This window comes from Paenibacillus sp. 2KB_22, from assembly GCF_052115745.1.
In the GTDB taxonomy this organism is placed as follows: domain Bacteria; phylum Bacillota; class Bacilli; order Paenibacillales; family Paenibacillaceae; genus Paenibacillus.
On the sequence record NZ_JBFRHG010000001.1, the window covers coordinates 1,672,472 to 1,903,157 of the forward strand.

The window sequence follows — 230,686 nt, forward strand, 5'->3', positions numbered from 1 at the left end:
CTGCGCCAGCCCAGAATCCTTTCAATGGGAACATCTTCATCACACCTGCCCCATCTCGCAAGGTTAGTGATGATCCTTCGATCTGGCCATCTTTGAACAAAGAGTTTTGAATCTCTGCTGAATCCGCATAGAGTTTATTCATCCAGACATTGCCGTAATAATCTGCATGAAAAGGAGCTCTCGCCCATACACTGGACCCGAGAGCCAAACCATTTTTATCAATTGTAAAGACCTGATCATCCACGCCAGCTTTGACAAACAGATCTCCATCAAGCGAAGTACCAAATGTTTTATCAGCAATCCCGTTACGAAAACGTTCGATAATGAATCCTTCATCCGCTGTCATAGAAACGCGATTAACTTTGGTCGTATCATTACAGTTAGATGAACCGTACCGGTTCAGGAAAAATCCAAAACGATCCGGTTGTTCCGAGAGCAATCCGAGCTTCACAACTTCACGTCCACAACGGTCATCGACCATCAATCTGGACCCCTCAATGGTAAACACACCTGTTGTATCGCCTATCACAACCCGCTGACCCAGAATAATCTTGCCTAGCACCATTTCAGCAATCAGTCCATCTGCCGTAATGGCCGTTTCATATCTCAGCCCCCCTGATCGTGTCAGGCCAAGTGCACCGTTTGTCAAACGTAGAAAACGTAATGGATCATCCGGATCAGTAATAGTAATCCCCTTGTTATTAATATCCACTGTGTTGTTAATGGACATATTGATTTCATTCGTAACCTTATTCCAGAATCGGTCAAACAGCTTACTCATATCAGATGAATCAACAACAGCTTGACCCCATTTTGTCTTATTGGTGTCAACAACGATTGAGGTATTCTTGGTCTCATTTAGAAACCTCTCAATTCGGGTAGATTCATCATTTACATTTTTAATGTTGGACAACGTTAGACTGATGGAAGACGAATCATAGTTATATTGAATCTCACTAATACGGGCGGTCACACCAATACCAACTGATTCATATTTCACATTGACATAATCCCCAAGATTGAGTTTATCCCAGTTAAGCTGCTCCTCCACAATTTCCAGAAAGTTAACAATATCTATATCCACAGATAGTTGAGGTACCTGTAGTTCCCTAAATTTTTCAAGAGCTGCCTCGTACAGATCCTTTTCATCAATGTACTTGTCTTCATTAAATTCTCGTTCAATAACAAAGTAGTTGAGCTCCTGTAGTTGCTCTGAGGAAAAGTTGTTCTCAGCCGTTAATAAGGTCTGTAGCTGTGTAATTTGTTGCTTAACCGCCATAATCTTGCTGTTCAGGTTTGAAATTTCGACCTCTTTCAGGGAGATCTGGTTCTTTTTCTGATCCAAACTATATCGATCCACAATGGTAGCTTCATTGGAAGAGGTCTCGTATTCACCCAGGCTTATAGTGTTCACCTGAATGAAGCAACTTGCTGCACCCCCGTTTAAACTTACCGTAACCGAATCAGTTCCCTTAGATCTGGTTAGCATCGTCCATTTTCCAGATACTGCATTGACCCATGTTCCATTCACTGAAACGGATACTCCAGCAGCAGGCTCAAGTCGCATCATGACAGCATATGCATAATCTGAATTAAGTTTAAACGTTCGAGATGAGTTGCTCGAATGAGTATATTTTTCCAAAAACATTTTATCAGCGAACTGTTGGGAAAGTGTCACTTCTTCCAAAACAGCCTCGTCGTTTTGTAACTTGTTCAGATCAATCTGTAATGGAATCAGATCCTTTTCATACTGTTGGAGTTGATCTAGGTACTGATTGAATTTCTCCTTGTTAGACTCAACCAAGTGATTGTAATCAAGTAAAGCATGGCATAGTCCATCAGACATCCAAAGACTTGAGGTAATGACTTTACGAGAAGAATCACGTTCAAACGGATACAACCAGTAGCCGAAATTCTCAATATAATTCTGTCCTGTAGGATTGACTTTCTGAATTCCTAAACCATCCCTGCCGCTGGCATATAATCTCGTAACCATTTCCTCAGCACTTGTCTCTCGATTCATGCTTTTTAACAATTTCCCATAACCCACGGTGAGTCCTCGATTAATTCCGGTCAGTTCTGGCTTGGTCATACTGATTAGTCGTTTTTCTGTATTAAAATGAACAATCGCGTTATATGTCTCTGCTACCGAGAATACAGCCTCAAGGGCACTATTAGATGAAAAATCGAATGTCCTGTAACTTAATTTAAAATCGGCATCGAGATAATCAATGTTCCAAAGCGTATTGGCCAGCAGTTCCGTCAGCACTTGTTCTGCATGATATGATTCTGCAAGATAACTATGGATACGCTTGTCTGACAATTCCCTGGCTAGAGAGTAGCAACGGACGTTTAGCATGTCCGCATCACCCAGATCATCCCCTAGGCTATTTACCGTAAACCACTCTATCTTGGTACCTTGCACCATTTTTACTAAATATCGTTCTTTGATCAGATCTACATTTTTGTTTCTGTGCAAGACATGGGCAATATCCTGCTGGTACGGTATTGAGAATGATAACTCGCTAACATCATTTAAGCGTATACTCATGGAGTCATGACAAATCTCACTCATTTTGCTAATGATCTCCCGATTCGGCTTTGCCAAAAAATATTGGGGCTGTATAGGTTTTCTAAGATAGTCTATAACACCTGGCAATGGCTTCACTCCTTTCTTCAATATAAAAAGGAAGGGCTTCTGCCCTTCCCCTAAATGGTTCTCCACTTTAATTTGTTATTTAACGCTTCTTCGAATTTTCCAAGCAAGTTCAAACCGGTATCGTTATCCTTAGCCATAATTTCAACTTTATCAATCTGAATTCGGTTATCCGTATTTCCGGCAACTCTATTCTCAGAAAATTTAAATGTACTGAAATCAAGACCGGTTTTGATTCGATCTGTGATCCCGCGAACAACATCTACAATCTTCAGAAGATTGGATGTATCCGATTGATTCAGAATCAACTCTTTCTCATGGGCAAGCAGGAATTTACCACCTGCAAATGACGGAGTCATACCACCAGTATTCGCTGAAAATATATTTAGCTTAGCCAGTTCCGCGAAGCTATTGTCAGGAAATTTATATTTCTCCCGATATCCCTGGTTCTCCTCTTGCAGTTTTTTGAATTCCTTTTCCAGTTGCTGATATTTATATGAGTCTGAATTATACAAGGCCATTTCTTTTCGAATTTTTTCAGCCTGATCCTTATTACTCAGATAATGTGTCCATGCTTTTCTTGTTTCCATCGTGCCTTGAATTTTAAATTCATTGGCTGATCCACTATTGTTGTTCCCTTGTGATCCTGAATCGGATGATGAATAGTCTCCTGCTTTAAATTTCCCTATGCCTTCCATCGATTGCTGAAAATTGTACGTCATGTTCTGCATTTCTTGAGAAGTCTCAAATGCATGCTGTTTAATGCTAGCAAATAATTCGTTATACCTGTCGCCTATTTCGGTTAATTTTGCACTGACGACTGCAGCATCGTTACTCATCAACCCTTGCTTCAAATCATAAAAATATTTCTGGTCCTCAAGGATGTCCTTGTAATAACGTTCTGTTTTCTTCTTCTCATCATCCAGATTAGCTAGCGTTGTCTCATGAAGATCGCTATCTTCTTCTTTTAGCTTATCTGTATAATTCTTATGATCGTCAAGTTGGTCCTGTAGTCCCTGCTTAACAAGCTCTCGTTCACGATCACGTTCGTATTTAGCGATTTCTTCATTTACGGTTGAGAGTTGCTCTGTCAGCTCTTTTCGTTTTGCCTTAGCCTCCATGGAATTATCCAAAGACAAAACGTTAAGTTTGTCCACAAGTTTCTGACGCTCGTTCTTTTTTTTGGTCAACTCTTCCTCATAATCGACAGAAGAATTTTCACGATCCAGTGCTTTTAGCCGTGCATTAATGTGCATTTCGAACTTCTTCTGCTCATCATCCAGATGTTTATTTCGCTCTTTATGGCGTTCATCTTCAGCTTTCCGCTGCTCATCAATGGCATCGATAGCAAAGTCGCGTTGCTGCTCAATGACTTTTTTGAAATCTTCAATAATTTTGTCTGCGGCATTCTCACGCAATGCTTTTAATCTCTCATTTACGTCACTCATAGCTGAATTGTTGTCTATTAGCGCAATGTTTAAATCTTTCAGCGTATTGGTATATTTAACGGTCTGATCGGCGTTTAATTTGCCACCTGAAAGTAGATGCTCTACATATTTAATCTCTGCTTCTGTGATACGGTTCTTCTCTTGTAGAAAAGGAATCTGGCTTGCAAGTTCCTTATTATATTCTGTAGATCCTTCCGTCATGGTCTTCAATTTTGCATTTGAAAGAGAAACTAGATGATCTTGTTCCGAAAGCTTGTCATTATAACTTCCGATATATGAATCTATCACTTTCTCTCTTTTAGCATAAATTTGAGATTCATCCTCTACATTATTTGATTCCAGATCTGCAATTTGCTTATTATACGTTTCTGAAGTTATTTTCTTATCTTTAAGCAATTGCTTAATCTTGGCTATCTCTTGCTCTCTCAATTTAATTTGTTGACCAACATAACTAATTTGTGATTGTTCTTCTTTGCGCCATTCATCAGAATTAATGTATAACATCGATTGTTTACTTGTAGATTTTGCGATCTTTGTCTGTACTTTATCGATTGCCAATTCGTAATATTCAGCCCAGGAATCGATTAGCTTGTACCGATTATCGATTTGTAAGTTTTGGAGTTCATTAATTTCCTTGATTACTGCTTCTTCTGCCTTTTTCTTTTCTTCTGACGTTGCCGGTATTATTTCAGATGTACTTCCGACACTCTTTTTTGTTGAAGGGGCAGCGACCTTAGGGGACTTTCCCTTAATGGTGTCATAGTTATTTAATACTTTTGGAACGTAATCATAGGTCTCTTTAAATGGAATTTTATCCATATTTCCATTTTTAATCCATTCATCAACATTACCAAACCCCGCATTATACACAGCTAGAGCATGCTTAACGTTCCCTTTGTATCTATCCAAGAGAAACTTAAAGTACTTGGTGCCCCCTTTGATATTCTGCTCAGGATCAAAACTATCTTTCACCCCAAGATCTTTAGCCGTAGGAGGCATTAATTGCATTAACCCTGCCGCCCCTGCTGGAGACTTTTTATTAGGCTTAAAATCGCTCTCTGTTTGTATGATAGCTGCTATCAATTTTGGGTCAACATTGTATTGCTCAGCATATTTGTTAATGTAGTTTGCATACTTACCTGAGTAACTCCCTGAAGATTTCATTGTAGTAGGAACGTTCTCAGAAGCAATATCATCTGATTCCTTAGTTGTTTTTATCTTGGTAGATATTAACTTCTCAGGATTTTGAACACCTTTCTTCAGAAGGTTTATCTTCTTCTCAATCAGAGAGTTTTCCTCCATCAAAGATTTTCGATATGCAGCTGAACTGGTTTCCATATTCTTTTGTCTGTTGTGAAGATCATCCAAGGCTTTATCTACACCTTGAATTTGTTTCTGAAGTTCGGTCAGAACCTCCGTGGTTTCTGTATACGTGTTATTGACTTGTTTGGCGGAGTTTGCAGCCTTATCAGACGATCCCGTGTTTTTCTCATTACTAATACCCAATAAGTCTACTGAATCAGTTAACTTATTTATACTAGCCCTTGCATCAAAAGAACGTTCCAAAAGTTCATTAAAAGGAGCTATAAGTTTCTGAAGCTCCTTTTCAGACTGATTTAGTACTGCTTGATTTTCTATTCCCTTTTCTGTGTAATCTTCAACTTCAACGTCTGCAGCAAGTGTTAACCGTACCTGAGCTTTGGCAGCATTTAATTTTGCAAGTGTCGTGAGAGCATCAATCTCGATGCCCCAAGCTCTCAATTTACCCACGAGTGCTTGGTTATTATTGATCAATTCCTGCTGTGAAAGCACCCCTAACGTTTTAATATAATCTACTTTTGTTTTCTTCAAGCTCTCCAAGGCTGATTTCTCAATTGTATAGCCATCTTTGGTTTGTTTCACATGCTTAGCAAGTTCGGGATACTTCAGAATTAATGCATTCATCTCATCTGCTGACAGAGACTGCCCTTTGGATAGGTCGTGAATAACAGAGTTCAATTTGCCAATCTCTGAGGTAACACTATTGACCTCACTGGTGAATTTACTTAAATCGGTATTTACCTTGATAGGTTCCTCTAAAGGTGCTAAATTAATCTCCGCGATTGCTTGATTAACTTTATTTAACGTATCTATAGTCATATCACCAACGTTAGGCAACTGCTGTAGAAATGTCATTGCTTCTTCGGGTGTTTTAAATTCTTGATTCTGGAGGGCATTGAATATTTCTTTTGCATCGTCTTTAATCGCAAAAGCCGTAGCTTCACTCTGTGCTGCCATTTCAACATAGATATCGACAAACTTTCGAGTTGACGCCTTAACCTCGGTCCCTTCTGCTTCTTGTAGATCTATGTAGCTCTGATAAGCTCCTTTGATTGCATCAGATTTAATATTAATATCTTTTTGGAATTCTTGGTTTAATTGATCTAGTTTCGCTTTCTCACTTTCAAATTTATTGGCACCAAATTCTACATTGTACACCGTTTGATCGTAATCAGCTTTACTATAATTCTCTGATCCTATTTGATTATAATATTTCAACAAATTTAGTTGTTTATTGTAGTTAACATCAATTGTCTCTACTAAATTCTCTTTATCGTTAATTTTTTTTTTATTACCAGCTAATCTTTCCTCAATGTCCCTTGACTGTTTGTTATATGCCAATTCAGCCTTGAATCTTTCGTTCTCAATTTCTGTCTCTAGTTGTTCGATCTTCCCTTTAATGGCTTCTGTATTTTCACTCAGAGATTTAGTCTGACCGTTAAGTGACTGAGTTGTAATTCCGTATCTGGTAGACAATTCGCTTTCAAGTTGAACAAGCCTTGTTTTTTCTTCATAATTAAGCGATGCCTGGTTTGAGAGTTCCTCATACTCTACTGACAATGATTTCAAACCATTAAGATCGTATACCTTCTGATTCAACGCTTCTGTTTGATCAGAAAAATCCTCGGTCGCTTGAGTCGCGTTTGAGAACTTATTCATTAACCACTCTAAACCAGTCCCAATTATCGCAAACACAAGTCCTACACCAGTGCTAGCCAGTAATGCCTTAAAAGAATTTTTTAATATAGTAAGACTCATGCTCAACGCTTTGGTACCCGCACTCGCTGCAATAGTTGCAGCCGGAATTCCCATTAAACCAAGAACGGCCTTCGCAATCTCCACTACCAAAATTCGTAAAGACGCGCTTAACAAACCTACTGCCATGCCTAAGAGACCAAATAATGAAAAGCTACTATTTAGTTGAGCCATCCAGTTCAGTAAACCAGTAACAAGTGAAGTAATGGTGATAATGCTGTCTGATACCAATGCGTTACCCAGCGCAAGTGTGAGTGACTCCCAAGCGGTCTGCATATTTTGAATTCGTGCGCCGAGTGATCCCATATATTGCTCATTATCTTTCATAGCCGCTCCTTGGGAATGAAGGGCTGATTCCGATGCATTTACTGATGTTTGCCAATTCTGCATCAATGCAGTAAATGTTGTTGTCTGATCTTGTCCAGCCAAGCTGAAAGCCGTATTTTGTTGCTGAGCTTTCGTTAACTGATTCCATTTTCCCGCCAGCTCATCCAATACCGTGATCACATCTTTGTCAGCTTTGGAAATTCCTACGGATTGTAGAGCTCCGGCAGATTGTTCATCTGAGCCAACTCTAGTGTATATCGCCTTCAGACCTCGTCCGACGACATCTCCACTTTCCCGAGTAATACTGCTAATAGCTGCTGTATTTCCCAGTAGCTCCTCAATCGAAACTCCAAAGGATTTGGCTGCTGCGCCAGCTGAAGTTAAGGATAATGCCAGATCCTTACTTGAAACACCGTAGTTCCCACTAACCTCCTTGAGCTTATCTGCAATTCCCATACTCTTATTAGCCTCAATGTTAAATGAAGCCATTGCACCAGTAAGCGTATTTACCGAATCACCTGGTGTCAAGTTGGATATATTCTGAAGCACACTTGCAGCTTTCCCAAGACTCAGTGTATCTGACTCGTTAAACCCCTGATTGGCAAAACCAATTAAATTCCCGTTCACCTCAGACATGCTACGTCCCGTAGATTGAGCAATATGGGTACTACCATCCAACATTCGATCTTCGTTGAATGACGTCCCTATTGTTCGTCCTAACTGATTCATCTGACCATCCATTTGAATGATGGATTGAACTGCTTTTCTTAAGACATCCATGGGCTGAATCAATGAGGTTACATTTCTCATCCATCCCCCAGCCATAGTTGAGGCTCCCTGCATAACTTCACCCAAGGTTTTGATTTCTCCACCTGCTGCAGATGACGAACGCGTAGTTGCTTTAAGCTGCTCATTGACTCTAGCTAAATGCTCCGCAGATGCTTTATAACCAACCGTAGACATCGATGAGTTAAGTGTCAGCATTTCATTGCTTAGAGATCTTAACCCATTGGATACCGTCCCATTCAAACTGTATTTTTGACTTGCCTGAGCAATTCTTTCTTCTGTTTCCTTAATGGAATTACGCAAGTTTGTATCCATTTTTGCATTCTGTTGTAGTGCTTGCTGATGTGCTCGATCTTTGGACTCGTTGTTTCGGATTGTTTGCTGTTCCAAAGCTCTGCGCGTGGCTTGTTCTTCACTAAGATTGATTTCACGTTGCTGGTTTAAGCGGTTTTGTTGATTAAGTAGACGTTGTTGTTGCCCAACATGCTCCATCACTTTATCGTAATTTTTCACTTCACCGTCGGTATTGGTGTTCACCGTAAGTTGCTGGCCTGCGTCATTTTTATATGTTTTAGAGTATCCTGTAATCTCACCTAGCTGATTCTTGTTTGCTTTACTCTTAGTCTGTGTATATCCTTCAAGTTCTTGTTCTAATCTTTTAATGGATTTGCGTTGTTTGTCATAAGCCGCTGTCTCAGCATCGGTCATATGACGCTGGCGTTCTTGAACCGTCTGAATTCGTTTGTATTCATCTAATGAACTCTGCATCATCAATTGATTCTGGACCATGGTACGATTCAGCCTGTTCATACCCTCTGCATAAGAGTTCATTCCTTGTACAAAACTTTGATCAAAATCCACTTTGACCTCAAGTTTGCTCATCTTATTTGAAAGTTCTCGAAGAGCCTTATTCAAATCTGTAATCACTTGATTGGTATTTATATTTAAATCCAGATCATTCTGCATTAATGAATCACTCCTCTTATAACAAAAAGAAGCAATTCAATGAATTGCCTCTATTCTGCGTATTGTTCGAACTGTTCGCACAGTTGGTCGTAGACATCCGCTGCTTCTCCCTCCAACTGCAATGAACAACTCTGCAGGATTCGGTACATCGCTTGTAACATTGGCATACGTTCAGCAGTGGACTCGATCATCACATGCTCTTCCAGTAACTCCTGCAGCTCTGTTTGAAGTGTTAGTGAATCTCGTGGCACCATGCTGCCGTTTCTCATGACAAAACTGCCGTCTTCATTCTTTAACATGTGTTGCTCTTTCAGCTCTTCCATTTCTTCATGAAACTGCTGATAGTGTTCAACCAACAGTTTTTTTAACCGAGTCCGTATACGGCTTTCCTTGGCTTCCAGCTTGAGCTGGTGAAGGAATACAATGTGTTTTTCCAGATTTGCTTTCAAAAACACTAACATGAGTATTCTCCTTTTATAGATGTATTTCGTTAAATTGTCTCGTCTGTTGATTGTTGCGCACGTGTCACAGCCAACTCAGATACCATTGCTGCCATTTTCTCTTGCAACGCCTTGAACTGTTCTTCAAGCTTTCTAAGTTCCACATCCGGGAACTGTGTTAGTACTTCTTCCATAATTCCGTTATCTAGCAACATGTTGGTTACCTTGATGAGTCTCTCCACATCCAGCTTTCTAGGAATCGGAAGATCTGAGAACTCTTTTAGAAGAAGTGTGTTATACAACCCAACTGTATCTTTGATAACTTGATCCGTAACATCTGTTTTCTGTCTAAGTTGATCGATTAGAGATAAATAATTGGTGTTCACATTATCAATTAGCGATTTCCGAAAAAAGGTATGAATCTGGACTTCATACTGTTGGTCTGTTACATAAATCGTTTTGCGCTGATTGTTTTTTGCATCTAGCGTACTTAAAGCTGCCGCCGTTAATTTTTTTGTTTTTGTCGTAGTCAATATGATCACTCCTGATTCTGATTTAAGGTCCGATTAAAATAAGAACTTCCTGATATTACGGCTCTGTACTTGAGCAAATTATTAATGATATCAGGCGAAACATAGAAAAAGCCGCATGATCATGAATGAAGACACGCAACATTTCAAGCATATGACGAGGTGATATAATTCTGTAAAATGCTCAAGCTACTTGGGATAATCACAGAAAAGGGCTGAACCATTGTTGGTCCAGCCCCATCCTTGCATCTAAGTTTTAGTCTTCCAGTACGTCGATAACAACCATCGCTTTGGAATGAGTATCCTTCAGCACTTCACAAGTAAATGTAAATGGTTGCGGATCGCCCGTTGATGCCATACCAATCGAGAATCCAGGCATTACTTTCAGTTTAGGAATAGTGTACACAGCCTCTACGTCGAAGCCATCTTCATTCTTCCAATTCGTCGTACCTTCAAGAAGGTATGTTCCTGGGAACACATCCGAAGCAACCGTCATACTTTGAGTGGTATCTGGCGCTGCATAGTAATAATCAGCAATAACTTTATCTCCCTCATTGAGAGTGGATTCTGTAAATGTCACAGTAGTACCTGTAATAGGAGAGGCAGTGAGTTTGGCATCCATAGATGATCCGTTTGATGTTTTGAAGAAATGCGCCAACTTGGATGTAAGTGGGGCATGACTAAGTTTGATTTCTCCTGTCTTACTCACTTCAAGAACCTCTTTTTTATGCACGGGTTTGGTTCCTTTTACAAATTTAGATCCTGTAAGAACAGCGAGGGATTCTTTGGAGATCAACGCATCTTCCATTGTCATGGTTACATCTTTCTCGGAATCCCAGCCAATTAGCTTCGGATGCCCTTTTCCACCACGTGCATATACGGTCTGTCCAGCAAACTCCATGGACGATGTCGTCAAACTTTCCAAATAAACGACCGGTTCACCAGTCTTAACATCTTTCAATACTACATCCAAAATTTCACGTGATCCATATCTGCTCATAAAAAAAATACCTCCGATAGTTTTATATAGTTTAATTTGATTAGTAACTCTGCTTGTTAATTTAATGGAGAAATCCAATGTTTTAACTTGATACTTTTGGAATCTGCCCCATGCAATAAAGCCTGAATGTTAACTTCATAATCATCTATTAGCTTCATGCGATTAAACTGATCATTGAATTGAAAGAAATTCAGATCAAATACATTAAGAATGTTGATTCCATTAGCGTTAGAACTCAAAATGGATATCAAATCGGTAAAAGTTAAAGCGTCCTCGGACGATGAACTTTCTTTTAATTCACGCACTCTGCGTTTTCGTGCAAGCATCTTTTCTCTTAATATACTTGCTCGCTCATTGAGTGGATTGAAATCATCATCATGCTTAGTCACTACACAATGTTGAATCTGAATAATTTTGACGATATGTTCCAGATCCGAATAGGACAAGCTGATGTCACCAGCCAGAATACATGAATCTGAATAACTGAATTGAATTGCAACGTTAAGAAAATAATGAAAGGCATTCAGATAAGTAGCAACCAAGCTTTCGTTCTTGCTGTACAATAGTAGTTCGATCAACGTACCATCATACTCGTTCAGTGAAAGGGATGGATAAATATCCTCTATCCTAAGGCTGACCAGATTTAGCTTTTCATTAAAGTTCTCATATCCTTCTTCAATGATTGCATCCAGTGACTTGGGAAAAATATTCAGACCTTGAAATACGATGGGCTTGTTAGCCAGCGTTCGTAATTTGATATGCTGTACATTCATCAAGCAAAATCCAGCATGCGATAGGCAATGCTATCCCCATAGTAGTTAGAATTTATATCCAGAACATCCATCTTATTAAACTCCAATCGTCCCAAGCCTAAATCTTGATTCCTCGCGAATAGTTCATCAATTTTACTGATAATAAAATCCGTGCGTAACAGTTCACTATTGGACTGACATAGTTGACGATGAGTGTACACATTAAAACACAGAATTCCTGCTTTATACTGATGCTGAACAGGTAGAATATTCTCAATTGAGATAGAAACTACAGTTTTCAGTACATCTTCATTTTCACCGGGAATGCACCGGTGAGGGAAAACCCGTTTGTATATGTATTGTTTCGGATCAGCTACAATGGATTGTTCGAGATAGTCCGCTGTATCATAAGCTACAGCCTTCATCAGATCCTTTGACGCAAGCAACTTGTCAATAATCTTTTCTCTCGTGCTACTTAATTGACTAAACGTGGATCGAACCATACAACACCTTCTTTTTAGAGTAATGGAGCAGCCCTGACTTGTGTCTGCTTAAAATAACTTTTGGCAGAACAACTAGGATTCATTTCCAATTGACGTCCCCCTTCTAAATAAATGTAAATAGACAGAAAAGGTCCCTTCATGGGAGTCATTTACCTTGACTATCACTAAACACTCTCTTGAACAAACGTGGAAACCCTTGGTGTGACAGGCTTAGAAGGTATTTCCTAACGAATCGAAGACCACAAAATAAAAAAAGAAAACCATGTTTAATACGACATGATTCCCTTCAGGAACTGCTCATTCAGACTAATGCAAGGTAAGTACGACCCGCTTGATGATATCCAGCTTTCTTGCAGTCCTTACAATACTTCATTCGATTGGACTTGGCCAACATGCGTTTTCCACAGATGGTACAGATCTTAATATTCTCGCCTTTCCATCGTAGGTACTCTAATACAAAATCATCGAAACGCTCCAAATAAAAAGCAATGTTATCATTCTCGCAAGCAAACTGCACTTGTACATTTGTTGAATCAACTCGCTTGCTTCCAATGAGATAACCCTGTTGAATCAGTTTATACACTAACAGCCCTTGATCCTTTTTACTAACTGCCATTTGACTATCACTGTAAACTTCTTTCAAATCGTTATTAACCCAGTACGTACTATTTTCGTTGATAAGGTTGTTGATTTTGCTATATACCAGCATTACAAATGCTAATTTCTCTAAGCGTATGCTCTTTAACCCTTTAATCTTTTGGAGTTCAGCAACCGTTATCGGTATTTTATTAATTTCAATCATTGTACTTTTCTGCTCTTCTTTTCTCTTTTTTATCCAGTTCATAGCCTGATTGATGACACGTCTTAGATACACATCCCATTGAACAGTATTATAATCTGGATAGTGTTGGGTCATAAATTGGTCTAATGACATATAAACTTCATGCTCGCTCTTCCCTTGTTCAAATTCATATTTGACCAGACATGCCAACGTTTTGGTTGGCTTCTTATCCATGATCCCATGTGCAATGGCCTGCTCGGCATGATGACGTTCATTCAGAATGATTTTCAAGACGTTGCTCCTTCACATGCATTTGGGTCATTTTAAAAATTCTTCCTGCGTATTCAATCTCGCCCTCCGGGTCTCTAACCGGATATTGGATAATATGATCATTGCTATGCAACAGATTGCGAATAATCTGATCTCCCGACACATCCCATACAAATTGCTTCGATTTCTCCGCATTTCGATAACACATGTCCACAATCATATTGCACAGATCTTCTTCATTATTACAGATCTCCAGCGCCTGCTCCTTAAAGCGTGAAACAAACAACTGCCATCGGGCTGATCTTTCTTCCTTCCTCACCTTACTCTTGCGTAAATTGGTCATATAGCTACGTAATTCTTCGTTATGCATCTGATATAATCGTTGAATCTCTTTATAACGAGCTTGGGAGTATTTTTTGGTACTCATCAATATCGTATGATCAAACGGGCTCTGGGTCTGTTTTAACTTTAACTTGTTGAACTCATCTTCCACTTGAAGGCATAGCCGGTTCATCACAGAAGGTGCCTTGGATACAGGCATTCTCTGTTCATACTGTGCCAGGAACAGTTCCTGATTCGGTGATAGCTCCTTCTTCGAATACAATTCATCAACAGTCAAGCCAAATAACTGCAAACACTTCTGACTCGTTTTTTCTACATAGGTGGTATATTCTTTTTTCTGCTCCGGGTCATTGTATATGAAAAAATAAGGCTTCTTGTGCGCTACCATTTTCATGGCTGACTCATCCGTTACCGCAGCGCGAATATCATACCAGTGTTTCGGCATCTTTTTACATTCAATCCCTTTGGCCTGGTCAATGGCATTTTGCTGATAATGCTGGCCACATTGAATTCGGTACATCATTTCCTGATATTCTGCACTGTGCTCCTCATAATTGGCTAATACATCGAACATGGATGTGATTTTGTTCGTTGTGAAACCGATCAGGTCACCAAAGCTGTCTTTGTTGGCCTGGATCAGATCCTCTTCATCCGGAATTTTTTTGGCAGAGGTTTTCTGCACACACACAATCGCATCTAGCTCTTGAATTGCTCCAAGAATCGTTGCGTTATCCGTAGTCAAAACTTGATCACTATCCATATCTGCACCATTCAGAGAATGCGTCGTCGTATCCCATGAATTCAAGATCGTGACCGTATTCATATAGCGATACCAATGCTGCATTTCATCCGTATTCCGGAAACGAAGTACCTTGATATTGTTATGACAAGTCATTGGAGCCCTGAAGCAAGCCACCCTGTCCACATGGCGTTCATTCCAATAGCTGGAGTAAAACTCGCCTGAACTCAGCAATCCAGTTAAAGGCATGCCAAATATGCTCTGACACAATGTATAGGGATCGCCCGATATAATGCTGAAATTGCCTTTGACTCTAAGAACCCCGATCTTGGCTTCATTCATTCGCTTACGTATTAAGGTATGAATTTTGCTTCGCACAAACGGATCATCTATAAGTCGCGGGTCTACCATCAGCCCTTTAATATAATCATCCGGACTATTTCTGTAGTCATTCTCATGAATATGAATTCCTTTGAGGAATAACAGTGCCTTGCGATGGTCCTCACCCAGTACATCTGTAATCGAGTCAATAGTGGGACGAATGAGTTCACCAATCTCGTCATCATCCAATTGAAGCGACTGAATGAACTGATAGTTTAAATGACGCTCATCCTCTAATTCTTCGGGTGTAACCTTCGTAACGCTGAACGTGTAGCCATAATACCCGCAACATAACAGGTAATCGTCAATACTGTTATACGAGCTCCATAGTTTGAGCATGGACGTTGTGAGGATCAGATCTACTTCTCGGATATCCACAGGGTTACCCCAGGCATCGTCCACCATATACTTGCCAGCAACTTGATCTGCAAATTCGTGATAATTAAATGTAAACACCATTCCTTTACAGAAGCTATTGCGAATACAAAATCCACTCGGGATATATGCATGCCCTAGCTCGGTTGCCCATCGTTCACTAAGTGCAGGAGAGATAAGACCGAATCCGTCACTCATGTTCATTTGAATAAGTTCATTTTTTCTGCTCTCAATGCGAGGGTACTCGGTTTCGGTATCATCAATCCGAATGATGTCTGCTCCAAATTCGGTTAAGCAATCTTGCACAACCAAGACACGTTCGGGATGTGATACAGGCGTGCTTGTACTACAAGCCAGGGCCTTATATGCCTCCAATTTGGCAGGAACCAGCTCTTTATTGGGATCTCTGCCGTTATTCAATCTTTTCTCCAAAAGCGGGTGAATATCCTCACTCACATAGATGACAGTTGAACTTTTGGCTCCACCTGTTGTCGCCAATAGACGCTTGTATTTATTGCCGTTGATGGAGAAGGCTTTCGATGAATTCAGACGGTCATAGTCTTTATTGTTTTCAATGACTACCAGCAAATAATCTTCGGCAAATCTCAGATTATTCAGTTCTTCATGCAGTTTCTTCATTGTTCTTTTATGTTCCGCATTGGTTTTCAAGGCCTTCAATTGTCGAATCTCCAGCTTGATTCTAGCCAGATCTTGTTCCCTCTCCCTGTAGCCTCGAATACGATCTATAAAACGAAACACTTGATGATTTCCAATAGATGCCACTTCTCCATTAACTGTCGCTTCTTGATAAGTAAGATGCAGATCATAATCCGCTTTTCTAATTCTGGAAGATGTAATTTTATAAACGTATCTCAATCGCTCCTGATATGCATTGCCCATTCCCGATTCCCCCTGTTGCTTCCTGTCCTGATTAAATAAATTATAGATTAGACCCGCACGACTGACGCAGGCAAAGAGGATGATCAGGGGATGAAAAAGGAAGAATATTTGTTCTATTATGGCGAGAAATTAAGGGACATTTCGGGAGTTGATTCATTTCGAATCTGCATATTTCTGCTTCTCTAGCACTATGATAATTTCATTTTTAATGATATAGTGTATTGAAGCGTTTTTTTGAGCTGACATATCTTTTAACGGGGCTGGGATGAATGAAAGAAACCTTATCCAATCAAGAGGAAATCGGCTTTTTGTTTAATGTCGATATACTTATTAAGAGCCGCTCAAATGCATTGGCACTGCAGTCCCTGTTGGAGTTCATAAACAAAGAGGAACAAATTGCGGACTTTCGGATTCAATCCGGCATAGAGCTAGGCAAAATTATTGAAGTAACACTCCAGTCCAAGAAGGACTCTTTCGTCACACTTCACAATGAACGTAAAAAATCACAAGCCAACGCAGCACAGAAGGCGTCCGCTTCTACACAGACACCTACCTCACCTGCTCCAGTCAAAACACAGAACAAGCAAGAAACACCTGCTATTGAGAACAAGACCTCTACCCAAACATCCAATGTTTCCGAAGGAAATTCGTTTGATGCGTGGATTGACACGCTCATTAAAGAGAATCGACTCACCCGTATTGTGGTCAATAACAAGAACGGTAAACATCAGAGCATTCCATGCCGGATTTTAAATTTTGATCGGGATACTAGTATTGTGAGCATATACCATGTCGATGAAAAACAGGTGTATACGTTCCGAACCAATGAAATCGATGAGTTTCTGTAACTAACTTCATCGGATTAAAACAAAAAGCAACTTGCGTTAGAATGACGGGACATTCTAACGCAAGTTGCTTTTTTAGTTCATGGTTCATGTAGCATTGAACCCTCCGAGATTTCTTCCGCCAGATCAGGAGCGATCCTTACCTCGCTGCCATACATCTAATGCCAATAACAACCATCCGGCAATGAAGGCTACCCCACCAATGGGTGTGATGGCTCCTAGAATCTTGATACCAGAAATACTAAGCACATACAAACTACCCGAGAACACGATAATTCCGATAAACAACAAACGTGCTGCCCACTTTAGTTTCGTCGATGCCCCAAGCTGACCAGCCGTCAAGCCAATAATGAGCAAGCCCAATGCATGAATCATGTGATATTGCACACCCGTCTCATATGTAGCTATGGCCGCCGGCCCAATCGTATCTTTGAGCATGTGAGCACCAAACGCGCCGATCGCCACCGATAACATGGTCATTACAGCTCCAAGCATCATCCATCTTCGTTGCATGTAAGTTCTCTCCCTTAATTCAACTACACTTCACTCCTATTATTGTAGCGAATCCACTCCTCCTTTACCAGTCGGGACGAAGCTTCAAAGATTATATGTCTGTTTATACTTAACAATCCTATCCCTGCTCTATAAATTGTAGGAAACAAGCGTAAATCCTTGATTTTTATCGATATTTATGGAAAAGTAAACAGGTATGTCATCGTTGTATTTTAAATGCAAGTTCAAAAAGATTGGTTTTCAGTTCCTAGAAAATGGGTTGAAGCTAGTAATTACTCATCGATTAGGTTAATAACACTCAATACGATGATTAAGGGAGGCAAGTCACAATTATGGATAATCGCGATTCTTATAATTCAGGTTATAACAACACGGATCAAAACCCTGGCCATGCAGATCAATACAATAACAATAGGTATGAAGAATACCCGCCAGATCAGGAGAGACAACCATTAGCACCACTGAAACATTCCGGACCTGGAATCGCAAGTTTTGTCATTGGATTGGTTACGATCTTGGGTTACATTCTGATATTCTTTATTGCCACCATGGCTATAAATGAGTCCATCGGAGTGCTCACCCCGTTGCAAGCAGAAGAGATAGCCTTGCATCCAGCAGTGGTTCTGGCTTCATTAGCCATTCTGGTCGGCCTGATTCTCAATCTGGCCGGAGGCATCCTTGGAATTGTTGGTCTTGTCCTCAAGAATCGAAAGAAAGTCTTTGCCATGATCGGGACCATATTAAATGGAATGATGATTCTGTTATTCGTTGCACTTATTGTGATAGGCATGAACATGATGTAACGGTTTGCATCAGCGCCTTGTTTCCTTATAATTAAAATGAATAGGTCTACACATAAGTATAATCTATATTTTTTTGCCAAAATCATTGTTTTCAAAGGAGATTGACATGTCACGAATCAAAATTTTTGCGGACAGCACAAGTGATCTGGCTCCAGAATGGATCCAGCAGCACGATATCGGCATCATCCCTTTATATGTGGTGTTCGGTGAAGAATCACTGAAAGATGGTGCTGAGATTAAGCCTGAACAGCTATATGAACGTGTCAGCCAAGATGGGCGTCTTCCCAAAACAGCTGCACCTTCCCCCGCTGATTTCATGACGGCATTTCAACCTTACATAGATCAAGGGGATGAGATTCTATATATCAGCTTATCTTCTGAACTTTCCTCTACCTATCAAAATGCACGACTAGCGAGTTCTGAATTCCCGGAAGGTCGAATATCGGTCATTGACTCACAGAATCTCTCATCAGGAATTGCGCTGATGGTGATGAAAGCTGTATATGCTGCCGATAAAGGACAAAACCTGACTCAGATTACAAACCTGATTGAGGCGATGAAACCAAATGTACGCACTGAATTTGTCATCGATACACTGGAGTATCTGCATAAAGGTGGACGCTGTTCAGGCATGCAGAATCTGATTGGCAGCCTGCTCAAGATCCGTCCTGTCATCCGGGTAACGGACGGTAAGATGGCACCTGCCTATAAAGTGCGCGGTAAACGGGAGAAAGCGCTGGAACAAATGCTGAATAATACACTTAGCCAGAAGGATCAGATCGATCCAGACCTGCTGATCGTTGTGCACACCATGGCCGAAGAGGATGCGCTGGACTTGCAGAAGTCTTTGCAGGAACAGACGGGTGCCCGAGTGGAACTAACCACTGCTGGGTGTGTAATATGCAGTCACTGCGGCCCGAAAACAATTGGAATCATCTATAACACTGTTTTATAGTATTACACGCGACATCGTATCGTATTACCCTCTCCTTTCTTCTGGATCTGTATGTGGATACATCCACTACTTGGACTGGTATACCGATACAACTAAAAAGGGCATTCCGAGCTTAATCGCTCAGGATGCCCTTTAATATTTTGCTAAATTTTTAAATGACCTACGTTCAATCCATTGTTCATTACGATACAGATCAATAATTTTTGGTCCGCAGATCTTCCAAACTTTTAAATACATACCCTTGTTTACGTGCCTCATCAATAATAGAAGCCAGTGCTTCCGTGTTGTCTTTGGATACCGAATGAAGCAAAATGACAGCTCCCGGATGAAGTTGCTTCAGTACCTCCTGATGAGCATATTGTGCACCACGTTGCACATTGGTATCCCAGTCTTTATAAGCAACAGACCAGAACACATTCACATAACCCTGAGCATGACTCTCCGCAAGCGTGCGATTGTTAAAGATCCCGCGCGGTGGGCGTAAAAAGGTCGCTTGTTGACCTGTCAGACGATTCACCTCCGACTTGACCTTCTCCAGTTCCACTTTAAGCTTTTCATTGGAGATGCGGGTCATATCAGGATGACTCCATGAATGATTACCGACGATATGACCCTCAGCCGCCATGCGTTTGACCAACTCAGGCTGATCTTTCAGATAATGACCTGTTACAAAGAAAGCAGCTGGCACCTTCTTGGTACGCAAAACATCCAGTATTGCAGGCGTGAATCCATTCTCATATCCGTTATCAAACGTGAGATACAATTCCTTTTGCTTCGTATCCCCCAGGAAAATGGCATCGTTATGTTGTAAGATCGATTTGAAGCCTTCCTGATCAATGGAGGGCAGCTGACCGTTTTGACTTTTTTTGAAGCCAAAGTGATATGCTCCGGTAACCGGTGATGCTTCAGTCTGTGCCGGTACCATACTGATGGATAACAGTGCCACCAGTATATATAGAACCATTCGCTTCATTCCATCCGCTCCTGTTCCTGAAAATTCGGTTAGTCGTTTGCACACACGAACACCTTCAGGTAATATGCCACAGGAACAGCTAATGTATGTAAATCCTTAACGATCAAAACGTTTATTTTCAGGTTGTGGAGGAGATTGATAGAACAATTCAAGCAATGTCTGGGGTTTGCCACTGGAGGCAAGCCATTCCCTCACGGTCTGTATGGCACGAGTCTGTCCATCTCCCCGATCACGCCATGTAAGCAGCTCGATAACTTTGATAATCAAGGCAGACATATTGTGATTATCCAGTTCAGATCGTTCTGCCCTCAGCTTGTGATATAACGCCTCCTGTTCCCAATCCAGAAGAATTTCATCACCAATGGTTGGCTTCAACAGGGTGTACGCTCTGTCACAACCTTTACAACGAACTGTGCTGACCTGTTCATCTATAAATTCCACTCGAACCTCCTGATGGCAATCCGGGCATTTGAATCCAACTTGTATGTTTTGTATGTTTTCGTTCATGACATTGTTCCTCCTGCGATGTGAGCATTTTACATCATTTCATGCAAAATACTCCTTGGATATATGCATAATGCTTATGTATGTACTACATCTATACCCGATATTTTGTCGATTCACGCTTATTTTGAAGAAATCTGTAAGGTGCTATAATCTTGTAAATATGTTAAAATATTATACATATCATGGTAGGGAAAAGGCGGGATACTCATGGCGAAGGAAGAACGCAATATCACCTGGCAATCATCCAGCATCAACAGACAGGACCGGGAGAAACATAATGGGCACCGTAGTCGTGCCATCTGGTTTACCGGGTTATCAGGTGCAGGAAAGTCATCCCTTGCATTTGCCCTGGAGCAGTATCTCTACGACCAAGGCGTACGCTGTTATGTTCTAGACGGGGATAATGTGCGTCATGGACTGAACCGTGATCTCGGTTTTACAACAGGGGATCGTCAAGAAAATTTGCGGCGAATTGGCGAAGTATCCAAGTTAATGGTAGATGCCGGGTTGTTTGTCCTTTCGGCGTTTATCTCTCCTCATGAACAGGATCGGGAGATGGTTAGACAGTTATTTGAACCAGATGATTTCATTGAAATCTATGTGCGCTGTTCAATTCAAGAATGTGAGCGGCGTGATCCCAAGGGTCTATACAAAAAAGCACGCAACGGTGATATCCCGCATTTCACAGGCATTTCGGCCCCCTATGATGTACCAAAATCTCCTTCATTCATCATTGATACAGAGCAATCGTCCATCGAGGAAGCGGTGCAAGAGATTGTACAACATTTGGAACAGATTGGCGCTCTCCAGCTTCCCCTCACTTCCAATACAGCACTTGTTCATTAACCCTTGTCATTATGCTAATGTACTTACATGAAAGGCGCGCCCATAATGGCGCGCCTCTTTACGTGATACCATTGCTGTTCATACCATCGATTAATCATAAATAGAAGAAGATAGACATGATCTTTCATCACGTTTGAACGTCTTTTGATGTCCACTTATTTACTGCCCCACAACACCCGCTTGCATATTAAGAAGTTTACTGAACGTCCCTACCGGATCAGTAGATAACTGCTGGTAACCGCCCTCTTGAATCACCCGACCTTCATCGAGCACAATGACACGATCCGCTGTCCGAATCGTAGACAATCGGTGTGCAATCACGATAATGGTCACATGTCCTTTCAGCCTTTCCAGCGCCTCATGAATGTACTGTTCATTCTCACTGTCGAGCGCACTTGTTGCTTCATCCAGTACCAATACCGAAGGATTCCTCAGCATGGCCCGGGCAAGCACCAATCGCTGACGTTCGCCCCCGGATAGACGAATACCCCGATCACCAATAATCGTATCCAGACCCTGAGGCAGCTTCCGCACAAAAGCCGCAGAGGAGGAAAACTGCAAAGCCTGCCACATCTGTTCTTCACTTGCATTGGGATCAACCAGACGCAGATTCTCACGAATACTGGTATGAAACAGGAAGGGGTCCTGGGAAACATATCCGATAGAACTTCTCCAGCTTAATAAGCGTTCTTCTGACAGGGGAACACCGTCAATCAGAATACGACCGCTCTCTGGTCTTACAAGGCCCATAATCAGATCTATTAGTGTGCTCTTGCCTGCTCCGGATTTACCCACAATCGCGGTCATGCCCCTTGCGGGAATCGACGCCTGCACATTCCTCAATGAGTACGTATCACTTCCCTCATAACGATAGCAGACATCCTCACATGTAATCGATTCTTGAAGTACCATTGGTTGAATCACATGAGACCCCGTCTCTCCCGCTGAAGCCACTTCTTCACTGATCTCACGACTCTTCGCCGTCTGAGCTTGCAGTTCTCTTACCACACGGAACGCAGGCAGCATGGAGCTGATATACTCCAGATTGGACTGAATCGCTGTAAATCTAGGCCATAAGCGAGAAAAGATAAGGATAATGAGCAGCAGACTTGCGGGTGGCACCGTCATAACACGGAGAGAAAGATAGATGAATGCCGCAATAATGATCGCCGCGGACATCCGATGAATCAACTGTGTTCCACTGTTCAGTTGGCTAAACTGAATGACATTGCGTTCAATCTGTCTGCACATGCGCTCGAACCAGTTCATGTGTGATTGCTCAAGCATGTTGCTCTTAATATCCTTAATTCCGTTGAAATGCTCGGTTATGCCATTATAATAACTTTGCGAAAATTCAGAAGTCTGATCTCCGATCTGCTTGGCCCGCTTGACGAATTTTCTCAAGACGATAAAGAGTACCAATCCACAGACCAACACAAGTGCTGTCAATTTGGCGGACAACCAGAATGCTAGACCAATCTGTATGCCCGTAAAGATCAGGGAGGCTGTCATTTGCAGCACAATGCTCGTGCCTTGGCTCACACGTGCAAGCTCAGTCGTTAATATATGGTTAAAATCGGATTTTCGTTTTTGGAGAAAAAATGACCATTGCGCCATAATAATGGCACCATAGGTTTCCATACGCAGCGTTCGTACAAATTGCTGCTGGATTCGAGTATTACGGATCGTCTGGAGACGCTGCATCCAAGCCTGTCCGGAGACAATCAACACAAAGGTGAACAATACGAGTAACAATTGGCTATTCTCAGAAAAACGATTCAACACTTCTCCAATCCAGGGAATGTTCAACCCTGTGGAGCCCATCTCAAATATGCCGATCAGACTCAGCATCGGAACAAGCATGTAGATGCCGATCCCTTCCATAAGACTGATACAGATCATCCCTAGCAGATTCCAATATAAAATGGGCCCCGTGACATGATGCAATCTCCGCATGAAATACTTTAATTCCGAGATCATACTTTACCCCTCTCCGTCACCGTATACCTTTTAATTCGCCGCCAGAACCAGAGAAACGGACGTAACGGAAAGTACAGAAAAAACAAAGAACGTGGAAGCGGCAGTTGATCCACATCCCATGTACTTGGATATAAACGTTCAATAAAGAAAAACCATTTCTGTTTCGTACTTCGAAGTTTAAACAGATACGATGGATAAGTTTTCATATCAGCCGGACTTTCCAACATATCGTTCATGAACTTTGCACCTTCACTCGCTAATCGTTTGCCTGTACGATCACTCAAGGACATCAAGGACCTGTACTCGGTATCCAGTGGCGTGTTCAGCAGATCTGAGGCCAAGTGAAGAGCCTGTGAACCAATGGATAAACGTCCCTCCGCTTTCAGGCGCCTTTCTACTTTCTTCACATCAAGTGGCATGCTTCGAATCATCTGATCGATATCCAGTAACCAACGCAGTCTGAACCAGCCATGACGTGCTCCATGGGTTACCAAATAAGCCCAGAGATCTTCTTGTTCAAGCATACGGACAGGTGTCTGTGTGTATGAACTGAACCGGCTCCGTTTCCACAGCAATTCAAAATCGGTTTCTTTGCCCGAATCCGGGTTCAGACGCCAATGGATCTCCACTTGAGTCCTTTTGTCGGGATGGATGTAACATATATGATGTTCCCGCCATTTCCAGCTGCGAACCGTAGGTGCCCGCTCCCCTTCCTTGGACACGTAACCGAGGGTAGCCAGAATGCCTTCAGCCGCTTCCACATCATCGAACGGAATCAGGATATCCAGGTCTTTGGAGGTTCGCATGGATACATCACCATATAGATCATGGGCCAGCGCTGGCCCCTTCAGCGTAATATTACGGATGCCGTGTTCACGGAAAGCTCCACACACCTGTTCCATCTCAGCAGTCAGATGTAACATGCGGAACGTATTGGCCGTATATTGTTGTCTCAAGCTCTCCATTACATCTGCTGGAATGATCGCAGTATTCAATTCTTTCATTTTTAAATAAAGTACAGAGTATAAGCGGTGATGATAGACCAGTCGCAGAAAGAGCTGCCAATCCGTTCCTTGTAAACCCGCCTTGAGTTCTTCAGGGGATAGAGCCGTCAGGTCACCTCTAATCATGCTCAAAATCAGCTTAAGCTCCTTCGGAAAACCTGATGAATAGAGTTCACTTTCATGTATCATATACAATCTCCCCAGATCCCTTCTCCGGACACCGTTTGCCAAACACGCCGACAACCGTATATTGGTCCATAGTATCAGCTCCGGTCACGATCAATTTACCACTTCGCAGCCAGGCATGAGCCATCATATGTCCTTGCTTATTCCGCGCAGTCCCCATGTATAACGTACTCTCTATCTTGCGTCGCTCAAGCATCTTCATCCCGGCAATCGCCATTACAAGGCAGCGGCTTTCCCATAACGTATATTTACTAGCAAGCGAAATCGCTTTGGAAATATTCCGGATAGCGATGACCTCGCTGCGATCAAGTCCCGTCATCGGGGTTTCAACCATAGGTGTACCCAGTCCTGGCGCGATTTTGGCGAATGGCATAGCCTTCTGTATGCGTGCCCAGCCAAGAAAGAGATAGGCCTCCCATACCAGTCGACGCATCGACCGCGGGAGCGAGAGATAAGCCTTTATTTTTCTCAACATCATGCTACACTCCGCGAGTAACGTCGATTAAATCTTCACGGGACAGATGTTCCAGGAATTGCACCACCTGCACACGACATACATCTGGCTCAATCTCATACTCCGCAGCAAGCACCTCAACTACTTCACCCAGCGTGCGTTCTTCTGCGATCAGATCCCAGATTCGTCCACCGGTACTCCCAAGATTATAGTATTTTCCAGAGCTAATGCTCATCATAACTTTCTCACTGCCCATATCACTCACCAGATTGCCTTCCTTCCGGGTTACCCGGTCTTCCACATTCATCGGCGTAGTCGCTGTCATTGTCCTGTATGCACTCCTTTACGTATATGATCTGTAATCCGATCCACCATCTCAAATGCTGTAAACTCAGCACCTGTTCTGACCAATCTGCCAATCTCCACACTTGCCGAAAGTCTTGAAGCCGTCTCGAATAGCCACTGCGCCAATCCCTGTCTTGCAACGAGTCCACCACGGAACGTATGCGAGCATAACAGATGCAATCGTTCCAACCCCTGCACTTCAACCAGTTGAACAGACGTATGGTTTTCCTCCGGTTGTGGAGCAAGTTCGAATATTCCACCTAGTGGTACGGCCATCTCATGAAAATAGTGTTGAACAGGTATCGCATACTTCGTAATCTCCGCGTGAACTGTTGCATAATCCTGTTCCTTCATGCCGAAACCATCCAGACTGGGCTGCCACAATTTCTGTTGTGGATAACCAGGCGATACGATGGCTCTTCCCCCGGCATCCCAGGTCAGTGCAACGACATCATCGGTGAGAAGCGGATATCCGCGTGATGCCAGTGCGGCCGAGAGTGTCGATTTGCCTGCACCCGAATGCCCAACAAATGCGTAAGCCCAGCCCTCAATAACAACTGCACTACCATGCAATGGAAGAATGCCACGTTGCATCATAATGACCGCCATACATGTGCCCAAGATGAATAATCTGACCTTTTTCTCATCTGCACCCGGTATAGGAGATACAACAATGCGCTTTCCTTGCTCCATTAGAAACAGACCTGTATCTTCGATTTTGAAAAAAAGGCTGCCCTCTCGCGCCACAAAGTTGTCGTTGCCAACATCCCAGTCCTCCCACAATGAGGTCAAATCTGAAGACTCGATGTGTACATGCACTTCATCAAAATCAGCCTCCGCATGCTTGGGTGCGATCTGAAGTTCAGGCATTCGAATTTGGCTCGACCAGCGCAGACCATACGCTACATAATGCACCAGCAACAATGAACGACGCCTCCTTCATGATTAAATGTAAAAAAAGCCCTTATATTCATGTTGCTCAATATAAGGGCGGAGGCGAAAAGCTGGATTTGTTGCTTTTTCGCCCTTTAAGTATGATGACGCTGTTTAAAACTTAATAACTTAACAACTTAGGAAGTTGGATCGTACAGGTCCGCATCGTGTACCGTTACCCAGTCAATTTGTCTGTAGCCAGTACCGGCCATCGTTTGATTGACTTCCAACACTTCAAGAGCTGGTGCTTGCCATTCCTTTTTTTCCATTTGCATCGTATTCACCTCCTTTCATGTGCCCTCATTCAGAATTTCCGAATGAACCGATAGACGATCAGACTATGCATCATCAATCGCAGATCCGGATGTGAAGCAAGCTCTGGTCTCGGACTTGGAAAGTTGGCCAGGGCAGATTGGATACGCTCCGTGTTTAATATGCCAGCGACCTTGCTGTCAGAACATAACGCACGCAATTCGGCGGTAAAGGCATCCCAATTCGGAATGATGCGATGTAACCAATCTGCCGGCTGTACACCCCGTACTCGCTGATTCAGTCTGACCTTGTCAGGCAGTTCTGGCGAAGTAGCGCGGCGAATTAATGAACGATCGGTCCCTTGTTTCACATATTGCTCAATCGGTACGGACAAGCAGAACCGGATGACTCTGGCATCACTTGTCGGATCACGTTCCCAAGCCCGGTAACGGAGAGAACATTTCGTAGCGACGGCACCGTTTTTGTTCGCAATAGCCAGGTTATTGAATTTCTCGGCACGGACCTTGAGTGCATCAGCCTGGGCACCGCCCTGAAGAACAATGATGGATTTGAGTCGTTCCAATACACCTGTCCTTTGCGCAAAATCAGGATGGATCAACTGCACGGATGCGGCCTGGCTGGCTCCTTTGGACTGAGCCTTGAACCAATCCGGATATGCCTTTTTCCCAGTGATCTTGGCTATACGGGAGAAGGGCATGCCGGTCCGTTCACTATACTGCTGCATCTCACGGAACCAGCGGTACCAGCGGCCACTTTTCAGTAGACTGGCGTAATAATCCAGAGCTGGTCCCCAGGAGATGGTGAAATTACCACGTGCACCTGTGAGCAAGATGCCTGCATCTTGCTGGCTCGCTTTTTCATAGAATCCGCGAATCCAGAATGAATTTTCAAAGTATTTATAGGGCATTTCCATAATGTCGAGCCAGGTATCTACTTCACTAAGTGGACTTCTGCCTTCAAAATCAAGGTAGTTCTCCGTGATATTGCCGACGTGATTAATCGTGGAACGTATGAAAGGCCTCTCGTCAGCCAGCAACGTTTTTGACGTATAATCAGTGAAATCTGGTACGGGAACATAACTATAGGCATGCAGCCGTTTGCCCTGACTTCTCAGTGTTCCGGAAGCAAAACCAACCACGGCTCCCGAGTCCAGTCCTCCACTTAATGCAGCAGCCACCTGCCTGTGCGTGCGCAATCGTGATCCGACTGCCTGAGCGAATACCTCTCGAAACGCTTCTACATATTCACCGTCGGATTTGAGCCGTAAAGGTTCCACTTCATCCCAACGATGATATTGTTTCAGTTCCAGCCTGCCGTCACGGAAGACAAGTGTATGTGCAGACGGCAGTTGGCTTATCCCCCGATATACGGTCGAATTGATATCTGCTGAATCATGCATGTCGGGAATGGCAAGAAACTCAGATAACCAAGTCTCATCAAGTTCTTTATGTACCCCTTCAAGCCCGAGCAACGGATTCATGAGTGTGCAGAAAGCAAAACGTGAACCATCATGTCGGTAATAAAAAGCTCGCATGCCTGTAATGTCTCTCGCTGCATACAGTTTCCGATTCCGCTCATCCCAGATGGCAAATACAAAATCACCCAGCAATCGGACGGCCACATCGTCTCCCCAGCGCTGATAGGCACGCAAGATCAGTTCACTATCCGCCAACATAGCCAGTTCAGCTCTGGATATCTGTAATTGATCTGCCAGTTGTTCCCGGTTATCCAGAATGGCATCTGCCGTGATCGTCAGACCACTTTCCTCATCATATAAAGGTAATTTCTCGCTAACCGATTCCGGTGTAATCCATTGGGCATGGCAGCTAAGAAATGCCTCATTCCCCTTCCACACCCCTGTCGTATCCGCAGGGACATGCCCCAGGCTTGCATACAAGCGCCAGCTGTCTTCCCATAGCGCCTGCTGACCATCGTTGTGAACAATTCCCGCTATGGCGCTCATGACTTTCCTCCCCGTAGAATCTTGCGCTGTGAAGCCCAGGCGCTAATCTGGTGGCCAAATGGTACCCATGATTTGATACGCTGTATTTTGCTTTGAGCAGAAGCCAGCTGTACTTTCAAGCGTTCTCGCTCACTGTATCCCCGTTCCAGACGATGATCGGCCGCCCGTAATGCGGCTTGCAGTTGTCTGATCGTTACCAGTGCAGCCAGCGTGGGATCTGTATTTTCAGGTTCTTCGACAACTTGGTCATTAAGATTCCCATTCGGATCATGAACGACAGAATCTGCCGGCTGCATTCGGTATTGCGGTTGCCACTGGCAACCAGTCGCTGCTGTCAACTGATGCGTGATTCGGTCGATGACCTCTTGATCAGGACTTGCATCATAATGGACTCCCGTCCATTTTTCGGCTTCAGCGAGCTGTTCACTGTATCCCAGCCGGTGGAACAGATCTGCCCCCATCACACGGCAATACAGTTCAACTTCATGCGGTTCCAGTATTTTTTTCCAGTTGTTAACAGAACCCTGATGTGCCTCTTGATGCGAAGAGAGGAACGGATCACCCACGCCCATACTGTAGAACATGTCAGACTTGGCACTGTCCAGAAACTGTCCATACTGCTCCATACCTTGTTCATATCGAATTCCTAGAAACGCGCATAGTTTTTCAAGTTCTTCCTGTGGACTGGAAACCAATCGTTCATATTGCAATTCATATGCATTGGAATGTGGTTCGGCAAAATAATCATTCAAGCGGAGCATCCCAAGTGTGAGATCAACCGATTTCATATTTAATTTGGGGCTCTGCAGACTATGAATCAGGTCGAATCCTTCTCCTGTGTGGCGGTTTACCTTTTTGAATGATGCAGCTATGGCCAGAGGATTACGCTGGAGATGAATGCGCTTGGACTGAGGGAACAGACGATCCAGCCATTCAAGCATGTAATAGTACCGTGGAGATTTATCAACGACGAAGTCTGCTCCGCTCCCTTCCAGGAATCCATTGTAGATCTCAAGAGCAAAACTTCGGCATGCCTTTTCGAAGACATCCTCGGGTACCATGGCATTGTAGAACTGACGAATGATGGAGCTACCACCATAAGCGCGTGAATCACCCTTGGGCAAATCGACAAGATTCATCAGAAACCACATTTCCTGGGTGGCAAATATGCGCCTGTGATTTTGCAGCATTACGGTGGATAAGGAACTACCACTGCGGGGAACACATAGTAAGAAAACAAGTCCGTTACCTTGAGCGTCGATCAATGGCAGCCTCTCCTCTGTTCATTAGTATAAATATATGTAGCCGGGATAGACCAGACTCTACCTTTGTGTTTGGCAAAACGAGTAATATGCACGCTATTGGTCAGTATTTTGCAATGTTCCGGCGGAAGTTTACCCGGGAATGAAGCAAAACACATGGTTGTATTCGACAACTCTCAGATACAGTATGTATTCATAGTTTTACTCTATGATACAAAATGTATCATGTCAATCTTTTATTTTCACCTTTTCATAAATTCTTACTCTTTCATGGTATTCTGCTGTCTGTCGTTTCAGCACTTCATCCTGATACATCTTGATCAAGATGCACAAATGCGAATAAGCTTCAGACATGTTCTATGAGGAACAATGCCTGAAGCCACGAATAATCCGTTGCTAAACTTTATATGCAAACCAACGCAAACCGATGAATAACCACCCAATAAACCTTACATTTGAACTTTTTCCAGCATAGTTCCGATGCTCCCATTTCGTTCTTCTTCCCGATCTCCCCGTGTAGCATCCTGCATTCCCTTCTGTACGTTCACGGTTAACAATACAGCAATTCCCGCGACGAAAAAGAAAATGAGGGACAGAATTCCCCAACGTGTGGAACCTGTTATTTGCCCAACATAACCAAACACAAATGGACCGAAGATTGAAGAGAATTTGCCTGTAATATTCACAAATCCAAAGTACTCTCCTGTTCTGCCAGCTGGCATCAGATTGCTAAACAGGGAACGAGCTGTGGACTGACTCACCCCCTGCACGACACCAACCAACCCGGCGAGCAGATAGAAGTGAGTCGCTTGTGTCATGAAATAACCGAGAATTACGATACATATGTATACAGATAAACTAAAGATCAATACCCGCTTCGCTCCCCAACGCTGTGCCCAGGCTCCTAGTAACAATGTGCATGGGAACCCGATAAACTGGGTTAACAGTAGTGCGAGCATCAAGTCGGCTGTACCTATGCCAATACTTGTCCCATAGATCGTAGCCATCAGAATGATGGTATTAATGCCGTCATTAAAAAACCAGAAAGCCACCAGCATGCGAATTAACTGGGGAAAACGCCGCATATGACGAAAGGTATGCTGCAGTCTGCGCACTCCCACCGCAGCATACCCCTTCCACGTGCCGGGCAGATCCGGTGATGCAGGCCGTCTCGGAGCATGGCGAAAGATCGGTATCGAGAACAATAGCCACCACAGCGATACGGAGATAAAGGCAAGTCTTGTGCCTGCCAGTGTACTGCTCATCCCGAACCAGCCCGGTTGCTGAATCATCAGCAGGTTCAACGCAAGTAGCAAGCCTCCTCCAATATAACCATAGGCATAGCCTTTGGAAGATATCATGTCTCTTCGTTCCACAGGTACCAGATCCGGCAGCATAGCATCGTAAAAGGTATTGCCACCTGCAAAACCAATCGTAGATATGACCAGTAATGCGGAAGCAAGTAACCAGTCCCCTTCTCCGATTGCGCTGAATCCCAATGTGGCAAGGACGCCTATGATTGCAAATACACGCAGGAAGTCGCCCTTCCGTCCTGACATATCAGCCAGCGTGCCAAGCAGCGGTGTTAGCAGAGCTACGCACAACATGCCAATGGAATGGGTATAGGCCAGGTAGGATGCGGCCGTATCCGTATCCAGCGTAGCCGCAGCCACCGAAGCATAGAATACAGGCAGTACTGCTGCGAGCACAGTTGTCGCATAAGCCGAGTTGGCCCAATCATACATAATCCAAGCCTTGATCGCCTTTTTATTCACATACATCCTTCCTTTTCATGCATCTCTATATAGTGTGAGTTTAAAAAGTCTAAGTGGACCTCTTAAACAACCTCTATTAGATGCCAGATCGATGTCTTTCTCCTATTGTAAAGGAAGGATAGCACACTTGTTCACTGTTTCTGTAAAAATTGGAGCAGTTCTGTTCTTACGACACACCTTACCTCTGAGGTCAACTTGCGTAATTGTATCATTTTATATCCACTCTCATCACATATCGTCCTCGCCCGTGAATATACTTAATTACCGACAGGCCAAACTGTGCCGCGTAATCAATGGGGGGTGCCTACATGTCAAATTCACACCAGCCTTACTCGTTCGTCGTGTCGAAGGAAGATTGGTCGCTTCACCGCAAAGGGTACCAGGACCAACAGCGCCATCAGCAAAAGGTGAAAGATGTCATCAAGCAGAATCTGCCTGATCTGATTACGGAAGAAAACATCATCATGTCTGATGGAAAACAAATCATCAAGGTACCAATCCGCAGTCTGGATGAGTACCGTTTTGTGTATAACTACCAGAAGCAAAAACATGTCGGTCAAGGAGACGGTGACAGTCAGGTCGGAGACGTCATCGGTCGTGATCCCTCTGCTTCGCAGAAACCCGGCAAAGGCGAAAAAGCTGGTGATCAGCCTGGTCATGATATTGTGGAAGCCGAAGTTAGTATTGAGGAATTGGAAGATATGCTCTTCGCTGAGCTGGAATTACCCGATCTGAAGCAGAAAGATAAAGACCTGATTGAGACACATACGGTGGTATTCAACGATATTCGCAAAAAAGGCATGCAGTCCAATATTGACAAGAAACGTACCATTCTGGAGAATCTGCGTCGCAATGCAACGACCGGTACCCCGGGCATCCATCATATTAGTCCAGATGACCTTCGCTACAAGACATGGGAAGACAAGATTATTCCACAATCCAATGCTGTTATTATTGCCATGATGGATACATCCGGGTCCATGGGTTCGTTTGAGAAATACTGCGCGCGCAGCTTCTTCTTCTGGATGACCCGTTTTCTACGCCGTCAGTATGAGAAAGTCGAGATTGTTTTCCTCGCTCATCATACGGAAGCCAAGGAAGTTACCGAAGAAGAGTTCTTTACCCGTGGCGAGAGCGGAGGCACCATCTGCTCCTCTGTATATATGAAGGCACTGGATATTATTGACAGACGTTATCCACCTTCAAGCTACAACATCTACCCTTTCCACTTCTCTGACGGGGATAATCTAACCTCGGATAACGAACGCTGTGTGAAGCTGATCGGCGAGTTAATGAAACGTAGCAACATGTTCGGGTACGGTGAGGTGAATCAGTACAATCGCAGCAGCACACTGATGTCGGCTTATCGTCATATCAAGATGGATCAGTTCATGTATTATGTGATCAAAGAAAAAGGCGAAGTGTACAAAGCTTTGCGCAGCTTTTTCCAGAAAAGGGAAGGAGGCAGCGTTAGATGACAGATGAGATTCGCGACCTCGAATACGCCATTGCCGAGATTATGGAGATTGCCAATGGATTCGGCCTGGATTATTACCCCATGCGGTACGAAATCTGCCCATCGGATATTATTTATACATTTGGAGCTTATGGCATGCCGACCCGTTTCAGTCACTGGAGCTTCGGCAAAACATTTCATAAGATGAAAATGCAATATGATTTTGGTCTCAGCAAAATTTATGAGCTTGTCATCAACTCCAACCCTTGTTATGCCTTCCTGCTGGATGGCAATTCCCTGATACAGAACAAATTGATCGTAGCCCACGTCCTGGCCCACTGCGATTTTTTCAAAAACAATGCCCGCTTCTCCAAGTCCAACCGTAATATGGTCGAAAGCATGGCCGCTACGGCGGATCGGATCAGCAATTATGAGATGGAGTACGGAACGGAAGCCGTTGAAGCATTTATCGATGCCGTGATTGCAATTCAGGAGCATGTAGACCCACAGCTGATTAAACCCCGCCATTTGGACAAACAACGCTACATGGAGATGAAAATGCGGGAGCAACGCGGTGAGAAAGCACCACGGCCGGAAGGTCGCTATGATGATCTGTGGTCACTTGATGATGTGCAGGCCGAAGAAGCACCCATCGAAGGTATTCAGGTTCATCACTTTCCGCCTGAACCGGAGAAGGATGTCATGTGGTTTATTCAGGAATTCTCGGAAGTATTGACCGACTGGCAGCGGGATATCATGAGTATGATGCGTGAGGAGATGTTATATTTCTGGCCACAGATGGAAACCAAAATCATGAATGAAGGTTGGGCATCTTACTGGCATCAACGCATTATACGAGAACTAGATCTGAACAGTGAAGACACGATTGAATTCGCGAAGCTCAACTCCTCCGTCGTGCAGCCATCCAAACAAAGTCTGAACCCGTATTATCTGGGACTAAAGATTTTCGAGGATATTGAACGGCGCTGGGATAACCCAACCCGTGAAGAACAGGAACGTTGGGGACGCAAACCAGGGCAAGGTCGTGCCAAAATGTTCGAGGTACGTGAATTTGATTCCGATACCTCCTTTATCCGCAATTACATGACCAAGCAATTAACCGAGGATCTCGACCTCTACGTATTTGAGAAAAAAGGACCGGACTGGAAAATCACCGACAAGTCCTGGGAGAACATACGGGATCAGCTCGTATTTTCACGTGTCAACGGCGGCTCCCCTTATCTGGTCGTGCAAGATGCTGACTATCTGCGGACAGGTGAACTCGTACTCAAACATCAATATGAGGGCATCGAGCTGGATCTGAAATATATGGAACGCACCTTGCCTTATCTGTATCGCCTCTGGGGGCGTACGGTACATGTAGAGACACGTGTCGAGGATAAACCAATCTGGTTTACGTATGATGGCAAGAAGCATCACCGCAAGTTTATGTAAGGTTCCAACAGCCCTTTCCCTTTTAAAAAAGAGAACCTTAGTATCACGTATGAAGGATGGCGACATACCATAAAAAACAAAAAAAGCGGCAAGCTCCCGACATACACGGGGACTTGCCGCTTGGCATTTCATAATTAATATTTAAAATTACGTTTCATTGCACCATGCTTAAATGAAGTGATCACACCATTTCAATCAAGTCATCTGTTGAATACAGCTTGCCTAGTTTAATGTCTTTCTCGGAAGCTTCAATCATTTGCCGTATCTCCGGATCGGAGTCTAGCTCATCCACCGGGTTATAGACTTCATATTCCAGACCGGCAATACGAATGAATTCCTTATGATCCTTCTCATAGGATTCAATGACAGTGCCATCAGGAGCCTTAAGACTAAAGTTCATCCTTAGCAACCTCCTTTAATGATATCGCTAAATTTGGTGAATCGTACTTTTACCTGAATTATAGCATACAACCATGTTGCATCTCAGCCATGAGACCATTACTTTTTGTCTATTACACTTGTGGAACAGGATTCAGCACCACAACACGTTCACTCTTGGTCTCTAGATGCTCCATCCATAGCTCCATTAACTGAGTACCATTAATCAGGTCGATATCCAGCCCTTCTGCATAGTTACGGGCATTGCTCGTAAATTCGCTCGTTGTTACCACATAACCGCCTACAGCACCTTGCTTAACCATTTGGGAGTGAATAATTACAATTGGTTCAAAACCGACCAAATTCATATCGTTATAACATTTCACTTGACCAAGGTACAGCCCCTCTTAGGTTTGTTCTTCAATATCGATGCCGAAGTCTCCTGAGCTCTTCGTCACGTAGGTGTTGCCACCTCGAACAGATGACATAATCTCAGCGACAAAATGTTCGAACAGCAATGGGTTTTCTTCTTTCTCCTCTTCCAGGTCCCGTTTAAAGCGGTTATACAAACCGATTCGGAGTGTCTCCTTCATATCTTCATGGGATGAGATTTCATCAAGAGCATTGTTACGATAGTCTTCTAACGTTTGTTTTTTGATTATTGTACTTGTACACGAGGTAGCAAGTAAATATCAGCAAAATACTAAACAATATAGTCATTCTACGTCACTCCTTTTTATTTCCATCATATCCAACGCATCAGCGTTTCAATCCATTTGTCAGAGTCGTATGATGTCAGTTAACCGCAAACAGAATTGGAGGAAGCATTATGTCATCCACAGATTTAAAAGCACTGAAATACGCCATTGTGGAAATTACTGAGATCGCTACCAATCTCGGACTGGACTTTTACCCTGTACGATATGAAATTTGCCCGTCCGATATTATCTTTACGATTGGTGCATACGGCATTCCCACTCTATATTAGAGCCTTGGAAGTGCGATATTCTAACCATGCTCCGTGATGGAATGTTGTACTTTGGGGCACAGATTGAGACGAAAATAATGAACGAGGGCTAGGCTAGCTTCTTCCATCAACGAATTATACGTGAGCTCGATCTAACGGTTAATGAGACGATTGAGTTTGCCAAATTGACTTCCTCTATTTGTGGAATCTTCTCGACAATCGCTGTATCCTTACTACATGGGATCGAAAATAATTGAAGACATTGAGAAATGCTGGGATACTCCTACTCCCGAAGAAAGAGAACGCTTCGGTGGGGTTCCTGGGCGCGGTAGAGAAAAAATTTTGAAGTGCGTGAATATTATTCAGACATTTCGATTATCCGCAATCACCTGACTAAAAACCTAGTACACGAATTGGATCTGTATGTGTTTGAGAAGAAAGGTCCTGAGTGGAAAATCACCGATAAATCGTGGGAGAATATTCGTGACCGACTACATTTTCACGCGTGAATGGTGGGTTCCCATACTTGGTTTTTAAGGATGGTGATTATTTACGTAACGGAGAGATTTATTTACTGCATCAGTATGAAGACATTGAGCTGAACTTGAAGTATGTAGAGCGAACACTGCCGTATGTTTATCGGTTGTGGGGTAAGAACGTATATTTGGAGACGCTTGTGGAGGGCAAACCGTTGTTGTTTACGTATGAGGAGAATAAGGTTAGTCGGAAGTTTTATAAAAGTAGACAGACTGCTATTGGCAGTCTGTCTACTTTTATATTAATATCAATTAGTTCAGATTTTATCCAGAACTTCAATTGCAAATTCATCTTTAGGCTTGTTAGTTCCAAGCTGACCAGTAAACGCTTTTGAAAGAATTGATTTCTCTAAATCGATAATTATTTCTAAAATCTCATTTAACTTCTTTAAAGCTTCATTATTTTTATTCATGAAGCACTCGATTAGTTTAGCAATCTCTGTTTGTTCATCAAAACCACAAACAGGAACCATTATTTGACCAAGTTCTTTCTGATTGATTTTAGGTAATACCGAACGTGATCCCGCAGTTGATGCCTTTTCCACAAAGTATGCAGAAAGCATAAACCAGTACAAGTAATTTATATTTAGATGTGAACTAATCGGGTACATATCTGCGCTACATAATCCGTTAAAGTCAGCAATCATTAACTTTGAAAGATTTGGGCGTATTTTTGAATATATTATTTGACCTTTTTCAAATAAATGTTTAGGACTCTTTACACCTGCCTCCTTAATGGTCACATAATCCAATAAGACTCCTGTATATTTTTCAATATTATCTGGTGCTATATGTGGGAGATTACCGTAACTTAGTGGATTAACGAGGTTAGACACTACACTTGAAACGTCAGAGAATCCCACCCAGGTCCATGAATCAGGTAGTTTAAAAGGACCTTCCAGGACTTTTTTGTTATTGATTTCTACCCCGTTTTCAACTAACCAATTAATAGCTGTTTCTGTTGGAAGAGTTTCTTCTCGCCATTTCTTCGTCAGCCCCCCACGAAAAGCCTTGTCCAAAATTGCCGCTCGTCGAAGTTCAAAGGTTGCTTTGGCTTCTTCAATCAACTGTTTAGCTTGATTAATTTTTCCCAAAAGCCTCTCGACTTTGTCTGCAATTCGTATTTGTTCGTTTAGTGGCGGAAGTGGAAATGGATAGTTTTTAATTATTGCTTGAGAGATGTTTGGTTGAGCTCCACCCTTGCCTAAATTAATAAATTTTTCTTTTTGAGCCCTGAAAAAATGAAACATGAACATCGTTGTTGTTCGTTCATTTGGAATACCTACAGCACACGCCTGATTAGTAGTAGCATCAATTCCCAAAATACCAACTTTACCTATAGTAGCTCCATACATTGCAATTGCAACCGATCCTTTCGGGAACAACTTTGCACTGGAATTCCTCACTGCTTCTTCAGTGATATACTCCTCGGCTTCGGTAATAATTTTATTTCGTAATTCGCCTGTTTTAATCCAGGGTATATTTCCCTTATAATACTCTGTTTTTTTTCGCGAAGGTGTTCCTCCTGAACCCCATGTAGCAACAGCCTCACTTTTAACCCAAATCCAATTGTCAGGCACTTCATAGGGCTGTTCTTTTTCTGGCACTAGAGCTTCTTTCAACAGTTCTTCCTGCGATTTTAATTTCTTACTCATTCCCGTACACCCCGGATGTTTCAGCGACCATTGCTAGCGATGGCTTAGCATCCTCATAGCTTACCTGTGTAGCATCGATCGCCTTCAATTCCGCAACAACTTCACCAAGTAAAGTCAAGGCTTCCTCCAACTTCGCCATTGCTTCTTCTGCGGAATCAATTGGATCAGGTAGGTTATCGTAAGCAGACAATGATTCATCTGCGATTAAACCGATATCCAGACTGTCACCCTTCTTACAAATATCATCACGAGTGAATACATTCCATCGAACATCTTCTACCTTCATACGATCTTCAGCAGTATAGGCTTCCACAAAAGCATCAAAATGAGCCAATGTCAGCGGTGTACGCTTACCGAAGCTAGGCATATTTGTTCTCAGATCGTATACCCACACGTCCTTTGTATTATCCTTATCTGTCTTCTCACGTGTAAAGAATAAGACGTTTGTTTTGACACCTTGGGCATAGAAAATTCCTGTTGGCAGACGCAAAATCGTATGCAAATTACACTTGTCCATGAGGTCATCACGAATTTTTGCACCAGCGCCGCTTTCAAACAAAACGTTATCTGGCAATACAACAGCTGCACGTGCTTTGCCATCTGCCTTTAATGCACGATAAATATGCTGTAGGAAGTTCAGCTGTTTGTTTGTTGTTGTAAAGGTGAGGTCATCACGTGTCAGGCGTTCTCCACCTTGCTTCGTGCCAAACGGCGGATTCGTCAAAATGACATCGAAGTTCTTCAAATGTACACCGTCATCGGAAAGCGTATCTCCCAAGATAATCTCTCCATCAATTTCATGAAGCATCGCATTCATCATGGCTAGACGATGCGTATCTTTTACCAATTCAACGCCAGAGAACGCTTGTTTCTTTTGAAACTCAGCTGTCTTTTCCGGCAGGTCGAAATAATCATCCGTGTTGCTGCGGACGTGACGATCTGCTGCGATCATGAAACCAAACGTACCCGCCGCAGGGTCATTACAACGCTCGCCTGGTTGTGGGTCAACCAGTTTCGTGATTACATCAATAAGTGGACGCGGTGTAAAGTATTGACCTGCTCCCGACTTGGTCTCACTCGCATTCTTTTCAAGTAGACCCTCGTACAGGTCACCGAGCCCTTCTTCCTTCGCACTATACCAATCGAGTTGATCGATGGATGTGATAATTTTCTCCAGGTTTTTCGGCTCATTAATATTAGAGGTTGCGTTCATATAAATTTGCTTTATAGTCTCATTACCTTGGTTACCCAGATCAAGCAGCAATTGACGATAATGCTGTTGGAGCGCCATACCATGACGCTCCCTGAGGGAATCCCAGCGATATTCCTCAGGTAAAATACTTTCATTGTTGGTTTCATTCATCATTTTCAAAAAAAGTACATACGTCAGTTCCGTTACATATTGATGATATGTAATGCCGTCATCCCGCAGTACGTTACATAAGTTCCAAAGTTTTTGTACAATATCCTGATTACCCATTTATGCATAGTCCTTCTTTCTAGGTGTATATAGTGCGGTATTGATTGTATTTACGATCGTGTCCATCTCGCCGTCGAAGATTCTGTTCAACTGCTTATAGCCACCCTTGCTCTTGAACGGTTCAACCTCGAATGCCTTTTCCGGATTCGGATCCAATACCGATTCCTGGAGCAATTGTTTCTCAATCCGCTTCAACCAGTCCTTCTGAACCTTTGACCAGACTTTCATATCATATATTTTTTTCATCGCGCCTTCAATCCGTTCTTCATGGCTAATTAAGGGATCACCAATCGCTTGCTGCCGGATAAAACTAATAATGTCCGCTGCAATATCCTCGTTTTTTGCATCTCGCCATGCTGCCTGTAGCATTTTCTCTGAGAACCCTTTCTGATCGAGCTCCACTCGTAGCTTACGCAGCTCATCTCGTGTCAGATCCGTTGGACGGGTACATATAATTGTAAGTGCAGGAATGAGGTTCAGGTTTTCGGTGATAAACGATTGGAACCCTTCCAAATAATCTTCAGGTTTTTCAGCATCCCCATATCCCCGTGTTGTAGAGAGCAATTTATCCTCATGTTCTGAAATATAGATGCGCTTTCCTCTTCCACGATTCTCATCGATGAAGGCAACAAGCGATTTCTTCACTTTTAAATCACGACTCGCTTGCAACGCACTCATGCTCTTCAGATCGTCGATAAATGTATCAATACTATTTCCGCCAGACAGAGCCTCGAATTCTTCATGATCTTTCTCTGTCCAGGTACGTTTCTTCCGTTGCATTTTGGCAATAATCTGTTCCTTGTGCAACTTGCCTTGTTCTTCGCTCTCTAACTGTGCAAGTTCACTTGTCAGAACATCGAGCGACACTGTGGGCTTCGTTACAACAGGCTTCATATCGGTGTATGGTTTCAATGACTCGTAGATCCCCACCGCGTCATAGATCATAAAATGATCCTTGCCAATCTCATCACAGCGTCTCGTCGCTCGACCAATCATCTGCTCGTACAAAATTCGTGAACGAACACGACGCATAAAGACCAGATTCGTAATACTTGGAATATCAATGCCAGTAGTCAATAAGTCAACGGTTACGACGATACTAGGCAAGCGTTCATTTTTAAACAATTTAATAGCATGCAGTGGATCATTAATCGAACCAGTAATTTTGAGGATAGCATTATCGTCTACCGGTCCATACGTTTTTTCCAACTCATCCTTGAACATTCGCACGATCAAATCTGCATGATCATTATTTGCTGCAAAAATTAGCGTCTTGCCGTCCGATTCAGGATCGATATGTTTAGTCAGTTCTTTCAGAATAACGCGGTTGAAATTTTCTGTAATGACCGTTTTGTTAAACTGGGTCACTTCCAGATTGATCTCATCCTCAAGCAATTCCTTCTCGATATTACCTGACGAAATGTCATATACGGTAACTTCCTCTCCAACTTGCCACTTGATTCCGTTCTTTTTAAGTTGTGTTTCAAACTGCATCGGAGGTTCATGATCGGTCAAGTAACCGTCAATTACAGCTTCACGATAGGAATAATTGAACACTGATCGTCCAAATATCTCCACCGTGTGCAACGCTGGCGTAGCTGTTAACCCAATTCGGATTGCATCGAAATAGTCCAGTACCTTACGGTATTTGCTTACATAGTCTTCATGATCACGAAACTCCAATTCAAGTTCAGACATTTCCTTATCTAACGTGTATCCCCGATGTGCTTCATCGACAATAATGCAATCATATTGGTCAACCGAAGGAATGTCTGTACCATCATCCGATTCGTTATAGAATAGGCGTTTAACCATCCCCTGAACAGTTGCGATCTGAACTTTTGTCTCCATATTCGGCTTCTTGTCATTCAAAGTCTGGAGCTCAAAAATTTCCGTAAACGAATGATAGCTCTCAAGCTTTGAATCCTTGAACGCTGCCTCGGCTTGACGCCCTAACGCTGAGCGGTCTACGAGGAACAAAATGCGTTTAAAACGATTATGCTTGATCAGACGATATATGAGCCCAATTGCCATACGTGTCTTTCCTGTCCCTGTTGCCATCGCTAATAAAATATTACGCTGTCCGTTGTCAATCGCTTCCTCTACAGAGAGAATTGCCTCTTCCTGATATGGGCGTAACTTCAGGTAATCCATTGTCTCATCACGCAAATCTTGGGCTGCCTTTTCCACATCCTGCTGTAATAAATCTTTTAGCCCCTGTGGGGAATACCAAGCCTGAAGGGGACGTGGATGGTTCGTTGATTTGCGCGCGTCAAGAAACCAAATTCCTGAAAGATGCTTCAGTTGTTCCAAATATGGTCGTCCATTGGTCGAGAAAAGGAACGGAACCTGGTAATTTCCCCAAGGATCATATATCATTTCGTCCCCATGTTGCACGACATTCATGGCGTATTTTTTTGCTTGAGCAATATCTGCCTCTACGTTTTTACTCATTCGCTTGGCTTCTACAATGCCAACCAGTTCTAACCCGCAAAATAACGCATAGTCTGCAAATCCTGTATTAAGTGCCCATTCAGCAATAGCGATATTGCGTCCTTTCTCTGGACGCGTTCCTAATCCGAAGCGTAGCTTTTGAGAGTCTACTTCCCAGCCTGCTTGACGCAACTTCTCGTCGATGATTAGCCGAGTCTCAGCTTCCGTAAGCTTAAAGGCGCTACCTGCTTCTCTTGATTTTGTATGCCGCTTTTTCTTTTCTTCTCTCGTGACCATTGCCTGCTGCTGGCGCAAGTTCTCCAATTCTTGCTGTAGCTGTTCCATTTTCGATTCATATGACTCTGCCAGTTGAGCCAATTGCTCACCATTATTTGCAGTGTCTTGCTGAATTGGTTCGATATAGGTCGTCGAATTGAAGTCCCAGTCACCATATACTTCCATGAACCATACACCAAGTCGGAAAGCCAGATGCGTCGATGCCTGGGCTTCTGCAGTTGAACCATAACCCGATTCGTGGACTGCCTTGTTTCCAATTTTGCGTAAGGTATGAAGATAATCTACAATTTCATCAGAGATCAGACCATCGCGCTTCAACTGCGATAGTCGATCAACCTGTGTAAGCTCCCTAGTCTCATCTAACTCTTCCATAGCGCATATATATTTCGTTAGTGTTTCACCGAACATGCGCAACTTAATTAATGATGTGTTGGGGTCTATAAATAAATTGCGTTCTGCCATCTCCCCAAGGTCCGACAGTATCTCCCATCTACTATGTAAGAACTCAAAGTTTCCAGACATTCACAGCACCTCGATATCCAGTTTTTATCTCAACAAATCTAGAAATTATTACAGATTACTAGTTCCATAGTAACACAAAATATAGTATAATACTTTCCTTCCGTCTCCTAATACTAACCTTCAATTCCATTATTCTATGAATGGAAAAGAACTAATCTTTCCTTACTCTCAACATCACGAATTAGAGTAAAAAAGCGGCAAGTTCCCAACACATCTCGGGGACTTGCCGCTTGGGCATATAATTTCGACTTTATTTTTACACAATAACGAAGAGGGCAGAAATAACATGAAGAAGTTAAGCGTTCGCCTTTATCCCCGGATTTCCCCTTTATGAAAGGGATCAAAAAATCTGGGGATAACAGCGATCGGAAGGTTATTCTGACCTCGAAGTGGTCAGTGTAAAATCCTTTAATTGAAATGTTCACTCTGATTATACTGTTGGTGCTCCATTACCCTGCAATCGCAGCGGTACAAAAAAGTCATGTTCCACTTCACTTGCCGGCAGTGGACGACTGAAATAATATCCCTGAATCTCCCGGCAGTCATTCTGCATCAGAATATCCAGTTGGCCTTTCGTCTCAATGCCTTCGGCAATCACTTCCATCTTGAGATTCTGTGCCATCGATATAATGGTCGCCACAATCGCCTGATCGCTGTGACTCTCTGTAATGTCCGTCACGAATGAACGATCAATCTTGAGCTTGTGAATCGGGAAATGTTTCAGATAACTCAGTGAACTGTATCCCGTCCCGAAATCATCCAGGCTGATCTTGACACCCAGTGCGTTAAGTTCATTCAGAATTGCCGTAGATACCGTTGCATCCATCATCATGCTCTCTGTAATCTCCAGCTCCAGGTACCGGGCCTCCAGCCCTGTCTCCAAGAGTGCGTTCTTGACCTGTTCTACCAAATTCGATTGATGGAACTGCTGGCTGGACAAGTTTACCGATACCGGAATGAGCGGCCCACCGCTGGCATGCCAGAGCTTCATCTGCCTGCACGCTTCGCGCAGCGTCCATTTGCCAATCTCATAGATCATACCTGTCTCTTCTGCAAGCGGGATGAACACATTGGGTGCAAGCAGCCCTTTGAGTGGATGGTTCCAACGTATAAGAGCCTCGACACCAATCATACGACTATCCTCGGTACGAATCTGCGGTTGATAGTACAGAACCATCTCATCGCGTTCCAACGCTTTACGCAGGTAACCTTCCAGCTCAATACGTTCATAAAGTTCCGAATCCAGTTGGGCCGTGTAGAATTGGAAACCATTTTTGCCGTTTTTCTTCACTTCATACATGGCGGAGTCGGCATGTTTCAGCAAAGCATCCACTCCCACTCCATGATCGGGATACATCGCAATTCCAATGCTGGCGGTCACGTAAAAGTCATTTTCCTTCAAGCGGTAGGGTAACTGAATGGCTTCAACAATCTGTTTTGCAAGTTCTGCCACTCGTACCTCTGTCGCTTGATCATGGGTTACAACGAGTGTGAACTCGTCACCGCCCATCCGGGCCAGCATGACATTCTCCATAGCCAAGGGATCAGAAGCTTCTATGGCTTTCATGATCCGGTTGCTGACTTCTCTTAGAAATACATCTCCAATGGAATGTCCCAACGAGTCATTAATCATCTTGAACCGGTCTATATCCATCACCATAACGGCAAACGAATGTCCTTTTTCTTCTGAATCTTGAATTGTACAAGCCAGCACATCATCCAACTTGCGCCGATTGGGCAGTCCCGTCAACGGATCATGCAATGCTTGGTGACGAATGTTCTCCTGAGCCTGCTTCTCCTCCGTAATGTCTTTGATCAAAATGTGACTTCCCACATGTTTATCATCAATGACAACAGGAACTACAACAATACTAAGGTCCAGAAGTTCACCCTGTACGTCTCTCATCTTGGCCAAGTAGTGCGCCTGCTCCAGCCCATGATCATCCCAATCGATGGAATCAAATTCACTGACCCACTCGATATCAATCTGCTGAGCGATCTCATCAATGGAACGTTCCATGACCTCTTTTTCAGGGTATCCAGTGATCGTCGTTACAGCAGCATTAATGCCTTTGACAATACCTTCCTTGTCCACTGAAATAATGGCATCTGAATGGTTATGATACAAGGCCTGATACCATTGCTCATTCTCATGAATCCGTCGATCCTTCAGGGACATGCGTTGGTTGATAAATATGCCAAATAACGTCAAACCCAGTGCAATAAATGTGCCCGATGCGATCAGGTAGGCGAGAATACCGGGCTCAATCTGCATCCCTGAACTTGCCATCGAGCCATGTGAATGATGGAACTGTGCGGCTGACATCCCGGTATAGTGCATGCCAGAGATTCCAACACCCATAATAAGACCGCTGCCCATCTTGTAAACCCAGGTATGTCTTGATTGATGATAACGGAAGAAAAACATAAGCCACAGTGCCGCAAATGAAGCAAGTGCTGCAATCAGAATGGATAACACCACTCTGCCTGGTTCATACGTAACCGGAGTCGACATCGCAGCCATCCCCACATAATGCATCGAGCTGATCCCTGCTGTCATAAGCACTCCAGCAATCATGAGCTTGCTTATCCTGCCCGTTTGTCTACCCGCAATGTTCAAGGCGATCCCCGATGCGACAATAGCAAGTAGAACAGATAAAACAACCTTACCGGTGGAATAGGAGACTTGCGTAGGCAGAACAAAAGCCAGCATACCTACGAAATGCATGGACCAGATTCCCAGCCCCATCGAGACTGCACCGCAGGTAAGCCATACATTCCGCGCCATCCCGCTAACCTGACTTACACGGCCTGCAAGGTCAAGGGCTGCGTACGAAGCTAACGATGCAATAATATAGGATAAAATAACAAGTTCTAAGTTGTACGTACCATGTAGGTGCTCCACTCACTCTGTCCTTTCAACCGGGAAATGCCTCATATGTAAGCAAAAATGTAAAAAAGAAGCGAGTGCGCTGTCTGGATGACAGGCACTCCCTCCGCATCATTTGACTCGTGACTACAGACTTAGTTGAAGCCGTTGTCATACATTGGAACCCGTTTATTTGAATGTATATAGTCTAAACGTCCCAGCCTTTAAAATCAACACTTATTTCCAGAAATAAGATGTTTAATAGCTGACATTCGCATATTCCAATACACAGCTGAATTTTCTATTTGCGAGTCAGTAACAGACTCCCAAAACCGGAAGTATCTTGATAAGAATTACCTGATGAATCACTCCAGATGGACACACTGCTGCGCTTGCCATCTCCCGCACCATCATCATTAACTTGAAGATCGAATCCAATCCATCTTTGCCCTTCAGCACGAACGCTATCTAGAGGGATTGCCACTTCAACGGTATACCCTCCGCTTGTTAATCGGGTAGCTGATTTGAAGCTTTCTTTCCGTGCATTTCCTCCAAAAGAAGCCTCATTATCAAAGTTAACCCGATACTGGGCGTCATCCTCCTGATAGAAAGTAGTTTGATCTTTGCTCGGGTCGATAAAAATCTCGATCGAATCCTGCTCATGTGCATTAGAACTTAACTTGCTTCGCAAAGGATCTTTCACATCTGCCAATACGTACAGGTATTTTTCATCCCATAACAGCTGTGCAGTCGCTGTTGCACCTGAATTTCCGATGACCCAGACATCCGTTTTAACAGATGCAGCCTTTTTCCAGATGTCATCCTTTTTCGCATCAATTACAGGTTTGCCATACGTGACCTTCGTTTGTTTCAAGACAGAACCCAGCTTCAGTTTCCCCCGGTTGGTTGGTTTATCAGGCTGCTGATTGGAAATATCATTCCAAACGATGGTAGCTGTCTTGCCAGCAGCATGTTCATCCGTAATCCGAAAATCAAGAGACAAGACCTGACCTTCGGTAAGTAAAGCAGCGGACATAGGCAGTGATGCATATACAACATAACCCGTTTTTGTCTCCTGTACGTTGTATGCATTCTTATCCTTGCCTTTACCGCCTTCTCGTTTGAACGTATATTGACCATTTGCAGACGGCGGATTTTTCTTCTTGGCAGATAGATCAGCTTCAGAAGTTGCAGCGCCCGTACCCTTTACTTCTTCCGCGAGGAAAACCTGCACCTGATCACCTTTGCGACGTGTAGTATCCTTCACTTCCACTCGTAAATTCACCTTTTTGGCATCCCACATTACACGTGCCTCACCCGTAACCGTAGATGTACCATCTGCCAGATGATTAATTCCAAGCCCTTTCACAGCACCCCAAAGAATATCTTCCTGTCCTTTGTGATTCGGGAAAGAAGGGCTAGCCTTCAATGCTGTCCACTCATTACGATAGATCGGAAGAGTGGTAGCATCCACCAGTGCCCAATAGGCCGGTTTCGCTTTCAATTTACGATCAAATAACAATGGTGCATCTTTGCGTCCTTTGACTGGATGATTGTCAAGCCATGTACCGTCATCCGCAAGTCCCCAGACTGTAACACTGTCCATTACGCCGCGTTTTCCCAACTCGTCAAACAGGTCGAACAGTTCACGATAACGGTAAGCTTGTTGCAGCAGTAGTTCATCTGTGACAGGCATCTCCAGTTCAGAATTACTTGAATAGATCGAAACGTCCAGCTCTGTAACCTGTACATTCACACCAAGAGCGATCACTTTCTCAAAAGCCTCACGAATGAGCTTTACATCCGGTCCGTACATCGACACATGCATCTGGAATCCAACCGCATCAATCGGTGTTCCTTTAGCAAGCAACTTCTCTACAAGCTTCACCATATCATTCAGCTTGTTTCCATTGCCCTCCATTCCATAGTCATTAATCACCAGTACAGCATCGGGGTCTGCCTCACGTGCATATCGGAAAGCCAGCTCAATGTAATCACTGTCATCTCCATCGCCATCTACATCCCCAATAATATCTCTCCACTTGGAATTACTCGCCTCATTCCGCAAGCCGCCTCCGTCTGAGATGACTTCATTGACGACATCCCATGTATGAACCTTGCCTTTGTAATGAGTCACGATGGTTTGAATATGGGTTTTCATCCGTGCAAGCAACTGTTCACGCGTGGCAGGTTTGGAAGCATCATTCGGATCGGTAAAGAACCAGTCCGGCACCTGACTATGCCATAACAGGGTATGACCTCTTACCTCCATGTCATTTGCTTCGGCGAAATTCACCAGACGATCCGCCTCTGACCAGACAAACTGCCCTTCCTTTGGTTGCATCGCATCCATTTTCATAAAATTTCCAGCTGTAATACTATTAAAATGTTTCGTCAACAGCTGGGAATGCGGATCTTCCGCATCCAGTGCAGATTGGTCGATTGCCGCTCCCATGGCATAGTTTTTTCCCACGACATCCACGAGATTCGGAATGTTCGGCTCTATTTCAATTTTTTCGGCTTCCGTAATCAGAACATCATCCACATAAAAAGTAATCGTATCTGCCGGCGTCACTTCCGCTGACGTCTTCCAAGGTGTCTCTGCATACATCCGGAATCCGGTGATACCACTATTTTCTCCTGGAATCACCACATCTGCCTCGATTTTTTTCCACTGTCCTTTGTTCAGGGTAGCAGAGGCAAATGTAGCATATTCACGACTTGAAGCGTCGTTATTGTACTCTTTCTCCAGTGAACCGTTAATGACCTGACTGTCCGGTCCTTCATCGTACATGGCCCAAAACGAAATATGAACCGTGCTGCCCTTCTGTACATGGTCTATTACTTCAATTAAGGGTCCATGGAACGTTTCGGTACGGGAAGAGGTTCTCAGACTGCGTGTGCTGTCGTGACCTTGCGCTACGATATCAAGCTTTTCACTCGCACGTGGACGCCATTGTCCCAACACGCCATCTTCAAAATTAGCCTCGAACAGCACTTCATCATCGCCAGTCTTAACGTCCGCAGCCGCTTGAGCACGTGCCACTCCTGTTCCCACACTCGGGAACACACTGAAGATCAATACAGCCGACAAGCACAAGCTCCACCATTTTCTCAAATGCATCCGATCTCCTCCTTGGTTGTTTGTGAAGAGTAACCTCTGTTCTGTCTTGCGCCCGCCCTTTACAAGATCGTTGTGCAGGATTGGATAGACGTTATTCAACAGAAATTGTAAGCACTTTCATTATACGATTGCCAACAAACTTTGTTTACCCGTTAAACTATAGGACTTATTCTAAAATCTTCACAATAATATGCAGGCAGTTTCAACATAAATAAAGTCTTTATATCCGCTTATGATGATTGACAGAATGTTCTCATTCCACCATCAACATGCTCAAAAGCAGCTATAGAAATGACAAAAAGCACAGCTTGTTAGCTGTGCTCCGTGTCAATGTCTTTACACTTTTAAAGGTGCTGTCGTCTGACGGATCACCAAATTGGAAGGTTCCGTCACAACGGGTGGAGAATAAGCCGGATTCTCAATCATGGCAATCAAATATTCGATGGACTTAATACCAATCGAATAGATATTCTGATTCACCGTGGTCAGTCCTGGTTTGAACACCTCAGCATAATATGTGTTGTCGAATCCGACAACAGAAATATCTTCTGGCACACTCAGTCCATGCTTTTCAATCTCATGAATTGCCCCAAAGGCAGACATGTCTGATGCACAGACAATCCCCGTTGGCTGATCCTGAAGTGCCAACAATCTCCTTGCAGCCTTGCTGCCGCCATCAAATGAGTAATCGCAGACTTCCAGATATATCGTAGAATACGGAATGCCGCATTCTCGCAGCCCTTCCCGATATCCTTCCAATCGCAGATTAGCTACGGCAGGTCCGAGTGTCCCTGAGATATAAGCAATCTTGCGGTGTCCAAGCTCATACAGATGTTTGACACTCATGGAGATCCCGTTCGCGTTATCTGTAGTAATGTAACCAGCACGTTTGCCTAACATGTCCGTATCAACAAACATCGTTGGAATCTCTGCATCCACCAGTTCCTGAATACTCGCGTTTTCTCTGCCTTCACCAAATACCACCACACCATCCACATTACGACTGCGACAATGTTTGATGAACGAGTACGCCGGATCATCGAATCGAGTAGATAACCGGACCAGATCATAACCACTGTTCTCCAGTGCAGTCTTGATCCCTTCCAGCAATTCTGATACAAAAGGGTTCGTAAACGGAACCGTCAACAATACGCCTACCGTCCATGAACGGCGTTTTACAAGTCCACGTGCGACCACATTGGGTTGATATTTCAATAATTCGATGGCTATATTGACTTTTTTGCGTGTTTTTTCACTTACATCAGGATAATCGTTTATCACTTTGGAAACGGTTGCAACAGATACTCCCGCTTCCTTGGCCACATCATGGATAGAAGCCATCTGATCACCTCAACCTCTTTCAAATCCCCTGTCTCCGGCTGCATTTTCTATAACATCGGCAGGTTTGTCTACCCATTATAGCTTAAAACAGCATGAAACGGTATGGAAGGTTCCTAATGCTTTTAACCTCTATTCCTGCTGTTCCAGATTCTTCAAATCCAGAGACAGTTTCTCCATTGTTGTTGCAAATACAGCGAGTTCAGCCGAGCGTGAAGCTTGGCTACGTGCTCCGCGAGACGTATGATCGGACTCCTGCTGTACACTGCTCAGTTTCTTCATGATCTGCTCCAGATTAGACTGAATTTTACCCTGGGCATCCCGGGAACTAGATGCGAGCTTGCGCACCTCACTGGCGACGACTTCAAAGCCACGACCGAATTCTCCTGCATGAGCGGCTTCAATCGCTGCATTCAGGCCGACAAGATGACTCTGATCCGATATCTCCCGAATAAGCTCACCCATTTTTCCGATCTGCTGGATCTCCCCCGTCAATTCCGTGAGCAGAACTTGAGCCTGATCCTGAGAGGCAGCTGTTTCTTTGGCTACATTCGAGATGGCTAGAGCATTTTCATTCAGTTCACTAATCATGCCTGTAAGCTCTTGGGTAATCTGCGTGATCGCCTGCAAGGTATGTTGTTGATCATCGGCAAGCTGATGTAACTTTTCTTTTTCTTTCTTCTCATATGCCTCAAGGACAAGCTGCGAATCCAGATTAAACATTTTACTAAGCGCCTGAATGACAAGATGCCAGGAATCAGGGATAACCTGCTGGAATATGCTCGTTGCAATATCAAGGTATACCATATAGGTACCCAGATAATAATCTTCGGACAGGCCAATACGGGAATGCACAAGCCCAATCGCAATACGTTGCTCAATATATGCGTCGTCCACGATCCCATCTGTCATCGATAACCAGTACATCTTCTGCGTTTCTTTTAGGCGATCAATCGTAGAGAATCGGGCGATCAGATCTACCAGATCAGGATAATTCCCCACATGATTGTAGAAATGATCCACCACTTCATTAACGACTTTTTTAAAAACAGGCCGATGATCGGCAAGCAGTGTTAGATCTCCTGCGGTTAATCCCATGTAATCAAGTTGCTTCTGTCTTGTTGCGGAAATACTGCTCATATCTGGTTCAGTCAGCTCCTTAATAAACACCATTACTTTAAATTGTAAATATATGTATTGATTATAGACTAAAATACCTAAATTTACATAAACCATTAGAACTAATTCATCGTAAAATTAACCTTATTTGTCAGCATTTTAGATTAATATCATGCTTATTGAACTAAAAAGGCCCTGACTCTGCTGTGAAGGAGCCTCACAGCAGACATCAGAAGCCTGATCCGGAATGGTTCGTTGCCGATTAGCGATTAAGCAGACTGCCCACATAGCGTAGCAGTTCATTGGCGCTAGCTGCGGTATATCCATGTTCTTCAATTAAGCGTTTGATCACTTCATTCATTCGTTTCAATTGGGTTGCATCCGGTGTTTTGGTTGAGGTTGTAATCTTGACGATGTCTTTCAGATCTGTAAACAACTTCTTCTCAATCGCTTCACGCAGACGGTCATGGCTGCTGTACTCGAATTTGCGCTCCTTACGGGAGTAAGCCGAGATTCGGATTAAAATCTCTTCCCTGAACGCTTTCTTTGCATTCTCGGAGATCCCGATCTGCTCCTCGATGGAACGCATCAAGCGCTCATCCGGGTCCATTTCTTCATCTGTGAGTGGATCACGAATTTTGGACCAGTTGCAGAATGCTTCAATGTTATCCAGGTAATTCTCGAATAGCGTTCTCGCCGACTCCTCGAATGAGTACACAAATGCTTTCTGTACTTCCTTCTTGGCCAGTTCGTCATACTCCTTGCGTGCAAGAGCAATAAAATTCAGATACCGCTCCCGCTCTTCTTTCGTAATCGAAGCATGTTGGTCCAGACCGTCCTTGATGGCCCGCAGAATGTCCAACGCGTTAATGCACTGAAGATTTTGCTTGATCAAAGCACTGGAGATCCGGTTGATGACATACCGCGGGTCAATGCCAGACATCCCTTCATCCAAATACTCATTTTGCATCTCGCGCAGATCGGCTTCTTTATAGCCTTCCACTTCCTCACCGTCATACATCCGCATTTTTTTAACGAGATCCATGCCTTGTTTCTTCGTTTCCTTCAAGCGGGTAAGTATGGAAAAAATGGCTGCAGTCCGCAATGCATGCGGTGCAATATGAACATGCTTCATGTCACTTTGCTGAATGAGCTTGGCGTAGATTTTCTCTTCCTCGGATACTTTCAAGTTGTACGGGATCGGCATGACAATCATCCGGGATTGCAGTGCCTCATTCTTCTTGTTGGAGATAAATGACTTATACTCCGATTCATTCGTATGCGCAACAATCATCTCATCTGCACTGATTAAGGCGAAGCGTCCTGCTTTGAAATTCCCCTCCTGTGTGAGTGACAATAGATTCCACAGGAATTTTTCATCACATTTCAACATCTCCTGGAACTCCATCAATCCACGGTTCGCCTTGTTCAACTCCCCATCAAAACGATAGGCACGTGGATCGGATTCAGAACCAAACTCGGTAATGGTGGAGAAGTCGATGCTACCAGTCAGATCGGCAATATCCTGCGATTTCGGATCGGATGGACTGAACGTTCCTATCCCCACACGATTATCTTCGGAAACAATGACTCGTTCCACGGGCACCTTGCTGATATCACCGCCATATTCGGTACGGAGTCTCATTTGGCAAGATGGGCAAAGGTTACCCTCAATACGGACTCCAATTTCCTTTTCCACTTCAGGACGAAGCTCCAGTGGAATCAGATGCAGTGGCTCCTCATGCATCGGGCATCCATCAATAGCGTATATGGCACCTTTCTCTGTCCGCGAGAACTGTTCAAGACCCCGCTTCAGCAACGTAACCAGTGTCGATTTACCTCCACTTACGGGACCCATAAGCAGCAAGATCCGCTTACGTACATCCAGACGACGTGCTGCTGAGTGAAAGTATTCCTCGACCAACTTTTCAATGGATCGATCCAATCCAAAGATCTCCTGCTCAAAAAACTTGTACCGCTTGTGCCCACCTACTTCTTCAACGCCAAATGATTCAATCATTTCATACACTCTGGCGTGAGCCGTCATTGCCGGAGTCGGGTCCTCTCTCAGCAGTTCAATATAATCTTCAAATGTTCCGTTCCATGTCAAACGGTCACTCTCTGCCCGATGTTCCGCAACGCGTTCAAAAATATTCATGCTTGGTACCTCCCATGGCTCCTTTAGTGTGATTGTCAACCATTCCGAATGGTATGAAGAAATCAATAGAATTGCGGCTCCTGCTTGAATACCAATCTTGCGGTTCTGTGTAGTCCCGCCACCCTCTGTCCAAACATCTTGTTTTGTTGTGAAAAGTGTATTACATACCTATGCGGCAATTCGGATAAGTTGACCTCTTTTTTTCAATCCACGGCTTTGAATTTTGGCTTTTCCCTGTTCTATCAGACATCTTGTGCCTTCAGAAAAAAAAGAACGAATATGATATAATGAGGGTTCTAAATTCAGGAAACCGGACAATGCATGGTCAGATCCCTGACCACTTTAGGAAAGGAGCACGAACGATGGCAGTGCAATACGAAACCGAATTATATTCGCCTGTGAAGGCTTTCTTCGAGCAGCGTGGCTTCGATGTGAAGGCGGAAGTCAGACATTGTGACCTCGTAGGGGTCAGATCGGATCAGGAGGAACCACTGATTGTGGAGATGAAAAAAACATTTAACCTCTCCCTGTTGTTGCAGGGCATGCAGCGCTTGAAGCTTAGCCCGTTCGTGTATTTGGCCGTCGAGCGCAATCGCAGCAAACGCGGAGCCGTGAACCAACGCTGGAGCGAACTGACTGCATTATGCAGACAGCTCGGTCTGGGGCTGCTGACGGTCACATTTTACAAAACCAAAGCTCCCCTGATCGATGTATTATGCGAACCCTCCGCCCAGCCTCCCCTCACTGGACGCAATCAGGTTGCTCGCAAAAGTGGTATTCGACGGAAACGCCTGCTGAAGGAATTCGACGAACGCAGCGGAGATTACAATACGGGAGGCAGCACACGCAGACAGCTGGTCACGGCATATCGTGAGAAGGCCTTACGAGTCGCATCCGCTCTGCGAACGAACGGAGAAGCCTCTCCCGCCACCCTCGCCAGACAGACTGGTGTAGGTTCTTCCGCGGCGATTCTGCAAAAGAATTATTATGGCTGGTTTGAACGCCTCTCCCGAGGGAAATATATTCTGACAATTAAGGGAGCACAGGCGTTAACCGAGCATGCACATATGCTTGAGGATAATGATATGATCGAACGAACCATTAATGAACTTGATGTAACGTATTCGGTATCTGGTGAAAATAAGGATGACCTTGCGCATATCGCTGAAACAGCGGAGCAATACTTGAAAAATACAGGCCATATCTGATACGGGAACACTTGAAGTAAGTGATATGAAAAATGAGAATGCAAAAACACCTGTAATCTCCAATGGAGACTACAGGTGTTTTTATGTGTTTTATATATAGAAGATTGCTATTAGAAGCTTGCTGCTACTTCGGAAGCCAATTTCAGACCTGCAGTAACAATCTCTTCAGCACGATCTGCAGAAGCGTTATGTCCTTCAACGATAACTACTTCAGGGTTTTGAATGCCCCACAAGCCGAGAACTGTTTTCAAGAAGTTCAAGGACATTTCAGCAGCTGCCATTGGACCTTCGGAGTACACGCCACCACGTGCGTTAAGCAAAGCTACTTTTTTGTCGCCAGCAAGTCCTACAGGACCTTCAGCAGTGTATTTGAATGTTTTACCAGCTTGGCTCAGGTAAGCAATGTAGTTTACCAATGGTGCAGGAACAGTGAAGTTCCAGAGCGGGAATGCAAATACCACTTTGTCAGCTGCCAAGAATTGATCTTGAAGCTGTGCTGCAAGTGAAGCTGCTTTTTGCTCGTCAGCTGTCAGTTCAAAACCGTTAGCTGCTTTGTAAGTACCTGTGATTGCAGTGTTACCATAGAATGGGAATTCTGTATTGTAGAGATCCAACTCAGTAACTGTGTCACCTGGGTGGGACTCTTTGTATGCGCTCAAGAATGCATCGTACAATTTAACGCTGACTGCTTGATCTGCAGGACGGTCATTTGCTTTAACAAATAAAATATTAGACATGTTGAATTTTCCCCCGTTAGATAAAATATATGAGTGCTTTTTCTGAACTGGCCACCATTGTAGCTTATATAAAGAAACCAACAACTCATTAATTCACATTATATATAAAAATGTTAGTGGATGCAATAACGTAATCACTTTGGTCATGAACCAATTTTAATTTTGCTACAATCTATTTTTGATCTGACCTAGCTACGAGCCGTAAATTCGGAAATGGCTTCACTGATCAGATTCATGCCGAGCAGCAGTTCATCCCGGCCCGGATGGCTAAAGTTCAATCGAATGTAACGTTGATCCTGTACACCTGTAGAGCATAGCGATCCAGGCAGAAAAGATACACCTTTGGGCAGAGCTGCCTTAAGCAGAGCGCCACTATCCAATCCTTCCGGCAACTGTACCCACAGATACATTCCACCCTCTGGGATGTTGTACTGACACCCTTTCCAGCCCGGTCTCTTCAACAGTTCCAGCATCAGTTTGAGTCTTGTCTTATACTCCCGATTCAACATGGACAGGTGATCACTCCAACGAAAAGGGGAATGGGCAAGCAATTGATACAACAGCCGCTGATTCATCGGACTGGACTGACCATCAGCAATCCGTTTAACTGAGGCCATGGCCTGAATCAGTGCCGGATGTCCAGCGGCCCATCCTGTTCGAAGAGCGGGCGCTACCGTTTTGCTGAATGAACCAATGTATAGAACATGTCCACCCTGATCTGCAGTATCCAGTGCAAAGAGTGAAGGGTATTTACGATAGAATTCCGTTGGCTCAAGGCCATCGAAATGGAGCTCTCCGTAAGAATCATCTTCCACAAGCAGTACACCATAGCGCGAACACAGTTCAAGGACAGCCTCCCGACGCTCCATACTCCACAAAGCACCGGTCGGATTTGAGAAACTGGGTGCAGCAAAAAGCAGCTTCGGTCTAACCTGCTGCATGTGATGCTCCAAAAGGTCTGGCAGTATGCCGTCCCGATCACCCATTACGGGCACAATCTTGGCTCCTTGCATCTCCAAAACTTCAAGACAGCCTGGAGATGTGGGATGTTCAACCAGTACAGAATCTCCTGGCTCAAGCAATAGACGCATCACGAGATCGATGGCCTGCTGGGTACCAGTGGTCAACAGAATCTGCTCGGGTACCGTTCGTATGCCTTTGCGTGCATTCCAGTCTTTGTTCAACCACTCTCTTAGGGGTGTGTAGCCTGCTGGCTCTCCATATTGCAAAGCGGAAGGGCCTGAACTAAAGACAGACACCGCTGCTTCTTCCAACAATTTGAAAGGAAACAACTCCTCCGCAGGCAATTCTTCTGCCAGAGAAATGAAATAATCTCTGCCAGACATCTCACGTATATCCCTCAGTGGTGATGACAAAAGCCTGTTGGTACGGGAAGCAAAGAAATATTTCATCGATCCGTTCCCCTTTCATCCCTATTCCGAAACTGTACTCGCAGTCCGCAGCCCTACAACCTATTCGTGCTCGCCATCGAATATGACCGAATGCATACCGACCAGTTGTGGTTATTATGAAGAACAGACCTGTTCCGTCATGATCCCGTCTTCACTTGCCTTGCATGCAAGGCGTAACGTTCAATGGCCTGTGCTCTACTGCTTACTTCCAGCTTCACGTATATTTTACGCAGGTAATTATCAATGGAACGTCTGCTAACGTTGATCTCATTCGCTATTTTATCATAGGTTACACCCTGAACAATTCTTTCCATGATAAAAGTTTCGGTTTCTGTTAATTCAATTACACGTGATTCTGTCGGAGATTCCACAGGTTGCGCCCACTCCGCACTGTTTAACCACGCCAATGGAATGGACACATGGCCCTCACGTAACCCAGAGATCAGATGAATCAGCTGGCTAGGGGAAGCCTGTTTGGATAACATGCCGCTTGCACCAAGACTCATCAGATGACGAAACAGCTTCACATTGTCTTCATCCGTCAGAATGATGATGTGACTGTGAGGTGACAGATTTTTCATCTGGGCAATATATTGATCTGCCTGTCCCTCTGGAAGACGATAATCCATCAGAATCAGATCAGGCTGGTGCATATTCACCAGATCGAGCCCTTCTGTTCCGGTCGAAGTCATGCCACGTACCGTCAGATCTTGCTGCTCTTCCAAAATCAATTTTGTACCGAGCATGCTGGTGGGGTGGATATCTACGATGACCACCTGCCATACTTTTTTCATTATTGTTCCCCCTGTTATGTATTGGACAAATAGCTTCTAGCTTCTGTCATGATGATTCCATCGTCTATGCGACAGTCCGAGTATAGAAGAAGCATAGGTCGGATTATGTCGAAAAATAGAAAAATACAGGACACAGCCGATAAAAAAGCTCTATTTTCACCGTATTTTGTTATAAAAACACCATGATGTCCATCTTCCCATCCCCGGAAAGGTCAAAATATAGTATAAATTTCCTGCATTTCTATCTAAAAAAGTCGAAAAACCTGCCCAAAGTTCCTACTTATTGCATCTATAAGAAATTGTATCCTAGGACTTCCTTCCGATGCAATCTCTTTTTACTCTATTAAGTAAAGAATTTCATTTTTGCGTAATCAATAGGGGCATGATAGAATGAGGACTGGAAAAATTTTTGTACCTATAAATGACCAGGAGTGATGATATGAAACCATCTGCCCCGCCCTCTGACATCCATCACACCCGGAGCGCCAAAGGCAAGGCCGGATCTTCAATCAAGCTGTTTCTGGTAATGTGGATTGTTCTCATTGCACTAGGAGTCGTTGGAACCTACTATTATAGTAACCATCTCCAGCAACAGATGATTAACCAGCTTCAGGCCCATAATCAGCAGCAGATTGCAGCGCTAAAAACCGACTACGAAAATCAGCTAACAACGATATCGAAGGAAGTAGAAGACCTGCAGGGACAAGTTCAATCCTTCAATGAATTGCTGACTTTCACCAAGGATAATGCAAGTGATAAAACGGATAACAGCAACAAACTGTATACCCAGCTGAGCGAAGTCAAAAAACAACTGGAGACACTCCAGAAAAAGATGGACCTGCTCAAATGATTACACCCGTCAAACAGGTTAATCGTTTTTTTATGCTTGCACTCGCTCCTTTTGTTGGATTGATATTATGCCTGCTGTTGCTTCGTCCTCCACTTGAACCCGGAGGTTTGATTTCTACCGAACTGTCAGAGGATACGATTACACCCCAGACCCAAGCAATTAGCCAAGAGCTTGCCGGGGCAAAAGATGCTGCTGTCCAGACTTCTTCTTCTATTAAAAGAACGACACAGCTCTATAATAAGACAACAAGTACGATGTCTACACTTGTTCAGAAAGCTTCCGCCCAGGCGGATCGTCCGGAAACGATCTACAACAAACGGATTACATCCAAGCTCGGCGTTCCATTTGAACGGGTAGACAGTGACCGGCTAACGATTGAATTGTACAGAGTGAATCCTGGCAGCTATAAGGGCTACGCCATGAAGATCAAGCTAAAAGACCCTACTGCTATGCAGATGGCTCTAGACAGTGAACCTGGGCGTTCTGAGACGACCATGCAGGCTGTGAAGCGTAACGGCGCAATTGCCGGGATCAACGCAGGTGGATTTGCTGACAGCGGCGGCAAACGTTATCCACTTAGCACAACCGTCATGGACGGGAAATACGTGAACGGTTTCCAGGCCAGTTTCAAAGATCTGTTTTTTGTAGGACTTAACGATGCCGGCAAGCTGGTCGGAGGCAAGTTCTTCGACAAAAACTCACTGGATCGCCTGCAACCGCAATTTGGGGCTACGTTTGTTCCGGTGCTGTTACAGAATGGACGTAAAACCACAATTCCCGATAAGTGGAAAGTATCGCCCAAACGAGCACCACGTACGGTCATTGGCAATTATAAGGATGATCAGTTGTTGATCATTGTGGTCGATGGATATAATGAAGGCGGAAGTTCCGGTGCTACCCTTGAAGAGTTGCAAGGACGGTTGTACAAGCTTGGGGTCATCGACGCCTATAATCTGGATGGCGGTGGATCTTCCTCGCTTATTCTGAATAATCGGGTTGTGAATAACCCTTCGGATGGTAGTCTCAGACCGGTGCCCACGCACTTTTTATTTTACAAATAATAGGGTGAAGCATTTCTTTTCTACCTATAATGGTTATAATAGAAGAAAATGAGCTTGTGCAGGAGGTGCGAAGGGTATGTCATTTTCACTGACATTCTGGATTATTGCAATTGTATTGACTCTCTTCATTACAGGCATTCTCACTTCATCCTACAACAATGACAAGACAAAAGGCTTATAAAGGCCAAGCCTCTCTCCGGAGAGGCTTTTTCTATTATTTCATCCTTGAAATAGCAAGAGACAAGGCTTAAAAGAATGATTCGATTCTTCTAAGCCTTGTCTCTTGCTGTACCCTTTGATTTACGCATCAATTCTGTCGCGAGACGCAAATTCGGGATCAATAGCTAACCGCCCGTTCATTTCGCATGGATATGACAGATTCAGATGGCATAGCCCCACTCACCGACCCACCCTCAACTAATGTCACATAAATTCGTTCATGATCGACGGGTTCTCCAGCAATAATTTTGATCAATTGTTCAGCAGCGAGCGATCCCCACTTGCGTTTGGAATAATCAATGCTTGCCAATCTCGGCTGGACATACTTACTCAATTCAATATTGTCGAATCCGATGACATCGATCTCCTGACCAACGCCAAGTGCACTTTCTGCCAGACGATCACACAAGCCAATTGCCATCTCATCATTGAGACAGAATACCGCTGCGGGTCCATCATACACCTGCACAATCTGATCTGCGGCTCGTTCTCCACCACTCTTCTCAAAATCTCCCGTGATCTCAATCCATTCCACATCGGCTTCACGTTCCGCAACCTGTCTCACAGCCTTTAACCGCTGCACAGAGTCAAACGAACCTTCCGGTCCTGTCACCACGTAGATTTTCTTATGTCCCTGTTCAATAAGATGTTCCATCGCAAGTGTGGCCCCAGCCTTATTATCCAGCAGAACCTGATTAATGTTGGGATGATCCATCTCACGGTCCAATACAACGATTTTGTGTCCACGATCGGCATATTGCATCAGTTCCTCACTTGCAAACGTATGATCCAGAATGATTGCACCATCAATCATCCTCTCTGGAAGCATGCGATGGGATTGTTTACCACTGCACACGATCAGGTCATAGCCTTGAGCATTACATACGGCTTTCATGCCACTCAGCAAGTCTCCATACACATCTCCGCTAAAATCGGTCAAGAATACACCCAGAATTTTGGATTCCCTCTTCTTCAGTGTTCTTGCAGCGGCATTTGGAACATAGTTCAGCTCTTTGGCAATGGCCAAAATTTTGGAACTCGTCTCATCGGTCACTTTGTTGCTGCCATTTAGCGCATATGACACCGTAGAGATGGAAACTCCCGCCTGTTTGGCGATATCCTTGATACTGACCACATTCTTCGCTCCCCTGTTATGTTCATCAGGCCTTCCATAACGAAAGGCCTGACACATTACTCTTTCCATTCACCGGATTACACGAGTCTGAATGATTTCTTCTGAGTGTCCCGACTGTTTGCACCCACAAGAATATGGAACTCACCTCGATCACTGCGATGGCTTAAATCGGAATGGTGATAACGAAGCTGTTCTTCATTTAACGTAAACATAGCTGTACCACTCTCGCCTGGGGCCAGTGCAAGCTTCACATATCCTTTCAGCTCACGCATAGGACGAACGACTTCACCCGTTACATCACGAACGTACAATTGAACAGTCTCTACACCTGCGCGCTCACCCGTGTTCGTTACACGTACTTGGATGCTCAGGGTCTCTTCGGCAGTCATCTCGTTACTTGACACTTCAAGATCACCATAAGAGAAAGAAGTGTATGAGAGACCATAACCGAACGGAAGCAGAGGTTCATTCGGACTGTCAATGTATTTCGAAACATAACGTTCTTCCGTCTTCTCCGGGTTCAACGGACGACCTGTATTGAAATGGTTGTAATAGACCGGAATCTGACCTACAGACTGCGGGAAGGACATCGTCAGACGTGCAGATGGATTCACTACACCTGTCAGAACATCTGCGATCGCTGCCCCGCCCTCACTACCTGGGAACCAGGCTTCAAGAACGGCATCCGATTCATCGATTACACCATGCAGATCCAATGGACGGCCGTTGAAAATAACGCTGGCAATAGGTTTCCCCGCTGTTTTGAGCTGTTTAACCAATTGCAATTGGGCTGCTGGCAGACGAATATCCGTGCGTGATCCACCTTCTCCACTCATCTCGGAGTCTTCACCTAGGGCAAGGACAATCAGATCTGCTTTGCTTGCCACTTCAAGGGCTTCCGCAATCTGCTCAGCTGTAATTGTATGAACATTACTGCCTTGAGCAAATTGAACTTTCCCACCCGTCAAACGTTCTTGCAGAGCTGTTCCGAGCTTGACTGCATCTTCCTTAACTCCTTCACAGGACCACCAGCCCAGAATATCAGGACTCTGTGCAAAAGGACCAATAAGGGCTACATTAGCTTCAGGCTGAAGCGGAAGCACGCTGTCATCATTCTTCAACAGAACAGCCGATTTGGTTGCCAGTTCATACGATACCTGACGGTGCTCTTTGGAGAACACAATCTCGCGTTCACGAACCGGATCAGCTGCACGTAGCGGATTGTCGAACAATCCCAGCTTCTCTTTCAGTTGCAGAATTCGCAGAACAGCTTCATCAATGAGCTTCTCTTCCACTTCACCGCTCTCAATCAGCTCAGGCAAATGATGTACATAACAAGGCGTCATCATCTCCATATCTACACCTGCGCGAATGGCACGGTATGCCGCTTCACGATCATCTTCCGCAGCGCCATGCGCAATCATCTCGCGAATGGAAGCCCAATCCGAGATCAGTACACCATCAAAGCCCCACTCGTCACGCAAAATGCCGCGCATTAACTTCTCATTGCCACTTGCCGGAATACCGTCAACCGTATTGAACGAAGTCATGACCATCTCCACACCCGCATCCAATGCAGCTTTGTACGCTGGCAAATAGTACTCACGCAGGTTACGCTCGGACATGTCCACCGTATTGTAATCCCGACCACCCTCAGCTGCTCCATACGCCGCAAAGTGTTTAACGCAGGCTGCAAGACGATCAGGCTCATCTTTCAAGCTATCGCCCTGATATCCACGTACAAATGCAGCTGCGAACAAGCTGTTCAGATAAGGATCTTCTCCTGTTGTTTCCATCACACGGCCCCAGCGCGGGTCACGAACCAGGTCCACCATAGGTGCAAAGGTAACATGTAAACCGGATACAGCCGATTCACGTGCTGCAATTTCAGCACTTTTCTCAGCCAGTTCTGTGTCCCATGAGCAACCGATCGCCAGTGGAATCGGGAAAATGGTTTTGAATCCATGAACGACGTCAGCCATGAACAAGAGCGGAATGCCCAAACGGCTTTTTTTCATATAAGCTTGCTGTACATCAATGATGGCCTGCGCACCGGACAACCCCAGAATGGACCCACTAGCATCCACGGACTGCTCCGTAATTCCCATCTCTTCCATCGGCCCTGTGATCTGGCCTTCGACATTTGTTCCTTCATAGAAGTTGGCAGTCAACTGAAGAAGCTGAGCTGTTTTTTCCTCCAACGTCATCTGTTTTACCAGGTCTAGCAGCTGCTCGTTATTCATCTGATCGTATCCTCCACTACAAGTTGTTGAAATAAAGAACCCGGCTGCGTTCGGGGAGAGACCGCGCACCGGGTTCAAAATTAATTACTGAACGATTACTAGAATTTCTCGTTTAGCTCATCCAGATAAGGTTGAACCAGGGACATTTTACTGTTCACCCATTCTTTCCAGTTTGCTTCCAGATCTCCGTTTTTGAGGATCAGGTTGGCATATTCGTTCTGGTAATCGAATGAAGCCTGACTCTTAGCTTTGGAATCGTATAGGTTGACATCCCAATCGTATTCTGCAAGCGAATTGCCTTCTGTACCGAGTTTTGCTTTTTCTTGGAACAATTTCACGGCTCTGTCACGGTAATCCTTTTTGATTGCTGGGTTTACAACACTGAAGTCGTCACCGAGCAGGTATAGACCTTCGAAGCGTGCTGGGTATTTATCTTCCAATACTGTTCCTTCTGGCAACAAGCTAACCAATTCTTGGTTCTCATCATATTTCCAATCCGTTCCTTCAAAGCCCATGTTGATGAGCAACTGTCCTTCTTTTGTTGCGGAGTAATCGATCAGATCCATGATCCGTTCGAATTTCTCGTCACTGATGTCCGGATTGAAGATCAATGCAGACCAGAAGTTGGCTTGCTCCATGTTACGGTATTTACCGTCATCGCCCACTACGATTGCTGTGTGTACCAGTTCATCACTATTTACACCCAGATTTTTTTTCATATCAGAATCCAGACCTTGTCTGTACGAAGCCAGTCCGCCCAGACTTGTTACAGCAGCTGTTCCTGTTACTTTGAAGTTGTTTTGACCTTCATTGTTTTTCCATGTGTAGAACTCAGGATTGAGCAATCCATCTTTATACGCTTTTTGCATCAATTTAAGCCCTGTCAGCGTTTCAGGATCTGCTGGTCCCCAGTGGAACTTGCCATCTTCACCTTTGTAGAACGGTGTGTCGGTCATGGCATGTACGCTGTTTGGCATAATCATGTTTGTCATGGCATCTGCTGCATTGTAGGACAGAGGTACAAGTTTGTTACCTACTTTGCCTGGATCTTTTTCTTTCACTAGCGCAGCATATTCGTTCAATTCGGTTGTTGTATAAGCATCTTTCAGTTCAAAACCAACCGCTTCAGCCCAGTCTTTACGAAGGGCAATGACACCAATTTGGTTCGTCAGTGGGTCAGCCGGTTTGTTCTCGAAATAGATTGGTCTAGGCAGGACGTATGTTCCACCTGTCAATTCTTCCAGCTTGTCTCCAAGACCCGTCAAATTGTAAGCTGCTGCAACGTTAGGCCAGCGTTCTTTCCAGTCATCCGGGAATTTGTAGAACAAACCTTGTTCAATGCTGTTAATGGCATCGCCATGTACGTAGTTCCATACCGCTACATCCGGCAAGTCGCCAGAGTTAATCCACAGACGAAGCTTCTCGCCCCATGAATCCCAATCGATATAGTTGTAGTCCCATGTTACATTGAATTTGTCTGTCCAGAACTTGTGGAATTCATTATCCAAGTTCCCGTTTTTGATTTCTGTCAGGTTAGCTACAGAGATGGTCAGGTTATCTTTGTAATTTCCCTCTGCATCTTTTTCGTTACCACCTGAAGCTCCTTGGCTGGAACAAGCGGTCACCATCAGCATAACTACACTAAGCGTGATGGCAAAGAGAGCTCTTACTGACAACTTTTTGTTCGTTTTCATGTTTTACCCCCATGTTTTTTTAGTCAAATTTGATTGCAAAATCCTATACGTATAATCAGGTCTTGATTGCCCCTGTTAATACCCCTTTGGCAAAGTGTTTTTGCAGCATTGGGAAGAAACACATAATGGGTACCATGGTGACAAATACAGCTGCCATCTTCATGCCCATGGAGAAGTTGCTTGCCTGGGCAGCATCCACACTGGATGCATTCGATGCATTCGTCGTAGATGTCACGATAATGTTTCTGAGTACATTCTGGAGCGGTAACTGATCCGCTTTTCGAAGGAATATCATCGCATCGTACCAACTGTTCCAGTAAGCCACACCGTAGAACAACGTGATTGTAGCCATAATGGGTGTAGCCAGCGGAAGAACAACAGAGAACAGAATTCTCCACTCTCCTGCTCCATCCAGTCTCGCCGATTCCATCAACGATTCAGGCAAGGTGTAGAAGTAGTTCATCATCAGAATCATGTTAAAAGCACTGAAGCTTCCCGCCAGAATAACGGACCAGAGCGTACCTGTAAGATGAAGTGATTTCATGATCAGGTACAGCGGTACGATACCACCATTAAAGATCATGGTGAACAGTACCAGGAAAAAGAGAAATTTCTTAAACGGGAATTTGTTGCGACTAAGGCCATATGCCATGCTTGTTGTCAGGAACAAGCTGAGTGGCAAGCCGATGACTAGCAATATAATTGTATTTTTGTACCCCGACAGAATCGTTCCGTCAGCGAACAACGCCTTGTAGGAATCCAATGTCCATTGTTTAGGGAACATCAAAAATGGATTGTCAGCATATTCTTTCTGTGTTGCAAACGAGATCATGATGACATTCCAGAACGGAATCAGGATCATCAGGGCAAGCACGAGTAATACGGCGAAAATAATGTAATCGAGAAGTGTCATTCTTTCTGTACCAATTCTCGGTTTTTTGTTAGCTTTCTTGCTCATCTCATTTTTCCTCCTCTCTTATCGGAACAAACCGTCTCCGCCAAGCCACTTGGCAAATCTGTCAGCAAGAAGCAGCAAGGCCATATTCACCAAGGAACGGAACAAGCTGACCGCTGTCGAGAATGAGAAGTCAGTTGATGACTGGAACGTAATCCGATAGATATATACATCGAGTACTTCCGATACATTTTTGGTAGCGGCATTTGCCAAGTTGAAGATCTGGTCAAACCCGGAAGACATCAATCCACCAACCGAAAGAATAAACATGATTGTGATGGTTGGAAGGATGTTCGGTAAAGTGATTTTGAACATCTGTTGCATACGGGAAGCCCCGTCGATCTGTGCTGATTCATACTGATCCTGGTCAATACCGGAAATGGCAGCTAAGAATATAATCGCGCCCCATCCACTTGATTTCCAAATATCAGTCAACAGCAACATCGGTACAAAGTTGGATTCGGATCCCAGGAAATTAATTGTTGGCAATCCGAGTAATCCGAGCGCACTGTTTACCAGTCCGTCATATGCCAGCACATTGATGACTACGCCGGATACGATGATCCAGGACAGAAAGTGAGGGAACGTAAGAACGGTTTGGAACAATTTTTTCCCTCTGCGCATCCGCAATTCATTCAACAACAACGCCAGAATGATCGGGAACGGGAACTGAATAATCAGTTTCAGAATATTGATGTACAGCGTACGCCATACCGCGTCAATAAAGGTTGGATCACGGAAAACATATTTGAAGTTCTCGAATCCGCTCCATGGACTTCCCCAGATGCCCAGGTTGGCCTTGTAATCTTTGAATGCCAGAGACAAGCCACCCATCGGCATGTAGGCAAACAGGATTAGCCAGACAAGCCCCGGAATAAGCAGGGTGTATGTCATTCGGTGCTTCCAGATTTCAGTCCAGAGCGAATTGCCCTTCACGTTTCCCTTCAGCTTTTTGCTAGGTCCTTCGGCTGCAGGTTTCACATTGCATCTCCTCACTCTACTTTGGTCTTGTCGTTGTACAGAAAATCAAACATCGTTCTCAGGTGGTGCTCCCAAAATCTCCATTCATGAGCCCCTGGTGTCTCCACATACCGAAAATCAAAGGCAGTCCCCTGCATGTATTTCGCGAAATCGCGATTCATCTCTACGAAGGGGTCACTATCGCCACAGCAACTGAGGATATCCGGTAAAGGAACACCCTGTTCCAGCAGCTTGGCCGACAGTGCGTAAATATCCTGATCGGCTTTTACCTGTAAACGTTCTCCAAAAACCGCTTTCATTTCCTTGATCATGGTCGCTGGCATATGGGGATCATGAAGTCGTGTCTGAATATCCGTTACGCCGGATAATGACACTACTTTGCGATACTTCTCTGGATAAGTTAGTCCACATTTCAGTGCACCATATCCACCCATGGATAGACCGGCGACGTACGTTTTCTCCGGATCAGGATTCAGATTGAGCAGACGCTTGCATACTTCAGGTAACTCCTGAGTGATGTAGTGGAAGTAATTCAGGCCGTATTCCATATCGGTGTAATAGCTTCGATTCGCTTCCGGCATAATGATGGTACAACCATATTGCGCTGCATACATCTCAATGGTGGTTAATCGCTGCCAGGTGCTCGCATTATCGCCTGCTCCGTGCAACAGATATAGTGTACCGCCTGAAGTCTCTCCGGAGTCACTGGACACAACATGTATGCTGGTATTCATGCATAAGGTTGGCGATCCAGTTTCGATCGTTATATGTGCCATAATGTAACCCCTCTCATCATCGCCTGCTGTCTTTACTCTTTCGTCTCTCTGGCGTTGGATTGCAGGCTGTTGTAGATTCCCTTGTATTACGATGGGTTATCGAAACGATTTTCTCGAATCGTTTCAAAACATAGCCAACGTTGATTCACTTGGTCTTCATTACAACACTTTTAATGTGGAAGCGATTTCTTCGAATCGTTTCGAATAAATCATAAGCCCGATGAGTAAATCCTGTCAATAACCTTTTTACAAATTTCGCGTTATTTTCTCGAAAAAATGCTTTTTTACGTCTAAATTTGCGCCGAAAGACACTATTATTACGAAAAAATGAAATTTTAGTCAGTGTTATTACAACTTTAATTGACACCAAACCCGGTTTATACTAACATGAGTTCTGATTTTGCATTCAAATTACGGAAACGTTTCACCAACCGATTTTACTCAGGTTTCACCTGATATTAGGGAGGTTAATTATGTCTGAGCAACTCAAAGGTTTCATTCAAATGATTACTGAGCAACAATTGAACGTTTTCTCCATTCGCATACTTCAAAAAGGGCATCTGCTTGCCCATTGGGACAGGGATAGGGATCAGCGCCGTGTACAACATTCCATAAGTAAATCCTTCACATGCATGGCCGTTGGTCTTGCGCTTGAAGAAGGTCTGTTACATCTGGATGCCACACTTGGTGATTATTTCACCCATAATCATGTATCGAGTGCACATTACAATCTCCCATCTCCACAGGAATTGAAGTTACGTGACCTGCTCCGAATGTCTTCCGGTCATGATTCGCCGCCTCTTTGGGCTGATGAACGAGCTTCTTTGACCGAGAAAGATTGGGCGAAATACTATATGTCTCTCCCTCTGGACCGGATGCCCGGAGAACAATTTACATACAGCAGTGGGGATACGTTTATGATCTCAGCCATGCTGCAGGCAGCTACCGGCCAAACCGTGAAAGATTACCTGACTCCGCGATTATTTGAGCCTCTTGGCATTCATGATGTAGAATGGGAAACCTCTCCACTGGGAGTAACACTCGGCTGTGCAGGTCTTTGGATAAGCAATGAGGAACTGAGTCGATTTGGCCAGTTACTGCTCCAGGAAGGCCTTTGGGAAGGCACACAGCTTATACCTGCGGATTGGATCAGACAGGCTACGTCCCGGCAGATCGAAACGACTGGAGACGGTGATTGGGGAGAAGGTTACGGATATCAGTTCTGGATGTGTTCCCATGAGGCTTACCGCGCCGATGGCGCCTATGGTCAGTTATGTATCATCCTTCCCTCAAAGGAAGCTGTCATATGTATTAACAGTGAGGAAGAAAACATGCAAGGTATTCTGAATGCCGTTTGGGATGAGATTTTACCTATATGCAATCAACGTTAAATTTCATATTCTTCTTTTATTCCCTTGGAACCGAACCATGCACTGGATATTGAAAACAAAAAAAACACCACGGGGTTAATAACCCCATGGCGTTACTTCTTATCCGTGCTGTGGAAGCTGAGTCATTTCATCTAAACATTGTGCGCATATGTAACGCTCTTTGAACTCGTTGACTTCCTCGATGGATCCGCAGAAAATACATTTTGGACGATATCTCTCCAAGATAATATGGTCCCCTTGTACTAAGATCTCTACAGGATCTCCCTCATTCATTTGATACCTTTTACGCAAAGATTTAGGCAATACGATCCTACCTAATTGGTCAACTTTGCGAACTACTCCAGCTGGCTTCATAGCTACGGCACACCTCTCCTATCTTACTCTAAATTTCTAGGTACATTTGTACTATGTTTATAGATTCGCCAAGATTTTGTCGAATCCTGCTGGAAATAAACATTTTTTGTCCTTTTTTTTGAAAAATGTTTTTTTTCCGAATTCTAGCGTCATTTATAACCTGAAATTATCCTTCTAACCCCGGAAAATTGAGCTGACGCAACGCTTCATATACAATAATTGCTGCCGAATTGGATAGATTTAATGATCTGACATCACCAGTCATTGGCATTTTCATGCATGTATCGGGATTCGCAGCAATTAATTCAGGTGGCAGGCCTTTAGTCTCTTTACCGAAAACGAGGAAATCCCCATCCTGAAAATTAAAGTCACTGTAGCGGTTCTTTGCCTTCGTAGTTGCGTAGAAGAAGCGACCTTCCGGATATTTTTCCTGAACCTCTGCAAATGAGTCGTGGTATTCAATATGAACAGCATGCCAGTAGTCCAGCCCTGCCCGTTTCAATGTAGCATCATCTGTTCGAAATCCGAGTGGACGCACGAGATGCAGATGGGTACCGGTTGCCGCACAAGTACGCGAAATATTGCCTGTGTTCGCCGGAATTTCTGGTTCAACCAGAACGATGTGTAAAGCCATATGTGTTCAATCTCCTTTTCATTTCATGTTGACGACAACCCTCTAATCTTAAAGAAAAGCCCTCCACACGTCAATGTGGAAGGCTCTGGTAAGGCACAGAATTAGACATGAAGGTCCATAACACCGTACCTATACTTAATTATCCATTTGTCTTCTGGAAGTGGCTCATGAAGTCTGTCAGTGCCTTAACACTCTCATAAGGAGCAGCATTGTAAATGGAGGCACGAAGACCACCCACACTGCGATGTCCTTTCAGACCTACGAATCCTTCTTCCTCCGATGCCTTGATGAACTTCTTCTCCAGTTCCTCAGAAGCAAGACGGAAGGTTACATTCATAAGGGAACGATCTTCTGGTTCCACACAACCACGGTAGAAATCACCGGAAGCATCAATTGTGTTATAGAGCAATTCGGCTTTTTTCGTATTTTTTTGCTCAATACCAGCCAATCCACCCTGTTCTTCAATCCATTTCAATACTTCATTCACCATATATACTGAGAAGGATGGCGGCGTATTATACAGAGAGTTATTATCTACATGTGTGCTGTAACGAAGCATGGTTGGAATCGTTTTAGGCGATTCACTCACCAGTTCCTCACGAGCAATCACAACCGTAATTCCCGATGGCCCCAGGTTCTTCTGTGCACCCGCGTAGATCATACCGAACTGATTGAGATCGAATGGTTTACAGAAAATATCACTCGACATATCCGCAATCAGAGGTACTGAACCGGTATCCGGGAATGACTTAAATTGCGTACCTTCGATCGTTTCGTTGGAAGTAAGATGCACATAAGCCGTACGTTCAGGCAAACTCAGATTTGAAACATCCGGCAATTTCATGAATTTCTCTGCTTCCGAAGATGCAGCAACATGCGTCTCGCCGATCAACTTCGCCTCAGACAGAGCCTTCTTGGCCCAGCTGCCGGTCATCACGTAACTTGCAGTCTGCCCTGCCCCAAGCAGGTTCATAGGCAGCATCGCGAATTGAGTGCTTGCACCGCCCTGCAGAAAGAGAACCTTGTATCCTTTGGGATTGCCTAGAAGCGACAACAAGCGCTCCTGAGCTTCATTATGTACAGACTCGTACACCGCTCCACGGTGAGACATCTCCATAATCGACATGCCTGTATTACGAAAATCTACAAATTCCGCCTGTGCACGCTCCAGTACCTCAAGTGGTAACGCCGCAGGTCCTGCATTAAAGTTATACGCTCTTTTTGTCACAAAATCCCCCGCCCTTTCCATCCGTAACTCTGACATACAAACGCATTTTGCACAATTCGATTAGAATCGCTCACGGGTATAAGATATAGACGAATTAAATCATTTCGATCGATATCTTACCTATTGGAAGTCGCTCTATGGATTTGTGCAAAATGCTCTCAAACTAAATATTATCGCTATGATATCAGTATTCTCTATCTGCTTCAAGGGCAATATGCACTGAAGTGTTGAATTCAGGTCATCAAATTCCTTTATCACCCTGCAAAGTTAAAGCACTACATTGTTTAATTCAAGGAAAAGCCTCCGAGAGTGTATCCCGGAGGCTTTAAGTTGGAACAAGAACTGTTCCGACCCCGACCTATTAGCAGTCGAAGTAGAGGCTGTACTCGTGCGGATGAATGCGGATCGCTACTGCTTTCGCTTCATCACGTTTGAGGTTGATGTAGTTTTCAATGAATTCTTTTGTGAATACGCCGCCTTCAGTCAAGAACTCGTTATCCGCTGCCAATGCATCAAGTGCTTCTTCGAGGGAAGCTGGCACACTGCGGATGTTTTCTTTATCTGCATCAGACAGGTCATAGATGTTTTTATCGAGCGGACCATATCCAAGTTCAGTTGGGTTGATTTTGCGTTTGATTCCATCCAGACCAGCCATCAACATTGCGGAGAATGCCAAGTATGGGTTAGCTGTGGAGTCTGGTGTACGGAACTCGATACGACAACCTTTTGGTGTCACAGCTGCAACCGGAATACGAACTGCTGCGGAACGGTTACCTTTGGAATAAACCAGGTTAACCGGTGCTTCGTAACCAGGTACAAGACGTTTGAACGAGTTTGTACTAGGGTTAGTCAAAGCGATCAGTGCCGGAGCATGGTACAGGATACCTCCGATATAGTGCAGAGCCATTTCACTCAGGTTAGCATATCCCGCTTTGTCATAGAACAATGGGGAATCGCCATCAAAGATGGATTGGTGAACGTGCATTCCGCTACCATTATCACCGAACAATGGTTTTGGCATGAATGTTGCTACTTTACCATATTGACGTGCAGTGTTATGCACGATGTATTTGTATGCAAGCAGGTTATCTGCTGTTTTCTTCAGTGTATCAAAACGGAAGTTGATTTCGGCTTGACCGGCTGTCGCCACTTCATGGTGATGACGCTCGATCGACAGGCCCGCTTCTTCCAGAAGGCGACACATTTCGCTACGAATATCTTGTTGTGTATCCACTGGTGCTACTGGAACATATCCGCCTTTAGTGCGTACTTTGAAGCCCAGGTTTCCGCCTTCTTCTTTGCGGTTCGTGTTCCATGAAGCTTCTTCGGAATCTACGTAGTAGGAAGAGCTGTTCGTACCGCTCTCATAACGTACATCGTCGAAGATGAAGAACTCGGATTCAGGTGCAAAGAATGCCGCTGTACCTACACCGCTTTCTTGCAAATAAGCTTCAGCTTTAACAGCGATGCTACGTGGGTCACGCTCATAACGCTCGCCATCTGGAGTGAAGATATCACACATAACATTTAATGTAGGGTGTGCAGTGAACGGATCGACATAAGTCGCTTCAGGGTCTGGCATCATAACCATATCGGACTCTTCAATTCCGCGGAAACCTTGGATAGAAGAACCGTCAAAAGCTACTCCATTTACGAATGTGTCTGCATCAACAGCCGAAGCTGGCAACGAGATGTGATGTGCACGCCCAGCTAAATCTACAAAACGAAAATCTACCCACTCGATGTTGTTCTCTTGAATTGATTTCAATACGTTTTCAACCGACATGTATTCGTCCTCCCAAATATTCCGAACATTAAACAACCCCACTAAGAAAATGTCTAAATTCGAATTTTTTTCTTTCGTCATTATAAATTTTAAAACCTGACATCGTCAATACTTATGTAAGGTATTTTTTGCGATCATGTTAGCTATACTCACATTTTATAAATAACCTAAATTCATATAACAACACATTTAGTATACATTTAACTGGTTTAATGCGGTAAAGCGAACCCTTTTTTATCCTAAATCATGGAAAAAACTTCACATCATAAATGTTTCTTATCACTATTGATTAATAAATACGTTCAAACCTGCAAAATATGCAAAAAACCGAGCATCTATCTGTTTCCGTCGCAATGAACGAGACCAGATGAGATGCCCGGATGATAATCCAGACCTTGACTATGAATACTTACTACACACCTACACGTGCCGGGAAAAATTCTGCTGGTTGTTTAGCTGTACTGAATGATTTACCCACGATTGGTGCCAATTTCTCCAGATCCTGCAACAGGTTGGCGAATTGGTCAGGGAACAAAGATTGCACTCCATCTCCTGTCATGGAGTTATCCGGATCGGTATGCATTTCAATAATCAGACCATTGGCACCTGCAGCAACGGAAGCTTTTGTCATCGGCTCCACCAGTTCACGTCGTCCAGTACCATGGCTCGGGTCAGAAATAACCGGTAAATGGCTCAAAGACTGCAGAACAGGGATTGCTGACAGATCAAGCGTATTACGTGTGTAGGATTCAAACGTACGAATACCACGCTCACACAGCATGACATTTGGATTACCACCCGCAAGAATGTATTCAGCCGCATTCAACAACTCATCGTATGTTGCACTGAAGCCACGTTTCAACAATACCGGTTTGCCACACTCACCCAATTTGCGGAGCAGGTCAAAGTTCTGCATGTTACGTGTACCTACTTGCAGAATATCTGCGTACTCGGCGCAAATATCCACATACTCAGGTGTCATGACTTCTGTAATGGTCAGCAGATCATGTTTCTTGCCTGCTTCCGCCATCATGATCAATCCCTCTACGCCCGTTCCCTGGAAGCTGTAAGGACCTGTACGCGGCTTGAATGCACCACCACGTAACACTTGCCCACCAGCAGCTTTCACAAGCCCCGCAATCTCATCAATCTGCGCAGCGGATTCAACTGCACATGGTCCACCCATGACGACAAGTTCTTTTCCGCCAATATCTACACCTTTGATGGAGATCACCGTATCTTCCGGATGGAAGTCACGGCTTGCCAATTTGTAAGATTTCGAGATTTTCACGACATTCTCGACACCTTTCATTTGGCGAAGATGCTCTTGCATTTTAGGTTCAACTTTGCCAATCAAACCAATGATCGTACGATCCTCTCCGCGAGAGATATGCACCTGAAGCCCTTCTTTTTCAATAACTGCAACGATATCCTGAATCTGTTCCTCCGGTGTAGCTTTGCCTGCAATAACGATCATATTAATTCCCATCCTTCCTTGTATAAGAGCACAATAATTTCTTAACGTGCGTCTGATTAAATATAAAAACTCTGTCGCGCTTAAACGCTTGTTCGCTTTTAAGCTTTTATCCATTAAAGTAATTTAACCAAAAAACTCTCCTTCCGTCAAGATATTTATTTTTAAAAATACTGAAAATCTCTCCCTTAAAAAGCCTATATAAATGTAAGAAATATTTTTATCCCTATTCTACATGAGAATAAGAAATATACTTTATCGCTTTAATCTTTACGGCTCCTTTTTACCAAAGAATTTTCATTTTTTTATTTAGAAAAAGTATTTAACAGTAATCGAGATTAAATTTGTAAATAAAATATAAAAAATGGGATAATTGTCCTATACAACAACTTGAATATTTAAATTAAAATGTTATTGTAAGCAGTTACATCATCCGAAAGGTGGCCGTAGTCAATTAATTCAAAAAAACTTTTGGAGTTGAAAAAAATGAATAAGGTACGAACAATAATCTTATGTTTAATTATTATACTGTCAATTTCTAACCCTATAAATGCTTCGGCAGAATCTAAGGCAAGTAATTCAGATGATAACCTAAAAATTGAGACTGCTTCTAACTCGATTCATCTAACTTTAAATGATACTCAGGGTTTGATAACCGTAGAGGATTTAGACCAGAATAATAAAATAATTTATCAAGGAGATAACAACGAAGTTGTTATTGATGATCTAGATTCTAGCACTTTGTATCGATTTAAAGTTAGTTACCTCAGTGAAGAAGGAAATAAAGAAATGTACATTTCAACAGAAACAGATACTAATTCTTACAAAGCTTTAACAAACAGCGATGAATTTAAAATTAAATCTAATGCAGTAGTTTATCCAGAAAAAGTTGTGCTATCATGGGAAGATGTTCCTGGTGTAAATAAATACTCTATATTAAAAAATGGGGTAATGATCTCAGAAACTCAGACAAACAAATTTGTAGATCATTTTGACAACAACGAAGTATATAACACATACGAAATACAATTTGACATTCCACTTACTCCTAGTGAGAAAGAAGAAATTAGAGAATTTTATGCGGGCAAAAACTTCAACTTAGGAACAGAAGAGTTGGAAAATTTATCAAAAAAACCTTATAGTATCATAAAAGTTATAGACGCTTCTATTGTAAATCCCAGTTTATCTTTAGCAGCAGTTAATAACTCTTTTAAATGGACATATAAAACTTTTATACCCATGGAATATGCAGAAGATCCTTGGTACAATGCTGCAACCTGGGGACAGAATATAAAATTCTTTAAAGGTGACAATCGAGGTTTTAGTTCAAGTGCTGAAACTTACAGAACAAAAACTGTAGGAGACAGTATATTTTACACAGATTCCACTACTGCTTCAGAAGCGTTCTATAAGGATGTCTCGACTACTCACGCTTTAGACAAAGATAAAAAGCTTGTAAGTACAAAAACAGACTCTGGGCAGTATATTAACAGAATTATCAATAGTAATACATCTTCTAAAACAGATGTAACTGTGTATCACAAATCGGGAAACCCTTATGCTGTTGCTGGTAATGAAATAGATTATCAAATGAGAGTTATAACTCAAAAAGGAGGGGCTTATAGTTTTGTGGGAACTCATGATCGAGCTCCTGCTCATGAATTATACGTGAGATTGAGCAACGGGACTACCCTTACAATTTTCAATCATCCTCATGAAGGATTCGAATATCTAGGAGCACCTAGTACATTAGCTCGGAATTTCAATATTTCAAATTAAATTTTTAGCGCCTGTTATTATTTAACAGGCGCTGTTATATTAGATAAACAACTTTAATATTAAGGGAGATGGATGAATTTGAGTAGAATAATAAGTTCAATTGCATCCGCTTTATTAGGTTCGATTATATTTACAATTTTTAATACAATGACCAGAAACGTTGAAACGACTTTGTATTATAGTGCTACTTCACTATTCATTACTGGGTTTGCAATTTTATTTTTTTTATTTTTATTTATTGCAACGCCACTATCTTTTTTTTTGGAAAAAAAATTTAAAAATTATTCGTTTTTAACAAAAACTCTTTTGTATTTTGCCACCTGGACTTCTCTAGGAGCATTATTCTTACTTTTTAATCCTTCTAACAGTATGGAGGGAATATTGAAATTTTTGTTAATATCCGGATGTTCAGGCGTTGTTTTTTTTCTTTTCACTCAGCTTACGGACTTCATATCGGTATCAATTAGAAAAGTGAAAAAATAACAAATAAGCTGGATCGGGGAATGTGGCTCGATACCAGCTTATTTGTTACATTTATTTCTAGTTATTTATCTATTCAGCAATTAGATCCTACTTATTTAATTACGTGTTTTTTCTCTAACTGGAGGTAGCAGTTTGCTCATGTTCACGGTACGCTTGATCTCCCACGTCTCCGGTTTGTCATGCTCATACTGCTCCAGGTAAAGGATGACTTCCTTCGTAATCGGTGTTGGTGTTGATGCACCTGAAGTAACCGCCACCTTATTTACACCTTTCAGCCATTCTTGCTGAATCTCGGAGACATCCGATACACGGTAGGCCGTAACCCCCGCGATTTCCTCCGACACTTGCGCCAGACGGTTGGAGTTATTGCTGCGAGGATCACCCACCACGATAACCAGGTCCGCTTGACCTGCCTGTTCAGCGACAGCTTCCTGACGAACCTGAGTTGCGAGGCAAATCTCATTATGAATCTCAGCACCAGGGAACTTCTCCAACAGACGGCTCATGATGTGTTTGATATCCCACTGGCTCATCGTTGTCTGATTCGTAATAAGGATTTTGCCTGGAGGTACGTTCAGTTCTTCGATCTCTTCTTCCTTCTCGATCAGATGAACGAGATCTGGTGCAACGCCTACGGCACCTTCTGGTTCAGGATGATTCTTTTTGCCGATATAGATGATCTGATAACCCTCTGCCGTCTTCTCCCGAATGAGATCATGTGTCTTGGTGACATCAGGGCATGTTGCATCCACTGTTGTCAATCCTTTATCCCTTGCCAGCTTACGCACTTCAGGAGATACACCATGAGCTGTAAAAATAATCGTGCCACTCTCCACTTGGCTCAAAATATCCATCCGGTTGGGACCATCCAATGTAATAATACCTTCATCTTCAAAGGAATCCGTCACATGTTGGTTATGCACAATCATACCCAATATATAAATAGGTCGTGGTAAATCCAGATTGCGTGCCGCTTGACGCGCGAGCACCATCGCATCCACAACGCCGTAACAATATCCCCGCGGCGAAATTCGTAGTACTTCCACTTGGTTGCCACCCGCTTTCTTTCTCGGCAACGTTGCCGATGTAATTGCAGTCCTGTCTATTATACCTTTATTCGATAGGCGGAGCAAAGACAACCGGCAACCAGATAATAAAGGTGGTTCCTTCTCCACGTCTGGTCACAACCTCAACCGATCCGTGGTGTTCCTCAATAATCCACTTCGCAATCGAAAGTCCCAGACCTATGCCCGGTGTAGCCCCACGAGATTCATCTGCCCGATAGAAGCGATCAAAGATGAACGGCACTTCGTCCCGATCCATCCCAATACCGGTGTCGCTGATGCGCAGTCCCACCTGGCCTTTGTATAATACGGCATCCAGCGTCACAGAGCCTTCAGGTGTGTATTTAAACGCATTTTCAATGAAAATAAATAACATCTGTTGCAGATAGTCCTTGCTACCGTTCACATAAATACCATTAAGAATGGCAAAGTCTCCTGGAAGCCATTCTGCCTCACGGTCCAGAAATTGTGCTCTGCGTGCCACTTCCTGTACGAGTATTTGCAGCGGGATCGGATTTAGTTCAATTTTCTGCCCCGTATCCGCTCTCGCCAGCGATAACATGTCGCTGATCAGCCTGCTCATACGTTTTCCCTCGTCCGCCATATCTTCAATGGCTTCCAGCGACATCTGTCTTACCGTTTCTTCATCCAGATTCGGTCGGTCGGTACCCTCTTGATCCCACAGCTTCTTCAGGAAGTCTACGTTCCCGCGAATGGTGGTCAGCGGTGTACGCAGTTCATGCGATGCATCGGATACAAAGCGGCGCTGGGCAGCATTCGTCTCCTCCAAACCGCGGAATGACAATTCTGTACGCTCAAGCATATTATTAACCGTTTCAATCAAACGCCCGATCTCATCCTTAGGCCCCGCATATTGAATACGTACACTTAAGTCATCTCCCGATTGAATCTGGTTCGCAGCATCAATGACATTCACGAGCGGACGCATCGACTTGCGGGCCAGAACGAGACCTGAGGTAATAGCGAGTGCCATCGCTACCAGCCAGCCAAAAACCAAAATATTAAGCAACGCTTCCAGCAAGCGCTCCTGTGAACTTACATTGGCTCCTACCTGAAGAATTCCACGTACTTCATTGGTACCCTGAAGAGAAAGCGGAAGCTGATTCACCAGAAACGGTGTCCCATCCACATAGATCTTGGATATGCCACGCTTTTCAAGAATTTCATTGGATTTCAATACCGGAAACTGAATCTGCAATTTCTTCATATTGCCGGAAATTATGCCCGAACGACTCTGATAATCCCAGAGTTGAATATAGATTTGAGCCTCCTGAAGCTGGCTCTCTGTAAATGGGTCCAGATCCAACGACTGTGAAAGAGGATTAACTCCAATTTGCTCCGTAATCCGGGCACTCTTCACCTTCAATTGCTGTTCGACTTCCTGGTAGGAGTTAAAATAAACAAAGGCATAGATTACAACGCCCCAAAAAATAAGCACAGCCGCCAAAATGCCAGAATACCATGCGGTTAGTCTTAACCGGATGGACATATCAGGAGTCACCTCTCAGAATATAGCCGGCTCCCCGGATGGTCTGAATTAGACGTTTGCCACCGTATTCTTCGGTCTTCTGTCTGAGCATGGCAATGTACACTTCAAGCACGTTAGACTCACCGCTGTAATCATAACCCCAGATTTTATCCATAATGAGATCACGGGAAAGTACCCGTCTTGGATTTTGCATAAACAGATTCAACAACTCGAATTCCTTGGCAGTCAGCTCCAGGCGTTGCCCATCTCGAAGTACTTCACGTGAATCATTGTCCAAAATGATATCTTCATACATCAAGCGGTTGTCCGGCGTACCCGCGCTATCTGACTTGCGGCGCAGCAGTGCACGGACACGTGCCAATAATTCTTCCAACGCAAAAGGTTTTACAAGGTAGTCATCGGCTCCCGTGTCCAGTCCAGTTACCCGGCTCTGTACTTCATCCTTGGCCGTCAGCATTAGCACAGGCACTTTGCTGCCTGCTTCTCTCAATCTGCGGCATACCTCAAATCCGTCAATCTGCGGCATCATCACATCCAGCACAACGATGTCCGGCTCCTTGTCCATCAGTTTACTGAGGCCTTCGGCTCCATTGGAAGCAGTCTGTACCTCATATCCTTCAAAAGCCAGCCCCCGGCGGAGCATGGATACAATTTTTTCGTCATCATCCACAATCAAAATAGTTGAGCGCATGGTCTTTCTCCTTTATCCTAACGTTTTATCCCATTGTAACAGGCAGAAGCACAATCTGCATCTTCAAGTAGGCGTCCCCAATTCGTCCCTGGTTTCTTGTAACCCTGCTTTATCAGGGCAAAAAAAGCGGAAGGGCCTTCGAACCCTTCCGCTCTTTCAATCCTTACCCGATATTTATGGTTGCTGCTGTTGGGTATCTGTTGTTTGTGAAGTATCAAAATCATTTTTATTGCCGATTTTGATTTTCAAATCCATTTTCTTACCGTCACGCACCACGTTCAATGTCACTTCACTGCCGATTTTCTGTTTCTTGATAAAATCAATCAGATCCTGACTTGTGGCGTACGGCGTACCGTTGGCACCTGTGATGATGTCATATGCACGAAGATCTGCTTGGTAAGCCGGTGATTGGAAGATCGTGCTGGCTACGACAGAACCTTCGGTAATGTCTGTTCCCATCTGTTTAGCAACTTCAGGCGTGAGAGCCATCAGAGATGCACCGATAAATGGTACTGGCTCTTTGGGAACTTCTTTGTTCTCTTTGAGATATTTAACGGCTTCAGAGATAACGCTCGATGGGATCGCAAAGCCAATCCCTTGTGCATCTGCGCTTACTGCCACGTTCATTCCGATAACTTCCCCATTCAGGTTAAGCAACGGACCACCGGAGTTACCCGGATTAATCGAAGCATCTGTTTGCAGCAAATGGCTGTACTCACGTGTTTTTCCTGTTTCTTCATCTGGAATGCTGATGGTACGTTCTTTGGCACTCAGCACACCTGCTGTAACTGTGTGTTCGAATCCTTCAGGGTTACCAATCGCTACAAGCCACTCACCGACCTGAGTACTATTGGAATCCCCCAGTGGAGCTACAGGGAACGCATCGTCACCACTGTTTTTCTCAATTTTCAGTACAGCTAAATCCAGATCGAAGCTGCTTCCCAGCAGTTTAGCTTCATACGGTTTACTGTTGTTCTCCAGCGTTACCTGGATTACGTCCGCACCCTGAACTACGTGTTGATTCGTCAGAATATATCCTTCTTTGTCAAAGATAAATCCGGAACCAATGCCTAGTGGTACCAATTGATTACTGCCTTGCTGTTGTTGCTGGCTCTGGCCTTGATTGCCTTCCGTTCCGCCCCCATTACCGAAGAAGTATTGGTACAACGGATCACTTGTATTCGATCCACCCTGCCCCATTCCTGTACGGGAGGACTGCTTCGCGAGTGTTTCGATTTTGACGACAGCTGGACTCGTACTCGTCACTACGGAAGAAACATCTTCTTTGCCGGTTGGCAGTAACGATGCTGTCACATTGTTGCCTCCGCCTGTGTTGGTGGACGCTTCCTGTCCCGAGCTTTGATTACCTGTGTTCGTAAGTGCAGTCTCTGGTGTGAACATGTTTGTTCTATCGGCTGTGTACATGAGAACGGTAATGACCAGCATGCCGGCAATAAAAGAGAACAACAGTGATCTTACGGATGAACGCGGCTTGCGGTTATTATAGTTCCAGTTGCCTTTGCCGCCATTCCCTTGATCTCCACCATTACCTGAGCCGTTTCCACCGCCTCCTGTTGATCTTGTCGCTTGCTCGGAGGATTGATTATTGTAGTAAGTAGGTACGGGTCTCACCGGATCAGGTTTTGTAATCTCTACATTTCCTTCTTCACGTTGATTATTGCTTCCCATGTGGTTTGCTGTATCTTCCTGATTCACGGACTGAAAAGGTCCATAAGAATAATAATAGGAGGATTCGTCCGTTCCGGAAGAATTGCGATTCTCCGTTTGTTTGGTTTCGTTTTCCTCGTCTTGACGGTTCGATCTATAATTGCGTTCGTCCATGCCTCTCTACCTCCCAATCTCTTATTCCCAAGAGATATTCTTTAACTGTCCTTATTTTGTACTTTAAACCTTAACCGTACCTTAAAAACAATTAAAAAGGAGATAAAAGCACGGAAGAATAGATTGTTTTCCCCGTCATGACGGGATTTTATCCTTTCGTTTTCACCCAGCCCTGACGATGCGCATAGATTGCCAATTGTGTTCGATCGTCCATCTCACATTTCATCAGCAGGTTGCTCACATGTGTTTTGACGGTTTTGATACTGATATGTAATTCTTCTCCAATGTCTTTGTTGGTCTTCCCCTCTGCAATAAGCAACAGCACTTCCTTTTCCCGTTCAGTCAGACCTGATTCACTCTCTCTCGCTGTACGTTGCCTGATTCCCCGAGTTAGTGCCTGAGACACATCACCTGTCATAACAGGCATGCCTCTGTAAGCCCCTTGAAGAGCATAGATCAATTCTTCAGCAGAGACTGTCTTGAGCACATAACTTACCGCACCCGCTTCAATCGCTTGCACAACAAGATCATCCTCCAGGAAACTGGTGAGCATCACGATCTTCATCCCTGGAAATTCAGTCATGATGGCTTGTGTTGCTTCAGCGCCATTCATGATCGGCATCATCAGATCCATGAGGATCAAGTCGGGCATTTCATTATCATTTAATTTACGCAACTGATCGAGCGCATCCTGCCCATGGCCTGCTTCCCCCATCACATGAAAAGTTGGTTCCAGCATCAGATACGTTTTCAACCCCATTCGTACCATGTCATGGTCATCCACAATCATTACGTTTACTTTCCCACTCATTCCGTCTCCCCCTTAATTCATTCAGAAACATTCGGAAATTTCGGGATCAATACCCGTACCGTCGTTCCCGCTCCCGGCTTCGATATAATCTGGACTTGCCCCCCAAGCTTCTCGGCCCGTTCACGCATGGTAGATAACCCATATGAACCTGGACGCTCGGCTTGATGTAAAAATCCCTGGCCATCATCGCTGATGCTCATGCTGATCTGATGTTCACTCTCCCGTATGGACAGACTGACCACCCCTGCCTCTGCATGTTTCACAACATTGGCTACCGCCTCCTGAATAACAAGAAACAGCTGGTGCTCAATGGCATCCGAGATTCCGCCATCCAGTTCCAGCTCTTTCACACCTTTAAGACCATTCTGCCGGCAATAATCAGGAAACCAGCTATCCAGTGCCGCGGTGAGATCACGCCCTTCCAGCTCCACCGGTCGAAGTTGGGCAATAAGTCCTCGCATCTGTCGCTGCGCAATATGTGACATCTGAATTAACTGGTCCAGCACTTTACCGCCATGTTCCGGATTCATCTCTAGCAGACGTGGTAAGGATGAAGCCGACATATGCATGGCAAACAGCTGCTGGCTAACCGTGTCATGGAGATCCCTTGCCATTCGTTTGCGCTCTTCAAGCACAGCGCGCTCCGAGGCTTGCTCCTTCTCAATCACTTCCTGCTCACCGAGACGCTGAAGCAGTCTCATCTTTTTCTCAATCGAATCCATCATGACATTGAACTCCTGGTAGACACGACCGAACGAAGCGTCATCCGCTTCAGGCATGCGCACCGCCAGATTACCCTTGGACACTTTCAACATGTTAAGATCAAGCAGGTCGATCTTGCGCTGAAGTCGTAATGCAGCGATATATCCGATGATGACGGTGGCCAGCACAACAACGGCAACATAGGTCCATGCCCGTTGACGGCCAGCCCCCATTAATACCTCTCCATATAATAGATAGAATCCGCCCAGCGTAATCAGACCCGTTAACGCAAAATACATCATCAGTTCCCACTTATTGGCCTTGAGAATTGTTCGAATCATGCATTAACCCACCTTATTAACTTTGACGTCTCCGATAAACACACTTACAATAATACGCACCTTTTTGCTTGCCTCACGATAATGGGCAGTTTCAGCCTGCGCACTACTCAGGAATCCGCCGCGTTTCTGATTCAACAATGACATGTCTCCAATGAATGAATTCGTCGTCACCGTCACACCCAGGTCCATATCTTCTGGTACAAATACTTTCACATCACCAATAAATGAAGAAATGACAATCTTCGTCTCACCGTATGGAATCTGTGCTTTGGTCAAATCAATTACGGTATCTCCGATAAAGGCCGAGATGTTCATCGGTTTCAACGAGAATACTTCCTGTCCCATATACAAATCCCCAATGAACGCTGATTTATTAATGGTATTGCCACTGCCATAATCCCCATAACCATTCCCGTAGTCATCCTCATAATGTTTTTCATATCCAGGATCACTTGAGTTATGCGATTGATATTTCTTCTTATATTGATGCTCTTGTGATGATGAATCTGTTGATCCTGTGAAATGAGGGCCATATGAGGCGCTCTTCTGTTCCTGCTTCGGTTTGCCAAAAGTTTTCTCAAACTGTTCGTCAAACGAAGAGGGCATCTCCAGATCCTCAGGGGACAACGGTTTATAAGGTTGCTCCGGTGCTGGAGGTGGCTGCATTTTGTCATGATGTTTCCGATCACGACGTCGTGGTCCAATCAGTACGAATAATCCTCCGCCAATTAGCATAACCGGGATCAGGTAACGGATGAACTCCCCCATGGAGTAATCAATCCATCCCAGATTACGGGCAAGAAAGTAACCACCAATCCCCAGAACGATGACCGGTCCAATAAAAGCATAACTCCCGTTGCGACGAATCTCGGAGATTCCCTTGGCCCCCCACCAGATTAAAAATAACGGCCAATATGTTCTGAAAATATATCCTACATCAATGTCATATCCCAATTGTCTGAACAAGATCATCGCACCTATAGCAATAAGAGGTATGCCAACCCACCAGCGGTCACGCGTAGATCGTTTCATCGCTCATGTCTCCTTCGTCTTTATTATGTATCCAGTGTAACTCAGACAAGGTAATGAGAACAGCGGCGGCAGGTGGAAGTCATCTCGGTCTCAAGACTGAGCCGGGTGGATTTTATTGTAAAAAATCACATATGTAAAACACCCCGGAGCTTCTGCTCCAGGGTGTCGAATCATCATTGGGTTAATGAATCTTCATTTATTTTTTGTATTTGGATGCTTTGCCTTGACCTTGGCCAGTTTGGCCTGTGTTTTCTACACCGAACTCGGCATTGAATTTTTCATCAGGTGTTTGGAAATTATCTTGAACTTTGTTTTGAGCGGATTGCTTCACTTTAGATGCTGCATTCTCTTCTCCAAACTCTGCATTGTACTTCTCGTTCGGCGTTTGGTACCCTTGTGATTTTTTAGCCACAACGAATCACCTCTCTCTTCATATTTACGATGCATTGCTGCACCGCGGGGTTCGTCCCCAGTCAGTATTATGTGGAGAGAGCACTTCTGTTATTCATGTTCACATGTGAAATTAAATGGCCTTGTCCAGCCAAGAATCCGGTACAGATTTGTACACATTGATCGCATCGGCCAAATCGCTGAGCATCTTTTCTGTACACTTTCCAGCGCCTTGCCTGATCACCTGTACCTCTACATCCTTTTTACCCCACTCCTTATACACTTGCTTGGTTGTCGGGAAATACAGATCAATTTTATTGCCTTTGATCGCCGAACCGGTATCTGCAACAATCCCGTATCCATAGCCCGGAATATACAGAATGGAGCCCATTGGAAACAACTTCGGATCAGCTGCAATCGTGGAGACGGTTTCTTTATCACGGCGTACTTTTACACCGGAATACGTAATTCCGTATTGTGGATGTTTGGGGCCTTTTCCTGTAGACTCTACACCTGCCGTATATCCCGTTGCTGTCACCTTCTGTGTACCCAGTACCTGTTCTGAACGTGGGGCCAGCACAGGCATAGATGGATTACCCACTTCTTTATCTGGAAGCTCAGGCCTTGGAATGACCATCGGTTGTGGTGACCACAGTAAAGCCATGTACACCATGGTTGTCAGCTGGGCCTCATCGCTGTATAGATGGCTGGCCTGTTCCGGAAATTCTTGATCAGGCTTGCTCGAACTCTCAAGCGAAGTCTCACTACTCCGATTTTCGACATGCAGTACTGCACTTTCCTCTTCAAATGTATAAGCATCCGCCTGATTCAGGCTAATCATCATTCCGGCGAACATTACACAACCAACCAGTAAACACCGTATCGTTTTCTTTTGAATTGAGAATTGCTTTTTCATTGTACAACCTCCCCCTCACTGCAAAGGTTTTCCAAAAAGCAATTAATCTATACTTTTTAAAATTGAAAACGACGAAAAAACGCCTGAACAACAAGGGAATTCCCAAGTTATTCAGGCGTCGTAGTGATTGTGCTATGAAATTAACGAGTTGATCAGTCAGTCGTTGAATGGTTCATTTACACCAAACGTGTTGCAATTTCTTCTTTCAACTGAGCGATAATTTCATCGACCGGTTTCATGCCCAGATCGCCTTCTCCACGCTTACGCACGGATACCGCTTCTGCATTACGCTCATTCTCACCGACAACAAACATATAAGGCATTTTCTCAAGCTGCGCCTCACGGATTTTATACCCGAGCTTCTCATTCCGCAGATCAGCTTCAGCAGAGATTCCCGCACGTTTTAGCTTCGCTTCCACTTCACGCGCATAGTCGTCGAAGTTTCCGGATACCGGGATCACTTTTGCCTGAACCGGAGACAACCACAGCGGGAAAGCTCCTGCGAAGTTCTCTAGCAAGAATGCTGTGAAACGTTCCATCGTACTAATTACACCGCGGTGAATAACGACCGGACGATGTTTCTGTCCGTCATCTCCTACATATTCAAGTTCAAAGCGCTCAGGCAACAGGAAGTCCAGTTGAACTGTAGACAGTGTCTCTTCTTTGCCCAGTGCTGTTTTGATCTGCACATCCAGCTTCGGACCATAGAACGCCGCTTCACCTTCTGCTTCATAGAATGGAAGGTCAAGCTCTTCCACAACTTCACGCAGCATGCGTTGGGACATCTCCCACATCTCGTCGTTCTGGAAGTACTTCTCGGTATCCTTCGGATCGCGATAGGACAGACGGAAACGATATTCGTTGATACCAAAATCCTTGTACACGGTTTGAATCAACTCGATAACACGAGCGAACTCTTCTTTGATCTGATCCGGGCGTGCAAAAATGTGTGAGTCATTCAGTGTCATTGCACGTACACGGTGCAGACCTGTTAACGCTCCTGACATTTCATAACGGTGCATCATGCCAAGCTCCGCAATACGGATTGGCAGATCACGGTAGCTGTGCATGCTGGACTTGTACACCATCATATGGTGAGGACAGTTCATTGGACGGAGAACGAGTTCCTCGTTATCCATAACCATTTTCGGGAACATATCTTCCTGGTAGTGCTCCCAGTGTCCAGATGTTTTGTACAATTCCACGTTACCCAGAACCGGTGTGTATACATGCTGGTATCCAAGGCTTTCTTCCAGATCCACAATATAACGCTCCAGCGTACGGCGCAGCTTCGCACCGTTAGGCAACCAGATTGGTAGACCTTGACCAACCAGTTGGGAGAATGTGAATATTTCGAGCTCTTTACCCAGCTTGCGGTGATCCCGTTTGCGAGCTTCTTCAAGGAAGTGCAAATGCTCGTCCAGCTGTGCTTTTTTCACAAAAGCCGTACCATAGATACGTTGAAGCATTTTGTTTTTGCTATCTCCACGCCAGTAAGCACCCGCGACATTCATCAGTTTGAACACTTTGATTTTGCTAGTCGATGGCACGTGAGGACCACGACACAAGTCGAAGAATTCACCTTGCTCATAAATCGTAATCACGCTGTCTTCTGGCAAGTCACGAATCAACTCAAGCTTGTAAGGATCGCCCACTGCTTCGAACGTTTTGATCGCGTCCTCACGGCTAACTTCCTTACGTACAATTGGCAAGTTCTCGTTCACAATACGTTCCATTTCCTTCTCGATCTTTTGCAGATCTTCAGGGTTGAGTGGGTGTTCGAGGTCCATATCATAGTAGAAACCATCTTCGATGACAGGGCCAATACCGAGGCGTACCTCTTGGTTACCATATAAACGTTTCACTGCTTGAGCCATCAAGTGAGCTGTACTATGACGCATCACTTCAAGTCCTTCTGGTGAATCCAAAGTTACGATCTCCACCAATGCTCCTTCATGAAGTGTTGTGGACAAGTCCACCACGATACCATCCAGCTTGCCGGCTACGGCATTTTTGCGCAATCCGCTGCTAATCGAAGCGGCTACGTCCTCAATGGTGCTGCCATCCGCGTACTCTCGTACCGAACCATCCGGTAATTTAATGTTAACTGCCATTTGTCTCATTCCTCCTGTTAATGTAACCTTCATGTCCTAATGTTCATGGATTGATTATCTAATGCTATTCCAATCATTTTGCAAAGGAACGCAAAAAACACCCGTCCCGGCAAAGGGACGAGTGATATATACTCGTGGTTCCACCCTAATTCAGCTGATTCATCCTATTCGGAGACACAGCCCTCATTGGCATGACGATAACGGGCATGACCCGGCAGATCCTTACTCGCGGATAATCCCCAATAAAGGCGATGTTCTAACTCCACTTTCAAAATTGCAGCTACAAAGGGGTAAACCATACGTGATATCCGGAGGAAATTTCAGCCTAGGTTCCTCTCTCTGCACCGATCTTGCGTGTGGTCGTTGTCTTTGTCAACGCTTTTGGTTCAATGGTTCACATGAAAAAATCATGGATCAACAGTTATTATAATTGCCGAGATCACTTGCGTCAAGACCTGTCAACAATCCTGAACGCAGCACTTCACATTCCGGGCAATGATGGCATATTTGCACCTTGTCTTCAAAGATCTGGCATATGGTCGAGATGATCGGCAGATCCGGGGTACGCGTATGCAGCATAACTTTCTCAGGAGAGATCGAGATGAGTGTACTTACAATCATATCTTCAATATCCATCTCCAGTTCCAGACCCGGCATTTCCACAACAACCTGTTCATCCTTTTGTACGGGTAACAGATTAAGTCCAGCATCCAGGACCTGAAATTCATGCATTCCCTTGTGTACAAGATGAACCAGAGGTACTTTGGCTTCTTGAAAAAATACAAAATATTTTAACAGCCCCATAAACTCTTCATACTGCCGATCCATCCAGAACTCATCCAGCGCATACTCCACCAATTCCTGAAGCTCCTGCTTATATGGCCGTATGCGGAAGTTGATAATGCCTTCAAGGTGAAAAAAGTGAACATCCTCCAAATCCTGCCGTAGTCCACTGGCCAATGTAGTACGGCGGCGCTCCCGAAGTCCGGGCTGATCCAGATCACCATTTAATAGAAGTGGCATGCAGATGCGGTTAACCTTCTCCACCTCATGCTCATCCATGACAGAACATGCCTTGGCGATCATATCCTCCACCATGTTCCGTTCTTGTGTCTCCATAATGAAGTCGGCGAGTCCAAGGGAGAGCAGATCACTGATCCGGGGAAGCCATTGCTGGAAGTCTTCGTGATTCTCATTCCCTCTGCACACCCAGGTTGCTCTTCCATCATTATGTTTGAAGGTGAGCCGAAATCCTCTTTTACTTATATGTAAACCTTTGGTTTTTTCCTTGACACAACGATAAAATTGATCAGCTTCCTCTTGCCCCGATACATCGGTCCATACAGCAAACAGTTCCACAAGAATCACTCCTTTCCTTCCTGTTCAAAGTATATGGCAAGGCCGATGGGGATATACGAAGCGGATTGATGGAAAGCGTGTCATGATTTCTCAGTATATTATGAAGAGGTTTGGAGTTAAGACAAAAATGTGTTATTATTTTAATAACAGTATGTTTCACGGAAAAGGAGGGAAGCCAAAATGAGACAACAACCTAGAATACTCCACTACACGATCATTATCATTTTGTGCGTTTTCCAAGCCTTGTGCTTCCCTATTCCGATGCAGTCCGAATCTGCCGTTGGGGTGTCTGTTGACGCAACTTCCAACAAGGAAGTGCTGTTACAAATACCCGAATCCCAGCAGAAACCTGTTATTCGCAAATACCCACAAGTCATGTCCAAGCTGATTGCGGTTACGCATAATAAGCCTGTCTTTCTTGTCCTCGCATTGTTATTGATGCTGCGAATACCTACAACGGGTCTGTCCTTTAAACCGTGGTATTGTCTGTTTAAACGCAGATTATTTCTGCTACCTATTAAGTTTACCAGCATGTATGTATCCCTCACCCCTACAGCACCAAAATACGTAAACGCTCTTCACTAGCCGTTACGACGTATTTACAGGTTGCTTTGCATGGAGACACCTCTGTATTTAAGACGGTGCGCTTGTGCATAACTTATAACCCTTATTGCACACGTTAGATAAACCAATGTTAATGACAGTATCTATTTTTGTTGTACCCACACCGACAAATTCAAATCATATGGCTGTGTCAGGAATTTCTGGCTCTGTTTACCCGCATCTTTTGATGTTCCTTTGAGCAGCAGATTATTCATTTTCGGGAAATAAGCCTGTCTTCTGTGGCCAGCCCCTAATTATAAGGAGGCAACAATCCATGGATGTACGCGAAACAGACTTGCCGGGAATTGGTAAAAAATTTCAGATTGAAACAAGCAGCGGTGATAAAATTGTCATTATTATTCACGATGACGGTCGCCGGGAAATGTACCACTTCGAGTATGATGATCCCGATCAAAGCATCTCGATGATCACACTTGACGATTACGAAGCACGACAAATTGCTGCTATTGTTGGTGGATTAACTTACAAACCAAAGCAGCTTGAAAATATTGAAGTAACGTTTGACGACCTGATTATCGAGTGGTACAAAATCGAAGCATCCTTCGGATGTATCGGCAAATCCATCGGTGAACTGGACGTACGTCAGAACTCTGGGGCGACGGTTATTGCCGTTGTAGAGAAAAATCACAAAAAACATATCAGCCCAGGTCCGGAGGTAGTTATCAGTGCAGAATCCACGGTAGTAGCCGTTGGCGAACGCAATCAGCAGAAACTGTTTAAATCCCTCCTCCTGACTGGAAGGGGGTAAATAGATGGATCATCTGATATTCGAAGTAGGTCTGGCCCTTGTGCTCATTGCGGCAGCCGGCCTTTTATCGGCAAAACTAAGATTTTCGGTCGTTCCGTTCTATATTCTGATCGGGATGGCCGTTGGACCACATGCCATGAAAATCTGGCATCTGGACTTCCGCTTCATTGAAAGTCAGCCTTTTATTGATTTCATGGGTCGGATCGGTATTCTGTTCCTTCTCTTCTACCTTGGACTTGAATTCTCGGTAGGTCGTTTAATTAAATCGGGTCGCTCTATTGCAGTTGGCGGCTCGATCTATATCGGAATTAACTTTACTCTGGGATTAATATTCGGTTTTATGTCCGGTTTCCCAGTTGCAGAAGCACTTATTATCGCAGGTATAACTACCATCTCTTCCAGTGCCATCGTGGCCAAGGTACTCGTTGATTTGAAACGAACAGCCAATCCGGAAACAGAGATGATATTGGGTATTATCATGTTCGAAGATGTATTCCTCGCTGTATATATCTCGATCTTGTCCGGACTTGTGCTTAGTGATTCATCCTCCATCGGAGGCGTCATCATGTCCGCACTTATTGCCCTCGGATTCATGCTTATCGTGATTATCCTTGGACGCAAAGCAACACCGCTACTAAACAAATTGCTTAAAATCCGATCGAATGAGCTATTCTCTCTCGTTGTATTTGGAGCCTTGTTCCTGGTAGCCGGCTTCTCTGAAACTATTCATGTTGCCGAAGCGATCGGTGCATTACTGGTTGGACTGGTGCTTGCTGAAACAGAACACGCGAAACGGATTGAGCACTTGATTCTGCCGTTCCGTGACTTCTTCGGAGCAATCTTCTTCTTCAGCTTCGGACTGTCCATTGATCCGTTGTCTCTGGGGGGCGAAGCCGTATGGTTAGCTCTGATTGCAGTTGTTATTACATTGTTCGGTAACTTCCTGGCAGGCATGATGGCCGGACGCAGTGCAGGACTATCGCCCAAAGCATCGGCCAATATTGGATTAACCATTGTGTCAAGGGGTGAATTTTCCATCATCTTGGCCAACATGGGTAAAGCGGGAGGACTGCTGCCAATGATTCAACCGTTTGCCGCACTGTATGTCCTAATTCTGGCCATTCTAGGTCCATTATTAACTAAAGAGTCCAAACATGTATTCCGTTTATTGGATAAAATATTCAAGTTCAAAGATCATCGGAAAAAGAAAGAAGAACCGAAGGTTCTGCAGAAAGAAGGATAATCCCTATGTCTGTGCAGAACAGACATACGATCGTACTTCGCGGCTCTACGCCGATCTTTCTGTGACTAACCAGGGAGAATGGTTCGACAGCCGCAAAAAGGAGGATGACCTATGAAAGCACCTCTGATATCGGCTAATCCGGTGCCAACCACCGCCAAGACCAGAATATCGTCCACCCGTCGCTGGTTAAACCTGCTGCTTGTGATTGTGGGTGGAATTCTGGCCTCCGTGGGACTTGAATTGTTTTTACACCCCAATAAGATCATTATTGGAGGCATTACAGGCATTTCCTCCCTGTTCGCCCACTGGACCGAAATGAGGATTGGATTATTCCTATTTTTATTCAATGTTCCGTTCATATTTCTGTCCTATAAGATTGTGCAGAAGAAATTTGTACTGGTTACTGTTCTGGGTCTGGTTGTCTTTTCGATCGGTGCCATTGTGCTTCATCCCATGCCGCCACTTGTAGAGCACCCGCTGGCTGCCGCCATGTTTGGCGGATTATGTCTCGGACTTGGAATCGGGCTCGTCGTGCGGTACGGTGGGACACTGGATACGCTGGAAATCGGTGATCCGTCTTCCCGCCCACCTGAACGTGTATTTAGCGGAAAACGGATGCTTATCGAAAAAATAATCATGCTGCTTAACTTGTTGATACTGACAGCCGCTGGTGTTGTCTTTGGCTGGGACCAAGCGATGTATTCCGTAATCGCCTACCTTATTGCTTATGAAATGGTGTACATTGCGTTCAGGGGCTTCTCTTCCAAACGCAAAGTATGCATTTTGACCACACAAAGCTCTCAAGTTGAAAAAGCTATACGCAAACGGCTGCGCCGTGAACCTGGAACGCTGAAAGCCACTTCTGACTCAACACAACTCGCGATGGCGGAAGGATGGATCAGGCAGATCCCAGGTGCACTTTATTATGAGGTACATGTTCTGGAGATGGTCTGGTTGAAGTCCATTGTGCGTCATATTGATCCACATGCGGGCATTGTGACGAATCCGGAAAAATAAAAAAAACGCTCTCTTCCCCTATGGATGGACAGTATTGTCCAACAAGGTCAGAGAGCGTTTTTTTCTGTTATTATAATTACTTGTTATTATAGCTCAACGATGGCTTTGACTACATATGAATCTGGCAATAGCCATTGGTCTATTGCAGTAGGTAACTCATCAAATTCCACGCGGTGTGTGATATAACCATCCATACTTAATTTCTTCTGACGCAAGGTTGACAGGACCTGTTCAAAATCTTCACGGGTTGCGTTTCGGCTGCCAAGGATGCTCATCTCCCGCTTGTGAAATTCGGGATCATGAAAGGTAATATCCGCTTTCACAAGTCCCACGAAAATGAGTTGACCACTATGCGCCACATATTGAATGGCCTCATTCATGGAATTCACATTACCGGTTGCATCGAAGACAGCTGTAGCATAGTCGCCCCCCGTAATTTCAGCCACTTGTTGTACAGTATGTTCATTGGCCTGTACCAGGTCATCCGCTCCAGCCCAAGTCCGGCTAAGCTCCAGCCTGTCCAGGTTACGGTCAACGGCAATAACACGGGCACCTGCCTGTTTCGCGAATGCCATCACGCCAAGCCCAATTGGGCCAGCTCCAATCACAACCACATGCTCACCAGGCTTGATTCCGGCTCTTCTGACGGCATGGGCTCCAATGCTTAATGGCTCTACCATTGCTGTCTCATCCAGTGTCAAGCCTTCTGCTGAGAGCAGATGTGAGACAGGCACGCTGATTCTTTCTCTCATGCCTCCGTCTACATGCACACCCGTGACTTGCATGGACACACAACAATTGGTTTTTCCACTGCGACATGCAATACAATGACCGCAATGCAGATATGGAATAATGCTTACCTGATCCCCTGGCCGTAACCCTGCATCGTTCGGACCGATCTCTTCAATAACACCCGCCAGTTCATGACCCAGTACGCGAGGATAGGTAAAGAATGGCTGATTGCCTTTGTACGCATGCAGATCCGTTCCACAGATCCCAATCCGTCGAATGGCAACCAACGCCTCCCCTTCTGCCCGTTCCGGTTGAGGCAGGTCTTGTAGCTCCAAACGGTCTATTTCTTCACACACAATGGCTCTCATCATTGTTCCCCCTTGGATGATTCTGGTGTCATGTTGTTATGCTCCGCATTATATTCAGGACGTCCACTGGACCACGTCTCGTTATGCAATGGAGCCAAAATGCGCAGCACTTCATCAAGCAAACCTTGATCTATCGGCTCCTCTATCCAGGCTGCGTTATTGACGATATTGCGCTGGTTGGCACTGCTCACCAGTGTTGTTGGAATCCGTTCATTCGCCGTAGAGAATTGCACGGCCAGCTTGGCAATGTCACTCCCTTGTTCTGCACAGAAGCGGGCAGCTTTCAGGCAGAGCTCTTTCACCTGTTCATCTGCCGGATGCCAGGCAGGAGCACCTCGGGTACTTAACAAGCCCATAGAAAGAGGCGAAGCATTGACGAGGCCAATTTCTTCTTTTTCCAATAGCGGCAATAACGATAACAATGAGGTATCGTTCAAAGAATAATGACAATACGAGATGATCGCATCCGCATTGATCTGTGGCAGAACCTTCTCGAACAACGGCAAGGGCAAACCGCAAATCCCGGCATGACGAATAACTCCCTGCTCTTTCAGTCGCAGCAATGTCGGAAAAGCTTCTTCGATAATAATCTCTGCTGGCACAAATTCAATATCATGCAGGAACAAAATATCAATATAATCGGTATGCAACCGCTTAAGGCTCTCTTGTACACTATCCTGAATACGCTTACGTGAAAAATCAAACTGATCTTCCCCATAACGTCCTGCTTTGGTTGATAGAATATAAGAACTGCGCGGCAAGCTACGGATAGCTTCACCTAATACCGTCTCTGCCTTGGTCAGCCCGTAGTAAGGTGAAACGTCTATGTAGTTCATCCCCGCATCTACGGCTGCATGTACAGTGCGAATCCCTTCCTCCCGGTCAATGTCACGAAATACAGAACCGAGGGAGGATGCTCCAAAGCTTAATACAGGTACGTCCAGTTCTGTCTTTCCAAGTATTCTTCTCTTCATTGGTTTGCCCCTTCCTGCATGTCTGACTACACAAGTTCCCTTTCATTGTAACAGTTCAATTTCATTATAAAATATCGGCATTTGCGTAACATGTACTGTTTGATGACCTCAATCTCCAGAAAAAATCAAAAAGCCCGCCGTCTCTCCATACGGAGTAGTCAGCGGGCTTGGCTTCATAAATACTTATCTAGCGATCAGCATTTATGAAAATTGTATTTAAAATATTAATTAGTTCTGCATTACGAAATCTTCAGTCACGGTATTCTCTTCATCGAACATGCGCAAGATGTCGTAACGGGTGTTACGTTGTGCCGGAATATAACCGGCCTCTCGAATCAAACGCAAAATGGATTCAATGTTCACTTTGTAAGTTGCACCAGCAGCAGATACAACGTTCTCTTCAATCATCGTGCTACCAAAGTCATTACAGCCAAATTCAAGCGACTTTTTACCAATCTCAGGACCCATGGTTACCCAAGAGGATTGAATGTTCTTGATATTATCAAGCACCAGTCGGCTGATGGCTACAGTCTTCAAGTACTCTTCCGGCGTCTGACGCTCCAGCTTAAGGTTTGTATTGTCTGGCTGGAAAGTCCACGGAATGAATGCCAGGAAACCTTCGGAATCATACTTGTTCGCAATACATTCGTCCTGCGCTTCACGTACACGGAGCAAGTGCAATGCACGCTCTTCCATCGATTCACCAAGGCCGATAACCATCGTTGCTGTGGTGTTCATACCGATGCGGTGTGCAGTTTGCATAACGTCCATCCAATCCCGCCATGAACCTTTCAAGCGGCTGATCTTCCGGCGTGTGCGGTCATCTAGAATTTCAGCACCGCCGCCAGGCAAGGAATCCAGTCCAGCTTCGTGAATGGCACGAACAACTTCTTCCAATGTAAGACCATCGGATACTTCAACCATTTTCATAATCTCAGCTGGGGAGAAAGAGTGCATCGTGATGTTCGGGAACCGCTCTTTGATGGCTTTCAACAGGTCTGTGTAATAGCTGAAAGGCAAGTTTGGATTCGTTCCACCTTGCATCAAAATCTCGGTACCATTCACATCTTCCGTTTCCTGAATTTTCTGGAAAATAACTTCATCTGGAAGTACATAACCTTCATCTGAACCAGGTCTGCGGTAGAAAGCACAAAAACGGCAGTACACATCACACACGTTCGTGTAGTTGACGTTACGCCCAATTACAAATGTTCTGTATGGTTCAGGGTGCATACGTTTCATAACGACATTAGCAGCTGCCCCGATTTTGTCCACTTCATTGGATTCAAATAATTGAATCGTGTCTTCCAAGTCCAAACGTTCGCCCCGAAGGGCTTTATCTAAGATACGGTCTACCGTACTCATCGTAAAAAAGCCTCCCTCATGAAGAGAAATTATATAACGATCCGTCCCAACTTGTTCAAAAGAAGCAAGTTCTGGTGGCAACATCGCATTTCTGTACTCCACATATCGTAACACAGGTTACATGTGAAAAAAAGCACCTTATGTACAGGTGCTTTAAAAATAAGTAAAAATTTTTACATATGGAATGGAATTGATTCGAACTTAAGTGATACGGATAGACGTATTTAGGCACTCACTTTTGCTAAGATTCCTGAAGTGCTTGTTCCAAATCTACAATCAGATCTTCAATATCTTCCAGACCTACCGAGAAACGCAGCAATCCATCTGTAATTCCACGGTCATGGCGAACCTCAGCAGGCATTGCCGCATGAGACATCATCGCTGGGTAGGACAGAATACTCTCCACAGCTCCCAAGCTTACAGCAACAATGGGTAGCTTCACCCGGTTAAGAACCGCTTTTGCCCGATCTCCTGAACCGACGTCAAATGAAACGACAGCTCCATATCCTGTTGACTGGCGCTCATGTGCCTCGCGGCCCGGATGGTCCTCCAGTCCAGGATAAAAGACAGCGGTAATATCACTGCGCTCATTAAGCCATGCCGCAAGTCTGGCTGTGCTCCGTTCACTATGAGCCATACGAGCCCCCAAGGTTTTCATCCCGCGCATCAAAAGCCAGGATTCTTGTGCCCCGAGTACAGTTCCGAGTCCATTTTGCAGCTGTTTCAGTTGTACGCCAAGTGATTCCGTGCGAGCAACTGCTAAACCTGCCAACACATCACTATGCCCCCCGAGGAACTTGGTAGCACTATGTACGACGATATCCACACCAAGCTCAATTGGACGCTGATAGTACGGTGTCATAAAGGTGTTATCCAGAATTGTGATCAGATCATGTTCCTTCGACCAGTCAGTTACGGCAGCGATATCCGTAATACGCAGGGTTGGGTTGGACGGTGTTTCCATATAAACTGCCTTGGTGTTCGGCTTGAGTGCCGCTTTTACTTCATCTATATTAGTCATGTCTACAAAGGTCGTCTCAATCTGCATACGGCTTAATATGGAAGTAAGCAACCGATACGTACCTCCATATACATCTTCCGTTACAATCATGTGATCTCCTGCGGAGAACATCATGAACACGCTGGAGATCGCAGCCATTCCCGATGAATAGGCGAATCCTCGTGCTCCGCCCTCCAGCAGTGTGATGTAATCTTCCAAAGCCTGACGTGTCGGATTACCCGAACGACTGTAATCATGTTGAGGCGGATTGAAGATATCAAAATGATGGAAGGTAGAGGCTTGATAGATTGGTACACTGGAGGCTCCAGTTGTTTTGTCGATTTCATCACCAAAATGAAGCAATTTGGTATCAAATTTTAATTCAGAATTCTGCTTGTTGTTGGACTCACTCATGAGTGCACGCCTCCTTCGACTTCCTGTTGTGCAGCTGTCAGAGCATTGCCAAGATCTGCAATCAGATCATCTGCATGTTCAATGCCTACGGAGAACCGGAGCAGTCGGTCATCCACACCTACGGCATCACGAATTTCAAGCGGAATATCCGCATGCGTTTGTACCGCTGGGTAGGTCATGAGTGATTCCACTCCACCGAGACTTTCGGCAAAAGCAATCAGTTTGATATGACGTAGCAATGGTTCAACGTAACGTGCATCCTTCACTTTAAAAGAGAAGATACCTGTGTTACCGGTGGATTGTTTATTCTGCACCTCATACCCCGGATGATCGGACAGGCCTGGATGATACACTTCACCCACCGCTGGATGCTCAAGCAAGTATTTCGCAATGGTAAGCGCATTGTATTCATGACGCTCCATGCGAAGAGCCAGCGTTTTCATACCTTTCATCAACTGGTAAGAGTCACTTGGAGACAATACGGCTCCAATGGAATTATGCAGGAACGCCATCTCTGCAGATAATGCCTCACCCTTGGTTATAATTAGTCCGGCCAGCACATCATTGTGTCCGCCCAGATATTTGGTAGCGCTATGAATGATGATATCGGCACCCAGTTCAATCGGACGTTGGAAAAATGGAGTCAACAACGTGTTGTCAACAATGGTCAACAGGTTGTAACTTTTCGCCCAGGAAGCAACGGCTTCCACATCTGTGATCATCATCAGTGGATTGGTTGGTGTCTCAATGAATACAGCTTTGGTATTCGGCTGACGAACCTTCTCCAGTGCTGCAAGGTCATTCGTGTCCACATAACTTGCGGTTACACCGAAACGGGACAAGATGCGTTCAAGCAGACGATAGGTTCCGCCATACAGATCCAGCGATACAATCAGATGATCGCCTTGACCAAACATGGCAAAAATCGTTTGCAGGGCGGCCATACCCGAGCTACAGGCAAACCCTGCATCACCGGACTCCAGCGCTGCAGCCGCTTCTTCCAACACTTTACGGGTTGGATTAGTTGTACGAATATAATCAAACCCCGTGCTTTGTCCAAGCTTCGGGTGACGAAACGCAGTGGATTGATAGATCGGAAAGTTAATGGCGCCTGTTACCGGTTCATTGATGGATCCAATTTGTGCTAAGCGGCTTTCGATTTTCAACTTGTTGTTGTCTTCCATTGCTGCATCCTCCTGTAATCTCGATTAGATTTGCGGGCCAATATCGTAAGGTGTTTCTTGATACACATAGTAATTGAGCCAGTTAGAGAATAATAAGTTGGCATGAGCGCGCCAAGTGGCGGGTGGCACACGTGAAGGATCGTCATTCGGATAATAATGTCTAGGCAATGCGATATCCAACCCTTTAGCTGCATCCCGATCATACTCCCACTTTAATGAGAACGGGTCATACTCGGCATGTCCTGTGGCAAAAATTTGTTTGCCATCTTTGGTAGCAACCAGGAAGATACCCGCTTCCTCGGATTCAGCCAAAATCTCTAAATTCTCATTCTTTTCAATATCTTCGCGTCTCACTTCCGTATGACGGGAATGTGGAACGTTGAATACTTCATCGAATCCACGCAACAACGGAACATGTGGTTTATTGATGGTATGTGGGAAAACGCCGAAACACTTTTCATCAAGTGCAACCTTGGGTACGTTAAAATGATGGTATAAACCTGCCTGGGAAGCCCAACATATGTGGAGGGTTGAAGTCACATTGGTTTTGGTCCATTCGAAGATCTCCTGGATTTCATTCCAATAGTTCACGTCTTCGAAATCCATCTGTTCCACCGGGGCACCCGTAATAATCATGCCATCGAAACGGCGGTGCTCAATTTCATCGAAGGTTTTATAGAACAGATCCAAATACTCCTGCGACGTATTCTTCGACGTATGGGATTTGGGATGTACGAGAACAACATCCACCTGAATAGGCGTGTTTCCCACCAGACGAAGCAATTGTGTTTCGGTCGTTTCCTTTGTGGGCATCAGGTTTAATATAGCGATACGGAGTGGACGAATATCCTGCTGGTATGCAGAAGTTTCATCCATGACGAAGATATTCTCTCCTTCAAGTACTTCTTTTGCTGGTAGAGTATCCGGAATTTTGATTGGCATGGTAAGTCTAACTCCTCCTTGTGCATAGATAGATGCAGCCGCCACTGGCTTGATGTCTTCACATCAATACAGTGATTGACTGCCTTGAGCTTGTAAAAACATTGAATTGCTCTTTCATCCAACGTTACAAACAACCTCAAGTTCCTTAGCGAAAATCACTGCTGAGAAGTCGGGGCATATGACAAAGACCTTCCTCGGATTTCGAGAAAGGTCATATGTAAATAGATATGCGCCTCTCTCATCTCTCAGTTACAACAGTGCCACTTGACACTTGGTCGCTGCAAGAATTAGCACCGTGCGGTATACCGCCGGTTGCCGGGTTTCATCGGGCCAGTCCCTCCACCTACTCTTGATAAGATTTCGCTGTATTAGATTGTAATTTAATATGGTTCACCGTCTACTTTATTACATTAATGCCCTCACGTCAAGTTGCAGTTCTCTGTCTGCGGTCCAAATCGGAACCGTTCATCATCCGTTGTCATACACTGCCTCAGGGCGCGAAATAGACACATTTTTGCGCTTGAAAGCACCTTGTACCAGCGGTATACTAAACAAGGTGTTATAAACCCTTATGTGAGAGGTGACATATTAAATGGATGGCGACCCGAGGCCTGACTGGCAGCCGAATTCCGATAAACTGCATAGAGAATTGACATCAGCATGCCGGCAGCGGGACGTGACTTCCGTTTGATTATATAGTGAACGCAGCCCTGATCTCCAGGCTCCGCTGCCGACCGGCTGATTTGTTCTTTTTGCGCCCATAATGATAATATCCGCCAAGTTGGCGGGTGCAGAAGGAGTAGATTAACGATGAAAATCCGGTTGGTAAACAACGGTGTATTTATTCCGGTGGACGATATTCAGCAGGCGCTGACTCCACCAGCGGAAGGATTCTACTGGATCGATGCAGATGTAGACGATTTGGCGGTACTTCAGCCGCTGTTCTTGATGCATGATCTGGCTGTGGAAGACTGTCTTAGTGACGAAGAACAACGTCCGAAGATTGAAATTTATGAGAACCATTATTTTATTGTGATTAATAGCATCCGTTTCGATGATGAAGAGATATTTCTGCGTGCGGTGAACTTGTTCCTCGGCAGACATTTCATTATTAGTGTTACGAAGCAAAAGGTCAGCGAATTGCGTACACTGAAACCAATCCTGTGGGAACAGGAAATCAGTACACCGGATCGTCTGTTGTATTTGCTCGTTGACTTGATTGTTGATAATTATTTCACCGTAGGTGACCGAATTGAAGCACGGATCGAGAAGCTTGAGGAAGACATTCTGATGCACACCAAAAAGTCACATCTGAATGAAATCATCGGGCTGCGCAGTGAGATTCTGTGGCTGAAAAAAGTCCTTGGACCTCAGAAAGAGGTCATCAACACCCTGAACAAAAAAGATCTGCGTCTCATCGATGATCAACTGCAAAAGTATTTCAGTGACATCTATGAGAATGCCGTAAAAATATCGGAAACCTTTGAGACTTATCGCGACCTGATGGGCAACTTGCGAGAAGCCTACCAATCCAGTATAGCAAACCGGGCGAATGAGATCATGCGTGTATTTACCGCCATTACCACGGTCTTCATGCCGCTGACGGTTATTACCGGTATATACGGCATGAACTTTACGAATATGCCTGAGCTTAACTGGAAATACAGCTATTTTGTTGTGATTGGCCTGATGGTTACACTGGGCCTGAGCATGTTCTTCATTTTCCGCAAAAAAGACTGGGTATGAACTCGTATGAAATAACAAAGACGACGCGCTCCTCTTGGAGAAACGCCTCGTCTTTTTTTTCATTTCCGAAGCTTAACCAACTTGCTTCTCTGTCTCTGCGTGCCGACGAAAGCGGATCCGAATCATGCGCAGTCTTTCATAGACCTGCTCCAGACTTCCTCCGTCGGGCTTCTCTCCTCCATACACCTTATGTAATACTGGCTTCAGAAACGTATCTCCCAGCTCCTCATAAGCACTCCATACAGCCTCTTGTTCGTTCTCTGGCATCACTGCAAGCTCCACATCAAGAAGGCAATCGGTGTCATAACCTTCGTGATCCAGTGCCTCCAACAGCTCAATTAACTCGCGTCGGGATAATCCGGATCGATTAACAATTTCCTCTAACGTATACCCTTCCTTCATGCCTTCAAGCACCTGCTTGCGCGTGGTGAACTTATCAAGTTCCTGTTTGTACTTCTGCTCTCTCTGCTTGTATAACCAGCTCTCATACTCTTCTTCCTTCAGTGCCGTGTATACCCAGTCCAGCGGAAATGTCGTTGAACGCTCCAACCCGTTCGTAATCTCCATCCATTCCGCACCATAGTCAGTCGCTTTGCTCTCCCCTACGCCAGGCAGTTGCATCAGTTCATCCATCGATTGCGGAACAAAGGCACTGATCAAACGCAGCAGACGATTCGTTGCAATAAAATACGGTGCCTTCCGGTCAGATACGGCTCTCTTCCTACGCCATGTGCAGAGATCCGTATATAACTGTTCATTGCCGTATAGCTCACTGTAACAATGGAGCCGCTGTCCACCATAACTCCGTGACTTCAGATCATCATTCTCATGAAATAACCCCTGCAACTGCGGTCGGTACCCCTCACTCATCTGTATGGCAAGCTGATGACGGTAAATATGAAGCAGCTCCTCCCAAGAAGCCCCTTCATACCAGATGCTGTCCTCACGCTCTCCTTCCTCGTAGCGACTCCATCCCAACTGCCAGCTATCTTCCTCTTCCCCAATCCATAGCTGTGCATACTCTGCATTCTGATCTGACATTCTGGACAATCTGTTCATGAAAATGACTTCCATTTTCCGTTCCCTCCCTTTAACATTTCAGCCTATACTGGTTAGTTACGCTACCACAGGCAGCACAAAAAACACCTCTCCTGCAAAATCCATGCAAGAGAGGTGCTTCCTCATTAACCGTGCTATGCTGTTGCCCATATCATACCACAATGGTAAAATTCGTCAATCCCTTAATGATCTACTTATTCAATGCCAGTTTGGCAAGCGCCAGCGAACCACATAGACCCGCATTGTCACCCAGTCCGGGTGAAACAACATACTGGTCAATCTCGGATTGAAGTGCCGGATGCTGAACATATCCAGCCAGCAACTCCTGCAGTTTGCTACGAACCATCGGGAACAGTTGCTCCTGCTTCATTACTCCGCCACCCATTACGATTTTCTGTGGAGAGAGAATGAGAACATAATTCATCAGTGCATGTGCCAGATAATGTGCTTCAATCTCCCATGCTTTATGATCTGCAGGCAGCTCATAAGCCGGTTGCTCCCAACGTTTGTTAATGGCTGGTCCAGCTGCAAGACCTTCAAGACAGTCACCATGATACGGACAGAAACCTTCGTACGTATCCTCCGGATGTCTGCGTACAATGATATGTCCCATCTCTGGATGAGACAATCCATGGACCATTTTACCGCCAACCACAGCACCTGCACCAATACCTGTACCCACAGTGATATACAGACAGCTCTCAAGACCTTGTGCAGCGCCCCAGGTTGCTTCTCCAAGTGCAGCACCATTCACATCCGTATCAAATGTCATCGGTACATCAAAATGCTCCTTGAGCTTGCCAATCAGGTTATACTGTCCCCAATGTGGTTTTGGTGTTGTTGTGATATAACCATACGTTGGGCTTCCTTCAATTGGATCAATTGGACCGAATGAACCTACACCCAAAGCTTCAATGCCTTTCCCTTCAAAAAAAGAAATCACTTGAGCCATTGTTTCTTCAGGTGTTGTTGTTGGAAAACTTACGCGTTCCAGAACTTCTCCTTTTTCTGTGCCAATACCACATACAAATTTGGTTCCACCTGCTTCAATTGCGCCTAAGATCGTCATGTTAGTCACACTCCCAAGTTAGTTTAAAAAGGAAATCATCGTTCGTGCTTTACTTGATGACACTATAATTACCCTGCTACTTGTTCTCGAGCTTGGACAATCGTTTCATTAACGTTTGCCTCCAGCTGTCTGACAGCGCAGGAATGGCCAGCAACGCCTCCATACCCTCGACATTTTCTTTTCCCTGATGCATAATTCGATTGGCTTCAAGAACCGTCATTGATGCAGGATCGGTGCTGATCCGTCGAAATATCGATGAAGGCCTTACCTCACCTTCTTGCAGTACACGAAAGTAAAAGCCGGTATATCCACTCTCCTGAAAATAAACAGGCAGCTCCTTATAATCATACCTCGCACCCAGCTTGAAACAAGGTTGTCTGGGCTGACTGACCTGCACTGTGGCTTCACCCAACTCATACACATCACCAATCCGGACGTCTTCTTCGGCACAGCCTTCAACTGTCAGATTTTCTCCACAAGCTCCCCAATTCAGCTTGCGATCCATCAGTTGTTCGAGCGCCGGATAACGACTGTAATCGTATACACAAACGGCCTTGTCAGGGCCGCCATGATGCACCAGATCCGCCTGCGCGTCCCCTGTCATTCCAGTGAATGACAGGAAAACCGCGTCGGATACAGGATGTTTCACAATGCCGCTCAGCACTTCACGCTTCTGCCCAGGGAGCGGCTGCGGCAGTCCTACATTAATGGCCAGAACAGCTGTATTGCCCTCCCCTGGCTTTCGATCAGATGTGAGTGTCATTTGAGTCATACCTCCCATAATCACTTTCTTTTAACGCACAGAGCCGCCAAATACGAGTGTATTACTCAAAAGTCGACCTGGTGAAGTCAGCATTTTGCCCCCGGCATACATGCCTGAGGATGCACCACCATCCAGATTCATGGCCTGCTTCGCACCAAGCTTCTGCATCACCGCTGCCCACTCCTTGATTGTTGCTCCGGAAACGGTAGCCAGCATAACGGAGCCGTCCGCCATGATCGCGATACCACTTCTGGCTCCTGAAGCATTAAGAATCTTGGCATCCTTGAAACCTTCGCTTGTCGGATTTACAGCTACCTTACCGTCTTTCACCAGACGCGGACCTGCTCCCACAGCGGTCACCACATCTTGCCAAGGAATCTCTTTACCTGCTGCGTTAGTATACCTGTAATTCATTTCTACGGTTGAACCAACGGTGAAACGATCCGAAGAGGACTTTTGGTTGCCTGTGAAGACCAGTACCGAGCCATTCTTTGGAATGGCTACATTTGTATTGGGTACTTTTTTGGTCACGATGCCATTCTCCATGACTACTGCAGTACCACCTTTGAACCCGACTGTGGCACCACGCTCAGGGGTATACAGCATCGTAATGCTTGCACTCGCAGAGGGTGTTCGATTAATAAATGTCGCATACCAACTGCGTGATTTGCCTTTTGTATCAGTTACTTTACCTGTCAAACTCACCTGAAGTGAATCCATAATCGCCGAACCATCTTCCTTAAATCCGATGGATGTTCCGTATCTTCCAATATGTATGACCTTACCATTTGCTATTAACATGCCGTATGGATCTGGTGCTCCGTTATATGCTTCAAAAAATGCTCCGTTAATGGCTGCTTGTGCACCATAGGCTTTCACAATTGATGGCAATGTTGCCGTCTGGCCAACTTGCTTCTTCGCGAGTCCCACGGTAACCGGTGTTCCCTTCGGAATCGAAACGGTCTGTACGGTAAAATTACGTCCTGCTGCTTTTACTTTCTGTACTTTGGTGCTAATTGCTGCTTTGGCATCCACTGTCTGCGGCGCACTTACTGCTCCCGAAAGAATTACGGGTAAGGCCAGGACGAGGGCCATAGCCCCTGTCCACCACTTTTTGCCTGTTCGTACGTTCTGCTTGTTGCTCACCCTATTGCCACTCCCATCCAAGAGCCGAGGCTCTTCATCTCAAGTTGTTCAAACTTGTCCATCACCATATCTGGATCAAGACGCAATTCACAGATATCCAGCGCACAGGCAACCGGAACAGCACAATGAATCTCTGCCAGTTTGCGGGACAGATGAAGCATGTCCAGATCATTCTCAATCTTATTACGCACCGAAGGGGTCAGTTTATCCATGTTGCTCAAAATCCCTTCAATGGAGCCGTATTCCTGTACAAGCTTCAACGCTGTTTTCTCACCAATTCCCCGTACTCCGGGATAATTGTCGCTGGCATCTCCCATCAGACCCTTCATGTCAATGACTTGACGAGGTGTCAGTTGTTTCTCTGCCATGAGCGTTTCAGGATTGTACACCATGTAGTTGCCATGGCCTTTTTTCATAATAATGATACTCGTGCGGTCATTGATCAGTTGCAACATGTCGTGGTCACCCGTCAGTACCATAACATTCATATCTGTCTCTTCGGTATAATACTTAGCAAGCGTCCCGATGCAATCGTCGGCTTCGAATCCTTGTGCACCTATATTCGGAATACCCAGGCTATCCATGACTTCACGAATCAGGGCAAACTGGGGAATCAGGTCATCTGGAGCTTCAGACCGGTTGCCTTTGTAGGCTGCATATTCTTCACCGCGGAACGTCTTACCGCCCATATCCCAACAACATACGACATGACTTGGCCCAAAAGTCTGAACCGCATCCCAGAAATAACGGATAAATCCGTAGACTGCGTTGGTAGGCAATCCTGCCTTTGTACGTCTGATATATCCGCTTGCAGATGTCGCATAAAAAGCACGGAACAACACCGCCATACCGTCCACCAGCAACAAAGTAGGTTCATTACGTTGATTCACTTGAATTTGTTCTCTCCTATCCTGAGCATATAAAATACGAAACTAATTCTATCATTATAGCATAGTTCCGCCAACCATCGTTCAGCCAAAAAAGCCCTGAATTTTGAACAATTCAAGGCTGGTATTCAGCACACTTATGCGTTATTCCATTCCTGCTCGTACGTTTCTTCCTTGAAACCAACTGTGACCTTTTCTCCATCCGTAACGATCGGACGCTTGATCAGCCGACCATTGGAAGCCAACAAACGAATCTGCTCATCAGCGGACATCCCTGGCAGCTTGTCCTTCAGTTGTTGTTCCTTGTATACTTCCCCGCTCGTATTAAAAAACTTCTTCACCTCGAGCCCGCTCTTTTGGATCAGTTCTGTTAGTTCAGATTCTGATGGCGGTGTATCGAAAATGGGGATTAGCTCCAGCTGTTGTCCTTGCGCTTCAAGCCATTTTACAGCTTTGCGGCATGTGCCGCATTTGGCATATTGATATACTTTTAAGTTGCTCATTTATTTGCCTCCTGTGGCTCCGGTGTGGCTCCGGTTTCGACTTCTCGCTTCCCTTGGTTTGCTTCGCAAATCCAAAAGTCGCTCCAAATCGATACCATCGCCATGTAATTTTACTGAATTTGGCGAATGAGATTAAAACACACATTCGCTATATTTTTTGGGTCAGGATCTTACAGCTTTTATATCTTTAATGCTTTTACAGATCAGAAATTTAAAATATAACATGAAACTACTAAACATCAGTACATTAAAACATGAAACCATAATTATTAGCCTACGGCATGTTGTTCGGGTGCATTAAGCACCCCTCACATGGAATAGCCCGCCAGCGTTGAGCCTCAAGCAGAACAGGCCTAGCAGGATGAACCGTACAGAAAGCTACGACACCTACTACACAGAGGGCGTATCTAAGGAAATCTAAGAGCCTCTTCGCAGGCTTCCTACAATTCTTCTCTGGGAGCTACATCATCATTCAAACGCTTCTCCAACGCGGCCATATCTGCTGGAAATGGGGCTTGGAACGTCATGCGTTCTTGTAGAATTGGATGCTCAAACGTCAGTTCACAGGCATGTAATGCCTGACGTTCAATCCAGCTGTCCCGTTCTTCCCGAACAGCCATGGTCTGCTCATCAATCTCGTGCACAGGGAGTGTCTTGTACATCCGATCACCGATCAATGGGCAACCGATGGACGTCATATGTACCCGGATCTGATGGGTTCTGCCACTTTCCAGCTTGAGACTTATGGCACTGGCACTGCCCTCTGCCCAACGTGTTAAAGTCGTGTACAACGTTCTCGCCGCGTAACCATCAGGCGTTACAATTCGGCGGTGCGGCTCCTCAGGGTCGCGGTCAATTGGTCCATCCACTGACCCTTGTTCCGGGACGGGGCTGCCGTGTACAAGCGCAATATATTTCTTATCTACCGTCCCTGCAATCATCTGTTCAGATACGTGCTGGTGCACATAGGGATTCTTGGCTATCGCGAGAACACCTGAAGTTTCCTGATCAAGACGATGAATCGGTCTAAACCGGAATCGCTCGCCTTTGGATTTCCAGTAATGAACGACCCCATTCGCCAAAGTACCTGTGTAATGTCCATGTGTCGGATGAACGATGATGCCTGCATCCTTGTTTACAACAAGTAAGTGCTCGTCTTCATACAGAACGGTAAAGGGGATAGGTTCAGGCAAAATATCATCCGATTCCTCTTGCTCCATCCGAACTTCAACGACATCACCCGCAGCTACCTTGACGCTAATGTATACGCGCTCTCCATTAAGCATAACGCCTTGTTCCGTCAGCTTGATTTTGGATAAAAGCTTACGCGACACCAGCAGCCGCCGCTGAAGCACGGTCTTCAGCAGCCAGCCATCTTCTTGCTCGGTCACCGTGTAGACAATGGGCGAATAATATTGGCTCATTCTTTGCGGCGGAAGACTTTTTTGCTCCGCACATATTCAATATCGGCCACCTGTTGTCTCGCGTTGGCCGTCCGTGCAACCACGAAGAAATAATCAGACAGTCGGTTTAGATACCGTCGTACAGACGGATTAATATCCGTATGTTGTCCCAGTGTTACCGTGCGACGCTCTGCGCGGCGACATACGGTACGGCATACATGTAAAGCCGAGGATAGCTGACTACCACCCGGAATAATGAAACGTTCCACTTTCGGATTCTCTGCGTCATACTGGTCAATCCATTGCTCCAAACGTGTGACCATTTCATCTCTCACTTTATACTTGGTTTCACTTATCCGCACAAAGGCCAGATCCGACCCGCAATCAAATAATTCCTGCTGCACTTCCAGCAGATGTTCACGCAGATCCTCGAATTCGCCCTGAGCCGAGTCAATAAGGCTAATCGCCTGACCGACAAAACAGTTCAATTCATCAATCGTGCCATAAGCCTCTACTCGGTCATCATCCTTAATGACGCGTCCACCAATAACCGAAGTCTGACCTTCGTCACCTGTTCGTGTATATATGCCCAATGTTATCCCTCCAATTGTTAATATCATTAATGAATACGGGAATGCTATTTTTTCAGAAACCCGTCTATCGCTTTACACGTATATAAGAATTGGTGTGCTCTGCCGAGTATACGACAAATCGAAGGAAACCAAAAGTAAAGGAGACGATTATGCAAAACTGGATAACCGATTTCATGGAACAATACGGCTACATAGGCATTGCACTCATTATTGCTCTTGAGAACGTATTTCCCCCAATTCCATCCGAGATTATCTTGCCGTTTGGCGGTTTCATGACCACGTATACCAGCCTAACTCTTCTAGGGGTTATTATCGCCGCTACCATTGGCTCCGTCCTTGGTGCTGTGATCCTGTATGGTATTGGTCTACTCATTGACGTCGAACGCCTTGAGAAAATTGTGGAACGTTGGGGACATGTTCTGCGCATCAAAAAAGAGGATATTCACCGTGTCGATGCATGGTTTGACAAATATGGCATGTGGACCGTGTTATTCTGCCGAATGGTTCCCCTCGTCCGTAGTCTTATCTCCATTCCCGCAGGCATGTCCAATATGAAATTTGGTTTATTCCTTCTCTTTACAACCATTGGTACATTGATCTGGAATGTCATTCTTGTCTGCGTTGGTGCTGCGCTTGGCGCATCATGGGAGAGCATTTTGCACTTTATGGACGTCTATTCCATTGTAGTGTACGTCATTCTCGCCATCATTATCGTCGGATGTATCATCTGGTGGATCAGACGTAGCAAAAAGCAGAAATCAAAAGAATAGATTAATAAATAAAGCCTCCTCGCCACCAATTCGTGGTTAAGGAGGCTTCTTTATGTCACCCGTTTATGTCATCTCGCTATCGTTCATCTTCATTTCGCATGCCCTGACTCTTAAGATCGATAGCCAGACCAGATACCAGCATGTACATCTTTTCGGCATGTATCTGCAGCATCCGGTTAACCGAAGCCATTCTCGCTGTAAATATTCGTTCTTCCTCGGTAGGATGCAACGTGCCATGCATTTCATTGGTAATCACAAGCAACTTTCCCTGATAAGACAATAACGCATCAAGCAAAAGCTGTGTCTCTGAACGCTGATGATTCAGATCCTCTGTTGCCCTGAAACCGGCAGCCATCCAGGAGGTCAGACTGTCTACAATTAAAATTCGCTGATCCGCCAAAAACAGATTGGATTCCCGATTAATCTGGGTGATCACCTCTGTCAGATGCTGACCGTTCCCGGCATGAATGGCACGATAATGAGCGGATGGCAATTCGGGAATTACGGGATCATGATCACCAGTGGATAAATATACACCCTCCCGGCTAATCCCGGCTGCGTACTTGAGGGCAAACCGGGTTTTACCACTACCTATTCCGCCTGTGACCGTAATCAGCAATCCGCTTCCCTCCTTCCATAGCCATTCTGAATTTCTTTACTCTGTCAGTGCCTTCAGCACTTTCTTAGATTCTTCGACATTGGAAGATGACACTGGAATGGTAGCGAACAGATTGCTCGCAGCATATTCTACATCTTTAAACATTTTCATATCTTCGAGTGGAATGCCGTAAAGATGTGATTCTTGCTTGAGATCTGAACCTCCATCTCCTTCACCCTTCTCTACCAATACTCCACCCTCAAATACACCCCGTTCAAACTTCTTGGGATCAAAAGTATCATCCAGCGGAATATTGGAGCCATTACTTCCGTATTGTTTCATGTCAGATTCAGGCAAAATGAAGATATCATGTCCTCCAGCCGCATACTCTACCATAATTTTTTGAACATCATACATCGCACTGGTGATCACTTCCACCTTGGGTTCCTCGCCCAGCTTCTGTTGCAGATTGGCCTGTAACTGTTCTGAGATTACAGATGGATTTCCTTGGTTATCAATGATGAAAATGGAAAAACCATCTTTACCTCCACAACCAGCAAGCAGAAAAACGATAGAAATGATCGCAGTAAGCCCCCAAAATCTCTTCATTCCAGTTCCCCCTTTAGTCTCCTATGTCCAATATATCACAATTGTTCCACGCAAAAAAATAACCTGTTTCATCGGGAGATCACTCTGCCTTTACACACAAAAAAAAGAAGACCCTCTCAGGTCTCCCTTTTGAATTCAATTAATGAAACGTTTCAATTCAGCATAAACGTTATTTTCCTTTAATCGGGTTAGCCTTCATATACTCATTAATCTTTAAATCCAGCAAACTGCTGATTTCAATTACAATATCGGATGTGAATGATTTCTCTTCGAGGAAGATCTGTTCCATCTTACGACGAAGCATATGAATTTCATCTTCCAAGGAAATGTCATGCAAAGATGCGTTATCGGGTTTCACCGACCATCGGTCGCCATGATCGCCTTCTGCCAGAACGTGCCCACGATTCGTCGGTAAATCATATTCAACACAAAACAAAGCTAACCCCTCCTTGGAAAAATGGTTTCCAAATATATGAAAACTTATTTCAAATTGAAATTATATCACATTATTTTGTAAAAGAAAGTTATTTTTTTCCAATGATAACAATGTCACATTTGTAAAAAGATTCTACTTTAGTATTAACCCTCTTTTTGCAGTTTGTAAACAAAGTTTCCGATTCGTTCCAAAGCTTCATTCAATTGGGTCACAGAAGTAGCATAAGAACAACGCAAGAAGCCTTCACCCTGAGGACCAAAAACATTGCCGGGAACAGCAGCAACTTTATTCTCCGTTAACAATCGCTCAGCAAACAGGTCGGAACTCATACCTGTCTTTTGAATGCTCGGGAATGCATAGAATGCTCCCTGAGGTTCATGACAATCGAGTCCAATATCCCTGAATCCCTGTACAATCAAACGTCTACGCTGATTATACGATTCTACCATCCGATCTTTCTCACCCAAACCATTCGTCAATGCCTCAAGTGCTGCAACCTGACCCATGGCTGGTGCACACATTACTGTATATTGATGGATTTTGAGCATGGCTGCAATAAGCTCAGGATGACCACACATGTAACCGATCCGCCAACCTGTCATTGCAAAAGCCTTCGAAAATCCGCTTACGAGAATGGTCCGTTCCTTCATGTCAGGAATAGCTGCAAAGCTAACATGTTTTTGCGTATACGTCAATTCAGCATAAATTTCATCAGCGATCACAATCAGATCATGCTTTTTAATCACTTCAGCAATAGGCAGCCACTCTTCATACGTCATGATGGCCCCAGTGGGATTACTCGGATAACACAGAATAACCACTTTCGACTTCGGTGTAATGCCAGCTTCAAGTGCTTCGGCCGTTAACTTGAACTGATCTTTCGCGTAGGTTTCAACACCAACCGGTATACCGCCACCGATTGAAGCGATTGGTGAATAAGCTACGTACGAAGGTTCAGGAATAAGAATCTCGTCGCCAGGTACGATTAATGCGCGCAAAGCCAGATCAATAGCTTCACTGCCACCCACGGTAACAATAATCTCATCCTTGGGGTCGTATTTGGTATCAAACTGAGTATCCAGATATTCACTGATGGCTTCTCTTAACTTCGGCATACCTGCGTTGGATGTGTAGCTGGTCATGCCTCTTTCCAGCGAGTATACACAGGCTTCACGCATATGCCAAGGTGTAACAAAGTCAGGTTCACCCACACCCAATGTAATAATATCCTTGTTGTCTCCAACCAGATCAAAAAATTTACGAATTCCGGATGGAGGTATCTGTTGCACGAGGGGTGCTAGATATGATGTCATTTTCTTGTTGTTCCCGGTTGTCTGTTCATTCACTATCATGACACATCTTCCTTTACGGCGAGATCATGAGACGGTTGTCTTCCTGATGGTCTTCAAAAATAATCCCGTCCTGCTTATATTTTTTAAGAATAAAATTCGTTTTGGTTGAAAGTACAGAGTCTATCGGAGACAGTTTCTCCGACACAAAATTAGCGACTTCACGCAGGTTGCCACCTTCCACTTCAACGAGCAGATCGTATGCACCTGACATGAGATATACGGACTTCACTTGCGGATAGAGATAAATGCGTTCGGCAATCCCTTCAAAGCCACGACCACGCTCCGGCGTGATCTGCACCTCAATCAGGGCCGTTACTTTTTCATCATCTATTTTGCTCCAGTTCACGACGGTTGCGTATTTCACGATGACGTGGTCTTGTTCAAGCTGTGCCACGGCGTTTTTGATCTTGTCTTCCGACTCCCCCAGCAGCGTCGACAGCAGTGCGGGAGTCCTTCTCGCGTCTTCCTTCAACAGATCCAGAACTTTTAATTGCAGATCGTTCAAATCTTTCATGGTTTTCCCTCCAGCGTCATCCAGGTTCCTGAAAATGAATTAATACTTATATTACATGAATTTAACGTTGATGCATAGACAAAAGACCGCCTGCCCTGAATTCGGGCAGGCGGTGGTATGGTCTTGGAATGTTAGGTGCTTCAAACCTCTTTTGCAAAGGTTACATGTAATAAGGGTTACCGTAATTCGGCTGATGCTGAGGCACATTAGGAGCTTGGCTATACGAGCTGTTCTGCGTATTCTTTTCCTGAATGAATTGCTGACACTTCTGTTGGGCCTGTTGTGCAGACTGGATTTGCTTGTCCACATCCTGACGAAGTGCTTTGGACGACACAGAATACATGTTGTTTTGCTGCATCAGATTGAACAGTTCCCCTTGCAATCTCAGGGTATCGTTCGTCAGGTCTGTGAACATTCGACGTGTCATGGGGCAGGAAGCTTCCGTTGTCGCAGTCGTATATTCGCGCGAGGTTCGTCTTAAATCTGCAAGAATCGACTTCAGCAGATCCTGCTCCTGCATAAAAGAGCCATTAGATGATGGAGATTGAGAATACATGCGTTTTCCTCCTATACAGTTAGAGTTGTCTTCAATTACTGACTTGCGCCGGTGCAAGAGACTGATGTTGTTGCAGTGCATTGACAAGCGTGTTGAGATGCTGTTCATGTGAGCGAACATAGTGATTCAGTGCCTGTTGAATTTGTGGATTATGTGTGATGGAAGCTGTAGCTGCACACTGCTTAATCAGCAGTTCTTCATTGGTGATCGAGTCCGCAATGTAGTTCAATTCCTTGGGACTCAGTGCTTGCATCGTATGATTCTGCATGTTTCGATGGCCTCCTCGGCATAAAGTTTATGCGCAATTATTGTTAACCCGGTCACACAAAAGTATACAAATTTAAATTATAAAGGAGATGTTTCTAATGGATCTGGTCTATGGTACACCTTTCTGGCCCTCCACTTTCAATTCAATATTTAATTATTCTGCTCTACAAGAAGACATCTCTTGCGACTGCCTCATCATTGGTGGGGGCATGGGGGGCGCATTAACATCTAAACTACTCACGGAACAGGGTGTTAACACTGTTGTGATTGATAAGCGAGACATTGCCCACGGCAGCAGTTCTGCCAATACAGGTCTTTTACAATATACCAATGACAAAACACTAACCTCATGTATCAATACTTTTGGTGAAGCGAGAGGTGTACGTTTTTATGAGCTTTGTCGTGAAGCCATGAAACAGCTTGCTCAAATTGCAGACAGTCTGGATACAGACCCTTGGTTTATCCCACGAACAAGTCTTTGTTTTGCAAGCAGTGAAGATGATGTGGCCCAATTGGAGGAAGAATATCAGACCTTGAAGCGTTATGGTTTTGAAGCTGAACTGTGGGATGCCGACAAAATAAGCCAACATTTCCCCTTCAGCAAACCCGCTGCCCTATACACAATGGGAGATGCAGAAGTGAATCCCTATCGTTTTGTTCATGCCTTGTTTGAATCCGCAAATAATCTTGGCGCTCGAATTTATGGTCAGACCGAGATGATACACTGTGAGTACGATGAAGAAGGTGTATTATGCCACACTTCCAACGGTAAAATCCGTGCGAAGAAGGTCATATTTGCTGCCGGTTACGAGACACAGGATATCAAAAAGGATCGTGGAGCCTACCTGAAAACGACTTATGCGATTGCTACCAAACCGTTGTCTGATCTTAGTGAATGGTTTGAACACAGCATGATTTGGGAGACGGCACGCCCCTATTTGTATATGCGAACAACACCCGACGGAAGAATCATCGCAGGCGGTTTGGATGAAGAAATACCTCGGGAGGATCAACGTGAAATACGAGCAAGACACCGGGGAGATACACTCCTGGAAGAGGTCCGCTCCTATTTCCCTTTAGATGATCTTGAAGTCGATTATGCCTGGGGTGCCGTGTTTGGTAATACGAATGATGGCCTCCCTCTGATTGGTACCCATCCCGATTATCCGCATTCATATTTTGTAGAAGGATATGGAGGTAACGGGACCGTATACAGCATGATTGCTGCTTCCTTAATTGTGGATGCCATTGCCGGCAAACCAAACCCTGATATGGATCTGTTCTCACTCACCCGTACAAGTAAACCATCTCCTGTGTAACAGGAAAATAAATCAATACAAACAGGGTACAGCACACGGAAAGTTCTCTTTCCAGTCGCTGTACCCTGTTTGTATATTTGGAAACCTGCTAAGCCGAAGGCTCTTGCCCTTCCGTTCGGTTCAATAATTTGCGCATGAAGATCCATCCGATTAGCGGAGAAGCACCGAGGACAATAATAAGCCATGTTAACATGCGTAGAGACGGAGCATTTATAACCGTCACAATGAATATGACCAATCCAGATAGTCTGCCAAGCATCAGGCATAACTCTCTCAAAACGACAAGTTCAACCCTTTTCTCCACATTTTCGCCACTTGTGCCCATCATGTCGAATCCCGCTGATATCATCGGTAATACATACAACGGCATCGCAACAGCACTCCCAATTCCCATGATTAACAGCGTACCATAGGTCACTTTCCAGAGAAGAGGAAGGAGCACAACGAGCAGAATGACGGCTCCAATGAACATGCCTTTCGATCTGAACTGTGGTTTGAACCATTTCCCGGCTGCCCAATAACTTACTAATGCCACAGCCGAAGTGATGAGTGAGAACTGCCCCAATTTGTACTCCTGTGATGTGGCCAAATATACCAACAGTGCAATCAGGAAGGCAAAGACACCTTCCCGTGCGCCCTGAGCGAATAAACCCAAGGCTAAGGTCCTCCAGGGACTATCCGGCTTGGATAGCTGTATCCAAGGTTCAGACCAGCGGTATGTACCGCTCACCTTTCTTTTTTTCAGAAAAAAACTGAAGACTACCGCTATGACATAAATGACGAGCGATACCGTAAAGATAAGCCGATATCCTGTGTTGTCTGTCATGCGAGTAATAATCAGACCGGAGAACCAAGGACCTATAATTCCTGTCATTGAACCAAGTAACCCTACCCAGCCATTGAATAGATCCCTGTTTTCCCGATCCGTTATTTCAAAATACACAACATTAAATGCGATCCAGAATAACCCCAGTGAACAGCCCAGTAGTATACCCAAAGGCCATATCCAGTCTACAGCTTTGGAACCAGCCCAGAGGACGATCATATAAAATATGCCGGACAGCGCAGTACCTAGTCGTAGTGCACTCATTTTATTGTGTTCCTTGACCCATTTGCCAGCAAGCCAGAATGTCAGTCCAATGGTCAGTTGCTGGCTGAGAGTGAACCATCCCAACATGGCATAATCCGGGCGGCTTTTCCATAGAAACACATTCAAAAAGGTTCCCGACAGCGCTCCGGCTAACGCAAACAATCCATTCACGCCCAAAAGCAGAATGGATTGTCGGCCTAAAGTAATCTTCATCTGCTCCTCCTTCATCCACCTGAAGTGAACTGTGTACAGGTAGGTCTTAGGTTTAACGTGCCCCAAGCAAGAGGAAAACATGATGAATCTTCAGGATTGCTTTGAAATTGTGGTTCGTATCAACGAAACGCTTATTCCTGGGTACTCAGGTTCTGAATCAGACGCAGACGGTCATCCTCAGACAGACTGTATTGAACTTGGAAACATCCCGAGCATATATAGGTCAGCACCTTAAAAGGTGGTGACAATAGTGACCCTTTGCCTGAAGCAGCGTTAGCAACTGGCATGAAGTTATCCTGCGTTGCAGCTTGCGTACCTGCGAGAACCATGAATTCCCGGCAATTCGGACACTCCGGTACTTCTTCCTGATGATCAAGTTGCTTATGGACACCTTGTTCATACTGAATGAGGTCATTACCTTCATCCGCATATTTGGTCAACGTTCGCAGCTCCGGCAATTTGAGTTCAACTTCATCCCCCCACAGATCTGTAAGATCCGTAGTCTGCTCCTCATCTTTTACATCATCCACATCATAGATGTCGTCCTCTGCTTCATCGTTCTCTTCGTCACCGATGTTAATGTTGAGCGTTCGATATCCCTTCAATTCATTGTGGCAGTATGGACACTCTTCTTCAGGGCCGAGTTCCTCATCCCATACAATTTCCGTTTGACACCAAGGGCATATTGTTGTTTCCATATTCAATCAACCTTTCTCTTTCATATCATCATGTATTCATTACATAGATCACACCGATGGCAAAAAACACAATCGATGCCGCAAACAGAATCCGTATCAATATCTTCATGACCGGTCCCCCTAGATAATGCTCGCGCCAATAACAAACGACAGCGAGACTGAAATAATCATGGATATCAATCCGACAGCTCGGTTATCCGCTTCGATCTCCTTATCAATGGAGAACACGGGTGTCAGGAATTCGAACAAAAAATAGGCAATGAGCAGAAGAATAAACCCTACAAAAGACCACGTCATGGCTTCATATACCGAAGATTTGGCTTGTATGCAGAACCGCAGTACGTTGCAAATCCCGAAGATCTTGCCTCCTGTAGCCATCGCAACAGCCACATTGCCCTTCTTGATTTCAGTCCAGCATTTATACTTGGTCACCAGTTCGAAGCAAGCCAGAAATACAAGCAGCTCCATAATCGCTACCGAGAAAAAACCGAGTACCATCCCCAAGGGATGAGACAGCAATTGGTCAATGCTTTCTTTCACGCACCGTTCCCCTCTCCCCATCTGCAACCTTCATAAATAAGGTCGCAGAATATCATTGATTCATGGACCGGCTATTCCAATTCTGCGACGGTCACGCCGTTCCCGCCTTCTCCGTAATTGCCCAGCCGGTAACTTTTAATATGTTTATGCTTACGCAGGTAATCCTGAATACCGGAACGTAAAATTCCTGTACCTTTACCGTGAATAATATAAACTTGGCCCAGGTTGGCAAGGAAAGCTTCATCAATGAATCGGTCTGTCTCCATCAGGGCTTCTTCCAGGTTGGTGCCACGCAGATCCAATTCACTTTTCACATTGTCATCACGTGTGCGTTTCATACCCGTTACCGGTTTTTGCTTCGGTTTGGCTGCGGGAGCCGATTGTTGTAGTTCCAGGTCATCCAGGGATACTTTCATTTTCATGATCCCCAATTGTACCATAGCGTCTTTGCTGCCCGACATCTCTACAACATGGCCTTTTTGATTCAAACTGTAGACAAGCACTTCATCACCAGGACCGATGGCACGAGTCTTCGGCGCTGTCGCCATCTTCTTGACCGTTTTTCTGCGTTTCTCCGGTTCAGCCTCGTCCAGTTGTTTGCGGGCAGCAATGAGTTTGTGCTCCTTCACAGAAGCACCTTCTTCCATAGCCAACAGGCGAAGATCTGCTATAATCTTCTCCGCTTCCGCGCGAGCCTTGTCCACAATGCTGCGTGCATCTTCTTCTGCTTTTTCAATCCGGCGATCACGTTGTTGTTCCAGTTTCTCCAGTTCGGCCTGATGACGACTGCGTAATTTCTCCATGTCCTGGCGCAAGCTCTCTGCCTTCTCACGCTCTTGTTCAGCCGTAAGACGGTTCTCTTCCAGAGAAGCGATCATGTGCTCAATCCGTTGATCCTCTTCCTTCACTTCGCCACGGGCGTAGTCGAGAATGTAACCTGGCAGTCCCAGTCGCTCTGCAATGGCAAATGCATTACTTCGTCCAGGTACACCTACCAGAAGGCGATAGGTTGGACTCAATGTATTGATATCAAATTCCATGCTGGCATTAATAACGCCTTTACGCTCATATGCGTATGCTTTCAGTTCACTGTAGTGGGTGGTTGCAACCATGCGACATCCTGTCCGGTGCATATGCTCCAGCATGGAGATCGCCAGTGCGGACCCTTCAGCCGGGTCTGTTCCTGCTCCAAGTTCATCGAGCAATACCAGACTTTTCGGCGTCATGTTCTTCAGAATACGAATGATGTTCGTCATATGGCTGGAGAAAGTACTCAGATTCTGCTCGATACTCTGCTCGTCCCCAATGTCTGCATAGATTGCATCAAATACACATAGCTGACTGCCATCCTCTGCCGGAACAAATAAACCGGACATTGCCATCAGGCTCAGCAATCCAATCGTTTTGAGTGTTACCGTCTTACCACCCGTATTCGGACCTGTCACGATAATGGATGTGTAATCATTGCCCAATTCAATGTCGATTGGAACCACGTTTTCAATCGGTATCAATGGATGACGGCCCTTCTTCAGTTTGAGGAATCCGCGGTCATTCATGCGTGGTAATGTTGCTTTCAGTTCACGAGCCAGACGTGCTTTGGCGAAGATAAAATCAAGTGATCCCAGCAAGTCGACATCATACAGCAGCCATTCTCCCTGTTCACTGACAAGTGCCGTCAATTTCTGCAAAATAATCTCTATTTCGCGTTCTTCCCGAATCCGGGTTTCGCGTAATTTGTTGTTCATGGCAACAATCGATTCCGGCTCAATGAACAATGTCGCACCCGAACCGGATTGATCGTGCACAATCCCGCCAAAGTACGAACGATATTCAGCTTTCACCGGGATAACAAAACGGTCTCCTCTGATTGTAATGAGCTGATCCTGCAGCATCTTGGATACGGTAGAGGATCGAATCATGGAATCCAGTTTTTCACGAATCCGCGCTTCACCGCCTCGCAGCTCACGACGAATCTGCGCCAAGGTTACGCTTGCACTGTCGGCAACCTCTGCATTATCGTCAATACAGATTTTGATGGCATCCTCAAGCGTTTTTTGCTCTGACAGTTGGTCACTGATATAGAACAGAGATTCGATGGGCTCATCTTCATGCAAAGTACCAATCTGACGTTTCAATCGTCGCGCTGCAAAGGTCGTATTGGATATTCCCAAAAGTTCGTGAGGGTTAAGTGTGCCTCCAATTTCAGCACGTTTAATGGAAGCTGTAATATCTACAATTCCCCCAAATGACGGGGAGCCTTTCAGGCGATCAAATGTGAAGGCTTCATCGGTTTGCTGCAGCAACCGCTTCACTTCTTCAAGTTCACTGCTTGGTTCAAGTTGCTCCGCTTTCTTTTTTCCCATGGTCGTCTGGGCAAAGCTAAGCAATGTATTTAAAATTTTGCGATATTCCAGTGTGTGTAAAATTTTCGTGTCCAAGTGTACAACTCCTTCCAAACTATATCTGTATTATAACGAAAGAAACTTTCTTACGCTATTTAACGAATCCTTCCACACATAACTTAAACCATAGCACCACAAACTACAGGTGTCAGGATTGTGCAACCTCTCCATCCCCTTGGAGTTGCCTTGCTCAGTTCAATCCGAATAAAAGGAGGTAAACACCATGAATTTTCTGGGACATGTCGTGCGATTTATCATCGCCGCAATTGTATTAATGGTGGTTAGCTGGATCGTTCCCGGATTCGCCGTTGGTGGCTTCTGGAGCGCCCTGCTGCTTGCTCTCGTCATTGCCCTGCTCGGCTGGATTGTTGAAGGTATTTTCGGCAAAAGAGTCAACCCGTTTGGTCGCGGTATTGTCGGATTTATCGTTAGCGCACTGGTGATTTGGCTTGGTCAATATGTTGTAGATCATGTTGAAGTCAGCCTGCTCGGTGCCATTCTAGCTGCGCTGGTTATCGGGATTATCGATCTTTTCATCCCGGTATCCACCCCTTTTGATGCCGGACGAAGCTCCAAGAGTTAATCTCCATTTCACCTTAACGTCCCCATGAATTTTCTTAAACCTCTGAAGGCCCCGTGCCGGAAGAGGTTTATTTCATTCGGGCAGTAGCACTCTCTGCCGTACACGTACAATTTTCAAAAAAACGACATACGCAGCGTGTACAGGCATCCACATATTGCGGTATGATGACTGGAGCAATCATTCAAATTTTATCCATATCACGCTTTAAGGAGGCACATGATGAAGAAAGGCATAACATGGCTCGCTGCCTGTATGTTAATTCTGGTCCTCACTGCATGTGGAGGGGCGAAACAATCCACAGAATCTGGCAGCAATGGATCCGATGCTGATGCTGGAGTCACAGCCAGTGAAGAATTGGTGATCAAGGCAAGCAACTATGAATTCGATCAACCTGAGTACCATCTTAAAAAAGGCGTTCCGGTTAACATTGTTTATGAAAATGTAAACGGAAATCACGGTATGCTTGTGCCTGAGTTGAATCTTCAACTGGATACCAGAAATAGCTCCAAAGTCATAACCCCAGACAAGGTTGGTGAGTTTGAAATGTCCTGTTCTGTCTTCTGTGGTTCAGGACACAGCAGCATGATCTCCAAAATTATTGTTGAAGAATAGGTTTCAAGACAAGGAGCCCCCGCAGCGACGGGAGCTCCTTCTTTAGTATAACAAATTGTACCAGAGTACGTTGCCCACGAGCCAGTTCTGCCACATTCATTCCGCTAGGTCTGGTCCTGTTCAATCAATTCAATCCATTCGTTATATTCCGTCTGCAATTTCTTATATTCATCATGCAACTGACGATATTCCGTGTTCAGCTGCTCTGCCTTCTCCTGCTCCATCTCACGTTCAACCTGTAACAAACGTAATTGGTTGGCCGCTAGTTCGTAACGCTCTCCCATCTCAAGCAGTTCAGTTTCCATGATCTCTTTCTCTTGCGTTGCTTCTGCACGTAACTTGTCCAGCTGTTGTCGTTCTTGCTCCAGTCCCTCCAGCAACTCGCTACTTGCAGCACTCTCGCTCTTCCAAACCGTCAGTTCATTCTCAAGTGCAGCCCAGCGTTCCTGCCAGGATTGCTCCTGAGCCGCCCATTCGTCTGCACGGCGTTGCCACACTTGCTCGTTCTGCTCTGCTTGTTCAACGCTTGAACGAAGTTCTTCTTCCCGTCTCGTCAACTGCTCTAGACGGGATGCCAACTCAGCCTGTTTGACTGACAATTCTTCGTATTTGATCTGCCACTCCAACGCTTCCTCCTCGGTCTGGGCAAGTCGGCTCTCTTGCTCGGAGTAGCGCTCGGAAAGTTTTGCTGAAGACTGTCTTGCTTCTTCAAGTGCTCTCACAATCTCTTGCTTCTCTGAGCTCAATTCATCCAGCTTGGAACTGTAATTCTCTTCCCGTTGTAATGCATCACTGTAATCATTACGGATTTGTTTATAGTTATCCTGAAGTCGGTTCAGCTCTTCCCGAACAACATTTAGCTCAACTTCAAGCTGATTGCGTTTCTCTTCCAAAAGCTCTGCATCCTTCTGGTATTGCACAGCCTCTTCATGGTTGAAACGAGACTCTTCCTTCACCACGGACAATTCATCATGAAGGGATTGCACACCAGATTCCAGCGTTTCATTTTGTTCAGCAACTTCAAGAATCTGATTCTCCAGGTCTCCGATCTCAGCTAACCGTTGCTCAGCAAGGTCCTTCAAGGACTGCTCACGTTCCGTAAGCGTGCCGATCTCATTCTGCAATGTACGCACCGCAGCATGAGCCTGTTCAAGTACCTTATGCAACCTGCGCTGCTCCTCTTCCGACTTCACTTCAGCCTCACGAAGCTTTTGGGCTTCCTGTTCAAGCTGTGCATGTTGCTCCTGAAGTTTGCGTAGCTGTGCTGTGAGAGAGGTTTCTCTATCCACAGTTTCATTATACTTCTGCTTCCATTGTTCCTGTGAATCACGGGATTGCTGGGCAGCCTGCTCCGTTTCACGCAGAAGCTCCTGCAACTGAGAACGGTCCTCTTTCAACTGCTCCAGTTGTTGCTCCAGTTCCGTAATTCGGCGAGTCTGAACTTCCTGCTCCTGTTTACGAACCCCATGCTCATGACGCAACGTTTCCAATTGACCACGCTCGTGCTGGAGCTGCTGTTCTTGTTCTGCAACCATGTCCTGTGCACTAATGAGCTGGGTCATCACTTCTTCCAATTGCTCTTCGACATCTAACAGTCGAGTCTCTGCCTGTTTACGTTGTTCCTCAAGCTGCTGCTTGAGCTTGCTCCGTTCTTCTTGCAATAACGCCTCTGCCACCGCAGCGGCTTCAGTTGCCTGAGATGCTGCTGCTTCCTTGGCTTGTTGCAATTGTTCCTCGAGGGCTGCTTCTTTCTCCATCCATTCGAGTTCTGACTGTTCGGATAATGCTTTGAACTCCGCATTTAATTGGTTTATCTGATTCAGGCGCTTCTGCTCCGCTTGTTCCTGCAAGGCAGCCCGCTCCTGATTCGCTTGATCCGTGAGCTCTTGTGTCTGTTGCAACGCTTTTTCTTCAGCCTGTTGAAGACGAAGTTCCATTTGTTGCTGAAGTTCGTTATATTGCAGCGCTGCTTCTTCCTGAGCTTTCTTCAGATTTCTCTCTGCCTGCTCCAACTCGGACAAAATGGCCGACTCGGCTTCTTCCTTGGCTGTCTGAACCTGCTGCGCAGCCTTGGCTTCAATCTGTTGACGTTCTGCAACGGCACGGCTTTCGGCTTCTTTTATTTGAGCTGCAGTCTTGTCCTGCAACTCTTTATATTGCGCCGCAGCTTTGGCCTGCGCCTGCTGCAATTCGGCTGCAGAACGGTTCTGAGCTTCTTTGAGCTGGGAAGCTGCCTGTGCCTGTGCATTTTTAAGCTGATTAGCCGCTTTCTCTTCCATTTCCTTCAGCTGTTTCGTTCCCTTGGCTTCTGCTTCCTTCAGTTGTGCCGTCGCTTGGGCCTGCAATTTCTGCACTCGCTCCGTTGCTTGGGCGCGTTCTTGCTCCAGCAGCTTATTCAACTTGGCTATCTCTGAATTTTTGTCCGATTCGGACTTTTGCAACGCCTGCTCTGCTTCAATCTTCAGCTGTTGCAAATCAGCAAGAGCCTGGTCACGCCGTTCCAATTCTTGTTGATGTTCATTTTGTATGGCGTTTAACCGATTCAATTCGTTTCTCAGTTCTGTACGTTCTCCAGTAAGCATCTTCAGTTCATTACGGATTTCCTGAGTCTGAAGAGACTGTTCAGCCATATGTACAGCCGCCAGTACCGCAATACGCGGAGTATCCAGACGGGAATTTTGCTTGGAGATTGCGCCCATACGCTCATCTACCAGGTTAGCTACTTGTTTCATATAGTCGGCACTGCTGCCAACCAGTTTATAGGAAGTCCCGTAGATCTCTACGGTGACGCGTGTACGATCAGGTGTAGTCACAGTTGTGCCCTCCTTCAAGTCTGTATGTTGATTCTAAGCTGTAATCACAAAAAAGTCACATCGATCCTCTAATGCTAAGGATTCGATGTGACTTCAAACAATTCCTGCTAATCTTTGTTCAAAAAATCTTCTTTTGTCCTATTTACGCAATTCCGCTCCGAATTGCTCTTCCAGACGAGCCACTACACGGGCATGAACTTCAGTAACTTCCTCATCGGTGAGTGTACGTTCACGATTCCGGTATACCAGTGCCATCGCCACGCTCTTCTTGTTTTCACCCAGTTTACTGCCAGTAAACACATCGAATACCTGTACGTTTTGTAACAATTCACCCGCCGATTCACGAATGGCGCGCAGCATATCTCCAGCTTCAACATCCTCATTCACAACAACCGCGATATCACGTTCCATGGCTGGGAAACGCGGAAGCTCACGATAACGAATGTCAGCGTCTGCTTCGCTGTAGATCGATTCAAGTGCAATCTCTGCGATGTACACATCATTCAGATCATACTGCTGTTGCAGTTCCGGATGCAATTGACCCAATGTACCGATCAATGTGCCTTCCCCGCCATCCTTACCTTCCAGGTAAACCGATGCGGAACGTCCCGGATGGAATCCTTCAGGGCTGTTTGCTACCAAGCGAATGCGTTGTTCAAGCCCCACATAGGCGAACAGATGCTCAAGAGCACCTTTCAGATCGAAGAAGTCTACTTTCTCCGCTCCAACATTCCACTGCTGGCTTGCACGATTCCCGGTGAGCAGCAGCCCCAGTACTGGGATTTCATGCGGTTGTTTGGTCAACTGATCTTCTTCGGTGAAGAACACATTGCCCACTTCAAATACAGCCAGTGAATCCTGTTTACGGTTCATGTTATACACCGCTGCATCCAGCATTTGTGGCAAAATACTCGTACGAAGCACACTGCGGTCTTCACTCATCGGCATCGCGAGTTTCACGGCTTTACTCCCTTGTGTCAACGCCGGGAACAGGGTCGCTTTATCCGGGTGCACAAAGGAGTAACTGATCATTTCCTGCCAGCCACTGCCTGAGAGCAGTCCACGAATGGTGCGGCGCATTGCTTGAGAACGTGTATATGCCCCTGGAGTCGTGGGTCCTTCAATCCATGTGGTTGGAATGTTGTCGTATCCGTACAGGCGTGCAATCTCTTCAAACAAGTCTACATCGAGCGTAATATCCCCTCTGCGTGTTGGCACTTCCACATCCAGCAATCCTTGATCAGCATCACCACATGCAAAGTGCAAGCGAGCGAAGATCGTTTTTACCTCAAGCAAAGACAGATCCGTTCCCAGATAACGATTCAGTCGGTCCAGCGACAATTGAATTACACGTTTCTCCGCAGCTTCTGCTCCAGCTTCCACGATTCCCTGATGCACTTCACCTTCAGCATAACGCTGAATCAGTTCAGCCGCACGATCCAAAGCCGTAATCACCGCACCCGGGTCTACTTCCTTCTCAAAACGCATGCTTGCTTCGGAACGCAGCCCCAGTTGGCGCGACGTTTTCCGAACAGTTCCGCCGTCGAATTTGGCGGACTCCAAGAGCAGATTCACCGTGCCTTCTGATACTTCGGAATTCTCGCCACCCATAACCCCAGCGATGGCTACAGGTTTCACACCATCTGTGATGAGCAACATGTGCGGCTCCAGTTTACGCTCCTGTCCATCGAGCGTAACGATCGTTTCGCCTTCGTTGGCCATCCGCACTTCAATATGACCTTTTTCCAGCTTATCCGCATCGAATGCATGTAGCGGTTGACCATATTCCAGCATGACATAGTTCGTGATATCAACGATGTTGTTGATTGGACGAACACCTGCAGCCATCAGACGGTTTTGCATCCACAGCGGGGAAGCACCCAGCTTAATGCCGGTTACATAACGAGCGGCATAGTGACTGCATTGCTCCTGTGCCTTAATCTCTACAGAGATATGATTCGCGGCTGCATCACTCACTTCAACCAGTTGGTCTTTGGGATTCGGCAGCTTCACTTCACGACCTAGGATGGCACCTACTTCATAAGCTGCACCACGCATGCTGAGACAGTCGGAACGGTTCGGTGTCAGGTCCAGTTCAAGTACATGGTCGTCGAGACCAAGAGCCTGGCTGATCGGCGTGCCCACCTCTGTTTGTTCCGGTAGAACAAGAATACCTTCCTGCTGATCTTTCGGCAGCAATTTGTCGTTCATGCCCAGCTCTTTCGCAGAACAGATCATCCCAAGGGATACAACGCCGCGCAATTTGGCTTTTTTGATATCCAATCCACCAGGGAGCTTCGCTCCAACCAGAGCTACAACTACTTTTTGGCCTGCATCCACATTTTTCGCACCACACACGATCTGCAGATCTTCTTCCTGGCCAGCATCGATGACACATACATTCAGTTTGTCAGCATCCGGGTGTTTCTCCTTGCTCTTCACATAACCTACCACAACTTTATTCACGCCCTTGTTGCGGTTCTCCACTACATCAATCTCGACACCCGCACGGGTGATTTTCTCCGCCAATTCCTGTGGCGTCACACCTTCAAGGGAAATATAATCAGACAGCCAATCTGTCGATACTCTCATGGACGTTCACTTCCTTCATCTATAAATTGGTATTCCCGGTTCATAACGTTTGCTCTATAACTGTTGATCCATTGTATTGTTGGTTACAGCCGTCCGAATTGCTTCAAGAAGGTCAGATCGCTATTGTAGAAGTGACGGATATCATCGACACCATACTTCAACATCGCGATACGTTCTACGCCCATTCCGAATGCAAAACCGCTGTATTTCTCCGGATCGTAGCCGCCCATTTCCAGCACTTTCGGGTGAACCATACCGCCGCCCAAAATTTCGAGCCAGCCGGTTTGCTTACATACCCGACAGCCGCTGCCGCCACATTGTACACAAGTTACATCCACTTCCGCACTTGGCTCCGTGAACGGGAAGAAGCTTGGACGCAGACGAATTTCCGTGTGGGAACCGAACATTTCGCGCACGAATTGCAGCAGGGTTCCTTTCAGATCGCTCATACGAATGTTTTCGCTAATGACCAATCCTTCAACCTGGTTGAATTGGAAAGAGTGCGTCGCATCGTCGTCATCACGGCGGTATACTTTACCTGGGCAGATGACTTTGACAGGCACTTCGCCCTTCATACTCTGCATGGTACGTACTTGAACCGGAGACGTATGAGTACGCATCAACAAGTCTTCTGTAACATAGAAGGAATCCTGCATATCGCGCGCCGGGTGATTCTTCGGCAAGTTCAATGCTTCAAAGTTGTAATAATCCATTTCGACTTCAGGACCTTCCGCTACACGGTATCCCATGCCGATGAAAATATCTTCGATCTCCTGTACCACTTTCGTCAGTGGATGCAGTCCGCCTTGACGTCCACGACGTCCTGGCAAAGTCACATCAATCTTCTCGGATTGCAGACGCTTCGCCGTCTCTTCCTTCTGGAACTGATTCTGCTTGCTGTCGATGACTTCCTCAATGGCAGCCCGAACATCATTGGCTACTTGACCAATAACTGGACGTTCCTCCGCACTAAGTGCACCCATACCGCGCAAAATTTCAGTTAATGCACCCTTTTTCCCCAAATACTTTACACGCAGATCACCGAGCGTCTGCGGATCATTCACACCAGACAACTGCTCCAGCGCTTCGATCTTCAATGCCTCTAAACGTTCTTTCATGTGTAATTGCCCCCTTTTTGTGGTGTTTTTGCAACAAAAAAAGGCCTTCTCTCCCCTGAAGGGACGAAAAGACCGTGGTACCACCCTTGTTAGACATCCATTGCTGCGTGGCCCTTTTGGCCTGCAACTGGTTCTGTCTCACTTTGTACGGAATAACGACCGTTAACCGTTTGCCCCTACTGTTGCCTCTGTGTCTGCACACAAACAGGTTCAGGGAACCGCTTCGGAGTGAATTTCGGCAGCCTTGTTCTACAGAAACGCTCTCAATCTACGGCGCTTCCTCCCTGTCCAGAGGCACTGCTTACTTGTCTCCATCATCACGTTTGCTTAGTTTACCCATATCGATATAATCATCGATGATCGTTCATAATTATATGCAAAATAAATCGAAATAGCAAGCCGTCCATGTTCTAATTTATGCTTGCACCTTTATCTTTCAATTGTTTTAGGCGCTGCTGGATTTCCCGAATCTCAGTTGTCTCGACTGCTCGCTCATTCCAATGCTCGGGCTGTGTTAGACTGTCTTTTCCAGCAGTGCTCACAGGAGATAGCAACTCCGACAGGCGCATCTCCAATCGCAACCGCTCGTCATCGGATTCCCGTGTCTCCAGCGCATGCTCCCGAAGTTTGCTGGACTGCTCCCAATCCGACACGCCTCCTTCAAACAGGGTTGCTGTGCCCCCAGCTTCCAGATCGCACAATCGATTCGCGAGTGTCTTCGTCAGCATCCGGTCATGAGATACAAGCACCAAAGCACCTGAAGCCTGTTTTAATACATTCTCCATGACTTCTTGGGTATCGATGTCCAGATAGTTCGTCGGTTCGTCCAGCACCAGCAGATTCGCTCCGCCAAAATACAATCTCAAAAATGCCACTCTGCACTTTTCCCCCATGCTCAAATCCCCAATACGCTTGAACACATCATCCCTGGAAAACAGGAAACATCCCAGAATGGTACGTGCCGCACTTTGAGTCATGGATGGAAGGGTAAGCAAACTATCAAGAAGCGTTAGATTCTCGGGAAGCCCTTCCAGCTCCTGTGAAAAGTATCCGATTCTCAGCTGTGGATGCCGTGTGACCTTGCCCTGCGAAGGTTCCAGCTCTCCAATCATCAACTTCAGCAGTGTCGTCTTGCCCGTTCCGTTAGGACCCCGTGCGGCAAGTCGATCTCCACGTTCAACAGTGATTCGAAGGTTGCGAAGCACTGGCTCGTTCCCCGTATATGAAAAACTCACCTCTTCCAGCGCGAGAAGCTGGCGTGCAGCCAGTGGATTCATCTGCAATTCCATGTTCAACTTTGCAGCTTCACGAGGTTTATCGACCCGTTCCCGCTCCAAACGTTCCAGCTGTTTTTGTTTCGCATGGTAACGTGAAATATTTTTGTTGGCTTTGGCCTTGTAGAAGCTCTGGGTGATCTTCACCTCCACATCGGTCGCTGAATTATGCGCTTTATGGAACCATTCCTGGTAGTTACGAATCGTTTCTTCCAGCGCCTTACGCTCCAACTCCTGCCTGCGGTAGATCGTTTCCTGTTCCCGTAATTCACGCTCTTTGTGGACCTTGTATTCAGAGTATCCGCCTTTATATTTGGTCAGGGCATCTGTACTGAACTCAATGACTCCTGATGCTACCTGATCAATAAAGGTTCGATCGTGAGATACAAATAACAGCGTGCCTTCATATGAGGATAACCACTCTTCAAGCCAGCGCATGCTCCCCTCATCCAGATGATTCGTCGGTTCATCCAGGATCAGGAATTTGGGCTTGCTGACAAGCAGTCCCGCCAAACGCGCCTTTGTTTTTTGTCCACCGCTCAAGGAATGATAGGATCTGTTCCAATGCTCTGCGGATAATCCAAGGCGTGTCAGTACCTTCTCTACCTCAGTTTCCCACATATAACCGTTCAGCTGTTCATATTGCTCCATCACTTGCGTATAGGCTGCAAGCAGCTCATCATCAGCTTCTGTGCTACTGCTCAAACGTTGTTCCAGTTCTTCCAAGTTCCGTTTCACTTCATAGATCTGACCGCTCTCACGCCGGACCGCATCCAGTACATTCATACCCGTCTCAATCTCCGAGCGCTGGCGCATAAACCCCCATTCCTGCTGCGGGATATGACGTTCAATCCGTCCACCACCATGCTCTTCACCCAAAATGATGCGTAATAATGTCGTCTTGCCGCATCCATTGCGACCCAGAATAGCGAGTCGTTCGCCCTCATTAATCTCCAGATTCAATCCTGTAAACAATTCAATGCCGTTCCATTCTTTTGATACTTCATGTAAGCGTACCAATGTCATCATGAGGCCTCATCCTTCCTGCATCCTTTTTGCTAAACAAAAAAACCGCTGGCATCAGCCGGCGGTTTGGCAATTCAGGGTTGGATCAAGCATTCAAAGACAGATCTAAGGTAAGCTACGGCATGAACAAAGAAACCCCAAACAAAGGGTACTCGTAAACCTCAAAGGCTTACTTGTTCCATACCTTTTCCCATAGCTGAATTTGGACACACGAATCCCCTCATTGCTCAGCCGCTCTGGCTGACTGCGTCATAAAACTGTCTGCAGTTAACTGGGGTCAATTCATGTGTTTTACTTCATGGGACGTATGGTTACCTCTCATTCATGTGTAGTATCAATTTCTCCGTTATTGTACCAGATCATTGTAAAAAAGCAAAGGTTATATAAATTAATCTCAAGAATTCTTACTACTCGCCAATCCGATGACAATGCAGCCTTCTGATTGCTTTTATTCAAAAGTTTTTATTCCAAAAGTTTCTTTTAAGACAGAAAAAAAGCCCTTGCATCGCAAGGACTCCGGTACTGCTTCGTTAAGCGGGTGATGGGAATCGAACCCACGCTATTAGCTTGGAAGGCTAAAGTTCTACCATTGAACTACACCCGCATGAATGAAGGTTTAATTGTTAAGTTCCGTTCAGAAGTTAACAGTGATTTTACAAATAATAATATACCATGATCCTCAATAGCATGCAAGTCGTATTTCCATTTTTTTCATTACACATCTATCTAAGAAAAACATCTATCGACGTACTTTCACAGAAGACAGACCGCATTTAGCTGAAGATTTTCTTGCGATAATCGAATTGTTCAGCTCCGCTGAAAACGTATAAATTCCATTATCTAAAAAAAGCAGGAGCACCCTCGCGCCCCCGCTGTTCCCTATCCTGTGGGCTTATCCACATCTCTCAAAAACTGCTTTTCAAATTCAGCGGCTTTAATCGGTTTGCTGAAGAAATAACCCTGAGCCTCGTGACAGTGCTGATTGCGAAGAAAGATCATCTGGTCTTCGTTCTCCACGCCCTCCGCAGTCACTTTCAATTGTAAATGATGCGCCATTGAAGTGATGGTAGATACAATCGCAGCGTTATTGCTGTCCTCCATGACTTCATTAACAAATGAACGGTCAATCTTGAGCCGATCAATCGGCAGATCCTTCAGATAGTGCAACGAGCTGTATCCCGTTCCAAAATCATCTATACTGATATGCACACCAATTTCTTTGATTTTGCGCAACTGTTCGAAGGATCGGTCTTTGTCAAATGTCATGCTCTCTGTAATCTCCAGTTCAAGCCATACAGGTTCTAGTCCGGTCTCCTTGAGAATGCCATTGATATTGTCCAACAAGTGGGAATGCCTAAATTGTCTCATCGACAGATTCACCGAAACACACAGCTTACGATAACCGGCTTCCTGCCACTGTTTGTTCTGTGCACACGCTTCACGAAGCACCCATTCGCCAAGAGGCACAATGAGCCCACTTTCTTCTGCCAGAGGAATAAATTCCGCCGGAGATACCGAGCCTCGCTGCGGATGCTGCCAACGAACCAATGCTTCCATACCCACGATTAGACCGCTTTGCAGATTAACCTGCGGCTGGTAGACCAGGTAGAACTGACCTCGATCCAACGCCTTGCGCAGATCATTCTCAAGCTGCAAACGCTCCTGTGCCTTCATCTGCATCGCATGGGCAAAACGATTCAGTTCCATTCCTTGTTCCTTGGCACTGTGCAGAGCCGTATCCGCATTCTGAATAATCTCCTGGGGCGACTCACCATCATGCGGGAAAATAGCCATCCCGATTCCAAGTGTAAGATGATACTCATTGCCATCAACCAAGACCGGCTTCTCAAAAAGTTGCAGAATGGATCTTGTCCGACGCAACGCTGTATCAGTTGAACTAAAATCCCTCATCGTCAATGCAAACTCATCTCTTCCCAATCCAAAGACTTCTTCTCCTGGAAGTGACGAATGTTTCAGTCGTTGACCTACCTGACGCAAAACCCGGTTAGCTGCTTGCTGTCCGAGCGAATCATTAATGGTCTTGAACCGATTAATATTCAGGACCAGCACACCAACAAGCTGTTCCTCCACCACGGCATCATCCATCATCTTTTTCAACTGTTGTGAAAGACGACGACGATTTGGAAGTCCTGTTACATCATCATGATGAGCAATATAGTTCATCTTGGCTTCCGCGACCTGCTGTTGCAGGAAAGGCGTGTCCACTACGGACGTATACAGTCCTTTTTGAATGAAAAAATAGGCCATACAATTACTCAACAATCCTAACAGCAGATTGAGATCATTCACCCCAGTTGCTGAAACAAAATAACATTCACCAAAAAAGAAACACAGAATGCCACATAGTATGGTTGGTAGGTCACCATCTTTGGTTTTTTTCCATTGTACGAATAAAAGAACTGCAATAATGCCATAGAGCAATCCGACCATAAAATGAACTCGGGTGAAGATTCCACCAAGCACATCCCCATCAAGCATACTCGGCAACATACTCCATTCCTGAATAGCCAGTATGTACAAAATAACAAAGGTACCCAATGTCCCACTGAACAGTAAAAATTTGCGTGGTAATGCAATTTCTTTCTCATTTACGGTATACACGAGCAGCAAACCTACTGAACATACCAAGGATCCCATGGTTGACATCATTAAGGAGAACTCCGATTCCATCATGGCTCCATTTGGAATCTCTTCTGCAAATGAAACGATATGAACCAGTTCAAACATACCAATCAATAAAAAGAGTGTTGTCAATAATGTCCTCCGAAGAGTTAGCTTCTGTGTCCGGAACAACCAGCTTTGATTATAGATGCCGATACAAGCCGCTGCCGCAGCGAATCCACCCAAGAGTGTCAAAACCGGGTAACCCGATATGATCAGATCAGAGCTTGAAGAAGAACGAAACCATTGACTTGCGAGGAAACACAATAAGCCGCAAACAGCGACCCAACTTATTTTTCTCTGATCTTGCAGATTAACCTTCATGCCGTGTTTTCCTTCCCGGGATCACCTATCCTGAATTACATTAACCAAACTTAACAGCTTATTACATGATTCGACAAAAAACATATTAACCAACGTTCAATTCACATGCATACACATGCTATCTGGTACATAATAACATTTAATTCTACATACGTGAACTAAAAAATAGTCACTCCTAGGAATATTTATTCATAAATATAGAGAAAAACAAGGCATTAAGAACTAAAAAAACATGGATCTCCAGTTAGAGTCCATGTTCTTCTAATTTGCAACTGTATTTCAGACTATATTACTTATCAAAATTCACTTCTGGTGTTGTTAATTTATCATAGAAATCAACAACCTTATCCTTGTCTTCCGTTGAGCGAATCGCCATCGCTGAACGTGGATGCTCGTCCAACGCACCTGTAATCATGTAAGGCAGAATGTAACCCCATTCTTCTTTTTCTCTCAGTGGAACCATCAACTGTTCCAATACACCAAGTACTGGACGCAGATTGTATTTTGTTCCCTTCAGATGAGCTACCAGCAATTCGGTTGGACAGTTTCCTGCCGCACGTCCCATACCATACACAGAAGCATCAAGCAGCTCAACGCCGAGTTCCGCCGCAACCAATGTGTTAGAAAACGCAAGCTGCATATTATTATGTGTGTGAACACCAAGACGTTTGTTAGGCAAATGAGTCTTGAACTTCTCTACCAGGTATTTCACATCATTATGATCCAGACTACCGTAAGAATCTACAATGTAGACAACATCTACAGCACTTTCTTTGATCAATTCAAATGCTTCCAGCAACTCATTCTCCATGACATTAGAGAGTGCCATAATATTAAGTGTAGTTTCATATCCACGATCATGGAATGTTTGAACCAGCGCGAGCGCCTTATCTACATCTTTGCTGTAGCAGGCAACCCGGATCAGATCCAGCATGCTCTCGCTGCGAGGCAAGATATCATTCTCGTCCACACGTCCAACGTCAACCAGTGCAGACAGTTTGGTATTGCCTTTTTGAGGAATAACTTTACGCAAGAAATCATCATTCAGAAAACGCCATGGTCCTGCTTCCTCGGCACCTTTTAGTAACTTCGGAGAGTTTTTGTATCCAATTTCCATATAATCAACGCCAGCTTCATTCAACCCAGCATACAACTGTTGAACAAAGTCCACGCTAAAGTCCCAATTATTCACCAATCCGCCATCACGGATCGTACAATCTACAATTTTGCAATGATTTGTCTTCATTAATGTCTGCTCCTTTTCTGACCAACTTGTGTATTCCTCTCATGATACTTGAACGTGACAAGAAAAGTAAAGGGATTCCGGACTTATTTACTTCGATAAGATTTCCAGATTCGATCAATCTCAATCATATCTGAACCATCTGGAACCTTTCCTCCATACCTCACGCTGTTATACGTATCTGGCAGTCTTGCAGACAGCTCATCTTCTTCTAGCTTCACACCATTCTGAATAATGGTCTGTGCAGCCTCGAGCGGAGTGTGCGTCCCTTGTATTCCCACTCCTCGATGAGCAGCTCTGTCAATCCAAGTCCGATAGTAATACCGAACACGTTCAGCATCCTGTGCAGGTACCACTTCTTTTCTCCGAAACCAATTCTTCCGAACTTTTGCTGGCGCATCAAGCGTCTCACTCACATCGATATACTCTGTTCGTGGTTCCGCCTTCTTTTCACCAGGTTGTAACATTCCCTTGAATCGGTCCATAAGTCTGTTTATCGTTCTTCGTCCCAATCTCAGAAGCAGCCACAGGATTGCTCCTGCTACAGCACACATCACTACCCACCCCAGAATATTCCAGAACACAGAGGGCTCGGATGGGGGCTCTCTCCAGTCATTCGGGAGATTTAGCGGCTGATTGGGGGTGTCCATTGGCAATCGTGGCTCCTCGCCGGAAATCGGACCAAACCATCCCCTGATCCATGCGAGCAAGCGGTCACGTAGCGGCCCCAACCAGGCAGCCAGACTTGGGAAAGCACCGATCGCGACGATGACAATAAACATCCACATAAACCGCTGATGATTCGCACGTGCAAAATCTCGTAAAACCAATCTTCTCTTGCCATCATTGAGCATTGCCTGATCCAGTTGCAGCATATATCGTCCAACCAGCCAAAAGGCAAAGCTGATCACTCCCGCAATATAGATCCATGGGGTATAGACACGTATCGGCTGCATGAATTCCAACGGGTTCGAAGCAATCGTAAGCACGATCGCACTGATTACACCCATAATCTGCAAGCGCCATAACAATACAGAATGAAAGACTGGCTGGAAGGTCAGACCTGCATAAGCCGAGATGACTCCACACAGTACCAATGTGATGATATCCGGCAACGGGAGAATGAGGCTCATTCCAACAACGAGTCCGAAGAAAAATCCTACGACGAGTGCCGTTACTCCACGAATAAATGTACTTTTCTCGCTAAAACCCGGAATTTTATGCTGAATGAATTGTCCCAACCAACCCACGAGAACAACCAGGATGAATAATGTGTACGGCAAATGTTCCATGGCATAGAATGAAGCGAGCGTAAGCATCGGAAATAGGTATATACCAGCCATCAGGACGGCAAGCATCGCTATGAGTCCCTTGGTCGTTGCTGCCTGTCTGTTCCTCATGCACTCACCGCCTTCATATTACCCTTTACGTCTTCTACCGGGAGAATCGTCACACGATGTCCTTGCTCGTGCAAACGTGCAATCTCGTGCTCCATAGCAGCAGATACATAGGATGTAATCAGCAGATAGCTGCGGATTTGCTGTGCTTCTTCATTCAGTCGTACTTCATCATTCAGGAATTGCTCCATCGGCACCATGCATTTCAGTTCTGTCTCAGCCATAGCTTCTAGTATTCTTTCCAGATGGGGTGTGCCATAATCTGGCTCAATCCGAAGTGTATCGCGGCCTCCACCCACATGATAACCATTATGGGCGAAGCCTGCCGGCAACCCTCTACCAATGGCATCTACTGCAGCCGTGGCAGCGTAACGGAGTGCCCGTTCAATCTTTTCCGGTCGAGTGACAACACTCCACATATCTGCAGATTCCTGAATATTGACTACAATCCAGGATTGCGGATCAGCTGTCCATCCCTGCTTGTAGACTTGTAATTCACCTGTACGTGCACTCGCTTTCCAGTGAATACGATTCATGGGGTCGCCTGCGCCATAAGGCCGAACACCCAGAATTAAGAAAGGATCTTCAACGATCCATCGTGATACTTCCACTTCTCCCTGCCATACTTGATAAATTGCAGGAAGATCCTCTGCATTCACTAATGAAGGATACACGACCATAGACATTTGCAAAGGAATCGGTTTGGTGGAACGCCACACGCCAAAGAGATCCCCACCTGTCATCGTTGCTGTATTTAATGGATAAATCCCACGCTGAGTACATGCAAAAGGATGTTTGCGCGTAATACGAGTAAACGGTTTCAACGTAAAAATACTCTTATGGTTCTGATAGATTTCGCCTTGGCTAATATCCATACCTGAGCCGGAACGAAATACAAACGACACAGGCATCATCGATTCAAGTCTGAGCCAAGGTACGGAGACTCGTTTCTCATTCGATATCGTCTCCACCATCTCAAGTTCATCTCCAGCGTAACAACGCAGCTTGCTGAATTGTCTGCTGTACTTGAGCTTTCGCAGTGCAGGTCGTCCGAACCACACACCATGTATAACAACGACAATGCCTCCAACAAGGACAAGCCATAATAATGCCATAAGATTAACGCCCGCTTGTAGCGAGATTCTCCGTAGGCACTTCTGTCTGATTCAGAAGTTCCTGGATGATACGCTCCGCCAAGCCCTCTTGTTGTCTAATCCGGTTACGAAATACAAGTCGGTGGGCGAGCACAGGTTCCGCCAGAACTTTAATATCATCCGGCAAAACAAAGTCTCTGCCATGCAGTGCAGCCCAAGCCTGACTTGCCTTGAGTAATGCCTGAGCCCCTCGTGGACTTACGCCAAGCGAGAGCTCGGGATGTTGCCTTGTCGCTTCGGTTAACTGAATGATATATCGTAGCAAATCTTCGTTGATTTGCACTGTTTTATGCGTATCCTGAGCCTTTAAAAGTTCTTCGCGACTGATCACTGCTGTGAGATCATCAACAGAACGGCTGGCTGCCGTACGTCTCAAAATTTCTACACTCTCTTCACTGCTTGGATAACCCATGCGAATTTTCATCATAAAACGATCCATCTGAGCCTCAGGTAGCGGAAAAGTTCCCTGATTATCTACGGGGTTCTGGGTGGCAATAACGATAAATGGCCGTTCCAGTTGTCTCGTTGAGCCGTCGATACTGATCTGGCGCTCTTCCATGCACTCCAGCAAGCTTGATTGCGTACGCGGTGTAGCCCGGTTAATTTCATCGGCTAGTACAAGATTGGCGAACAAGGGCCCAGGTCTGAATTCAAAATCACCTTCTTTTTGATTAAAAAAATGAATTCCTGTTAAGTCAGAGGGCAGCAAGTCTGGTGTAAACTGTATCCGTTGGAATGTGCAGTCCAATGAAGAGGCTACCGATTTGGCGAGCATCGTTTTTCCGGTACCCGGTACATCCTCCAGCAGCACATGTCCTGACGCTATAATCGCTGTCATCACCAGCTCTATGGTATGCTCTTTTCCCACAATCACTTTCCCCACGTGATCCATCAATTGTTGATTCATTCGTTCCATTCCCTGGATTTCCATCTGCATCTCATCCTTCCGTTATGGAGCTTATGTATTCGCATTCATTACTAACTATAACCCTAATTGGCAACATAAAACAAAGGAGTCGGCAAATGGCCGACTCCTTGACTCCCCGCTCTTCTCAAAATACCAAAGGTAACATAATCATAAACCGCGTACCTTCGCCTTTTTTGCTATCCACAGAGATGGTGCCTCCATGGTTCTTGATGATTCGGTAACTCACCGAGAGTCCAAGCCCCGTTCCGCTCTCCTTGGTTGTGAAGAATGGGTCAAACAGACGTACAAGCGTGTTATGGTCCATCCCATGACCGTTATCCGCGATGGAGATCTGCACGAACTTGTTTTCCGTGGCAGTAGATATTCGAATTAGACCGGTATGTTCTTCGCCGACTTCCTCAATGGCATCCATTGCATTTTTCACCATATTCAAAATAACCTGCTTAATCTGTTTGACATCAATGGACACATTCAGCGGGGCATCCCCTTCATCCAGTATGATCTCGCATCCCTTCATCAAACCTTCGCTTTCTGTCAGCAAGACCACCTCTTTGAGTAAAGAGTCAACGGACATCACGGTCTTCTGTGGAGCCGACGGTTTGGAAGAATTCAAAAATTCGTAGATGATGTCGTTCGCCCGATCAATCTCCGTCAATATGATCCGCGCGTACTCATCTTTGCCGAGCTGTAGCAAATGGGGCCTGAGCAATTGGATGAACCCACGGATTGCAGTCAACGGATTACGAATTTCATGAGCAATAGATGCTGAAATCCGCCCCAGCATCGCAAGTTTGTCATTTTGATAAGCGGTCTGTTCAATTTGTTTATAATCAGATACATCTTTGACGCTGAACAAAAAGTCCCCATCCATCTGATCACCGTACGTCACAGTAACCAGCCAATGCCTTCCGTATTCATCGATCAACTCATGATAGCGCTTACGGTGAAAAATGGTTTCCCGATAAATACGTAAAATTTTCTTTTTCTTGAATCGGCTCATCTGCGGATGATGCAGCATTTGCATCAGGGTGCAGCCGCTCAACAGACTTCTCGGAAGTTCCAACAACTTTGCCATCTGAACGTTAATAAACGTCAATACACCGTGACTGTCAAACAACATAATACCGCTATCCAGATGTTCCAGTACATTCTCGTACTTGTTGTTATCCAGATGCACAGGCGGGAATCCATCCGTTGGTTGAGGCACTGTATCCTGAAATTCACTAATCATGTCAGGTTCCTCCTTTTCACGTAAATGATAAACTTGCCATTCGGACATCATATCATCACAGAAACAGGAAGGGCCGATTTTATTTTTCATTACCGGTGCCCTTTCGTTGGGGGGCTGAGCGCCGAAAATATGGATGGCATGTCCGGAACTCAAGCTGGTCTATTCCCGGTAACCAACAGTCGATCCGGAAAATCATATACGTTTGTTCCATTCTGACCTTCTCCTATTCCCAAACACGAACATTTTTTGCTCCGCCTCTTTTGCAAGTCTGCTTTTATCATAGACAAGTTTATAGAAGAGAGTCAATCGGAGAAAGTGTCGAATGGAAATTATTTTAAAAAAAACCTCGAATTAGTTCCAGAAACAAAGCACAAAAACGAAGCCGTTTCACCCAAGGGGCAAATCAGCTTCGTTTTTAATATCTTTAAATTGTGATATATCCGAAATCATCTATAGTCCGGTCTTATTATGCTGAATTTTCAGTCTGCGCTGACTCATTACAGCTAATCGACGTTTAAGTTCGCTTTCCCACTTCTCGTCTTTGGTTTCTTTGGCAAGCCTGAGCAAATCCAGAGCCATATCAATCTGGCGCTGTACAATGACCATGGCATCCTCGCTCTCACGGTTTACACAGTTTTCGAAAATGGCATCCTCATCTTCTGTAACATAATCTTGAAAGTCGATCTCGGATGCACCGTCTCCATGCGCATATTCAGCCAGAATTTCGTATTCGTTTTCCACTTTATAATGTACCTCAACCCGGTGACACACCGGGCAAAACAGCAGGGGAACATTATGAACCTGGGTGCGGTAATGCTTCAGCGTGCCCTTCGTTCCAACCATACTTGCCCCACAACAGTAACTCATTTTTGTTCACCCTCCTTATTACGTGCCGGGACTTTTTTGTTAAAATTCAATCCCGTACACTTCCAGCACTTCCGAAAAGGTAGTTCCATCAGTGTATCACATTCATGTACAGATTATAAATGCAGAGCACCGGAATATTTACCGGGTTTCCATACCCTATTCGCCTTAAAGGCCATCAATTCCTCTTTCAGCAGATAAAAAGAAGACTTTCTTCTAATATATTATTAACACGCTTGACTGCTTGTTCAAACACTTTTGATTAACTTCGTGATAACTTCCGGCAAAAGGGTGCAAAAAGCCCTCAATCCCTAAAGGGATGAGGGCTTGAACAAAAACCGTTCAAGTTAACCTGGCTTACAGGTTAGTGTCGCCTGGTTTCCAGTTCATTGCACACAATCCGCCGGATTGCAGTGCTTGCAGTACGCGAAGTGTTTCTTCAACACTACGGCCCACATCGTTGTGGTTAACTACTTGATATTTCAATTCGCCTTCTGGATCGATGATGAACAGGCCGCGCAATGCTACGCCTTCTTCTTCGATCAGAACGCCGTAATCTTTAGCCACTTGCTTCGTGATGTCGGAAGCCAGCGGGAAGTTCAATTGACCCAGACCATTGCTGTCTACAGGTGTGTTGATCCATGCTTTGTGGCTGTGTACGGAGTCTACGCTCACGCCAAGGATTTCAGTATCCAAAGCTTTGAATTGCTCGGAAGCAACGCTCAAAGCTGTAATTTCAGTTGGGCACACAAATGTGAAGTCCAAAGGATAAAAGAAGAATACAAGCCATTTGCCACGATAATCGGACAGTTTAACGGAACCGAAATCTTGTCCATCTCCCGATACTGTTTCCATTGCGAAATCCGGTGCTGGTCTACCAACCAAACGTTCTGCCATAACTAAAAATTCCTCCTTTGGGATTATGTAAGCATCCATATGGATTGCTCATCATCAAGAAAAACGCGAACGTCTTTCCTGTAATTAAAATAATTTGATACTTGATAACAAGTACAAGTAAAATGTTATCATCCGGACTTCCCAAAGTCAAGATTATAACCATTATTTTTTTATAATAATTATAAATAAGGATTTTTCGTGCCAAAAATCATAAAGGAACAGCCCTCTGTACATTCCATAACTGGAAACAAAGGGCTGCCATGTTGTTGGTATTATAACTACGCCTGCTTCTGAATAGCCGCTACGATCAAATCGCCCATTTCGGTCGTGCTGATCGCTGTACTCTTATCTACAGCAATATCACTCGTGCGGTGTCCTGCGTTCAATACATCCGATACAGCTGCTTCAATGGCATCTGCACCTTCTGCATAACCAAAGGTTGTGCGGAACATCAACGCCAAAGAGAGAATGGTTGCAATCGGATTAGCGAGGCCTTGACCTGCGATATCCGGTGCAGAACCGTGTACCGGCTCATAGAGTCCAAAGCTGCCTTCTCCCAGTGATGCAGATGCAAGCATACCGATGGAACCCGTCAGCATCGCTGCTTCATCACTCAAAATATCTCCGAACATGTTTTCCGTTACAATAACATCGAAGCTGGCTGGACGACGAAGCAATTGCATCGCGCAGTTGTCTATCAGCACATGCTCCAGTTCAACATCCGGATAATCAGGGGCTACCCGATTCACAACTTCACGCCAGAGACGGGAGGTTTCCAAGACGTTGGCTTTGTCTACAGAAGCCAGCTTTTTGCGACGTCCTTGCGCAATTTCGAATGCCTGACGAACGATCCGCTCCACTTCTGTTACATTATATGCACAAGTATCTACTGCCTCTTCACCCTGTGCACTTTCACGTCGGAACTTCTCACCGAAGTAGATACCACCTGTCAACTCACGTACCACCATCAGATCTGTACCTTCAAGTACTTCCGGCTTCAGCGTTGAAGCATCTTTCAAGCAATCAAATACGACAGCCGGACGCAGGTTGGAGAACAATCCGAGTGCTTTGCGAATACCCAGCAGGCCTGTTTCCGGGCGAAGCTCCTTGCTGTTGTTATCCCATTTTGGACCGCCAACCGCTCCAAGCAGGACTGCATCTGCACTTTTACATACGCTCAGTGTTTCTTCCGGAAGAGGTGTACCCTTCTCATCAATCGCGATTCCGCCAAACAGGGCATGCTCTGTCTCAAAACGATAACCGAATACTTCCTCCGTACGTTTAAGAACTTTCTCAGCCTCAGCTACGACTTCAGGGCCGATTCCGTCACCTGCAATAACTGCAATTTTTTTCACGTCTGCCATTGGGTTGTCCACTCCTTATATTTCATTCATTAATTATTCATAAAGTAACGTCTCATATTAACTCTCTCTTTTGTATCATATTCCAAGGTCATTTGACCAAGATATACAATCTATGACTTTAATAGATTTTACCTATAAGCTAATAGAGATTAACTTTCACAAGTTGTTCCGACCCTCCGAGTAAGGTAAAATATAGCTGAATTCAAATCAGGTACGCAGGAGGGATAAGCAACATGCAATATTCGTATTTGGGTAAATCAGGCCTCAAGGTCAGTCGAATCTGTCTCGGTACCATGAATTTCGGGCCTGCTACAGATGAAAAAGAAGCTTTCCGCATTATGGACGCCGCACTCGATGCAGGGGTGAACTTTTTTGATACCGCTAACATTTACGGTTGGGGTGAAAATTCCGGTCTTACCGAAGAAATTATCGGACGGTGGTTTAATCAGGGCGGTGGCAGACGTGAAAAAGTAGTGCTGGCCACCAAAGTCTATGGCTCCATGCATGATGATACAGATGGCCCAAACAACGAAGCTGGCCTCTCCGCCTACAAAATCAGACGGCATCTAGAGGGTTCCCTCCGCCGCTTGCAGACCGATCATATCGAGCTGTACCAGATGCACCATGTTGACCCAGCCGTATCATGGAATGAACTGTGGGGCGCATTTGAGAATGCCGTTCATCAAGGTAAAGTCGGTTATGTAGGATCGAGTAACTTTGCTGCATGGCAGATTGCAATCGCTCAAAGCGAAGCCAACAATCGTCATTTCCTCGGCCTGGTATCCGAACAACATAAATATAGCCTCAACTGTCGTTTGCCTGAGTTGGAAGTACTGCCCGCAGCCAAAGAGCTGGGCCTCGGCGTCATTCCATGGAGTCCACTGGATGGTGGATTACTGGGACGTAACGCTCTTCAGAAGCTGGAGGGAACGCGCAGCGGAGGAATCGCTGGACGGATTGAGCAGCAGCAGACTCAGCTTGAAGACTTCGCTGCACTCTGTCGTGATCTCGGCGAACCACAGGATACGGTGGCATTGGCCTGGGTTGCAGCCAATTCGGCAGTGACCGCCCCGATTATTGGACCGCGTACGTTGGAGCAGTTTGAGACCGCACTCAAATGTCTGGACGTGACTTTGGATGAAGCCGTGCTCAAACGTCTGGATGAGATTTTCCCGGGTCCAGGTGGACATGCACCTAATGCATACGCGTGGTAATAGCTTGATAGCGTAAAGTAATGCAATAGGTTACCGTAGAGAATGCACTGTGTTTCACTGCCATAATCATATAAAATACAAGCAAAAGAGTCTGACCCTCCATAGGAGAGTCAGACTCTTTACGTACCTTACTGAACGGAACAAAGCAGGCCGAACGATCTTCTATATCCATTCAAAATGAGATAGATCGTCCTGTCAGCGTACATGTGTCCCAACTATAAGTTCAGTCCAATGAAGGGTTCGTGCTTGCAACACCGGAATGAAGCCTACAGGTTCACATTTACACGATTTGTGTATGTCTTGCGTTTCTCAATTAATTGATTCAGACCGTCCACATAGGCACGTGCACTTGCACCCAATATATCTGTGCTTACACCACGTCCTTGTACCGAAACCTGTTTTTGAGTCAGCACAACATGTACTTCACCCAATGCATCCTTGCCATGTGTTACCGATTTGATGGAATAGTCAGACAACGTTACGTCTTCCCCACTCACTTGGTCAATCGCATTGTAGATTGCATCTACCGATCCATTACCCTCTGCTTGCTTCTCAACCGTATCCCCGTCAAGCGTCGCAATGCGGACTTTGGCTGTGGGTACCGATTCATCTCCGTACGTAACAAAGATCGATTCCAGTTTATACACCTCAGGTGCATCCTGCAATTTCTCTTCAATCACGGCAAGCAGATCTTCGTCAGTAACTTCTTTCTTCTTATCAGCCAGTTCTTTGAACTGGGCAAAAGCCCGATTCAATGCTTCTTCGTCCAGCTCATATCCCAGATCAATCAACCGCTCACGGAAGGCATGACGACCAGAATGTTTACCCAGTACAAGCTTGCTTTCCTTCAGACCGATAGACTCTGGCGTCATAATCTCATATGTTGTTTTTTCCTTCAGCATGCCGTCCTGGTGAATTCCGGATTCATGTGCGAAGGCGTTCGCCCCAACAATGGCTTTGTTTCCTGGCACAACCATACCTGTCAAACGGCTAACCAAACGACTGGTCCGTGCAATCTCAGACAACTGCAGTGAAGTTTTCGCCTGGAAAAACTCCTGACGTGTCTCCAGCGCCATAGCAATTTCCTCGATCGCCGTGTTGCCTGCACGTTCACCAATGCCATTGATCGTACCTTCGATCTGATCGGCTCCGTTGAGAATAGCTGCAAGTGTATTGGCGGTCGCCATACCCAGGTCATTATGACAGTGGGCACTCAGCTGTACCTTTTCAATACCGTGCACATTCTCCTTGAGATGTTTGAAAATGTTTCCGTATTCATATGGGCTCAGGTAACCAACCGTATCCGGAATATTCACAACGGCTGCACCTTCTTCAACAGCCATATTCACCATTTCCACGAGGAAATCATACTCGGTACGACCTGCATCCTCAAGTGAGAACTCGATCTTCGAAAATGTTTTCTTCGCATAACGAATCGCGGAACGAGCTGTATCCAGTACCTGTCCTTTGTCCATACGCAATTTATGTTGGCGGTGAATAGGGGAAGTTGCCAGGAATACGTGAATGCACGGGTCCTGTGCGCCTTTGAGTGCTTCCTTAACCGCATCAATGTCTTGCTCTCTGGAACGGGACAAGCCAATTACAGTAACATTTTTAACCGCTTTTGCTACTGCATTGACAGCTGCCAGGTCACCTGGAGATGCCGCCGGGAAACCAGCTTCCATCCGGTCAATGCCAAGCCGCTCGAGCTGATGGGCAATTTCCACCTTTTCACGAGTGTTCAGATTGACTCCCGGGGATTGCTCTCCATCACGCAGCGTTGTGTCAAATACATAGATTTTACGCACGCTTCGCACCTCCTGTACTTGTATTATAATGTTTCTCTGAACCAGCAATAGCGGCTCACGCATAAGCACGGCCGCTATTCCCAGTTAAAGCTCTAAGTTTACTTGAATACCTTAAAGTGCAGGTTCTAAAAGTTAATGCTTACTTCTTGATCCAGTGCATCATCTCACGCAATTGTCCGCCAACCACTTCGATTGGGTGTTCAGCTTCGTTACGACGAGTTGCTGTCAAGAATGCACGACCGGATTGGTTCTCCAGAATGAAGTCACGTGCGAATTTACCTTGTTGGATATCCGTCAGCACTTCTTTCATTGCTTTCTTCGTATCTTCAGTTACAACGCGAGGTCCAGTTACATAGTCACCGTACTCAGCTGTGTTACTGATGGAATCACGCATACTTGCAAGTCCGCCTTCATACATCATGTCAACGATCAGCTTCAGTTCGTGCAGACATTCGAAGTATGCCATTTCAGGAGCGTAACCCGCTTCTGTCAATGTTTCGAATCCAGCTTTTACCAATGCACTTACGCCACCACACAGAACAGCTTGCTCACCGAACAAATCTGTTTCTGTTTCTTCACGGAAGGAAGTTTCGATAACCCCTGCGCGTGTACAACCGATACCTTTAGCATAAGCCAAACCGATTTCTTTTGCTTTACCCGTTGCATCTTGCTCGATCGCGATCAGGCCCGGTACACCAAAACCTTCCACATAAGTACGACGTACCATGTGACCAGGGGACTTAGGAGCTACCAGCAATACATCGCTGTTTTTTGGAGCAACGATTTGACCGAAATGAACGTTGAAACCGTGGGAGAAGAGCAATGCAGCGCCTTCTTTGAGGTTTGGTTCGATTTCGTTTTTGTATACAGAAGCTTGAGTTTCGTCAGGGAGCAAGATTTGAACTACATCTGCGCGGCTTGTTGCTTCAGCCGGGGACAGAACTTCAAATCCGTCATTTTTTGCAGTGTCGAAGGATTTACCTTCACGAAGTCCGATGACTACGTTCAATCCGCTATCACGAAGGTTTTGGGCTTGGGCGTGGCCCTGGCTACCATAACCGATTACCGCAATCGTTTTTCCTTTCAATACGTTAAGCTCTGCATCCTGTTCATAATAAGTAGTTACTGGCATGTTTATAAGTCCTCCTTTGTATTGTAAAGAACCCTTCATTAATGAGCGGGTGTCTCAAGGGACCGCGACTCGCTTGGAGTATCAAAAGCTTCTCTGGTTTGATTCGATCCGTTCAGACACCCGCCCATTAATGCGGGAATGTAGCTATATTTTCAAGCGTTACATCACTAAAATGTTAAATTACAGCTGTTAAGGGACTGACACTCACTTAAGATCAACTATATATGTTAGCTAACCGTCGTCCCTCTTCATCATTATAGCTTTATACGTTGCCGCGTACCAATGCAGTTATGCCTGTACGGGACAATTCACGAATGCCATATGGCTTGAGCAATTCAATCATGGCATCAATTTTGTCTGTATCTCCGACCACCTGCACAATCAGGCTGCCTGGACCAACATCTACAACGGATGCGCGGAATGTTTCTACCACACCCAGAATCTCAGGACGCTCGGAAGGCTCTGCTTTAACTTTGATCAGGGCGAGTTCACGGGCTACCATCGGTTTCAGGCTGAAATCAACCACTTTAATAACATCGATGATTTTGTACAATTGTTTCTCAATCTGCTCCAGTGTTTTATCGTCACCAATGGTGACAATAACCATCCGGGAGAGTCCGGGTTCTTCTGATTGACCCACTGTAATACTCTCAATGTTAAATCCGCGTCGACCGAACAACCCTGATACCCGCTGAAGGACGCCTGGCTGATCGTTAACCAATATTGAAATCGTATGTCTTATCATTCGTCAGCATCCCCCATCAGCATTTGATCAATTGTTGCTCCCTGCGGAACCATTGGATACACATTTTCATCCTTGCGTACCACGAATTCTACAACGACTGGGCCTGGTGTATCCAGAGCTTCCTGCCAAGCACGTGCCGCTTCTTCTTTATTCGTTGCACGCAATCCTTTCACGCCATATGCTTCAGCCAGTTTTACAAAATCCGGACTTCCTGCCAGATCAATGTGGCTGTAACGGTTCTCATAGATGATCTCCTGCCATTGGCGGACCATTCCGAGTACCTGATTGTTAATGATCACAATTTTAACCGGTATATTGTTAATGGCACAGATCGCGAGTTCTTGAGAACACATCTGCATTCCGCCATCACCGTTAATGGAGATAACGAGTCTGTCCGGATTGGCCATCTGAGCACCAATAGCAGAAGGGAATCCAAAGCCCATCGTTCCGAGACCACCTGAAGTTACCCATGAACGCGGTTGATTAAATTTGTAATATTGTGCTGCCCACATCTGATGTTGTCCCACATCCGTAGTTACAATCGCTTCACCTTTGGTTGTATCATTCAGCATTTCAACAACCCACTGGGGTTTCAGCACTTCGTCTGAATCCGTATAGCTGTAAGGTTTCTCTTGCTTCCACTGTTTGATCTGGTCTCTCCATGCATCTGCACGCTCGGCACGTCCAACTTCTTTGTTGGCTATTTCCAGTACAGTCTTCACATCACCAACGATTGGAATATCAGTTGCAATATTTTTACCAATCTCTGCCGGATCGATATCGATATGAACGATCTTGGCATGTGGAGCGAAACCATCCAGCTTGCCTGTTACCCGGTCATCGAATCGTGCGCCGATATTAATCAGCAGATCCGCTTTTTGAATAGCCTGATTGGAAGTGTACGTTCCGTGCATACCTGGCATACCCGTCCATAATTCATGACCGCTTGGGAAAGCACCCAGACCAAGGAGAGTCGTTGTAATTGGAATGCCTGTCTTCTCAACAAACTCGAACAGTTCTTCATGTCCACCCGAGTACACCACACCGCCACCAGCCAGAATCATTGGACGTTCTGCTTCCTGAATGGCTTGGGCCAAACGGTCAACCTGCAGTTTGTTTGGTACTGTCCGTGGATTGTACCCTCTCAATATAACAGGTTCAGTTGTCGGTTCAAACAATGTTTTGTTCGCTGATACATCTTTCGGGATGTCGATCAGTACAGGACCTTTACGACCGGTATTGGCAATATGGAATGCCTCATGAATTACACTGGACAGATCTTTTACATCTTTCACCAGGTAACTGTGTTTCGTGATTGGCATTGTAATCCCGGTAATGTCCGCTTCCTGGAAAGCATCTGACCCGATCAGGCTCGAAATAACGTTCCCCGTAATGACTACGAGTGGTACTGAATCCATATACGCTGTTGCAATACCCGTAACCAGATTCGTTGCTCCTGGTCCGGAAGTAGCGATGCAGACACCAACTTTGCCGCTTGCACGTGCATATCCGTCAGCTGCATGTATTGCTCCTTGTTCGTGACGAGTGAGAACGTGTTTGAAATCTTCGAAACCATACATCGCATCGTAAATGTACAACACTGCGCCGCCCGGGTAACCAAATACGCACTCGACACCTTCAAGTAACAAGCTTCTCAGCAGAATTTCGGATCCGCTAATGACCTCCGGCTTCATCCATTTTTCACGTAATTCATCTGTTGACCGCACTTCTGGAATTTGAGCTCCCATCAGTCATCCTCCTCTCGAAATTTACACCATTCTGACATTTAAAGTTACAAAAAAAACCTTCCATCCCTGCAAACAAGTTCATGCTTGCGAGGGACGAAAGGTTATCGCTTCCGTGGTACCACCCAACTTTGCCCGAAATTTCGCAATAACGGACCTTACCAGGTACAACAAAACGAATAGCTCAAACGAACATAGTCGTTTCCCATACCTGTTGTCTGTAACGCAGACATACGATTTTCCCTAATACGCGAAAGGAGTGACATCCAGTGCTTTTCAGGAAAACAGCTCCGAGGTGAGCTCGTATATAAGGGATAATGGTGGTGGTTTCAGCAATTCCAGCCACTCTCTGAGCAAAAGAGCCCTTAAAACTTCGTCCTCTTCATAGCCGATGAAATATTCTCGTTAAATGTTAGGAACATTATATGATTCCTCCAACCGATAAGTCAATACCTGTTTTGCATAAAAATTCAGAGAACCTTCCTTCCTCCCTCTTCAACCTTTAAGGTTGCCCTAATCCCAGCGCTTCATTCAGTCACCTTTTATCTTGCTTCGGGCATAGGATATACGAGCAGCACGACTGGTCCTGAAAGGAGGCTCCGTATGGTGATTCGGCAACGCACATCCAAGCTGGATGATGGCGCCATCATGAAGCTGATTGACACTCAACTTGTGCCTCTCTCTCACATGAGTGAAAAAGAAATTAACAAAATCCGCAAAGAAATACCCCTGCGAATGAACAGGGGCATGACCTTTGTTGTCTCGCCGGAGCCAGATAAAGCTGCTGTGGCATTCATCCATTTTCTCATGCATGGGGAACTGCTCTATGTCGATATGATGGCTGTTAGCCTGAAAGAACAACGCAAACGTTATGGGCAAACTTTGCTGCTCAAAGCAGAGAGCTTTGCGGCATCCCGGGGTTGTCGAAGATCGAAAGTGATGGTGGATGAAGGCAATACCAAAGGGCTTCAGTTTTATCAAAAAAATGGATACAGCGCGATTCGATACATCATGATAAGCCGCTGCTACGAATTGGAAAAAACATTATAGAATGTCCTAGAAAAATCCTGGTGGACGTGGCCCCGGTCCATAAGGACCGAATCCAGGACCCGGGCCAAAACCGCCACCAGGTCCTCCAGGTCCACCATATCCAGGTCCGTAACCTGGGCCATATCCATGGCCTGGTTTTGGTCCAGGTCCATATCCGGGACCGAAGCCGGGACCAGCGCCATAAGCATAAGGCAGTGTAGCAATAGCCAGCAAATCAAATAATACCAGTGGCAGAATCGCCTTAGTACGTACTTTTTTGCCATTCAGACGCTTCAGTACCAGTTTATTGCCGGATACTTTCAACAGCTTTCCCGTAACCCGAGTGCCGTCTTTTTTGATTGCAACAATATTTTTGCCTATTAATTTCATCGCTTCATCACGCGTAACTTGTAGTTTCATACTTTCCCCTCCTCCTCGGATCGTTCAAAACAGTGTATTCGTCCATGACTGGTTTCGCCTGTTTCTTTGTCCCTACCTGAAAATATGGGTATCTGCACGAGAACCAAAGTAAACGTGAAAAAGTGGCTTGCCTACGTTCAAGAAAACAAAAAAGGCCCGCACAAGGCGGACCCTTTTATCAAGCTTTTGGATAGCGAATTGACATGTTGCAAGTTGTTACCTTTTACCCGGGTCATACGCTTCACCGAGTGCAGACGGAGCCGAAGAACGTCCAACCGCTGCAACGAGAACGATGATAGTAAGCAGGTAAGGCAACATGAAAATAATTTCCTGGGGAATACTTTGTGACCATTCAAACAACTGCACATAGTTTCGGATTGCTTGTGAGAATCCAAAGAAGACAGCTGCACCAAACGCACCAATCGGATTCCACTTACCAAAGATCATAGCTGCAATGGCAATATAACCTTGACCGGAAACCGTATTGTGAGAGAATGTACCCGTAGTCGTCAATGTGATTGCAGCACCACCAATGGCTGCAAGCGCACCACTGATCATAACGCCAACATAGCGATAACGACGTACTTTAACACCAACTGTATCAGCTGCACTTGGATGTTCACCTACAGAACGAAGGCGCAGACCAAATGGCGTTTTAAACATAATGTAATACGTCAGGAATACGAACAGAATCGCCAGATATGTCGTTGGATATACGTTCTTAAAGAAGGCTTCTCCAAGCAAAGGAATGTCTTTCAAGAATGGCACATCAAACTTGCTGAAGCCTTGAACCAACGGTGAATCACCAGAGCCTTCAAACAACAGTTTAACCAAGTACAACGTACTTCCTGCTGCCAAAAAGTTAATGACAATACCACTGATAATCTGGTCTGCCTTAAATGTGATGGATGCAACGGCATGAATCAACGATACCAGTATACCCAATACAATCGCAAGCAGAACCCCCATCCAGGCCGATGTCGTTCCGCCCATACCCGCTTCCTGAGCATAATGCGCCCCGATTCCAGCTGCAAAGGCACCGAAGACCATAAAGCCTTCAAGTCCAAGGTTCGTTACACCTGATTTTTCCGAAAAAATTCCGCCGAGTGATGCAAAAATCAATGCCGTAGCAAAGACAAGCGTCGTATTGATAATTTGCCCAATTGTCAACAAGTCCATCTACAACACCTTCTCTTTCTTACGCTTCGAATAGAACGGTTTGAGTATCCAGCGCACGATGCCTTGTGCCGCAATGAAGAAGATAATCGAACCGATCACAATCCGAATAATCTCAGGCGGAACATCCGCAGCAAAACTCATACCTGCAGATCCGTACGTGAGGGTACCGAACAACACTGCACCCAACAACACCCCAAACGGATGATTCAAACCAATCAGGGCAACTGCTATTCCGTCAAAGCCTGTACCTGGTGAACCCGACATTACAGTCTGGTAATGGAACACACCAAGAACCTGGAATGCACCACCAAGACCAGCAAGCATACCACTGATAAACATTGCTTTTACGATATTCCGGTTAACATGCATACCTGCATATTCAGCCGCATTAGGGTTGTAACCTACCGCGCGGATTTCATAACCTTGTTTTGTTTTCCACATATAGATATAAAAGAGCACAGCCATCACAAGGGCAATCAATGTCCCCATGTGTACACGGGAGTTGCCCATCAGTTCAGATAACCATGTCAAACTAATCGAAGCCGATTCGCTGATATCCACCGAACGGTTCTCGCCATTCAACAGCAAGAATTGGCGTACGATAAGGTTCGCCAGATACAGACCAATCCAGTTCAACATGATACTACTGATAACTTCATTGACCCCACGTGCTGCTTTCAGATAACCAGCAATAGCTGCCCACAGACCGCCAAACAATGCACCCGCAATCAAAGCCAGTGGCACATGGAGGTAGATCGGTAAACCTGTAAACTTCACACCAACAAATGTTGCAGCGGTCATACCAACGAGAAATTGACCTTCTCCCCCGATGTTAAACAACCCTGCACGTGATGCAAATGCAAATGCAAGTCCAGTCATAATTAATGGTGTCATTTCCCGTACTGCTTCACCAAAGTTGTACATATCTCCAAATACCTTGGTGAACAATGCGCCGTATGCTTCAATTGGATTGTAGCCACCAATCAGCATGACAACTCCACCGAGAATAAGACCCATAATAATAGCTACTACAGGCAAAATAAATGAATCTCGCGTAAACCATTTCAATACGTTATTCATGCGCAGTACCTCTCTTTTGAGTGCTGCCTGCCATCATCAAGCCGAGCTCCCTATCATTGGTTTCTTCCGGCAGCACCTCGCCAACGATCTGGCCTTCATAGATGACAGCAATTCGGTCAGATACATTGATAATCTCATCGAGCTCAAATGAAATCAGCAAAACAGCCTTACCTTGATCACGCTGTGCAATCAGTTGCTTTTGCACGAACTCAATAGCCCCCACGTCCAAACCACGCGTTGGTTGCGCAGCGATAAGCAGTTCAGGGTTTTTATCTACCTCACGGGCGATAATGGCCTTTTGCTGGTTTCCTCCGGACAAGGACCGAGCTTTGGTCTCGATGCTTGGTGTACGTACGTCAAATGCCTCCACAAGTCGCTTCGCTTGCTGTTTGATGGCATCGAAGTTAAGGAACCCTTTACGGGTGTAAGGTGCTTTATAATACGATTCAAGAACGATATTTTCACTCACTGAAAAATCAAGTACAAGTCCGTGTTTGTGTCGATCCTCCGGAATGTGGGCTACACCCGACTCCGAGATATGACGCGGAGAATGATTGGCCAGCTCTTTGCCCTCCAAAAGAATCGAACCACTCTCTACTTTACGAAGTCCGGTCAGGGCTTCAATCAGTTCACTTTGGCCGTTACCATCTACCCCTGCGATTCCAACAATCTCTCCAGCACGTACGTTCAGGTTAAGTTGGTTCAGTACTGCAATACCTTCTTTATTCTTGGCGGTTAGTTTGCTGACTTCAAGCACATTCGCTCCTGGTGTAGCCGGCTTTTTGTCTACTTTGAACGTGACATTCCGCCCCACCATTTTCTCTGCCAGTTCATTCGGATTGGTTTCCGATGTTTTGACCGAATCAATGACTTTACCCCGCCGAATAATCGTTACCGTATCGGAGATTTCCATAATCTCTTTCAGTTTGTGTGTGATCAAAATAATGGACTTTCCTTCAGCTACAAGTTTCTTCATGATGGTCATCAGTTCTTTGATCTCTTGAGGAGTCAATACGGCTGTAGGCTCGTCAAAAATCAGAATGTCTGCACCGCGATACAATGTTTTAACAATCTCAACACGTTGCTGCATTCCGACAGAGATATCATGAATTTTGGCATGAGGATTCACCTTAAGTCCATACTGTTCGGAAAGACGCTGAACTTCAGCGGCTGCTTTTTTATAGTTAATATTGAGACCCTTCGTTGGTTCAGATCCCAAAATAATGTTCTCTGTTACCGTGAACGGCTGTACAAGCTTAAAGTGCTGATGCACCATGCCGATGCCAAGATCGATCGCTCGGTTAGGACTGTCGATGATGACAGGCTTGCCATTCACTTCAATGGAACCTTCATCTGGCTGATAGAGACCAAATACAATATTCATCAACGTTGACTTACCAGCGCCGTTTTCGCCCAGTAGCGCATGGATCTCGCCTTTACGAAGCTGAAGGCTGATGGCGTCGTTGGCAACAATGCCTGGGAAACGCTTCGTAATTTGTTTTAACTCAACGACGGGGGTTGCTGCACCCATGTAATCACCCTTATAACTGATATAGTGTGGTTCCGCAAACGAAAGAAAAGCTCCTACCGGAGCGTTGATACACAGTGACCTTGTACAATTGTTATAATGACTTGATCAAATGTTCCTGTTCTTACAATCATAAGGCCGGTCTAGACCGGCCTCAATGATTATTCATCTGTGACTAAGATCAAAATTACTCCGTAGGAACTTTGATTTCGCCGCTGATGATTTTTTCTTTGTATTCATCTACTTTAGCAAGGACATCAGCAGGTACATTAGCAGTAGAAGTATCAGCAATACCTACACCGTTTTCTTTCAGTGTCAGGTTCTCAGAACCACCAGCAAATGTGCCATCTACAACTTCTTGGTTTACGCGTTTAACCGCTTCGTCAACTTTTTTGATCATGGAAGTCAATGTGATCTCATCACCAAACTCAAGAGATTGGTCTTTATCAACACCGATAACCCACACATCTTGACCTTGTTTCTTACGAGCACTTGCTTCGTTAAACACACCGTTACCTGTTGCGCCAGAAGCGTGGAAGATAATGTCTACACCTTCATTGTAAAGTGTTGCTGCTGCTGCTTTACCCAAGTCAGGTTTATCAAATGCACCTGTGTAGTTAGAAATGAACTTAGCATCAGGGTTAACTGCTTTAACGCCTTCTCTGAATCCTACTTCAAACTTTTTGATCAGTGGGCTTTCCATACCGCCTACAAAACCAATTTTGTTTGTTTTTGTTGTCAGACCGGCAACAACACCAACCAAGAAGGATCCTTCTTCTTCAGCAAAAGTTACGGACTTAACATTAGGAGAATCCACTACGCTGTCAATGATCGCGAGTTTGGAATCTGGGTTTTGGTCAGCAACCGTTTTGATTGCATCAGCCAATTGGAAACCGATACCCCAAGTCAAATCATATCCACCTTTGACGAATTCGTTCAAGTTCGGAATGTACTCTTCATCGGATTTACTTTGCAGGTATTTAACAGCTACACCTGTTTCTGTTTCAGTCGCTTGCAGAGCTTCCCAAGCGGATTGGTTAAAGGATTTGTCATTAACTCCACCTACGTCAGTAACCATACCGATTTTGAGATCGGATTTCGCTTCAGTGGATGTGCCACCTGTATCTCCTCCGGCATTTGTTTCTTCTTTCGGTTTGCTACCGCAACCTGCGAGCATAACCGATACCGCCAGCAACATTACCAAAGACAAGCTGAGCATCTTTTTCATTTTCTCTTTTTCCCCCTTAATGATATATCCTTCATTCCAATCCAGCCTACAATTGAACGGTTAACAGATAGCAGGAATGGCTTTTATGCAGAATGTATGGTTTCTTCGACATTAAAAGCGCATTCTCACCCTTGAAGCATTCTATCATCTGTCGAAAAACCGAACATTATGACATGGAGAGAAAAATTTAGGACTAGCCTACTAGAGGTGATTATACAATCAACCAGTGTTAAAATCCAGATGTTTCATCACCAAATATCACATATTTTTGTTCTTTTTTTATTGAAAACGCTTAATAATTTAGCGTTTTAACACACTAACGTTACAGCGGTGTGATGTTATATAACAAAAACATATCGCAAACTTTAGTGAAGAAAAGGATTTACCTGTTTTTATTTGCATTATTTCACCGTTCGTATTTTATGTATTTCCATGGACTGTTATTCACCAGTTATCTGGTTTCATTGTTCCCTTCCAGACCATGGCCTATTCGCTCTACTCATTCAGAGATTCATCTTCGGATTGCTTCCAAGCCGTAAAAAAAGCCGCCATATAGGTACGGCGGCTTGTATCATACAATTTAAGCGTTGATTTTGCCTTTAGCTACAGTAGCCAAAGAGTTGAACGCATTGATGTCGTTAACGGCCAGATCAGCCAACATTTTGCGGTTCATGTCTACACCAGCAAGTTTCAAACCATGGATCAGTTTGTTGTAAGACAAACCATTCATACGTGCTGCAGCATTGATACGAACGATCCACAGTCTGCGGAAGTTACGTTTCGTGTTGCGACGGTCACGGTATGCGTATACCAAGGATTTCATTACTTGCTCGTTAGCTGTTTTAAAAATACGGTGTTTGGAACCGAAATAACCTCTTGCCAGTTTCAAAACCTTTTTATGACGACGACGTACTACAAAACCGCCTTTTACTCTTGCCATATTAAAGAACCTCCCAAATAAATATAAATGTATCCGTGGTATGTGTACGGCCGTAGCCGATCCCCCATACGGAATGTACTAAATAGAATTAGCCTTTCAAGTTAGCCAAACCTTGTTTCAAACGTCTAACATCCCCGGCAGCCATAACTGGGTTACCGTTCAGAACGCGCTTAGCACGTTTAGATTTGTGGGAAAGCAAGTGGTTTTTGTGAGCTTTGTAACGAAGGACTTTACCGGAACCGGTAATTTTGAAGCGTCCTTTCAAACTGCTGTGTGTTTTCATTTTAGGCATTTTGTGTTTCCTCCTCCAATGTTATCAGGCTTTAGGAGCCAAGATCATGATCATACTGCGGCCTTCCAATTTTGGTTGACGTTCAATAGTACAAAGTTCTGCAACTTCTACCTTAACGCGCTCCAAAATCCGTTGACCAATCGCGGCATGTGCAATTTCACGTCCGCGGTAACGAACAGAACATTTCACTTTGTCGCCTTCGTTCAAAAACTTAACTACATTACGAAGCTTCGTTTGATAATCGTGCTCCTCAATATTGGAACGGAACCATACTTCTTTAATGTCAACAATTTTCTGGTTCTTACGGGCTTCTTTTTCTTTCTTTTGTTGCTCATAGCGGAATTTGCCATAGTCCATAATACGACACACCGGCGGTTTAGCCTGTGGTGCCACATTGACCAGATCCAAATTCAGGTCAATCGCCATTTGCAGTGCTTCGCGAATGGGCGTGATCCCAATTTGTTCTCCTTCAGCTCCGACAAGGCGTACTTCCTTCGCCCGAATCTCATCATTAATCATGTGATCTTTACTAATAACCGTCCACCTCCAGGTCATTTTGAATATCCAGTTACACAAAAATAAAAGGGATGCCGGTCAAGCTACCGACATCCCTGTAATCAACACAATTCTTCATGAGTATACACTTCATAAATTATTGGGATCGTTGACCAGCCAACATAGTGTTGATCAGGTGAGAAGTCGGACTTCTACTTGTGATTCCATTGCTATTCATCTTGAATCCGTTTTAAAGCACTTGAATACTATAACATCCACGAAATGCATTGTCAACATCTTCACAACTTTTTTTTATGAATTAGACATTTGCTGTATCCGATGTCGACAAAGTCTCGTATGCATATTCCTTATCCTTGTTTGCTCTGTACCTCATCCAGCCGCACAACACGTGTGTGTTGGGTGTGGCTCCACTGTTTGTTGTTCTGCGTAAAGAAAGCGTAGAACGTAATCGGGTACCAAGACAGCAGGTAAATCGGGAACAAGATCAGATATAGATAAACTTTGGCAAAGGTAACCTTCTCCAGCGCCATGGACAACAGGAACGTCAGAATATTCAGACCAATAGCCACGAATCCAACCCATAACGGGAAGTATCCATAAATATTCGCAATGTGCGGACCTTTAAATATGGCCATGTCTACCCACATCACAGCGGTCATCAGGAACGTAAGCAACACAACATAGACATTGGCTCCATAGATAGCAAGATCAAATTTCACCAGGCTTCTTTCCTTAATGGACTGCCAGAGCAGTGGGAAGAAGTATCTACGTGCAACTGTAAAGTGACCTTGCATCCAGCGCAGGCGTTGTCTCGCTGAAGCTTTGAACGTTAATGGCTTCTCATCAAATACTTTGGCGTCATAGTTGAAAACAGGATACACATTACGTTGCACACTGCGCATCGTAAACTCCAGATCCTCAACCAGACTTGTTGCACCCCAGCCAATTTCCTTCAGCAGGTTGGTCTCGAAGCACATTCCGGTTCCTCCGAGGAAGTTCGCCATATTCAAGTTATGACGAGACAACTGCCACAGACGGTTGATGTACCAATAAGATACACCGTAAGCTGCAGTAATCCAAGAATCCTCCGGATTTTTCGTATCAATGTATCCTTGGATAACACGCGAACCATTGTTCAAGTCATCATTCATCTCAAGCAAGAAGTTACGGTCAACCAGGTTATCCGCGTCAAACATAACTACTGCGTCATACTGACGCGGCAATTTCCACAGGTATTTAAGCATCCATTCGATAGCATACCCTTTACCTCTTAGATCGGCATTGGTACGTACACAGGCATTCAATCCATGTTCTCTAACAATCTGAGCCGTTCCATCCGTACAGTTGTCACAGATGACAAACACATCGTACAGATCTTCCGGATAATCAAGTTGTTTCAAGTTCTCCATCAAGGCACCAATGACTTGTTCCTCATTGTGTGCTGCGACGAGTACAGCGAAGGATTTTGTCGCCGGATAATGTTTCTTTTTCTTTTTCTTAATCAGACCGAACAGCGAAAACGTGAATTGGTACACGGCTAGCAGTGCCAGAATGACCTGCATCGTGACGAATATAGCGTCCAACATCGTTCTCTGTTACCCCCTTTTTTTCAAACCCAGTTTACTTAAGCATTTCTCTTCCTGATTCTGCAATTTTTTTTTTTGTAATGTGCAGAATATGACCCTGTTCTTTTGTGTAATACGTGAATTTATCAGGCAATGTTTCAAAGCTTGGTTGCTGTCAGTTGGCTGCTTTATCGATTCTGTATTCTTTTCAGTCATTTGTCAAAACCCCAATTCCACTTTCTGAAGGAGAAATGTGATCTTTAAACGCTGAATAGACACTTCGTGATACCACAACCTCGCATTCATGCCTGTTATATCTTATTTTCAGCCGTTTACTTGATTTTTATTTCTAAAGTCCCTGCTTTTTTCATCAGCATGTTATTCTTCGTCAGAGGCTCTATAACAAATAACGCAAACAGACCTCAAAAAGTTTAAACCAAAACTCACATTTTTTTTACCTCATTTCAGCCATGTTGAATCATTGTATCTTTTTTGGCTGACACAAGTCAAAAAGTTAAGATGGGTATATATCCACTCTTTAACATGAATTTTACGTTCTTTACATGGGTTCTTCTTGAAAAGGACAACATTTAAAAATATGATAAACATATACCTGAAATAACCTCAAGTACATGAAAAACGGTTATATATTAATCAGGACGAAACCGGATGCAGAAAATGACCGGAAATAATGCCGCCATTACAGGCGGCCTGACTGGCAGGAGGCCAATATGAGCCGTTTATTCTTAAAGTTTCAAGATTATGATCGAAATGTTTTTATGTGGATCAACGGCCGACTTCATAATCGTTTTATGAATTTTTGGCTGTATTATTTCACCCATCTGGGTGGAGCAACTTCTTCTATTGCAGTATCCTTGTTAATCTGGCTGCTTGCTCCAGCTCCATGGAGCACAACAGGACTCCAGGCTTGTATCGCTCTTGCGGTCAGTCACATTCCTGTAGCCATCGCGAAAAAATTGTATCCCCGTATTCGACCTTATCTGGCCTTGCCGGATACAATTACATTCCGTAATCCCCTGACGGACCACTCGTTTCCTTCAGGACACACAACTGCCATTTTTTCGGTCACGGTTCCATTTATGACCACTGATCCGATCTTATTGCTAATATTGTTGCCTGTGGCCCTTATTGTCGGATTCTCTCGAATTTATCTGGGATTACACTACCCTTCCGATGTTCTGGCAGGTGCCACAATAGGTACTTTAGTCGCACTTGCAACAGTTGCATTCTGGTCTTAAAGCCGATATGTTAGACTCAGAAAAACCTAGCAGGAACAGGTGAAGTAAGCGTGGAGAAAAAAAGAGTATTACTATTATCTGAAGGCTTTGGTACGGGTCATACTCAAGCCGCCTATGCACTATCCAGCAATCTGCGAAAGCTCTCGTCAGACGTGCAGACGAAAGTGCTTGAACTGGGAAGTTTCTTAAATCCCAAGGTTGCACCTCTTATTATAACTGCATACAAAAAAACGGTTACCAACCAACCCAAACTTGTCGGATACGTATACAGACACCAATATAAAAAATCATTGAACCGGCTGACAACACTCGCGCTGCATAAACTGTTCTACACCCATACACGCAGCGTTGTGCGTCAGTTACGTCCTGATGCAATCGTCTGTACCCATCCAATTCCAAGTGCTGTCATAGCCAGACTGAAGCGCCTGGGTGTACAGGTTCCCCTGTGCACAGTCATCACAGACTATGATGCACATGGGACATGGATTAACCGTGAAGTAGACCTTTATCTGGTTTCTTCAGATGAAGTTAAGTCCAAATTATTGCTGCGTGGCGTACCTGTAGATAAAATTCGAGTCACAGGCATTCCCGTGCATCCAAACTTCTGGGAGCATCCCGGACGAGAAGAGATCCGAAGCAGATTCAACCTCAAGAACATGCCCACTGTTCTGGTAATGGGCGGCGGTTGGGGAATGCTCAGCGACAAGCTGCTCCATCCATTGCTGACACGCTGGCATGAAGATATTCAGATCATTTTTTGTCTGGGTAGCAATGATAAAGCACGCATTAGCATGGAACAGAACCCCATGTATCGCAAAGAAAACATCCATATTATCGGGTACACCAACGAAGTGGACAAATTGATGGAAGTATCCGACTTGCTGATCACCAAACCAGGGGGAATGACATGCAGCGAAGGCTTAGCCAAAGGAATTCCCATGTTGTTCCACAACCCTATACCTGGTCAGGAAGAAGAAAACGTCCATTATTTTACCGCAAGAGGTTTGGGAGAACCCATCTCTTCGCTCGACGTAGTTGTCAAATGGATGAATAAGTTGCTGAATCACTACCCGGATGTCGTACGTAAACGCAAACGTCATCTGGCGGAAATCGCCAAGGTTCATCCAATGGAGAGCGCTCAAAGTATTATCGATCTGTTGGAGGACGTTCGTCCTTCATCCGCAGAAGAGGCCCATATATGAATTTGAATTTATCCGAACTTTTGCTGCTTCCCGCAGACTTCGTCCAATTACGCCTCTAACCAACGGCTTCAAACAAGCCTGCATACACATTGAAAAGGTGCCTTCGGATTTGAGGGCACCTTTTCTTTATGAAGGAAAGTACAAACTATTGAATGCCTGCTGACTTCAAATACTCCTGCCACTGCTTCGTGTATTCTGCCTGAATTTTTTCCAATCCTGCTTGTTTAGCCTTCTCCATAAATGTGTTCAATCCAGCTTCTACATCTGCCACCAAACCCACATTAAGCGGATACAAATATTGTTTCTCAACCTGCTCCAATGCAGCTTTCTCGGCTTGGTATGGAGTCCAGTCTTCCGCAAATCCGGTAAAAATATCTGGCTTTTTGATTTTGTCTAGATCTTCAAACATGGTCAGGACATCATCAAAGGTTTTATCGTAGAGCATGAATTCGGGATTACGCCAAGCCCAGCCATTCATGCCCTCACGCGGGAAGCCATTCGTTTGTGCATCGCCCATCATTTTGTAGTATCCATTATCTACCTCGAAGTTTTTGCCCTCCACACCGTATTCAGTCAACCAATTATATCGTTTGTCTGTCACAAGCTTCTCGTAAAATGCCAATGCTTTTTCCGGGTTCTTACTACTACGCGGAATCGCAAAACCATTGTGGATCGGGTGAACCGGTTGTGCAAACCCTTTTGCATTCGGGTAAGGGAAATAAGCCAGTTTCCAATCTGGATGCGTAGACTGCACTTTGATTACATCTGCATTAAATTTGTTAGGGTTTTCCCCGGACAGAACAACAGCTGATTTTCCATTTTGCAGCAATGAGTTGGAAGTATCTTTTACATTCAGTACGTTTTTCGGGAAAAATCCTTTGTCCATCCAGCGTTTGTATGTTTTCAGGTCTTCCAGATGTTGCGCTGATCCCCAATAGGACGTAACGGTCGAAGGTGTGTCATACATAATATCCAATCCATATGGAAGTTGACCTGCTGTATTAACTAGCTTGGATGTCAATTGGCGGATACCATGCGTATGGTTGGCATTGCTATCCGCGATCGGAATCATATTGGGTTCGTTGGCCTTAATGCCTTCCAGATACGCTTCGAGTGTCTCGAGCGATTCTGGCTTGGGAAGATTGTACTTCTCGCGCAAATCCTCGCGGTACGCAATCCCCTCGGTTACATACTCAATCCAGGTTGATGGAACCGTATAGATTTTGTCATTGATTTTGACAGCATTCCACATGTCATCAGGGACATGAGCTTTCAGCGCTGGTGCTGCTTTAGGCAGCATTTCATCCAGTGCCAGGAACGCACCCTTCTTGGCATAGGACTGGTAGAATGTCCAATCCGCTGTGAAGATCAGATCGATCGGCTGTCCGGAAGACAGCAGCAGTTTATATTTTTGATCCCAGTCGGTCCAGGAGGTGTAGTTGAACTTCACATTGACGTTCAGATCAGCCTCAGCCAGCTTATTGATCTCGGATTCAATGACAGGCAGATCTTTGGGAGCATCCCCAAGCATGTAAAATTGAAGCGTTACTTTCTCGCCTTTGTTCTCAGATGTTCCCCCTTGCTCGCTTCCTTGCGACGATCCCCCCGAACCGTTGTTACATGCGGCAAGCACCCCGGCAAACAACATCAGGGCAAGTACCAGAGACAGGTGCCGAATTGTTTTGTTACGCATACGCATCCTCCCTTTTTGTGGTGAACCTTTATATGTTAGCGCAGACTCGCCATGTTTCAGACCGGAGATGATGCCAGCAGCCTGATATCCAGAGCGTGTTCACGTTCTAACCTTTCACTGCACCAATCGTAAGTCCTTTGACAAAGTAACGTTGTACAAACGGATACAGGAACAAAATCGGTCCCGTCACAACGATAGCCATCGCCATCTTGGTTGATTCAGTAGGCACATCCTGACTAAGCGTGATCCCTGTGCCAATCGCCATCTGGTCGATAAAGGTAATCGTGTTCATCGTGTTATAGAGATAAAATTGCAGTTGATACATATCCGGGTTGTTAATGAACAGCGATGAGGTAAACCAGTCATTCCAGTAACCCAATGCCAGAAACAGACCTACAGTGGCGATACCAGGCATCGCCAGTTTCAACACAATGCTGAAATAAATGCGGAAGTCATTCGCTCCATCAATTTTGGCGGACTCAATCAATTCATCCGGCACTGCGGAACGAATGAAATTTTTCATCAGGATAATGAGGAATGGTGTCATCAATCCCGGGAAAATCAATACGGTGTACGTATCCGTGAGATTGAAGTAGTTCGCCAGCATAATGTACCAAGGTACAAGTCCCCCACCAAACAGGGTTGTGAAGTAAATAAAAAACGAGAACGTGTTCCGATATTTAAAATCCTTACGCTGGAGCACAAATCCGGCCATCGTGATGAGAAACAGCCCTAGCGTAGTCCCCACCACTGTTGTAAAGACCGTTACCCCATAAGCCTTGAGTACCTGAGTCGGGAATTTGAACACCATTTTGTAACCTTCCAGGGAAAAGTCTGTTGGAAAGAGGTGATAGCCATCCCTCACAATGGATTCGTTGCTGCTAAATGAGCCGGATAGAATCAGCAGAAAAGGCAGCAAGCACATGATTGATAAAATGATGATGAAGCTGTAGGAAATCAGTTGAAACATGAAAGTAAACTCCGAATCTCTGAGACGAGTATTCGTACGCGTGTGAGTATTCATTGGTGTGTTCATGATTGTTCTCCCTCCTGCCCTGCGGGCCTTCTAGAACAAGGCGTAGTCCTCATTTACTTTGCGGATAATATAGTTGACGGTCATGATCAAAATGAATCCGAACAAGGACTGATACAGACCAGCAGCCGTTGCCATCCCGATATCAAACGTTACTTTCAGAGAACGATACACATACGTATCAATAATATCTGTAGCGTTGTACAGCACCCCGTTGTTGCCAATCAGTTGATAGAACAGGTCAAACTGCCCCTTCATAATGCTGCCGAGCGAGAACAACAATAGGATGACAAAGGTTGGCTTCAACATCGGTACCGTAATGTACCAGATCCGCTGAAAAATATTGGCCCCGTCGATTCGGGCAGCTTCATAATACTCGTCACTGATCCCCGTTATGGCGGCCAGATAGATGACCATGCTGTATCCAAGATTTTTCCACAGATAAAAGATGATGATCAGAAACACCCAGATCCAGGGTGTGTTATAAATATCCACCGGACCGGCCTCAAAACGTTTGAGCACCGTGTTCACAAAACCCGACTCGTAGTTAAACATGTTGTAAGCGATTACACTTAATAGTACAAATGAGATGAAATACGGCAAGAACATGACGGATTGCGTAATTTTTTTGAATAACCTGCCCCGGATTTCGCTAAGCATGATCGCACAGAAGATCGCCAGTCCGTTTCCCAATATAATGAAGGCGAGATTGTAACCCACGGTATTGGTTGTGAGTTTCAACAGCATCCCGGATTGCCACAGGAACTTAAAGTTCTCCAGACCGACAAATGGACTGCCAAATAATCCGCCTTCAAAATCATACCGGGTGAACGCATAATAGATGCCGACCATTGGAAAATACGAGTTAATCAGAAAAAAGATCAGCGTGGGCAACAGCATCAGGAACATAATTTTGTTTTTGTTCAATTCTTTGAGCATGGCTCGATCCCTCCCGAATTTCTTGCGGTGCTGCGTGGTGGAGCTCTCTTTTTATTGTAGATGCTCTCTTCGCTCACGGATACTGAAGCTTCCCCTCAGAAAATGAACGATTCTGCGAAATAAACTATGAACAAAATGAACGAACCATGAAATGAACAGACATCCCCACATATCCGTTCACAAATGTTGATATCGTGCATAGGTTAAACCTAGTGAACAATCCAGCGAAAGTTGAACTTTATGTAGAGAAAACAGGTGAAACGGCCTGTCCAGCATTGATGTAAACGCATACATAATATATAATTCAAGTACTCTTGTTCTTCTGCTCATCCATATATGAAGTCTGGTTTATGTATATGAAGTTCTACGTTGTGCATTTAAAACAGGAGGTCCAAGGGGGAAAAAGAATGCGTATACGTTCAGAGGACAGTCAAAAAGTCTTCACACGGATTCTGATCGGCATTATTATCAGTACCGTCGCTACCTTGCTTGTGGCTTCTTCCATTTTGTATGTCAACTATAATCGGATTGCTCTTCGTCAGGTGTATCGTACCGATATGAACAGTCTTACACAAACCAGTCGTGAAGTGGCCAAAATGACCGAGACTGCGAAATCATTGTCATATCAGATTTATCAGGACTACACCATCTCTTCATTACTACTTTATTCCAAACCAAATATCTATGAGATTACATCGGCGATGGAGCAGCTCGACAACTACCGCATGTCCCTTCCCTTTATTGAATCCATCTATGTATATAATTCTAAAAGCAATGAATTCTTTATCAGTTCCAACGTGCGTAATGGGCAGCAGTCCGTCTCGGAGATCGACGATCAGGGGATTACAAGCATCCTCCAACGCTTCCATGACTATAAACCTTTTGTCCCCATCCCGCGTACATATCAGGTTGGCTCTACTGAAGCAACAGAGGTTAACAGCTACACCTATCTCTGTTATGACACGATCAATGACAACGCGAAATTAAACTATGCTGTCATCGTTAATATCAAGGATGATTGGCTCAGTCCAAATATGAATGCTGTGGATCAACCAGGCAAGACCTTTATCGTGAATGAGAATGGGGATCTATTATCTGACTTTGGTGACCGTTCATTGATGAAAAATCTCTCCAGCGAAGCTTTTATGAAGCCAATTATGCAGGATGCCGAGCAGTCAGCTTACTTTACCGAGAAGGTCGACGGAGAAAAATCACTCATCACCTACACCGCTCCCGATGACCTGGGCTGGCGTTATGTGAGAATAACCCCGTATGATCTGATTACCTCGGATATAAGGAGTATGCGCACACATACCGTTCTGTTTTGCGTTGGACTTCTCATCGCAGGGTTGCTTCTCTCTTACCTTGTATCCCGAAAACTATATCACCCTATTGATAAGGTGCTTGTGCGTTTACGTGTGATGGAAGCTGAGCGACGTGGCAGCCTTCATTTGTTACGGCAGGATTTTCTACGAGGGGCCCTTCAGGGCCGCGAAACAGTAACCGGAGGTATGCTGGAAGAACGAATGAAGTTCTACGGTTCCTCCATTGATGTTCAGCGTGCATCCAGACTGGTATTGCTGCGTATTGACCATTTTACCGAATTCTGCGAAACGTATCGTGATGAGACCCAGCTTGTAAAATACGCCATGATGAACATCTGCACCGAGACAGCCAGTCTCCACTACAATGCGGAAGCTGTGGACATGGGCGGTGATCTGATCACACTCATCTTCAATGACAAAGCGGAAAACCATGAACTTGGGCAACCTGCTCATCATCCGATCGAGGAGCTGCTGCGCATGATGCAGGCTGCTGTAATGACCCATTTGAAATGCTCCATCTCCTGTACGATCGGCACGGAAGAAGATTCATTGGAAGACAGTATTGCATCCTACACCCGATCAGCCGAAGCCTCACTGCATCGTTTGTTCATGGGACCGGGCTGTCTGATCTATACCTCTGACATCATGGCTTATCACGCCAAAGAGTACGCATTCCCGGCAGGTAAGGAAAGACAGCTTGTTGATCATCTAATGACAGGTAAGACCCGAGAAGCCAAACAAGTCTATGCAGATATCGTCGGCGAAACAGCCGCTTACCCGTTTACCGTCTTCCAGCTAGCCTTATCCCATCTGACGATGACACTGAACCATGTACGAAATACCCTCAAGAAGAATAATCAACTCACGCTTGATTCAGTCTCGGATGGACTAATGCTGCCTGTCAAAGAAGCGGAAGACATCAGTGAAATACATGAACACTTCTATCGTATGTTCGATGAGCTTGGTTCCAAAGTCGAGGAGAAACGTACGCTGAAGCACGAAGAGTTGATTCGTAAAATCAATGGCATTATTGAGCGGGACTATGCGGACCCCAATCTATGTCTAACTTCTATCGCAGATGAGCTTAGCATGTCGCCCATCTATGTAAGCAGGCTCTACAAACAGCTCACCCTGAAAGGGCTCACGGACGTGATTAACGAAACCCGCATAGCCAAGGCCCAGCATCTGCTGGTGGAAACGGAGAACTCCGTTGCCGACATTGCCGAGAGAACTGGATTCACCAACAGTTCATACTTCTATCGCATGTTCAAAAAGTTCAATGGTGTTACACCGAACGATTATCGGCGCAAAGAGTTTCATTCAGAAAACTTTTGAAATCATCCCAGACGTGAGTTTATGGAGCATTGCACATTGTTGTTAATGCAAAAAAGAGCGACCTATGAGAAAGAATCATTCATCTCATGTGTCGCTCTTCTTTAATAAGTTTAAGTTAGATTTCGATTTATTCCTGTTCCTGATCTTCGCCGGACTCATCAGAAGCTTCACGAACTTTATACTTGTCAAGGCGTGTCTGCTGATACTCACGCAGGGCCTCTTCACCAACAATCACTTCAACCCGGTGAATGTTCATACCTTTACCCATGAATTTCTGCTCGTACTCCGTCATCACATGTTCTTCATTCAAACCATCACGATGCAGATTCAAAGAAATATTGGTCATTTGCAGGCCGAAGTCGGCAATGGCGTTGAGTGAGAAATCAAACAACGTCTCCGAATCGGTTTTGAAATGAATCTGACCTTTGGGATTAAGCAATTCCGTGTATTTTTTCAGGAAGCGCGGATGCGTCAAACGACGACGTGCATGCTTTGCTTTTGGCCAAGGATCACTGAAGTTCAAATAAATGCGCTCCAGTTCTTCCGGTTCAAAAACTTCCTCGATCTGTTCGATATTTGCCAGCGCAAGCTTCAGGTTCGGAGGTGTCTCCACATCAGCCTGACTCCACGCATTACGAGCTTTCTCACTGGCACGACGCACCAGTTCATCATACATATCAATACCGATAAAATTAAATTCCGGATATTTATAACTCATTTGGCTGATAAATTGACCTTTACCCATACCAAATTCCACGAAGATCGGATGGTCATTGCCAAACAGTTCAGACCATTTTCCTTTATGTTGCTTGGGGTCCAGTACAACAAGATCAACTTGTTGTTCCAGATTTTCTCTTATCCCTTTTCTGCCACGTAAACGCATTTTATTCCTCCGTTTGTCCCATACTTGTCTCAGACTTATTTTGCCGAAGAACTGGCAAATTGTAAAGAGCAATGAAAAGGGAATCTTCGGATCTGCCACTTTGGGCAAATCTCAAAGATTCCCTCTTCGATTTATTTGGAATTGGGGTCCAACTACTTTAGTAGTTCATAGTCTACCTTATCTTGGTGTGAAAAATCAAATGTCTTTTCGAAAGCATCGCGAACTTTTTGTCTTGCAGCCGCTTTCACTTTCGGATTTCCATTAAAACGAACACCTGTTAAAGCCAGTGCTTCTTCTGCCGTCAATTCAACAGACACATGATTCAATTCTTTGTTTTTAACTTGGGAATTCATTCATATCACCTCACGGTATAGTATGGTCCATGACGTCAACATTGATTCAAATGCTATGATGAATAGTACCCAGTAGATGGTGTCTGACGCTGATTTAAATATAACACAAGGTGTAAACTATAGCAAGGAGAAAACCTTGATTTTACGGCCTATTTTGCGTTTCGGTTCCCTTTTTTTTTAGTTTTTTGATACAATGATAAAAGTTCATGAAGACACCTATAATCGCTATCCATCGTCTATGACGGAAATCGCATAGCGCTTCTTCTTTTGTTCACGTATGATTACTGTAATTAGACAGCCAAAGGAGTACCTTGAAGATGAATGCACCTGCATTACAGTCCCCTCTCCTGTGGGGAGATAAACGATTCCATACCTGGAATTATGAGATGCGAGATCAATTTAACAATAAGGTTTTCAAAGTGATGCTGGATGCTGGATTCACCTGTCCCAACCGTGACGGTACCATTGCCAAAGGTGGTTGTACCTTCTGCAGTGCGCGCGGATCAGGCGATTTTGCTGGCAGCAGACGTGAAGATCTGGTCACCCAATTTAATACAATTCGAGATAAACAGCACCTCAAGTGGCCTACAGCCCATTATATTGGTTATTTCCAAGCCTATACGAACACATATGCTCCGGTTGAGGAGCTTCGCGAATATTTTGAAGAAATTTTAGAGCAACCAGGTGTGGTTGGTCTGTCCATCGCCACGCGCCCGGATTGTTTGCCAGATGACGTTGTTGATTATTTGGCCGAACTGAACGAGCGCACATACTTGTGGGTTGAGATGGGGCTTCAAACGATCCACGATTCCACATCAACATTAATTAATCGGGCGCACGACACGAAGTGTTACGAAGAAGCGGTTGAGAAACTGCGCAAACGAAATATACGTGTGTGCACACATATCATATATGGTCTGCCTCAAGAGACGCATGAGATGATGCTGGACACTGGACGGGCTGTCGCCAATATGGATGTACAGGGCATCAAGATTCACCTGTTACATCTGATGCGTAAAACCCCAATGGTAAAGCAATACGAAGCCGGTCTTTTACGTTTTCTCGATCAGGACGAGTATATCAAGCTGATCGTAGATACATTGGAGATGCTCCCGCCAGAAATGATCGTACACCGCCTTACAGGCGACGCACCGCGTGATCTGCTGATTGGACCAATGTGGTCCATGAACAAATGGGAAGTATTGAACTCCATTGATCGTGAGCTGCGAGAGCGGGATTCATGGCAGGGTAAGTATTGGAGGCGAGCATAGATGGGCTTTCTTTCGGTTCTCAGCTGTGCTCATCAGTGGATTGCTTCCCGTCTGCAGCCAGGTGATCTGGCCATAGATGCAACGGTTGGTACTGGAGCAGACACACTATTTTTGGCACAACAAGTAGGCAAACGTGGTCAAGTCATTGGATTCGATATTCAAAGTGAAGCCCTTACACTTGCACAGGCCCGGATTCGAAAACAAAACGACGAAGCCAAGCTTGGCTCCATCTCCATGCTTCAACTAAGTCATGATCGAATGACAGAAGCCGTGCCGGAGTCATGGCTTGGTTCGGTTGGTGCAGTCATGTTTAATCTGGGGTATCTGCCTTCGGAAAATGCAGATTCCTCCATCATAACCAAGACTGACAGTACAATTGCTGCACTCGAGGCCGCACTCGCTTTATTACGTCCTCGCGGAATTATTACAGTTGTGCTCTACCCCGGTCATGACGGAGGCGCACAGGAAGCATCAGCCGTGTTGGAGTGGTCCTCTTCCCTGCCGGTAGAGCAGGCACAGGTTGTGTTGTATCGCCAATTACAGCGAGAAACTTCTCCTTTTCTGATCGGAATTGAGAAAAAATAATTTCCTTTGTTCACCAAATACAATAAACTAGACACAATCGCAAGGTGAGCTGTTAACGACTTCTCCTTCCGGCGATCTGTGTTCTAAATCTACATATGCAAACGTATTCACTTGTTTGTCCATGGCGATTGCATGCCCATGACTGATTAAAGCGATCCACCATTTCATATACTAGAGGAGAGATTACTGATGTCTACGCCATACCCATTACAATTCCAACCTGAATTCAAAGAACGTGTGTGGGGCGGTCGTGCGCTGGAGCAATTCGGCCTTACGCCCCCTGAAGGACATATCGGAGAAGGCTGGATGATAGCGGATCATCCAAACGGTACAACCAAGGTATTAAATGGAGCACTTGCTGGCAAGGGTCTGGACGAGGTTCGCGAACAACTGGGCACTGAATGGCTTGGAACCAAAGGTGTTTCCGAAAAAGGCGGCCGTTTCCCCCTTCTGATTAAGCTGCTTGACTGCAACGATGACCTGTCCGTTCAGGTTCATCCCACAGACGAGTATGAGGCACTTCCTCCTGGCGAACTTGGCAAAACAGAAATGTGGTATGTACTCGACGCAAAACCGGGCGCGCACATCATCTACGGCCTGAATGAAGGCGTGGATCGGGCAACATTGAAAGAGGCATTGGAAAACGGCACGGTGATGGATACCCTTCGTCAGGTACCTGTAGAAGCTGGTGATACGTTCTTTATCCCTGCCGGAACCGTACATGCGCTCTGTGCAGGCGTCGTTGTCGCTGAGATTCAGCAAAACTCGGATACGACTTACCGGATATACGATTACAATCGTCCTGGACTGGATGGCAAACCACGTGAGTTGCATGTTGAAGACTCATTGAATGTCACCGCCTATGAGGGCGCAGGTGCTTCAACAATGAAAACCAATAACGCTACTCCTGGTGAATGGCTCAAGCTTGCGGAATGTCCTTATTTTGTGGTGGAAAAAGGGGTTGTAACTGAACGCTGGGAACTCTCCACAAATCCTGACAGCTTCACAATTCTCGTTGTCTGTGAAGGAGAAGGCACTTTGGAGTGGGCACTTGCTGAATCAGACAGCATTGAATTGAAAGCTGGACAATGTTATCTCTTGCCAGCCAATCTGGGTTCTTATACTTTAAACGGGAATACCACTGTTCTTCGCTCTTATCTGCCATAAATCAAGCTCATATGTAACCTGTGAAGGAGGAATTACACGAGATGCAGGAATCTACCTTTGCCTTGGTCGCTAGTGAAGGTACCCGTATTCATGTGTACCGCTGGCTTCCCGATCCGGAATGCGACGTTAAGGGTGTAGTGCAAATTGCACACGGCATGGGCGAGACCGCAGCCCGATACGCGGAATTTGCCAACGTTCTTACTGAAAATGGCTATGCGGTCTATGCCAATGACCATCGGGGTCATGGCAAAACTGTGGAGAATGCCAAATTACTCGGTAATGCTGGTATCGATGCCTTCCGCTGGATGGCGAGTGATATGATCAATCTGGGCGAAGTAGCCGCCAAGGAGAATCCTGGAGTGCCCCTGTTTCTAATGGGACATAGCATGGGCTCATTCTTGGTACAACATCTCATGTACGCTGGTCATGAGCAGTACCATGCCTTTATTTTATCCGGGACGAACGGCAGACGTGGTCTGCTCCGGTTTGGTGAGAAGCTGGCCTTCTTGCAATGTGGCATTCAGGGCGCTACTCATCCCAGCATGCTGCTCAACGCGATTGTATTTGGTGGATTTAACCGTTCTTTCCGCCCTGCAACGACACCGTTTGATTGGTTGTCGCGCGACTCCCAAGAGGTTCAGCGATTCATTGATGATCCCCTGTGCGGAGCAGTCTGTACAGCAGGCTTTTTCCGCGACTTCTTCAAATTGCTGCTCGAAGTCCATCTTCCACACAATATGGAGCGCATACCCAAACACAAACCCGTATATCTGTTCTCAGGTGAGAAGGACCCTGTAGGACTTCATGGCAAAGGCGTTCTTAATCTGGTCTCCCAGTATAAGAAGCTTCATCTGGAGAATATTGAGTATCGCCTGTATCCGGGTGGACGCCACGAAATGCTGCATGAGATCAACCGAACAGAAGTGGCTCAGCATGTTGTAGACTGGCTAGAGCGGAATACCCCTGGCTCGAATACACACGATAAGCCTGTAAACCTTACTGAAACAGCTGACTCTATATAATAGAGCCGGAACAATACCATGCATAGCAAAAAGAAACCCCTGAATCGGATGTACAGCTCACGCTGCGCTCCAGTTCAGGGGTTTTCCTGTTAAGCGATATGAATAATAGCCATGATCAAACGTTATGGATTAACCTTCAATTAACAGAGATTCCGGGTCTTCAAGCAGTTCTTTCACGGTCACAAGGAAACGTACAGCTTCACTGCCGTCGATAATCCGGTGATCGTAGGACAACGCGATGTACATCATTGGACGGTTCTCCATCCGCTCTGCATCAATCGCCACTGGACGAAGCTGGATCTTATGCATCCCCAGAATGCCCACTTGAGGTGTATTCAGAATTGGCGTAGATAACAAGGAACCAAATGTTCCACCATTCGTGATGGTGAATGTTCCACCTTGAAGATCAGATAACGCCAGTGTGTTGGAACGAGCTTTGGATGCCAGGTCCGCAATGCTCTTCTCGATCTCGGCAAAGCCCAGACGATCGGCATCACGTACAACCGGTACAACCAGTCCTTCCTTTGCAGATACGGCAATGCCGATATCATAATACTTTTTGAGTACAACATCTTCGCCATCAATCTCTGCGTTAATTGTTGGGAATTTTTTCAGAGCCCCTACAACTGCTTTGGTGAAGAAGGACATGAAGCCCAGGTTAATCTCATGTTTCTCTTTGAACTTGTCCTTACGGCGTTTACGTACATCCATGATCGCAGTCATATCTACTTCATTAAACGTAGTCAACATAGCTGCAGTCTGCTGAGCCTCTACCAGACGTTTGGCAATGGTCGCACGGCGGCGAGACATCCGCTGACGCTCCACTGGTTTGGTATAGGTGGAAGTTCCAGCTGCCGGAGCACTTGGTGCCACAGGAGCTTTATTGGCAGGTGGAGCAACAGGAGCAGGCGCCTGATTGTTATGGCTCTTCACATCGTCCTGGTATACCCGTCCAATTGGATCTTTGCTCTGAACCTGATCCAACTCGATACCACGTTCACGTGCAAGCTTACGTGCAGACGGTGAAGCCGTCTTGGCACTATCGGATGACTCCGGTGCTGCCGCAACAGGTGCTGGTGGTGTTGGAGCTTCAGGCGCTGGAGTAGCGGCCTTCTTCTCTTCAGCTGCTGCCGGTTCGGAAGCGGGTGCACCGCTTCCTCCTCCAGAACCAGCTGAGAGTGTACCGATCGTTTCACCGATCTCTACCGTTTCTCCTTCCTGACGAATGATCTTCTCCAGCACACCACTTTCTTCTGCGCTGATCTCAATATTTACTTTATCCGTTTCCAGTTCAAGAAGCACATCACCCTGATTAACGGTGTCCCCTTCTTTAACCATCCATCTGGATACAGTTCCCTCAGTTATTGACTCACCCATTGCAGGTACTTTAATTTCACTCACAGCTGTTACCTCCCCAGTGGAATATTATTCTTCGTCGTTTGTTTCAACGCAGATGTAATAATCTGTTGCTGTTCCATACTATGCACAAGCTGATAACCGCTGGAAGGACTTGCGTGTTCCGGGCGACCTTCGTATCTAACGGTTGTGCCTTCCGGAGCAACTTCACGAAGACGAGGCTCCATGTAAGTCCAGGCACCCATGTTTTTGTTTTCTTCCTGTACCCATACCAGTTCTTTTACATTGCTGAAACGTGCAAGGATACGTTTGATCTCTTCTGCCGGGAACGGATATAGCTGTTCCACTCGAATGATGTGAAGCCATGACCAATCTGCTTTATCTTTTTCAAAAGCATCTTCAAGGTCGATGGCAATCTTGCCACTGCACAGAATAATACGCTCCACGCGATCTGGCTGCGTACCCAGCCCGGCTTGTTCAAGCACAAGCTCAAACTTGCCTTCACTGAATTCCACTGCCGGTGATGCAACACGCGGATTCCGGATGAGACTTTTCGGTGACATCATCACAAGTGGACGGGCATCTTCCGTTTCAGTCAACGAAGCTTGGCGACGCAACAAGTGGAAATACTGAGAAGCACTCGACAAGTTGGCAACCGTCATATTATCTTCTGCACAAAGCTGAAGGAAGCGCTCAAGACGGGCACTCGTATGCTCCGGCCCCTGACCCTCATTCGCATGTGGAAGCAACATAACCAAACTGGATTTTTGAGACCACTTGGCACGGCCCGCTGATACAAACTGGTCAAAAATAACCTGCGCACAGTTGGCAAAATCTCCGAATTGAGCTTCCCAGATAACCAGTGTATCTGGTGAATATACGTTATATCCGTATTCGAATCCAACAACGGATTCTTCAGACAACGGACTGTTATAGATTGCAAAGGATGCTCTTGCTTGTGGCAAGTGATGCAATGGGCAGAACTTGGCTCCATTCTCCGAATCATGCAGTACCAGATTCCGATGAGCGAATGTAGCACGCTCGGCATCCTGTCCACTAATCCGAATTGGCTTGCCATCTGCCAGAATGGTTGCAAATGCGAGTGTCTCCGCAAGGCTCCAATCCACTTTTTCCCCTTCATTCAGGGAAGTGCTCCGGCGTTGCAAGATCCGCTGTAACTTTGGATACACATTGAAGTTCTCAGGCCATTTCAGCAGGTCCGCATTAATGCTGCGCAGATTCTCCAATGGTACGGCAGTAGGCGTAATCGTAACAGCTTCAGGCTCACTGATTTTCCGTTGGTAATATTCATGTACTTCATTTTTCTTCATCTGGTCATAAGCTTCTTTTAATTTGTTCGTTACTCCATCGCGAATGCTCGTAATGGACGCATCATCGATAACCGATTCCTGCTTCAACTGATCCTGATACAAGTGGCTTACCGTTGGATGGTTCTTCACCTTGTCATAAACGATAGGTTGAGTCGTTTCGGGATCATCGGTTTCATTATGACCGTAACGACGGTATCCGATCAAGTCGATCAGGAAATCCTTTTTAAAACGATTGCGATACTCTGCTGCCATACGAATGGCTGCAATACAAGCTTCCGGATTGTCCGCATTAACGTGTACAATCGGAATTTCGTACCCTTTAGCAAGGTCACTTGCGTAGTACGTTGAACGGGAATCACCGCTATCTGTAGTGAAACCCAGACGATTGTTGACGATAATATGGATGGTTCCGCCATTCTGATATCCTGGCAGAGCTTTGAAGTTAAGCGTCTCTGCAACGATCCCTTCTCCAGGGAATGCTGCATCACCGTGCATCAAAATGGTAGCTGCCTTCGTTACATCCTGCTTCGGATATCCAGGGTCACGACGGTCATCCTGAGCCGCACGTGCAAACCCTTGTACAACCGGATTGACGTATTCCAGATGGCTCGGGTTATTCGCCAGAGTCAGGCGGGCCTGCACAGTTTCCCCGTCTTTTACAAAACGGTTGGCACCCATATGATATTTGACATCCCCCGTCCAACCGTAGTTGATTCCAGTCGAACCTTCCGATGGAACCAGGTCTTTGTTCGGAGCATGATGGAATTCAGAGAAAATTTTGCTGTACGGTTTGCCCAAAACATGAGCCAGTACATTTAACCGTCCACGGTGGGCCATACCCATCAGAATGTGGCTTGATCCGGCTTCTGCCATGATGCGGACAGCTTCATCCAGCATCGGTACAAGCACATCGTTACCTTCGATGGAGAAACGTTTCTGTCCAACAAATGTTTTGTGAAGATAATCTTCAAATTGCTCAACTTCAACCAAACGTTCCAGCAAAGCCTTACGTTCTTGCGGCGTAAGCGGAGCTGGTGAAGTCCGGGATTCCGCACGGCGATTCAACCACTCACGTTCTTGAACTTCGTGTACATGACTGAATTCATAGGCCATGGGTCCAGTGTAAATCTGACGCAAGCGTTGGATTGCATCCCATCCGGTTGCTGTCTGCCCATCTGCACCTTCCCAGATCAGGGAAGCAGGCAAAGCTTTCAGATCTTCTTCGTTTAATTCAAAATGCTGAGGTTCCAGCAAAGATGTATCTGTATCTTCACTGATTCCAAGCGGATCTATGTCTGCAGCAAGGTGACCATACGTACGAATATTCCATACCAGCTTACCTGCTGTAACCGCTTTCTGTAATAATTGAATATCTACGCTTCCGGAAGCCGATTGGGCGTTGCCGGAATTCGAGGTTGTACGTGCATCCCTGCCAGACATTGGCGGTGCACCCCATTGTTCAAATAGTTCACGATAGGCCGGTGTAACCGAACCAGGGTCTTGAGCAAATAATTCATATTGTTCCTGTACGTATCCCATATTGGGGCCATAGTAACTTTCCCAGGGCTTCTTGTTGCCTTCCACGATCGTCATCGACGTTCCCTCCGTCTTGATTTAGTCATAAGTTTTTGACGGAAATCATTGACTAAGCCGTAATTTGCGTTCGTTCAACATTTTAAGCGAAATTTTTCATGAAGTCCAATAATCGTGCTGTTGGTGGTAGTAACGTTAGTCCGACGCTCCCGTCAAGGTTTGTCTGCGTTTTCAAAATCAAAGTAAAACAATGATTGTATATACCGTCGCACAGATGTCGAATACTGTCCTGATCCGTTCGAAGGTTACACTTTCTCCTCTTCTTCAAGTGAAGTCCGTGTTCTAATATCTATTCTATAAACTTTTACGCTCAGGAGCATTTCCTATTTTTAGCTCAATTGATGCATAAATTAGATGAATCGAATAAATCGAGCAATTTGGATAGAACAACGAACGCTTAATTACAACAAAATAGGCATACGATCTCCCATTTACCTCCTTAATTAAATTGTGGTCCATTATGTTCAAAAACAAACCGTCCAGTTAAACATTAACCAATTGACATCACAATCAACAAATAATTGGGGTTTTCTTCAGGAGACCAACTGAAAAAAGCTCGCCCAGACATAAATTATCCGAGCAGCTTCTTTGAATTCAACAAATTCAACTCAGCGAATACTTCTATTTCTCTTCATCCTCTGTAACAGCATCCAGATCTATGGCCATACGGATCATATCCACACAGCGAATACCATCCTCTATAATCTCTTCCTCATAATGCCTCACAAAGAAATCACGATCAACCCCGATAATGCGGAAACCGCAACGTTGGTATAACTTCAATTGGTGAAAACTGGAGTTGCCTGTCCCAATTTCCAGAATCCGGCAGCCTAATCTACGTGCAGCTTCCATCGCTTCCTTAATCATGTGTTTGCCCACACCTTGTCCCTGCAGTTCTTCCTGTACAGCAATATTAACAATCTCGGCAGTCTCCGGACGAGTCTTCAACAATACGAACTCTCCAACCATCTCTCCTTCATACTCAGCAATAAAACAAACACCCCGACTCAGGTACTCATCGACAATTGCTTTTGAAGGATCAGCCATCAATAAAAGTTCGTACGGTCGCTCTTCTTCCCAGTCCAAAATCCGGAACGACAATTTCATGCCAATCTCCACCTTTTCATCGTACAATATTCATTCTCGTTCTGTTTGCAGAAGCCTATGTATGGCAGATCTACAAATATATCTTGCTTGAGTCTAACAAACCTACCACCCAATCTATTAACCAACTACTGTACCCGATTGATTTTGATAATGACGAATAACCATTCCTGATGCTTTGGACATCCCCTGTTTCTCATAGAACGTCTGCAGCTCCGGATCACATAAGAGATCAATCATATAGAGATCACGAAGACGTTCAAACATGCGTTGAACAAGAGCCGTCCCGATTCCCCGACCCTTATACTCTGGTACTACTTCCAGTAAGGGGATATACGCGCTGAGAACACCATCAGAGATGGCTTGTATGAATCCGACCACCTTTCCGGTATCTTCATCAACAGCCAGTTCAATGGCATAGGATTTTTCCAGCAACTTTAGAAAAGTTGGCGTAGACGGCGGGTTTGGCCAACCATCAAAAATATTCCCATCTAGCTGTTCAAGATCTATATCTTCCAACTTATCACGAAATACGATCCCCACAGACTACTCATCTCCCATAAAAATAGTAAACTCCATTATATCATAATATCTGGATATAAATATATAGATATGGATGATACATTATGACCGATCATTAATTGAGAATTTTACATGCTGTATCCAACCTTCAAATTCCCCTTACCGGACTTCGCGCTGTTCAAGAACAGAATCGCTATACACCATAAATGTCTCTTGCAGCGTACGTCCGGATGACTTCTCCCAGATTACACTCCGCTCAAAAGTACCATTTTGGAAAAAACGTGGGAGACGTTCAGCGAACCAGTCCTGCATAGGTAGCTCGAATACCCGCTTCATAGGCACCCATAACAGTTCGCCTTCGGGCGGATCTTGCAATAATTGACCCTCGAATGAAGTCGCCAGATAGTTAAATACCATGTATCGCAACCCTTGTTGAGGATCACAGAACTCATCGAGTCCTTTATACGTAATCTCATTGACCGTTAAACCTGTCTCCTCCAGAACTTCCCGCACAGCACCATCCACAATGCTCTCCGGAAAGTCTACCTTTCCCCCAGGAGCGATGTATCCCGGAAATCCTTTGCGATCCGGCCGATTCATTAATAAAACCTGATCATCCATTTTGTCCCATACCATACACATTGTTAATATCTCTATTCTGGTGCTCATATTCGTCCTCCTGCTAACATGCGCTTCTCTGCTGTACACTAACATTTCTGGGAATAACCTGTGTTTTCCTTCTTTATTCCCACGCTGATTTATAGGTATTTTCACCGGTTCCGCAGTATAGTCCTTGATGATATATATGCATACGAAAGGCGGACGCCCTGTACATCAGAAGCCCGCCTGTTTTGTGATATTCTATGCTGCTCATTGCTCTAGCTTGGCGTTTCCAGTTCTCAGTTCAATTCCGTAATCAACACGCGACGTTCCTTCCATTCAGCCCGGCGGTAAGCCTGTTGCATACCGAATTTGCGGATACTTGCCTTTGGCACCGATTTGTAAGGCAAAACGACCGTAAAGTCCTCATCAAACGGGAAAAAAGATAGGCCTACTTTTTCATTGGATAACCACTCAGCCTGAATCGGTTGTCTGGAACAGGCATCAAACGTGCAACTAAGCCCTTCTGCAAAAAAATCATAACGCGCAGCAGGTGTTCCAGGTTCCTCCATACAGAGAAACAAACTGAGCTGATCACAGAAAAGCATGATCTCCACATCACTTTGCAGCCTCTGTTTCAGTGCTTCAGCATCACCGCCAAGCTGTTCTTCCCAACTCAGCTGACGTTCGTGTTCTTCCTGGAGATAGTCTCGGATGTCTTCATCATCCTGAGCATTAGCACCCAGATTTTTCTGGAATAGCTCCGTATACATCAAGCTGCACAATAATCCGGCGTAGAGGTTTTTCTGACGAACCTCTTCAATCCCTTTATGGTAGAATACAAAACGCGGACGCAAAGGAAAATCACGAAACGAATATGGTGATTGACTGTAATCATTCCAGAACGGAGCAGCATCCAACTCAATCCATCCCCGGTCATGTTCTCTCGCCGCTAGAATCAATTCATCCCGATGCGCAGCATCGGCTAGTAATTCTTTTTTCCAGTGGGAAGCCATCTCTCCGGCTACTAATCCATGCTCATGCTGTGCGGTCAAAACAAAATCATGCTCTCTCTCATATATGATCATATGCTGTCACCCTTCCGCATGGTATACGTTGACTTTAACATAAATTGGGTTAAACTTTCCTATAAGTTGGTTTTCGCTCCATTTGCACGAAAGGCATTATGGAATGCACAATGTAAAGGTGTTGTCAGTTTCCTGAAATTTGGTACACTAAAGGTTGTGTCCACAATTATATTACATACAGAAAGCGGGATCTCATGAATTTATACTCTCCTTACATCGAGTTTAACCGCAAGGAATGGGCTGAACTTAAAGAACATCAGACCACTCTTCCACTGACGGAAGCCGAATTAGAACAGTTAAAGGGATTGAATGAAGAGGTATCGATTCAAGAAGTCGAAGATATATATTTGCCTCTTACCCACTTTATTGACCTATATGCAAGAGTTTCACGAGAGCTGAATCGACTAACGGCCTCCTTTATGAAAAAAGAAGCTCTCCCCACCCCCTACATCATTGGAATCGGGGGAAGTGTTGCCGTGGGCAAAAGTACAGCGGCCCGCTTGCTTCAGGCACTGCTCGCCCGAGGCAAGAATAGTCCGAAGGTTGACCTTGTCACAACCGACGGTTTCTTATATCCCAACGCTGTCCTGCAAGAGAAGGGCATTATGAACCGCAAGGGATTCCCGGAAAGCTATGATATCAAATCCCTGATTCAGTTCATGGGCGATGTGAAATCAGGCAAGCCCGAAGTGAAGGCACCGGTGTACTCTCATCTCGCCTACGATGTCATTCAAGGGGAAGAGAAGCAGATCTGTCAACCGGATATTCTCATAATTGAAGGCATCAATGTACTTCAGGTCAAAAAAGAAACGCCTTTGCTGGTTAGTGATTTCTTCGATTTCTCCATCTACATTGATGCAGAAGAAGAGCATATAAGACACTGGTACGTTGAGCGTTTCAAGCTACTCCGCAATACGGCATTCCAGGACACGGATTCCTTTTTCCATCAACGATTCGCCAATATTGATGAAGAAGAAACCGTGCGTACCGCCAACCAGATCTGGCAGGATATCAATGCCAAAAACCTGCATGAAAACATTTTGCCAACCAAAGGGCGTGCCAGACTGATTCTGAAAAAGGAAGCCGATCACTCCATTGGGCAGATTCAATTGCGTAAACTCTAAACAACACTCGTGCAAAATAAACCTTGATGTTATAACTAATTACCCTTAAAAGGAGAGAAAAACACTTTGCAAACCCTGATTATACTCGGCAGTATTATGATGTTCTTGGCTGTTGCTTTGGGTGCTTTTGGCGCACACGCGCTCAAGCGCAAATTATCCGCTGACATGATCAAAATCTATGAAACCGGCGTTCAATATCACCTCATCCACGGACTTGGGATCATCCTGATTGGACTGCTGGCAGACCGTCTCGAATCCTCTTCACTCGTCATGTTTGCCGGATGGCTGATGTTCGCCGGGATCATCCTGTTCTCTGGTAGCCTGTACACTTTAAGTGTAACGGGTGTTCGCAAATTGGGAGCCATTACCCCACTTGGCGGAGTCGCATTTTTGGCTGGATGGGTTATGATCATGATTGCCGCATTGTAAACATGCCCTATGAATAAACGAAAAGAGTGTTCTGGCTGATATCCTATCGCTGGAGCACTCTTTTCCTGTTTAATCTGTCCAGATTCTGCGAATGGTGAGCTGCCCTGCATCTGGCCGTTGTCTCTCCAGCACATACACATCCGGGTTAGAAAGTTTAGCCCACTCTTCATAGCCAAAGGATGGTTCATACTCACGAATAAGCAGTGATAACAAGTTCCCATGTGTAACCACGGCCCCGTGTTGTTCAGGTCTGCTCCACAACTCTTCCAGTAGTGCCAACCCCCTTGCAGCCGCGTTTCTCGAAGATTCCCCGCCTTCTTCCACCCAATCCACATCATCATATGTACGTTTCAGTACATCCATCCAGTTAGGCAGATCAAGAGAGCTAAGTATCCTCTCCTGGAGACGTTCATCCGTATGTATCTGTTGCAGCGTTGCTATGCCCAGCGGCATAGCCGTCTGAACAGCCCTTTTCCACGGACTGGAAACAATATACGTTATGGATTGATGAGCCAAGATATCTGCAAGTTTTTCGGCCTGCCTGATCCCTTCATCTGTAAGCTCTGCATGGGGTTCCTGCCCTGTGGCCTTGGCGTGACGGATAAGATAAATGGATTGCATAGTTATCACCTCCTATGGTGTAACCTACATGGAGTTCTTCTCAAGATATTGAAGTGCACTGTACATCTTCTCCTGCTCTTCCGGTCGGCCTGATGAACTGAGGAAAGTGACCTGTTCCCCAATTCTGTCTCCTTGCTGAGCCACCAGTCCAAGCCGCTGCTTCAGATGGTTCACGGTGCCTGTACTGCCATCAATAATCTGTATATGATCTGGCAGAACCGTGCGCAGAATGGACGTATAGAATGGATAATGCGTGCAACCAAGCACCACTGTGCCATACACCTGAAGATCGAGATCTGCCAGCTTGAACCGGAAATAATCAGCGATTTTACTCGGATCAAAATCCAGCTGTTCACACCATTCCACAAGTTCCGGAAGCGCAATGGAATCCACACTGTGGTGATCATCAACACGCGATACCAGTTCGTTATACTTGGTTTGGCTCAAGGTGAGGGCCGTGGCAAATACAAGCACTCTCTTCCCACTCTCACGATTCATCTCCACGGCTGGTTTTACCGCAGGCTCCATACCAATGATCGGGATATCGTACTTGGCGCGCAGATCTTTAACAGTCAGACTGGTTGCTGTATTACAAGCAATTACGATTGCTTGGACATCCTCCTGAACGATGGCTTCCACACAATCAAAAATATGTCCTCTAACCTCATCTGCAGACTTGGTTCCATACGGGACATGCAAGGTATCCGCGTAATATAGGAATTTTTCTTCTGGAAACTGTTGTAATGCCTTATGCAAAACGGTTAAACCACCGATGCCTGAATCAAAGAAAGCAATTTTCTTATTCAAGGATTTCACCTCTATAATGTATTATTTCGGGTTCCAAGAACCTCTCAATGCTGCTCATGCTGACTGGAGGTGAGGTTTGTACTTCCGGCTCATCACACACTACAGTGCTTGACGGCTTGCGGGAACCATTCCGGTTACGGATCGTTCTTCTGATCGCTGTTGTCTCCAAATTTTCTTGAATAACCTTATAGATGTATAAATTCGGAGACAAAGGCGAACGCTATCGCTTCTTCAGAATCGATTCCGCCCCCTCCATTACTTCCGCTAAGTCAGGTACTATAGAGAAGATGACCCATTATTCTACGTTCATTTTATACTGTCTGAGCCAGTCCTTGCCACTATGCCATTCCTCTACGGGGCTATGCTTTCCAAGCAGTTCCGTACTTGCCTGAGCCATGACCCATTCCTTGAGCCCGTTATCCGGACTGGATTCGAGCTGCTGTAGCAGGAGAGGCAGTCCCGCCTCACCCGTATTCAGAATGTCCTCGTAAGCCTCCCGGTTAGCAGTAATATAATCATTGGGATTGCTGCTGGTCAGGACGACAGGGTCGCTAACGATCTGCTGTAGATTACTTGCAATGGTTGCTGATAATACCTGTTCTTCCGTCCGAGTCGAACACGCTGCTACCATCAAGGCTGTGCATACGGATAACAGACCCAGAATCAGTCTTCTGCGATTCACTGTACCACTCCCTTCAAAACGAGTTAACCCAATAGATGCCGCTTTTATGTTCAAGCCACTGACCAACTACAGCGCAAGCCCCCATTGTTCTTCGGTAAGCTCCCGCCTCGATAAAAGCTGCTTGCGGACTTCCTTCACTTCAAAGCCCACAGATTGATATAATCTACGCGCGCCGATCAAAGACTTATTGGTCCACAGGATCACGGATGTGTAGCCTTTTTCTTTTGCAAAAAGAACTGCCTGTTGGATAAGCTTTCCGCCCCATCCTGCACCACGTGCTTCCGGTTCGATCAGAAACCAGCGCAGTTGAGCCGTATGTTCATTCACATGAGTAATTCCTATGGAGCCGGAATAAGTCTGATCTAACTCAACGATCCATAACATCTCCCTCGCATGATTACCTGAAAGTGCAAACGAATTCACCGCATTCGTGATAAATTCGGCAAAGCTATCATCATAATTATACTCATCTCGATAGATTCGAATATGCGCTTCAATGACATACTGCAGATCCTTTTGTACGAAAGTGCGGATCATCAAACATCACAGCCCTTCCTCGACTCCACAGTTGTGATACTGAAATCCACACCGAACTGAATTAATCCCAATTTACGGGCTACTTGCTGCGAAGCGAGATTATCCCAAGATGTACTGTAGATTGGCATACGTCCACGCTCCTTGACATGATACTGCCAGCATTTTACCGTCTCCGCTGCATACCCATGCCCTCTATAACCGGGTGCCGTATATAGACTTGCTTCTGCCCCATGTTCGGAGAGCCTTGCGGAGCAGCACACTGCCACAGCAGAATCACCAATAACATAAGCCGAAACAGGCCATTTTTCATGCAAGTGATCTGTTAATTCAGGAAAATGCTCTGCCAGCAAATAACACTTCTCCTGACCAATCAACTGAACCTGCTGATTCCATTCGTCAGATGACTCAGGAAAGGCATAGGCTGGTCCCATCCACACATGGTTAACTGGCTCAAAGGTCTCCACCTTTCGAATCAGTTTCGGAATATCCAGTGGAAGCTCGCAATCCTTACCCAATTCATCCATCAGATCCGGCGGTAACTGCTCATGGTAATAGATCAGTGAACCGGCAGAAGTCAACCCGATAAACATGGCTGGAGCCTGCCCACCACCCGGCTCGTTAATGCTTAATAGACGCTGCTGCTCATTGATTGTATATAACGTGCCCGCCTGTATCTTCAACATTTCCATAGACGACAGGTTCGATGTAGGAGCCATAACTATGAAGTTAACCTTTGCAATAATCGTTTGCCTTCACTGCCTTTACCAGCTTCCTGCTGCTCCAGAAAAGCGGATAATTCACGTAAATCAGCCGGGCGATATCCAGCCCCGCACCCACAATTATGAAAGGTATAACCATGGCGATACAGAATCATCACTTTGGTCCATTGTTTGGTATCATTTTGTTTAGGCGCCTGGAAATCCTGTCCCATGTTAACCATAGACGCAGCACATTGCGGGCATTTATATTCAAGTTGTGCCACCACTTCAGGGCCCAGGTCGTCTCTGGAAACTTGTTTAAATGATTTGCGACAATTGAAGCATGCATAGATGTCTTTGTATGGTCCCGACATGGCATATCTGCACATCATCTGCACCCCCTTAATAATTTCCATTATACGGTATTTCTCGCACACATACGAATGGATTTTGCATATTTGCGAATATCCCCTTCACAAGACTTATTGATCTTGCATCACAGCTTGTTTCCAAGCCTCACCCATTTCCGCAATTGATGCGTACCGCTGGGACCGATCGGCGCTGACTGCACGTATCACAACCTGATACAACGCTTCTCCAGCATCCCACCTGGCATAAGAACGATCTTTCTCCCCGCCCAGCAACCCGAACGCCGTCGCCCCCATATTGAATACATTGGTAACCGCATCTATGAGTGCACCCCGCTCAAATTCCTCTGGAGACATGAAACGGGAAGATCCCCACATACGCCCCATGGTATTGGTAAAAGAACCCTTCCGATACAAGTCGATATCACAAATTTTCATTAAATGTTTGTCAAAATCATAGATCAGACTGCCATCATACAAATCAACAGCCACATAACCTCTCCGTTCCACCTCGATATGAAAATTCAGAATCTGTTCCATCGCCCGAATACGTGTCTTCACTGGAAGCTGTCTAAACCGATAGTAGGGCGAACGTGGATCTTCGTACTTGGCTGGAGGCGGAAAATACCAGTGGGAATGCAGACACTCCCCATCTACCCAGTCGAAGACACAGGCATAACCCTTACCCGTTGCAAAATGATCCGTTAGTCGAATCAATGTGTCATGCGCCAAATCTTCGTATACGGAAACAGATGATTTCAGATTACGAATGGCTTCCGGGGGACTTCCCGTATGATTCGCATGAATGGTATGTGCTCCCGCATACTTTACGAACAATTTCTTTCCATCCTTTTGCACAATACCAAAAGAGACATTCCCTGAATCCTGCTGATCGAATACGCGAAAAACCTTACCCAAGGGCTGTAACCAATCGAAAGAATGAGACTCTTTTAAGACAAAGGAAACACCGTCGATCTCAAGTTCAACATGATCTGTCATAGAACCCCTCCTGCTGTGATATTTTCATTCCATGTTGAATGCTCCGTATAAAAGTAATTCATATGCGCCTCATCATATCCCTGACCATAGACTTCCAATGCGTTACGCTCGATGCCGTAGACTTCAAATCCATATCGCTCGTATAAACGTCGGGCTGATTCATTGGTTGTCACTACACTCAGATTAATCTGTTTGATACCTTCCAGATGTCTTCCCCGATCCAGCACCTCGCGGAGCAACCGTGAAGCCAACCCACTCCCTCGATATGGGGGAGCAACATAGACGCCCCAGATCATGCCTTTATGCCTGAGTTTCAGGCCGTGTTCCCTTTTGAAACCCATCATTCCCGCCAATGTTTCTTCTGTTGTATATGCGCCCAGAATATAATCGTCGGGCTCGTTATGTATGCGTTCCTGCACTTCATTCATGGGGATCTGAATGGACAATTCGAAGGAAGCCCCGAAGGCTTCAGGATGTGTTTTCAGTGCTTCCAGTCGAAAAGGCCAGTATACGTCTGCTTCATCCCGCTTAATATTGCGAATGATATAGGTCTCTTGCTTTCCATTTTCGTTCATTCTTCGACCACTCCCTGCATTTCATAAGGATAATCGATCTGGAGTTTCACATTTGCTGCCGCTTCCTGTCCTGCAAGCAACCCAACAACATAAATCCCAAGATCAATGGACGTGGCTACTCCACCGGCCGTAATTACATTTCCGTCTTTTACAATCCGCTTCTGAATCACCTCATCAACATACGGCTGAAGCAAATCATATGCATAAGGATGTGTTGTTGCTTTTTTGCCGGATAAAAAACCAGCTGCACCCAGCAGCAGAGAGCCTGTGCACACCGAAACCTTCAAAGGTACAGACGCAGCCTGTCTCAGCCAACCTACAAATGCCTCGTCGTATCGAAGCTTACGCGTTCCCATACCTCCGGGGACAAACACGAGATCATATTCCGATAGGTCAGGCTTCACTCGATCTATCTTCATCGTTAAACCAGACTCATCCGTGACCTGATCTGTCATTGCACAGGTTTCCCACGTCGTTCCTTTGGTTTGCTCAAAGAAATTCAACCGATTGATCACATCATAAAACCCTGCAAAATCAAGGAAAGTCAGTCCATCAAACAAAACGAATGCAATTTTCATTGGTAACCTCCGCTTTTTTTAATGTGGAGCATCCTGGTTATGTTTCTGATTCCGATCCCGTTCCATCGCTTCCTTCACCCAATCACGTTCCGGCAGCTTGCTGTTAATGCGAAAAAGCAGAACCACAATCGCAAGAAGTAAAATAATAACGATGAATTCGAAGATGGCCCATCCCTCCCTTTCGGAAATTATGCAATCTTGACTCTTACCTAATGTCTATTTTAATCCACGGGCAATGATCCACTCCAGCCACTTCCAGGGTAGAAACAACTTGCCTATGATGAGCACACGTGAACCTTTCCCCAACGCATATCGAAGTCTTGGTGCACGCATTCGCGCAATTCGTCCGATCAGATCTGCCACTTCCTGTGGGTCAGGTGCCGTCTCGCTCGCATGTTGGGAATAACGAAGGACCGCATCCAGCTTATGCTTATACGGAGAGTCCTCGCTCCGGTGAATCTCACCCAAACCTTTATTCCAGATCGGCGTACGATAAGCGCCTGGTTCAACCAATACCACGCGAACGCCGAACGAAGACATCTCATGCCGCAGACTTTCCGTGAATCCCTCCACAGCGAATTTGGAGGCAGCATACGGAGCATATCCTGGAAAACCGGACAACCCGCTGACACTGGACAAGTTAACGATTAAACCCTGCTTCTGTTCACGCATCACAGGCAAGACCGCACGTGTCACAGCGATTAACCCAAACAGATTCGTATCCATCTGGCGCCGCCAATCCGCCATCGATACTTCCTCAATGAACCCGCCAACCGCAAATCCTGCATTGTTCACCAGTATGTCGATTCGGCCATTATTAAGAAGTACGTTCTCTACAGCTTTCTGCACGGATTCAGCATCGGTTACGTCCAGTTGCACATATTGCAAACGTTCAGCTATCCCCGCCTGTTCAACCAACTTCACCAATTCTTCTCTTCGACTCAGATCACGCATTGTAGCAACGACACGATACCCCTGCTTGGCAAGGGTGATTGCGGTAAGCATACCAAAACCACTGGATGTACCTGTAATTAAGGCCACAGGAGCGTTTGCTCCATCCTTCCTCTTCTTCACTACATCCAAAGCTGTGTCGATTCGTATTTGTCCCGCTTCGGTTTGGTGTTCCTGTACTGTCATGCGTCACCTTCCTCCCTCAAGTAATTGCTGCCCTCTCCTACCTCTACCTCTACCTCTCGACTACTGAATTCCTTATACCCCGCTATGTCGTCTCTCGACCCTGCGAAGTTTCGTAATTCCCGGTTCAAATGTATACGGAACAAATCTGATCTCAGGTAAGGTACATTCCAGGCGCTCTCCCAGCTTCATCAGTTCACCCCGCACAGCCGTCTCCACCTGCTCCAGCACTGCGCTCCCGCCAAGCCGAAGGGATACTTCCATCGTCCCGTCCTCTTGCTGCACCACACGATAATGTTCAATCTCTGGCGAAGCCGCAATGACCGAACGGGTGACGAAATCCGGAAAGACCGGCACCGCCTCACCCGTATGTATATGTGTAAAATAAAGCGTGTCATCACAGCGGCCTTCAATCCGCTCAATGGCGGTAAACGGGGAACCACAGGCGCATGGTATCGCCGCCTCGGTCAGAATATCATTCAGCCGATATCGGATGATCGGTTGTGATGTTCTGGAGAAGTCCGTGATAATGGGCACGAACCGCCGGGTGGCGGGGTCCATGTACTCTTTTTCAATATGGACTATATCCTCATTCAAATGCAGTGTGCCATAACGACAGGTCGCTCCCAGGAACCCTTCTGTACACTGATAGACTTGATGAACGTTCTGTCCGAAGACCTGTTCCAGTATCTTGCGATCCAGAGGGTCCAACACCTCGGCAACAGAGATGATTTTATCGGGTACAGCGGTCAGGTGACCTGCCATATAGGCGTCTGCCAACAGACGCAGCATGGATGGGGGAGCCACCCAGACGGTAGGTTGGTATTCTTCCAATCGTCTCACCAAGGTCTCCACACGCTCCAGCAGATCAAAGTACTGGAACTGTAACTTACCACGCTGCACCGATTCATACAGATTACTGTTGGCCCGCAGGAAAAACGCAATCTTGGCAGGTTTCCACAGTCCACCAGGCAGCAACTTGGCCAGCACCGTGCCCGTCCACGCATCCTGCTCCCGATCACTTACCAGAAATATTCCCCGGTTCCCTGACGTACCCGAGGACAATCCAACAGTCACTCCCTGAATGGAGGGTTTGAAGTCACGCGTTTCTTCGCTCTCACCTGCAAGAGCCAACGCTTCGTCCTTGGTAATGCCCACCGTATTCAGTGTATCGAAGTTCTGCATCATGATTGATTTGTCAATCAACGGAAAGCTTCTCCAGTTGGATGCGTCCACGCCACCCCACCATTTCCGGTAAAACGTAGATCGGGCGCGGATCTGATGAACATGTCGAATAATCCGACGCTCTTGCCAGCGCTCCAGTTGTTCTCGCGTTTTCCATGTTCGCAGCCCACGTGCAAGCGCATAATGAACCACAATACGAAGTGGATTGCTCATAAGTCCTGCCCTCCTGTGCCCCAAGCGTCCAGCACATCTCGACAATGACTTGGCACAATCCGAATGTGGGGAAACTGCTGATGCAGCTGAACCAACTTGTCAAAGTTACGGTGGTATTCCTGTCGATCAGACATAATGATACCCGCGAGCGCATGAGGCCTACGCTGTTCACGAAAAGCCCGACTCGACCACACTGCGTCCGCGCACAGGAAATAATCATGTTCTTCTGTACGCAACAGAAGTCCCATCATGCCTTCCGCATGACCGGATACTTCCACCCCCAGCAGGCTGCCATCGCCAAAGATATCGTAGACCTCATCAAAAGGGAACTCCTCTCCAGCTCTCGTCCATCGCTCAGGCTGACGCGTAACTGGCAATGATCTGGCCGCAAAATCCTCAGGCAGCAACCCGGACAGATAACCTGCCTTCACAGCCGCAATCGAACCAAGGGAGCGCACAGCATCATAAGCCCTTGGCAGATAGATGAATTGTGCCTCCGGGAAATCTCGCACACCCGCGATGTGATCGCCGTGAAAATGGGAGAGGATGATATACCGAATATCCGAAGCTTTCAGCCCAAGCCCAGCCAAAAAATGAACGGCACTATCCTCTTCACGATAGACTACTGGTGTAATATGACGATACAGTGCATTGGGCAGATGAGCCGTTTCCGTGAAAAAGCGGGAGCTATATCCCGTATCCAGCAGGATTGGTCCATGTACAGGGTGAATGATGCAGGCAAAACCTGCCGGGAAAGGCACCGGCTTCAACCGACCACCCCGCAGCGTCAGAAACTCTGGATGTGTACAGTAACCTGCCGCACCCAGATATAGTTCTACCGGAGTTGTCGTCAGCATGATTCAGCCCTCCACCAGTCTGCAAATTGTTGTAAACTCTCTTCAATAGACACCCGAGGGGCGTATCCCAATTGCTCCCGTGCATCCCTAATATCCAACGTCTGCGGGATGGACAAAGAGCCGACTGTATACCGTGTCAACGCGGGTTCACCCAACGCAGGAATATAGCCATGAACTCGCTCCAGCAACGCTGCCACACCATATGCCATCCGATAAGGAATATTAAGGCGACGCAGCGGCATATCCAGCATGCCAAACAGGCTGGTTACCAACTCATTAAACGCCCTTGGATCACCATTGGAGATATTGTAGGCTCTGCCGAGTGCTGTGGCATCAACATCACGGCACAACAACAAGGCGTCCACCACATTATCCACACCTGTCAGATCAATTAATGCCTGTCCCCCGCCGATCATCGGCACGCCTGATTTCACGTTCGCTGCGACAATTCTGGGAAATAACGTCTGATCATACGGACCAAAGATAGCTCGCGGTCGAATCATGATCGACGGAAGTCCCTTCGCATGCCCCTCCATCACAACCTGCTCCGCGAGAAGCTTCGTGGCTGCATAATGATTGGCTGGTTTGGATGGCAACGGGTCATTCTCATGTACGTTAAATCGCGGTATGTAGTTAAAATAGATACTTGGAGTCGAGACATGTATGAATCGCTGTACATCATTTTTCAGGCAGCCATCCATGAGTTTCTGTGTCCCTTCCACATTACTGCTATAAAAGTCCTTATACTTCCCCCATGGTGATGATAGCGCCGCACAGTGAAAGACCACATCCTGCCCCGTACACGCTACATTTACTGCCGCCTCATCCCGTATATCTCCATTCAGAAATCGGATTCCTGCCGACTCAAGTTCTGCACCAATCTTTGGCTGTCGGCCCATGCCCGTGACTTCCCATCCTTCTTTTGCAAGTCGTATCGCGAGATGCCTGCCCAGGCATCCCGTAGCTCCTGTAACCAATGCTCTGTTCATTGTTGTTCACCGTTCCATTCTATGTCGTGAGTCAAAGCTTCAGTCAGCGAGAACTTCTGTGATCTTGCCAGACGCCAGGCGGTCAGCACCACTGCAAATTGTTCAAATAACGGCTGCATATCCTCTCGCATATAGACCACATCCCTGGCTCCACGCCAGGCAGCTGCCCATGCCCGGAACTTTCCTTTGCCGAAGATCTGCTGCAGCCCGCTTCCCAACATGGGAAGCATGAGCATGGCTTTGCTGCCCCGTGCGGGCGTGATCATTCTTCCTTCCTTGACCAACGTCTCCGGTTCAGTTAGTGCACGCACCAAGTCATCTCCAGGGTGAAACAGATGAATCCCACTCGTTGCCCTCGGATTACATTCAATTGCGTATACTTGCCCATCCTGACCTTCTATAAAATCAAACCCAATCTGTCCACTAAAACCTGTTGCCAGCACAAATTGTCTCACCCATGCAAGGGCACCCTCATGTTCCACCTGTTCAAAAAACACACTGGCCCCCACACTTCCTGTGCGGTAGCGGCTGTCGTAAGTGGCGTGCGCAACCAGTTGCCCTTCGTGGGCTATGCTGTATGTACATAACATCCGACCCGGAATGAAGGCCTGCGCAACCCAAGGCGAAGCAGAGGATAATCCCCCTTCTTCCGGAGGATCGTTACGTAATTGTCGATGCTTCTTTTTGCTTGTGTATCCTTCCTGCTCAGTCCCTGCCCCAGCGTCATCGATCAAACGTGTGGGCATGCGAACTTTGGCTGCGAAGCGGGAATACACCGGTTTCCACACCCAATCTCCTGCTTCTCCCAGAACAGTCTGAGCTTCCGTCCATTCCTGCCGACTGTTGATCAGACGTGTATCCGGGACCGAAAGACCGAGTGAACCTGCAAGCTGGATAAAATCATATTTATGGTGCAGCGCATGCAGCTGCTCCAGAGTTGTAACCAGCACACGGCAATATGCACGCAGTCTGTCTGCCCCTTGAGCAACATAGAAGACTTCTTCACACATGGGGATCAGCAGGTCGATCTGCCAATCCTGTGCCAACCGTTCCAGCTCTTCCAGATAAGCACGTGTATTATGACGCGGCGATGGGACCACAGCGCACTGTTCCACTGCACTGGATGATCTGGTCAGATGCCGTACGGCACTCTCCGCAACATAGACCCGATGGCCTGCCCGATGAAGCATACGTGCCAGATCGAGCGTAACGGGAGCCCTTCCGCCTGTAAGCAGCACACGAAGAGAAGCAGCTGTACGATGTCCGGTTTCCCCAGATCTAGTAGTCAAAAATGAGTCCTCCCAATGATAATCCGGCAGCCGTGCCAATCATCAACACCCGATCTCCCCGCTGAATACGCTGTTGTCTAATCGCTTCATGCAGACCCATCGGGATCGATGCCGCAATTGTATTGCCGTGATTTCGTGTGATGTCCATAAACCGATCTTCAGCAATGCCAAGCTTCTTGCGGATCAGTCTCATCGCCATCGCACTCCCCTGATGGGGAATCACCAATTGGAAATCCTCCATTCGGTTCCCGGTCGCCTGCAACATATCACTAATGAAGTCGGGCAAAAGTCTGGAAGCCATCCGGAAGATGGCCTGTCCATCCATATGAAATAGGTAAGGTTCAGGCTGATCTGCATTATAATTCGAAGCATGCAGCCGTGTACCTCCACCTGCTATCTCCGAGAAGCGAGCACCTCGGCTGTAGGTTCGAAGGGAAGCATGCACAATCTGTGAGGATGACCCTTCAGGCGAACGCTCAATAATAACGGCGGCCGCTCCATCTCCGAACAGGGCCGTACTCTCTTTATCCGACCAATTTAGTCCCGCTGAGGCAATCTCGGTGGCTACGAGCAGTACTCGCTGGTAACGTCCGGCATCTACCATATAGGAAATCACATCCAGTCCGTTCAGGAAACTCAGGCAGGTTGCATCCATATCAAAGGCGGGTACGCCCGAATCTTGCTGCCCCATGGCCTGCTGGATAAATACCGCCGTACTAGGCAACGGTTGTTCCTTCGTGCCACTGGTACACACCAGGCAGTCGATATCACTGAATTGTAATCCAGCATCCGCAAGTGCAGCTTCGGCAGCCCGCGCGCCCATGAAGGACGAGGTTTCTTCACCCGAAGCATAATGGCGTACACCTACACCTGTGGCTTTGCTAACCCAGCCTGCAGGCACGCCCAAGCGGCGATCCAGTTCCTCATCGGTGATCTCCTGATCAGGCAGGTACTTCCCTGTTCCCGCAATCCTTACTCTTCTAAGTTGCATTTCCCCAACCTCTTTCTGTTCATCTGACTGATATATATAAGTTCAGCTAATTAGTATTTACACAGACACTCCGATGACAGAACAACTTTCCGATCGCTGTTATCCCCAGATTTTTTTGATTCCCTTCTTAAAAAGGGAAAATCCGGGGATAAAGGCGCACGCTTCGCTTCTTCAAGTTATTTCTGTCCTCTCCGTTATCGTGTAAATGTTTAGTTGAACATATATAAATGAAATGAGTCCTTAACCTCAAATGGCGAAACGCCATCTGTATAGAAGCCTTAAAATATATAATAAAGGGCAGATGCCTCTGCCCTTGCTGTTGTGTTTTCTTTTGTATGAAGTATTATTTCTTCTTACTCAGGATCTCGGCAAGAGCGGTATCAAGCGTACCGTAGGTGAATGTGAAGCCGTCCATCTCCAACCGTTCAGGAATGACCCAACGACTTTTGAGAACCAATTCCGTCTCGGTCTGAATGAAGCGTGCGCCCAGTTCAAGCATCCAGCGAGGAGAGGGCAGCCCGATCCGAACACCCATCTGTTCTCTCAGACGTGCCATGAGCTCCCGATTCGTAACCGGATGCGGGGAGGACGCATTGAATACACCATTCAGATGTGGATGCTCTTGCAGATAGATCACCATGCGGAACAGATCCTCGATATGAATCCAGCTGAACTGCTGTGTTCCTGCACCTTGAGATCCTCCCAGGCCAAAACGGACGAGGTTCGTCATGGGCACCATCACGCCGCCCTCGCCCAGCACAATCGCAATTCGCAGTGCAATCTGACGCGTAGACGGCAGACTGAATTCAAAGAAAGCCTGTTCCCAAGCTTTGGCAACGTCCACTGAGAAGCCAGAGCCAATCTCGCCTTCTTTTTCCGTCATGGGACGATCTTCAGCATGTCTGTATATAGTCGCCGTACTCGAATTAATCCATAGTTCGGGAGGATGATTACAAGCCAGGACGGCATCGCCGAGAATACGTGTTGTACGCGTTCTGGATTCCAGAATGACTTTGCGATTCTCATCCGTATAACGGCAATTCACCGATTTACCTGCCAGGTTAATTAACATCTCTGCTTCTTCCAGTGCCTCTATGATCCCGGCACGATTCTCCCAGGCAATATGACCGGGCTGACGCGAGATAATTAACACCTCATAACCCAGCTTCCTGAACCTTTGGGCAAAATCCTGTCCAACAAAACCCGTTCCACCAGCTAAGACAACCTTCTTCACGGTATCCCCTCATTTCCCATACTGGGTAAAGATTTCGCAATAAATAGATCAAATTGTTTCTATGCATGCAAAATACAGATATTAGATTAAACACCGCTGGTGACCCGTTGGTTTGATTTAATTCGCACCCAGCGCCGTGTACAAGCGATCCCGCTCTTCGATAGCCCATGTGTTTGCAGGGTTTTGTTCCAGTTGATATCGGAGTTCATCATAAAAGTCATGGATCATGAATCCGTCCGGCAAAGTCCCAAGCATCGCTGTAAAGTTGTACTCGGGCAGTGTTCTTTTTCCTTCACTGATCTGCTTCAGCCAGTCCACCCATTTCGCAAGAGTGAGCACTTCCTCCTGCCATAACTCAGCCTGTAGCCCAAGCACATCCTGAAACTGCTCGTACGCGAAAGGATCAACGAAGACCCGGCAAGCCTGAACAGCCAGTTCATACAACTGGGCCACTGCGCGACGTACCTCATGCTCAAGTTCGACCTCCAATCCTCCCATATAATCCTGAACCTGAATGCTCTGTCCATCATCGTATAATAGCGGTGTCTGGGCCAACAGGCGTACAATCTCTTCCATCTCGTGCATTGAAACTCGCTTCTGCTCATAGAGAGCAGGTAATTGATATGCTGTAATGATCATTCACTCCTACATCGTTCTTCTATTAATGACCTATATTATAACATGGTTTGGCAATCATCTATCAGGATAACTTGACTATCCACTACAAGTTGTAGTAGTTTATACGTACTACGTAGTGTAGTAATATGGTCGTTATGGACGCATAACGACGTTAAGGAGTGTTCACTGTGAACCAGATTCAAAAATTATCCGAAACAGAAATGGAGTTAATGGTCGTTATATGGTCATGCGATCCACCCGTCACCTCGACAGAGCTATTAGACATATTCGCTGAGAAAGGGAAAGCGTGGAAAGCGCAGACCATGTCTACCTTTCTGTCCAGATTGGTGGATAAAGGCGCTCTTACCGTGACGAGGCGTGGAAGAATCAATGATTATAAGCCTCTTCTACAACCAGAAGACTACAAACTACAGGAAACACAGCACGTGCTTGATGGACTTTATCAAGGTTCAGTCAAGAATTTGGTTTCGGCCATGTATGACGGTGATAAGCTTTCAGACGATGACATTTCAGAACTGAAAAAATGGCTTTCGGAAAAGTAGGTGCAGATCATGAACATCTTTTTTGAAATTCTGTGCAGCCTGACCGTGGCTGGAAGTATCGTTGCCGTATGTATGTTGGCACTGCGACTCATACCTGTATCTGTTTTTCCGACCAAGTGGCTCTACAGACTCGGTAAAATGGCTCTCTTGTTCTATCTGCTCCCGGTATCTCTTGGCCTTTCATGGCTTTTGGGTTTTGCATTCCCTCCTACATCAACTGTACCGAGTATGGATCATGCAACATCTACGGGCTTACTTGCAGGGACATTTATCTCGGCACAAACCATCTCTGTAAGCACAGCCTGGATCCTGTTATGCATATGGGGCATTGGCGTCATCGGTTTTTCTGCATGGCAGGTGTACTGTTATCGGAGATTTTTGAATGAACTATCACGCACACGTACACCAGTTCTCTATGATAGTGAAGCCGCTATACAGCTACCATTAATCAAAGAGGCTTTGGGTCTCCAACGCAATATCACGCTTGCTCACAGCACGGCAGTACGGAGCCCTATACTGGTCGGCTTGTTTAAACCAACAATATATCTTCCACCCGAAAATACGGTAAAGATGGACATCAAGATGGTGATTCATCATGAATTGGTACATCTGAAACATCAAGATCTGTGGGTCAAGGCTCTAACCTTGGGAGTCAGTGCCCTGCACTGGTTCAATCCCCTGATTCATATGATTCGCCGGGACATTCATACCTGGAGCGAATTAGCCTGTGATGAAGATGTAGTCAAAGAGATGTCGCATGAAGAGCGGAGAAGGTATGGTGAAACGATTTTAAATGTGATGGCGGGAACCAAGAACATGCCTGCTCAATTTTGTTCGTCCCTATCGGGTGAAGGCAAACAATTAAAAAGGAGATTGATGAACATGTTTAATGTGAAGAAACTGAACAAGAAACACTGGATGTTAAGTATGGGGGCCATATTGCTGATTACAGGAATAAGTACATCCACCGCAGTATGGGCATCAAACCATACGGTTAAAGTAGAGGCTAAGGCTTCGGAGGCCCAGGTTGTTCCATTGGTATCTGAAACTCCTGAGATCGCAGCTTCTCCATCTAAATCCGGAATTTCTGAAGCTGTAACTGCCCCCGCTGCTTCCGAAACGCCTGAAATCGTGGCTCTCCCTGAGGATGAAGTTTCAGAAAATGTACCTGCTCCTTCGACTGCTGAACATTCTGAGGCTCAAGTTGTAGAATCAGCCACAGTTCCTTCTCCTGCTGGATCTTCTGAGATGGTAGCCCTCCCTTCCGAGGACAAGGCTTCCGAGGCTGCAACCGTTCCTTCTCCTGCCTCATCTTCTGAAATGGTAGCGCTCCCTGCGGATCAGGTTTCGGAAGCTGTACTTGTTCCTTCAAAGAAGTAACTCAACGTTAAGGAACAATAACACCCATATATGCAAAAGGACGAAGCATAAGTCTTACGCTTCGTCCTTTTGCATATTAGATAAACGTTTTGATCGTAGCAAAATATTCACGGATCATGTTGACTGGCTTCAAATATCCCGGTGAAGGGGCCGATATGCCGTATTCTGCCGCATAACCGTTCTTGGCAGCGATGTATTTGGAGCGGAACATGTGATAGTCACTGGTGACAATCATGATCTCGGGGTGCTCCAATCCGGATTCATTAATGATTTTTTTGGAAAAGGCCAGGTTCTCCTGTGTACTCGTGGAGCGATCTTCCATAATGACTTGGGAGGGGTTAATCCCCTGTCCAATCAGATAGTTTTTCATGGCGAGCGCTTCGGGAATCGATTCCCCAGGTCCCTGCCCACCCGATACAATGACCGGCGTCTGAGGGTGACTTCGAATGTAGTCGAGACTGGCATCCAACCTTTGCTTGAGGGTCAATGACAATTCCGTTCCCCGAATGCCTGAACCCAGAATAATGACATAGTCCGCTTCTTCCGGATCATTCGCACCAAGCTGTGTGAACACAAGGGCCTCAATAATGACAAAAGAGACGGCAACCACGCCAAATCCGGTAAGGATAATCCGTTTCAGAATAACATGCTTCTGATAGTCAATCCGTCTTAGCACAATAAAAGCCACCGTGATCATTCCGAAAAACATGACCGCAAACCTTTGGCCCCAAAAGACCAGAAAAGCTACAAAACATGCCAACAGGACAAGATCAATGATCAGTCCCTTTTCTTGTAAGAACTTTTTCATCAATTCCGTAGACACTCCTTCTTGTACCTGCACTTCCGCAAATCACTTATCTTTCAGTCTGTTATTATCGTTAGTTTGGGCCACTGTTGTTGCCAGCACTTCTTCTGTACACGTTGATTATAATAATCAGCATCCGTGAAGAACGGGCTTCGACGAACCATTAACGCATACAGATCATACAGACCATGAGGAGCGCAGATGTTAACCCGATCTTCTTCATCCAACTGTACGCCTATGGCAGTCACAATCTCTGGCCAATAGCGAAGAGCATCTTCAGTAGAAAGATAAGGATCTGTGCCATTGCGCAGATGCATTCTCGCCTGATTTTTGACCGACCACTTGGCATTGCCTGTCAACTCACGAAGCTGACACTCCAACTGTATGTCTCGTTCCTCACGCAGGTCTGACGCATCATAATAGACAACATCAATATCACTGTGCAGCTCGCGAACAGCATATCCATGAAGAACATCCCAGATATAATTGCGAATATATCCTGCACCTATGTAACATTGTGGCAGATGGAGACCTCGGACTCTCCGCAGGTCATGCATTAATTGCTCGTGCTCCGCAATTGCCCGGATGAATTTCTCTTCATGCAACAAGTGGTCCTTCTCCTTACTCCCGATGCTCTACTCACTCCCTCAATCTATTCTACCTGCTTACTGTGCCTCCATCCAATATATCATGTTTGGGTGTCTCCGATAAAATGAACAAATCCCCTCAGGCGGTCACCATAAGTGTCATCTGAACAGATGCATCTTAAGGTCATTCACCTGAGGGGATTGCATGAAGAAATCTGATTCATGTTTTTTAGTCAGCCCCACATCCCAATCAGCAAAATGCCGGCAAAAATAACGACGGAACAGAGAATACGCTTTTTCCCCTGCTGTTCTTTCAGCAGTAAAATACCGAGGAATGCTGCAAATATCGTGCCTACTTCCCGAAGGGGACCCAGTCTTGCCATCGGTGCCTGCTGTAACGCAAACAGAAACAACAGATACGAGCCCGGATTCAGTAACGCGCCAAGCATAATAGTCGATCGATTCACCTTCCACTCCTGACGCAGTTGACGAGAAGCCAGCAACGCAGGAGTTAATCCGGCGACAAAACCAATGTTGGTCACTTCAAGTAACGATAAGGGTGAGATATGTTCCAGATTCAGCTTATCCACGAACACGTAACTGGTTGTACATAATCCTACACTTAAAGCCATCAAAACCGGCTTTAACCCCTTTACACGTGAGCCCGTCGTAATATCCCTGCTTCCGACACCACTAAGCACCGTAAATCCCCCGAGCATACACGCAATGCCGATCCAGCCGTACAATGATAAGGTTTCGCCCAGAAAAGTAACTCCGATTAGAGGTACCAATAAGGTGCTCGTTCCCCGCATAATCGGATAGATCTGAGATAAATCGCCGAGTTCGTAGGTCTGAGACAACAGCCAAGAGTACAATGCCTGCAAGCCCATCGACAGAATCAGCAGCGCATAGGCTGCCAGGGATAAGGGTTCACGTGCCAATTCCACAATGAGTACAGGAAGCAATATAATCGTTGGAATCATCATAATGGACCACAAAAACACACTTTTATTCAGACTGCGCTTGGTAAACATGCTCCAGACGGCATGAGCCATCCCGGAAGCCAGTACCAGCATTATAGGTAAAATCATAATCAAAACGTTCCTCTCTACTCCATTACTCTTTTATATACTCTATTGTGATGAAGCGCTCTCAGGTTGATGTTCTGGCTGTCCCTTCACGACAGAGCCGTCTTCCAGACGAAGCCATGTATCAAAGCTGTGTTGTCCCGCATTCAACTGAATGACGCGTCCTCCGCGCAGCATGCCTTCCCTTCCATATGTACTGTGCCCACTCGAACGCCCATAGCAGAGACGAATGCCGTGGTAATTCCCGTGAAAATCATTCACATGATCATGTCCGCAAAAGGTTCCCATCACATCGCCCATCTCCAGCAGTGCAGAGAACAGCCCCGAGTTCACTTGGGCAGAACAGACAGGCTCGTACTTGCTGCCATAACAGATCTGCGTGTCCCACATGGACTGGTATTCAGGAATCGGGATATGGAAAAACGCCAAGGCTGGTAGCTTATCCCCGCGGCTGCGGCCAGGATTGACGCGTATGGATTCAGACATCAGCCACTGGATCTGATTGGGCTGAATCCAGTCATAGCCGGGAATAGACTCAACTGTGGAATAACTCCCTGAATCGAGGAAATATAACACTGCAGCCGGACTGCCATCCGAATCGGCTACCTCCAGCGTGTAATTGCTCATACCTGCAATCTCGCTTGGACCAGGCTCTGTCACGTTATGCTCATGCTCCTGAATGACATCCATTAATCCATCGGGAGTAATTCGATTTTCCGTATCGTGATTGCCGTACACAAATGCCCACGGAATGCCACACTCCTCCACAACTGCTACGGCCTCACGGAAAGCCTGCTCTGGATGCTCACATGCCTTTTTCCCCTGATCCACCGGACCCGTATAGATCACATCACCAGTAAACACCACCAGATCGGGTTGTTCCGCCTGAACAACGGTATTCATTAACTGCCGGGTTCTGATATCCTCAGGACGACCGTCTTTCCAGTGCAGATCTGTAAACTGCACAATTTTAAACGTTCCATTTTTTTGAAAAGTCAGCTGTCGCTTCACTCTTTGACCCCCTCATTAGTAGTAAGTAAAATACATGTTATATAATCCTGATCTCGTTACACTCTGTATGTTGTTTCTTGTGATATTATGTTGTTTTATATGATCTTATCTTCACATGATAGTACTGTCAATACATCATTAACTTCATCATCACATCTCTGTCCCATGTTCTTGATTAACAAAATAATCAAGATTTTAAATGGTGCAGATTTATTTCATTTAAAATAACGTTCGGCAAATTGACAAGCTTCGCTTGACCTTTTAAACTATATAAATCAACATAAATCCACAAGACTACACAACTCATAAATTTAAAATACATATGTATACGCAATACAGGAGGTTCGACAACGTATGTCTCTAACGTATGAAGAGCGCAAAAACACTATTCTTACCCGTCTGGCTACCCAAGGGAAAGTTCAGGTTCAGGCTTTGGCAGATCTGTTTCAGGTATCTACAGAAACCATACGGCGCGATCTGGATCGACTTGAAAAAGAAGGCGAATTGCGTAAAGTCTATGGCGGAGCTGTTCGTGTACGTTCAGGAATGATCGAAGCCCCTTTTCAAAAGCGTGCGCAACTTCAGATGAATGAGAAACAGCGCATCGGCATAGCAGCCGCCGCTCTGATTGAAGATGGTGAAACCGTGATGCTGGACAATGGCACAACAACACTGGAGATCATGCGTCAACTAAGAAATCGGTCACAGGTGACTGTCATCACCAACTCAGTTCCAATCCTCACCTGTGCGCTGGAAGGTTTTGCAGGTAAAATCATTTTTGCTGGAGGTGAAATCAATTCAGCGGTACAAGCTTCCACGGGGCCAGTCACACATGAATTGCTGAGTCAGTTCAAAGTAAACAAAGCATTCATCTCTGCCGGCGGTGTTTCGTTAATGGATGGTATAACGGACTATTTGCTGGAAGAAGCACTTGTTTCCCGCAGAATGATGGAACGAGCAGAAGAGTCCATTTTGGTAGCCGATCACACCAAATTTGGTCGATCCACGTTTGCACAGATCTCCCCCATGAATCACATATCAATGGTCATTACAGACTCCGGATGTTCGACAGAATGGGTTGAGGCTCTGCATCAAATGGAGATTGAAACGGTTCACACGATTTGACAGTGTGAGCCATTTTTTATACCTTTATAAGGTATAATGACCGTTCTATCCTATTTTCAAGAGAGGACATTCCTGATTATGAGCAGCAAAAAAGAAATGCTTTTGAACGTGGCTGAAGAATTGTTCTACCTTCATGGCTTCCATTCTATTGGCTTAAAGCGAATTATCACGGATGCCGGGATCGCTATCATGACGTTATATAACCACTTTGAGTCCAAGGATGATCTCATCGTCCAAGTACTCCTGCGGCGCGAACAGCGTTATTTGGAACAGCTCCGGCAATATGCAAACAATAAAGAGCAACCCATGTTTATCAATCTGGCTGAAGGACATGCAACTTGGCTAAAAGAACACGAATCAAGGGGATGCTTGTTCTTACGCGCCAAGGAAGAATTCGGAGGTCACACAGACCATATCATCGTTCAGACAGTGAATGCGCATAAAAGACATATGAGAACATTAATCCAAACATTGGCGCCTGCTGCAAGTGATCGAGATCTGTTGCGATTCTCCCTGCTGCTGGAAGGTTCTACGGCACTTGCTGAGACAGAAAATGTAAATGACGTCTGCCGTGAATTGATCCATATGACGCAAACCAGTTTCAAATAATGCTATTCCGGGTGAGTTAGTAGTTCAACTCACTTTTTTATTTAAATGAAATTATAATGATCGTTCTATCTAAAAGGCGGTGGATTTAATAAAAAAAATTATCTTCCCAGGCATTGCACTTATCGCTGTATGTTATGCATTCGGGAGATTCAGTTATGGATTGTTTATGCCGGAAATTTCGAAAGCCTTACACTTGAATGATGCAGCCTCTGGGGCGATTAACTCAGGAACGTATATTGCCTATTGTCTGTCCCTTCTAACTGCACCCATGTTGATTAATCGCAAGGGGCATCATTATGTCATTCAATTGGCAGGGATCAGTGCAGTGCTCGGATTAACCGGAATCGCCCTGTCTCAGAATGCATGGGTTCTTGCATTTAGTGTATTTCTAGCTGGTTTGAGTACAGGCTGGGCCTCTCCGGCACTCGGTAACACGGTTAATGCCGAACTTGCACCGGATTTGCAAGCAAGAGGCAATAGCTGGATTAATACAGGGACCAGCTTCGGAATTGTTATATCCGGCCCACTCTACTGGCTGTTCACGGATTACTGGCGTCTAACCTACATCCTGTTTGCTGTGATCGGTGTTGTCGTTCTGTTGTGGAACAGACGTGTCATTCCGGCAACCAAGACACTGCCTTGTACCAAGTCACTCTGGACATGTATGAAACCAACCAGACCCGGGTCTGCTCTTCTGATGGCTTGTCTGTTAACAGGCGTTAGTTCGGCAATCTACTGGACCTTTGCCCGAAACTTCCTCACGGACGAGAAAGGGGCCTCCGATTCGGAAGCCGTGTTGTTCTGGATTGTGATGGGGGTTATGGGGATACTCGGCGGATGCGCTGGACGCATTATTGAACGTATTGAGATTGGGTGGTCCTACCGGATAGGTATACTTTTATTGGCTATCTCGCTGGGGGTAATCCTTCTTCCATCCATGGCAGCAAGCCTGATCTCTGCGATCATATTTGGCAGCACATATATTTTCCTGACCAGTGTATTTATCGTTTGGGCAACGCGACTATTCAGTCCAAATGTATCCATCGGAATTAGTCTTGCCTTTCTTGCGCTGGGTGCTGGGCAATTCCTTGGCTCATCCATGGCAGGTTACACGATTGAAGTGTTCTCCAATACAACGGCATTTCTGGCCTTTGCTGTACTCGGCCTGTTCGGATTGTTGATTCGGGTGAAATAAATGCTATAACAACCTTACGGTTGTGTTATTCTACTCGGCGTACACTTCCGGTCAGTCCATGTTGAAGCCGTACATCTGCAAAAGTAACTGTGGTCCCTTGCCCGATTGGGGATTGGGCCACAATGCCAACTTTGATCTCTTCGGGGCAATCGAGGCCAAAATAACGTACCAGCTTCCACTTCTCACCATCTTGAGAATAATGGAAAGCAAAGCTGCTGCCTGCGCGGGCTACACGTAAATAAGGCTTGCTGACATCTATAGGGGATGATACACAATCATCCGAGTTACCACGGGTCACAACACTGAGAATGGACGGCTGTTCTTCAAAAAATTCAAAGCAGACTTTAGCCCAATTCGTATCGTCCACCATTACCATCAGACAGCCCGAGTCATACTGTTCTTTCATGTCCACCTGTACTTGAGTGACGATGCTGAAATCTCCCTTGATTATCGTATGTAAAAATGGAGCTGAGGCTTTCACCGGGTCACCTCCTGGATCAATGAAAAAGTCACTGACTGGCGAAACGGTTATCGTTACTTTGCCGTCTTCAACGGACCAATCTGCTGGCTCGTTCAGCCATCCCAGGTTTGCAGATAATGTTTGACCTGAACAATGTTCGAATAGATTCGTCATGTGGCACACCCTTTGTGTTGGAGTATAAGTTTACTAATTTCTCTATTTGTATTCGGTATATACGATGGTTAATCCTGTAGGTTTTACTCAAATATCCCACCCTCAATATCGTACACTGATATCTCCGCATGATCACTTCTGGGGATCGATGATAAAATCAAATTTCTTCATAACGGGCTCAGTCACGTGTGCACGATTGGATAATACGTTCATCCCAGACCTGTACCTCAATATATCGTTCCGGCCCCTTATCACCTTTACGGTTCCATTCCTGAGGCCAACCATAGAACTGAATAACTTCCATGATTTCATGCTTGGTATAGATCTGCTTACGATAAGGTTTAGCATCGTCAAACCTCATTGTTGGAAACAAGTCCCCGTAGGTAAAACTCACAACTGCATCTGGAAGGTCATCCCATGGAATGATTACATGATCGGGTTCTGAATACCAGGACAACAGCCATTCGCATGCACCGAGCGTCAGATAATGTGGATATGATTGTAGCGGCTTCCCACCTTTGGCAACAAACTGTTCATAAGCCCTTTGCTCAAGCGTTCTGCGAATTGCCATGTAATCTGCGGGTCGTCGACTGGCAAAGTTCCTTCCCTGAAGACGGATCTTCTGTGTAACTGTTTCTGCTTCATCCGCAGACAGGCTGGAGAGATTTTTGAAAGGACCAAGACTTTGTTCAAAATAATGATAGGCATTCCAGTCGTGCATACATTCCCCTCCTTTGAACAGGATCGATTTGGACTTTTAAATTCAGTTGATAGAAATCGCCGCCCCTTACTATTAATAAGGTAATTTTATCCAAAATATGATAAACTGGACATACAAGATTACTTCAATGATATGAATTACAACAGGAGGAGATCAATCTATGTTTGGTGTTAACGTGAAAAAAATGGAAGATCAACTGGTCATCCGCTGGCAGTTCTCCAAAATCGAAATTCCAATTGTACATATCACATCGGTCACTCTGGATGATACATACGGTGGCAGCGAACCATCCGCCATTCGAATCGGTCCGGTTAATGGCACAAGCGAGAGGATTCTGATCCGTACGGTTAATCAATCATATATCTTATTCACGAACAGTGTGAATTTATATTCCAATATCCGAGATATGCTACAACCGGCAAACTAGATTGTGGTTCGAAACGGATTTTTATGTTTCTCCAAGGAATAGCTCTATTTACATATGTACGCAACCAAAAAGAAGCGTGAGTATTCGCATTAATTCTTACAGCGAGTACTCACGCTTCTTTGATGGCAATACCAGTTGTTCGAAGTAAAGTTCCTACAACCAACTCCATTTCGGTAGCTGATCCAACGTAATAATCTCTTCGCTGTTATACACTTCCTTCAAAAACGCCAGTTCATTATGCGTCCCGTCCCTCAGAAATCCCCCTGTCCAGGTACAGAACCAACTCCAGTGTACATCCTGTTCCTTCATTTGCTTGGGGTCAGGGATGGAGCCGTTCTCGGCCAGTGCAATAATTTTGCGGTCCTTCACAAGCTCACACAGATTAGTGTAACGTGCAGCCAGCGGGCTGTGATCTCCTGCTTCCGGGTATACATCCACACTCACAATGTCCACGACATCATCCCCTGGATACCATTCCTGTTTTTCCGAGTTCCAGACCCAGATGAGATTGTACAGCTCGTGCTCGTGCACTAATCGATCATACAACAACCTATACAACTGTATGGCAGGTTCGGGGCCTTTCGCTCCCCACCAAAACCATCCACCTTCAGCTTCGTGCAGCGGTCGGAATAACACGGGCACACCAGCATCCTTCAACTCTTGCAAGTGAACTGCAATCGCGTCGATATCCCGGATCAATAACTGATATGCTTCCGATTCAGTATCAGCCAGCGCTGAACTCAGATCATAGGTAGTCGCATCCGTATAAAACCCCCGCCACCACTCCTTGCCCGGTTCATCGATCAGATTCGTAGGTGCATTCCAGTGCCAGCATAGCGTCACGATTCCCCCTTGATGGTGCCATGCAATGGCATCCCGAATCTCCTGAGAGACCGCGCCGCGCTCTGTTCTTGATGGCGAATATTCCATGAGATCGAAGCCAATCACAGCTGGTTTCCGCCCTGTATTTTCATTAATCCAGTTCAGATTGCTGTAGTCCTGCTGACCTGACAACATCCCTTTCCCATAACGCTCGACCAGGAACGCCATTAGTTCTCTCGCTTCGGATGTCGCTGCTTCATTCACCGGAGCACTGTTGATCATACGTACCGTCATCGCTAACACCTCCAATTAGGTTTACCATGTTAACCCACAACCCCCGAGCGCTCAATGCTCTCCACAAAATAACGCTGCACGAACAAGTACAAAATAATCAGTGGTGCAATCGCCAGCAAAATGCCTGTATCCACGATCATCGCCACATAGTTCGGATCGGCCTTGATGCCCGAGTTCGAGCCAAAGCCCATCAGTTGTGGGATCAACTGGTTCGCCTGAGCAGGTAAGGAAGCCACCTTCAGTGAGATCAGTGGACTTTCACTCATGAATAATGCCGAATAGAACGTATCGTTGTACTGCCAGACAAATGAGAACAGAATGACCGTGATCAGCGGTGAGATCGCATTGGGCAGCATGATTTGAGCGAACGTTTTGAATCCGCCAGCACCGTCAATCAGGGCGGCCTCCTCAATTTCCTTTGGCATTCCCTTGAAAAACTGACGGAAAATATAGATGAACAGCCCCGCTTTCAGTCCTCCTGCCGTAGCCGCCGTAATCATGGAAGGCCAATACGTATTCAGCAGATTGATGCCATTCTTTCCGGTAAACAACTGGATCATGCCCATAAAATCAAAGCTGCGGAAATGCAGATACATCGGCACCATAAGCGTACTTGTCGGCACCAGAATGGTGAGAATGACCAGGACAAAGAGCACATTACTGCCTGGAAAAGAAAACCGGGCGAAGCCGTAACCTGCAAGCGCACAGGACATGGCTGTCAGAAGCGTTGTGATGGTAACAAACAATAACGTGTTCGCCAGCAAAGGCAGGTAATCCATCACTTGCGCCGCTAGCCGAATATTATCCAGCGTAAAGTGCTGAGGAATCATATAAATCGTTGGATTGTAGATATCCTGTTTGTCCTTGAATGCCACTGACACTTTGAGAAATAACGGATATAAAATAATAAATGAAATACCAATGACCAAAGCATATCTGAATATAGAATAGAGAAGGTCCGATGTCTTGTTTCGCACCCGCTGCATGTGGTAATTCTGCTTCGGAACTACCACCATGCGATCTGTCCCTGATGCAGCCATAATCTGAAGCCTCCCTCAATGTGAACTGTCAGTTGTAATGAACACGCCGTGACAGTACCCAGCCCACTACGATCAGTACAAGGCCAATCACCAGCGTATATAGCCAGGACATCGCCGAGCTTAAGCCAAAGTTCTGGGTTTTGAATGCGGTCTGATAGATAGCCTGTGTGACCGGACTTCCGGCAAAGGAATCAATGATTGTATAGATGACATTTGTCAGAATCAATGGACTAACCATTGGAAATGTAATTTTCCAGAACGATTCATAGGCTGTCGCCCCTTCGATCTTCGCAACCTCATACATTGATCCCGGTACCGATTGCAGCGCGGCAAGGAAAATCAGAATCTGCACACCCGAGCTGCTAATAATCTCATAAATTCGCATGATGGCTTCAACGATGTAATCCACATAGGCCATTGGCAATCCCACATCCGCCAGCATCCGCACAATGGATACCACATTGAACGAGGCACCACCATCAGCGGCCGCATCGACAGCACTTGCATCCCCCATCAGATTGATCAATCCCGCAGACTCTGCTGCTGCGACTGCACTGGAAGCCAGAATAACCGGCAGGAAGAAGATCGCACGCGCCATCGTCCTACCTCTGAACTTCTGGTTAAGCAGTGTTGCCGTAAACAGACTGAAGAACAGAATCATCGGCACATTCAGCAACATCGCTCCTACGGAATCCACCAGAATCCGGTTGTATGTAGCATCAACCAGAAGCGCATCCTTGAAATTTTTAAGTCCAACAAAGTCCAGGACGTAACCGCCCGGAGCAACGGACAGATTACTCAAACTGAACCGAATCGATTGCAGGAGCGGTGTGGCAAAGAGGAAGATGAAACCGAGCAACCACGGAGAAATAAATGCAAGTCCAAGCAGCGCTCTCCGTGACTTCAGCGATAATCGAATGGTTCTCATCGGTTCACTCCTCCCACCACATAGTCCGTCCCGCCAACCGTCGTTCCATCCACGGTTACTGCATCCGCATTGTAATTCACAAGAATGGTTGTACCGTCAGTATAAGTGACTCGGACCACACCTTGCTGAATGCGTTCATGTCTGAGGATTTTCTCATTCGTTAAATCTCCCAGTACTTCATCGGCCTGCTTATACAAAGCAATGGCGTCATCCACCCAATAGCTGTACTCCGTTGCGTAGGCCGAATCATAATTCGTCAGCTTCAGCCTGGATGAGGGTTCATAGGTCCATTGGAAATATGGAGCGGCCCCAAGCTCCAGGCTTCGCAGCAACTGTTTGCGGAGATCCTGATCCCCCGACGTGTTCATCGGAGATGCCGCATAGTTCATGTATCCATGAATGACCATCGCATAAAAAGGAACTTCTTCATCGGTAATATTGAACCGACTCGACCCTGCGGGTACATTCACAACATGTTGTGCACTACCCCAAGCGTAGCTATTTGCTGTGGATACCATCAGGTTCGGATAGGACTGTGCCAACTGGCCCAGCTGCTCCTTCACTATGTTTTTCGCCGTCTCCCGATGAATCACCCGACTATCCCGGTAATCTGAAGTCAGGACCTGCCCCAGATCACGAAGGGATAATCCGCCGAGGTCCAGTTGATTGAATTGGTCAGTAAACTCACTCACCACATAAGGAAGCTTGGCCGCTGAGAGCAAATAATAGCTGTCCTTACTCTGATCCATGCGATTAAGCGCAGGGTTGTATGGATACAGTTCTGCTGTCTCCTTTGTAACAAACCGCGCCGCATCCGAAGAAGGAGCAAAGCGCATATCATTGTGATAAATGTGCTGGAAAGCCACATCCGGGTACAAAGCTCCACCCGACTGCTCCAGCTTAGCGGACAACGCCTGAAGTTCGGAACGACTGCCTACTTCATTGTCCAACTTCACCTGCGTTGGCGTATGATGGCTGATACCACCGCCGAACCATCCCTGATACCGCATTTGTACACGGTTCACACCATTCTGCTGTAACTTCGCTGCCATTTCGGTGGCCTGTTCGTACGTCGTCATAGCTAAAGTGGTCCGATAGGGCACGCTTAGGAACGAAGCCTTTTTGTCCACTGCACCAAGCACATCTACATAAAACGGCAACGCTGTCTGTTCCGCGAGGGGTTTCAGTACATCCTGGTCTATTAACTGCTGTTGATACAGGCGAGCCATCCCCGAGTAACTGGCGTCTTCTCCATGAAGGAAATGATAGCGGACCTGAATATCTCCGCGGTAAGGCTCTTCGCCAAGCAGCTGAATCTCCTGCATTTTCTGCGAGGTGTACATCTCCAGTTCATCCTCACCACGCAAGGAGAAGGTCGCATGCACGTGATTGTAACTGTTCTGCCTGCCTCCTATATCCGCGGAGATACTGGCTATGCCATCCCCTTTTTCAATGACTGCAAACCAGGCATTCTCCCCGTTTTTGAGACCAAACACAGGCATATGCGCGGATTCACTAACCTGAGGACGACTGAGTGAATTATCATTCGGGTCTGCCCCATATACACGCTGTACATACTGCTCTTCCTGGGTTTTCCCGTTGTTCAGGTGGATCAGGCTACCCGAACCGTCAGGTACGAGCATGTAGCCTTCACCTTTCGTATCCGCAGCACCAAAATAAGCGAGCAAATCAATATTTCGAATGCGGTATTGCCCACTTTCCTGAAACTGACTCAGGGGCACGCTCACAACAAGCGCTCCCTTCTCCAGTCGGTATTCCACAGGAATCACGAAGCTGGGCTTATCCGATACACCTCCGCCTTCGACCCCGTTCTCCTGATTGTCAAAAGCCAGATCGTCCGCCGTGTAACCCGCCGTCTCAAAGGCTCCCAACATCTTGTTCAGCACAAGTTGCTTCGAAATCTGTCCATCCAGCCGCTCCAGAATATCCGGATTGTTCTTGGTTGGATAATAACGGGCAGATGTGTATCTTGCGACAGTAGCGTCCAGTTTGGAAAGTACTTTCTCCTCCAGGCGCTGTTTGCTAATCAGTTTAGGCAGCGCATCAATACCAAGTGATGTATCACCAAGTGTATAGTTCACCCGAATCCCCTGATCGATCTGACCCACTGTGAATTGTTTGTTGCTTATACTCGAACTGAAATTTGGAAAGTTCTCCAGTGTGCCCATCGCATCCCGGAAAGACACGTTTAACTGGGAGGACAGCACTTCTTTTTCATACGCAGAAGCAAGACCGTCCTCAGCCCGTTCTTTCGGGTTGCTGTACCAGACCTCTCCACTTTTCCCGTCACGAACGGCAATTTCCGTTGTCTCCTCGTTATAGTACAAGGCTAAACCCTGATCTTCGGCGACCAGCTGCATCCCAGGCACCCCCTGCGAAGAGTCACTACGAAACTGCAACGGTTCCTCCGTGACGGGCATGGCTTCGGTTGTTGCATCCAGATAAGCCGCCGCTTCTACGGCAGGAATGCCCCTGTTGTTTATATACAGCAGTCCGGCTGCAATCATGATTACAGCTGCACCACCAGCCAGCACCGTATATATTCGTTGCCTTTTATTCACGGATGCCGCCTCCTTTAGGTCCGAAAAATCAACTCGCGGTAGATGTTATAACCGAATTCGTACAACTGTTGCAGCATGCTGAAGACCAGTGCGCCAAGGAATACAATAATGCCCATCACAATGAGTGTCAGCACCATCGTAACGATTGTTTTAAACACCGTGTACTGGTGTACCGTCATCATGCCAATGAACAGAAGCAGTACAAACCAGAAAAACGCGATGCTATTGAACAGATAATAAAAAGCAGTCTCCTCCTGCACCATGAACCTGCTAATCACGATCATCGGGGCATAGACCAGAATAACCGGAATGAGCGAATATCCTGTCGCCAGAACGATTTCCCTGAATTTGCCCTCGCCTTCCATCAAGGTCGTTACTGCCCAATTGGCCAAGCACCATAGAAAGAACGGCACCGCAACTGTGGCGATCTCAATGATGCTGTTAATCGTGCGGGGATCGATGTAATTGACGAGAAAGCCTGCGTACTGCTTTTGCAAAATCATCATGACAATGGTAAGCGCGAGTGCTGCCAAAGCAACAAGCAGCCGTCCCCGGTTATCCGACTTGAGGTCCCAGAATGCATCAATGGGGTGAAAAATGAGATGCAGCGGAAACTTAATGAAATCCTGCTTCACGATCGACCTGCCTCCTCCGTCTCCATTTAGCCGCCACCCGGGTCAGGATCAGAAAGACAATCAGCGCGATTACAGCCGTCAGGAATGTACCAAAATGTTCCTTCATCATCTCTCGCCGATGCCTCTTGAACGCGACAGAATAACTCTTGCGATCCATCCCAAGTTCGAAGTAACCCAGCGCCTCCTCGTTTTTCTTCTCCATTAATAGGGACTTGCCGATACCGATATAGGCGATGTCATAGTTGGCATCCAGCTTCAGCACTTCTCTCCATATATTCACGGCTTCCGTGTCCTCGCCCCGATAGTGGAGTGCCACCGCTTCATTCACACGGGTACCAAAACGGGTTGGCTCATAGACAACAAGATTGTTCTTCCCCCGGTCCAGAACCAAGTGGTGCTCACCCGATTGTTCAATCGCGACTGGCGTTTTGAGCGTGCCTATCTGATTTCCTTTGCCACCGTATATGTAGAGCAGATGACCTTCATCGTCATACGTGAACACCCGGTTCTGTGTCGCATCCAGTACACTGTACATGCCGTCGCCCAGTACTTTCACATCAATCAGTTTGGATGGACCGGGATTGTTGCGGAACCGGATATCACCTTTGACGTCATAATACCCAAACCGCTTCAGTACATCTTCGCCAGACGGGTTAAGGCGTTTGATCGGTTCATTCGAACCTGGATCAATATTCGTCGCATACACGAATCCTTTGTGATCGATGTCCGCATTGGAGAACTCCGTTGGAACAAACAGGACCATCTGTGCACGCTGGGCTTTGGTGGATAACATGCGCCAGATATATTCGCCGTAGTCCCGCTCCACTTTGTTGGTACCGACGTATCCGATAAATGTCCCATTCTCGTCAAATTGCATAATGCCTTCGTAGACCCCCTGCGCCACAACATACACGCGACCTACATGGTCCACCGTTAGTTTCAAAGGCTGGAACTGGAATTGGGTCGACAGAATATCCGACTCAGGCTTGGTTATGGTATGAAGCAGCCTCCCTTCTCCATCCAAAACAACCACTCGACTGTTGCCCGTATCGGCGATGTAGAGGCGTTCTTCTTCATCCACAAACAATCCGCCTGGAAGATTAAAGCTCTCTTTGCTGCCCTCTGTCATGAATCCATCGATAACGCGCAGCAGCTTAAATTCCGGGTCCAAGACGACAATTCGATTGTTGCCACTATCCAAAATGTAGATCAACCCGGACGGAGAAACGTTCACATCACCGGGGTCTTTGAACTCACTAATGCCGAGGTCACGGCCTGAAATGGTGCGCTCGGGCAGATAAGCATCTGGTGAAGGAACAGCCTCTTTCCAGTAGTTGTAGTTATAACTCTCATACGGCGCCGGGGAGGCCGCCGCAGGCACGGCATTCACCAGCAGCAGAGATACTGCCGCCAGGAGAACAAGCCATCTTTTCACTGTGCGTGCCATATCGTTCCCCCTTAATCCTTCATGCCCGAGCTCGCCATCGTCTCAATGATTCGACTCTGAGAGAAAATAAATAGCGTGATCGGCACACTCATCAAAATCAGTGCTACCGCAGCACCGGCTCCTGCCCGGGATATTCCGCCCTGAATAATCTGACCTGCTGCATAATGCAGGGTCTTGAGCTGCTCGCTGTAGATGTATCCATTGCCATCACTGCCCCATAACATCTGGAACAGCAGTATGATCAATGTCAGCCAGGCTGGCTTCACATTAGGCATAACGATGGACCAAAAGATCCGGTATTCACTGGCACCATCAATCTTGGCTGCTTCCAGCAGTGCATCCGGGATCTGCTCCATGAACTGTTTCATCAGGTACAACCCGAGTGAATAGGCAAATGCCGGGATGATAACAGCCCAGTACGTGTCAATCCATCCGAGCCATGACATGATCATATAGTTCGGAATGGCCGTCACCGCAGGTGTGAACATCAGTGACAGTACGACCACTTGGAACATGAATACTTTACCTGGAAACTTGTGCTTGGCAAGTGGGTAGGCTGCTGCAGAAGCAAGCAGCACATGGCCTACAATTCCGATGCCTGTAATAAATACCGTGTTGAATATATAGCGTGAAAACGGCACCCACGAGTCACTCAGCAGATTCAGCAGATCTGTAAAGTTGCTGAACGTGGGATTTTTGACAAACAGCGTTGGCGGAAAGGTGAAAATCTCATCCAATGGTTTGAATGCATTGTTGATCGCATAGATCAGTGGCAGCACCATGAAGGCACCAAATACGAGCAGAAGGGCAAACAGGGAGAGACTTCCCGATAACGAGCGATTCACCCGCTTTTTGCCTGTCGCAATTGCAGCCATAGCTATTCTCCCACCCTTCGAAGCAGTTTCTGTACCAGCAAGTTGGTGCCCACCATGATCATGAACAGCACGGTCGCAATCGCCGATGCGTATCCCATCTCAAACCGCGTTGTACCAAAGTCGATCAAGTGGGTGACTACCGTCTCTGCCGCATAGTTCACGCTTGGGAACCCGGCCAGTGCAATCGACACATCAGCCACGGCAAACGAGGTTGTAAGCTGAATAACTGCGCCAAACATGAGCTGTGGTCGCATCGAAGGCAGGGTAATGTACCATAGCTCCTGCCAGCGATTTTTGATCCCATCCACCGCACCCGCTTCATATAACGTCCGATCCACAGTCTGCAAACCGGCGATAAACGCCAGAAATCCAGTTCCGAGACTCAACCACAACTGCACGAGAATGAGGATGGGCATAATGTAGGCTTCTGTCTTCAGCCACTGGATCGGTTCCAGCAAAAAGCCCCATTTGATCAGCTGCCCATTGGCAATGCCATAACGATCTCCCGAGAAAATCATCAGCCAGATAAAATACACATTGCCCGAGATGGAGGGCGCGTAGAAGATCAGCGTCATGAACGCTCTCCATTTCGGTGTTAACTCATTAATGATCCACGCGAAGACGAAGCAAGCAATGTAACTGATCGGTCCGGTAATGATGGCAAACAGCAGCGTATTCTTGATCGCAATCAGGAATACATCATCCTCCAGAAACAGGCGAGTATAGTTCTGCCAGCCAATGAAACGTGGAAATTCCAGCATGTTAAAGTAGGTGAAGCTGAGTATGATCGAGATGACAACCGGAATCACGGTAAACATGAGGAACAGGAGCATATAAGGTGCAAGCAGAACATAGGAATGTTTGCTGGCCTTCATTTCCTGGAGCTTCCAGCTCCACCACGATTTCATGCCCATCCTTGACGCTTTCTCAGGAGGACTGTTTTGTCCGTCTCGGAATGATATTTGTGGCACGGTTAACCCTCCCTCTGCTTACGGAAGACCAAATTCATTACGCTTCACTCGAATTTCGTCCTGAATATATTGGGTATAATCCATGATGGATTCCCTGGCTTCCACTTGGCCAACAACGGTTTTGTAAAATGCATTGAACAGATGGCGGCCTGTAAAATAACCACCAGGTACTTCGGGAATGCCCTTCACGGTTTCGAATTGTGCCTTCAGATTGGCGTAATCCTCCGCAGGCCACGGCAGGGAATCCAGTGCCTTGATGTTGGCCGTTGGATAACGGGCAGCGGCACCCATCAGCCCTTCCATCTCTCGTCCGAATTCCGCCTGAATCGGTGTACTGGTCCACCATTTCATGAACGCCCACGCCGCATCCTGATCCTTGGCACCCTCCAGCATCATGACTGCGCTACCTCCACCGGGTACGTCCCGATTCAAGGTTCCATCCGCTTGAACGGTTCCCGGTACAGGAACGAATCCCCATAATCCTCGAATCTCCGGTGCAAATACGGACAACTGGTTGTACATGGTGTAATCCGTTAACCCAATAGGCATCTGTCCTGTCCGGAAACGGTTGGCAAAATCATATTCCCGCTCCAGCTTGTAATCGGTATAGAACTCCGTCCACCGCTTGAACGTCTCGATCCCGATCCGGGAATCCAGATCCGATTCCTTGTCATCGTTCCGATAGAAGGCGCCTCCGTTCTGAAGCAGCATCGTGGCATACTGGGAGTTGGGCGGAATATTGACCCCCTGCATATTGGCCTGGGTTACAATCGGCATGCCAAATTCCATATGATGCTTGCTCAGAATCGCGAGCAGAGCCTCGACATCCTCCCAGTTCTGAGGCACTTCAAGCCCGAGTTCTTCCAGCACGTCTTTACGGTAAAACAACATGTTAAAGGTCTGTGTTTCTGGCAGGGCATATACGCCTGAATCATAGGCATACGGCACGATTGCACTTTCCCTGAACTCCTGTTCCACGGTGCTGTAATCACTGAATTGCGTCAGATCTACAGCCGAATTCCGCATCGCAAAGTTCACGGGCAGATCATTGCCGATCTGCATCGCAACATCCGGCCCTTCACCGGACAAGGTTGCTGGCAGCAAGGTTCCCATGTTGACCAGCTTCAGATTCACGTTAATGCCACTGTCTGGTGTGAAGGTCTTGTCAATCATGGCTTTCATCGTGTTCGCCTGATCCCGTCCGCTACCAATCCAGACGGTTACGGTGCGCTGATCTTCCGATGTAGCTACATTGCCGATCTGGTTATAATCAATGAAGAACGAATGATAGAATATCTTCGCCTCATGGCCGAGCTTCGCGAGTGGCCCCATCCCTGTTCCCCGAATATTTTGGTCGATCGAAGTGACGTACAGTGCGTCGATCTCAAGGGGCTGCTCTCGTGCCTGCTGCACCCATGTGCCGAGCCCCCCTGTGTTGGTTTTGTATGCCGCGAGCCGCCTTGGAATGGTATCTGGCTTGTCAATCATCTCGTCCAGTTGCAGCGCCATCGTCTTGATCAGCGCTTCCTGATCGCTGGACTGTCCTGACAGGAGACGAAGCTGTGCGGCCACGTCTTTGAGTCTTTTACTTTCTCCGCTGAACACTTCCAGCAGGTTCGGGATCTGCTTCTCCACCCGGTAATCCCGGAATTCATCGGGTTTGGTGCCTGTAATCATCAGAATGCGCCGGTACATGGAGTTCAGGTTGTACAGACTGTCCTCCACATTTCGGATGAGGGGCGCAAAATCACCTAGGCTGTTCTCCAGCCGCAGCACATGTTTTCCTTTTTCCAATTGAAACTTGTATGCTTCCTTGCCGCCCATGACGTCAATGCGATAGTCACTTTGATAACGAAAAGGTGCTTTGGCCATCTCTGCAAACGGAACTTCACCGTCAATGGTCAGTTTGCGTGTAGAATAGATGCCTTTGACAAAATTCTGCTGTGCGGTAAAACTGATATGATACAGTCCGCTCTCCGGTACATCCACTTCCCATTCAATCCATTGTCCTGGCAGACGCCAGTTAAAGCCGCCAATCGTATTAATGCGCACCTGGGAAGCGCTGTAAGGAGATACCGCAGAACTTGATCTTTCGCTCGTCGGGTATAACGTAGGTGAAGATTTGGCAACAGCAGCTTCTCCTTCAATGCGAATAAGTACATCCTTCGGTTGCCCAGAGGAATTCGACTGTTGTGCACCCGCAGTCTCTGCGTAAGGGACGGCTGTCTTCTCATTGAAAAGACGAATGGACCGGATCACCATGGGTTCACGCGAGGATTTTAGCGTTAGCGTATGTTCCCCTTTTTCCAAATAAAACTTGAATGGAACCTGTTCGTACCCGTCTGAGTCCTGAAACGTTTCTTCCATCCAGCGTGGTTGCTCCACTTGTCTCGGGCGTAGATCATTGCCTTGATTGTCCTGCTCTACGACATCTTTCTGATTCGCCCATACCCGATCAAACTGCAAATAGGCGGCTTCCGCAAAAGGAAGTTCATCGTCAATGTACAATGCACGCTCAATAGCCGAGCTCTTGCCTTCAACGGGATAATAGATTGCGGACAGGTTATACAGCCCGGTCTCTGGCACGTTAATGGTCCAATCAACTTGTCCGGTCTCTCCGGTATGGAGAGATATGCCATCCATTCCCTCATAGTCGGTCAGTTGGCGGACGTCCTCACCTTCGGCTCTTATGTAATCTCCCGCTTCAATGATGATGTCCACACTTGGCTGTGAAGCCTGGCCTGTTCCAGAGCGATACTGTTCGTATCCCTTCTTCTGCCGGGTCTGCTGCAAGATCGCATCCACTTCAATGGCAGGTAGACTGTCAGGTGGAACGTCTGCACTCTTCCCATCAACGCCGGAAGTTACATATAGAATGATGCAGGCTGCTGCCACGATGATCACTGTGGACCATATCCATGTCTTACGTTGTAGAATTCCAGCCATCCTACGAGTCCTCCTCATCAAGGCTGATGCCAGCAAAGCCGATTTGGTGGTTCAGTAAAAAGGGGCTACGTGCAACGTTGCCGACACGAGCCCCTGCCTGAATCGTTTGCTGGTGATAAGTTCTTATTGTTTGCCGAGTTTATCAATGGCATCTTGTGCCTGTGCTTTATATTTCTCCGCTGTTGCCGTCACGGAAGCATTGTTTTTGATGATATCGTTCACATAATCCCCGAAAGGGTACCCCGTGTAGGCATCATCCAGCAAGATGCGGCCTGTTCCAGCGATGTGCTCGCGAATGATGGCAATATCCTTCTCGTCGGTATAACGACTCTCCAGATAGTCCTGACCTGGATACTCTTCGATCTGAGGGATATCGAAGGTCTCTTCATAGATTTGGTAGACGATCTTCGGATCCTCCACACCTTTTGGAATGAATTTCGCCGATGCCGCGTTGTTTGCATAGGTGACCTCTTTGCTACCTTGTGGCCCGTTCGGAATCGGCACAACACCGACAGCAAAGGTGAGATCGCCCAACTGCCATTCGGCTGCGGTGAACAGGGCTACGTCTCCATCCTTAAAGGTATTGCTTTCCTCCCAATTGGTTTTGTCGCCGGTTTTGACCTTCACGACATTTTCCACGTTGTACAGTCTTTTGACGAATTCGGCAGCTTCAATCGTTTTCGGATCGGACAATCCTTCTTTGCTATGTTCATCATCCACGATCGTTCCACCATTGGCAGCGGTAAAATGACGAACGACATCAAGCGCCCAGCCAGAAAATCCGTATACGTCAATTTTTCCGTCGTTATTGGTATCTTTGGTTGCCTGTTTGGCGAGTTCCATGAATTTGTCCCAATCCCATTCGCCTTGGTTATACAGTTCTTGAGGATCAGGTAATGACAGTTTCTTAAACAAGTCTCGGTTATAGTGAAGTCCCAGACCAATGCTGGTTGGTGATTCGAAGGCATATTCATTGCCTGCAATAGCAGGAAACTTTGTAATCAGGTTAGCCTCTTGGTTGATGTTATTCTCAGGTGTGGTGAATTCGGAGATGGGCAACAGTTGCCCTTTGAGGATGGCAGGTAGTGCGGATTTGTATTCCATCTGAACGATGTCGGCGAACGGCTCGCCAGCCAGTGCAGACGTTGTGAATTTGTTCATGTATTCTTCGAAAGGCACGTTGACGAATTCCAGTTTTACGTTGTATTTCTTCTCGACCTCTGCAATTTTATCGAGTCTGGCCTTATCGGAGGCTGTCTCTCCCGCCGGTTTCAAGTCCCACCAGGCCGCGACCTTAATGACACGTCCACCCAGATCAGGAACATTAACCACAGCTTCCTCCGCTCCGCCCTCTTTCTCTGTCTCAGCGACTTCGGTGCTGTTGCCTGAGTTCGTTGTTCCGTCTGCTTCGGTCCCCGTCTGCGCTGTCCCCCCACCACTGCAAGCGGATACAAAAAGTATCACGGCCAATAACATCAGAGGTAGAACATTCCATCTTCTAATCATGATTTTAACAACCTCCCCGAATGTGTATACCAATCATGGTCCACCCTTAATCGTTAACCCCATTCATCAACCAATCGAAAATGAAGAACCACCACCATTTGTTATTTTCTTGTTTGTTTTTGACAAACAAAATTTAACACAGCAAAATGTAAGCGTCAACATTTTTGTTGTTAACATTTTCTAATTATTCTGATAAAATGCTGATTAATCTTAAATATTCCTGTACTACAGCCTATTCAGCATCCCCAAACCTAAGTACACCCTTATTAAAACAAAGAACACATTACGTTATTTTGTTATTTTTTAAAAATAACAAAATAATAATTTAAAAAGACAAAATTCGTCATTCTATCTGAAAATGTGCTTACCGTCACGGTGAACTTTTATCCTAAATTGCTGTGCATCATTAACATTCTGAATTCTTTGTCCGTTATTAGATTAAGAGAAATACATCATGCTATACTAGGATCAGTTGGATATCGCTCCGAATAAGGAATACGGCAGAACTACGAGTGTAAGGATGGTATGATGAAGACGAAGGTAACAATTCAGGAGATTGCACATTTTACGGGTTTGTCGAAATTCGCGGTGTCACGAGCTTTGTCTGGAAAATCGGGCGTTAGCGATCAGACGAGAGATGTCATTCTCAAGGCTGCTGGCAAACTTGGGTATTTCAAAGATAACAGCATGTTGTCTGGCGAACTGTATAACAGCCATGAATCTCTTCAGGATCTGAAGAGCACACGATCAAGTGGGACGATATTGATTTTGTTTCCCAATGTTCGGTACCAAAATCAGGACTCCGTATACTGGGGACCCGTCTTTAACGGGATCTCTTCCAAGCTGAATCAAAAAGGGATTAATATTCTGACCCTAACGGAACCCTCAGCAGACCAGCTATTCACCCTGCTCAACCCGGATGCCATTCGTGGAATCATTACCGTTGGCTCGATCTCGACTCCGATTCTGCTTGAAATCAAGCGGCTCAGTATTCCGGTTGTCATGGTTGATCATCTGGACCCTGTTTTTCACAGTGATAGCATATTCACCGATAACTTTGCATCCATGCGAGAGATCATGCTCTATTTGCTCCGCAAAGGCTTCAAAACATTCCAGTTCGTTGGCAATACCAGTGATGCTCACAGCTTCTATGAACGCTGGATTGCTTATACTTCTGTTCTCACGGGTCATGGGATGGAAATACATCAGATTCCCGAGCTGAGTAATCAGGCATTGGATGAGTTCCGCCAGACGTTCACTTCGGTGATTCATGAGGATAACCTGCCTGAAGTGTTTGTATGTGCGAATGATTTCTATGGGCTATATACCATAGAAGCCCTTGAAAGTATGGGGATTCGTGTACCCGATCAGTGTGTTGTCACGGGATTTGATAATCTATACGACAATATCCCATTACTGGCTACTGTTAATGTGAACAAGGAATTGCTCGGTGCGCGTGCAGTGGATCAGATGTTATGGCGCATTGCGAATCCAGAAAGTAACGTCGAGAAAAAATTAATTCTTGCTGACGTCATTATTCGTGAACAGTTCAGCAGGCATAGTGGATAAAAGCAGACGAAATACCCTCAAACCCGTCAATGAGATGACGGGTCTGAGGGTATTTGTGTTTCGTTTAGGATACAACTCTGGATCATTCCATCCTACGTATCTGTACGCACATCATCCCACGCCTGATCCAGATAACAGATCAGCCAGTTCAAAGCACGGTGACGTTCATAAGCCACTCCACCATTCAAGCCAGCGGGAGGTGTTCTGTCATTCACACGACTATCCACACACACCCAGTTATAACGGTAGATCAGGTCTGCTTCATCCAGAATTTCGCTCTTGCTACGCAGAGATGCATTGGAGAGAAAGTCGGTAAAACGATCCTTCTGTTGCAAATAACCGACATCCTTCCCTACGTTACACAACTCCGTTGGTGCACCCAGTTCCTTCACATAACCAAGCGCCCACAACATCACGTGGTACGCTTCATATCCCCAAGAGAAGGAGATGATCTCCTGCTGCTCTGCTCCGTGCTGGTCGATAAACCTCTTCTCTACGGGTGAGAAAAAGGATTCAGCCTCATACTTGTCGATCACTTCCTGAACCAGAGCTGCAGTATCTTCCGCGCTTTCGCCTGCTCCCAGACACTCTCCCTTAAGCGCGGCAAGACACAAAGCAACCGCACGGCGCGTGACTTCCTCTTTACTCCGAATTGTAGTGTGCTCTTCTCCGGCCCTTGCAGGCAAGTTCGCATTATACGGAATGCCTTGTTCCGTCAACCGTTGCTCTGAACGGGCTTTACGTTGAATTGCAGACTCTGACTGGGTTCTAGCATCGTCCAGGAAACTGGTGTGCGCTGTCACCGTGTAATCCTCCACCTCAGACTCTCCATTCACGTCCAGCAATAGCTGACCTTGAGCATTCAGCAAAGATCCACCTCCCCAGAAAATGACGGCATCCAGAGCATCCGCCAAGCGCAGCAACTCGCCGAAGAATTCTTCCGATATATCCTCTTCCGTCTCAATACCAACCACCATGTTCAGTGTGGAACATTTGATCAATACCTTTTCCTGGAGCGAAGCATTGCGCCCCTCAATCTGACTCAAAAATCCAAGCATCCCCTGAATCATGGTCGTAAATTCCTCAGGATGTGTCTGGCTGGTCATGATATTGAAGCCTTTTGTTTTCTTACTGAGCCATTTCTTCTGAGTCACTAGAATATGAGTCTTGTCTTCCCGGCGTTTAATCGTACCCTCAGGATAAATGGATTGAATCACTTCAAACAGCTGATCCAGATCAAACTGAGAGCTGTATATCGCACAATTTCTCATGAAGTTCACCCTCTCCGTTATCGTGTAAATGTTCAGTTGAACATATATGACTAATCCTTGTATGGATCGAATTCATTACCTCCGGCCATGGCAACACCAACGGGACGCAGCACATGGTTGATTTTCAGTGTATTCGCATGGGCGTTCAGTACATCTTGCAGTTTCTTATACACAAACGGACTTTCGTCTGTGCCCGCTCCCCGCAGCTCGACACCATAGGCACGAATCGCCTCATGCATCTGTGCTTCGCTAATCTCGCCGCCCATGCGTGTGCGCAGCTTGTAATTCATTTTGCCAGCCGCCTGGGTTCGGCTCATCGTGCGCCCTGCCCCATGAACGGTGCTGCGGAATGACTCGGTATTCTCTTCGCTGTGGATCCCCTCCACAATCACCGAGATATCCCCCATACTGCCTCCGACAAAACCGAGCTGCCCGGGTGCCAGGGGTGTTGCGCCTTTGCGAACCACGACGACCTCTTCACCCATATGCTGTTCCCTCCAGGCAAAGTTGTGATGATTATGTACGGCATATTCAGCACTTGCCCCGAGAATTCCGAGTACCTGTTCAATGACATAATCACGTCCTGCATAGGCGTATCTGCCCGCCAAAGTCATTCCATCCCAATACATATCACCCATTTCGCTGTTCAGGTCAAACAACGTAGGCGGTTGATCCATGGATTCGCCCGGAGCTTTGCCACTGAACTGACGTCCTGCGGCCAGGTTAAGGAACCCACTCGCCACTTTGTGACCGAAACCGCGGCTACCAAAATGATTCGCGATCCACACCTTTCCCGTAGCCTCTTCTACAAAAATATCCACGAAATGATTGCCACTGCCTACGGTTCCGAGTTGGTTGCGTGCGAGTGTCTTCAGCTTATGTTGTAATCCTGGTTCAATGGTATCAAATAGCTTCCAGCTCCCGTCGTCGAACAGTTCATGATCCACGGGTGTTGGGTTGTTACGACCCACGCCGAAAGATATGGTCGAATTGATGTCATCCATAATCGTCACAATCTGATCCCGAATATCATCCCACATCAGATTGGTGCGCACAGCCTTGTTGCCACAGGCAATATCATATCCGACACCTGACGGACTGATCATATTCCGATAAGCGACAACACCACCGATGGGTTGCGAGTAACCTTTGTGGTGGTCGGCCATCAGAGCCACACCCAAGACATCTCCATATTGCGAACAAGTCACCGCCTGACTTACGGCGTTCTCCAGCGGCTCCCCCCAGACTTTAATGTTATCTACGATACGCATAATTGTGTTAACCTCCTATGTATTATTTTGAATATTTCATCTTCAATTTTTGTCTATTACTTTCATTAGTTTAACAAAGATCAGCGTAGCTCGAAACGTTTTCATCCTTCAGATCACCAATTATCTACACATAAAAAAAAGAGAGCTCGGCTCCCTTTTCTCACGGTCGGTAACTATTCACCTCTTACTAATCTTAAACTTGAACGCCCAGGTCGCTGTGTTACCAGAATATCGACCTCTGTTCTCGGTCACCACTACGGAAAGCGTCTTATTGGTTGATTTGGAGAACGAAGATAGTTTGACGTTGGTACTTTTACTCCCGTAATCGGGAATTTTGTCCTGTTCTTCAGCGATAGCCTCCAGTTTCAACGTACCTGTAGACTTCAGATTTAAGGTGACCGATGAACCCTCTTCCAGATCTTTGCCGTTCACACTTGCTCCGATGGCCCATTCATTACCGACAGAGTTGTTCTCGACAAGCTCTGCGCTCACCAACGTCACGGTTACCTTAACCGTTTTGGCAGCAGCATAAGAGGTTGGGGAACATACGGCGAATACCAGGCTCAGAATCATGAAAACATTAGCCCATTTTTTGAGCACGAGAGTGCCTCCCTCTTATTCGTTTCATTTGTTAAGACTATGCCTTATTCGCTATGTTCCTTAAGTAATCCTTCCACTTGTGTAAGAAATTTTCATCCGCTTGGATATTTAAAAATGCTTCCGGTAACCCTGAACCTTCTCATCCTTGAAACCCAGCTTCTCATAAAATATATGCGCTTCCTTGCGCTGATCGCCAGACACCAGAATCATGTAACCACAACCCAGATCTTTGGCAATTCGCTCAATCTGGAGCATTAATCTCTGCCCAATGCCCTGCCTGCGTACCTGATCCGATACAATCACATTCTCCACAACCATGAACGGTTTGCATGGACCCACCAGATCCATACACTCAATTCCCATAACAGACCCAACCAGTTTGCCATTGTAAAATGCCCCAAGCACATGATAATGACCGTTCTGCTGTATGTATTGGAACATCTTTTTCATCTGCTGCTCATTGGTAGGCATTCCCATCAACTCATTGTATAGCTGGCTTAGTGCCGGTAAGTCTTCAAGTTCGATTCCTTTAATGGTAATCATTGTTATCCTCCTGATTTGGTCTTATTTCGCGTAGGTTGTCTTACGTGAGGTCCTTCTTAAAATAATAATGACTGTGTCCAGTCGGTGCATTCTCGATCGTTGTGATTATTTGGTAGCCATGCTTCTTGTAAAATCCCGGTGCTTGATAGGAGAAGGTATTTAACATGACAAAATCACAAGATTTCTCTCGTGCAATTCGCTCAACTTCAAGCAACAACTGTGAACCATATCCACGATGCCGCTGTTCAGAATCCACCCATAGAATATCAACCTCCAGCCAGTTCCAGCAAAGTGTACTAAGCACACCTGCGACAATCTTGCCGGTCTCATTTTTGATATTGAAATTCAATTCTTCGTAACGATGCCTTAATTCCTCGCTCACATGTGCAGCATTAAATGCGATAAGTTGCTGGCGAACATACTCTGAATCCTCTGAAGTACTTGGATTGATATTTATTTGGGACATCCTCTTCTCCCCCTATCGTCATTACTCACAGCCTCATTTATTTCTTGCATATTTTAACATAAAGTTATCCCTTACAAAATAAAAAAAACGCACCTTCTGTACAGGAAGGCACGCTGATGTAACTTGCATTAGTTCACATATGCTGTTATAAAATACGCTACTCTAATCCTCTCAGATCAACGTACACGTGACCTACACCAATTCTGCCCAGAGGGTCGGTAGCTATCACCTCAATCCGAATAGGCTCACTACTCGTTCCCAGTGCAGTAACGTATAGCTTCTGTCCAATCATTCTGACATCTGCCAGTTGTGGATCAGGGGAGTCAGCCTGTAGTGTGAGAGTTGATCTAGCGTCATCTTCATCTTCAAACATAAAGGACAGGTCAATCTCAACCTCATCTCCATAAACATAAGCGGTATTACCCGCAGGTGCCTCTACCAATACAGGAGAAGCATCATCGAAGTCATACCTGTCCAAACGTTGCAGCAACGTGTGATGCAGTGCGAAGTCAGGCTCTTCTCTCAGTGTTATGGGATTGTTACTCACATCCAGGTATTGCAGATCAGACAATCCAGCAATTCCAACGGGTAAATGAACAAGCTCATTACTGTTCATATCCAGTTCTTGTAAGGAATCTAGTCCGCTCACATCCAATAAAGCAAGTCGATTATTCGCGAGTTTCAGATACTCCAGCTGATTCAATCCTGTAACATTAATCTGCGTCAGTTCGTTACCGGATAAATCAAGCCAATTCAGTCTATCGAACCCAGAGGCATCCGCTTTGCTTATTTCATTTCCGGAAAGGTCGATTTCAGTTACGTTCAGCCCTTTGAATATCTCGACACCTGTCAGATCGGAAATGCCCGCATCCCTCGCATACAACCCTCCATTGGTTTGAATGAGTGCTTCCACCAATTCATCTTTGGTCAGTGGATCATTTACATCCTTTTGCAACCAATATGCAATAGCTCCAGCCAAATATGGATCAGGGAATTGACGACTTATCGTGTTGGGCTGTACCTTAACCTTGAGTTGTGCTGTGACACTGGCACCTTTGACGTCAACAGCTTTGATTGTCAGCAATGTTTCTCCAGCAGCTTGAGGTACAAGTCGAATCACTTTTTCTACGACAGTAGAGGAAACAATGGTTGCATCTCCGGTTATTACACTGAATTGCAATTCATCCCCATCTGGATCACTAAAATACGTCGAGACGTTCAAGTCCAATGCGGCATGATCTAGTGTAAGTTCCTGATCAGGCAAACCGCCACTACTAACGAGTGGCGCCCTGTTCCCCGTACCTGGATTGGACGGAGTGGAAGGATTCGTTGGAGTGGTTGGCGCAGATCCACCTCCTCCACCCGTACTTCCAGTTCCATTCCCTGGTGTCACCCCGGCATTACTGTTCGCGTTCCCTATACCGTTCCCTGCGTTATTGCCGCCTGAAGTTGTACCCTGCACCTCAATTCCCTTTCCTGGCTCATCAGGATTGGATTCCGAGTTGGTGCCCCCTTGATTCGCAGCTTCATCAAGCTCTTGAATAACTTCAGTTGTGCGTAATGCGATCACGGCCATTTCCTGTCTGGAAGTAGAACGCTTCGGCGCAAAGTTTCCATTGTCCCCTTTCAAGATTCCCAATTCAACAGCCTGTTGTACACTTGGCAAAGCCCAGTTACTGATGTCGGAAGTATCCTTAAAAGACAACTCTTTGGTCAAATTTAATGTTTCATCATATCCTTTAGCCTTCAGAGCCCGAATAATCGTCGTGGCCAGCTCTTCCCTTGTTACCAGACCGGCTGGACGAAACGTTCCATCGGGATAACCATTCATAATTCCCGCCAATCGAAGTGCATGAATATAGGAACCATTCTCAGCGTTAGGATCCAGATCCCTGAATAACAGATCTGGAAGCTGGACTGACGACAGCACGTCCATCTCCAATAGTTGAGCCAGCGTATACGCAAGGTCGCCTCTTGTTAACGTTGCACTCGGGTTGAAATTCCCTGCTTTGTCCGCCAGAATCATCTGTTGCTCGGCAGCCCTTTCAATGGCTTGCTTGGCCCACGGTGCTGCCTGCTGCAAATCACGAATGCTTACCGCATCGGTCGCTGCATGCACTGTCCCGGGAACCGTAATGACGGATAAAGACAGAAGGGCTGCCCAATAAGGAGAGACCTTACGGATCTTATTTTTCGTATGAACTTTTCGTTTGGATATTCGTGTTGACATCTCTTAACGTTACCTCCCACGTGAACATAACTCTGGTGTCAGCAAAGACTCGTCAGGGTTATTTGATTATTTTCATTGTAGGAGAGACCTTAACTTGAAAACAGTCTACAAAAGAGTAGACATCGTTTCACTACATCATAACAATCCCCGCTGCTCCGCAATTTGTACAGCATGAGTACGACTACTCGCACCCAGCTTCGCGAACACTCGGCGAATGTGTGTATTAACGGTTCCGGGTGAGATGCCAAACTCGGCAGCAATCTGTTTGCTGGTCAGGCCCTCAGCGATGTGACCGAATATTTTTTGCTCCATCGGGCTGAGTCCCACTTCCTTTGTATCCAGCTTTGCCTCTCCTACAGATGAGAGGCCTCTCAATCGTTTGTCTCTTGCAAAAGCAGACAATAACTGTTTCACATAAGCCATTTTCACACCATCATCGTGTATTGCCTTCGTGCGACGCAGAGACATGTATCCCTGTAGCAGCTGCTTCATCTGTTCATCTTCAGCAACAAATGAACGGATATACCCTTCGGGTCCTCCCAGCACCAGAGCACGGGATAACGCCACAACACTGGCATCTGTAAGTGCCTGCTTTTGCAGCATGATTGACTCTAGCAGAGCACACTCTACCTGTTCAGCAAGCAAGTCCCGTTCTTCAGCCTGTTTACGGATTCGTCTCAGTTCCTCTCGTGCATGATCATACTGCTCAAGAATGATCATTGCACGTATGCGAACCATGGATCGGAAGATCTGATCACAGCTGATCTCAGCAGCTACATCTCCTTCGTTTGCAGGCTTAGCCAGAATCGTATGGGACGACTCCACCGGACTCATTTCAATTAAAATTCGGTGTTGATGCGCTGACAGTGCAGGTTGCCAGTATTCCATATCCTTCACAGATAATAAACCCGAGACCTGCTGAAGCAGTTTCAAGCCTTCCTCAGGTCTGCCCAGTGTAAGTTCAAGTCTGGACTTGAGTACATACGCAGGAACGAGCAACGCAGCCACCTTGATCTGCAAAGCCACTTCAAGCGCTCGGTCCGCATAACTTATCGCTTCTGCAATTCGATCCTGTTCCATTAAAATCTCACCATATCCAACACCGTAATAGGACGTCACGTAGGCATGTTCAGCATACCAACGTTCCGTAATCGCTCCAAAGCAAGCTTCCCCACGCCTCAAGTAGCCATTAACACCATGAAAGCTGCGCAGGCGCATGCTTTCTCTCCGGTCATAGTCCATATACTGAAAGGCAATATCATCGGGATATCCCTGATCAATATAGGACACCAAATAATGAGCCAACCCCTCCAAATCTCTGTTCAGATAGGCCATATAAGCTCGCATTACACATATAACTTGCAATAAATATCCGATAATCTCAGGTTCAAGGCGACCTTGAAGATGCACCCGGATCACATGTTCCAGTTCATTAAGTTGCTTCACCATCTGTCCATAAGGCATTTCACGTGCAACAAGGAACAGATAAGACATATATAATTTCGGACGTGATTTCACGATCTCCAGTGGTACAACATCAAAGTATCGCCGGAGCGTCCACCACTCTCCCATAATAAAATGGGCAAACAACTCTTCAAGCAGTCTCGCTGCATCCTGCATATGCTGTCCGAGAATATAATGATCCAAC

The 230,686-nt window shown here is 45.7% G+C and carries 198 protein-coding genes, 1 tRNA gene, 1 pseudogene and 1 riboswitch (2 of these 201 cut by a window edge); of the genes and pseudogenes, 40 read left to right on the forward strand and 160 right to left on the reverse strand.

Annotated features, from left to right (window positions below; translation table 11 throughout):
* From AB4111_RS07195 to AB4111_RS07235, 9 genes are all read right to left on the reverse strand, one after another.
* Positions 1-2,668 carry the 5' portion of a phage tail spike protein gene (locus AB4111_RS07195; protein WP_442030979.1) on the reverse strand. Its footprint begins 794 nt before the window's first position, so only the first 2,668 of its 3,462 coding nucleotides appear in the window; the start codon lies at positions 2,666-2,668; the stop codon falls past the left edge of the window.
* Positions 2,669-2,709: 41 nt separating this feature from the next.
* Positions 2,710-9,258 carry a phage tail tape measure protein gene (locus AB4111_RS07200; protein WP_442030980.1) on the reverse strand — a complete coding sequence of 2,183 codons (6,549 nt, stop codon included), beginning with the start codon at positions 9,256-9,258 and terminating at the stop codon, positions 2,710-2,712.
* Positions 9,259-9,308: 50 nt separating this feature from the next.
* Positions 9,309-9,719, reverse strand: a complete 411-nt coding sequence (locus AB4111_RS07205) for a hypothetical protein (RefSeq protein WP_442030981.1) — start codon at positions 9,717-9,719, stop codon at positions 9,309-9,311.
* A gap of 29 nt (positions 9,720-9,748) precedes the next feature.
* Positions 9,749-10,231 carry a hypothetical protein gene (locus AB4111_RS07210; RefSeq protein WP_442030982.1) on the reverse strand — a complete coding sequence of 161 codons (483 nt, stop codon included), beginning with the start codon at positions 10,229-10,231 and terminating at the stop codon, positions 9,749-9,751.
* A 253-nt stretch (positions 10,232-10,484) separates the two neighbouring features.
* Positions 10,485-11,228, reverse strand: a complete 744-nt coding sequence (locus AB4111_RS07215; RefSeq protein WP_338593105.1) for a hypothetical protein — start codon at positions 11,226-11,228, stop codon at positions 10,485-10,487.
* A 56-nt stretch (positions 11,229-11,284) separates the two neighbouring features.
* On the reverse strand, positions 11,285-12,001 hold the full coding sequence (locus AB4111_RS07220) for a hypothetical protein (protein WP_442030983.1): 717 nt from the start codon (positions 11,999-12,001) through the stop codon (positions 11,285-11,287).
* The gene (locus tag AB4111_RS07225) at positions 12,001-12,483 is read right to left on the reverse strand and encodes a hypothetical protein (RefSeq protein WP_442030984.1); all 483 of its coding nucleotides are present in this window, start codon (positions 12,481-12,483) and stop codon (positions 12,001-12,003) included. Before AB4111_RS07225 ends, AB4111_RS07220 begins: the two co-directional genes overlap by 1 nt.
* Positions 12,484-12,784: 301 nt before the next feature.
* Entirely contained in the window at positions 12,785-13,555 is a 771-nt protein-coding gene (locus tag AB4111_RS07230) for a hypothetical protein (protein WP_442030985.1), read from the reverse strand.
* Positions 13,536-16,271: a hypothetical protein gene (locus AB4111_RS07235; protein ID WP_442030986.1), complete on the reverse strand. Its 2,736-nt coding sequence runs from the start codon at positions 16,269-16,271 to the stop codon at positions 13,536-13,538. The genes AB4111_RS07230 and AB4111_RS07235 overlap by 20 nt, the downstream gene beginning before the upstream one ends.
* 269 nt (positions 16,272-16,540) lie before the next feature.
* On the opposite strand from AB4111_RS07235, the gene AB4111_RS07240 reads away from it, so the two are divergent.
* Entirely contained in the window at positions 16,541-17,119 is a 579-nt protein-coding gene (locus AB4111_RS07240; RefSeq protein WP_442030987.1) for a hypothetical protein, read from the forward strand.
* A gap of 123 nt (positions 17,120-17,242) precedes the next feature.
* Here AB4111_RS07240 and AB4111_RS07245 read toward each other — a convergent pair whose 3' ends face one another.
* Positions 17,243-17,629: a DUF423 domain-containing protein gene (locus AB4111_RS07245; RefSeq protein ID WP_091032639.1), complete on the reverse strand. Its 387-nt coding sequence runs from the start codon at positions 17,627-17,629 to the stop codon at positions 17,243-17,245.
* A 332-nt stretch (positions 17,630-17,961) separates the two neighbouring features.
* Here AB4111_RS07245 and AB4111_RS07250 point away from each other — a divergent pair, with 332 nt between their 5' ends.
* Together AB4111_RS07250 and AB4111_RS07255 are read left to right on the forward strand one after the other, a co-directional pair.
* Positions 17,962-18,432 (forward strand): hypothetical protein, encoded by a 471-nt coding sequence (locus tag AB4111_RS07250; RefSeq protein WP_442030988.1) that lies wholly within the window; start codon positions 17,962-17,964, stop codon positions 18,430-18,432.
* Positions 18,433-18,538: 106 nt separating this feature from the next.
* Positions 18,539-19,387 carry a DegV family protein gene (locus AB4111_RS07255; RefSeq protein ID WP_442030989.1) on the forward strand — a complete coding sequence of 283 codons (849 nt, stop codon included), beginning with the start codon at positions 18,539-18,541 and terminating at the stop codon, positions 19,385-19,387.
* A 193-nt stretch (positions 19,388-19,580) separates the two neighbouring features.
* Here AB4111_RS07255 and pdaA read toward each other — a convergent pair whose 3' ends face one another.
* Positions 19,581-20,360 (reverse strand): delta-lactam-biosynthetic de-N-acetylase, encoded by a 780-nt coding sequence (gene pdaA / locus AB4111_RS07260; protein WP_442030990.1) that lies wholly within the window; start codon positions 20,358-20,360, stop codon positions 19,581-19,583.
* A gap of 96 nt (positions 20,361-20,456) precedes the next feature.
* Positions 20,457-20,867, reverse strand: coding sequence for a hypothetical protein (locus tag AB4111_RS07265; RefSeq protein ID WP_091014632.1), 411 nt, complete (start codon positions 20,865-20,867; stop codon positions 20,457-20,459).
* A gap of 207 nt (positions 20,868-21,074) precedes the next feature.
* On the opposite strand from AB4111_RS07265, the gene cysC reads away from it, so the two are divergent.
* The gene (gene cysC, locus AB4111_RS07270; RefSeq protein WP_442030991.1) at positions 21,075-21,713 is read left to right on the forward strand and encodes an adenylyl-sulfate kinase; all 639 of its coding nucleotides are present in this window, start codon (positions 21,075-21,077) and stop codon (positions 21,711-21,713) included.
* A gap of 159 nt (positions 21,714-21,872) precedes the next feature.
* Here cysC and AB4111_RS07275 read toward each other — a convergent pair whose 3' ends face one another.
* The 9 genes from AB4111_RS07275 to AB4111_RS07315 form a co-directional block, all read right to left on the reverse strand.
* Positions 21,873-23,690, reverse strand: coding sequence for an ABC transporter ATP-binding protein (locus AB4111_RS07275; RefSeq protein WP_442031593.1), 1,818 nt, complete (start codon positions 23,688-23,690; stop codon positions 21,873-21,875).
* Complete coding sequence (locus AB4111_RS07280; protein ID WP_442031594.1) at positions 23,690-24,823, reverse strand: nucleotidyltransferase domain-containing protein; 1,134 nt, start codon at positions 24,821-24,823, stop codon at positions 23,690-23,692. The genes AB4111_RS07275 and AB4111_RS07280 overlap by 1 nt, the downstream gene beginning before the upstream one ends.
* Positions 24,824-24,875: 52 nt before the next feature.
* On the reverse strand, positions 24,876-25,358 hold the full coding sequence (locus AB4111_RS07285) for a lasso peptide biosynthesis B2 protein (protein WP_442031595.1): 483 nt from the start codon (positions 25,356-25,358) through the stop codon (positions 24,876-24,878).
* Positions 25,359-25,362: 4 nt separating this feature from the next.
* Positions 25,363-25,662: a lasso peptide biosynthesis PqqD family chaperone gene (locus AB4111_RS07290; protein WP_442030992.1), complete on the reverse strand. Its 300-nt coding sequence runs from the start codon at positions 25,660-25,662 to the stop codon at positions 25,363-25,365.
* On the reverse strand, positions 25,659-26,606 hold the full coding sequence (locus tag AB4111_RS07295) for an aldolase (RefSeq protein WP_442030993.1): 948 nt from the start codon (positions 26,604-26,606) through the stop codon (positions 25,659-25,661). The genes AB4111_RS07290 and AB4111_RS07295 overlap by 4 nt, the downstream gene beginning before the upstream one ends.
* Positions 26,607-26,752: 146 nt before the next feature.
* Positions 26,753-26,890 carry a paeninodin family lasso peptide gene (locus AB4111_RS07300; RefSeq protein WP_017689562.1) on the reverse strand — a complete coding sequence of 46 codons (138 nt, stop codon included), beginning with the start codon at positions 26,888-26,890 and terminating at the stop codon, positions 26,753-26,755.
* 29 nt (positions 26,891-26,919) lie between these two features.
* Positions 26,920-28,851, reverse strand: coding sequence for an asparagine synthase-related protein (locus AB4111_RS07305; protein ID WP_442030994.1), 1,932 nt, complete (start codon positions 28,849-28,851; stop codon positions 26,920-26,922).
* Complete coding sequence (locus tag AB4111_RS07310) at positions 28,848-30,116, reverse strand: sulfotransferase family protein (RefSeq protein WP_442030995.1); 1,269 nt, start codon at positions 30,114-30,116, stop codon at positions 28,848-28,850. The genes AB4111_RS07305 and AB4111_RS07310 overlap by 4 nt, the downstream gene beginning before the upstream one ends.
* Before the next feature lie 446 nt (positions 30,117-30,562).
* Positions 30,563-31,888: an MFS transporter gene (locus AB4111_RS07315; RefSeq protein WP_442030996.1), complete on the reverse strand. Its 1,326-nt coding sequence runs from the start codon at positions 31,886-31,888 to the stop codon at positions 30,563-30,565.
* A 308-nt stretch (positions 31,889-32,196) separates the two neighbouring features.
* On the opposite strand from AB4111_RS07315, the gene yhbH reads away from it, so the two are divergent.
* A complete protein-coding gene (yhbH, locus tag AB4111_RS07320; RefSeq protein ID WP_442030997.1) occupies positions 32,197-33,366 on the forward strand; it encodes a sporulation protein YhbH in 1,170 nt (389 codons plus the stop codon).
* Positions 33,363-34,799, forward strand: a complete 1,437-nt coding sequence (locus AB4111_RS07325; RefSeq protein ID WP_442030998.1) for a SpoVR family protein — start codon at positions 33,363-33,365, stop codon at positions 34,797-34,799. The genes yhbH and AB4111_RS07325 overlap by 4 nt, the downstream gene beginning before the upstream one ends.
* A gap of 181 nt (positions 34,800-34,980) precedes the next feature.
* Here the strand turns inward: AB4111_RS07325 and AB4111_RS07330 are convergent, their stop codons facing one another.
* From AB4111_RS07330 to AB4111_RS07340, 3 genes are all read right to left on the reverse strand, one after another.
* The gene (locus AB4111_RS07330) at positions 34,981-35,199 is read right to left on the reverse strand and encodes a hypothetical protein (protein WP_442030999.1); all 219 of its coding nucleotides are present in this window, start codon (positions 35,197-35,199) and stop codon (positions 34,981-34,983) included.
* A gap of 112 nt (positions 35,200-35,311) precedes the next feature.
* Positions 35,312-35,563: a restriction endonuclease gene (locus AB4111_RS07335; RefSeq protein WP_442031000.1), complete on the reverse strand. Its 252-nt coding sequence runs from the start codon at positions 35,561-35,563 to the stop codon at positions 35,312-35,314.
* A 21-nt stretch (positions 35,564-35,584) separates the two neighbouring features.
* Positions 35,585-35,746 carry a hypothetical protein gene (locus tag AB4111_RS07340; RefSeq protein ID WP_442031001.1) on the reverse strand — a complete coding sequence of 54 codons (162 nt, stop codon included), beginning with the start codon at positions 35,744-35,746 and terminating at the stop codon, positions 35,585-35,587.
* Between the two features lie 260 nt (positions 35,747-36,006).
* Here AB4111_RS07340 and AB4111_RS07345 point away from each other — a divergent pair, with 260 nt between their 5' ends.
* Together AB4111_RS07345 and AB4111_RS07350 are read left to right on the forward strand one after the other, a co-directional pair.
* Entirely contained in the window at positions 36,007-36,165 is a 159-nt protein-coding gene (locus tag AB4111_RS07345) for a SpoVR family protein (protein ID WP_442031002.1), read from the forward strand.
* Positions 36,135-36,877: pseudogene (locus AB4111_RS07350) on the forward strand (SpoVR family protein); the annotation flags it as partial. The gene AB4111_RS07345 and the pseudogene AB4111_RS07350, both read left to right, overlap by 31 nt.
* Before the next feature lie 60 nt (positions 36,878-36,937).
* On the opposite strand, the gene AB4111_RS07355 reads toward AB4111_RS07350, so the two are convergent.
* The 8 genes from AB4111_RS07355 to AB4111_RS07390 form a co-directional block, all read right to left on the reverse strand.
* Complete coding sequence (locus AB4111_RS07355) at positions 36,938-38,335, reverse strand: restriction endonuclease subunit S (protein WP_442031003.1); 1,398 nt, start codon at positions 38,333-38,335, stop codon at positions 36,938-36,940.
* A complete protein-coding gene (locus AB4111_RS07360; RefSeq protein WP_442031004.1) occupies positions 38,328-39,815 on the reverse strand; it encodes an N-6 DNA methylase in 1,488 nt (495 codons plus the stop codon). The genes AB4111_RS07355 and AB4111_RS07360 overlap by 8 nt, the downstream gene beginning before the upstream one ends.
* On the reverse strand, positions 39,816-43,067 hold the full coding sequence (gene hsdR / locus AB4111_RS07365) for a type I restriction-modification system endonuclease (RefSeq protein ID WP_442031005.1): 3,252 nt from the start codon (positions 43,065-43,067) through the stop codon (positions 39,816-39,818).
* Positions 43,068-43,497: 430 nt separating this feature from the next.
* Entirely contained in the window at positions 43,498-45,972 is a 2,475-nt protein-coding gene (locus AB4111_RS07370; protein WP_442031006.1) for an EAL domain-containing protein, read from the reverse strand.
* Between the two features lie 265 nt (positions 45,973-46,237).
* Positions 46,238-49,060 (reverse strand): endo-1,4-beta-xylanase, encoded by a 2,823-nt coding sequence (locus tag AB4111_RS07375; RefSeq protein WP_442031007.1) that lies wholly within the window; start codon positions 49,058-49,060, stop codon positions 46,238-46,240.
* 336 nt (positions 49,061-49,396) lie between these two features.
* Entirely contained in the window at positions 49,397-50,401 is a 1,005-nt protein-coding gene (locus AB4111_RS07380) for a LacI family DNA-binding transcriptional regulator (RefSeq protein WP_253432905.1), read from the reverse strand.
* A gap of 129 nt (positions 50,402-50,530) precedes the next feature.
* Positions 50,531-51,538, reverse strand: coding sequence for a protoglobin domain-containing protein (locus AB4111_RS07385; protein ID WP_442031008.1), 1,008 nt, complete (start codon positions 51,536-51,538; stop codon positions 50,531-50,533).
* 241 nt (positions 51,539-51,779) lie between these two features.
* Positions 51,780-53,675 (reverse strand): PrkA family serine protein kinase, encoded by a 1,896-nt coding sequence (locus AB4111_RS07390; protein ID WP_315936714.1) that lies wholly within the window; start codon positions 53,673-53,675, stop codon positions 51,780-51,782.
* Positions 53,676-54,037: 362 nt separating this feature from the next.
* Between AB4111_RS07390 and AB4111_RS07395 the strand changes: the two genes are divergently transcribed.
* On the forward strand, positions 54,038-54,883 hold the full coding sequence (locus tag AB4111_RS07395; RefSeq protein ID WP_442031009.1) for a DUF2161 domain-containing phosphodiesterase: 846 nt from the start codon (positions 54,038-54,040) through the stop codon (positions 54,881-54,883).
* Positions 54,884-54,993: 110 nt separating this feature from the next.
* Here AB4111_RS07395 and AB4111_RS07400 read toward each other — a convergent pair whose 3' ends face one another.
* From AB4111_RS07400 to AB4111_RS07410, 3 genes are all read right to left on the reverse strand, one after another.
* Entirely contained in the window at positions 54,994-55,620 is a 627-nt protein-coding gene (locus AB4111_RS07400; protein ID WP_215076900.1) for an FMN-dependent NADH-azoreductase, read from the reverse strand.
* A gap of 188 nt (positions 55,621-55,808) precedes the next feature.
* Positions 55,809-57,032: an aminotransferase-like domain-containing protein gene (locus AB4111_RS07405; RefSeq protein ID WP_036610015.1), complete on the reverse strand. Its 1,224-nt coding sequence runs from the start codon at positions 57,030-57,032 to the stop codon at positions 55,809-55,811.
* Positions 57,033-57,169: 137 nt separating this feature from the next.
* Complete coding sequence (locus AB4111_RS07410) at positions 57,170-57,826, reverse strand: response regulator transcription factor (RefSeq protein WP_253432887.1); 657 nt, start codon at positions 57,824-57,826, stop codon at positions 57,170-57,172.
* A 439-nt stretch (positions 57,827-58,265) separates the two neighbouring features.
* Between AB4111_RS07410 and AB4111_RS07415 the strand changes: the two genes are divergently transcribed.
* Positions 58,266-58,676, forward strand: a complete 411-nt coding sequence (locus AB4111_RS07415; protein ID WP_215076906.1) for a uroporphyrinogen-III C-methyltransferase — start codon at positions 58,266-58,268, stop codon at positions 58,674-58,676.
* A complete protein-coding gene (locus AB4111_RS07420; protein ID WP_442031010.1) occupies positions 58,673-59,737 on the forward strand; it encodes a phosphodiester glycosidase family protein in 1,065 nt (354 codons plus the stop codon). The genes AB4111_RS07415 and AB4111_RS07420 overlap by 4 nt, the downstream gene beginning before the upstream one ends.
* Before the next feature lie 337 nt (positions 59,738-60,074).
* Here the strand turns inward: AB4111_RS07420 and AB4111_RS07425 are convergent, their stop codons facing one another.
* The 6 genes from AB4111_RS07425 to AB4111_RS07450 form a co-directional block, all read right to left on the reverse strand.
* Positions 60,075-61,091, reverse strand: a complete 1,017-nt coding sequence (locus AB4111_RS07425; protein WP_442031011.1) for a LacI family DNA-binding transcriptional regulator — start codon at positions 61,089-61,091, stop codon at positions 60,075-60,077.
* A 77-nt stretch (positions 61,092-61,168) separates the two neighbouring features.
* Positions 61,169-63,334 (reverse strand): beta-glucosidase BglX, encoded by a 2,166-nt coding sequence (bglX, locus tag AB4111_RS07430; RefSeq protein WP_442031012.1) that lies wholly within the window; start codon positions 63,332-63,334, stop codon positions 61,169-61,171.
* A 98-nt stretch (positions 63,335-63,432) separates the two neighbouring features.
* Positions 63,433-65,028 (reverse strand): ABC transporter substrate-binding protein, encoded by a 1,596-nt coding sequence (locus AB4111_RS07435; protein ID WP_442031013.1) that lies wholly within the window; start codon positions 65,026-65,028, stop codon positions 63,433-63,435.
* A 55-nt stretch (positions 65,029-65,083) separates the two neighbouring features.
* Positions 65,084-65,986, reverse strand: a complete 903-nt coding sequence (locus tag AB4111_RS07440) for a carbohydrate ABC transporter permease (RefSeq protein ID WP_442031014.1) — start codon at positions 65,984-65,986, stop codon at positions 65,084-65,086.
* 18 nt (positions 65,987-66,004) lie between these two features.
* Positions 66,005-66,964, reverse strand: coding sequence for an ABC transporter permease (locus AB4111_RS07445; RefSeq protein WP_017689585.1), 960 nt, complete (start codon positions 66,962-66,964; stop codon positions 66,005-66,007).
* A gap of 11 nt (positions 66,965-66,975) precedes the next feature.
* Positions 66,976-67,740 carry an alpha/beta hydrolase gene (locus AB4111_RS07450; RefSeq protein ID WP_253432868.1) on the reverse strand — a complete coding sequence of 255 codons (765 nt, stop codon included), beginning with the start codon at positions 67,738-67,740 and terminating at the stop codon, positions 66,976-66,978.
* Between the two features lie 473 nt (positions 67,741-68,213).
* On the opposite strand from AB4111_RS07450, the gene AB4111_RS07455 reads away from it, so the two are divergent.
* Positions 68,214-69,131 (forward strand): serine hydrolase domain-containing protein, encoded by a 918-nt coding sequence (locus tag AB4111_RS07455; protein ID WP_442031015.1) that lies wholly within the window; start codon positions 68,214-68,216, stop codon positions 69,129-69,131.
* Positions 69,132-69,230: 99 nt separating this feature from the next.
* Here AB4111_RS07455 and AB4111_RS07460 read toward each other — a convergent pair whose 3' ends face one another.
* The 5 genes from AB4111_RS07460 to aroF all read right to left on the reverse strand — a co-directional run bounded on the left by AB4111_RS07460 (position 69,231) and on the right by aroF (position 74,610).
* Positions 69,231-69,485 (reverse strand): AbrB/MazE/SpoVT family DNA-binding domain-containing protein, encoded by a 255-nt coding sequence (locus tag AB4111_RS07460; protein WP_036610032.1) that lies wholly within the window; start codon positions 69,483-69,485, stop codon positions 69,231-69,233.
* A gap of 166 nt (positions 69,486-69,651) precedes the next feature.
* Positions 69,652-70,119, reverse strand: coding sequence for a tRNA (uridine(34)/cytosine(34)/5-carboxymethylaminomethyluridine(34)-2'-O)-methyltransferase TrmL (trmL, locus tag AB4111_RS07465; RefSeq protein ID WP_017689589.1), 468 nt, complete (start codon positions 70,117-70,119; stop codon positions 69,652-69,654).
* 139 nt (positions 70,120-70,258) lie between these two features.
* Positions 70,259-71,347: a 3-phosphoserine/phosphohydroxythreonine transaminase gene (serC, locus tag AB4111_RS07470; RefSeq protein ID WP_253432862.1), complete on the reverse strand. Its 1,089-nt coding sequence runs from the start codon at positions 71,345-71,347 to the stop codon at positions 70,259-70,261.
* Positions 71,348-71,708: 361 nt separating this feature from the next.
* Entirely contained in the window at positions 71,709-73,133 is a 1,425-nt protein-coding gene (gene glnA / locus AB4111_RS07475) for a type I glutamate--ammonia ligase (RefSeq protein ID WP_074094318.1), read from the reverse strand.
* Between the two features lie 412 nt (positions 73,134-73,545).
* The gene (gene aroF / locus AB4111_RS07480; protein WP_036610039.1) at positions 73,546-74,610 is read right to left on the reverse strand and encodes a 3-deoxy-7-phosphoheptulonate synthase; all 1,065 of its coding nucleotides are present in this window, start codon (positions 74,608-74,610) and stop codon (positions 73,546-73,548) included.
* A 483-nt stretch (positions 74,611-75,093) separates the two neighbouring features.
* Here aroF and AB4111_RS07485 point away from each other — a divergent pair, with 483 nt between their 5' ends.
* The gene (locus AB4111_RS07485; RefSeq protein ID WP_340908664.1) at positions 75,094-76,386 is read left to right on the forward strand and encodes a DUF3238 domain-containing protein; all 1,293 of its coding nucleotides are present in this window, start codon (positions 75,094-75,096) and stop codon (positions 76,384-76,386) included.
* 578 nt (positions 76,387-76,964) lie between these two features.
* Here the strand turns inward: AB4111_RS07485 and AB4111_RS07490 are convergent.
* The 11 genes from AB4111_RS07490 to AB4111_RS07540 form a co-directional block, all read right to left on the reverse strand.
* Positions 76,965-77,915, reverse strand: coding sequence for a 4-hydroxy-3-methylbut-2-enyl diphosphate reductase (locus AB4111_RS07490; RefSeq protein WP_442031016.1), 951 nt, complete (start codon positions 77,913-77,915; stop codon positions 76,965-76,967).
* Between the two features lie 67 nt (positions 77,916-77,982).
* Positions 77,983-79,443 (reverse strand): sensor histidine kinase, encoded by a 1,461-nt coding sequence (locus AB4111_RS07495; protein ID WP_442031017.1) that lies wholly within the window; start codon positions 79,441-79,443, stop codon positions 77,983-77,985.
* 1 nt (position 79,444) lies between these two features.
* On the reverse strand, positions 79,445-80,134 hold the full coding sequence (locus AB4111_RS07500; RefSeq protein WP_036610048.1) for a response regulator transcription factor: 690 nt from the start codon (positions 80,132-80,134) through the stop codon (positions 79,445-79,447).
* A 174-nt stretch (positions 80,135-80,308) separates the two neighbouring features.
* Complete coding sequence (locus AB4111_RS07505; RefSeq protein ID WP_442031018.1) at positions 80,309-81,976, reverse strand: S1C family serine protease; 1,668 nt, start codon at positions 81,974-81,976, stop codon at positions 80,309-80,311.
* Between the two features lie 148 nt (positions 81,977-82,124).
* Complete coding sequence (locus tag AB4111_RS07510; protein ID WP_339240881.1) at positions 82,125-82,787, reverse strand: response regulator transcription factor; 663 nt, start codon at positions 82,785-82,787, stop codon at positions 82,125-82,127.
* 17 nt (positions 82,788-82,804) lie between these two features.
* Entirely contained in the window at positions 82,805-83,830 is a 1,026-nt protein-coding gene (locus AB4111_RS07515; RefSeq protein ID WP_442031019.1) for a histidine kinase, read from the reverse strand.
* Between the two features lie 3 nt (positions 83,831-83,833).
* Positions 83,834-84,862: a cell wall-active antibiotics response protein LiaF gene (liaF, locus tag AB4111_RS07520; RefSeq protein ID WP_442031020.1), complete on the reverse strand. Its 1,029-nt coding sequence runs from the start codon at positions 84,860-84,862 to the stop codon at positions 83,834-83,836.
* Between the two features lie 196 nt (positions 84,863-85,058).
* Positions 85,059-85,274 carry a hypothetical protein gene (locus AB4111_RS07525; protein ID WP_339240876.1) on the reverse strand — a complete coding sequence of 72 codons (216 nt, stop codon included), beginning with the start codon at positions 85,272-85,274 and terminating at the stop codon, positions 85,059-85,061.
* A gap of 111 nt (positions 85,275-85,385) precedes the next feature.
* Positions 85,386-85,916: a 3D domain-containing protein gene (locus AB4111_RS07530; RefSeq protein ID WP_442031596.1), complete on the reverse strand. Its 531-nt coding sequence runs from the start codon at positions 85,914-85,916 to the stop codon at positions 85,386-85,388.
* A 428-nt stretch (positions 85,917-86,344) separates the two neighbouring features.
* Positions 86,345-88,282 (reverse strand): threonine--tRNA ligase, encoded by a 1,938-nt coding sequence (gene thrS, locus AB4111_RS07535; protein WP_442031021.1) that lies wholly within the window; start codon positions 88,280-88,282, stop codon positions 86,345-86,347.
* 414 nt (positions 88,283-88,696) lie between these two features.
* The gene (locus tag AB4111_RS07540; RefSeq protein WP_076330275.1) at positions 88,697-89,650 is read right to left on the reverse strand and encodes a putative sporulation protein YtxC; all 954 of its coding nucleotides are present in this window, start codon (positions 89,648-89,650) and stop codon (positions 88,697-88,699) included.
* Between the two features lie 171 nt (positions 89,651-89,821).
* Here AB4111_RS07540 and AB4111_RS07545 point away from each other — a divergent pair, with 171 nt between their 5' ends.
* The 4 genes from AB4111_RS07545 to AB4111_RS07560 all read left to right on the forward strand — a co-directional run bounded on the left by AB4111_RS07545 (position 89,822) and on the right by AB4111_RS07560 (position 93,273).
* A complete protein-coding gene (locus AB4111_RS07545) occupies positions 89,822-90,226 on the forward strand; it encodes a hypothetical protein (RefSeq protein ID WP_253432835.1) in 405 nt (134 codons plus the stop codon).
* 292 nt (positions 90,227-90,518) lie between these two features.
* The gene (locus AB4111_RS07550) at positions 90,519-91,013 is read left to right on the forward strand and encodes a cation:proton antiporter regulatory subunit (protein WP_062833468.1); all 495 of its coding nucleotides are present in this window, start codon (positions 90,519-90,521) and stop codon (positions 91,011-91,013) included.
* A gap of 4 nt (positions 91,014-91,017) precedes the next feature.
* The gene (locus tag AB4111_RS07555) at positions 91,018-92,256 is read left to right on the forward strand and encodes a cation:proton antiporter (protein WP_442031022.1); all 1,239 of its coding nucleotides are present in this window, start codon (positions 91,018-91,020) and stop codon (positions 92,254-92,256) included.
* A 111-nt stretch (positions 92,257-92,367) separates the two neighbouring features.
* Entirely contained in the window at positions 92,368-93,273 is a 906-nt protein-coding gene (locus AB4111_RS07560) for a YitT family protein (protein ID WP_442031023.1), read from the forward strand.
* 86 nt (positions 93,274-93,359) lie between these two features.
* Here AB4111_RS07560 and AB4111_RS07565 read toward each other — a convergent pair whose 3' ends face one another.
* The 6 genes from AB4111_RS07565 to metA all read right to left on the reverse strand — a co-directional run bounded on the left by AB4111_RS07565 (position 93,360) and on the right by metA (position 100,252).
* Positions 93,360-94,373 (reverse strand): zinc-binding alcohol dehydrogenase family protein, encoded by a 1,014-nt coding sequence (locus AB4111_RS07565; RefSeq protein ID WP_442031597.1) that lies wholly within the window; start codon positions 94,371-94,373, stop codon positions 93,360-93,362.
* Positions 94,373-95,347, reverse strand: coding sequence for an aldo/keto reductase (locus AB4111_RS07570; RefSeq protein ID WP_442031024.1), 975 nt, complete (start codon positions 95,345-95,347; stop codon positions 94,373-94,375). The genes AB4111_RS07565 and AB4111_RS07570 overlap by 1 nt, the downstream gene beginning before the upstream one ends.
* A 228-nt stretch (positions 95,348-95,575) precedes the next feature.
* Positions 95,576-96,712, reverse strand: coding sequence for a cyclic dehypoxanthinyl futalosine synthase (gene mqnC / locus AB4111_RS07575; protein ID WP_442031025.1), 1,137 nt, complete (start codon positions 96,710-96,712; stop codon positions 95,576-95,578).
* Between the two features lie 241 nt (positions 96,713-96,953).
* Positions 96,954-98,126, reverse strand: a complete 1,173-nt coding sequence (locus AB4111_RS07580) for a trans-sulfuration enzyme family protein (RefSeq protein ID WP_442031026.1) — start codon at positions 98,124-98,126, stop codon at positions 96,954-96,956.
* Positions 98,123-99,310: a PLP-dependent transferase gene (locus AB4111_RS07585; protein ID WP_253432814.1), complete on the reverse strand. Its 1,188-nt coding sequence runs from the start codon at positions 99,308-99,310 to the stop codon at positions 98,123-98,125. The genes AB4111_RS07580 and AB4111_RS07585 overlap by 4 nt, the downstream gene beginning before the upstream one ends.
* A gap of 24 nt (positions 99,311-99,334) precedes the next feature.
* The gene (metA, locus tag AB4111_RS07590) at positions 99,335-100,252 is read right to left on the reverse strand and encodes a homoserine O-acetyltransferase MetA (protein ID WP_253432811.1); all 918 of its coding nucleotides are present in this window, start codon (positions 100,250-100,252) and stop codon (positions 99,335-99,337) included.
* 235 nt (positions 100,253-100,487) lie between these two features.
* Positions 100,488-100,611: riboswitch (SAM riboswitch) on the reverse strand.
* Between the two features lie 451 nt (positions 100,612-101,062).
* On the opposite strand from metA, the gene corA reads away from it, so the two are divergent.
* Complete coding sequence (gene corA, locus AB4111_RS07595; protein WP_062833460.1) at positions 101,063-101,998, forward strand: magnesium/cobalt transporter CorA; 936 nt, start codon at positions 101,063-101,065, stop codon at positions 101,996-101,998.
* A gap of 72 nt (positions 101,999-102,070) precedes the next feature.
* Here the strand turns inward: corA and AB4111_RS07600 are convergent, their stop codons facing one another.
* The 8 genes from AB4111_RS07600 to AB4111_RS07635 form a co-directional block, all read right to left on the reverse strand.
* Positions 102,071-103,072 carry an HRDC domain-containing protein gene (locus tag AB4111_RS07600; RefSeq protein ID WP_442031027.1) on the reverse strand — a complete coding sequence of 334 codons (1,002 nt, stop codon included), beginning with the start codon at positions 103,070-103,072 and terminating at the stop codon, positions 102,071-102,073.
* Positions 103,073-103,247: 175 nt separating this feature from the next.
* Positions 103,248-104,126 (reverse strand): ROK family protein, encoded by an 879-nt coding sequence (locus tag AB4111_RS07605; protein WP_442031028.1) that lies wholly within the window; start codon positions 104,124-104,126, stop codon positions 103,248-103,250.
* Between the two features lie 76 nt (positions 104,127-104,202).
* Positions 104,203-104,889 (reverse strand): MOSC domain-containing protein, encoded by a 687-nt coding sequence (locus AB4111_RS07610; protein ID WP_442031029.1) that lies wholly within the window; start codon positions 104,887-104,889, stop codon positions 104,203-104,205.
* A gap of 30 nt (positions 104,890-104,919) precedes the next feature.
* The gene (locus AB4111_RS07615; RefSeq protein WP_442031030.1) at positions 104,920-106,035 is read right to left on the reverse strand and encodes a phosphodiester glycosidase family protein; all 1,116 of its coding nucleotides are present in this window, start codon (positions 106,033-106,035) and stop codon (positions 104,920-104,922) included.
* A complete protein-coding gene (locus tag AB4111_RS07620) occupies positions 106,032-106,925 on the reverse strand; it encodes a 5'-3' exonuclease (protein WP_339240852.1) in 894 nt (297 codons plus the stop codon). Before AB4111_RS07620 ends, AB4111_RS07615 begins: the two co-directional genes overlap by 4 nt.
* A 134-nt stretch (positions 106,926-107,059) precedes the next feature.
* Positions 107,060-107,425: an arsenate reductase family protein gene (locus AB4111_RS07625; protein ID WP_442031031.1), complete on the reverse strand. Its 366-nt coding sequence runs from the start codon at positions 107,423-107,425 to the stop codon at positions 107,060-107,062.
* Between the two features lie 440 nt (positions 107,426-107,865).
* Complete coding sequence (locus tag AB4111_RS07630) at positions 107,866-108,849, reverse strand: RluA family pseudouridine synthase (protein ID WP_442031032.1); 984 nt, start codon at positions 108,847-108,849, stop codon at positions 107,866-107,868.
* Positions 108,846-109,421, reverse strand: coding sequence for a cob(I)yrinic acid a,c-diamide adenosyltransferase (locus tag AB4111_RS07635; RefSeq protein WP_442031033.1), 576 nt, complete (start codon positions 109,419-109,421; stop codon positions 108,846-108,848). Before AB4111_RS07635 ends, AB4111_RS07630 begins: the two co-directional genes overlap by 4 nt.
* Before the next feature lie 149 nt (positions 109,422-109,570).
* On the opposite strand from AB4111_RS07635, the gene AB4111_RS07640 reads away from it, so the two are divergent.
* Positions 109,571-110,191, forward strand: coding sequence for a DedA family protein (locus AB4111_RS07640; protein ID WP_442031034.1), 621 nt, complete (start codon positions 109,571-109,573; stop codon positions 110,189-110,191).
* Positions 110,192-110,267: 76 nt separating this feature from the next.
* On the opposite strand, the gene AB4111_RS07645 is transcribed toward AB4111_RS07640, so the two are convergent.
* The 7 genes from AB4111_RS07645 to AB4111_RS07675 all read right to left on the reverse strand — a co-directional run bounded on the left by AB4111_RS07645 (position 110,268) and on the right by AB4111_RS07675 (position 114,524).
* Entirely contained in the window at positions 110,268-110,810 is a 543-nt protein-coding gene (locus tag AB4111_RS07645) for a bifunctional adenosylcobinamide kinase/adenosylcobinamide-phosphate guanylyltransferase (protein ID WP_442031035.1), read from the reverse strand.
* A 36-nt stretch (positions 110,811-110,846) separates the two neighbouring features.
* A complete protein-coding gene (locus AB4111_RS07650; RefSeq protein WP_405172173.1) occupies positions 110,847-111,398 on the reverse strand; it encodes a hypothetical protein in 552 nt (183 codons plus the stop codon).
* A 169-nt stretch (positions 111,399-111,567) separates the two neighbouring features.
* The gene (locus tag AB4111_RS07655; RefSeq protein ID WP_176872852.1) at positions 111,568-111,789 is read right to left on the reverse strand and encodes an aspartyl-phosphate phosphatase Spo0E family protein; all 222 of its coding nucleotides are present in this window, start codon (positions 111,787-111,789) and stop codon (positions 111,568-111,570) included.
* A gap of 188 nt (positions 111,790-111,977) precedes the next feature.
* Entirely contained in the window at positions 111,978-113,186 is a 1,209-nt protein-coding gene (locus AB4111_RS07660; RefSeq protein WP_036610094.1) for an aminotransferase class I/II-fold pyridoxal phosphate-dependent enzyme, read from the reverse strand.
* 13 nt (positions 113,187-113,199) lie between these two features.
* Complete coding sequence (locus AB4111_RS07665; protein ID WP_024628343.1) at positions 113,200-113,700, reverse strand: Lrp/AsnC family transcriptional regulator; 501 nt, start codon at positions 113,698-113,700, stop codon at positions 113,200-113,202.
* Between the two features lie 160 nt (positions 113,701-113,860).
* The gene (locus AB4111_RS07670) at positions 113,861-114,256 is read right to left on the reverse strand and encodes a spore coat protein (RefSeq protein WP_442031036.1); all 396 of its coding nucleotides are present in this window, start codon (positions 114,254-114,256) and stop codon (positions 113,861-113,863) included.
* 31 nt (positions 114,257-114,287) lie between these two features.
* Complete coding sequence (locus tag AB4111_RS07675; RefSeq protein ID WP_036610100.1) at positions 114,288-114,524, reverse strand: hypothetical protein; 237 nt, start codon at positions 114,522-114,524, stop codon at positions 114,288-114,290.
* Between the two features lie 97 nt (positions 114,525-114,621).
* Between AB4111_RS07675 and AB4111_RS07680 the strand changes: the two genes are divergently transcribed.
* On the forward strand, positions 114,622-115,842 hold the full coding sequence (locus AB4111_RS07680; RefSeq protein ID WP_442031037.1) for an NAD(P)/FAD-dependent oxidoreductase: 1,221 nt from the start codon (positions 114,622-114,624) through the stop codon (positions 115,840-115,842).
* Positions 115,843-115,930: 88 nt separating this feature from the next.
* Here the strand turns inward: AB4111_RS07680 and AB4111_RS07685 are convergent, their stop codons facing one another.
* The 4 genes from AB4111_RS07685 to AB4111_RS07700 form a co-directional block, all read right to left on the reverse strand.
* A complete protein-coding gene (locus AB4111_RS07685; protein WP_442031038.1) occupies positions 115,931-117,145 on the reverse strand; it encodes an MFS transporter in 1,215 nt (404 codons plus the stop codon).
* 131 nt (positions 117,146-117,276) lie between these two features.
* Entirely contained in the window at positions 117,277-117,843 is a 567-nt protein-coding gene (locus AB4111_RS07690) for a hypothetical protein (RefSeq protein WP_442031039.1), read from the reverse strand.
* Between the two features lie 120 nt (positions 117,844-117,963).
* The gene (locus AB4111_RS07695; protein ID WP_258166310.1) at positions 117,964-118,383 is read right to left on the reverse strand and encodes a DUF350 domain-containing protein; all 420 of its coding nucleotides are present in this window, start codon (positions 118,381-118,383) and stop codon (positions 117,964-117,966) included.
* A 71-nt stretch (positions 118,384-118,454) separates the two neighbouring features.
* On the reverse strand, positions 118,455-120,821 hold the full coding sequence (locus AB4111_RS07700; RefSeq protein ID WP_442031040.1) for an endonuclease MutS2: 2,367 nt from the start codon (positions 120,819-120,821) through the stop codon (positions 118,455-118,457).
* A gap of 187 nt (positions 120,822-121,008) precedes the next feature.
* On the opposite strand from AB4111_RS07700, the gene AB4111_RS07705 reads away from it, so the two are divergent.
* Together AB4111_RS07705 and AB4111_RS07710 are read left to right on the forward strand one after the other, a co-directional pair.
* On the forward strand, positions 121,009-121,368 hold the full coding sequence (locus tag AB4111_RS07705) for a phage holin family protein (protein WP_017689637.1): 360 nt from the start codon (positions 121,009-121,011) through the stop codon (positions 121,366-121,368).
* Positions 121,369-121,584: 216 nt separating this feature from the next.
* On the forward strand, positions 121,585-121,980 hold the full coding sequence (locus tag AB4111_RS07710; protein ID WP_442031041.1) for a cytochrome C oxidase subunit II: 396 nt from the start codon (positions 121,585-121,587) through the stop codon (positions 121,978-121,980).
* Between the two features lie 104 nt (positions 121,981-122,084).
* On the opposite strand, the gene AB4111_RS07715 is transcribed toward AB4111_RS07710, so the two are convergent.
* The 14 genes from AB4111_RS07715 to leuB form a co-directional block, all read right to left on the reverse strand.
* Positions 122,085-124,793 carry a hypothetical protein gene (locus tag AB4111_RS07715; RefSeq protein WP_442031042.1) on the reverse strand — a complete coding sequence of 903 codons (2,709 nt, stop codon included), beginning with the start codon at positions 124,791-124,793 and terminating at the stop codon, positions 122,085-122,087.
* A gap of 138 nt (positions 124,794-124,931) precedes the next feature.
* On the reverse strand, positions 124,932-127,385 hold the full coding sequence (gene pheT, locus AB4111_RS07720; RefSeq protein WP_442031043.1) for a phenylalanine--tRNA ligase subunit beta: 2,454 nt from the start codon (positions 127,383-127,385) through the stop codon (positions 124,932-124,934).
* An 83-nt stretch (positions 127,386-127,468) separates the two neighbouring features.
* Positions 127,469-128,503, reverse strand: coding sequence for a phenylalanine--tRNA ligase subunit alpha (pheS, locus tag AB4111_RS07725; RefSeq protein ID WP_442031044.1), 1,035 nt, complete (start codon positions 128,501-128,503; stop codon positions 127,469-127,471).
* A gap of 410 nt (positions 128,504-128,913) precedes the next feature.
* Positions 128,914-130,806: a ribosomal protection-like ABC-F family protein gene (abc-f, locus tag AB4111_RS07730; protein WP_442031045.1), complete on the reverse strand. Its 1,893-nt coding sequence runs from the start codon at positions 130,804-130,806 to the stop codon at positions 128,914-128,916.
* A 530-nt stretch (positions 130,807-131,336) separates the two neighbouring features.
* A tRNA-Gly gene (locus AB4111_RS07735) sits at positions 131,337-131,407 on the reverse strand.
* A 275-nt stretch (positions 131,408-131,682) separates the two neighbouring features.
* Complete coding sequence (locus tag AB4111_RS07740; RefSeq protein WP_442031046.1) at positions 131,683-133,809, reverse strand: bifunctional diguanylate cyclase/phosphodiesterase; 2,127 nt, start codon at positions 133,807-133,809, stop codon at positions 131,683-131,685.
* Positions 133,810-134,098: 289 nt separating this feature from the next.
* Positions 134,099-135,055, reverse strand: a complete 957-nt coding sequence (locus AB4111_RS07745) for an aldolase catalytic domain-containing protein (protein WP_442031047.1) — start codon at positions 135,053-135,055, stop codon at positions 134,099-134,101.
* Positions 135,056-135,138: 83 nt separating this feature from the next.
* Positions 135,139-136,452: a DUF4129 domain-containing protein gene (locus AB4111_RS07750; protein ID WP_442031048.1), complete on the reverse strand. Its 1,314-nt coding sequence runs from the start codon at positions 136,450-136,452 to the stop codon at positions 135,139-135,141.
* Complete coding sequence (locus tag AB4111_RS07755; RefSeq protein ID WP_442031049.1) at positions 136,449-137,564, reverse strand: DUF58 domain-containing protein; 1,116 nt, start codon at positions 137,562-137,564, stop codon at positions 136,449-136,451. The genes AB4111_RS07750 and AB4111_RS07755 overlap by 4 nt, the downstream gene beginning before the upstream one ends.
* Positions 137,565-137,568: 4 nt before the next feature.
* Positions 137,569-138,534 (reverse strand): AAA family ATPase, encoded by a 966-nt coding sequence (locus AB4111_RS07760; protein ID WP_442031050.1) that lies wholly within the window; start codon positions 138,532-138,534, stop codon positions 137,569-137,571.
* A 121-nt stretch (positions 138,535-138,655) separates the two neighbouring features.
* Positions 138,656-139,762, reverse strand: coding sequence for a PAS domain-containing sensor histidine kinase (locus tag AB4111_RS07765; RefSeq protein WP_253432742.1), 1,107 nt, complete (start codon positions 139,760-139,762; stop codon positions 138,656-138,658).
* Between the two features lie 450 nt (positions 139,763-140,212).
* Complete coding sequence (locus tag AB4111_RS07770; protein WP_017689649.1) at positions 140,213-140,629, reverse strand: hypothetical protein; 417 nt, start codon at positions 140,627-140,629, stop codon at positions 140,213-140,215.
* Between the two features lie 354 nt (positions 140,630-140,983).
* Entirely contained in the window at positions 140,984-141,523 is a 540-nt protein-coding gene (locus AB4111_RS07775; RefSeq protein WP_036610146.1) for a peroxiredoxin, read from the reverse strand.
* 278 nt (positions 141,524-141,801) lie between these two features.
* Positions 141,802-142,887: a 3-isopropylmalate dehydrogenase gene (gene leuB, locus AB4111_RS07780; RefSeq protein ID WP_442031051.1), complete on the reverse strand. Its 1,086-nt coding sequence runs from the start codon at positions 142,885-142,887 to the stop codon at positions 141,802-141,804.
* A 233-nt stretch (positions 142,888-143,120) separates the two neighbouring features.
* On the opposite strand from leuB, the gene AB4111_RS07785 reads away from it, so the two are divergent.
* The gene (locus AB4111_RS07785) at positions 143,121-144,101 is read left to right on the forward strand and encodes an aldo/keto reductase (protein WP_442031052.1); all 981 of its coding nucleotides are present in this window, start codon (positions 143,121-143,123) and stop codon (positions 144,099-144,101) included.
* A gap of 266 nt (positions 144,102-144,367) precedes the next feature.
* Here AB4111_RS07785 and AB4111_RS07790 read toward each other — a convergent pair whose 3' ends face one another.
* The 4 genes from AB4111_RS07790 to ilvB all read right to left on the reverse strand — a co-directional run bounded on the left by AB4111_RS07790 (position 144,368) and on the right by ilvB (position 149,534).
* Positions 144,368-145,909 (reverse strand): 2-isopropylmalate synthase, encoded by a 1,542-nt coding sequence (locus AB4111_RS07790; RefSeq protein ID WP_442031053.1) that lies wholly within the window; start codon positions 145,907-145,909, stop codon positions 144,368-144,370.
* 139 nt (positions 145,910-146,048) lie between these two features.
* A complete protein-coding gene (gene ilvC, locus AB4111_RS07795; RefSeq protein ID WP_062833429.1) occupies positions 146,049-147,041 on the reverse strand; it encodes a ketol-acid reductoisomerase in 993 nt (330 codons plus the stop codon).
* A 262-nt stretch (positions 147,042-147,303) separates the two neighbouring features.
* A complete protein-coding gene (ilvN, locus tag AB4111_RS07800) occupies positions 147,304-147,786 on the reverse strand; it encodes an acetolactate synthase small subunit (RefSeq protein ID WP_024628317.1) in 483 nt (160 codons plus the stop codon).
* The gene (ilvB, locus tag AB4111_RS07805; RefSeq protein ID WP_442031054.1) at positions 147,783-149,534 is read right to left on the reverse strand and encodes a biosynthetic-type acetolactate synthase large subunit; all 1,752 of its coding nucleotides are present in this window, start codon (positions 149,532-149,534) and stop codon (positions 147,783-147,785) included. The genes ilvN and ilvB overlap by 4 nt, the downstream gene beginning before the upstream one ends.
* Before the next feature lie 603 nt (positions 149,535-150,137).
* On the opposite strand from ilvB, the gene AB4111_RS07810 reads away from it, so the two are divergent.
* Positions 150,138-150,581: a GNAT family N-acetyltransferase gene (locus tag AB4111_RS07810; protein WP_442031598.1), complete on the forward strand. Its 444-nt coding sequence runs from the start codon at positions 150,138-150,140 to the stop codon at positions 150,579-150,581.
* Between the two features lie 6 nt (positions 150,582-150,587).
* On the opposite strand, the gene AB4111_RS07815 is transcribed toward AB4111_RS07810, so the two are convergent.
* The 9 genes from AB4111_RS07815 to AB4111_RS07855 all read right to left on the reverse strand — a co-directional run bounded on the left by AB4111_RS07815 (position 150,588) and on the right by AB4111_RS07855 (position 159,329).
* Positions 150,588-150,980, reverse strand: coding sequence for a hypothetical protein (locus tag AB4111_RS07815; RefSeq protein WP_442031055.1), 393 nt, complete (start codon positions 150,978-150,980; stop codon positions 150,588-150,590).
* A gap of 216 nt (positions 150,981-151,196) precedes the next feature.
* Positions 151,197-152,159 carry an ABC transporter permease gene (locus tag AB4111_RS07820; protein ID WP_192134648.1) on the reverse strand — a complete coding sequence of 321 codons (963 nt, stop codon included), beginning with the start codon at positions 152,157-152,159 and terminating at the stop codon, positions 151,197-151,199.
* Positions 152,160-153,239: an ABC transporter permease gene (locus AB4111_RS07825; RefSeq protein ID WP_442031056.1), complete on the reverse strand. Its 1,080-nt coding sequence runs from the start codon at positions 153,237-153,239 to the stop codon at positions 152,160-152,162.
* On the reverse strand, positions 153,232-154,770 hold the full coding sequence (locus AB4111_RS07830) for an ABC transporter ATP-binding protein (protein ID WP_442031057.1): 1,539 nt from the start codon (positions 154,768-154,770) through the stop codon (positions 153,232-153,234). Before AB4111_RS07830 ends, AB4111_RS07825 begins: the two co-directional genes overlap by 8 nt.
* 184 nt (positions 154,771-154,954) lie before the next feature.
* The gene (locus AB4111_RS07835; RefSeq protein ID WP_442031058.1) at positions 154,955-155,995 is read right to left on the reverse strand and encodes a BMP family lipoprotein; all 1,041 of its coding nucleotides are present in this window, start codon (positions 155,993-155,995) and stop codon (positions 154,955-154,957) included.
* Between the two features lie 580 nt (positions 155,996-156,575).
* A complete protein-coding gene (gene rplT / locus AB4111_RS07840; RefSeq protein WP_017689664.1) occupies positions 156,576-156,935 on the reverse strand; it encodes a 50S ribosomal protein L20 in 360 nt (119 codons plus the stop codon).
* Positions 156,936-157,023: 88 nt separating this feature from the next.
* A complete protein-coding gene (rpmI, locus tag AB4111_RS07845; RefSeq protein ID WP_017689665.1) occupies positions 157,024-157,227 on the reverse strand; it encodes a 50S ribosomal protein L35 in 204 nt (67 codons plus the stop codon).
* 24 nt (positions 157,228-157,251) lie between these two features.
* On the reverse strand, positions 157,252-157,746 hold the full coding sequence (gene infC / locus AB4111_RS07850; RefSeq protein ID WP_062833422.1) for a translation initiation factor IF-3: 495 nt from the start codon (positions 157,744-157,746) through the stop codon (positions 157,252-157,254).
* Positions 157,747-158,090: 344 nt separating this feature from the next.
* Positions 158,091-159,329 (reverse strand): glycosyltransferase family 2 protein, encoded by a 1,239-nt coding sequence (locus tag AB4111_RS07855; protein WP_253432724.1) that lies wholly within the window; start codon positions 159,327-159,329, stop codon positions 158,091-158,093.
* A 710-nt stretch (positions 159,330-160,039) separates the two neighbouring features.
* On the opposite strand from AB4111_RS07855, the gene AB4111_RS07860 reads away from it, so the two are divergent.
* Complete coding sequence (locus tag AB4111_RS07860) at positions 160,040-160,567, forward strand: phosphatase PAP2 family protein (RefSeq protein ID WP_169478872.1); 528 nt, start codon at positions 160,040-160,042, stop codon at positions 160,565-160,567.
* 50 nt (positions 160,568-160,617) lie between these two features.
* A complete protein-coding gene (locus AB4111_RS07865; protein WP_442031059.1) occupies positions 160,618-161,769 on the forward strand; it encodes an MGDG synthase family glycosyltransferase in 1,152 nt (383 codons plus the stop codon).
* Between the two features lie 145 nt (positions 161,770-161,914).
* Here AB4111_RS07865 and AB4111_RS07870 read toward each other — a convergent pair whose 3' ends face one another.
* From AB4111_RS07870 to AB4111_RS07880, 3 genes are all read right to left on the reverse strand, one after another.
* Complete coding sequence (locus AB4111_RS07870; RefSeq protein ID WP_442031060.1) at positions 161,915-163,468, reverse strand: extracellular solute-binding protein; 1,554 nt, start codon at positions 163,466-163,468, stop codon at positions 161,915-161,917.
* 100 nt (positions 163,469-163,568) lie between these two features.
* Complete coding sequence (locus tag AB4111_RS07875; protein WP_370511436.1) at positions 163,569-164,432, reverse strand: carbohydrate ABC transporter permease; 864 nt, start codon at positions 164,430-164,432, stop codon at positions 163,569-163,571.
* 96 nt (positions 164,433-164,528) lie between these two features.
* Positions 164,529-165,434 carry an ABC transporter permease gene (locus AB4111_RS07880; RefSeq protein ID WP_017689672.1) on the reverse strand — a complete coding sequence of 302 codons (906 nt, stop codon included), beginning with the start codon at positions 165,432-165,434 and terminating at the stop codon, positions 164,529-164,531.
* Positions 165,435-165,841: 407 nt separating this feature from the next.
* Between AB4111_RS07880 and AB4111_RS07885 the strand changes: the two genes are divergently transcribed.
* A complete protein-coding gene (locus AB4111_RS07885; RefSeq protein WP_442031061.1) occupies positions 165,842-168,094 on the forward strand; it encodes an AraC family transcriptional regulator in 2,253 nt (750 codons plus the stop codon).
* A gap of 127 nt (positions 168,095-168,221) precedes the next feature.
* On the opposite strand, the gene trmB is transcribed toward AB4111_RS07885, so the two are convergent.
* Together trmB and AB4111_RS07895 are read right to left on the reverse strand one after the other, a co-directional pair.
* Positions 168,222-168,977 (reverse strand): tRNA (guanosine(46)-N7)-methyltransferase TrmB, encoded by a 756-nt coding sequence (gene trmB, locus AB4111_RS07890; protein WP_076252463.1) that lies wholly within the window; start codon positions 168,975-168,977, stop codon positions 168,222-168,224.
* 152 nt (positions 168,978-169,129) lie between these two features.
* Positions 169,130-169,330, reverse strand: coding sequence for a hypothetical protein (locus AB4111_RS07895; RefSeq protein ID WP_017689675.1), 201 nt, complete (start codon positions 169,328-169,330; stop codon positions 169,130-169,132).
* 317 nt (positions 169,331-169,647) lie between these two features.
* On the opposite strand from AB4111_RS07895, the gene AB4111_RS07900 reads away from it, so the two are divergent.
* From AB4111_RS07900 to AB4111_RS07915, 4 genes are all read left to right on the forward strand, one after another.
* Positions 169,648-170,601, forward strand: coding sequence for a TIGR01212 family radical SAM protein (locus AB4111_RS07900; protein WP_442031062.1), 954 nt, complete (start codon positions 169,648-169,650; stop codon positions 170,599-170,601).
* Positions 170,602-171,186, forward strand: a complete 585-nt coding sequence (locus tag AB4111_RS07905) for a class I SAM-dependent methyltransferase (RefSeq protein WP_442031063.1) — start codon at positions 170,602-170,604, stop codon at positions 171,184-171,186.
* 189 nt (positions 171,187-171,375) lie between these two features.
* Complete coding sequence (locus AB4111_RS07910) at positions 171,376-172,353, forward strand: type I phosphomannose isomerase catalytic subunit (RefSeq protein WP_442031064.1); 978 nt, start codon at positions 171,376-171,378, stop codon at positions 172,351-172,353.
* Between the two features lie 41 nt (positions 172,354-172,394).
* Positions 172,395-173,375 carry an alpha/beta fold hydrolase gene (locus AB4111_RS07915; protein ID WP_442031065.1) on the forward strand — a complete coding sequence of 327 codons (981 nt, stop codon included), beginning with the start codon at positions 172,395-172,397 and terminating at the stop codon, positions 173,373-173,375.
* Between the two features lie 129 nt (positions 173,376-173,504).
* On the opposite strand, the gene odhB is transcribed toward AB4111_RS07915, so the two are convergent.
* From odhB to AB4111_RS07945, 6 genes are all read right to left on the reverse strand, one after another.
* The gene (gene odhB, locus AB4111_RS07920; protein ID WP_442031066.1) at positions 173,505-174,776 is read right to left on the reverse strand and encodes a 2-oxoglutarate dehydrogenase complex dihydrolipoyllysine-residue succinyltransferase; all 1,272 of its coding nucleotides are present in this window, start codon (positions 174,774-174,776) and stop codon (positions 173,505-173,507) included.
* A 5-nt stretch (positions 174,777-174,781) separates the two neighbouring features.
* Complete coding sequence (locus AB4111_RS07925; RefSeq protein WP_442031067.1) at positions 174,782-177,655, reverse strand: 2-oxoglutarate dehydrogenase E1 component; 2,874 nt, start codon at positions 177,653-177,655, stop codon at positions 174,782-174,784.
* Between the two features lie 621 nt (positions 177,656-178,276).
* Positions 178,277-178,762 carry a GNAT family N-acetyltransferase gene (locus tag AB4111_RS07930; protein ID WP_442031068.1) on the reverse strand — a complete coding sequence of 162 codons (486 nt, stop codon included), beginning with the start codon at positions 178,760-178,762 and terminating at the stop codon, positions 178,277-178,279.
* A gap of 117 nt (positions 178,763-178,879) precedes the next feature.
* On the reverse strand, positions 178,880-179,302 hold the full coding sequence (locus tag AB4111_RS07935) for a GNAT family N-acetyltransferase (RefSeq protein ID WP_442031069.1): 423 nt from the start codon (positions 179,300-179,302) through the stop codon (positions 178,880-178,882).
* A 138-nt stretch (positions 179,303-179,440) separates the two neighbouring features.
* On the reverse strand, positions 179,441-179,950 hold the full coding sequence (locus AB4111_RS07940) for an 8-oxo-dGTP diphosphatase (RefSeq protein WP_442031070.1): 510 nt from the start codon (positions 179,948-179,950) through the stop codon (positions 179,441-179,443).
* Positions 179,951-180,180: 230 nt separating this feature from the next.
* On the reverse strand, positions 180,181-180,969 hold the full coding sequence (locus AB4111_RS07945) for a DUF3891 family protein (RefSeq protein ID WP_442031071.1): 789 nt from the start codon (positions 180,967-180,969) through the stop codon (positions 180,181-180,183).
* 194 nt (positions 180,970-181,163) lie between these two features.
* On the opposite strand from AB4111_RS07945, the gene coaA reads away from it, so the two are divergent.
* A complete protein-coding gene (gene coaA, locus AB4111_RS07950; protein ID WP_442031072.1) occupies positions 181,164-182,093 on the forward strand; it encodes a type I pantothenate kinase in 930 nt (309 codons plus the stop codon).
* Between the two features lie 66 nt (positions 182,094-182,159).
* The gene (locus AB4111_RS07955) at positions 182,160-182,522 is read left to right on the forward strand and encodes a DUF423 domain-containing protein (protein ID WP_091014882.1); all 363 of its coding nucleotides are present in this window, start codon (positions 182,160-182,162) and stop codon (positions 182,520-182,522) included.
* A gap of 69 nt (positions 182,523-182,591) precedes the next feature.
* Here the strand turns inward: AB4111_RS07955 and AB4111_RS07960 are convergent, their stop codons facing one another.
* The 17 genes from AB4111_RS07960 to AB4111_RS08040 all read right to left on the reverse strand — a co-directional run bounded on the left by AB4111_RS07960 (position 182,592) and on the right by AB4111_RS08040 (position 196,918).
* Entirely contained in the window at positions 182,592-183,143 is a 552-nt protein-coding gene (locus AB4111_RS07960; protein WP_442031073.1) for a histidine phosphatase family protein, read from the reverse strand.
* A 24-nt stretch (positions 183,144-183,167) separates the two neighbouring features.
* Positions 183,168-183,950, reverse strand: a complete 783-nt coding sequence (gene murI / locus AB4111_RS07965; protein WP_442031074.1) for a glutamate racemase — start codon at positions 183,948-183,950, stop codon at positions 183,168-183,170.
* Between the two features lie 295 nt (positions 183,951-184,245).
* On the reverse strand, positions 184,246-184,632 hold the full coding sequence (locus tag AB4111_RS07970; RefSeq protein ID WP_442031075.1) for a hypothetical protein: 387 nt from the start codon (positions 184,630-184,632) through the stop codon (positions 184,246-184,248).
* A 66-nt stretch (positions 184,633-184,698) separates the two neighbouring features.
* On the reverse strand, positions 184,699-185,169 hold the full coding sequence (locus AB4111_RS07975; RefSeq protein WP_442031599.1) for a GNAT family N-acetyltransferase: 471 nt from the start codon (positions 185,167-185,169) through the stop codon (positions 184,699-184,701).
* Positions 185,169-185,885 carry a GNAT family N-acetyltransferase gene (locus AB4111_RS07980; RefSeq protein WP_442031076.1) on the reverse strand — a complete coding sequence of 239 codons (717 nt, stop codon included), beginning with the start codon at positions 185,883-185,885 and terminating at the stop codon, positions 185,169-185,171. Before AB4111_RS07980 ends, AB4111_RS07975 begins: the two co-directional genes overlap by 1 nt.
* Positions 185,886-185,887: 2 nt before the next feature.
* Positions 185,888-186,259 carry a hypothetical protein gene (locus AB4111_RS07985; protein ID WP_442031077.1) on the reverse strand — a complete coding sequence of 124 codons (372 nt, stop codon included), beginning with the start codon at positions 186,257-186,259 and terminating at the stop codon, positions 185,888-185,890.
* 90 nt (positions 186,260-186,349) lie between these two features.
* Positions 186,350-187,234 (reverse strand): serine/threonine protein kinase, encoded by an 885-nt coding sequence (locus AB4111_RS07990; protein ID WP_442031078.1) that lies wholly within the window; start codon positions 187,232-187,234, stop codon positions 186,350-186,352.
* On the reverse strand, positions 187,231-187,809 hold the full coding sequence (locus tag AB4111_RS07995; RefSeq protein WP_442031079.1) for a GNAT family N-acetyltransferase: 579 nt from the start codon (positions 187,807-187,809) through the stop codon (positions 187,231-187,233). Before AB4111_RS07995 ends, AB4111_RS07990 begins: the two co-directional genes overlap by 4 nt.
* On the reverse strand, positions 187,806-188,387 hold the full coding sequence (locus tag AB4111_RS08000; RefSeq protein WP_442031080.1) for a DJ-1/PfpI family protein: 582 nt from the start codon (positions 188,385-188,387) through the stop codon (positions 187,806-187,808). The genes AB4111_RS07995 and AB4111_RS08000 overlap by 4 nt, the downstream gene beginning before the upstream one ends.
* A gap of 216 nt (positions 188,388-188,603) precedes the next feature.
* Positions 188,604-189,524 carry an SDR family oxidoreductase gene (locus tag AB4111_RS08005; protein ID WP_442031081.1) on the reverse strand — a complete coding sequence of 307 codons (921 nt, stop codon included), beginning with the start codon at positions 189,522-189,524 and terminating at the stop codon, positions 188,604-188,606.
* Positions 189,525-189,596: 72 nt separating this feature from the next.
* Entirely contained in the window at positions 189,597-190,919 is a 1,323-nt protein-coding gene (locus AB4111_RS08010) for a F390 synthetase-related protein (protein ID WP_442031082.1), read from the reverse strand.
* Entirely contained in the window at positions 190,916-191,776 is an 861-nt protein-coding gene (locus AB4111_RS08015) for an MBL fold metallo-hydrolase (protein WP_442031083.1), read from the reverse strand. The genes AB4111_RS08010 and AB4111_RS08015 overlap by 4 nt, the downstream gene beginning before the upstream one ends.
* Positions 191,770-192,765 (reverse strand): NAD-dependent epimerase/dehydratase family protein, encoded by a 996-nt coding sequence (locus tag AB4111_RS08020; protein ID WP_442031084.1) that lies wholly within the window; start codon positions 192,763-192,765, stop codon positions 191,770-191,772. The genes AB4111_RS08015 and AB4111_RS08020 overlap by 7 nt, the downstream gene beginning before the upstream one ends.
* On the reverse strand, positions 192,762-194,054 hold the full coding sequence (locus AB4111_RS08025; RefSeq protein WP_442031085.1) for an ATP-grasp domain-containing protein: 1,293 nt from the start codon (positions 194,052-194,054) through the stop codon (positions 192,762-192,764). The genes AB4111_RS08020 and AB4111_RS08025 overlap by 4 nt, the downstream gene beginning before the upstream one ends.
* Positions 194,044-195,045, reverse strand: a complete 1,002-nt coding sequence (locus AB4111_RS08030; protein ID WP_442031086.1) for a beta-ketoacyl-ACP synthase III — start codon at positions 195,043-195,045, stop codon at positions 194,044-194,046. The genes AB4111_RS08025 and AB4111_RS08030 overlap by 11 nt, the downstream gene beginning before the upstream one ends.
* Before the next feature lie 343 nt (positions 195,046-195,388).
* Entirely contained in the window at positions 195,389-196,279 is an 891-nt protein-coding gene (locus AB4111_RS08035) for a TIGR01777 family oxidoreductase (protein ID WP_442031087.1), read from the reverse strand.
* A 117-nt stretch (positions 196,280-196,396) separates the two neighbouring features.
* Entirely contained in the window at positions 196,397-196,918 is a 522-nt protein-coding gene (locus tag AB4111_RS08040; RefSeq protein WP_442031088.1) for a hypothetical protein, read from the reverse strand.
* Between the two features lie 167 nt (positions 196,919-197,085).
* Between AB4111_RS08040 and AB4111_RS08045 the strand changes: the two genes are divergently transcribed.
* Positions 197,086-197,460, forward strand: coding sequence for a BlaI/MecI/CopY family transcriptional regulator (locus AB4111_RS08045; RefSeq protein WP_339240744.1), 375 nt, complete (start codon positions 197,086-197,088; stop codon positions 197,458-197,460).
* Between the two features lie 9 nt (positions 197,461-197,469).
* A complete protein-coding gene (locus tag AB4111_RS08050) occupies positions 197,470-198,840 on the forward strand; it encodes a M56 family metallopeptidase (protein WP_442031089.1) in 1,371 nt (456 codons plus the stop codon).
* Positions 198,841-198,916: 76 nt separating this feature from the next.
* Here the strand turns inward: AB4111_RS08050 and AB4111_RS08055 are convergent, their stop codons facing one another.
* The 4 genes from AB4111_RS08055 to AB4111_RS08070 form a co-directional block, all read right to left on the reverse strand.
* A complete protein-coding gene (locus AB4111_RS08055; protein ID WP_442031090.1) occupies positions 198,917-199,648 on the reverse strand; it encodes a YdcF family protein in 732 nt (243 codons plus the stop codon).
* Between the two features lie 53 nt (positions 199,649-199,701).
* Positions 199,702-200,253 carry a nucleotidyltransferase family protein gene (locus AB4111_RS08060; RefSeq protein ID WP_442031091.1) on the reverse strand — a complete coding sequence of 184 codons (552 nt, stop codon included), beginning with the start codon at positions 200,251-200,253 and terminating at the stop codon, positions 199,702-199,704.
* A gap of 212 nt (positions 200,254-200,465) precedes the next feature.
* The gene (locus tag AB4111_RS08065) at positions 200,466-201,323 is read right to left on the reverse strand and encodes a DMT family transporter (protein ID WP_442031092.1); all 858 of its coding nucleotides are present in this window, start codon (positions 201,321-201,323) and stop codon (positions 200,466-200,468) included.
* Between the two features lie 42 nt (positions 201,324-201,365).
* Entirely contained in the window at positions 201,366-202,331 is a 966-nt protein-coding gene (locus AB4111_RS08070) for a metallophosphoesterase family protein (protein ID WP_442031093.1), read from the reverse strand.
* Positions 202,332-202,685: 354 nt separating this feature from the next.
* On the opposite strand from AB4111_RS08070, the gene AB4111_RS08075 reads away from it, so the two are divergent.
* From AB4111_RS08075 to AB4111_RS08085, 3 genes are all read left to right on the forward strand, one after another.
* The gene (locus AB4111_RS08075; protein ID WP_442031094.1) at positions 202,686-203,456 is read left to right on the forward strand and encodes a DeoR/GlpR family DNA-binding transcription regulator; all 771 of its coding nucleotides are present in this window, start codon (positions 202,686-202,688) and stop codon (positions 203,454-203,456) included.
* Between the two features lie 78 nt (positions 203,457-203,534).
* Positions 203,535-204,065 (forward strand): TetR/AcrR family transcriptional regulator, encoded by a 531-nt coding sequence (locus tag AB4111_RS08080; RefSeq protein WP_442031095.1) that lies wholly within the window; start codon positions 203,535-203,537, stop codon positions 204,063-204,065.
* 79 nt (positions 204,066-204,144) lie between these two features.
* A complete protein-coding gene (locus AB4111_RS08085; protein ID WP_442031096.1) occupies positions 204,145-205,260 on the forward strand; it encodes an MFS transporter in 1,116 nt (371 codons plus the stop codon).
* 25 nt (positions 205,261-205,285) lie between these two features.
* On the opposite strand, the gene AB4111_RS08090 is transcribed toward AB4111_RS08085, so the two are convergent.
* Positions 205,286-205,894, reverse strand: a complete 609-nt coding sequence (locus tag AB4111_RS08090; protein ID WP_105597907.1) for a DUF1349 domain-containing protein — start codon at positions 205,892-205,894, stop codon at positions 205,286-205,288.
* A 178-nt stretch (positions 205,895-206,072) separates the two neighbouring features.
* On the reverse strand, positions 206,073-206,615 hold the full coding sequence (locus AB4111_RS08095; RefSeq protein ID WP_442031097.1) for a hypothetical protein: 543 nt from the start codon (positions 206,613-206,615) through the stop codon (positions 206,073-206,075).
* 160 nt (positions 206,616-206,775) lie between these two features.
* On the opposite strand from AB4111_RS08095, the gene AB4111_RS08100 reads away from it, so the two are divergent.
* Positions 206,776-207,042, forward strand: coding sequence for a SunI/YnzG family protein (locus AB4111_RS08100; protein ID WP_442031098.1), 267 nt, complete (start codon positions 206,776-206,778; stop codon positions 207,040-207,042).
* A 153-nt stretch (positions 207,043-207,195) separates the two neighbouring features.
* Here AB4111_RS08100 and AB4111_RS08105 read toward each other — a convergent pair whose 3' ends face one another.
* The 10 genes from AB4111_RS08105 to AB4111_RS08150 all read right to left on the reverse strand — a co-directional run bounded on the left by AB4111_RS08105 (position 207,196) and on the right by AB4111_RS08150 (position 221,088).
* Positions 207,196-208,158, reverse strand: a complete 963-nt coding sequence (locus AB4111_RS08105; protein WP_442031099.1) for a glycosyl hydrolase — start codon at positions 208,156-208,158, stop codon at positions 207,196-207,198.
* A gap of 29 nt (positions 208,159-208,187) precedes the next feature.
* Positions 208,188-209,198, reverse strand: a complete 1,011-nt coding sequence (locus tag AB4111_RS08110) for a carbohydrate ABC transporter permease (protein WP_442031100.1) — start codon at positions 209,196-209,198, stop codon at positions 208,188-208,190.
* Positions 209,199-209,226: 28 nt separating this feature from the next.
* Positions 209,227-210,126 (reverse strand): carbohydrate ABC transporter permease, encoded by a 900-nt coding sequence (locus AB4111_RS08115; protein ID WP_442031101.1) that lies wholly within the window; start codon positions 210,124-210,126, stop codon positions 209,227-209,229.
* Positions 210,123-212,708, reverse strand: a complete 2,586-nt coding sequence (locus AB4111_RS08120) for a DUF5696 domain-containing protein (RefSeq protein WP_442031102.1) — start codon at positions 212,706-212,708, stop codon at positions 210,123-210,125. Before AB4111_RS08120 ends, AB4111_RS08115 begins: the two co-directional genes overlap by 4 nt.
* 14 nt (positions 212,709-212,722) lie before the next feature.
* Positions 212,723-213,343 carry a YIP1 family protein gene (locus AB4111_RS08125; protein WP_442031103.1) on the reverse strand — a complete coding sequence of 207 codons (621 nt, stop codon included), beginning with the start codon at positions 213,341-213,343 and terminating at the stop codon, positions 212,723-212,725.
* Positions 213,324-214,790, reverse strand: coding sequence for a gluconolactonase (locus tag AB4111_RS08130; protein WP_442031104.1), 1,467 nt, complete (start codon positions 214,788-214,790; stop codon positions 213,324-213,326). Before AB4111_RS08130 ends, AB4111_RS08125 begins: the two co-directional genes overlap by 20 nt.
* A gap of 11 nt (positions 214,791-214,801) precedes the next feature.
* The gene (locus tag AB4111_RS08135) at positions 214,802-215,665 is read right to left on the reverse strand and encodes a carbohydrate ABC transporter permease (protein WP_017689719.1); all 864 of its coding nucleotides are present in this window, start codon (positions 215,663-215,665) and stop codon (positions 214,802-214,804) included.
* Positions 215,666-215,667: 2 nt separating this feature from the next.
* Positions 215,668-216,579: a carbohydrate ABC transporter permease gene (locus AB4111_RS08140; RefSeq protein ID WP_442031600.1), complete on the reverse strand. Its 912-nt coding sequence runs from the start codon at positions 216,577-216,579 to the stop codon at positions 215,668-215,670.
* A gap of 75 nt (positions 216,580-216,654) precedes the next feature.
* On the reverse strand, positions 216,655-219,582 hold the full coding sequence (locus AB4111_RS08145) for an extracellular solute-binding protein (RefSeq protein WP_442031105.1): 2,928 nt from the start codon (positions 219,580-219,582) through the stop codon (positions 216,655-216,657).
* Between the two features lie 123 nt (positions 219,583-219,705).
* Positions 219,706-221,088, reverse strand: coding sequence for an ABC transporter substrate-binding protein (locus AB4111_RS08150; RefSeq protein WP_442031106.1), 1,383 nt, complete (start codon positions 221,086-221,088; stop codon positions 219,706-219,708).
* Between the two features lie 528 nt (positions 221,089-221,616).
* On the opposite strand from AB4111_RS08150, the gene AB4111_RS08155 reads away from it, so the two are divergent.
* Entirely contained in the window at positions 221,617-222,657 is a 1,041-nt protein-coding gene (locus tag AB4111_RS08155; protein WP_442031601.1) for a LacI family DNA-binding transcriptional regulator, read from the forward strand.
* A gap of 92 nt (positions 222,658-222,749) precedes the next feature.
* Here the strand turns inward: AB4111_RS08155 and AB4111_RS08160 are convergent, their stop codons facing one another.
* The 7 genes from AB4111_RS08160 to AB4111_RS08190 form a co-directional block, all read right to left on the reverse strand.
* Positions 222,750-223,928, reverse strand: a complete 1,179-nt coding sequence (locus AB4111_RS08160) for a DUF4272 domain-containing protein (protein WP_442031107.1) — start codon at positions 223,926-223,928, stop codon at positions 222,750-222,752.
* Positions 223,929-223,978: 50 nt separating this feature from the next.
* Positions 223,979-225,199 carry an RtcB family protein gene (locus AB4111_RS08165; RefSeq protein WP_442031108.1) on the reverse strand — a complete coding sequence of 407 codons (1,221 nt, stop codon included), beginning with the start codon at positions 225,197-225,199 and terminating at the stop codon, positions 223,979-223,981.
* Positions 225,200-225,376: 177 nt separating this feature from the next.
* Entirely contained in the window at positions 225,377-225,799 is a 423-nt protein-coding gene (locus AB4111_RS08170; RefSeq protein WP_442031109.1) for a hypothetical protein, read from the reverse strand.
* A gap of 108 nt (positions 225,800-225,907) precedes the next feature.
* The gene (locus AB4111_RS08175; protein ID WP_442031110.1) at positions 225,908-226,342 is read right to left on the reverse strand and encodes a GNAT family N-acetyltransferase; all 435 of its coding nucleotides are present in this window, start codon (positions 226,340-226,342) and stop codon (positions 225,908-225,910) included.
* 40 nt (positions 226,343-226,382) lie between these two features.
* Positions 226,383-226,808 carry a GNAT family N-acetyltransferase gene (locus AB4111_RS08180; RefSeq protein ID WP_442031111.1) on the reverse strand — a complete coding sequence of 142 codons (426 nt, stop codon included), beginning with the start codon at positions 226,806-226,808 and terminating at the stop codon, positions 226,383-226,385.
* Positions 226,809-226,965: 157 nt separating this feature from the next.
* The gene (locus tag AB4111_RS08185) at positions 226,966-229,038 is read right to left on the reverse strand and encodes an S-layer homology domain-containing protein (protein ID WP_442031112.1); all 2,073 of its coding nucleotides are present in this window, start codon (positions 229,036-229,038) and stop codon (positions 226,966-226,968) included.
* Positions 229,039-229,173: 135 nt separating this feature from the next.
* Positions 229,174-230,686: the 3' portion of a LuxR C-terminal-related transcriptional regulator gene (locus AB4111_RS08190; protein ID WP_442031113.1), read on the reverse strand. The gene runs 1,157 nt beyond the window's last position; 1,513 of the gene's 2,670 nt are visible here — the last part of the coding sequence; its start codon lies beyond the right edge, outside the window; it ends in the stop codon at positions 229,174-229,176.

What these genes read in the sequence shown, in the direction of transcription:
- AB4111_RS08110 (WP_442031100.1), bottom strand. Translation starts at nt 209,198, where the DNA reads ATGGCTGCATCAGGGACAGATCGCATGGTGGTAGTTCCGAAGCAGAAT.
- AB4111_RS07215 (WP_338593105.1), bottom strand. Translation starts at nt 11,228, where the DNA reads ATGAGCAGATATGGATCACGTGAAATTTTGGATGTAGTATTGAAAGAT.
- AB4111_RS08055 (WP_442031090.1), bottom strand. Translation starts at nt 199,648, where the DNA reads ATGAAAAAGTTCTTACAAGAAAAGGGACTGATCATTGATCTTGTCCTG.
- AB4111_RS08145 (WP_442031105.1), bottom strand. Translation starts at nt 219,582, where the DNA reads ATGGCTGGAATTCTACAACGTAAGACATGGATATGGTCCACAGTGATC.
- AB4111_RS07825 (WP_442031056.1), bottom strand. Translation starts at nt 153,239, where the DNA reads ATGAATAACGTATTGAAATGGTTTACGCGAGATTCATTTATTTTGCCT.
- AB4111_RS07895 (WP_017689675.1), bottom strand. Translation starts at nt 169,330, where the DNA reads ATGAATTCCCAAGTTAAAAACAAAGAATTGAATCATGTGTCTGTTGAA.
- AB4111_RS07930 (WP_442031068.1), bottom strand. Translation starts at nt 178,762, where the DNA reads ATGAAATTGTCGTTCCGGATTTTGGACTGGGAAGAAGAGCGACCGTAC.
- AB4111_RS07630 (WP_442031032.1), bottom strand. Translation starts at nt 108,849, where the DNA reads ATGAGCCAATATTATTCGCCCATTGTCTACACGGTGACCGAGCAAGAA.
- AB4111_RS08000 (WP_442031080.1), bottom strand. Translation starts at nt 188,387, where the DNA reads ATGAAAATTGCATTCGTTTTGTTTGATGGACTGACTTTCCTTGATTTT.
- AB4111_RS07305 (WP_442030994.1), bottom strand. Translation starts at nt 28,851, where the DNA reads ATGAGCGCCATAGCGGGAATTGTTCACAACGATGGTCAGCAGGCGCTA.
- AB4111_RS07450 (WP_253432868.1), bottom strand. Translation starts at nt 67,740, where the DNA reads ATGGCACATATAACGATCGAAACTGGATCGCCAACCTTATGCATGAAT.
- AB4111_RS07435 (WP_442031013.1), bottom strand. Translation starts at nt 65,028, where the DNA reads ATGAAAACGAACAAAAAGTTGTCAGTAAGAGCTCTCTTTGCCATCACG.
- pdaA (WP_442030990.1), bottom strand. Translation starts at nt 20,360, where the DNA reads ATGAAGCGAATGGTTCTATATATACTGGTGGCACTGTTATCCATCAGT.
- AB4111_RS07640 (WP_442031034.1), top strand. Translation starts at nt 109,571, where the DNA reads ATGCAAAACTGGATAACCGATTTCATGGAACAATACGGCTACATAGGC.
- pheT (WP_442031043.1), bottom strand. Translation starts at nt 127,385, where the DNA reads ATGAGAGTATCGACAGATTGGCTGTCTGATTATATTTCCCTTGAAGGT.
- AB4111_RS07560 (WP_442031023.1), top strand. Translation starts at nt 92,368, where the DNA reads ATGAAAGCACCTCTGATATCGGCTAATCCGGTGCCAACCACCGCCAAG.
- AB4111_RS08155 (WP_442031601.1), top strand. Translation starts at nt 221,617, where the DNA reads ATGAAGACGAAGGTAACAATTCAGGAGATTGCACATTTTACGGGTTTG.
- AB4111_RS07360 (WP_442031004.1), bottom strand. Translation starts at nt 39,815, where the DNA reads ATGGGTAATCAGGATATTGTACAAAAACTTTGGAACTTATGTAACGTA.
- pheS (WP_442031044.1), bottom strand. Translation starts at nt 128,503, where the DNA reads ATGAAAGAACGTTTAGAGGCATTGAAGATCGAAGCGCTGGAGCAGTTG.
- AB4111_RS07740 (WP_442031046.1), bottom strand. Translation starts at nt 133,809, where the DNA reads ATGAAGGTTAATCTGCAAGATCAGAGAAAAATAAGTTGGGTCGCTGTT.
- AB4111_RS07670 (WP_442031036.1), bottom strand. Translation starts at nt 114,256, where the DNA reads ATGTATTCTCAATCTCCATCATCTAATGGCTCTTTTATGCAGGAGCAG.
- AB4111_RS08115 (WP_442031101.1), bottom strand. Translation starts at nt 210,126, where the DNA reads ATGAGAACCATTCGATTATCGCTGAAGTCACGGAGAGCGCTGCTTGGA.
- AB4111_RS07410 (WP_253432887.1), bottom strand. Translation starts at nt 57,826, where the DNA reads ATGAAAAAAGTATGGCAGGTGGTCATCGTAGATATCCACCCCACCAGC.
- AB4111_RS07650 (WP_405172173.1), bottom strand. Translation starts at nt 111,398, where the DNA reads ATGAAGAGATTTTGGGGGCTTACTGCGATCATTTCTATCGTTTTTCTG.
- AB4111_RS07420 (WP_442031010.1), top strand. Translation starts at nt 58,673, where the DNA reads ATGATTACACCCGTCAAACAGGTTAATCGTTTTTTTATGCTTGCACTC.
- AB4111_RS08020 (WP_442031084.1), bottom strand. Translation starts at nt 192,765, where the DNA reads ATGAACAGAGCATTGGTTACAGGAGCTACGGGATGCCTGGGCAGGCAT.
- AB4111_RS07855 (WP_253432724.1), bottom strand. Translation starts at nt 159,329, where the DNA reads ATGTTGGACGCTATATTCGTCACGATGCAGGTCATTCTGGCACTGCTA.
- AB4111_RS07245 (WP_091032639.1), bottom strand. Translation starts at nt 17,629, where the DNA reads ATGCAACGAAGATGGATGATGCTTGGAGCTGTAATGACCATGTTATCG.
- AB4111_RS07235 (WP_442030986.1), bottom strand. Translation starts at nt 16,271, where the DNA reads ATGGGCAATGCATATCAGGAGCGATTGAGATACGTTTATAAAATTACA.
- AB4111_RS07200 (WP_442030980.1), bottom strand. Translation starts at nt 9,258, where the DNA reads ATGCAGAATGATCTGGATTTAAATATAAATACCAATCAAGTGATTACA.
- AB4111_RS07355 (WP_442031003.1), bottom strand. Translation starts at nt 38,335, where the DNA reads ATGAGTAAGAAATTAAAATCGCAGGAAGAACTGTTGAAAGAAGCTCTA.
- AB4111_RS07325 (WP_442030998.1), top strand. Translation starts at nt 33,363, where the DNA reads ATGACAGATGAGATTCGCGACCTCGAATACGCCATTGCCGAGATTATG.
- ilvC (WP_062833429.1), bottom strand. Translation starts at nt 147,041, where the DNA reads ATGCCAGTAACTACTTATTATGAACAGGATGCAGAGCTTAACGTATTG.
- AB4111_RS07205 (WP_442030981.1), bottom strand. Translation starts at nt 9,719, where the DNA reads ATGTTAGTGTTTTTGAAAGCAAATCTGGAAAAACACATTGTATTCCTT.
- AB4111_RS07900 (WP_442031062.1), top strand. Translation starts at nt 169,648, where the DNA reads ATGAATGCACCTGCATTACAGTCCCCTCTCCTGTGGGGAGATAAACGA.
- AB4111_RS08160 (WP_442031107.1), bottom strand. Translation starts at nt 223,928, where the DNA reads ATGAGAAATTGTGCGATATACAGCTCTCAGTTTGATCTGGATCAGCTG.
- hsdR (WP_442031005.1), bottom strand. Translation starts at nt 43,067, where the DNA reads ATGTCTGGAAACTTTGAGTTCTTACATAGTAGATGGGAGATACTGTCG.
- infC (WP_062833422.1), bottom strand. Translation starts at nt 157,746, where the DNA reads ATGATTAATGATGAGATTCGGGCGAAGGAAGTACGCCTTGTCGGAGCT.
- AB4111_RS07565 (WP_442031597.1), bottom strand. Translation starts at nt 94,373, where the DNA reads ATGAGAGCCATTGTGTGTGAAGAAATAGACCGTTTGGAGCTACAAGAC.
- rplT (WP_017689664.1), bottom strand. Translation starts at nt 156,935, where the DNA reads ATGGCAAGAGTAAAAGGCGGTTTTGTAGTACGTCGTCGTCATAAAAAG.
- AB4111_RS08050 (WP_442031089.1), top strand. Translation starts at nt 197,470, where the DNA reads ATGAACATCTTTTTTGAAATTCTGTGCAGCCTGACCGTGGCTGGAAGT.
- AB4111_RS08135 (WP_017689719.1), bottom strand. Translation starts at nt 215,665, where the DNA reads ATGGCTGCAATTGCGACAGGCAAAAAGCGGGTGAATCGCTCGTTATCG.
- AB4111_RS07830 (WP_442031057.1), bottom strand. Translation starts at nt 154,770, where the DNA reads ATGGGTGCAGCAACCCCCGTCGTTGAGTTAAAACAAATTACGAAGCGT.
- AB4111_RS07250 (WP_442030988.1), top strand. Translation starts at nt 17,962, where the DNA reads ATGGATAATCGCGATTCTTATAATTCAGGTTATAACAACACGGATCAA.
- AB4111_RS07440 (WP_442031014.1), bottom strand. Translation starts at nt 65,986, where the DNA reads ATGAGCAAGAAAGCTAACAAAAAACCGAGAATTGGTACAGAAAGAATG.
- AB4111_RS07580 (WP_442031026.1), bottom strand. Translation starts at nt 98,126, where the DNA reads ATGAGTGAGTCCAACAACAAGCAGAATTCTGAATTAAAATTTGATACC.
- AB4111_RS08140 (WP_442031600.1), bottom strand. Translation starts at nt 216,579, where the DNA reads ATGGGCATGAAATCGTGGTGGAGCTGGAAGCTCCAGGAAATGAAGGCC.
- thrS (WP_442031021.1), bottom strand. Translation starts at nt 88,282, where the DNA reads ATGGCAGTTAACATTAAATTACCGGATGGTTCGGTACGAGAGTACGCG.
- AB4111_RS07995 (WP_442031079.1), bottom strand. Translation starts at nt 187,809, where the DNA reads ATGAACGAAAATGGAAAGCAAGAGACCTATATCATTCGCAATATTAAG.
- AB4111_RS07945 (WP_442031071.1), bottom strand. Translation starts at nt 180,969, where the DNA reads ATGATCATATATGAGAGAGAGCATGATTTTGTTTTGACCGCACAGCAT.
- AB4111_RS07255 (WP_442030989.1), top strand. Translation starts at nt 18,539, where the DNA reads ATGTCACGAATCAAAATTTTTGCGGACAGCACAAGTGATCTGGCTCCA.
- AB4111_RS07710 (WP_442031041.1), top strand. Translation starts at nt 121,585, where the DNA reads ATGATGAAGAAAGGCATAACATGGCTCGCTGCCTGTATGTTAATTCTG.
- cysC (WP_442030991.1), top strand. Translation starts at nt 21,075, where the DNA reads ATGGCGAAGGAAGAACGCAATATCACCTGGCAATCATCCAGCATCAAC.
- AB4111_RS07760 (WP_442031050.1), bottom strand. Translation starts at nt 138,534, where the DNA reads ATGGAAATCCAGGGAATGGAACGAATGAATCAACAATTGATGGATCAC.
- AB4111_RS07880 (WP_017689672.1), bottom strand. Translation starts at nt 165,434, where the DNA reads ATGCTCAAAGAATTGAACAAAAACAAAATTATGTTCCTGATGCTGTTG.
- AB4111_RS07750 (WP_442031048.1), bottom strand. Translation starts at nt 136,452, where the DNA reads ATGAGGAACAGACAGGCAGCAACGACCAAGGGACTCATAGCGATGCTT.
- metA (WP_253432811.1), bottom strand. Translation starts at nt 100,252, where the DNA reads ATGCCAATCAAAATTCCGGATACTCTACCAGCAAAAGAAGTACTTGAA.
- aroF (WP_036610039.1), bottom strand. Translation starts at nt 74,610, where the DNA reads ATGATCGTTATTGCAGGCAAAGCTACACCGGAGGAACAGATTCAGGAT.
- AB4111_RS07705 (WP_017689637.1), top strand. Translation starts at nt 121,009, where the DNA reads ATGAATTTTCTGGGACATGTCGTGCGATTTATCATCGCCGCAATTGTA.
- AB4111_RS07460 (WP_036610032.1), bottom strand. Translation starts at nt 69,485, where the DNA reads ATGAAGCCAGCTGGAGTAGTTCGCAAAGTTGACCAATTAGGTAGGATC.
- AB4111_RS07240 (WP_442030987.1), top strand. Translation starts at nt 16,541, where the DNA reads ATGAAAGAAACCTTATCCAATCAAGAGGAAATCGGCTTTTTGTTTAAT.
- AB4111_RS07455 (WP_442031015.1), top strand. Translation starts at nt 68,214, where the DNA reads ATGTCTGAGCAACTCAAAGGTTTCATTCAAATGATTACTGAGCAACAA.
- AB4111_RS07505 (WP_442031018.1), bottom strand. Translation starts at nt 81,976, where the DNA reads ATGGACGAACGCAATTATAGATCGAACCGTCAAGACGAGGAAAACGAA.
- glnA (WP_074094318.1), bottom strand. Translation starts at nt 73,133, where the DNA reads ATGTCGGTTGAAAACGTATTGAAATCAATTCAAGAGAACAACATCGAG.
- bglX (WP_442031012.1), bottom strand. Translation starts at nt 63,334, where the DNA reads ATGAATAACGAGCAGCTGCTAGACCTGGTAAAACAGATGACGTTGGAG.
- AB4111_RS07495 (WP_442031017.1), bottom strand. Translation starts at nt 79,443, where the DNA reads ATGTCCATCCGGTTAAGACTAACCGCATGGTATTCTGGCATTTTGGCG.
- AB4111_RS07330 (WP_442030999.1), bottom strand. Translation starts at nt 35,199, where the DNA reads ATGAACTTTAGTCTTAAGGCTCCTGATGGCACTGTCATTGAATCCTAT.
- AB4111_RS07690 (WP_442031039.1), bottom strand. Translation starts at nt 117,843, where the DNA reads ATGGAAACAACAATATGCCCTTGGTGTCAAACGGAAATTGTATGGGAT.
- ilvN (WP_024628317.1), bottom strand. Translation starts at nt 147,786, where the DNA reads ATGATAAGACATACGATTTCAATATTGGTTAACGATCAGCCAGGCGTC.
- AB4111_RS07960 (WP_442031073.1), bottom strand. Translation starts at nt 183,143, where the DNA reads ATGCAATCCATTTATCTTATCCGTCACGCCAAGGCCACAGGGCAGGAA.
- AB4111_RS07815 (WP_442031055.1), bottom strand. Translation starts at nt 150,980, where the DNA reads ATGAAACTACAAGTTACGCGTGATGAAGCGATGAAATTAATAGGCAAA.
- AB4111_RS07925 (WP_442031067.1), bottom strand. Translation starts at nt 177,655, where the DNA reads ATGACGATCGTGGAAGGCAACAAGAAGCCCTGGGAAAGTTACTATGGC.
- AB4111_RS07910 (WP_442031064.1), top strand. Translation starts at nt 171,376, where the DNA reads ATGTCTACGCCATACCCATTACAATTCCAACCTGAATTCAAAGAACGT.
- AB4111_RS07285 (WP_442031595.1), bottom strand. Translation starts at nt 25,358, where the DNA reads ATGTTGAGAAAAATAAAGGCTTATCTCTCGCTCCCGCGGTCGATGCGT.
- AB4111_RS07345 (WP_442031002.1), top strand. Translation starts at nt 36,007, where the DNA reads ATGTCATCCACAGATTTAAAAGCACTGAAATACGCCATTGTGGAAATT.
- AB4111_RS07785 (WP_442031052.1), top strand. Translation starts at nt 143,121, where the DNA reads ATGCAATATTCGTATTTGGGTAAATCAGGCCTCAAGGTCAGTCGAATC.
- AB4111_RS07885 (WP_442031061.1), top strand. Translation starts at nt 165,842, where the DNA reads ATGCGTATACGTTCAGAGGACAGTCAAAAAGTCTTCACACGGATTCTG.
- AB4111_RS07940 (WP_442031070.1), bottom strand. Translation starts at nt 179,950, where the DNA reads ATGAGCACCAGAATAGAGATATTAACAATGTGTATGGTATGGGACAAA.
- AB4111_RS07280 (WP_442031594.1), bottom strand. Translation starts at nt 24,823, where the DNA reads ATGATTAGAGGTGACCTGACGGCTCTATCCCCTGAAGAACTCAAGGCG.
- AB4111_RS07265 (WP_091014632.1), bottom strand. Translation starts at nt 20,867, where the DNA reads ATGAACGAAAACATACAAAACATACAAGTTGGATTCAAATGCCCGGAT.
- abc-f (WP_442031045.1), bottom strand. Translation starts at nt 130,806, where the DNA reads ATGATGACATTGGTACGCTTACATGAAGTATCAAAAGAATGGAACGGC.
- AB4111_RS07990 (WP_442031078.1), bottom strand. Translation starts at nt 187,234, where the DNA reads ATGACAGATCATGTTGAACTTGAGATCGACGGTGTTTCCTTTGTCTTA.
- AB4111_RS07755 (WP_442031049.1), bottom strand. Translation starts at nt 137,564, where the DNA reads ATGGCATTATTATGGCTTGTCCTTGTTGGAGGCATTGTCGTTGTTATA.
- AB4111_RS08100 (WP_442031098.1), top strand. Translation starts at nt 206,776, where the DNA reads ATGTTTGGTGTTAACGTGAAAAAAATGGAAGATCAACTGGTCATCCGC.
- AB4111_RS07665 (WP_024628343.1), bottom strand. Translation starts at nt 113,700, where the DNA reads ATGAAAGATTTGAACGATCTGCAATTAAAAGTTCTGGATCTGTTGAAG.
- AB4111_RS07375 (WP_442031007.1), bottom strand. Translation starts at nt 49,060, where the DNA reads ATGCATTTGAGAAAATGGTGGAGCTTGTGCTTGTCGGCTGTATTGATC.
- AB4111_RS08175 (WP_442031110.1), bottom strand. Translation starts at nt 226,342, where the DNA reads ATGATTACCATTAAAGGAATCGAACTTGAAGACTTACCGGCACTAAGC.
- leuB (WP_442031051.1), bottom strand. Translation starts at nt 142,887, where the DNA reads ATGGCAGACGTGAAAAAAATTGCAGTTATTGCAGGTGACGGAATCGGC.
- AB4111_RS07570 (WP_442031024.1), bottom strand. Translation starts at nt 95,347, where the DNA reads ATGAAGAGAAGAATACTTGGAAAGACAGAACTGGACGTACCTGTATTA.
- AB4111_RS08090 (WP_105597907.1), bottom strand. Translation starts at nt 205,894, where the DNA reads ATGACGAATCTATTCGAACATTGTTCAGGTCAAACATTATCTGCAAAC.
- trmB (WP_076252463.1), bottom strand. Translation starts at nt 168,977, where the DNA reads ATGCGTTTACGTGGCAGAAAAGGGATAAGAGAAAATCTGGAACAACAA.
- AB4111_RS08150 (WP_442031106.1), bottom strand. Translation starts at nt 221,088, where the DNA reads ATGATTAGAAGATGGAATGTTCTACCTCTGATGTTATTGGCCGTGATA.
- AB4111_RS07765 (WP_253432742.1), bottom strand. Translation starts at nt 139,762, where the DNA reads ATGATTAGTGAATTTCAGGATACAGTGCCTCAACCAACGGATGGATTC.
- AB4111_RS07745 (WP_442031047.1), bottom strand. Translation starts at nt 135,055, where the DNA reads ATGAAGACAAATCATTGCAAAATTGTAGATTGTACGATCCGTGATGGC.
- AB4111_RS07875 (WP_370511436.1), bottom strand. Translation starts at nt 164,432, where the DNA reads ATGTTTCAACTGATTTCCTACAGCTTCATCATCATTTTATCAATCATG.
- AB4111_RS08030 (WP_442031086.1), bottom strand. Translation starts at nt 195,045, where the DNA reads ATGCAACTTAGAAGAGTAAGGATTGCGGGAACAGGGAAGTACCTGCCT.
- AB4111_RS07860 (WP_169478872.1), top strand. Translation starts at nt 160,040, where the DNA reads ATGAGCCGTTTATTCTTAAAGTTTCAAGATTATGATCGAAATGTTTTT.
- AB4111_RS08165 (WP_442031108.1), bottom strand. Translation starts at nt 225,199, where the DNA reads ATGCGTATCGTAGATAACATTAAAGTCTGGGGGGAGCCGCTGGAGAAC.
- AB4111_RS07415 (WP_215076906.1), top strand. Translation starts at nt 58,266, where the DNA reads ATGAAACCATCTGCCCCGCCCTCTGACATCCATCACACCCGGAGCGCC.
- AB4111_RS07485 (WP_340908664.1), top strand. Translation starts at nt 75,094, where the DNA reads ATGAATAAGGTACGAACAATAATCTTATGTTTAATTATTATACTGTCA.
- AB4111_RS08065 (WP_442031092.1), bottom strand. Translation starts at nt 201,323, where the DNA reads ATGATTTTACCTATAATGCTGGTACTGGCTTCCGGGATGGCTCATGCC.
- AB4111_RS08080 (WP_442031095.1), top strand. Translation starts at nt 203,535, where the DNA reads ATGAGCAGCAAAAAAGAAATGCTTTTGAACGTGGCTGAAGAATTGTTC.
- rpmI (WP_017689665.1), bottom strand. Translation starts at nt 157,227, where the DNA reads ATGCCTAAAATGAAAACACACAGCAGTTTGAAAGGACGCTTCAAAATT.
- AB4111_RS08130 (WP_442031104.1), bottom strand. Translation starts at nt 214,790, where the DNA reads ATGGCACGCACAGTGAAAAGATGGCTTGTTCTCCTGGCGGCAGTATCT.
- AB4111_RS07985 (WP_442031077.1), bottom strand. Translation starts at nt 186,259, where the DNA reads ATGATGTGCAGATATGCCATGTCGGGACCATACAAAGACATCTATGCA.
- AB4111_RS07835 (WP_442031058.1), bottom strand. Translation starts at nt 155,995, where the DNA reads ATGAAAAAGATGCTCAGCTTGTCTTTGGTAATGTTGCTGGCGGTATCG.
- AB4111_RS07500 (WP_036610048.1), bottom strand. Translation starts at nt 80,134, where the DNA reads ATGCGCTCAACTATTTTGATTGTGGATGATGACGAAAAAATTGTATCC.
- AB4111_RS07625 (WP_442031031.1), bottom strand. Translation starts at nt 107,425, where the DNA reads ATGAGCAACTTAAAAGTATATCAATATGCCAAATGCGGCACATGCCGC.
- mqnC (WP_442031025.1), bottom strand. Translation starts at nt 96,712, where the DNA reads ATGAGTACGGTAGACCGTATCTTAGATAAAGCCCTTCGGGGCGAACGT.
- AB4111_RS07515 (WP_442031019.1), bottom strand. Translation starts at nt 83,830, where the DNA reads ATGATTCGAACAATTCTCAAGGCCAATAAGTGGGAACTGATGATGTAT.
- AB4111_RS07405 (WP_036610015.1), bottom strand. Translation starts at nt 57,032, where the DNA reads ATGAAATATTTCTTTGCTTCCCGTACCAACAGGCTTTTGTCATCACCA.
- AB4111_RS08075 (WP_442031094.1), top strand. Translation starts at nt 202,686, where the DNA reads ATGTCTCTAACGTATGAAGAGCGCAAAAACACTATTCTTACCCGTCTG.
- AB4111_RS08180 (WP_442031111.1), bottom strand. Translation starts at nt 226,808, where the DNA reads ATGTCCCAAATAAATATCAATCCAAGTACTTCAGAGGATTCAGAGTAT.
- trmL (WP_017689589.1), bottom strand. Translation starts at nt 70,119, where the DNA reads ATGGCTTTACACATCGTTCTGGTTGAACCAGAAATTCCGGCGAACACA.
- AB4111_RS08040 (WP_442031088.1), bottom strand. Translation starts at nt 196,918, where the DNA reads ATGATCATTACAGCATATCAATTACCTGCTCTCTATGAGCAGAAGCGA.
- AB4111_RS08095 (WP_442031097.1), bottom strand. Translation starts at nt 206,615, where the DNA reads ATGCACGACTGGAATGCCTATCATTATTTTGAACAAAGTCTTGGTCCT.
- liaF (WP_442031020.1), bottom strand. Translation starts at nt 84,862, where the DNA reads ATGAAACGATCTACGCGTGACCGCTGGTGGGTTGGCATACCTCTTATT.
- AB4111_RS07660 (WP_036610094.1), bottom strand. Translation starts at nt 113,186, where the DNA reads ATGATAGTGAATGAACAGACAACCGGGAACAACAAGAAAATGACATCA.
- AB4111_RS07555 (WP_442031022.1), top strand. Translation starts at nt 91,018, where the DNA reads ATGGATCATCTGATATTCGAAGTAGGTCTGGCCCTTGTGCTCATTGCG.
- AB4111_RS07385 (WP_442031008.1), bottom strand. Translation starts at nt 51,538, where the DNA reads ATGAGCAGTATTTCCGCAACAAGACAGAAGCAACTTGATTACATGGGA.
- AB4111_RS07915 (WP_442031065.1), top strand. Translation starts at nt 172,395, where the DNA reads ATGCAGGAATCTACCTTTGCCTTGGTCGCTAGTGAAGGTACCCGTATT.
- coaA (WP_442031072.1), top strand. Translation starts at nt 181,164, where the DNA reads ATGAATTTATACTCTCCTTACATCGAGTTTAACCGCAAGGAATGGGCT.
- AB4111_RS07390 (WP_315936714.1), bottom strand. Translation starts at nt 53,675, where the DNA reads ATGAATATTTTTGAACGCGTTGCGGAACATCGGGCAGAGAGTGACCGT.
- AB4111_RS07870 (WP_442031060.1), bottom strand. Translation starts at nt 163,468, where the DNA reads ATGCGTATGCGTAACAAAACAATTCGGCACCTGTCTCTGGTACTTGCC.
- AB4111_RS07680 (WP_442031037.1), top strand. Translation starts at nt 114,622, where the DNA reads ATGGATCTGGTCTATGGTACACCTTTCTGGCCCTCCACTTTCAATTCA.
- AB4111_RS08010 (WP_442031082.1), bottom strand. Translation starts at nt 190,919, where the DNA reads ATGAGCAATCCACTTCGTATTGTGGTTCATTATGCGCTTGCACGTGGG.
- AB4111_RS08185 (WP_442031112.1), bottom strand. Translation starts at nt 229,038, where the DNA reads ATGTCAACACGAATATCCAAACGAAAAGTTCATACGAAAAATAAGATC.
- AB4111_RS07770 (WP_017689649.1), bottom strand. Translation starts at nt 140,629, where the DNA reads ATGAGTTACTGTTGTGGGGCAAGTATGGTTGGAACGAAGGGCACGCTG.
- AB4111_RS07380 (WP_253432905.1), bottom strand. Translation starts at nt 50,401, where the DNA reads ATGGCTTCTATCCATGATGTGGCCAAGGAAGCGGGAGTATCTGTTGCA.
- ilvB (WP_442031054.1), bottom strand. Translation starts at nt 149,534, where the DNA reads ATGGGAGCTCAAATTCCAGAAGTGCGGTCAACAGATGAATTACGTGAA.
- AB4111_RS07300 (WP_017689562.1), bottom strand. Translation starts at nt 26,890, where the DNA reads ATGCAAATGGAAAAAAAGGAATGGCAAGCACCAGCTCTTGAAGTGTTG.
- AB4111_RS07510 (WP_339240881.1), bottom strand. Translation starts at nt 82,787, where the DNA reads ATGAGTGGGAAAGTAAACGTAATGATTGTGGATGACCATGACATGGTA.
- AB4111_RS08005 (WP_442031081.1), bottom strand. Translation starts at nt 189,524, where the DNA reads ATGACAGTACAGGAACACCAAACCGAAGCGGGACAAATACGAATCGAC.
- AB4111_RS07980 (WP_442031076.1), bottom strand. Translation starts at nt 185,885, where the DNA reads ATGGCTCCTACATCGAACCTGTCGTCTATGGAAATGTTGAAGATACAG.
- AB4111_RS07550 (WP_062833468.1), top strand. Translation starts at nt 90,519, where the DNA reads ATGGATGTACGCGAAACAGACTTGCCGGGAATTGGTAAAAAATTTCAG.
- AB4111_RS07610 (WP_442031029.1), bottom strand. Translation starts at nt 104,889, where the DNA reads ATGACACTCACATCTGATCGAAAGCCAGGGGAGGGCAATACAGCTGTT.
- AB4111_RS07675 (WP_036610100.1), bottom strand. Translation starts at nt 114,524, where the DNA reads ATGCAGAATCATACGATGCAAGCACTGAGTCCCAAGGAATTGAACTAC.
- AB4111_RS07545 (WP_253432835.1), top strand. Translation starts at nt 89,822, where the DNA reads ATGAGACAACAACCTAGAATACTCCACTACACGATCATTATCATTTTG.
- AB4111_RS07600 (WP_442031027.1), bottom strand. Translation starts at nt 103,072, where the DNA reads ATGGAAGTCATTTTCATGAACAGATTGTCCAGAATGTCAGATCAGAAT.
- yhbH (WP_442030997.1), top strand. Translation starts at nt 32,197, where the DNA reads ATGTCAAATTCACACCAGCCTTACTCGTTCGTCGTGTCGAAGGAAGAT.
- AB4111_RS08105 (WP_442031099.1), bottom strand. Translation starts at nt 208,158, where the DNA reads ATGACGGTACGTATGATCAACAGTGCTCCGGTGAATGAAGCAGCGACA.
- AB4111_RS07530 (WP_442031596.1), bottom strand. Translation starts at nt 85,916, where the DNA reads ATGGCTTTACTGTGGTCACCACAACCGATGGTCATTCCAAGGCCTGAG.
- AB4111_RS07975 (WP_442031599.1), bottom strand. Translation starts at nt 185,169, where the DNA reads ATGATCCGCACTTTCGTACAAAAGGATCTGCAGTATGTCATTGAAGCG.
- AB4111_RS07220 (WP_442030983.1), bottom strand. Translation starts at nt 12,001, where the DNA reads ATGAATGTACAGCATATCAAATTACGAACGCTGGCTAACAAGCCCATC.
- AB4111_RS07400 (WP_215076900.1), bottom strand. Translation starts at nt 55,620, where the DNA reads ATGTCTAATATTTTATTTGTTAAAGCAAATGACCGTCCTGCAGATCAA.
- AB4111_RS08015 (WP_442031083.1), bottom strand. Translation starts at nt 191,776, where the DNA reads ATGCTGACGACAACTCCGGTAGAACTATATCTGGGTGCGGCAGGTTAC.
- AB4111_RS07605 (WP_442031028.1), bottom strand. Translation starts at nt 104,126, where the DNA reads ATGACGATCTTAGGCGCAATTGAAGCAGGTGGAACCAAATTTGTATGT.
- AB4111_RS07685 (WP_442031038.1), bottom strand. Translation starts at nt 117,145, where the DNA reads ATGAAGATTACTTTAGGCCGACAATCCATTCTGCTTTTGGGCGTGAAT.
- AB4111_RS07775 (WP_036610146.1), bottom strand. Translation starts at nt 141,523, where the DNA reads ATGGCAGAACGTTTGGTTGGTAGACCAGCACCGGATTTCGCAATGGAA.
- AB4111_RS07290 (WP_442030992.1), bottom strand. Translation starts at nt 25,662, where the DNA reads ATGACAGCGACTACGCCGATGAATGTGGAAGACCGGGTAACCCGGAAG.
- AB4111_RS07905 (WP_442031063.1), top strand. Translation starts at nt 170,602, where the DNA reads ATGGGCTTTCTTTCGGTTCTCAGCTGTGCTCATCAGTGGATTGCTTCC.
- AB4111_RS07820 (WP_192134648.1), bottom strand. Translation starts at nt 152,159, where the DNA reads ATGGACTTGTTGACAATTGGGCAAATTATCAATACGACGCTTGTCTTT.
- AB4111_RS07225 (WP_442030984.1), bottom strand. Translation starts at nt 12,483, where the DNA reads ATGGTTCGATCCACGTTTAGTCAATTAAGTAGCACGAGAGAAAAGATT.
- AB4111_RS07585 (WP_253432814.1), bottom strand. Translation starts at nt 99,310, where the DNA reads ATGGAAGACAACAACAAGTTGAAAATCGAAAGCCGCTTAGCACAAATT.
- corA (WP_062833460.1), top strand. Translation starts at nt 101,063, where the DNA reads ATGAAAATCCGGTTGGTAAACAACGGTGTATTTATTCCGGTGGACGAT.
- AB4111_RS07395 (WP_442031009.1), top strand. Translation starts at nt 54,038, where the DNA reads ATGGCAGTGCAATACGAAACCGAATTATATTCGCCTGTGAAGGCTTTC.